The sequence below is a fragment of the Flavobacterium kochi genome, assembly GCF_048286715.1.
In the GTDB taxonomy this organism is placed as follows: Bacteria; Bacteroidota; Bacteroidia; order Flavobacteriales; family Flavobacteriaceae; genus Flavobacterium.
The window spans coordinates 57,672-238,152 of sequence record NZ_JBLVPW010000006.1 but is presented as its reverse complement, the minus strand read 5'-3'; the positions used below and the strand labels follow the sequence as shown (position 1 = coordinate 238,152).

General features: G+C 35.5%; 157 protein-coding genes, 4 tRNA genes and 1 pseudogene (1 of these 162 running past the window's edge). 83 read left to right on the top strand and 79 right to left on the bottom strand.

Going from position 1 to position 180,481, the window contains the following annotated elements:
• Nucleotides 1-158 precede the first annotated feature (158 nt).
• On the bottom strand, nucleotides 159-635 hold the full coding sequence (locus tag ACNQGH_RS07775; protein ID WP_417955407.1) for a TspO/MBR family protein: 477 nt from the start codon (nucleotides 633-635) through the stop codon (nucleotides 159-161).
• 112 nt (nucleotides 636-747) lie between these two features.
• Here ACNQGH_RS07775 and ACNQGH_RS07770 point away from each other — a divergent pair, with 112 nt between their 5' ends.
• From ACNQGH_RS07770 to ACNQGH_RS07730, 9 genes are all read left to right on the top strand, one after another.
• Nucleotides 748-1,830: a diphosphomevalonate decarboxylase gene (locus ACNQGH_RS07770; RefSeq protein WP_417955406.1), complete on the top strand. Its 1,083-nt coding sequence runs from the start codon at nucleotides 748-750 to the stop codon at nucleotides 1,828-1,830.
• 41 nt (nucleotides 1,831-1,871) lie between these two features.
• A complete protein-coding gene (locus ACNQGH_RS07765) occupies nucleotides 1,872-2,066 on the top strand; it encodes a hypothetical protein (protein ID WP_417955405.1) in 195 nt (64 codons plus the stop codon).
• Nucleotides 2,067-2,122: 56 nt separating this feature from the next.
• On the top strand, nucleotides 2,123-3,061 hold the full coding sequence (locus ACNQGH_RS07760) for a mevalonate kinase family protein (RefSeq protein ID WP_417955404.1): 939 nt from the start codon (nucleotides 2,123-2,125) through the stop codon (nucleotides 3,059-3,061).
• 404 nt (nucleotides 3,062-3,465) lie between these two features.
• Nucleotides 3,466-3,915 carry a hypothetical protein gene (locus tag ACNQGH_RS07755; RefSeq protein ID WP_417955403.1) on the top strand — a complete coding sequence of 150 codons (450 nt, stop codon included), beginning with the start codon at nucleotides 3,466-3,468 and terminating at the stop codon, nucleotides 3,913-3,915.
• Between the two features lie 240 nt (nucleotides 3,916-4,155).
• Nucleotides 4,156-4,893 (top strand): sensor histidine kinase, encoded by a 738-nt coding sequence (locus ACNQGH_RS07750; protein ID WP_417955402.1) that lies wholly within the window; start codon nucleotides 4,156-4,158, stop codon nucleotides 4,891-4,893.
• The gene (locus tag ACNQGH_RS07745; protein WP_417955401.1) at nucleotides 4,883-5,296 is read left to right on the top strand and encodes a response regulator; all 414 of its coding nucleotides are present in this window, start codon (nucleotides 4,883-4,885) and stop codon (nucleotides 5,294-5,296) included. Before ACNQGH_RS07750 ends, ACNQGH_RS07745 begins: the two co-directional genes overlap by 11 nt.
• A gap of 217 nt (nucleotides 5,297-5,513) precedes the next feature.
• Nucleotides 5,514-6,470: a geranylgeranylglycerol-phosphate geranylgeranyltransferase gene (locus ACNQGH_RS07740; protein ID WP_417955400.1), complete on the top strand. Its 957-nt coding sequence runs from the start codon at nucleotides 5,514-5,516 to the stop codon at nucleotides 6,468-6,470.
• Between the two features lie 258 nt (nucleotides 6,471-6,728).
• Entirely contained in the window at nucleotides 6,729-7,637 is a 909-nt protein-coding gene (locus ACNQGH_RS07735; RefSeq protein WP_417955399.1) for a pseudouridine synthase, read from the top strand.
• A gap of 85 nt (nucleotides 7,638-7,722) precedes the next feature.
• Nucleotides 7,723-8,085, top strand: a complete 363-nt coding sequence (locus ACNQGH_RS07730) for a nuclear transport factor 2 family protein (protein ID WP_417955398.1) — start codon at nucleotides 7,723-7,725, stop codon at nucleotides 8,083-8,085.
• Between the two features lie 72 nt (nucleotides 8,086-8,157).
• Here the strand turns inward: ACNQGH_RS07730 and ACNQGH_RS07725 are convergent, their stop codons facing one another.
• The 4 genes from ACNQGH_RS07725 to ACNQGH_RS07710 form a co-directional block, all read right to left on the bottom strand.
• Nucleotides 8,158-10,200, bottom strand: a complete 2,043-nt coding sequence (locus ACNQGH_RS07725) for a DUF2264 domain-containing protein (protein ID WP_417955397.1) — start codon at nucleotides 10,198-10,200, stop codon at nucleotides 8,158-8,160.
• A gap of 59 nt (nucleotides 10,201-10,259) precedes the next feature.
• A complete protein-coding gene (locus ACNQGH_RS07720) occupies nucleotides 10,260-11,450 on the bottom strand; it encodes a glycoside hydrolase family 88 protein (RefSeq protein ID WP_417955396.1) in 1,191 nt (396 codons plus the stop codon).
• 32 nt (nucleotides 11,451-11,482) lie between these two features.
• Nucleotides 11,483-12,796, bottom strand: a complete 1,314-nt coding sequence (locus ACNQGH_RS07715) for a BNR repeat-containing protein (protein WP_417955395.1) — start codon at nucleotides 12,794-12,796, stop codon at nucleotides 11,483-11,485.
• 1,292 nt (nucleotides 12,797-14,088) lie between these two features.
• Nucleotides 14,089-14,170, bottom strand: a tRNA-Leu gene (locus ACNQGH_RS07710).
• Nucleotides 14,171-14,278: 108 nt separating this feature from the next.
• Here ACNQGH_RS07710 and ACNQGH_RS07705 point away from each other — a divergent pair.
• Nucleotides 14,279-15,667 carry a dipeptidase gene (locus ACNQGH_RS07705; RefSeq protein WP_417955394.1) on the top strand — a complete coding sequence of 463 codons (1,389 nt, stop codon included), beginning with the start codon at nucleotides 14,279-14,281 and terminating at the stop codon, nucleotides 15,665-15,667.
• 69 nt (nucleotides 15,668-15,736) lie between these two features.
• Here the strand turns inward: ACNQGH_RS07705 and ACNQGH_RS07700 are convergent, their stop codons facing one another.
• Nucleotides 15,737-17,107: a saccharopine dehydrogenase family protein gene (locus ACNQGH_RS07700; protein WP_417955393.1), complete on the bottom strand. Its 1,371-nt coding sequence runs from the start codon at nucleotides 17,105-17,107 to the stop codon at nucleotides 15,737-15,739.
• Nucleotides 17,108-17,311: 204 nt separating this feature from the next.
• Between ACNQGH_RS07700 and ACNQGH_RS07695 the strand changes: the two genes are divergently transcribed.
• The 3 genes from ACNQGH_RS07695 to ACNQGH_RS07685 all read left to right on the top strand — a co-directional run bounded on the left by ACNQGH_RS07695 (nucleotide 17,312) and on the right by ACNQGH_RS07685 (nucleotide 20,691).
• Nucleotides 17,312-17,698: a DUF423 domain-containing protein gene (locus ACNQGH_RS07695; protein ID WP_417955392.1), complete on the top strand. Its 387-nt coding sequence runs from the start codon at nucleotides 17,312-17,314 to the stop codon at nucleotides 17,696-17,698.
• Nucleotides 17,699-17,778: 80 nt separating this feature from the next.
• Complete coding sequence (gene pckA, locus ACNQGH_RS07690) at nucleotides 17,779-19,380, top strand: phosphoenolpyruvate carboxykinase (ATP) (RefSeq protein ID WP_417955391.1); 1,602 nt, start codon at nucleotides 17,779-17,781, stop codon at nucleotides 19,378-19,380.
• Nucleotides 19,381-19,590: 210 nt separating this feature from the next.
• Nucleotides 19,591-20,691, top strand: coding sequence for a DUF4407 domain-containing protein (locus ACNQGH_RS07685; RefSeq protein ID WP_417955390.1), 1,101 nt, complete (start codon nucleotides 19,591-19,593; stop codon nucleotides 20,689-20,691).
• A 102-nt stretch (nucleotides 20,692-20,793) separates the two neighbouring features.
• Here the strand turns inward: ACNQGH_RS07685 and ACNQGH_RS07680 are convergent, their stop codons facing one another.
• The 7 genes from ACNQGH_RS07680 to ruvC all read right to left on the bottom strand — a co-directional run bounded on the left by ACNQGH_RS07680 (nucleotide 20,794) and on the right by ruvC (nucleotide 25,309).
• Entirely contained in the window at nucleotides 20,794-21,504 is a 711-nt protein-coding gene (locus ACNQGH_RS07680; RefSeq protein WP_417955389.1) for a PH domain-containing protein, read from the bottom strand.
• A 67-nt stretch (nucleotides 21,505-21,571) separates the two neighbouring features.
• The gene (locus tag ACNQGH_RS07675; RefSeq protein WP_417955388.1) at nucleotides 21,572-21,943 is read right to left on the bottom strand and encodes an MmcQ/YjbR family DNA-binding protein; all 372 of its coding nucleotides are present in this window, start codon (nucleotides 21,941-21,943) and stop codon (nucleotides 21,572-21,574) included.
• A 4-nt stretch (nucleotides 21,944-21,947) separates the two neighbouring features.
• A complete protein-coding gene (locus tag ACNQGH_RS07670; RefSeq protein WP_417955387.1) occupies nucleotides 21,948-22,301 on the bottom strand; it encodes a DUF4260 domain-containing protein in 354 nt (117 codons plus the stop codon).
• Complete coding sequence (locus ACNQGH_RS07665) at nucleotides 22,298-22,699, bottom strand: GNAT family N-acetyltransferase (RefSeq protein ID WP_417955386.1); 402 nt, start codon at nucleotides 22,697-22,699, stop codon at nucleotides 22,298-22,300. The genes ACNQGH_RS07670 and ACNQGH_RS07665 overlap by 4 nt, the downstream gene beginning before the upstream one ends.
• Nucleotides 22,696-23,460: a cyclase family protein gene (locus ACNQGH_RS07660; RefSeq protein ID WP_417955385.1), complete on the bottom strand. Its 765-nt coding sequence runs from the start codon at nucleotides 23,458-23,460 to the stop codon at nucleotides 22,696-22,698. The genes ACNQGH_RS07665 and ACNQGH_RS07660 overlap by 4 nt, the downstream gene beginning before the upstream one ends.
• Before the next feature lie 97 nt (nucleotides 23,461-23,557).
• On the bottom strand, nucleotides 23,558-24,691 hold the full coding sequence (gene hemW, locus ACNQGH_RS07655; RefSeq protein WP_417955384.1) for a radical SAM family heme chaperone HemW: 1,134 nt from the start codon (nucleotides 24,689-24,691) through the stop codon (nucleotides 23,558-23,560).
• Nucleotides 24,692-24,754: 63 nt separating this feature from the next.
• Entirely contained in the window at nucleotides 24,755-25,309 is a 555-nt protein-coding gene (ruvC, locus tag ACNQGH_RS07650; protein ID WP_417955383.1) for a crossover junction endodeoxyribonuclease RuvC, read from the bottom strand.
• Nucleotides 25,310-25,332: 23 nt separating this feature from the next.
• Here ruvC and ACNQGH_RS07645 point away from each other — a divergent pair, with 23 nt between their 5' ends.
• Nucleotides 25,333-26,277, top strand: a complete 945-nt coding sequence (locus tag ACNQGH_RS07645; RefSeq protein ID WP_417955382.1) for a hypothetical protein — start codon at nucleotides 25,333-25,335, stop codon at nucleotides 26,275-26,277.
• Nucleotides 26,274-27,371: a glycosyltransferase family 2 protein gene (locus tag ACNQGH_RS07640; protein ID WP_417955381.1), complete on the top strand. Its 1,098-nt coding sequence runs from the start codon at nucleotides 26,274-26,276 to the stop codon at nucleotides 27,369-27,371. The genes ACNQGH_RS07645 and ACNQGH_RS07640 overlap by 4 nt, the downstream gene beginning before the upstream one ends.
• 117 nt (nucleotides 27,372-27,488) lie before the next feature.
• On the opposite strand, the gene ACNQGH_RS07635 is transcribed toward ACNQGH_RS07640, so the two are convergent.
• Together ACNQGH_RS07635 and ACNQGH_RS07630 are read right to left on the bottom strand one after the other, a co-directional pair.
• Nucleotides 27,489-27,965 carry a hypothetical protein gene (locus ACNQGH_RS07635; protein WP_417955416.1) on the bottom strand — a complete coding sequence of 159 codons (477 nt, stop codon included), beginning with the start codon at nucleotides 27,963-27,965 and terminating at the stop codon, nucleotides 27,489-27,491.
• Between the two features lie 42 nt (nucleotides 27,966-28,007).
• On the bottom strand, nucleotides 28,008-28,391 hold the full coding sequence (locus ACNQGH_RS07630) for a hypothetical protein (protein ID WP_417955380.1): 384 nt from the start codon (nucleotides 28,389-28,391) through the stop codon (nucleotides 28,008-28,010).
• A gap of 57 nt (nucleotides 28,392-28,448) precedes the next feature.
• On the opposite strand from ACNQGH_RS07630, the gene ACNQGH_RS07625 reads away from it, so the two are divergent.
• Nucleotides 28,449-28,949: a DUF456 domain-containing protein gene (locus ACNQGH_RS07625; RefSeq protein WP_417955379.1), complete on the top strand. Its 501-nt coding sequence runs from the start codon at nucleotides 28,449-28,451 to the stop codon at nucleotides 28,947-28,949.
• A gap of 60 nt (nucleotides 28,950-29,009) precedes the next feature.
• Here the strand turns inward: ACNQGH_RS07625 and ACNQGH_RS07620 are convergent.
• The 5 genes from ACNQGH_RS07620 to dnaE all read right to left on the bottom strand — a co-directional run bounded on the left by ACNQGH_RS07620 (nucleotide 29,010) and on the right by dnaE (nucleotide 35,571).
• Nucleotides 29,010-29,083 (bottom strand) — tRNA-Asp (locus tag ACNQGH_RS07620).
• A 171-nt stretch (nucleotides 29,084-29,254) separates the two neighbouring features.
• Nucleotides 29,255-29,328, bottom strand: a tRNA-Asp gene (locus ACNQGH_RS07615).
• A gap of 87 nt (nucleotides 29,329-29,415) precedes the next feature.
• Nucleotides 29,416-30,354 (bottom strand): DUF58 domain-containing protein, encoded by a 939-nt coding sequence (locus ACNQGH_RS07610; RefSeq protein WP_417955378.1) that lies wholly within the window; start codon nucleotides 30,352-30,354, stop codon nucleotides 29,416-29,418.
• 138 nt (nucleotides 30,355-30,492) lie between these two features.
• Nucleotides 30,493-30,810 (bottom strand): thioredoxin, encoded by a 318-nt coding sequence (gene trxA, locus ACNQGH_RS07605; protein WP_035668578.1) that lies wholly within the window; start codon nucleotides 30,808-30,810, stop codon nucleotides 30,493-30,495.
• 225 nt (nucleotides 30,811-31,035) lie between these two features.
• A complete protein-coding gene (gene dnaE, locus ACNQGH_RS07600) occupies nucleotides 31,036-35,571 on the bottom strand; it encodes a DNA polymerase III subunit alpha (RefSeq protein ID WP_417955377.1) in 4,536 nt (1,511 codons plus the stop codon).
• A 666-nt stretch (nucleotides 35,572-36,237) separates the two neighbouring features.
• Here dnaE and leuC point away from each other — a divergent pair.
• From leuC to leuB, 6 genes are all read left to right on the top strand, one after another.
• Nucleotides 36,238-37,632 carry a 3-isopropylmalate dehydratase large subunit gene (gene leuC, locus ACNQGH_RS07595; RefSeq protein ID WP_417955376.1) on the top strand — a complete coding sequence of 465 codons (1,395 nt, stop codon included), beginning with the start codon at nucleotides 36,238-36,240 and terminating at the stop codon, nucleotides 37,630-37,632.
• 107 nt (nucleotides 37,633-37,739) lie between these two features.
• Complete coding sequence (gene leuD, locus ACNQGH_RS07590) at nucleotides 37,740-38,336, top strand: 3-isopropylmalate dehydratase small subunit (RefSeq protein ID WP_143387890.1); 597 nt, start codon at nucleotides 37,740-37,742, stop codon at nucleotides 38,334-38,336.
• Between the two features lie 76 nt (nucleotides 38,337-38,412).
• Nucleotides 38,413-38,718 (top strand): antibiotic biosynthesis monooxygenase family protein, encoded by a 306-nt coding sequence (locus ACNQGH_RS07585; RefSeq protein WP_417955375.1) that lies wholly within the window; start codon nucleotides 38,413-38,415, stop codon nucleotides 38,716-38,718.
• A gap of 19 nt (nucleotides 38,719-38,737) precedes the next feature.
• A complete protein-coding gene (locus tag ACNQGH_RS07580; protein WP_417955374.1) occupies nucleotides 38,738-39,529 on the top strand; it encodes a methyltransferase domain-containing protein in 792 nt (263 codons plus the stop codon).
• A gap of 132 nt (nucleotides 39,530-39,661) precedes the next feature.
• Complete coding sequence (locus ACNQGH_RS07575; protein WP_417955373.1) at nucleotides 39,662-41,188, top strand: alpha-isopropylmalate synthase regulatory domain-containing protein; 1,527 nt, start codon at nucleotides 39,662-39,664, stop codon at nucleotides 41,186-41,188.
• A 33-nt stretch (nucleotides 41,189-41,221) separates the two neighbouring features.
• A complete protein-coding gene (leuB, locus tag ACNQGH_RS07570) occupies nucleotides 41,222-42,283 on the top strand; it encodes a 3-isopropylmalate dehydrogenase (protein WP_417955372.1) in 1,062 nt (353 codons plus the stop codon).
• A 105-nt stretch (nucleotides 42,284-42,388) separates the two neighbouring features.
• On the opposite strand, the gene ACNQGH_RS07565 is transcribed toward leuB, so the two are convergent.
• Entirely contained in the window at nucleotides 42,389-42,751 is a 363-nt protein-coding gene (locus tag ACNQGH_RS07565) for an RNA recognition motif domain-containing protein (protein WP_099713722.1), read from the bottom strand.
• Between the two features lie 154 nt (nucleotides 42,752-42,905).
• Nucleotides 42,906-43,388, bottom strand: coding sequence for a DUF6252 domain-containing protein (locus ACNQGH_RS07560; RefSeq protein WP_417955371.1), 483 nt, complete (start codon nucleotides 43,386-43,388; stop codon nucleotides 42,906-42,908).
• A 199-nt stretch (nucleotides 43,389-43,587) separates the two neighbouring features.
• On the opposite strand from ACNQGH_RS07560, the gene ACNQGH_RS07555 reads away from it, so the two are divergent.
• From ACNQGH_RS07555 to ACNQGH_RS07530, 6 genes are all read left to right on the top strand, one after another.
• Nucleotides 43,588-44,145 carry a 30S ribosomal protein S16 gene (locus ACNQGH_RS07555; protein WP_417955370.1) on the top strand — a complete coding sequence of 186 codons (558 nt, stop codon included), beginning with the start codon at nucleotides 43,588-43,590 and terminating at the stop codon, nucleotides 44,143-44,145.
• 15 nt (nucleotides 44,146-44,160) lie between these two features.
• Nucleotides 44,161-44,685, top strand: coding sequence for a ribosome maturation factor RimM (gene rimM / locus ACNQGH_RS07550; RefSeq protein WP_417955369.1), 525 nt, complete (start codon nucleotides 44,161-44,163; stop codon nucleotides 44,683-44,685).
• 72 nt (nucleotides 44,686-44,757) lie between these two features.
• Nucleotides 44,758-45,465 (top strand): tRNA1(Val) (adenine(37)-N6)-methyltransferase, encoded by a 708-nt coding sequence (locus ACNQGH_RS07545; RefSeq protein WP_417955368.1) that lies wholly within the window; start codon nucleotides 44,758-44,760, stop codon nucleotides 45,463-45,465.
• A 241-nt stretch (nucleotides 45,466-45,706) separates the two neighbouring features.
• Entirely contained in the window at nucleotides 45,707-46,885 is a 1,179-nt protein-coding gene (locus tag ACNQGH_RS07540) for an acyl-CoA dehydrogenase family protein (RefSeq protein ID WP_417955367.1), read from the top strand.
• Nucleotides 46,886-46,977: 92 nt separating this feature from the next.
• On the top strand, nucleotides 46,978-47,760 hold the full coding sequence (locus tag ACNQGH_RS07535; protein WP_417955366.1) for a DUF3050 domain-containing protein: 783 nt from the start codon (nucleotides 46,978-46,980) through the stop codon (nucleotides 47,758-47,760).
• 70 nt (nucleotides 47,761-47,830) lie between these two features.
• Entirely contained in the window at nucleotides 47,831-48,601 is a 771-nt protein-coding gene (locus ACNQGH_RS07530) for an SGNH/GDSL hydrolase family protein (RefSeq protein WP_417955365.1), read from the top strand.
• A gap of 76 nt (nucleotides 48,602-48,677) precedes the next feature.
• Here the strand turns inward: ACNQGH_RS07530 and ACNQGH_RS07525 are convergent, their stop codons facing one another.
• From ACNQGH_RS07525 to ACNQGH_RS07515, 3 genes are all read right to left on the bottom strand, one after another.
• Nucleotides 48,678-48,995 carry a 2Fe-2S iron-sulfur cluster-binding family protein gene (locus ACNQGH_RS07525; protein WP_035668621.1) on the bottom strand — a complete coding sequence of 106 codons (318 nt, stop codon included), beginning with the start codon at nucleotides 48,993-48,995 and terminating at the stop codon, nucleotides 48,678-48,680.
• Nucleotides 48,996-49,231: 236 nt separating this feature from the next.
• Nucleotides 49,232-49,471, bottom strand: coding sequence for a NifU family protein (locus ACNQGH_RS07520; RefSeq protein WP_417955364.1), 240 nt, complete (start codon nucleotides 49,469-49,471; stop codon nucleotides 49,232-49,234).
• 65 nt (nucleotides 49,472-49,536) lie between these two features.
• Nucleotides 49,537-50,664 carry an Mrp/NBP35 family ATP-binding protein gene (locus tag ACNQGH_RS07515; RefSeq protein WP_417955363.1) on the bottom strand — a complete coding sequence of 376 codons (1,128 nt, stop codon included), beginning with the start codon at nucleotides 50,662-50,664 and terminating at the stop codon, nucleotides 49,537-49,539.
• An 81-nt stretch (nucleotides 50,665-50,745) separates the two neighbouring features.
• Here ACNQGH_RS07515 and ACNQGH_RS07510 point away from each other — a divergent pair, with 81 nt between their 5' ends.
• Together ACNQGH_RS07510 and ACNQGH_RS07505 are read left to right on the top strand one after the other, a co-directional pair.
• Nucleotides 50,746-50,901, top strand: a complete 156-nt coding sequence (locus ACNQGH_RS07510) for a hypothetical protein (protein ID WP_417955362.1) — start codon at nucleotides 50,746-50,748, stop codon at nucleotides 50,899-50,901.
• 102 nt (nucleotides 50,902-51,003) lie between these two features.
• Nucleotides 51,004-51,534: a hypothetical protein gene (locus tag ACNQGH_RS07505; RefSeq protein WP_417955361.1), complete on the top strand. Its 531-nt coding sequence runs from the start codon at nucleotides 51,004-51,006 to the stop codon at nucleotides 51,532-51,534.
• 61 nt (nucleotides 51,535-51,595) lie between these two features.
• Here the strand turns inward: ACNQGH_RS07505 and ACNQGH_RS07500 are convergent, their stop codons facing one another.
• From ACNQGH_RS07500 to trmB, 3 genes are read right to left on the bottom strand one after another with little or no spacing between them, the layout of a single operon-like run.
• Nucleotides 51,596-51,922: an MGMT family protein gene (locus ACNQGH_RS07500; RefSeq protein WP_417955360.1), complete on the bottom strand. Its 327-nt coding sequence runs from the start codon at nucleotides 51,920-51,922 to the stop codon at nucleotides 51,596-51,598.
• Nucleotides 51,923-51,973: 51 nt separating this feature from the next.
• On the bottom strand, nucleotides 51,974-52,609 hold the full coding sequence (locus tag ACNQGH_RS07495; RefSeq protein WP_417955359.1) for a LysE family transporter: 636 nt from the start codon (nucleotides 52,607-52,609) through the stop codon (nucleotides 51,974-51,976).
• Between the two features lie 54 nt (nucleotides 52,610-52,663).
• Nucleotides 52,664-53,341: a tRNA (guanosine(46)-N7)-methyltransferase TrmB gene (trmB, locus tag ACNQGH_RS07490; protein ID WP_417955415.1), complete on the bottom strand. Its 678-nt coding sequence runs from the start codon at nucleotides 53,339-53,341 to the stop codon at nucleotides 52,664-52,666.
• A 220-nt stretch (nucleotides 53,342-53,561) separates the two neighbouring features.
• Between trmB and ACNQGH_RS07485 the strand changes: the two genes are divergently transcribed.
• Entirely contained in the window at nucleotides 53,562-55,172 is a 1,611-nt protein-coding gene (locus ACNQGH_RS07485; protein ID WP_417955358.1) for a L,D-transpeptidase family protein, read from the top strand.
• A gap of 20 nt (nucleotides 55,173-55,192) precedes the next feature.
• Here the strand turns inward: ACNQGH_RS07485 and ACNQGH_RS07480 are convergent, their stop codons facing one another.
• From ACNQGH_RS07480 to ACNQGH_RS07470, 3 genes are all read right to left on the bottom strand, one after another.
• Nucleotides 55,193-57,661 (bottom strand): AsmA family protein, encoded by a 2,469-nt coding sequence (locus ACNQGH_RS07480; protein ID WP_417955357.1) that lies wholly within the window; start codon nucleotides 57,659-57,661, stop codon nucleotides 55,193-55,195.
• A gap of 199 nt (nucleotides 57,662-57,860) precedes the next feature.
• On the bottom strand, nucleotides 57,861-59,249 hold the full coding sequence (locus ACNQGH_RS07475; RefSeq protein WP_417955356.1) for an ammonium transporter: 1,389 nt from the start codon (nucleotides 59,247-59,249) through the stop codon (nucleotides 57,861-57,863).
• Between the two features lie 224 nt (nucleotides 59,250-59,473).
• Nucleotides 59,474-59,983: a nuclear transport factor 2 family protein gene (locus tag ACNQGH_RS07470; RefSeq protein ID WP_417955355.1), complete on the bottom strand. Its 510-nt coding sequence runs from the start codon at nucleotides 59,981-59,983 to the stop codon at nucleotides 59,474-59,476.
• 239 nt (nucleotides 59,984-60,222) lie between these two features.
• On the opposite strand from ACNQGH_RS07470, the gene ACNQGH_RS07465 reads away from it, so the two are divergent.
• Nucleotides 60,223-61,794 carry a L,D-transpeptidase family protein gene (locus tag ACNQGH_RS07465; RefSeq protein ID WP_417955354.1) on the top strand — a complete coding sequence of 524 codons (1,572 nt, stop codon included), beginning with the start codon at nucleotides 60,223-60,225 and terminating at the stop codon, nucleotides 61,792-61,794.
• A gap of 44 nt (nucleotides 61,795-61,838) precedes the next feature.
• The gene (locus ACNQGH_RS07460; protein WP_417955353.1) at nucleotides 61,839-61,967 is read left to right on the top strand and encodes a hypothetical protein; all 129 of its coding nucleotides are present in this window, start codon (nucleotides 61,839-61,841) and stop codon (nucleotides 61,965-61,967) included.
• Nucleotides 61,968-62,130: 163 nt separating this feature from the next.
• Here ACNQGH_RS07460 and ACNQGH_RS07455 read toward each other — a convergent pair whose 3' ends face one another.
• From ACNQGH_RS07455 to ACNQGH_RS07420, 8 genes and pseudogenes are all read right to left on the bottom strand, one after another.
• On the bottom strand, nucleotides 62,131-62,445 hold the full coding sequence (locus ACNQGH_RS07455; protein WP_417955352.1) for an HPF/RaiA family ribosome-associated protein: 315 nt from the start codon (nucleotides 62,443-62,445) through the stop codon (nucleotides 62,131-62,133).
• 130 nt (nucleotides 62,446-62,575) lie between these two features.
• Entirely contained in the window at nucleotides 62,576-63,229 is a 654-nt protein-coding gene (locus tag ACNQGH_RS07450) for a prolyl oligopeptidase family serine peptidase (protein ID WP_417955414.1), read from the bottom strand.
• Nucleotides 63,230-63,487: 258 nt separating this feature from the next.
• Nucleotides 63,488-64,674 (bottom strand): annotated as a pseudogene (locus ACNQGH_RS07445) (prolyl oligopeptidase family protein); the annotation flags it as partial.
• Nucleotides 64,675-64,881: 207 nt separating this feature from the next.
• On the bottom strand, nucleotides 64,882-67,089 hold the full coding sequence (locus tag ACNQGH_RS07440; protein WP_417955351.1) for a TonB-dependent receptor: 2,208 nt from the start codon (nucleotides 67,087-67,089) through the stop codon (nucleotides 64,882-64,884).
• A gap of 105 nt (nucleotides 67,090-67,194) precedes the next feature.
• Complete coding sequence (locus ACNQGH_RS07435; RefSeq protein WP_417955350.1) at nucleotides 67,195-67,545, bottom strand: hypothetical protein; 351 nt, start codon at nucleotides 67,543-67,545, stop codon at nucleotides 67,195-67,197.
• Nucleotides 67,546-67,679: 134 nt separating this feature from the next.
• Nucleotides 67,680-68,669, bottom strand: coding sequence for an aspartate-semialdehyde dehydrogenase (locus ACNQGH_RS07430; protein ID WP_417955349.1), 990 nt, complete (start codon nucleotides 68,667-68,669; stop codon nucleotides 67,680-67,682).
• A 261-nt stretch (nucleotides 68,670-68,930) separates the two neighbouring features.
• A complete protein-coding gene (mscL, locus tag ACNQGH_RS07425; RefSeq protein ID WP_417955348.1) occupies nucleotides 68,931-69,347 on the bottom strand; it encodes a large conductance mechanosensitive channel protein MscL in 417 nt (138 codons plus the stop codon).
• Nucleotides 69,348-69,435: 88 nt separating this feature from the next.
• Nucleotides 69,436-71,883 (bottom strand): bifunctional UDP-N-acetylmuramoyl-tripeptide:D-alanyl-D-alanine ligase/alanine racemase, encoded by a 2,448-nt coding sequence (locus ACNQGH_RS07420; RefSeq protein WP_417955347.1) that lies wholly within the window; start codon nucleotides 71,881-71,883, stop codon nucleotides 69,436-69,438.
• A gap of 302 nt (nucleotides 71,884-72,185) precedes the next feature.
• Between ACNQGH_RS07420 and ACNQGH_RS07415 the strand changes: the two genes are divergently transcribed.
• Nucleotides 72,186-72,791 (top strand): hypothetical protein, encoded by a 606-nt coding sequence (locus ACNQGH_RS07415; RefSeq protein WP_417955346.1) that lies wholly within the window; start codon nucleotides 72,186-72,188, stop codon nucleotides 72,789-72,791.
• Here ACNQGH_RS07415 and ACNQGH_RS07410 read toward each other — a convergent pair.
• Nucleotides 72,786-73,487, bottom strand: a complete 702-nt coding sequence (locus ACNQGH_RS07410; protein ID WP_417955345.1) for a porin family protein — start codon at nucleotides 73,485-73,487, stop codon at nucleotides 72,786-72,788. The genes ACNQGH_RS07415 and ACNQGH_RS07410 overlap by 6 nt on opposite strands.
• 371 nt (nucleotides 73,488-73,858) lie before the next feature.
• Here ACNQGH_RS07410 and gnd point away from each other — a divergent pair, with 371 nt between their 5' ends.
• The 3 genes from gnd to ACNQGH_RS07395 all read left to right on the top strand — a co-directional run bounded on the left by gnd (nucleotide 73,859) and on the right by ACNQGH_RS07395 (nucleotide 77,631).
• A complete protein-coding gene (gene gnd, locus ACNQGH_RS07405) occupies nucleotides 73,859-74,758 on the top strand; it encodes a phosphogluconate dehydrogenase (NAD(+)-dependent, decarboxylating) (RefSeq protein WP_417955344.1) in 900 nt (299 codons plus the stop codon).
• Between the two features lie 97 nt (nucleotides 74,759-74,855).
• On the top strand, nucleotides 74,856-76,175 hold the full coding sequence (locus ACNQGH_RS07400) for a gluconate:H+ symporter (RefSeq protein WP_417955343.1): 1,320 nt from the start codon (nucleotides 74,856-74,858) through the stop codon (nucleotides 76,173-76,175).
• A gap of 37 nt (nucleotides 76,176-76,212) precedes the next feature.
• Nucleotides 76,213-77,631 (top strand): gluconokinase, encoded by a 1,419-nt coding sequence (locus ACNQGH_RS07395; RefSeq protein WP_417955342.1) that lies wholly within the window; start codon nucleotides 76,213-76,215, stop codon nucleotides 77,629-77,631.
• A gap of 108 nt (nucleotides 77,632-77,739) precedes the next feature.
• Here the strand turns inward: ACNQGH_RS07395 and ACNQGH_RS07390 are convergent, their stop codons facing one another.
• From ACNQGH_RS07390 to ACNQGH_RS07360, 7 genes are all read right to left on the bottom strand, one after another.
• The gene (locus tag ACNQGH_RS07390; protein ID WP_417955341.1) at nucleotides 77,740-77,865 is read right to left on the bottom strand and encodes a hypothetical protein; all 126 of its coding nucleotides are present in this window, start codon (nucleotides 77,863-77,865) and stop codon (nucleotides 77,740-77,742) included.
• A 576-nt stretch (nucleotides 77,866-78,441) separates the two neighbouring features.
• Nucleotides 78,442-78,526, bottom strand: a tRNA-Ser gene (locus tag ACNQGH_RS07385).
• Between the two features lie 62 nt (nucleotides 78,527-78,588).
• Entirely contained in the window at nucleotides 78,589-79,617 is a 1,029-nt protein-coding gene (locus ACNQGH_RS07380; protein ID WP_417955340.1) for an asparaginase, read from the bottom strand.
• Nucleotides 79,607-80,743: a 1-acyl-sn-glycerol-3-phosphate acyltransferase gene (locus ACNQGH_RS07375; protein ID WP_417955339.1), complete on the bottom strand. Its 1,137-nt coding sequence runs from the start codon at nucleotides 80,741-80,743 to the stop codon at nucleotides 79,607-79,609. Before ACNQGH_RS07375 ends, ACNQGH_RS07380 begins: the two co-directional genes overlap by 11 nt.
• Before the next feature lie 65 nt (nucleotides 80,744-80,808).
• The gene (locus ACNQGH_RS07370; protein ID WP_417955338.1) at nucleotides 80,809-81,588 is read right to left on the bottom strand and encodes a TatD family hydrolase; all 780 of its coding nucleotides are present in this window, start codon (nucleotides 81,586-81,588) and stop codon (nucleotides 80,809-80,811) included.
• A 113-nt stretch (nucleotides 81,589-81,701) separates the two neighbouring features.
• Nucleotides 81,702-82,421, bottom strand: a complete 720-nt coding sequence (locus tag ACNQGH_RS07365; RefSeq protein WP_417955337.1) for a tetratricopeptide repeat protein — start codon at nucleotides 82,419-82,421, stop codon at nucleotides 81,702-81,704.
• Nucleotides 82,418-83,008 (bottom strand): RNA polymerase sigma factor, encoded by a 591-nt coding sequence (locus ACNQGH_RS07360; protein ID WP_417955336.1) that lies wholly within the window; start codon nucleotides 83,006-83,008, stop codon nucleotides 82,418-82,420. The genes ACNQGH_RS07365 and ACNQGH_RS07360 overlap by 4 nt, the downstream gene beginning before the upstream one ends.
• Before the next feature lie 164 nt (nucleotides 83,009-83,172).
• Between ACNQGH_RS07360 and ACNQGH_RS07355 the strand changes: the two genes are divergently transcribed.
• The 5 genes from ACNQGH_RS07355 (at nucleotide 83,173) to ACNQGH_RS07335 (ending at nucleotide 90,211) form a co-directional block, all read left to right on the top strand.
• Entirely contained in the window at nucleotides 83,173-84,153 is a 981-nt protein-coding gene (locus ACNQGH_RS07355) for a hypothetical protein (RefSeq protein ID WP_417955335.1), read from the top strand.
• 203 nt (nucleotides 84,154-84,356) lie between these two features.
• Nucleotides 84,357-86,306 (top strand): PKD domain-containing protein, encoded by a 1,950-nt coding sequence (locus ACNQGH_RS07350; protein ID WP_417955334.1) that lies wholly within the window; start codon nucleotides 84,357-84,359, stop codon nucleotides 86,304-86,306.
• Between the two features lie 64 nt (nucleotides 86,307-86,370).
• Complete coding sequence (locus ACNQGH_RS07345) at nucleotides 86,371-88,983, top strand: CHAT domain-containing protein (protein WP_417955333.1); 2,613 nt, start codon at nucleotides 86,371-86,373, stop codon at nucleotides 88,981-88,983.
• Nucleotides 88,980-89,417, top strand: coding sequence for a retropepsin-like aspartic protease (locus ACNQGH_RS07340; protein ID WP_417955332.1), 438 nt, complete (start codon nucleotides 88,980-88,982; stop codon nucleotides 89,415-89,417). The genes ACNQGH_RS07345 and ACNQGH_RS07340 overlap by 4 nt, the downstream gene beginning before the upstream one ends.
• A gap of 26 nt (nucleotides 89,418-89,443) precedes the next feature.
• On the top strand, nucleotides 89,444-90,211 hold the full coding sequence (locus tag ACNQGH_RS07335) for a hypothetical protein (RefSeq protein ID WP_417955331.1): 768 nt from the start codon (nucleotides 89,444-89,446) through the stop codon (nucleotides 90,209-90,211).
• 72 nt (nucleotides 90,212-90,283) lie between these two features.
• On the opposite strand, the gene odhB is transcribed toward ACNQGH_RS07335, so the two are convergent.
• Nucleotides 90,284-91,516 (bottom strand): 2-oxoglutarate dehydrogenase complex dihydrolipoyllysine-residue succinyltransferase, encoded by a 1,233-nt coding sequence (odhB, locus tag ACNQGH_RS07330; RefSeq protein WP_417955330.1) that lies wholly within the window; start codon nucleotides 91,514-91,516, stop codon nucleotides 90,284-90,286.
• 153 nt (nucleotides 91,517-91,669) lie between these two features.
• Nucleotides 91,670-94,444, bottom strand: coding sequence for a 2-oxoglutarate dehydrogenase E1 component (locus ACNQGH_RS07325; RefSeq protein ID WP_417955329.1), 2,775 nt, complete (start codon nucleotides 94,442-94,444; stop codon nucleotides 91,670-91,672).
• A 117-nt stretch (nucleotides 94,445-94,561) separates the two neighbouring features.
• Between ACNQGH_RS07325 and ACNQGH_RS07320 the strand changes: the two genes are divergently transcribed.
• Complete coding sequence (locus ACNQGH_RS07320; RefSeq protein ID WP_417955328.1) at nucleotides 94,562-95,104, top strand: hypothetical protein; 543 nt, start codon at nucleotides 94,562-94,564, stop codon at nucleotides 95,102-95,104.
• A gap of 26 nt (nucleotides 95,105-95,130) precedes the next feature.
• On the opposite strand, the gene ACNQGH_RS07315 is transcribed toward ACNQGH_RS07320, so the two are convergent.
• The gene (locus ACNQGH_RS07315) at nucleotides 95,131-95,484 is read right to left on the bottom strand and encodes a hypothetical protein (protein ID WP_417955327.1); all 354 of its coding nucleotides are present in this window, start codon (nucleotides 95,482-95,484) and stop codon (nucleotides 95,131-95,133) included.
• Between the two features lie 146 nt (nucleotides 95,485-95,630).
• The gene (locus tag ACNQGH_RS07310; RefSeq protein ID WP_417955326.1) at nucleotides 95,631-96,605 is read right to left on the bottom strand and encodes a polyprenyl synthetase family protein; all 975 of its coding nucleotides are present in this window, start codon (nucleotides 96,603-96,605) and stop codon (nucleotides 95,631-95,633) included.
• A 207-nt stretch (nucleotides 96,606-96,812) separates the two neighbouring features.
• Between ACNQGH_RS07310 and ACNQGH_RS07305 the strand changes: the two genes are divergently transcribed.
• From ACNQGH_RS07305 to ACNQGH_RS07280, 6 genes are all read left to right on the top strand, one after another.
• The gene (locus ACNQGH_RS07305) at nucleotides 96,813-97,334 is read left to right on the top strand and encodes a YceI family protein (protein ID WP_417955325.1); all 522 of its coding nucleotides are present in this window, start codon (nucleotides 96,813-96,815) and stop codon (nucleotides 97,332-97,334) included.
• 143 nt (nucleotides 97,335-97,477) lie between these two features.
• Nucleotides 97,478-98,074, top strand: coding sequence for a TetR/AcrR family transcriptional regulator (locus ACNQGH_RS07300; protein WP_417955324.1), 597 nt, complete (start codon nucleotides 97,478-97,480; stop codon nucleotides 98,072-98,074).
• Nucleotides 98,074-99,417 carry a TolC family protein gene (locus ACNQGH_RS07295; RefSeq protein ID WP_417955323.1) on the top strand — a complete coding sequence of 448 codons (1,344 nt, stop codon included), beginning with the start codon at nucleotides 98,074-98,076 and terminating at the stop codon, nucleotides 99,415-99,417. Before ACNQGH_RS07300 ends, ACNQGH_RS07295 begins: the two co-directional genes overlap by 1 nt.
• 4 nt (nucleotides 99,418-99,421) lie before the next feature.
• Entirely contained in the window at nucleotides 99,422-100,483 is a 1,062-nt protein-coding gene (locus ACNQGH_RS07290) for an efflux RND transporter periplasmic adaptor subunit (protein WP_417955322.1), read from the top strand.
• A gap of 86 nt (nucleotides 100,484-100,569) precedes the next feature.
• Entirely contained in the window at nucleotides 100,570-103,743 is a 3,174-nt protein-coding gene (locus ACNQGH_RS07285) for an efflux RND transporter permease subunit (protein ID WP_417955321.1), read from the top strand.
• Nucleotides 103,744-104,043: 300 nt separating this feature from the next.
• A complete protein-coding gene (locus ACNQGH_RS07280) occupies nucleotides 104,044-104,523 on the top strand; it encodes a regulatory protein RecX (protein WP_417955320.1) in 480 nt (159 codons plus the stop codon).
• A 19-nt stretch (nucleotides 104,524-104,542) separates the two neighbouring features.
• Here ACNQGH_RS07280 and ACNQGH_RS07275 read toward each other — a convergent pair whose 3' ends face one another.
• The 4 genes from ACNQGH_RS07275 to ACNQGH_RS07260 form a co-directional block, all read right to left on the bottom strand.
• Nucleotides 104,543-105,697 (bottom strand): beta-ketoacyl synthase N-terminal-like domain-containing protein, encoded by a 1,155-nt coding sequence (locus ACNQGH_RS07275; RefSeq protein WP_417955319.1) that lies wholly within the window; start codon nucleotides 105,695-105,697, stop codon nucleotides 104,543-104,545.
• Between the two features lie 101 nt (nucleotides 105,698-105,798).
• Nucleotides 105,799-107,070: an adenosylmethionine--8-amino-7-oxononanoate transaminase gene (gene bioA / locus ACNQGH_RS07270; RefSeq protein WP_417955318.1), complete on the bottom strand. Its 1,272-nt coding sequence runs from the start codon at nucleotides 107,068-107,070 to the stop codon at nucleotides 105,799-105,801.
• Between the two features lie 87 nt (nucleotides 107,071-107,157).
• Nucleotides 107,158-107,775, bottom strand: a complete 618-nt coding sequence (gene bioD, locus ACNQGH_RS07265; RefSeq protein WP_417955317.1) for a dethiobiotin synthase — start codon at nucleotides 107,773-107,775, stop codon at nucleotides 107,158-107,160.
• A 44-nt stretch (nucleotides 107,776-107,819) separates the two neighbouring features.
• Nucleotides 107,820-108,965, bottom strand: coding sequence for an aminotransferase class I/II-fold pyridoxal phosphate-dependent enzyme (locus ACNQGH_RS07260; protein WP_417955413.1), 1,146 nt, complete (start codon nucleotides 108,963-108,965; stop codon nucleotides 107,820-107,822).
• A 280-nt stretch (nucleotides 108,966-109,245) separates the two neighbouring features.
• Between ACNQGH_RS07260 and ACNQGH_RS07255 the strand changes: the two genes are divergently transcribed.
• The 6 genes from ACNQGH_RS07255 to ACNQGH_RS07230 all read left to right on the top strand — a co-directional run bounded on the left by ACNQGH_RS07255 (nucleotide 109,246) and on the right by ACNQGH_RS07230 (nucleotide 116,909).
• Nucleotides 109,246-109,785, top strand: coding sequence for a hypothetical protein (locus ACNQGH_RS07255; protein WP_417955316.1), 540 nt, complete (start codon nucleotides 109,246-109,248; stop codon nucleotides 109,783-109,785).
• A gap of 460 nt (nucleotides 109,786-110,245) precedes the next feature.
• A complete protein-coding gene (locus ACNQGH_RS07250; RefSeq protein WP_417955315.1) occupies nucleotides 110,246-111,451 on the top strand; it encodes a hypothetical protein in 1,206 nt (401 codons plus the stop codon).
• A gap of 33 nt (nucleotides 111,452-111,484) precedes the next feature.
• Nucleotides 111,485-113,722 carry a CRTAC1 family protein gene (locus ACNQGH_RS07245; RefSeq protein ID WP_417955314.1) on the top strand — a complete coding sequence of 746 codons (2,238 nt, stop codon included), beginning with the start codon at nucleotides 111,485-111,487 and terminating at the stop codon, nucleotides 113,720-113,722.
• A 65-nt stretch (nucleotides 113,723-113,787) separates the two neighbouring features.
• On the top strand, nucleotides 113,788-114,711 hold the full coding sequence (locus tag ACNQGH_RS07240; RefSeq protein ID WP_417955313.1) for a hypothetical protein: 924 nt from the start codon (nucleotides 113,788-113,790) through the stop codon (nucleotides 114,709-114,711).
• Nucleotides 114,701-116,254: a vanadium-dependent haloperoxidase gene (locus ACNQGH_RS07235; protein ID WP_417955312.1), complete on the top strand. Its 1,554-nt coding sequence runs from the start codon at nucleotides 114,701-114,703 to the stop codon at nucleotides 116,252-116,254. Before ACNQGH_RS07240 ends, ACNQGH_RS07235 begins: the two co-directional genes overlap by 11 nt.
• Before the next feature lie 238 nt (nucleotides 116,255-116,492).
• The gene (locus tag ACNQGH_RS07230; RefSeq protein WP_417955311.1) at nucleotides 116,493-116,909 is read left to right on the top strand and encodes a DoxX family membrane protein; all 417 of its coding nucleotides are present in this window, start codon (nucleotides 116,493-116,495) and stop codon (nucleotides 116,907-116,909) included.
• Nucleotides 116,910-117,098: 189 nt separating this feature from the next.
• Here ACNQGH_RS07230 and ACNQGH_RS07225 read toward each other — a convergent pair whose 3' ends face one another.
• The 7 genes from ACNQGH_RS07225 to ACNQGH_RS07195 form a co-directional block, all read right to left on the bottom strand.
• Nucleotides 117,099-117,380, bottom strand: a complete 282-nt coding sequence (locus tag ACNQGH_RS07225; protein ID WP_417955310.1) for a FoF1 ATP synthase subunit delta/epsilon — start codon at nucleotides 117,378-117,380, stop codon at nucleotides 117,099-117,101.
• A 72-nt stretch (nucleotides 117,381-117,452) separates the two neighbouring features.
• A complete protein-coding gene (atpD, locus tag ACNQGH_RS07220) occupies nucleotides 117,453-118,964 on the bottom strand; it encodes a F0F1 ATP synthase subunit beta (protein ID WP_309757586.1) in 1,512 nt (503 codons plus the stop codon).
• A 260-nt stretch (nucleotides 118,965-119,224) separates the two neighbouring features.
• Nucleotides 119,225-120,787 (bottom strand): G-D-S-L family lipolytic protein, encoded by a 1,563-nt coding sequence (locus ACNQGH_RS07215; protein WP_417955309.1) that lies wholly within the window; start codon nucleotides 120,785-120,787, stop codon nucleotides 119,225-119,227.
• A 28-nt stretch (nucleotides 120,788-120,815) separates the two neighbouring features.
• Nucleotides 120,816-123,650 carry a TonB-dependent receptor gene (locus ACNQGH_RS07210; RefSeq protein WP_417955308.1) on the bottom strand — a complete coding sequence of 945 codons (2,835 nt, stop codon included), beginning with the start codon at nucleotides 123,648-123,650 and terminating at the stop codon, nucleotides 120,816-120,818.
• A 361-nt stretch (nucleotides 123,651-124,011) separates the two neighbouring features.
• Nucleotides 124,012-125,859 (bottom strand): glutamine--fructose-6-phosphate transaminase (isomerizing), encoded by a 1,848-nt coding sequence (glmS, locus tag ACNQGH_RS07205; protein ID WP_417955307.1) that lies wholly within the window; start codon nucleotides 125,857-125,859, stop codon nucleotides 124,012-124,014.
• A gap of 8 nt (nucleotides 125,860-125,867) precedes the next feature.
• On the bottom strand, nucleotides 125,868-127,460 hold the full coding sequence (locus ACNQGH_RS07200) for a DUF4270 domain-containing protein (RefSeq protein WP_417955306.1): 1,593 nt from the start codon (nucleotides 127,458-127,460) through the stop codon (nucleotides 125,868-125,870).
• 21 nt (nucleotides 127,461-127,481) lie between these two features.
• Nucleotides 127,482-128,288, bottom strand: coding sequence for a glycogen/starch synthase (locus tag ACNQGH_RS07195; RefSeq protein ID WP_417955305.1), 807 nt, complete (start codon nucleotides 128,286-128,288; stop codon nucleotides 127,482-127,484).
• Between the two features lie 78 nt (nucleotides 128,289-128,366).
• Between ACNQGH_RS07195 and panC the strand changes: the two genes are divergently transcribed.
• The 8 genes from panC (at nucleotide 128,367) to ACNQGH_RS07155 (ending at nucleotide 137,507) form a co-directional block, all read left to right on the top strand.
• The gene (gene panC, locus ACNQGH_RS07190; protein ID WP_417955304.1) at nucleotides 128,367-129,245 is read left to right on the top strand and encodes a pantoate--beta-alanine ligase; all 879 of its coding nucleotides are present in this window, start codon (nucleotides 128,367-128,369) and stop codon (nucleotides 129,243-129,245) included.
• A gap of 14 nt (nucleotides 129,246-129,259) precedes the next feature.
• On the top strand, nucleotides 129,260-129,610 hold the full coding sequence (gene panD / locus ACNQGH_RS07185) for an aspartate 1-decarboxylase (RefSeq protein WP_417955303.1): 351 nt from the start codon (nucleotides 129,260-129,262) through the stop codon (nucleotides 129,608-129,610).
• Between the two features lie 194 nt (nucleotides 129,611-129,804).
• A complete protein-coding gene (locus ACNQGH_RS07180; RefSeq protein ID WP_417955302.1) occupies nucleotides 129,805-130,953 on the top strand; it encodes an alpha/beta hydrolase in 1,149 nt (382 codons plus the stop codon).
• Nucleotides 130,953-132,314, top strand: a complete 1,362-nt coding sequence (radA, locus tag ACNQGH_RS07175; RefSeq protein WP_417955301.1) for a DNA repair protein RadA — start codon at nucleotides 130,953-130,955, stop codon at nucleotides 132,312-132,314. Before ACNQGH_RS07180 ends, radA begins: the two co-directional genes overlap by 1 nt.
• 183 nt (nucleotides 132,315-132,497) lie before the next feature.
• Nucleotides 132,498-134,141, top strand: coding sequence for a carboxylesterase/lipase family protein (locus tag ACNQGH_RS07170; RefSeq protein WP_417955300.1), 1,644 nt, complete (start codon nucleotides 132,498-132,500; stop codon nucleotides 134,139-134,141).
• A gap of 287 nt (nucleotides 134,142-134,428) precedes the next feature.
• Nucleotides 134,429-134,833 carry a hypothetical protein gene (locus ACNQGH_RS07165; RefSeq protein ID WP_417955299.1) on the top strand — a complete coding sequence of 135 codons (405 nt, stop codon included), beginning with the start codon at nucleotides 134,429-134,431 and terminating at the stop codon, nucleotides 134,831-134,833.
• A gap of 55 nt (nucleotides 134,834-134,888) precedes the next feature.
• On the top strand, nucleotides 134,889-135,329 hold the full coding sequence (locus ACNQGH_RS07160; protein WP_417955298.1) for a hypothetical protein: 441 nt from the start codon (nucleotides 134,889-134,891) through the stop codon (nucleotides 135,327-135,329).
• 210 nt (nucleotides 135,330-135,539) lie between these two features.
• The gene (locus ACNQGH_RS07155) at nucleotides 135,540-137,507 is read left to right on the top strand and encodes a transglycosylase domain-containing protein (RefSeq protein ID WP_417955297.1); all 1,968 of its coding nucleotides are present in this window, start codon (nucleotides 135,540-135,542) and stop codon (nucleotides 137,505-137,507) included.
• A 48-nt stretch (nucleotides 137,508-137,555) separates the two neighbouring features.
• Here ACNQGH_RS07155 and ACNQGH_RS07150 read toward each other — a convergent pair whose 3' ends face one another.
• The 3 genes from ACNQGH_RS07150 to ACNQGH_RS07140 form a co-directional block, all read right to left on the bottom strand.
• A complete protein-coding gene (locus ACNQGH_RS07150; RefSeq protein ID WP_417955296.1) occupies nucleotides 137,556-138,593 on the bottom strand; it encodes an NADP(H)-dependent aldo-keto reductase in 1,038 nt (345 codons plus the stop codon).
• Nucleotides 138,594-138,754: 161 nt separating this feature from the next.
• Complete coding sequence (locus tag ACNQGH_RS07145) at nucleotides 138,755-139,696, bottom strand: OmpA/MotB family protein (RefSeq protein WP_417955295.1); 942 nt, start codon at nucleotides 139,694-139,696, stop codon at nucleotides 138,755-138,757.
• Between the two features lie 218 nt (nucleotides 139,697-139,914).
• Complete coding sequence (locus tag ACNQGH_RS07140) at nucleotides 139,915-140,676, bottom strand: exodeoxyribonuclease III (protein WP_417955294.1); 762 nt, start codon at nucleotides 140,674-140,676, stop codon at nucleotides 139,915-139,917.
• A gap of 203 nt (nucleotides 140,677-140,879) precedes the next feature.
• Here ACNQGH_RS07140 and ACNQGH_RS07135 point away from each other — a divergent pair, with 203 nt between their 5' ends.
• The gene (locus ACNQGH_RS07135) at nucleotides 140,880-142,682 is read left to right on the top strand and encodes a GNAT family N-acyltransferase (RefSeq protein ID WP_417955293.1); all 1,803 of its coding nucleotides are present in this window, start codon (nucleotides 140,880-140,882) and stop codon (nucleotides 142,680-142,682) included.
• On the opposite strand, the gene ACNQGH_RS07130 is transcribed toward ACNQGH_RS07135, so the two are convergent.
• A complete protein-coding gene (locus tag ACNQGH_RS07130; protein WP_417955292.1) occupies nucleotides 142,588-143,025 on the bottom strand; it encodes a TM2 domain-containing protein in 438 nt (145 codons plus the stop codon). The genes ACNQGH_RS07135 and ACNQGH_RS07130 overlap by 95 nt on opposite strands.
• A 298-nt stretch (nucleotides 143,026-143,323) precedes the next feature.
• Entirely contained in the window at nucleotides 143,324-144,271 is a 948-nt protein-coding gene (locus ACNQGH_RS07125) for a 2-hydroxyacid dehydrogenase (RefSeq protein WP_417955291.1), read from the bottom strand.
• A gap of 120 nt (nucleotides 144,272-144,391) precedes the next feature.
• On the opposite strand from ACNQGH_RS07125, the gene nhaA reads away from it, so the two are divergent.
• Nucleotides 144,392-145,537 carry a Na+/H+ antiporter NhaA gene (nhaA, locus tag ACNQGH_RS07120; protein WP_417955290.1) on the top strand — a complete coding sequence of 382 codons (1,146 nt, stop codon included), beginning with the start codon at nucleotides 144,392-144,394 and terminating at the stop codon, nucleotides 145,535-145,537.
• A gap of 105 nt (nucleotides 145,538-145,642) precedes the next feature.
• On the opposite strand, the gene ACNQGH_RS07115 is transcribed toward nhaA, so the two are convergent.
• The 11 genes from ACNQGH_RS07115 to ACNQGH_RS07065 form a co-directional block, all read right to left on the bottom strand.
• Nucleotides 145,643-146,239 carry a hypothetical protein gene (locus ACNQGH_RS07115; RefSeq protein ID WP_417955289.1) on the bottom strand — a complete coding sequence of 199 codons (597 nt, stop codon included), beginning with the start codon at nucleotides 146,237-146,239 and terminating at the stop codon, nucleotides 145,643-145,645.
• 83 nt (nucleotides 146,240-146,322) lie between these two features.
• Complete coding sequence (locus ACNQGH_RS07110; RefSeq protein ID WP_417955288.1) at nucleotides 146,323-147,102, bottom strand: glycoside hydrolase family 28 protein; 780 nt, start codon at nucleotides 147,100-147,102, stop codon at nucleotides 146,323-146,325.
• Nucleotides 147,103-147,116: 14 nt separating this feature from the next.
• Nucleotides 147,117-147,869, bottom strand: a complete 753-nt coding sequence (locus ACNQGH_RS07105) for a glycosyl hydrolase family 28-related protein (protein WP_417955287.1) — start codon at nucleotides 147,867-147,869, stop codon at nucleotides 147,117-147,119.
• Nucleotides 147,870-148,021: 152 nt separating this feature from the next.
• Nucleotides 148,022-148,405: a Dabb family protein gene (locus ACNQGH_RS07100; protein ID WP_417955286.1), complete on the bottom strand. Its 384-nt coding sequence runs from the start codon at nucleotides 148,403-148,405 to the stop codon at nucleotides 148,022-148,024.
• Nucleotides 148,406-148,679: 274 nt separating this feature from the next.
• A complete protein-coding gene (gene proC, locus ACNQGH_RS07095; RefSeq protein ID WP_417955285.1) occupies nucleotides 148,680-149,456 on the bottom strand; it encodes a pyrroline-5-carboxylate reductase in 777 nt (258 codons plus the stop codon).
• Between the two features lie 142 nt (nucleotides 149,457-149,598).
• The gene (gene mgtE / locus ACNQGH_RS07090) at nucleotides 149,599-150,948 is read right to left on the bottom strand and encodes a magnesium transporter (protein WP_417955284.1); all 1,350 of its coding nucleotides are present in this window, start codon (nucleotides 150,946-150,948) and stop codon (nucleotides 149,599-149,601) included.
• Nucleotides 150,938-151,717 carry a 16S rRNA (adenine(1518)-N(6)/adenine(1519)-N(6))-dimethyltransferase RsmA gene (rsmA, locus tag ACNQGH_RS07085; protein WP_417955283.1) on the bottom strand — a complete coding sequence of 260 codons (780 nt, stop codon included), beginning with the start codon at nucleotides 151,715-151,717 and terminating at the stop codon, nucleotides 150,938-150,940. The genes mgtE and rsmA overlap by 11 nt, the downstream gene beginning before the upstream one ends.
• Before the next feature lie 108 nt (nucleotides 151,718-151,825).
• Nucleotides 151,826-152,137: a DUF4286 family protein gene (locus ACNQGH_RS07080; RefSeq protein WP_417955282.1), complete on the bottom strand. Its 312-nt coding sequence runs from the start codon at nucleotides 152,135-152,137 to the stop codon at nucleotides 151,826-151,828.
• Between the two features lie 55 nt (nucleotides 152,138-152,192).
• Nucleotides 152,193-153,971 (bottom strand): tetratricopeptide repeat protein, encoded by a 1,779-nt coding sequence (locus ACNQGH_RS07075; protein WP_417955412.1) that lies wholly within the window; start codon nucleotides 153,969-153,971, stop codon nucleotides 152,193-152,195.
• A 75-nt stretch (nucleotides 153,972-154,046) separates the two neighbouring features.
• Complete coding sequence (gene serS, locus ACNQGH_RS07070; protein ID WP_417955281.1) at nucleotides 154,047-155,318, bottom strand: serine--tRNA ligase; 1,272 nt, start codon at nucleotides 155,316-155,318, stop codon at nucleotides 154,047-154,049.
• Nucleotides 155,319-155,528: 210 nt separating this feature from the next.
• Nucleotides 155,529-156,068 carry a DMP19 family protein gene (locus ACNQGH_RS07065; protein ID WP_417955411.1) on the bottom strand — a complete coding sequence of 180 codons (540 nt, stop codon included), beginning with the start codon at nucleotides 156,066-156,068 and terminating at the stop codon, nucleotides 155,529-155,531.
• Between the two features lie 271 nt (nucleotides 156,069-156,339).
• Between ACNQGH_RS07065 and metG the strand changes: the two genes are divergently transcribed.
• The 5 genes from metG to ACNQGH_RS07040 all read left to right on the top strand — a co-directional run bounded on the left by metG (nucleotide 156,340) and on the right by ACNQGH_RS07040 (nucleotide 161,770).
• On the top strand, nucleotides 156,340-158,400 hold the full coding sequence (gene metG / locus ACNQGH_RS07060; protein WP_417955280.1) for a methionine--tRNA ligase: 2,061 nt from the start codon (nucleotides 156,340-156,342) through the stop codon (nucleotides 158,398-158,400).
• Nucleotides 158,401-158,455: 55 nt separating this feature from the next.
• On the top strand, nucleotides 158,456-159,142 hold the full coding sequence (locus ACNQGH_RS07055) for an HAD family hydrolase (protein WP_417955279.1): 687 nt from the start codon (nucleotides 158,456-158,458) through the stop codon (nucleotides 159,140-159,142).
• A 324-nt stretch (nucleotides 159,143-159,466) separates the two neighbouring features.
• Nucleotides 159,467-160,726, top strand: a complete 1,260-nt coding sequence (locus ACNQGH_RS07050) for an OmpA family protein (RefSeq protein WP_417955278.1) — start codon at nucleotides 159,467-159,469, stop codon at nucleotides 160,724-160,726.
• A gap of 307 nt (nucleotides 160,727-161,033) precedes the next feature.
• Nucleotides 161,034-161,552 (top strand): ferritin, encoded by a 519-nt coding sequence (locus tag ACNQGH_RS07045; RefSeq protein WP_417955277.1) that lies wholly within the window; start codon nucleotides 161,034-161,036, stop codon nucleotides 161,550-161,552.
• A 47-nt stretch (nucleotides 161,553-161,599) separates the two neighbouring features.
• Nucleotides 161,600-161,770, top strand: a complete 171-nt coding sequence (locus ACNQGH_RS07040; RefSeq protein ID WP_417955276.1) for a hypothetical protein — start codon at nucleotides 161,600-161,602, stop codon at nucleotides 161,768-161,770.
• Between the two features lie 106 nt (nucleotides 161,771-161,876).
• Here ACNQGH_RS07040 and ACNQGH_RS07035 read toward each other — a convergent pair whose 3' ends face one another.
• Nucleotides 161,877-162,209, bottom strand: a complete 333-nt coding sequence (locus tag ACNQGH_RS07035; protein WP_417955275.1) for a single-stranded DNA-binding protein — start codon at nucleotides 162,207-162,209, stop codon at nucleotides 161,877-161,879.
• 180 nt (nucleotides 162,210-162,389) lie between these two features.
• Between ACNQGH_RS07035 and ACNQGH_RS07030 the strand changes: the two genes are divergently transcribed.
• The 13 genes from ACNQGH_RS07030 to ACNQGH_RS06970 form a co-directional block, all read left to right on the top strand.
• The gene (locus ACNQGH_RS07030) at nucleotides 162,390-163,919 is read left to right on the top strand and encodes a GNAT family N-acetyltransferase (RefSeq protein WP_417955274.1); all 1,530 of its coding nucleotides are present in this window, start codon (nucleotides 162,390-162,392) and stop codon (nucleotides 163,917-163,919) included.
• Nucleotides 163,916-164,266, top strand: a complete 351-nt coding sequence (locus tag ACNQGH_RS07025; RefSeq protein ID WP_417955273.1) for a hypothetical protein — start codon at nucleotides 163,916-163,918, stop codon at nucleotides 164,264-164,266. The genes ACNQGH_RS07030 and ACNQGH_RS07025 overlap by 4 nt, the downstream gene beginning before the upstream one ends.
• A 98-nt stretch (nucleotides 164,267-164,364) precedes the next feature.
• Nucleotides 164,365-166,683 (top strand): M28 family peptidase, encoded by a 2,319-nt coding sequence (locus tag ACNQGH_RS07020; RefSeq protein WP_417955410.1) that lies wholly within the window; start codon nucleotides 164,365-164,367, stop codon nucleotides 166,681-166,683.
• Between the two features lie 12 nt (nucleotides 166,684-166,695).
• Nucleotides 166,696-167,499 carry an SDR family oxidoreductase gene (locus ACNQGH_RS07015; RefSeq protein WP_417955272.1) on the top strand — a complete coding sequence of 268 codons (804 nt, stop codon included), beginning with the start codon at nucleotides 166,696-166,698 and terminating at the stop codon, nucleotides 167,497-167,499.
• Between the two features lies 1 nt (nucleotide 167,500).
• On the top strand, nucleotides 167,501-168,424 hold the full coding sequence (locus ACNQGH_RS07010; protein WP_417955271.1) for a DMT family transporter: 924 nt from the start codon (nucleotides 167,501-167,503) through the stop codon (nucleotides 168,422-168,424).
• Between the two features lie 799 nt (nucleotides 168,425-169,223).
• Complete coding sequence (locus tag ACNQGH_RS07005) at nucleotides 169,224-171,542, top strand: TonB-dependent receptor (protein ID WP_417955270.1); 2,319 nt, start codon at nucleotides 169,224-169,226, stop codon at nucleotides 171,540-171,542.
• Nucleotides 171,543-171,685: 143 nt separating this feature from the next.
• A complete protein-coding gene (locus tag ACNQGH_RS07000; protein WP_417955269.1) occupies nucleotides 171,686-172,351 on the top strand; it encodes an SCO family protein in 666 nt (221 codons plus the stop codon).
• 170 nt (nucleotides 172,352-172,521) lie between these two features.
• Nucleotides 172,522-172,764 carry a FeoA family protein gene (locus ACNQGH_RS06995; RefSeq protein ID WP_417955268.1) on the top strand — a complete coding sequence of 81 codons (243 nt, stop codon included), beginning with the start codon at nucleotides 172,522-172,524 and terminating at the stop codon, nucleotides 172,762-172,764.
• On the top strand, nucleotides 172,758-174,860 hold the full coding sequence (gene feoB / locus ACNQGH_RS06990; RefSeq protein ID WP_417955267.1) for a ferrous iron transport protein B: 2,103 nt from the start codon (nucleotides 172,758-172,760) through the stop codon (nucleotides 174,858-174,860). Before ACNQGH_RS06995 ends, feoB begins: the two co-directional genes overlap by 7 nt.
• Nucleotides 174,861-174,866: 6 nt before the next feature.
• Nucleotides 174,867-174,998: a FeoB-associated Cys-rich membrane protein gene (locus tag ACNQGH_RS06985; RefSeq protein ID WP_417955266.1), complete on the top strand. Its 132-nt coding sequence runs from the start codon at nucleotides 174,867-174,869 to the stop codon at nucleotides 174,996-174,998.
• A 519-nt stretch (nucleotides 174,999-175,517) separates the two neighbouring features.
• Nucleotides 175,518-178,379: a TonB-dependent receptor gene (locus tag ACNQGH_RS06980; protein WP_417955409.1), complete on the top strand. Its 2,862-nt coding sequence runs from the start codon at nucleotides 175,518-175,520 to the stop codon at nucleotides 178,377-178,379.
• Nucleotides 178,380-178,424: 45 nt separating this feature from the next.
• Nucleotides 178,425-178,946 (top strand): YfiR family protein, encoded by a 522-nt coding sequence (locus tag ACNQGH_RS06975; protein WP_417955265.1) that lies wholly within the window; start codon nucleotides 178,425-178,427, stop codon nucleotides 178,944-178,946.
• Nucleotides 178,947-179,078: 132 nt separating this feature from the next.
• On the top strand, nucleotides 179,079-180,481 hold the 5' portion of the coding sequence (locus tag ACNQGH_RS06970) for a PAS domain S-box protein (RefSeq protein ID WP_417955264.1). Its footprint extends 1,051 nt past the window's final position; 1,403 of the gene's 2,454 nt are visible here — the first part of the coding sequence; the start codon lies at nucleotides 179,079-179,081; the stop codon falls past the right edge of the window.

The following is a 180,481-nucleotide window of genomic DNA, read 5'->3' as shown; positions in this document are numbered from 1 at the left end:
TTTGATCGTCTGGGAATGTCTTTATAAACTCTAAAATATTCTCACCCTGAAATATCTTTTCCATATCCTTGTATTTACTATAAATATAAGTGTTTTTTATGTAAGTAACTCGATAAAATAATTTAGTTCCTGTCACAAAATGAACCGAACACTAAAAACTACCTATTCAACCACCAAATACTTCCGTTTAAAACAGCCGCAAAACTTACCCAGGCCAAATACGGCATAAATAAATAACCTGCAATTTTATTGATTTTGGCAAACTGAATATAGGTTTCATAAATCATCAGCCACAAAACAATAATTTCCAAACCCGCCAGCATCGGGTTGTGTAATCCAAAGAACAAATAGGACCACAAAGCATTCAATGCCAATTGTATCGTAAAGAAAACCAACGCTTTCTTAACTATTTCTTTTTCAAAATCAATTCGGTTCCAGACCAATCCAGCCGCAACTCCCATCATAATATAAAGCATACTCCAAACCGGTGCAAAAATCCAATTGGGCGGATTAAAACTTGGTTTGACCAAAGTAGGATACCATGTTGTTATAGCAGAACGAGTAACCATTCCTGAAAAATATCCAATAGCAAGACAAGTAACAACAATAGCTAATATTCGGGTAATTTTGTTCATTTTTACTTTTTCTAATAGGACCCAAATTTACTCAAATCTTTCTAACGATTAACCAGATAACCAGATAAACAAATTAACCAAAAAAAGTATCTTTGCGAAAATTTTTAAGTTCATGATTTCAGCAAACGATTTTATTCCATCAAAATATACGCATTCCGTTGAAAAAGGAAATTTCCAATGGAGCGCACCCAGCAATATTGCACTTGTGAAATATTGGGGAAAAAAAGACAATCAAATTCCTGCTAATCCATCCGTTAGTTTTACGTTGAATAATTGCAAAACCATTACCAAATTGGCTTTTGCCAAAAAACAAAATGACAGCACATTCTCATTCGATTTGCTGTTTGAAGGAAAACCAAAAGAAGATTTCAAACCAAAAATTCAAAAATTTCTGGAAAGAATTGAAGTGTATTTGCCTTTTTTGAAGGACTACCATTTTACAATTGACACTCAAAATACATTTCCGCATAGTTCGGGAATTGCTTCATCAGCATCCGGAATGGCAGCTTTGGCGATGAACTTAATGAGTTTAGAAAAAACATTAAATCCTGAAATGACGGAAGAATATTTCTATCAAAAAGCATCTTTATTAGCACGTTTAGGTTCCGGTAGCGCTTGTAGGAGCGTAAAAGGAAGCGTTGTCGTTTGGGGAAATCATGCCAATATCTCAGGAAGTTCTGATTTATTCGGTATTGAATTTCCAAATGCTATCCATCCTAATTTTAAGAATTTCCAAGATACGATTTTATTGGTTGACAAAGGCAAAAAACAGGTTTCCAGCACCGTTGGACATGATCTGATGCACAACCATCCTTTTGCTGAAAGCCGATTCAAACAAGCCCATGAAAATTTAGACCAATTGATTACCATTTTTGAAAACGGTCATTTAGACGAATTCATCAAAATTGTGGAAAGTGAAGCTTTAACTTTGCATGCCATGATGATGACTTCCATGCCTTATTTTATATTGATGAAACCAAACACTTTGGAAATCATTAATTCGATTTGGAAATTTAGAAACGAGACTAAAATTCCGGTTTGTTTCACGTTAGATGCTGGTGCAAATGTTCACGTTTTATACCCTGAAAATGTAGCAGTTACCGTTTTACAATTTATTAAAGACGAATTAGTTGGCTATTGCCAAAATGGTCAGTACATTTGTGACGAAATTGGAAATGGAGCTTTGTTGAATTAATTTGTTTTTTCCCTACCTTTAAGTTTTAAAGAACTGAAATTATGGATATTCAATCGGAGAAATTAGAATTGATTAAATTGATATTAGAAACTAATGACAAGGACGTAATCGAATCTATAAAAAACATTTTCAAATCAGAAAAAAAAGATGTGTGGAAGGAATTATCTCCTGAAGAACAAGAAGAAATTGATCTTGGAATTCAAGAGGCAAATCGCGGAGATACAGTCGATTTATAAAATTACCTATTAAAATACCTAATTATCAACCCCAAATTGCTAATTTACAATCTAATATGAAAGGACCTTTATTTTACTCAAAAATATTACTCTTTGGAGAATACGGAATTATTCGTGACTCAAAAGGATTGTCAATTCCTTATAATTTTTATAATGGTGCGCTTAAAAGAGATGAAAATCCATCTGATGAAGCTATAAAGTCAAATGGAAATTTGAAACGTTTTGTCAGCCATTTGGAAACGTTGCAAAACGAGCAACCCGACTTAGTTTCTTTTGATTTAGCGACCTTAAAAAATGATGTTGAAACTGGAATGTATTTTGATTCCAGCATTCCTCAGGGTTATGGTGTAGGAAGTAGCGGTGCTCTTGTAGCGGCTATTTACGATAAATATGCACAAAATAAAATCACGGTTCTTGAGAATTTGACTCGTGAAAAACTATTACAACTAAAAAATATATTTTCTCAAATGGAGAGTTTTTTCCACGGAAAAAGTTCTGGACTGGACCCTTTAAACAGTTATTTGAGCATTCCGATTCTTATCAACTCTAAAGATAACATTGAAGCTACCGGCATACCAACACAAAGTTTAGACGGAAAAGGTGCTGTGTTTTTGCTTGATTCAGGAATTGTGGGTGAAACGGCTCCAATGGTGAATATTTTCATGGAAAACCTGAAAGACAAAGGATTTCGTACCATGTTGAAAAATCAATTTGTAAAGCATACGGATGCCTGTGTCGAAAATTTCCTTGGTGGCGACATGAAATCCTTGTTCATGAATACTAAGAAATTATCAAAAGTAGTCTTGAATAACTTCAAACCGATGATTCCTGAACAATTTCATGGAATCTGGCAGCAAGGAATTGATAGTAATGATTATTACTTGAAATTATGTGGTTCAGGTGGTGGCGGTTATATCTTAGGTTTTACTGAAGATTTAGAAAAAGCCAAAATCTCGTTGAAAGATTACAAGCTTGAGGTCGTTTATCAGTTTTAAAAACGCCAGCCCTTAAAATATAAACTCCTATAAGGCCCCACAGACAGCACAAGCTTCTTAATGGCAAAAATTATCAGTTTGTTGCCTCATAAGCACACTGCAATTATTATTTTCGAAGCAGTTTGATTCGTATTGAATACCTATAGGTATATTCTGCAACTCCATTATAAAAAACAAAAATTCTTAAACCGTTTCGATAGTAATAAAACTATTACTGGACTATAAAAGTAATTTACACTACAATTACATCTTTTTGATAAACTCCTTAAAAGCATTGATTTAAATCATTTGCAATACAACTATTATTAAATAAAATTCAAATAAACTCCTGTATTTTCAATAAAAACATCCTATCATTAAGCATCTGATTTTTTTTTGCATGTTCTCTTTACAAAAAAAACTATATGTCTGAAAGTAAAATTATTCGAGATTTTAAACTACGTAATATTTTCATTCCTCTGACTATAGTAATTCTATCGTGTTCTTCATTGATTATCATCAACTACCTAACTATTAAAATCTTATCGGCGTCCAGAGCATATGTAAATGGAGAATCTCATTATTCCAAAGGACAAAAAGATGCAACCCGACACTTGACAACCTATCTTTATACTAAAGATCCTACTCAATGGAAATTGTTCAATGAAGAATTAAACGTTCCAAAAGGAGATCGTATTGCACGAATTGGCTTAACTTACAATGGCGATAGTAAAACAATTAAAAATGGATTTAGAGCCGGTAGAAATAACGAGAAAGATCTGGATGATATAATTTGGTTATTTAGACATTTCCACTCAGCACCCTTCTTAGCAAAGGCTATTAATGAATGGAAAAAAGGAGATTATTTGATATAACAATTAGCATCTATTGGAAACGAAGCCCATAAAAAAATAAACACTCATAATTTAAAACCAGATGATAAGCAAAAGATTTTTCAACAGATCAATATCATTACCGATAAATTAACAAAAAACGAACGAAATTTCTCTAATGTACTTGGAGAAGGCACACGCTCGATTAAAACTTACCTTCTTTTTATAGATATTTTTTTTACTTTGATAATCATTGGCAGTGTAAGTATTTACTATTCCGTAATGGTTAACAGATTAAGACGTTCGAAACATGAAACAGATGATAAAAACAGAAATTTAATCATTGCCAATCAGGAACTTGACAAATTTGTGTATAGTGCTTCACATGATCTGCGTTCTCCCATTTCTTCCTTAAAAGGATTAATAGAAATTGTAAAATTGGAAGATGACTTGAACCAAATAAGATACTATTTAGACCTAATGTATCAAGGCCTTGATAAGCAAGATGAATTCATTAAAGAGATAATAGATTACTCTAGAAATAAGAGAAAAAAAGTAACCATTGCTCCCGTTAGTTTAAATAAAATTATAGATGAAGTCATTGCGCAACATCTCTATATTAAAGCCATGGATCAAATTGCTATCAAAAAAGAGTTATCGGTTGATGAATTGTGTAGCGATGAATTGAGATTAAAAATTATTTTAAATAATTTAGTATCAAATGCCATCAAGTATTCTGATGAAAAAAAAGAAAAAAGGTATATTTCAATTAAAACTTATGTTGTGGGAGAATTTTACAAAATAGAAATTGAAGATAATGGCATAGGAATTAATAAAGAATACCTAGTCAAAATTTTTGAAATGTTTTTTGTAACTAATAATAAAAAGAAAGGTTCCGGATTAGGCCTTTACTTGGTAAAAGAAGCTGTTGAAAATCTTAATGGCTACATAACGGTAGATTCGGAAATAAATATTGGAAGTACATTTATAGTAACTATACCTAAACAATATGAAACCTAATTATAAAATCTTGATAATTGACGATAATATAATTGATCAAATTGTCACTAAACAATTACTAAAAAAAGCCCTCGGTATAACTGATATAAACATTGCTAATAATGGCATACAAGGAATTCAATGGCTTAATAACTATAAATGGAATTTTGAGGAATCATTAATTATTCTGCTGGATATTAAAATGCCTGAAATGGATGGATTTGAGTTCCTTTCAGAATTTGAAATGCTACCCGAAGCACTGAAAAAAGAAACTCAAATTTTCATGCTTTCATCTACATTAGATCCTAATGATATTACGCGAGCAAAAAGTAATAAATATGTAAAAAGCCTTTTAAGCAAACTTTTTCCGGTTAATCAATTTCGCGAAATGATTTATTCTGATTCATCTTCAAAAACCGCCTAATCATCTGAAATCATCTGAAGTCAGTATCTTTATCCATTTGCAATCAGAAATACTCTAAGCATTTAGTAAATTTTTCAGTAATATCATCTAAGAAGAATTCACATTTGTTTTTTTGTGAAAAAATGAAGAAGATTTTAAAAACAAAATCCTAAATTTGAAAATAAATAAGCAAGTTTACTCCAATCTTGTAAAACTTGAAAAAAAATTTTAATAAAAAATGTTAAGCAGAAAGAACAAGCTTCTTATAATGAAAATTGTCAGTTTGTTCTCTGTAGTTAGAGGGTATAACATTCCAATAATTATTTTGGCACAATACCTTTCGGCAATATTTATTCTTGCACCTGAAAAAAGAGCGCTGGATATTCTACTCGATTTCAATCTATTTATACTTGTTTTTGCATCTTCGCTTGCAATTGCTTCAGGATATATTATAAATAGTTTTTATGACAGCCGAAAAGATTTAATCAATCGCCCTAATAAATCCATGCTGGACCGACTGGTGAGTCAAAAAACAAAATTAAGCGTGTATTTCGCACTGAATTTCATTGTCGCGATAATGGCTTTGTTTGTTTCTTGGCGCGTATTTTTATTCTTTTCAGCTTATATATTTTCCATTTGGTTTTATTCGCACAAAATAAAAAAATATCCGATTGTAGGAAATCTTACAGCCTCTTTGCTGGCAGTTCTTCCTTTTTTTGCAATACTGCTGTATTTTTATATCCAGATTCCATTTGAAGAAATTGAAAACTACAAAAGACAGCTTGCTGTAATATTTGCGCATGCCGCTTTTTTGTTCTTACTTATTCTTATTCGGGAAATGGTTAAGGATTTAGAAAACCTAAAAGGAGATTTAGCCAATGATTACAAAACGATTCCGATTGTTTATGGTGAACAAATAGCAAAAAAAACGATTACAACTTTGACGATTCTGACAGTAATTCCCGTTTATCTTTTAATCGAAATTTACGATGTAGGTTATATGGATATCTACTTTTATTCCTGTCTTATTATTTTGATTTTTTTCTTGGTTTACTTATGGGAATCAACTACCAAATCTCAATTTTTGTTACTTCATAATGTCCTAAAATTCCTTATTGTGGCTGGGGTATTTTGTATTGTGCTTATCAATCCCAGCGTTTTGTGGCATGGAAAAAAATTATTGATGATGATTTAGATTATCCCTTCCTTGGAATTATAAAAAGAGTAAAACAACTTCCTTATAACTCCCAATTTTCCTCATTAGGTGAGTCCCATCCTTTTTCTTTTTTCTTTAAAAAGAAAAAGATAGAGCGTAAATCACGAAATAGTTCCGAAAAACTAAACTAAAACTTATTAATTGGCTTATTAACTAGATAGTTAGCGTTTTTATAATTGCCTCTTATTGATTCTCAATTATATAAATAGTATCTTTGCACAAATTATTGAATATATTATGAATAACAAGGAAGGCAACAATAAGAAAAGTAGTCCAAGAGCGAATAGCTCACGACCAAGTTCGAATAAGCCAAAACCTGCCATGCAGAAGCGCGCTCAAGGGCCGAAAAAAGTTAAAGTAAATACTAAAGTTGCCGATATCGCTGCTGACAAAGTAGAGAAAAAACCAAATCAAGCACCAAAGAGACCAAAAGTAAAAGACGAAATTCGTTTGAATAAATACATCGCTAATTCTGGTGCGTGCTCGCGTCGTGACGCTGATATTTATATTCAATCCGGGACGGTAAAAGTAAACGGAATTCCTGTTACCGAAATGGGATACATGGTAAAACCAGGAGATGTTGTGAATTTTGACGGTTCCACTTTGACACCGGAGAAAAAAGTATACATCTTACTAAACAAACCAAAAAACTTTACGACTGCAATGGACGAAGGTCAGGAGTATCGTAATGTATTGGAATTGGTAAAAGGTTCTACAACTGCAAAAATTGGTGCCGTTGGAAGAATGGACAAGAATACTACTGGATTGTTATTGTTCACAAACGATACAGACATGATTCGTAAATTTACTTTACCAAGTCAGAAATCATCTAAAATATACCAAGTTTCACTTGATAAAAATTTGAAATATGAAGATTTAGAAAAAATAAACAAAGGATTAGTTCTTGACGGTCACCGTGTTTTTGTAGAAGATGTAAGCTACATTGACGGGGAAGCGAAAAGTGAAATTGGTTTACAATTAAGATCTTCCAATGTAAAAGTAGTTCGTTCTATTTTTGAACACTTTAGTTATGATGTCCTAAGAATTGATAGAGTTTCTTTTGCTGGTCTGACCAAGAAGAATTTGCCAAGAGGAAACTGGAGATTGCTTACAGAACAAGAAATTATCAATTTGAAGAACGTTTAATATTTCTTTGAAATCATAAAAATGAAATCCCTTTCGCATAAAGTGAAATGGGATTTTTTTAATTAAAAATTCAATCCTAATTAATATGACACCAGAAAAATTACAATCAATTGCTTTTAAATGGTTTGAAACTTTTAATAATAAAGAGTTAGAAAAACTATTGTCTTTGTATGATGAAGATGCAGTACATTTTAGTCCAAAATTAAAAATGTACAAACCTGACACCAATGGCTTTGTTTCTGGTAAAGATGCTTTGCGAGAATGGTGGCAAGATGCTTTTGAGCGTTTACCAAGCCTCAATTATAAAGTTAAATCGCTTACCGCCAACGGAGATCGTGTTTTTATGGAATATATTAGAACAGTGAACGGAGAAGAAGACATGCTTGTTGCTGAAGTATTGGACATTAAGGAAAATAAAATAATCGCTTCCCGAGTGTATCACGGTTAAAAAACGACTTTGAATAAAAAATAAATCCCATTAGGTCAGAGCCAAATGGGATTTATTTTTTCTACCTCTAAATTAATTATACTTCACAATCTTTTTTTCGCCATTTCTCATCGTAATACTTGCTGTATTTTCTTTTTTGGAATATTTAATTTTTTTTACAGGCAATAATTCTGTATCGCTCCATTGTTCTCCTGACTTTTTCCATAACATTAAAGTAGAATAAATAGCAGGGGTATCTTTTTGAGGCGTGGAATTAATACTAACTTCTAATACTGCACTTTCATCACTTGAAGGATTTAAACCTTTAGCCATAACCACTTCTGTTTTATCCCAGCCTAAAAGTGGAATCATTGCCAACTGGTATTTTCCATTATCAATAATAGTTACCTGCCGTCCTTTTACTGTAGCAACAGTCGTTTTAATTTCCCCATCCAATATTGGCAAAGCATAATGACCTAATCGCATAGCAATTGGATCAGTGCTCCTATTTACATCCACCCTTAAAATACCATTTGCTAAGGGAATATCGGCTAAATTAAATTTGATATCACTATTGGTCTCCAATACTACATCACGGTAATACACACCATTCTCAAACTTTTTAAAAGTGTACATTCGGAAGGGTTCCCATTCCTGTTTGTTATTTTTGATGACATAGTTCATTGCTACTTCACCATTAGCACCATCAGCTTGCCAAGGGAATGCGCTATTGTACGATAAGCGGTTGTAATTTTCACTTCCTCGAAATTTTTCGTTAGTATTAATTACCCGAACATTACACCATGCTCTTAACTCGGCTGCGCCAATATTAGGATAATCTGTAATTAGAATTTCAGACGCTTTCTGGAATTTATGGTAGACGGTATCTTTTGCAAATTCCTTTTCCCAGGCTCCTTCATTTTCACCTGCAGTCCAGAACGGATTATTATCCGGAACCATCAATCCTAAGAATGCCTTTCCCATCCAATAAACACTTCCACGACAGCTATAGCCTTGTACAGCAGGTTCGAACGCACCGTAAAACCCTAGAGTAGGAACATTGTCTTTCATAAAATCAGGATGTTCTAAAAATTGCTTCATTACACCCGAAGAAATTCTTCTCATCCAACCAAAATTAATATTTTTATCCTGTTCATATCCCATAAGTGGAAAAGGGATAACAGAACCGATTCGATAACTGATGCTGCGCCCCCACATAATCATCTCCCCGTTTCGGCTAAACATATAGGGATAATTATCTTTTAGATCCTTAAAATTAGTTTCGAATTTGACTGCAAATTCCGGATAGTATTTTTTTCCAATATATTCAGACCAAACCATACCATACATTTGGAAAGCCCACATACTATAATAATCAAAAGCGGGATTGTCATTATACCAACCTCCACCTCTATAATGATCCAATGATTTTTGCAAATAGTCAACCAACAATCCCTCATTAACAGGATAGCCTTTGTCTTTGAAAAAACTCAACACGAAAATGTTAAAAAACTTCCAGTTTGAAGGTACCGTTGGACCATCACCATAGCTCATCATCGTTTTGGCCAAGGCATCTTTTTGAAGCTGAGATAGTGGATCCCACAATATTTCTGGAGCAATTAGCATTGACACTGACAAGGCTCCAAATTCCACTAAATTTTGACTTGGACCACCATTTTTTGAACGAGGCACAATATAAGACGGACTGTTTGAATCTATTAACTTCCCTATTTGGTGTCGGTAATAATCGGCCACTTTTATGTTATTAATGACTAAGTTCGGATTATCCTTTAATAATGGACCTGCAACAAACAGCGTTCTGCAAAGTCCTTCTAATTTTTCCGTTGGCACTTTTCCTTCATCCATAGGGTAGCTTACTCCCAGTTGTTTCGGAAACTTCATCGGATCATCCAGATTATGGATATAACCAAAAGCCCCTTTCAATAAATAAAGTGCAGCATCTTTCCAGTGCTGCTTGGTCATTCCTGTATATGGACTTAACTTATAATCCGGATTTACAATTTTAAAAACATTATCGGCAGCTGAATTCTGAACCGTTTCTTCTTGTTGCTGTTGTTGTGCCCATATTGGTAGGTACATCAGAAACAATAAAATAAATGAATATTTTTTTTTCATAGTACTAATTTTAGCTATCGAGTATTTCTTATCAAACAGGATTCTCATTATTTTTTAACCTATTTTATTTGTTTTTTGTATCTCAGCATAGCTTCAACTAAATAATAATCCCCGTACGTTAAAGGCACATCTACTTCTGACTTTTCAGGTATATGACCTACGCCGTGTTTTAACAAAAAGCCTCCATTAGTTCCCTCTTCAGCGATATATTCTTTAGTGGTCAGTGTTGTTAAAATAGTTTTAGCCACTGCTAAATATTTTTTTGAAACATCTTTATCAACATAATTTCCTAATTCTAATAAAGCAGAAGCTATAACTGCTCCCGCAGAAGAATCCCTTAAAGCATTTGGGATATTTGGCGCATTGAAATCCCAATAAGGCACTTTATCTTGTGGCAAATTAGAATGATTCAAAATAAATTCTGCAATAGCAACCGCCTGGTCTAAATATTTTTTATCTTTTGTTGCTCTATACATCACGGTATAACCATACAATCCCCAGGATTGTCCTCTTGCCCATGCAGATTCGTTCGCATATCCCTGAGCAGTTCTTTTTAGCTTTACGTCCCCTGTTTTACTATTATAATTTACAACATGGTAGGAGCTATGATCTGCACGGAAGTGGTTTTTTAAAGTGGTGTCTGCATGTTTAACGGCAATGTCATAATATTTTTTATCACCACTATATTCACTCGCCCATAAAAGGAGTTCTAAATTCATCATGTTATCTATGATTACCAGATAACTATCATCAGAAGAATCCCAAGATTTAATACAGCCAACAGTCTCATCAAAACGCGAGGCCAATGATTGTGCACTATTCATTAATATCGCTGCATATTCTGGCTTTTGATTTAAACGATTGGCATTTCCAAAACTACAAAACATCATAAAACCAAGATCGTGTGTTGTTGTATTGTATTGTTCTCGCTTCAAATCTTGCAAAACTCTGTCTATTTCACCTTGTAAAACGGATGACTTGGCTGCTTCATCCAAATACAACATTGTTCCGGGATAAAAACCACTACACCACCATCCTGAACCACTAGTTTCCAATTTATCCTTGTCTGCATAATACGTTTTTGGATAACGGTCTTTAGGCAATCTTTTCATCATATAAGTATACTGACTAACACCTCTATTAAGTGTATTATCAATCTGCTTTTCTAATTTATTAATGGCGCAAGAACTTAACAGCAAAATTGCACCCATACAAACAAGCAGGCCCTTTCTTATTTTTTTTAAAACCATTTGATTCAAGTTTTTATTCATTCTCTATTTAATTATTTCGGCAAATTATTTATTTCTAAAACACTGATTCTAGTTGGTGGTATTTTTACTAATCCTTCACCGTCAATTTGAGTGACATTTTGCGAAAAAACATGTAATTTATTTTTCTTTTGCCAGAGGGTAATGTCATAATTTGGCTCCCATTGCCCTACAGAATTATTGGTTAGATCTACTATTTTCCAATTTTCACTATTAGTCAAATTACTGTATGCCAGTGAAATTTTATTCCCTCTTTCTTCATCCCTAAAAAGAACATATAATGATGGGCTGCTTCTTTTATTATCGATAAACAGATCAGGTCTTGAAATAGGTATTTGTTTAGTACCTCCGCCGCCAAGAAAAAAAGGTGTTTTACGGAATCCTGTATTTATTCTTTTCCAGTTCCCATTATCCAGATAGACAATTTGATATTGAGGGATTTCCTTTTCATTCCAATACGTTACAATATAGGGATTACCTTTTTTATCAACAGCCATTGCTGTTTGATTGATTAAATTACTTTTTTGAGAAATTCTCCAAGCATATTCAGCAGTTGAAACGGTTATTGGCAATGTATATTTTTCTCCCATGGATTTCTCCCAAGTCAGGCCACCATCTTTTGATCGGGCATAACACAAATCATGATTGGTAGACACATCCCAACTTTCTCTCCATACCCACGAAAGATGAATCACTCCTTGTTGATCTGTACTGGCCTGCCAATAAGCACTTCTTTTTTCTTCTCCGTCTACTAAATTTCGCTGTAGTTGCGACCAACTTTTATTTTTTAAATCATAGGAATTAATCACCATATTTCCTCTTCCAGATACTCCGGAGCGATAAAAAAAAAGTAAATTACCATTGGGCAGATTATAAAATTCAGGATAGGCAACCTTCAGTTCCTCATTACCTGTCATTGCCTGCTCATCACCAAGTTCCAGCCCCATAGGCTTTTTACTTTTGACGTATCGAAGTTTGGTGTCATGATGATCCCAGCTTACATGCAAATATCCATCGCCATCAACAGCAATACTGATATCGTTATGCGCATCTTTTGTATTTCCTCTATAAACCGTCCTGACTATTTCCCAATTAGAAGTGTTTAACTTTCTTTTTCCAAGAATTAGATAACTATCCGCATCATAGTACGCCGTAAATTGATACTTCCCATGAGTCGTTAAAGCATTTTTTCGAAATTTAACAGTGTTTATAGAATTGTTAGTCCAGCCATACCCAACATCTGTTTGTCCATTTTTATGTACACTACATGCTGACAAACAGACTATCAAACTGCAAAAAAAATATTTTAATATTGTACTGTTTTTCATCAAATTCAAAAATTATATTTATACGTTAAATTTCTTTTTTTCTTAAACTAAGAATTTATAAGAATAAAAATAAGCTAATAATCCGCTTCTGATTTTCTTTTTCAGAGACTCTTTATGGATTTACATTTACTTTTATTAAATAATCCCATCGATTGTATTAATTACGAAAGTAGCGAATTATTTGAGATTGGACAACGTGGAGGGGATTTGCTGAAAATCACAAACGAAAACCTCAAAAGTCATTACATTTACATTGTACAACAGAAAACAAATAAAGGGGTTACAATTGGAGTTATCACCTCCCATGTCATTAGCAATATTTGAGATTAAGAACGACCTAAAGAGTTGGACACGTTCGCACTTAATAACCGGATTGCGTCCTACTCCAATTGATGGTTTATTTAGTGGCGACTGCAAACCCATAGACAGGATTTTTCAGTGGCCTCCCATTACGGAAACCTTCTTTTTTATTTTAGAAAATACAAAAAAATGAAATTATTGAGCAATGGTTGGACAATTTTTACAAAACAAAAAACCTCTAAAACATCTGAGTTGAGGTTTACGGTTTTAAGTTATGATACATAAATAAGAATTGCACTTATTATTTCTATTTTGGTATTGATTCTAGACAGCATGAGTCATAAAATTGTTAGAAGGTATTACTAGGGATTTAGCCTGAGGCTTTTGAGACGTTTACACTTCATAAGTAATAAAAAAACTGCGCAAAGTCAGTAGATATTTGCGCAGTTTTTTATGAGAACGCTTTGCGGAGCGAATTTGATAGTCAATAATTCACGAATTTAAAAACACTCAACAATAAAAAAATAGAAAAGTATCCAAGCTCCTATAAAAAAAAGTCCAAGGTACATGTTATTTAAGTTTTTCTTTAAGTCCTTTTTAACTATAAGGTGATATAAAATCCAACCTAGGAAAGTGAACGTTAAACCTATTGCCATTACAATTCTCGACATAACTCATCTTTTTTTGGCGACATTTCAACTAGTTTCTGTCGTCTGTTAGGTATTAATTTCATATCGCCACTAAAATCTGGTATCGCGAAGTTTAGTGAAACTTAGATAAATATATTAATTTAAGATGACGTTTACAAATATAAAATTCAAATTTCTCAAAAGCTTTTTTTGATGAAGTTATACTTTTTGTTGTTTAAAGCTAAGATACTCATACATTTCTTTATCTTACTAGTTTTAAAAATGTTTCGGGGGAAATACGGGGGTATAGTAAAATAAAAATCCTTTAACCGTTTGTTTACAACGTTTAAAGGATTCTTGAAGTGCGGATAATAGGACTCGAACCTACACGCCTTGCGGCACCAGATCCTAAGTCTGGCATGTCTACCAATTTCACCATATCCGCGCAATTGTGGGTGCAAAGATAAACATAACTTCCAATTTTCAAAGTAAATTTCACAAAAAATATTCATACTCTTTTTTGTACTTTTGAAACTCTAAATAAAATCAATTAATGGAAAATATAAAATCATACGTTCAACAACATAAAGATCGTTTCATAAACGAATTAATTGAATTATTAAAAATCCCATCGGTAAGTGCTGACACTGCTTATTCTCAGGACGTTATCGATACTGCCGAGGCGGTAAAAGTAAGTTTAGAAAAGGCAGGTTGCGATTTTGTTGAGATTTGCGATACACCTGGCTATCCAATTGTTTACGGTGAAAAAATTATCGATAAATCGCTCCCAACGGTTTTGGTTTATGGTCATTATGATGTCCAACCGCCAGATCCTATGGAATTATGGACTTCACCCCCATTTGAACCTGTTATCAAAAAAACTGAAATTCATCCTGAAGGTGCTATTTTTGCCCGCGGATCCTGTGACGACAAAGGCCAGATGTACATGCACGTAAAAGCATTGGAATATATGGTCCAATCAAACACTTTGCCATGCAACGTAAAATTTATGATTGAAGGCGAAGAAGAAGTAGGCTCCAAAAGTTTGAGTTGGTTTGTGGAACGCAATCAGGACAAACTAAAAAACGATGTGATTTTAATTTCCGATACCGGAATGATTTCAAATCAGCAACCTTCCATTACGACTGGTTTGCGTGGATTAAGTTATGTAGAGGTAGAAGTTACCGGACCTAATCGTGATTTACATTCCGGATTGTACGGCGGTGCTGTGGCCAATCCAATCAACGTTTTAGCAAAAATGATTGCTTCTCTTCATGACGATGACAATCGTATTACGATTCCAGGCTTTTATGATAAGGTTCAGGAATTATCTCTCGAAGAAAGAGCTGAAATGGCCAAAGCGCCTTTCAACATAGAAGATTATAAAAAAGCACTGGACTTAACTGATGTTTATGGCGAAAAAGGTTATGTAACCAACGAAAGAAATTCGATCCGCCCAACATTAGACGTCAATGGAATCTGGGGCGGTTACACCGGAGAAGGTGCCAAAACCGTAATTGCGAGTAAGGCTTTCGCCAAAATCTCCATGCGTTTGATTCCTAATCAGGATTGGGAAGAAATCACCGAACTTTTCACCAAACATTTCATCAACATTGCTCCGGCAGGCGTTACCGTAAAAGTAAAACCACATCATGGAGGGCAAGGCTATGTGACACCAATAGACAGCATCGGATATAAAGCTGCAAATATGGCATATACCGAGACTTTTGGTGTTCCTGCAATTCCCGTGCGCTCTGGAGGAAGTATTCCCATCGTAGCCTTGTTTGAGAAAGAATTGAAAAGCAAAACCATCCTGATGGGATTTGGTTTGGATAGCGATGCCATCCACTCGCCAAACGAGCATTTTGGAATATTCAATTACTTGAAAGGAATTGAAACCATTCCGTTGTTTTATAAATATTTTGTACAACTATCCAAATAATATCAAAAAAAACAAATCCGCTTCAAAAGAGGCGGATTCATCAAACTAAAAAAATATAAAAAGAAACTACTAATTAAAATCTTTATCAGGATTATATCCCAAGTAAGGCATTGCCTGTTCTTTGAAAACAACACCGTATTCTTCTAATTCCTTCAAAATAGGCAAATACACTTCTTTACGAATAGGAAGTTGTACACCAGGGGTGGTAATTTTACCATTAAGTATCAATAATGTGGCCATAGCAACAGGTAAACCAACAGTTTTTGCCATCGCGGTATAGGTCTGGTCTTCACCAATACAAACCATTTTTGAATCAATTTGTTCTTTTTTGCCATTTAACTCATACCCAAATTTATGATACATTACAATCATATCTTTATCCTTAGGCTGAAGCGTCCAGCTATCACTTAGGATTTTCTCCAGAATTTGTGCTGGTGTTGCATTTTTTAAACCTACTTTTTTATTGCGATTGAATAAATCCAGTTCTAAAAGCTTATCCCACATAATATCATCTTGGTCGATTTTAAGAATCAAACGCATTTTGATTTCTACAGAATCTGTTGGATGATATGGCAAAAAGGAATTCACAAATTCTCGGTAACTCATGTTTTCTGAATCTTCCATACTATAACTATCATCAGTCATACCCAATTGCACAAACATGTTCCATGCTTTGGAAAATCCTACCTTACGAATGGTGCCCCTATATAAGGTAAGTACATCATCCAGTCCATAAACACTACGGTATTTCAGAGAATCTCTATTGGAATAGGCTTCAAATCGACCATAATCCTCTACCTCAAGAAATTCAGTTCTCCGGAACAAATTACAATATGGAATGTATTTGTATGCCCCTTCCTGAATAAATTTGGCTGCTCCGCCCTGACCTGCCAAAACCACATTTCGTGGTGCCCAAGTAAATTTATAATTCCAAAGATTAGTGTCAGATTCTGGTGCTACCAGCCCTCCGCAGAAAGATTCAAACAAAAGCATATTACCTCCTTTATCCTTAATTTCATCAATAACTTTCATGGCGCTCATATGGTCAATTCCAGGATCAAGACCTATTTCATTCATAAAAATTAAGTTATTTTCTTTTGCCAAACGATCCAATTCCTGCATGGCATCACTGACATAAGATGCCGTAACCAAGCTTTTTCCATACACAATACAATCTTTAGCCACTTCAATATGTAAATGAGCCGGCAACATGGAGATAACAATACTGGCTTTTTGAATCGCCTTCTTTCTTTGATTTTCATCAAAAATATCTAAAGATATTGGAGTTGCATTCGGGTGATTATTGGTTTTCTTTTGAGCCAAATCCAACGATAAATCGCCAATAATCAGATGAAGGTTCTCCTTTTCTGATTTACTTAAAAGATATTGTATCAACGACGAAGCTGATCTTCCTGCTCCAATGATTAAAATTATTCTCATAATTACATAAATATAACACAAATATACAATATTGTTGTATTTATAACAACTAGTATTTATTAAAACACAAAAATAATCATAGTGAAGCGATATAAAATTCTTAAATCATATCTATTTCTAAAAAATTCATTTACAAAATAATTTTAAAAATTTCTTTTACAATGAGTAGATAAGAGATACTTTTGCATAGAAAACAATTCAAAAATGGATAAAAAAATAATTTCTACGGGAGCAATATTTGGAATGATCGCGATCATTTTAGGAGCATTTGGGGCACATGCCCTAAAAAAAGTACTATCTCTTGAACAACTTTCCACTTTCGAGACAGGAGTACGCTATCAAATGTACCATGCGATTTTCTTATTATTTATTGGAGCAACAAATCACCTATCTCAAAAAGCAAAAAAAACAATCCATTTTTTAGTTCTTTTTGGAGTAATTTTATTTTCAGGATCCATTTATTTATTAGCAACAAATGACCTCAACTTTTTTGATTTTAAAATTATAGGATTTATGACACCCATCGGTGGACTCCTATTAATACTGGCCTGGGGAGTTTTATTAATGAATATTATTAATAAAAAATCATAAAATCCACATAAACAAATTCTATCTGAAATATAATTTCTACTTTTGTAGTCTATAAAATAAATACACACAACATCAAATTTATGGACAATAACATCCTTTTCTCGCAATCGATTTCGTTAAAAGACTTAGGAATTGAAAACGCAAAAATTAATTATCAATTGTCACCAGACGAATTGCATGAAATTACAATAAAATCTGGTCAAGGAGTGGAGAGTTCAACGGGAGCACTAGCAATTAATACAGGTGAATATACAGGACGGTCACCATTAGATCGTTTTATCGTAAAGGATAAGATAACGGAGAACCAAGTCTGGTGGGGAAAGGTAAACATTCCTTTCGAATCAGATGCCTTTGAAGCTTTATATAAGAAAGTAACGACCTACTTATCCCATAGAGAAATTTTTGTTAGAGACTCTTATGTATGTGCCGATCCAAATTACAGATTAAATGTAAGAGTGATCACTGAAACAGCTTGGGCAAATTTGTTTTGTTACAATATGTTTTTGAGACCTGATCTCGAAGATTTAGCAAATTTCTCGCCAGAATGGACCTTACTTTGCGTACCAAGTTTTCTTGCAGATCCAGCAGTTGATGGTACACGTCAAAGCAATTTTGCCATATTAGACTTTACAAGAAAAATAGTTTTAATAGGGGGAACAGGATATACCGGTGAAATGAAAAAAGGAATATTTTCTGCCCTGAATTTCATTATGCCTGTTTTCAAAAACACACTACCCATGCATTGCAGCGCTAACGTTGGCGATGAAGGGGATACTGCCATTTTCTTTGGATTATCAGGAACAGGTAAAACTACTTTATCAGCCGATCCAAAAAGAAAACTTATTGGAGACGATGAGCATGGCTGGACAAATGAAAATACCGTTTTCAACTTTGAAGGAGGTTGTTATGCTAAAGTAGTAAACCTTTCTGAAGAAAACGAACCCGATATTTTTAGAGCAATTAAAAAAGGAGCAATTTTGGAAAATGTAATTTTCAAAGAGGGAACTAATGAAGTAGATTTTCAGGATGTTTCTATAACTCCAAATACCAGAGTAAGTTATCCACTCTATCATATTGATAATATCCAGCCAGGTTCGATTGGAAAAAATCCCAAAAATATATTTTTCTTAACTGCGGATTCTTTTGGTATTTTGCCTCCAATTTCTAAACTTACGCCAGGTCAAGCGGCTTACCATTTTATTTCTGGGTATACTGCCAAAGTCGCTGGAACTGAAGAAGGAATAACAGAACCACAGCCTAATTTTTCTGCTTGTTTTGGCGCGCCTTTTATGCCGCTACATCCAACAAAATATGCTGAAATGTTGAGCAAAAAAATGAAAGACGCCAATGTGAAGGTTTGGCTAATTAATACCGGTTGGACAGGCGGGCCATACGGAATAGGAAGCAGAATGAAATTAAAATACACTCGTACTATGATTACTGCCGCGTTAAACGGTGAATTAGACAACGTGGCGTATGACAATCACAAAGTATTCGGAATTGCAAAACCACAATCTTGCCCGAATGTTCCTAGTGAGATATTAAATCCTAGAAATACTTGGGAAGATCCTGAACTATACGATAAAAAAGCGGTTGAATTAGCTCAGAAATTTAAAGCTAATTTTGCCAAATTTGAAGAATTTGCTAATGCCGAAATTATGGCAGGGGCTCCTTTAGCATAAGTTAATTATAATTCAAAAAAGAAAAAGAGCTGTTCATTTTTATGAATGGCTCTTTTTTATTTTAAACAAAATTCTAATTGGCATTTTACAGCTTAAAAATGCTCTTTTTCTATAACAACAAAAGCCAACTAAAAACATATCAATTATTTATACCAATATTCATCTTTTGGCGTTAAATTTGTAATCATCAATCAATCAAAAAAATCAATCATGTTAAAACAATTTTTTATCCTGTGTTCCGGAGCCGACAAAGATCTTCTTGAGGGATGCTCCGAGGGCGAACAAACCAAATATGTTGGTATTGGCGCCACCGTTTTCTTTACAGCTGTTATGGCTTTTATTGCGAGTGCTTACGCTCTTTATACAGTTTTCGATAATGTGTATCCTGCTTTGCTTTTCGGATTAGTTTGGAGCTTACTGATATTTAACCTCGACCGCTTTATTGTTTCTACGATCCGAAAAAGAGACCGGTTTGGAAGTGAATTTCTACAAGCAACACCCCGAATTATTTTGGCAGTAATTATCGCAATAGTAATTTCAAAACCATTAGAAATTAAAATCTTCGAAAAAGAAATTAACACCGTTTTATTGAAAGAGAAAAATGCCATGGCTTTGAATAACAAAAAAGAAGTGGCTAATTATTTCAAATCAGATTTAGATAAAAATAAAGCTGAAATCGACAAATTAAAGTCAGAAATCACGAATAAAGAAAAGGAAGTCAATATACTTTACGAAACCTATATTACTGAGGCCGAAGGAACCGCCGGAACAAAAAAAATAGGCAAAGGTCCTGTATTTAAAGAAAAAATAGCTAAACATGATTTGGTTAAGAAAGAACTGGACACTTTACAAAAAACCAACTTAGCCAAAATTGCTGAAGTGGAGAAAAAGTCAAAAACACTCCAAGCCAGTTTAGATAAAAAAGTTACCGAAACCCAGCCTATCATTGAAGGTTTTGATGGTTTAATGGCCCGAATCAATGCTTTAAATAAATTACCTTGGCTGCCTTCCTTTTTTATCATGCTGTTGTTTTTAGCTATTGAAACTTCTCCAATTATTGCTAAACTTCTGTCTCCGAAAGGGGAATACGATTTTAAATTGGACGATTTGGAAACGGCTCTAAAAGCTACTTTGGACCAAGACAAATACCAACGAAGTTTACTGGTAAAAACTAGTGCTTCTATGCACGATAAAGTTTACGAAGATATTGCCCAAGATAAAAATCTATACGACCTACAGCGCAAAAAAGCAACTGAATTACTAGAATTACAAGCCCATAATTTTGTAGAGAAACAGAAAAGAACTTTATAACAAAAAACAAAACCCGACACTTTTTAAGTGTCGGGTTTTGTTTTTTGTTATTTATTCTTAACCTCATTATGCGAAAAGCTTTATGTTGCTCCCGGTTAAAAACTACATATGGCTCAAAATCTCTTTTTTGAAAGCGTCATATTCACCTTGTAAAATCAATCCGTTATCAAGTAATTTTTTATAATTCTGCAGTTTTTCAAAAAGTTCATCTTGCGACAATCCATTTAGTCCATTTTCCTTTGCAGTCTCAGGCTGTGAATTGAATTGCTCATTTTCCATAGTAAAAACTGGCGGTGCCACCGGCATTATTTCGGCAAAACTAGTCACTTCTTCCGTTTCCATTTCTTCGATTACTTCCATTTCTTCAATTAGATTAACTGGAACTTCATCAACTATTACTGCGTTTAAAACAGTACCCGTCTTTAAAATATCCAATTGTTCTTTCGCATAGGTAAATATTTTACGCGCTTGAATTTTAGGAATATAGTCTATCGAAACCTCCATGTTGGTTCTTGTTGTAAAAGAAAACTCTGAGCCTAGAATATTTTCTTTTACAAAAGTTCCCTCTATCTCATCCCAAGTGTAATCAATAAAATTCATGGAAAGTCCCAGATTTTTTGGCTGACAAATGATAATTCTTTTATTGGTCATCACAATACTATCAGGCAAAACAGTAATTGCCGGCTTTTTCTGAACAGCAATATAACCGATTTCTTCATTCTTCATCAATAGATCACTCAATTTTGAAGCGATTTTTTCGATGGCTTTAGGATCTTGTTCTTCGTTTAAAAACTTCTTAAATTGTTCTTTCATTTTTATGCTGAATTTATTCAGTATGTGTTTATAATTTTTATTCTAATTTTCTTCGCAAAAGTAATGCCTAATTTTCTAATTCTTGAATTTCACCCTGCATTTTCTTTGTTAAACTTTTGAAAACCAAATCGTAGGAATGATCTATCAATTCTTTTATGAGCCTATCTGGTACAGCTGCATTTACAGCAATTGTATTCCAATGAACTTTACTCATGTGAAAACCGGGTTGAATAGCATCGTATTCAGCACGCAATTCCTCAGCGCGCTCTGGATCACATTTCAAATTCACTGCTGGCTGTCCTTTTTCCCATTGGCTTAAGGATGACAAAGCAAACATTTTTCCGCCCACTTTAAACACCAGTGTATCTTCATCAAAAGGAAAATGTTCCGTTACTCCTTTTTTGGAAAGACAGTATTCGTAATACGTTTCTAGATTCATTGCTTCATTTTTTTCCTATTTCGCCCAAATGAGTATATTTAAAACCCGTTTCATATTTCAATCCATAACCAAACATTCGATCCATTGAAGAGTGAGTAAACAATACCACCCCTGAAAGTTGAATCAATGAATTTGAAAAATAAATCCCAATAAGATACAATGCAATGGCAATTCCTCTATGATGAAACAAATTGTAACAGAAAGCTCCTGTTTTATTTCCAAGAACATATCCAATCATAGATAAATCTGGAGTTAAAATTAAAACTAAAAACCACCACCATTCATAATCCAATTGAATGAAAAAATAAATTCCAAGAACAAATAATCCTAATTCTTCTAATTTGATAATTGCTTTCATTTGATAATTTTCTCCATTAATTTTTCAGGATGAGCCAACAAATTAAATCCAAATTTCTGATATAAAAAATGCGCGTCTGATGTGGCCAATCGCCAAATCTTAACTTCTTTTAGCTTAGTTTCGGTCATCATACTGTTTATTAAAATGGAAGAATATCCTTTGCCACGATGTTCTTCAGCAATAAAAACATCCATTACATAAGCAAAAACCACATAGTCCGTAATAACACGGGCAAAACCTATTTGCTTGTCATTAATATAAATTCCGAAACAAAACGAATTCGCTATGGTAATTTGAACTTCGGGTATTGTTCGCCCTGCCGCCCAATAAATATCTTTAAGGAACTGCTGAATAAAAGGGACGTCCAGCTTATTTTTATCGGTTGAAACGGTTATCATATTTTGTATAGTATCGGTTTACTTGGACTTGCATCATTCTCGAAAGAAGCGATTTGTATGTTCAACAAATAACTCCCGTCTTTTACTTCATTTGGAACAAAAATTAACTCCGTAATGGTGCAATACAATCGGGCGTCCGCATTAAGATTATTAATATCTGTGACATTCCAAAATGCTTTGTGCGCCAAAAGTTTTCCTTCATCACGCTCTTTATCGACACTTGGTAAATCAATTAGTAAATGCTGAATCCCGCTTTCCCGAAGGAAATGCCCAGCGTCTTCATCCAGATAAGGCGGATTCGTATTCGAATATTTCAAATGTTTTTTTGCTTCTAAATTGGGTAATGTTCTAATAATAATTGCTTCAGGTGTTGCTCCCTTGAGCTCCGCCAAAAGGATATTTTTAGTAATTACCAAATCTTCTCCTTTTATTTCCGGTTGAACCGAAACCAGTTCCGCCAAAAAGAAAAACTGTTTCAGCAACTTATTAATACTATAAAATTCCCTTGTAATATGACCCAGACATTCAGTATGGGTTCCGTGTCCGTGCGGATTAAAAAAAATATTATTGAAATTTGTAGATGACTTTCCCTCTGAAACTTTCCCAACCCAATCTCCAAAAACCACGGGTTCAATCACCGGTTTCTCAATATACCAAGCAATAGGATTTTCATCAGTATTCGTTAATGGAATTGAAATATCAATGGGTTTTGATAAATCAACTGCTACAATTTTATTGTTATGTTGGATTGATGCTAACACAAATTATTTTTTAATGCCACCAGGTGTTAAGGCGCAAAGTCCCTTGTCAAACTTTACTTATTTCTTTGTGCCTTTATCACTTTGCGACGAATTTTAACTATTCCAAATTTAAGTAAAATAAATCCGATGCAATTCCATCTGTCAAAAATTTTCCTTTTGGAGACGTTTTTAAAATCTTATTTTCGATAGAAAGAAATTTATCATCTAAGAATTTCTGAGCTTGCTTTTGGAGATATTCCAGATATTCGACCCCAAACTCAGTTTCGATTCTATCCAAAGAAACACCCCATATCGTTCGCAAACCAGTCATAACATACTCATTATAACGATCTGAAATCGAAAGGATTTCTATTTCATTGGGCAGTTTATTTTCTTGAATTGATTTTAAATAAATCGAATTATTCGCAACATTCCAACTTCGGGAAATACCATTATAACTGTGCGCCGAAGGACCAATTCCAATGTATTTTTTTCCTAACCAATACGCTGAATTATTTTTTGAAAAGTAATTCTCTTTCCCAAAATTCGATAATTCATAATGTATAAAATCATTGGCTTCAAGGGTTTCGACCAAAATAGCAAAGTGTCCTTGGGCGGCTTCATCATTAGGAGCAGTGATTTTTCCTGTTTGAATCAGTTTGTTCAATGCCGTTTTTGGTTCCACGGTCAACGCGTAACTCGAAATATGCGGAATACCAAATGACAAAGCTGTTTCAACATTTTGTTTCCATTTTTCATCACTCATTCCTGGAATTCCGTATATCAAATCGAGGGAAATATTGTCGAAATACTTGGCAGCTTCATCCAAACACTTCCGAGCTTCCGCTGAATTATGAGCCCGGTTCATCATTTTCAAATCTTCTTCAAAAAAAGACTGAATCCCAATGCTTAAGCGATTAATCAGACTTTTGGATAATTCAATAATTCGTTGACTTGACAAATCATCAGGATTGGCTTCAAGCGTGATTTCAGGATTTTCTGAAACAGCATAGTTTTTATACACTTCGCTAATCAGGAAATTAATTTCCTCGGATGTTAAAACAGAGGGTGTTCCTCCACCAAAATAAATGGTTTCAATAATTTCATTCTCAAACTCACCTGCACGCATTTGAATTTCTTTGGCAATAGCCAAGACCATTTCTTCCTTCTTCTTCATCGAAGTCGAAAAATGGAAATCGCAGTAATTACAGGCCTGCTTGCAAAAAGGGATATGAATGTAGATTCCTGACATATTTAGTGGTCAGTGATCAATGCTCAGTGGTCAGTTCTAAAAACTAATACCGAACAGCGAACACTATTTTTTAACTCGTTCTTCGTTTTGTTTCACAAAAGCATCCCAACCCGTGTAGCTTTTAGTTCCAACCACTTTTCCGGAATTGAAAAAATGACAAACCGCTGCTGCTAATCCATCGGTGCTATCGAGGTTTTTAGGCAATTCTTTCAATCCTAATAACTGTTGAAGCATTTTAGCAACTTGCTCTTTGCTGGCATTTCCGTTTCCGGTAATTGCCATTTTTATTTTCTTGGGCTCGTATTCGGTAATAGGAATATCTCTTGAAAGTCCTGCTGCCATGGCCACTCCTTGTGCGCGTCCCAACTTCAACATCGATTGTACGTTTTTACCAAAGAAAGGTGCCTCAATCGCAATTTCATCTGGATTATGAGTGTCGATTAACTCGATAGTACGTTCGAAAATGATTTTCAGTTTTTGATAATGGTTATCATATTTAGACAATTGCAATTCATTCAATTGCAAGAATTCCATTTTTTTATTGATAATTTTTATCAATCCAAATCCCATAATCGTAGTCCCCGGGTCAATTCCCAATATGATGCGCTCGTTTGCCAATTTTAATTTGTTATTTTGCAATAATGATTACAATTCCTCACAAAGCTAAGCAATTCCTCGTTCTTATAATCAAAGTTTTGATTGTGGGTAGCGCATTCTATTTTATTTACAATCAATTGGCTCATAATGACAAACTGGATTGGCAGAAGTTTATCATTTTATTTAAGAAAAACTGGTCGCTTGGCGGAATTGCCTTTATTTTATTATTGAGTATTTTGAATCGGTTTTTTGAAATTTTAAAATGGCAGAATTTGGTTGGATTTATCCACAAAATATCTTTAGGCGAAGCAACCAAACAAGTTCTTGGGGCGTTGACTGCTGGGCTGTTTACACCAAATGGCGTTGGTGAATACGCAGGAAAAGCGTTGTTTTTTGAGAAAAAAGACACTAAAAATATCCTCTTTTTAAACCTGATTTGTAACGGAATACAAATGATTTTGACCATTATTTTTGGCATTTTCGGCTTATTGTATTTTAACGCACAATACAATGTGATCACCACAAAAACCGTTGCACTACTTTTTGGACTGCTAATACTCTTGTTTCTTATTTCTTTTCTTCTAAAAAAATTCACCATTAAAGGTTATTCCATTGAAAGACTCATTCATAAGATTAACGAAATCCCGAAACCCATTCATCAAAAAAACATTTTTTTAGCAATTTGTCGTTTCCTTGTTTTTTCACATCAATATTATTTTTTATTTATCGCTTTTGATGTGGACATACCTTATTTAACAGTTATTGCCACAATTACAAGTGTTTATTTTTTAGCTTCCTCCTTGCCTACTTTTCAGTTTTTGGATTTTGCCGTAAAAGGAAGTGTTGCTGTCTACTTCTTTGGAATTCTTGATGTAAACGAATGGATAGTGATTTTTGTGACCACGCTCATGTGGTTCCTGAATGTGGTTTTACCGGTAATAATTGGCAGTTATTATGTATTGAATTTTAAAACTAAGAATCCCATATGATTTTTGTTTTATACCTAATTATAATTGGCTATTGCCTGGCGATTTGCGTTCTGATTTATGGTTTCAGCAAAGTAAATACTATTGATTATACGGGTTTAGAGCCAAAAACAAAATTCTCAATTATAATCCCCTTTCGTAATGAAGCCGAAAATCTGCCTATTTTATTGGACAGCTTGTCTAAGTTGAATTACCCGATCGAATTATTTGAAGTGATTTTGGTGGACGATGAATCTGAAGAAAGATTTCAGATCTCAGATCTCAGGTTTCAGGTTTCAATTATAAAGAATATTCGAGTTTCCAATTCCCCAAAAAAAGATGCAATTGTGACCGCAATGCAAATCGTTACTACCGACTGGATTATCACCACTGATGCTGATTGCTCAGTTAATAAAAACTGGTTATTAACATTGGATAATTACATTCAGCTGCATAATCTTTCGATGATTGCAGGATCGGTAACATATAATTGTGATGATTCGTTTCTGCACCATTTCCAACAATTGGATTTAGCAAGTTTACAGGGCGCAACGATTGGTAGTTTTGGTATTAAGAAAGGATTCATGTGTAATGGCGCTAATTTTGCTTATACCAAATCGTTTTTTCAGGAACTGAATGGTTTTAGCGGAAATGATGGAATTGCAAGTGGCGACGATGTTTTCCTGTTGCAAAAAGCGATTGCCCAATTTCCTGAAAAAGTTCAGTATTTGAAATCTGACAGCAATATTGTCATCACAAAACCATTGAATGACTGGAGATCGTTATTCTATCAAAGAGTACGCTGGGCCTCAAAAACAAGTTCGTATCAAAGTCTATTTGGAAAAGGATTGGGATTATTGGTTTTTATGGGGAATTTATGCTTGGTTTTAGGTGTCAGTTTTTGGGTATTCGGAATGGTTTTATTTCAAAATATCTTTTTGTTATTCGTATTTAAATTTGCAGTCGATGCAGTTTTGATCTACCAGTCAAATCGGTTTTTGAATAAAAGTAAAATACGTTATTTAATTTTGAGCAGTTTGATATATCCTTCTTTTAGCATTAGCGTGGCTTTGTATTCTTTGTTTGGAAAATATGAATGGAAAGGGAGAAGGTTTTAGACTATAGATTTTTGATTTCAGCTATTTCGCACGAGGCAATAGTCAATCGGTTTTCAGAGAATCATTATTCTTGGCAACTAAAAGTTTTCTGGATCTTTAACCAAAAATCCTTTTAAGCTACTCTACTTTTAGAATTACAGGAAGAATAAATTGTGTTTTTACAGGAATTCCACGTTTGATGGCGGGATTCACTTTTGGAAAATCAACCAGACGCGCTTTTAGAATACTGTCAATTTTTATTCTGTCGTAAGCCACGGAATCTTTTGGAAATTGAGGTTCAAATTGCATGGTGGCGTTCGGAAAAACAGTAACTTTTACTTCAATCGTATCCAATTCCGGATAGAGAACAGAAAGCGTATCAACGCTCAATTTTTCCTGAATCAACTGCGTTAAAACTTCAAAAAAACATTGCTGGCGTTGTGTTTTATTCTCAATTTTTTCACAATCTACAACCGACGGAAATTCATCGACTTCTTTCCAATTGATGGACTTCAGTTCTCTTTGTAACAATTCCCTTTCCGAAGGCACTTGCTTTTCGAAATATTGACAGGAATTAAAAAGAATAATTACTAAAAAAAGGTAATAGTGCTTCAAGATTTTGTTTTTCAATTGAACTAATATTTTATAAAAATACAATTATTTTTTTTGAGTTACCTTAGAAAGCAAATAATCTTCATAGGTTTCAGCAAACCATTTCTTTTTGTTTTCGGCTGCAATTTCTTTTTGATCAGGATATAACGCAGCCAATCGATCAGAAAAAATAGCAATCTGAATTGTATATTTATAGAATTCTTCCTTTGTCAATACTAAATTGGAATTGGCTTTTTTATCGAAAAATTCAAAAAAAAGTGCGTCAAACTGTTTCAAAGAAAAATTTGATACTTTTACTTTGTTAGCTTTATATATAGCTTCTTTCAAAAGGGTATCACTATTGTCCACCGCTTTCTCTTGGGCTTGTAATGCCCCATGAGAAATCATGAAAAATAGCATAATGAAAAATACTAAAATTATTTTTCTCATATTCGTTTATAAAACAGACGTTATATCTTGACTTTTCAAAATTACTAAAATAATTCTATGGATATATTACTTTTAATTCTTGGCTTTTCGTGCATGATTACAGGTGTTTTTGGAAGTTTTTTACCAGTTTTACCTGGACCAAGTATCAGCTGGATTGGCTTACTGTGCCTCTATTTTACTAATGCCGTCCCGGCTAATTATTGGGTTTTGGGAATTACTTTACTAATTACCCTCATTATATCTGTTTTGGATTATGTCATTCCTTCCAGAGGAACCAAAAAATTCGGCGGCAGTCCGTATGGTATTTGGGGAACGAATATTGGTTTGGTTGTTGGAATTATAGTTCCCATTCCTTTTGGCTTTCTAATAGGACCTTTTGTCGGCGCTTTAATTGGAGAACTTATTTTCGATTCTAAAGATCATAAAAGGGCTTTGAAAGCAGCCGGCGGATCATTTGTCGGACTACTGGCTTCCAGTTTTATGAAATTTGTAGTTTGCGTGATGTATTTAGGATTGTTCCTAACGATTGTCTGGCAGTATAAATCAGACTTATTTTAATTTATAAATATCCTTAAATCAAAAAAGCCTTTCCGTTACGAAAGGCTTTCTTAAATCTAGCGGTCTGGACGGGACTCGAACCCGCGACCCCATGCGTGACAGGCATGTATTCTAACCAACTGAACTACCAAACCTGCTTTCTTTTTAAATCAAAAAAGCTATCCACAAAAGTGGAAAGCTTTTCATTGGTCTAACTACTAAACCCGCTACGAGTTACAAATTCGTAGCAAACAACACAACTAGCTTTAGATACCTTATTGGGGCAAAAAAGCCTTTCAGTTACGAAAGGCTTTTCCCAATATTAGCGGTCTGGACGGGACTCGAACCCGCGACCCCATGCGTGACAGGCATGTATTCTAACCAACTGAACTACCAAACCTGCTGCTTTATTGCGGTGGCAAAGATACAATAGATTTCCGTTTACGCAAGCGTTTTTTGAAAAAATATTTGATAAAAATTTGCTGTATCACCCAAAGTTTTGTTTTTCAACTAAGTATGTCATTAAAATTTTTTCGAAACTTTCGCCTACTCCTACCGGAATGTACTTTATTCGATTTTGCGCGCAGGTTAACGCCAGCTTCCTGAAGTAACTTTCTACCTGTTTTTCGTATTCCTGCCTCACATTATCTGCAAAAACCGCTACTTCTTCACCTGATTCCACATCAATAAACTTCCTTGGCGCGTTATCAAAGTCAAAATTCAATTCCGTTTTGTTATCAACAACATGAAACAAAACCACCTTATGCTTGTTGTGTTTCAAATGTTGCAGGGCACTAAACAACGCTTCTTCTCCCGACGCTTCAGGACCGGACTGAAACATATCCGTAAATAGGATAATCATCGAACGGCGGTGGATTTTCTCTGCTATTTGATGCAGGAATGTAATTGTGTCTGTGCTCTTTTTCATGGCAGGTTTTTCCAGCAGCCCTTCAAGTGCACTTAAAATCATTCTGTGATGACGATCACTGCCTTTTTCAGGCGCGTAGTACTCATACTGGTCCGAAAACACACTTAGCCCCACAGCATCGCGTTGCTTCTTTAAAAGATTCATTAAAACCGCCGAAGCCAAAACGGAGAAGCCAATTTTATTTTCATAGAATTGCTGACTGTCTTTTAATTTAGGATAATGCATCGAAGAGGAATTATCGATGATGATGTGGCAACGTAAATTAGTCTCTTCCTCAAATCTTTTTGTATACAAACGATCCGTTTTGGCAAATAATTTCCAATCGATATGTTTTGTGCTTTCACCAACATTATAGACTTTATGCTCCGCAAATTCAGCGGAAAATCCATGAAATGGACTTTTATGCATTCCCGAAATAAAACCTTCTACAACCTGATTGGCCAGCAATTCAAGATGCTGAAAACTGGAAATTTTTTCTATTTGCGATTCGATCTTCATATCTCAAAGATAATTTGAAAATTTGGAAATTTAGGAGATTTGAAAATACAATTTTAACACCATAAAAAAAAGGCTTGACTTTCGCCAAACCTTTCCTCTGAATCCTTTACAGATTCTATGTAAATCATAATCTACCGATTACAACAAAGCGTCTAAACTATCTGCGTAAGTCTGTTTCGGAGCAACTCCTACTTGTTTCCCTACTACTTCCCCGTTATGAAAAACCAACACAGTTGGAATATTTCTCACTCCGTATTTTGCTGCAAATTCCTGGTTAGCATCAACATCTACTTTTCCTACGACTACTTTTCCAGCGTATTCTTCGCTGATTTCGTCAATGATTGGTCCAACCATTCTACAAGGCCCACACCATGCTGCCCAAAAATCCACCATTACCGGTTTGTCTGATTTCAAAACTACTTCGTCAAAAGTAGCGTCTGTTATTGCTAATGCCATATATTTTTTTTTAAATGTTTAAGGTTTCAAACCTGAGTACAAATTTAGAAATTAAAAACTAATCAAACGCTATTCATAAATTAGTTTTGATTATAAGTGTATTGTCAATTGTTATTTGATTTTACCTCCAAAGCTTTTAAGGAGCAATTTCCCGCTATACGCCGTATCTTTCATTGCTTAAATAAGGTGGCGAAAAAACACCGCCCTTATCAGGTCTCGCATTTTCTAATTCAACTTAAAGTTAATCTGCATCTTCTCTAATTCCATTAGCAATTCATTTGAAATTTTAATTTTCAATTTTCTGCTTGGCATCGTCAACTTGGTTACAACCTTAATTTCTTCCACTTCTGTTGCTGCATTTATTTCCGGCGCCGCTATTTCTAAAGCTTCGACATCATCATTTTCTTCCACAAAAACCTCCTCTTCATTCTCCACAACCACGGGTGTACTTTCTACTAAGCGTTTGATTTTTTCTAATTCCATGATTTCAAAAGTCACGGTATTATCCCCTTTATTCTCTTGAAAAAGATGGCTTAACCTATAAATAAAATCAGTTTCCAAATCAGCAATATTCAGAAGCAAAACTAATTTTTTAGCGAAGGTCTCTAACACATCCTGCAACTGTTTTACTTCCACAAATTGTAATCTTGGCTCTCCTTTTTTTCCTGTATCCCGGTCTGTCCAACCTTCTTTCACCATCACTTTCATAAAGGTAAAATTATTTTGAATAAAGAAATGACGGAACTTTAAATACTCTTCGCCAAAAATTCGGAACTCATAACTTTCATCATAACCTTCCAATGTAAACATGCCCCAGCCTTTTCCATTTTTAGCCACACGGTGCTGCACGTTATTGATAATTCCACCAAAAGTCAAATTTTTGCTGACATGCAGCTCCATGTTTTTCAACGCTTCCAGTCTCGCATTACAAAAATATTTCATTTCAAATTTGTAATCATCCAACGGATGTCCCGAGATATAGATCCCGACAACCTCTTTTTCTTTGGCAAGTTTTTCCATCGTACTCCAATCCTCGCAAGGCGGCACAATAGGCTCCTCAATTTGCACTTCACTGGTCTCGCCAAACAAACTTACTTGCGATGAATTTTCATTCTCCTGAAACTTCGAGCCATACCGAATCGCTTTTTCATAAAAGGTAATTCCATCACCATCATCATGAAAATATTGCGCCCTTGTTGTTCCTAAAAACGAATCAAATCCTCCAGCCAACGCCAAATTTTCCAATGCTTTTTTATTCGCTGCACGCAAATCAATACGCTTGGTCAAATCAAAAATCGATTTGTATCTTCCGTCTTTTCTTTTCTCTACAATCGTTGCCACAGCACCGGAACCCACTCCTTTGATCGCTCCCATTCCGAAACGGACCGCATAATTATCATTTACGGTAAATTTATAGAAGGACTCATTTACATCAGGACCTAAAACTTGCAATCCCATACGCTTGCATTCTTCCATAAAGAATGAAACCTGCTTGATATCACTCATATTATTCGACAAAACCGCAGCCATATATTCGGCCGGATAATTGGCTTTCAAATAGGCCGTTTGGTACGCAATCCAGGCATAACAAGTTGAGTGCGATTTATTAAAGGCATATTCCGCAAAAGCTTCCCAGTCTTTCCAAATTTTCTCCAGTTTATCTTCGGCATGACCTTTGGCAGCAGCTTGGCTTATAAATTTAGGCTTCATTTTATCCAAAACGTCCTTTTGTTTTTTTCCCATCGCTTTACGCAAAACATCGGCGTCACCTTTCGAGAAATCAGCCAGTTTTTGTGATAAAAGCATTACTTGTTCTTGGTAAACGGTAATTCCGTAGGTATCTTTTAGTAATTCTTCACAAGCGTCAAGGTCATAAATAATTTCCTCCTCACCATTTTTTCGCTTGACAAAACTCGGAATATAAGCAATTGGACCTGGACGATACAAAGCATTCATCGCAATCAAATCGGGAAAAACAGTCGGCTTCAATTCCTTCATGTATTTCTGCATTCCCGGACTCTCATATTGAAAAATCCCTACCGTTTCTCCTCGTTGAAAAAGCTCATACGTCTTTATATCGTCAATTGGAAATTCATCGGGATTCAGATCAATTCCGGTTCTGTATTTTACCAGTTTAACAGTGTCTTTTATCAAGGTTAAGGTTTTCAAACCCAAGAAGTCCATCTTCAACAAACCGGCACTTTCTACAACCGAGTTGTCAAATTGGGTCACATACAAATCGGAATCTTTGGCTGTAGCCACAGGAACAAAATTCGTAATATCGCTTGGCGTAATAATTACTCCACAAGCGTGAATCCCTGTATTTCTTAGATTCCCTTCTAAAACTTTGGCTTGCTGAATGGTTTCCCCTCCTAAATCGCTTTCATTAGCAAGACCTATTAATTCTTTTATTTTATCGTATTCTTCTGGACGAACCGCTTTCTTAATTATATCTTCTTTTTCACTCAAAAAACGAGCTAAATTCCACTTAGAAGGCATCATTCCCGGAATCAACTTGGCAATTTTATCAGCTTCAAATAAAGGCAAATCCAAAACACGAGCCGTATCTCGAATGGCCGATTTTGTTGCCATTTTACCATACGTAATAATTTGTGCCACTTGTTTGGAACCGTATTTTCGAATCACATAATCCATTACACTACTGCGTCCCTCATCATCAAAATCGATATCAATATCGGGTAGTGACACACGATCCGGATTCAAGAAACGCTCAAAAAGCAGGTTGTACATTAACGGGTCAATGTTGGTAATCTTCAAACAATACGCTACCACCGAACCTGCCGCAGACCCCCGACCAGGACCAACAGAAACACCCATACTTCGCGCCTCAGCAATTAAATCCTGTACAATCAGGAAATATCCGGGATAACCAGAATTCGATATGGTCAATAATTCAAAATCCAGTCGTTCTTGAATTTCTTCGGTGATTACAGGATACCGTCTTCGGGCTCCTTCAAAAGTCAAATGCCTCAAATAAGCATTTTCACCTCTTACTCCGCCATCAACAGCATCTTCGGGATTATTAAATTCAACAGGGATTTCAAATTTTGGCAACAAAACTTCCCGTGCCAAATCGAAAATTTCAATTTTATCCACAATCTCTGAAATATTAGAAATCGCTTCCGGAAGATTATTGAAGAGCTGTTTCATTTCATCTCCTGACTTGAAATAATACTCCTGATTTGGCAATCCATAGCGATAACCTCGACCACGACCTATAGGCGTAGTTTGTTTTTCACCGTCACGCACGCAAAGCAAAATATCATGTGCATTTGAATTTTCTTTGTTTATATAAAAGGTGTTATTAGTCGCTATAATTTTTACATCATGCTTTCTCGCCAGTGCAATCAAAGATGCATTCACCCGATTCTCATCTTCCTGATTGTGACGCATCACCTCAATATAAAAATCTTCCTTGAACTCGTTTTTCCACCAAAGCAATGCATCTTCGGCTTGGTTTTCACCAATATTCAAAATCTTATTTGGAATTTCACCATAAAGATTTCCAGACAAAACAATAATATCTTCTTTGAATTCCTGAATTACTTTCCTGTCGATTCTTGGTACATAATAAAAACCTTCGGTATAAGCGATTGAAGACATTTTAGCCAAATTATGATACCCCTTTTTGGTCTTTGCCAAAAGCACTATTTGATACCCATTGTCTTTAACCGACTTATTTTTATGGTCTTCACAAACAAAAAATTCGCAACCTACAATCGGCTTCATTGGAACTTCGGTCGGTTCTTCACCATTTGCGACAGCCGCTTTATTCTTAGCTTCAGCGGCCTTATTATGGTACAGAATATCCCGAACAAAATGAAAAGCCCCCATTAAATTGGCATGATCCGTCATGGCAACCGCAGGCATTTTTTGTTGTGCCGCTGCTTTTACCAATGCCGCAATACTGATAGTAGATTGCAACACCGAAAACTGGGTATGATTATGCAAATGAACAAAATCGGCATCAATAAGAACTTTTTTATTCTCTGAAAGCTCTTCTTTTGAAACTGCCGGCGCTTGTTTTTCTCCAAATTGCTGACGAATTTTTTCAGAAGCTTCCTTAAGATTGATATGCTTTAATCCAATAAGCTGAATCTCATTTGGATTCTTATTTTGAAAATCTTTAAAATAGCCAATTTCTACATCGAGCTCTTCTTTAGTAAAAACATCGAGACGGATTAATTCCAAGAAACATCTTGTAGTCGCTTCCACATCCGCAGTTGCATTATGTGCCTCTCCAAACGGCCTATTAAAAAGATAACTATGCAATTCCGTTAACGTAGGCAATTTGAATTTCCCTCCTCGACCACCCGGCAATTTTAACAAGGAAGCGGTAACTTCAGTACACGTATCCAGAATAGGCATGGAACTCATTTGGCTTTCAACCCCCATCCTGTAAAATTCGCAACCCATGATATTGATATCAAAACCTAAATTCTGACCAACAATAAATTTGGCTTTACCTAAAGCTATATTGAATTTTTCTAAAACTTCCGCCAATGAAATCCCATCGGCTTCAGCCAATTCTGTAGAAATACCGTGAATTCGTTCGGCATCATAAGGAATATTAAAACCTTCAGGCTTGACCAAATAATCCTGATGCTCTAGGAGCTTTCCCATATCGTCATGCAACTGCCAGGCGATTTGAATACAGCGCGGCCAGTTATCCGTATCTGAAATGGGAGCGCCCCAACGCTTTGGTAATCCTGTAGTTTCTGTATCGAATATTAAGTACATATCTGGAATTGAATGGTTTGCAATTCTTTAAAATCACAAAAAATGAATTTCAAATTTAGGATTTTTTCACGTAGAATTATGCCTAAATCACAACAAAAAAAAATCAAAATTATGTTTAAGAATCACCCTACGAATTATTCTGTGTTTTAGATCAAAACCATTCCATAATGACCTATTAAAAAGAGAAATAAACTCGTTGTGTATTTTTTGGATGTCGTAGTATTTTATTAAAACAAACTGAAGCAAAAGCACAAAAAAAATGCTTCTTTAGCAACCTAAAAAGCCAAATAAACCCATTATTAAAAAAATAAAACTCGAGATCAATTTTGTTAATTATTACTATTTTAATCCGTTTTGTTATATTTTTTGAATCAAAAAACCCTCATTTACACCAAAATAGCGATAAATTTGCAAATTATCAAATTGGATCTGTTTAAAATAAAAATAGCTTTAAAAAGAAATTTAATACCCAAATAAAAAGAAGACATTCAAACTACAAACCCGTAACAGAAGAGGTAAGGTGTTGTAAAAACAGTTTGGGTATCGTATATAATGGAATATTAAAATTGACAATCTTATTTCTTTTTTTAAATTTGTTCCCATTGTTACAACTTTATGCGAATAATTTGGTTGTAAAAGAAGAAATACACTTAAAAAATATTTAAAATGAGTACTACATTATTTGACAAAGTATGGGATTCGCATGTTGTGCGTAAAATTGAAGATGGACCAGATGTGTTTTTTATTGACCGTCATTTCATCCATGAAGTTACTAGTCCTGTAGCTTTTTTAGGTTTAAAAGAAAGAGGGATTTCGGTTTTATACCCAGAACGCACTTTTGCAACAGCCGATCACAATACACCCACAATAAACCAACACTTGCCTGTTGCGGACGCACTGTCTGCCAATCAGTTAAAAGCACTGGAAGATAACGCAGCAGAATATGGTATTTCTCACTGGGGATTAGGTCATCAAAAAAATGGAATTGTACACGTGGTAGGTCCTGAAAACGGAATTACTTTACCAGGCGCAACTATTGTTTGTGGAGATTCACACACTTCTACACATGGTGCTTTTGGCGCTATTGCTTTTGGTATCGGAACTTCTGAAGTAGAAATGGTGATGGCTACACAATGTATCATGCAGCCGAAACCAAAGAAAATGCGCATCAACGTAAATGGTGAATTAAGCAAAGGTGTTGGTCCAAAAGACGTTGCACTTTATATTATTTCTCAATTAACCACTTCTGGAGGTACAGGATATTTTGCAGAATATGCTGGAGACGTTTTTGAAAACATGTCCATGGAAGGACGTATGACTGTTTGTAACTTGAGTATCGAAATGGGTGCTCGCGGTGGCATGATTGCCCCTGACCAAAAAACATTTGATTTCCTAGAAGGAAGATTATATGCTCCAAAAGGTGAAGCTTGGGATAAAGCGGTAGCGTATTGGAAGACGTTAAAAACTGATGCTGATGCTGTTTTTGATGCAGAATTAAACATCAATGCTTCAGATATTGAACCAATGATTACTTATGGTACGAATCCTGGAATGGGAATTGGTATCTCTAAAAATATTCCAAATGCTAACCAAGTAGAAGGTGGCGAGGAAACTTATAAAAAATCTTTGGCTTATATGGGTTTTGAAGAAAACGACGTAATGATTGGCAAACCAATTGATTTTGTTTTCTTAGGAAGCTGTACCAATGGTAGAATAGAAGATTTCAGAGCCTTTACAGCAATTGTAAAAGGAAGAAAAAAAGCAGATAATGTTACGGCTTGGTTAGTTCCGGGTTCTCACGTAGTAGAAGCTCAGATTAAAGAAGAAGGTCTTTTGGACATTCTTACCGAAGCTGGTTTTGTATTGCGTCAGCCAGGTTGCTCAGCTTGTTTAGCGATGAATGATGATAAAGTACCTGCTGGAAAATATGCCGTAAGTACTTCTAACAGAAACTTTGAAGGCCGTCAAGGTCCAGGTTCAAGAACATTATTGGCAAGTCCAATTATGGCTGCAGCCGCTGCAGTTACTGGAAAACTAACAGACCCTAGAGATCTGTTCTAGAAAGCCCTTACGCTTTAAGCTATATGCTTTAAGCCAAAAACATAATACTAATACAACAACTGTAGGATAAGCATAAAGCCTTTTGACTACAGCATAAAGCAAAAAAAATGGCATACGATAAATTTAACATCCTTACGAGTAGTGCAGTACCACTACCGATAGAAAATGTGGATACCGATCAAATTATCCCAGCGCGTTTCTTAAAAGCTACAAAACGTGAAGCTTTTGGAGACAACCTTTTCAGAGACTGGAGATACAACGGAGACAATACTCCAAAAGCAGATTTCGTATTGAATGATGCAACTTATAGTGGAAAAATATTAGTAGGCGGAAAGAACTTTGGTTCCGGTTCTTCAAGAGAGCACGCAGCTTGGGCAGTTTACGATTATGGATTTCGTGCCGTTGTTTCAAGTTTCTTTGCAGACATCTTTAAAGGAAACTGCTTAAACATTGGTGTTTTACCAGTACAAGTTAGTCCAGAATTTGCTGAAACTATTTTCAATGCTATCGAAGCTGATCCAAAAACAGAATTAGAAATAAATCTTCCGGAACAAACCATAACACTAAAAGCAACCGGTCAAAAAGAATCTTTTGACATCTCCGGATACAAAAAAGATAATATGATCAATGGTTTCGACGATATTGATTATTTACAAAACATCAAAGAAGAAATCGTTGGGTTTGCCAATAAACTTCCTTACTAGAAATCAAATCCCATTTAGTTAAGAGACCCGACAGATTTTAAAAAAAACCTGTCGGGTCTATAAATAAAAATCAGATATGATTTTAGAAGTTGCTATTCTATATGTAAAAAACGGAGAAGAATTACTGTTTGAGAAAGATTTCGAAATTGCAGGACAACATATAAGCGCGATAGAAGGATATGTTGGACATAGTTTAAGAAAGTGTGTCGAACAGGAAACTAAGTACATCTTGCTTGTTGATTGGGAAAAAATCGAAGATCATACTATCGGATTTAGACAATCTGAGCAGTATTTAGAATGGAAAAGACTACTTCATCAGTATTACGACCCTTTTCCAATTGTGGAGCATTTTGAGACTATATTGGAAAATAAGAAGCAATAATTTCCAAGTAATACAATTTATGACAATAAACAAACACATTCAAAGAGACGGACAACAAGCCACAAAAATACTTGACACTAGGAGTCTGGCAAATGATTACAGACATCTTACTCAAATTTTGAAGCCTGGCATGAACGTTTTGGATGTTGGTTGCGGAACTGGTTCTATCTCAAAAGATATAGCCAATATTGTTGGAGAAAAAGGGAAAGTTACCGGAATTGACAATACCGAAAGTTTTATTTTAATCGGTCAAGAAACGTATAGCTCCGTTGTCAATTTAGACCTAATTTCAGCTGATTTATTCGAATATAATTCAGAAGAGAAATATGATTTAATTGTTTCCGCAAGAACATTACAATGGCTGAGTAATCCAAAAGAGGCTTTGATTAAAATGAAATCAATGTTAAAACCTGATGGTCAAATTTCAATTCTCGATTACAATCACACCAATCTGAATTGGAATCCGTTGCCACCAGAAAGCATGCAAAGGTTTTACAAAACCTTTTTGAAATGGAGACAGGATGCCGGGATGAATAATGAAATTGCAGAACATCTACCTAATTTATTAAAAGAAGCAGGATTTAATGCTATTGAAATAATAAATTCAGATGAACATTATAATCGAGAAATACCTGATTATAAATCTAAAATAGGAATTTGGTCAAAAGTTGCCGGTTCAAAACAAATGGTAGAGGAAGGTTATTTAAATAACGAATTGCGATTAAAAGCGATTGAAGAATACGATAATTGGATTGAAACTTTAGCAATTTCTATGACAATGAAATTAAATGAAGTACGAGGAAAAGTATAACAACTTTTCTTTCCATGCAGACATTTACAAATAGTAAAAATAAAACAGTGCCAATACCTGAATTAATACTGGCAATTTGTTTTTTTTAATAATACCAACAGTTTTAAACTGTTACAACTTATTTTAATCGATATGACAAAAAGAAAAATTGAAATAATGGATACGACGCTCCGTGATGGTGAACAAACATCAGGCGTATCATTTTCTGCTGCAGAAAAATTAACCATTGCACAATTATTACTGGAAGAATTAAATATTGATAGAATCGAAATTGCTTCTGCACGCGTAAGTGAAGGCGAGTTCCAAGGCGTAAAAGGGATAATGACCTGGGCTAATGAAAAAGGATATTCTAACCGAATAGAAGTTTTAACATTCGTTGACGGTGGACTTTCAATAGATTGGATGAAAAAGAGTGGAGCAAAAATCCAGAATTTACTCACCAAAGGATCCCTCAACCATTTAACCCATCAATTAAAGAAAACACCGGAACAACATTTTACCGAGATTGCTCAAGCCATCGCATTGGCCCAAGAAAACAATATTGAGACCAATGTGTATTTAGAAGACTGGAGTAACGGAATGCGCAATTCACCTGAATATGTGTTTCAATATTTAGATTTTCTAACGAAACAGCCTATCAAAAGAGTCTTATTACCAGACACTTTAGGAGTTTTAATCCCTTCTGAAACTTTTGAATTCATTTCGAAAATTATAACGAGATACCCAAATACCCATTTTGATTTTCATGCACACAATGACTACGATTTAAGCATTGCTAATGTAATGGCCGCGGTAAAAGCAGGTATCCAGGGACTTCACGTAACGGTAAACGGAATGGGAGAACGTGCTGGAAATGCACCACTTGAAAGCACCGTTGCGGTAATCAATGACTTTTTACCGGAGATAAAAATTGGAGTGAAAGAATCTTCATTGTACTCTGTGAGTAAATTAGTAGAAACTTTTACAGGATATAGGATTCCCGCTAACAAACCTATTGTCGGAGATAATGTCTTCACCCAAACAGCAGGTATTCATGCAGATGGAGATAACAAAAATAATTTATATTTTAATGATCTGCTTCCAGAACGTTTTGGAAGAAAACGAAAATATGCATTAGGAAAAACATCTGGCAAAGCCAATATTGAAAAAAACCTTCAGGAATTAGGTTTAAAATTAAATCCCGAAGATCTAAAATTAGTTACCCAACGTATCATTGAATTGGGGGACAAAAAAGAGACCGTTACCAAAGAAGACTTACCTTATATCATTTCTGACGTTTTAGACAGTCAGACCTATGAAGAGAAAATTGTGGTCCAGTCATATGTATTGGTTCATGCCAAAGGAATGCGCCCTTCAACTACGCTCTGTTTAAAAATAGACGGTGAAATCATCGAAGAGAATGCACAAGGCGACGGACAATTTGATGCTTTTATGAACGCTTTAGCAAAAATTTATAAAAGCAAAAAAATGGAATTACCAAAATTAATTGATTACGCAGTGCGAATTCCTCCAGGGAGTAGTTCTGATGCATTGTGCGAAACCATAATTACCTGGACTAATAATGGAAAGGAATTCAAAACGAGAGGATTAGATTCCGACCAAACAGTTGCTGCAATCATCGCTACCCAAAAGATGCTGAATCTGGTTACTGCCCAATAAAATAAAAAACGATATTAATATAAAACAAACCCAATGAAATTTAACATAGCCCTTTTAGCCGGAGACGGAATTGGACCTGAAGTAATTAATGAAGCTGTAAAAGTTTCTGATGCTATTGCAAAAAAATTTAACCATGAAATCAATTGGACTCCAGCTCTTACAGGAGCTTGTGCGATCGATGCCGTTGGAGTTCCTTATCCTGATGAAACGCATGAAATTTGCATGAAAGCTGATGCTGTTTTGTTTGGAGCTATTGGACACCCAAAATACGATAACGACCCTAAAGCTACCGTAAGACCGGAACAAGGTTTATTGTTGATGCGTAAAAAATTAGGCTTGTTTGCCAATGTACGCCCTACATTTACATTTCCATCTCTGATTGACAATTCTCCTTTGAAAAGAGAACGTATTGAAGGAACAGATTTGATCTTTTTAAGAGAACTTACCGGAGGTATTTATTTTGGTGAAAAAGGAAGAAAAGACGATGGCGAAACCGCTTTTGACACTTGCACTTACACAAGAGGCGAAGTAAAACGTTTAGCCAAAAAAGGTTTTGAACTAGCGATGACCCGTTCAAAGAAATTGTGTTGTGTTGACAAAGCAAATGTATTGGAAACTTCCCGTTTATGGAGAGAAACAGTACAAGCTATGGAAAAAGAGTACCCTGAAGTAACTGTAAGTTATGAATTCGTTGATGCCGTAGCGATGCGTTTGGTTCAATGGCCTAACTCTTATGATGTTTTGATTACAGAAAACTTATTTGGAGATATTTTAACCGATGAAGCTTCCGTTATATCTGGTTCAATGGGATTAATGCCGTCTGCATCAGTAGGAGAACACACTTCATTGTACGAACCAATTCACGGTTCTTATCCTCAGGCAACAGGTCTAAATATCGCCAATCCGTTAGCAACAGTATTATCTGCAGCGATGATGTTTGAAGATGCTTTTGGATTAAAAGAAGAAGCAGAAGCAATCAGAACAGTGGTTAATAAATCATTGGAACAAGGAATTGTAACAGAGGATTTAGCTGCTAAAGATGCTAAAGCTTATAAAACGAGTGAAGTTGGTGACTGGTTAGTTGCTAATTTATAATAATAATGCTGTAGTGATGCAATGCCTTGCATCACTACAGCATTTATACCAAACAAAAAAGGTGTCAATTTATTGACACCTTTTTTTATATTGTAGAAAAAAATATTAATATCCTCCTCTGTTTCCACCACCACGGTTATCTCCACCACGGCTGTTTCCACCACCATAACCACCGCGTGAATCTCCACCACGACTGTTATTGTTAAAACTTCTTCTTTCCCCTTCTGGTTTTGGTTCAGATTTGTTCACTACAATTGCACGTCCTTGAACAGTAGCACCGTTCAATTCATCAATTGCTTTTTGAGCTTCGTCATCATTTGGCATCTCAACAAAACCAAATCCTTTACTTCTTCCAGTAAATTTATCAGTAATAATTTTAACTGAATCAACTGCTCCGTAAGCCTCGAAAGACTCTCTTAAATCTGCTTCCTCAATACTGAATGGAAGACTTCCAACAAAAATATTCATATGTACTTTTTTAAATAATAGAACAAATGTACTCTTATTTTATTCTAATCTACTATAGATTAGCTTATTTATGTTTTTTATTTTAAATATAAAAAGAAAAAGAATATCAGAGACCTCCTAATTGAAGTCAATTAAGAACACAACTTGCCTTAGTTTATGGAACAAGTGAACCCACAGGGACTTTATAAAAAATGCCTTGTTGAAAATTCACAACAGGACCTGCCAATGGATTATTGTACGTATTTTCTGCATTAAATTTAAAAGTACCAGTAACCGTTTTATTCACAGCATCATAATCCGTTATCACAATTTGACCGTCTCCAATACCAAATCCTGTAGAAAAAGTAATTAAACCACCTGTTGCATCGGTCAGAACATAAGTCACTTTCTTTGACTCGCTGGTGCCTAAAAAATAGGTTTGAGCATTTGTAGAAGTGACTTTCAAAGATAAAGTTTCATTTCTCGTATATGCTTCAATTAGCAAAGATCCATCTGAAGCTAGCGTTGCTTTAGATTGAACTGCCCTCCAAAACACATTGTCTTTCACACCCTGCAAAGAAGGACTATTAAAGCTAACATCCTCCTGACAAGAAACTAAAGAAAAAATTACGACAATAAACAGAAAATAATTTTTCATAAAATGCATCTATTAAACAAACAAAAGTATGATATTATAGCTAAAAAAAATAAAATAGCATTAAAAATACACCTCAAATAGACCCTAACACATTACCATTCATTAAAATACTATTCCCATTAGCAATTATAAATAAAAAATGTATCTTTGCACCCTTAATTAATCGAGGTCGAGTACCTCAAAATTTAATCACAAGATTATGTCAGTAAAAATTAGATTACAAAGACACGGTAAAAAAGGAAAACCTTTTTACTGGGTTGTAGCAGCAGATGCTCGCTCAAAAAGAGATGGTAAATACTTAGAAAAAATCGGTACTTACAATCCAAACACAAACCCAGCAACTATCGACTTGAACCTTGATAGCGCAGTAAAATGGTTGCACAATGGTGCTCAACCAACTGATACTGCAAAAGCAATTCTTTCTTACAAAGGAGCTTTATTGAAACATCACCTTGACGGTGGTATCCGTAAAGGAGCTTTAACTCAAGAACAAGCTGATGCAAAATTAGCTACTTGGTTAGAAGCAAAATCTGGAAAAGTTGATGCTAAAAAAGAAGGTTTAACAAAAGCGCAAGCTGATGCTAAAGCTAAAGCTTTCAAAGCAGAACAAGATGTTAATGCTAAACGTTTAGCTGCAGCTGCTCAAGCAGAAGCTGACGCTATCGCTGCTGCAACTCCAGCTGTTGAAGAAGTTACTGAAGTTGAAGCTGAAGAAGCTCCTGCTGCAGAAGAAAATAACGAAACAACTGAAGCATAATTTTAGAAGGCGAAGATGCGTAAAGAAGACTGTTTCTATTTAGGTAAAATCGCTAAAAAATTTAGTTTCAAGGGGGAAGTTCTTGCCTATTTAGATACGGACGAACCTGAGTTATACGAAAACTTGGAATCAGTGTTTGTTGAATGCAACAAACACTTGGTTCCTTTTTTTATTGAAAGTAGTTCATTACACAAAAACGACTTTCTTAGAATTCATTTTGAAGATATGAATACCGAAGAAGATGCTGATGCCATTATAGGCAACGCAATATACCTTCCCTTAAATATGTTGCCTAAACTTACGGGCAATAAATTTTACTTCCATGAAGTAATTGGTTTTGAAGTTGAAGACAAACGCCTTGGCGTTGTTGGAAAAATTCAATCCGTAAATGACACCACTGCCCAACCTCTTTTCGAAGTTTTAAACGGTGAGGTAGAAATTCTCATCCCTATGATTGACCATTTCCTTGTAAAAATTGACAGAGAAAACAAAAAAGTCATCATGGATTTACCAGAAGGACTTATTGAAATGTACCTTTAGAGAAATTCATTTGTCGGTTCGGCTATTTTAAAATCTCAAATCAACATTCGTTACTTCCAATCTTAAATCATTATGTTTTCATTCAAGCAATTCGCAATAAAACAAGATCGTTGCGCCATGAAAATTGGAACAGACGGTGTTTTACTTGGCGCTTGGACACCAATTGAAAATAATCCATTTAGCATTTTAGATATTGGGGCAGGAACAGGTGTAATAGCTTTAATGCTTGCACAAAGAAGCAATGCAGAACAAATTGATGCTTTAGAAATCGACGAAGAAGCTTACGAACAATCCGTAGACAATTTTGAAAACTCACCCTGGAATGATCGCTTATTTTGTTTTCATGCCGGTTTGGACGAATTTGTAGAAGAGCCGGAAGACGAGTACGATTTAATTGTTTCCAATCCTCCATTTTACACTGACAATTACAAATCCGAAAACGAGCAACGAGACTTGGCCCGTTTTACTGATGCGATGCCTTTTGAAGATTTAATCGAAGCCGCCGCGTTGCTGCTTTCTGAAAACGGTATTTTCTCCGTCATAATTCCTTTCAAAGAAGAAGAACATTTTTTGGCTCTTGCTGCAGCATTCGAATTATTTCCTTTAAAAATCACACGAGTAAAAGGAACACCACTTACTGAAATCAAGCGCAGTTTATTGGCTTTAAGCCGAAATAAAAACGCTGTCATTACCATTACTGAATTGATTATCGAAACTTCAAGACATCAATACACACCTGAATATATAGAATTGACAAAAGATTTTTATTTAAAAATGTAATCCGGAATTTTTATTCAAATGCATTAACATCTTATTTAATTTAAAATAAATTTCAAACCCTCCATTAGCTATTTTATTGTAAATTAGTAGTCGATGATTTCTTTCCGTAAAATCATGCTTTTATAAACATCTTATTTGATTGCAAAATTCGTAATTTTCAATTAAATAAAAAAATATAACATTTATTAATGCTTTTGTTATATTTCTTTATGTAAATTTGTCGCATAAAAATTACCGAACCATGAAACCAGATTTATTTCAAGCTCCAGATTATTACAACCTTGACGATTTATTAACAGAAGAACACAAATTAGTACGTGACTCCGCTCGTGCATGGGTCAAACGTGAAGTCTCTCCTATTATAGAAGAATATGCTCAAAAAGCTGAATTCCCAAAACAGATCATAAAAGGCTTGGGAGAAATTGGTGGTTTTGGCCCCTATATTCCTGTTGAATATGGTGGCGCAGGTTTAGACCAAATTTCTTATGGGCTAATCATGCAAGAAATTGAACGCGGAGATTCTGGTGTTCGTTCCACTTCATCCGTACAATCTTCTTTAGTAATGTATCCAATTTGGAAATACGGAAACGAAGAACAACGTATGAAATACTTACCAAAACTAGCCACTGGCGAATTCATGGGCTGCTTTGGATTGACTGAACCTAATTACGGTTCAGATCCAGGAAGTATGATCACGAACTTTAAAGATAAGGGTGACCATTATCTATTGAACGGTGCCAAAATGTGGATTTCAAACGCACCATTTGCTGACATTGCTATTGTTTGGGCAAAGAATGAAGAAGGTAGAATTCACGGTTTAATTGTTGAAAGAGGAATGGAAGGTTTCACAACTCCGGAAACCCATAACAAATGGTCCCTTCGTGCCTCTTCTACAGGAGAGTTGATTTTTGACAACGTAAAGGTGCCTAAAGAAAATTTATTACCAAATAAATCTGGATTAGGAGCTCCACTTGGCTGTCTTGACTCAGCCCGTTATGGTATTGCCTGGGGAGCTATCGGTGCAGCAATGGACTGTTACGATACCGCTTTGCGTTATGCAAAAGAAAGAATCCAGTTTGACAAACCTATTGCAGGAACACAATTGCAACAAAAGAAATTAGCTGAAATGATTACTGAAATCACCAAAGCACAACTATTAACCTGGAGATTAGGCGTTTTAAGAAACGAAGGCAGAGCAACAACAGCTCAAATCTCGATGGCTAAAAGAAATAATGTAGATATGGCGATTCATATTGCTCGCGAAGCCAGACAAATGCTAGGCGGAATGGGAATTACCGGAGAATATTCTATAATGCGTCACATGATGAATTTAGAATCAGTAATTACATATGAAGGAACACACGACATTCATTTACTAATTACAGGAATGGACATTACAGGAATTTCCGCTTTTAAATAGCATTAAACGACTATTAAAGTATTTATAAATTTGATAGTAAAAGCTTCTTGGAAACAAGAAGCTTTTTTACCTTTACATAAAAAATACCACTGATGAACATTGAAACAATCAACAATAGCATTCAGCCTCAAAAAGAGCTATTGTTACAACATTCCCTATACAAAAAAGTAAAAACCATAGAAGACTTACACTGTTTTCTTGAGAGCCATGTGTATGCGGTTTGGGATTTTATGTCATTATTAAAAGCATTACAATCTAAATTAACCTGTACGACAACTCCATGGTTTGCCACAGAAAATCCAGAAACCAGATATCTGATTAACGAAATAGTCCTAGCCGAAGAATCAGATTTGACTATTGACAGTCGCCGCCAAAGCCATTATGAAATGTACATCGAAGCGATGAAAGCCTGTGGTGCAAGCACAGTAGGAATTGAACAGTTTTTATCAGAAGTTAATTCGCTTAAAAATATATTTGTAGCTATTAAAAAAAGTAACCTGCACCCTGATATCAAAGCCTTTTTAGACTTCACTTTTCGAGTTATTGAAGAAGGAAAATCACATGAAATAGCCGCCGCTTTTACTTTTGGAAGAGAGGATTTGATTCCGAGTATGTTTACCGAAATTTTAAAAAACTTTCAAACTAATTTTCCTCAAAAAGATTTGAGTAAGCTAATTTATTATTTCGAAAGACATATCGAATTAGACGCTGATGATCACGGCCCTATGGCGATGAAAATGATAACCGAACTTTGCGGAACTGATGCGCAAAAATGGTCAGATGTGGAAGAAATTTCGATTTTAGCTTTAAAAAAACGAATCGGACTTTGGGATGCCATCGAAGAAACTATAATGATGAATGTGGAATTAGCGTAAAAAGCAAAACCAATACCTTCAAATAAACGTAACTATTGTTTAGAAATGAAACATCATTAATTTCAAAATAATGGAAAACCAATTCAAAATAATAGTTGCGTTCTTTTTACTAATTTTTATAGTCAGTTGCAGCAGTGAAAATCCAATGCCTAAAACAAGTTCCGCTCCAATAGTCAGCAATCCTGTAACTACTAATCCTGTAGTGGTAACAGTCCCTCAAACACAAAATCAAACCTTTAGCTACTTAGCCCTCGGAGACAGTTACACTATTGGACAAAGTGTTTGTGAAACCTGTAGATTTCCTGAACAATTGAAGAGAAGCCTGAGTAACTTAAACCCAAACAACACCTATCCTTTAAAGATTATTGCACAAACTGGGTGGACAACCACTAACTTAATCTCAGCAATTGATTTACAAAATCCAGCTTCAGATTATGATTTAGTCACGTTACTAATTGGAGTAAATAATCAATTTCAGAACAGACCTTTTTCGTTGTATGAGAAAGAGTTTCCTGAATTAGTAAGTAAAGCTATTGCACTTGCAAAAGGAGATAAGACTAATGTCATCGTAGTTTCTATTCCTGATTATGCCTATACCCCCTATGGCCAAGGATCAGGAATCCAATCGAAGATTTCTATGGAAATTGACACTTATAATGCTTTCGCAAAAAAGTACTGCACCGATAACACTATTGAGTTTATAACTATTACCGATATCACCAGACAAGGTTTAACAAATACCACTCTTGTGGCTCAAGACGGATTACATCCTTCCGAATTAGCGTATTCGTTATTTGTAGAACGGCTTTTGCCAAAAGCGGCCACAGCTATACAAAAATAAAAAATCCCTAATTGAATTGCCCCCAAAAAGCTAGACGCTATTTGGGGGCAGTTCAGTTCAATTAGGGATTTTTTTATTAATTTTCCGGAGCCAACTCCAGCTCTAATCCTTCAAGGCTTTCGGTGATTGGGATTTGACAGCCCAATCGACTGTTTGATTTTACATAGAAAGCTTCTGATAACATCGCCTCTTCATCGTCGCCCATTTCGGGTAATGCGACATCATTAAGAACGTAGCACTGACAAGAAGCACACATGGCCATTCCGCCGCAGGTTCCTTCTACAGGAAGCTCGTATGCTTTACATAACTCCATAATGTTCATGGCCATATCTGTGGGAGCCTGTAATTCATGTACTACTCCTTCTCTATCTTTTATTTTTATTAATACATCCATTTTTTGCTATTTGGAATTGGTTGGTTAATCAATTGTACCTTTTTGGAATATCTTATCGATATCCAGATTATTTTGCCTGAGGGATTACTTTCCTTCACTTCTATCATTAGAGTTACTGAACTTCGATTGCGGCCAGCTCCGGAAATAGCGCGAATCACCCTACCCTTTTAAGAAAAAAAACAAATACTCGTTATCTTGAGTTGCCTTTTTTCTTAAAACGGATACGCTCTAAGCATTTATAGGATATTTACAACAGTTTCTATTTGGGGAGCAAATTTTTTGATGGTGGTTTCCACGCCGGCTCTCAATGTCATTTGGTTTACACTGCAACTGGTACATGCTCCTTCGAGACGCACTTTTACGTGTTTGTCATCCTCTATGGAAACAAGGGTAATATCTCCTCCATCAGAGTTCAAAAAAGGTCTGATTTCTTCAAGTGCTTTTTGAACTTCTAGTGTTAATTCTTCTGTTGTCATAATTATGTTATTGGATTTTCGGACTGCTGGATTTTTTTGATTTTCCCAACAAACCAAATTTCAATTTATTTTTTAACTGCTGAACAACCCGCCATAGTTGTAATTTTAACAGCTTCGGTTGCAGGCAAACTTTCGTTTCTGCTTACTACTTCCTGCACAACATTTCTCGTGATTTCTTCAAAAACTGTTTCGATAATTGAACCAGTCTGCATCGCTGCAGGACGACCGTAATCTCCCGCTTCACGAATAGATTGTACGATCGGCACTTCTCCCAGGAATGGAACCTCTAAATCTTCTGCAAGATTTCTGGCCCCTTCTTTTCCAAAGATGTAATATTTATTTCCAGGTAATTCTTCAGGTGTGAAGTATGCCATGTTTTCAATAATTCCCAATACAGGAACATTTATTGCCTCAGACATAAACATAGAAACACCTTTTTTAGCATCGGCCAAAGCTACCGCTTGTGGAGTACTTACAATTACAACACCTGTAATAGGTAATGATTGTACGATTGAAAGGTGAATATCTCCTGTTCCCGGTGGTAAATCGATTAACATAAAATCTAATTCTCCCCAGTCCGCATCAAAAATCATTTGGTTTAATGCTTTGGAGGCCATAGGCCCCCTCCAAATTACTGCTTGACTTGGCGCTGTAAAAAATCCTATCGAAAGGATTTTTACTTCGTAGCTTTCAACCGGTTTCATTTTTGATTTCCCGTCAACCATTACAGATACTGGCTTTTCGCTTTCTACATCAAACATTATTGGCATAGATGGCCCATAAATATCCGCGTCCAGAATTCCTACTGAAAAACCCATTTTGGCCAACGATACCGCTAAATTTGCAGTAACTGTAGACTTCCCTACTCCACCTTTACCAGAGGCAACTCCTATAATATTTTTTATTCCTGGGATTGACTTCCCTTTAACTTCCGGTTTGTCCGGAACCTCAACTTTGCTATTGATTTTGATTTTAGCATCTGCAGATACTAATTCAAGAATTGTTTTTTTGATATCGTCTTCAGCACGCTTTTTAATATGCATTGCCGGTGTGTGTAATACTAAATCTACCACAACCTCATCGCCAAAAGTAATTACATTTGCTATTGCACCACTTTCAACCATGTTTTTTCCTTCTCCGGCTATAGTAATCGTTTCTAAAGCTTTAAGAATATCTTTCCTGTCTAATTTCATTTTTAGTTTATTGTTTTCTATCGGCATTTTAATGCCGGAATATTATCTTTATTTAAACTGATTTCAGATTACAAAGATACTATGAAAAGTTCTTATTATAAAGGTTTTGTATTGCATTTATTGATGCGCAAATTGACGGTAGTTATTACAGAATTTTTGAGTCCTAATTTCCCAACACCAACCGTATCAAAACCCAATAATTATCTTTCAGATTTAATTAAAAAACAACATCATTAAACCTAATAAACCACAATTTATAATCTAAATTTATAAGAAAAAAGTATGGGATTAAGTTTTCACTATAAGGGGGCGTTTAAAAACCCAAACCTTTTAAAAAAAATGATTGAAGAGGTGGCTGACATCTCCCAGGCAAACCAATGGAAATTCCATGTTTTCGAACAAGTGTTTCCAAGCCATGCCTTTACTCTTGATTCCTTTAATGACTGCATTTATGGTATTTGTTTTAGCCCTCCCGATTGCGAAGTTGTTTGCCTGACTTTTCTCTCCAACGGAAAAATGTGTGCTTTCTATAATTTCGAACCTTCGAAGGATCCCGTAAATGAATCCGATGACAATTATTTGTCGGTAAAAACCCAATTTGCCGGACCTGAAATTCACAAACAACTAATCAATATCTTCGATTATATAAACAAAATATACTTTGAAAATTTTGATCTTACTGATGAGGGAAATTATTGGGAAACAAAAAACGACCAGCTACTCCAGGAAACATTTGAAAAATACACCAATCTAATCAATGGATTTGACAGTTTATTGGACAATATTCCAATTGGAGAACATGAAACGATCGAAGCGTATTTAATCCGAATTGCCGAAACAGCTAATAAAAAGAACAACAAAAACGAATAACGGATAAACACTAACGAAAGAAAAGTTCCAAAATTGCAAAAGTCACCAGCGCAACTGATCACTACTGCCTAACCGCTGGTTGCCAAAAATGTTTTTCGAAATCCACAATTTGATTGTCCACAACTTCTATTCCTTCGTTTTCAAGTAATTGCTGCATCAGATTCGTTCCGTCAAAATGAAGTTTCCCGGTAAGCAATCCTTTTCTGTTCACGACACGATGTGCCGGAACATCTTCCCTATTATGCGAAGCATTCATAGCCCAGCCTACCATTCGGGCAGAGCGCGCCGTTCCCAAAGCTTTTGCAATAGCACCATACGAAGTAACTTTCCCATAGGGGATTTCTCTGGCGATAGCATACACTCGTTCAAAAAAATTGTCGTTTGACATGGTTATGGATCTAATAAAAACCTATTTCTATTTGTCTTCAGACTTTAAAAACTACCTTAAATAATACTTTATAATATTGATTAGACTGATTAAAGATATCAATCCGGTTATAGTCCCTATAATAGTATTCATATTCCTAACGATATAATCCGTCTTGTTTTGTATTTTTTGAAAAAAGGTAATATAGCAATAGAAAACCAGAGAAGAGCCCAGCATTACACCAGTAACAAAAATAAAAATATAGGCCATATCATAAGAAAACAGATTGTAAGATGATAAAGTGACACTTACAAAAACATAATAAGGGATAGGAAAAAAATTAAATGCAGACAATAACATTCCAAGAAAAAACCTTTTTGTGCTGCTGTACTTTTTTATTTTCCCCTTTTTAATCTTCGGCTTTTTGGCTATCCAAAGAAAATAAATGGTTAATAACGTAAAAACACCAAATCCTGCTTCACGCAACAAAATTAAAACATCAGGACGATCAGCAATATATCGAGAAAACAATATAGCAAGATATGCTTGAAAAAATATTATAACTACCGCACCCGAAACGAACCATAAGGCGCTTCTTTTTCCTTCTTTTAAATTTACTTTTGCAGCCGTCATATTGAGTAAACCTGGCGGTGTAATCCCAATAAAAGCAGTTGCGAAACCCAAAAACAAAGACATGATTAAGTTCATAAACAAATTTTTTGCATTCAAAAAAGATAAATCATTCGAGTTATAAAAGTGAGACTATTCTTTAATTTTGAATCTAATGTACGTAATTGCTTTGTTAATTTCCAAATATTGTTTTTCGTAAAAAGTCTGAAAAGCAGTAACTTCCTCCGGACTCCCTTCGTTTACATACACATTATGATTCGCGTATAAAACTTCATGTCCTTCACCATGCAGCAATCCTAATGTATAACCATGCATAAACTCACTATCGGTTTTTAAGTTTACAACACCGCCTTTTTTGAGGATTTTTTTATACAATTGCAAAAACTCCGAATTGGTCATTCTGTGTTTCGTCCGTTTGTATTTTATTTGTGGATCCGGAAAAGTAATCCAGATTTCGTCAACTTCGTTTTCTGCAAAAATATGATTGATTAATTCGATCTGGGTTCTGATAAAAGCCACATTATGAAGTCCGGTATCAACAGCTGTTTTGGCACCACGCCAGAAACGCGCTCCTTTGATATCGATTCCTATAAAATTTTTATTTGGGTATCTTTCGGCTAAACCTACTGAATATTCACCTTTACCACAGCCTAATTCAAGCACCAACGGATTTTCATTTTTGAAGAACTCTGTGTTCCATTTCCCTTTAAGTGGAAATAAATCACCTACTACTTCTTCTCTTGTTGGTTGAAAAACGTTGTTAAATGTTTCGTTTTCCTTGAACCTTTTTAATTTATTTTTGCTTCCCACTTTTTCAGAATATTTCGGCAAAATTAAGGAAATATATAAGACCGAATGATTTGCTGGTAAAAAAATGAAGAAAATCATGCTGAGAACTTTCGCCGCAGGGAAGAAAACTAAAAAATACTACGATCATATGTTGAGAAACTTCTTACCGCAACCCTAATTATCATTGGTTTTTTATAAAAAAAGATGTTTTTTTTTTACCTTTATATAAAATAATCATGCCATGAGAAACTTTGTTTTATCAGTTGCAATTATTTTATTTGGCTTATCACTTGCCTCTGTTTACCGTAATAGCAATGAAAATCTTACGGTTAAAGAAACTTCTCTTGCCTTACATCTCCCGGAATCTTCATTCAGCAAATCTGCCATTCCCATTGACAGCGCAACTGTTTCCCGTTTCTTTAAGAAATATCCCAATTTAAAAAAATACCGATCAGATGTGAGCGTCTTGTACAAAAAAAGGAATTATAATTCCATTTGGTTTGACAACAAAGGCCTTATTGAGTTTGCCCACTTGTTATATTCTAAAGTAAATCAGCTGGAGGAAGAAGGCTTAAAGTCGAAATTGGCCTATAAAGATAAAATCGACGGCATTTTCAACGAGGATGCTACCGGTGATTTATCACCAGAAGATACGGAAATAATGATGTCTACCCTGTATGTTTTTTATGCCAAAAAAGTCTTTCAGGGAATTGACACTGAAAAAATCAGGGAAATGGGATGGTTTTTACCAAGAAAAAATCTCTCTTATGAAAATCTGCTGGACTCTTTATTAGTAGACCCTAAATTACTGATCAAAAATGAAAATCAGCTATTTGCACAATATTACAAACTACGGGAGGTTTTAAAAAAATACCGCGAAATAGAAAAAAACGGCGAATGGAACACCATAACAATGGATTCTTTGGAAGCAGAATATAAACCAAATGACAGCTCAAAAACAATTGGCCAAATCAGACAGCGTCTTGTCGTTACCGGCGACCTAAAACAAGATTCTAAAAGTAATCGGTATGATGAGGACTTAATGGCCGGTGTGCTGAATTACAAAAAAAGACATGGCTATAAAACGGATTACCTCATTACATCCAAGCATATTAAACGCATGAATATTCCTATTGAAAAATACATCAAAAGCATTATAGTCAACATGGAACGATGTCGATGGATTGCTCCGCAATTAACAAAAGCCGATGAATACATCATCATAAACATCCCATCCTACAACCTCATTTATAAAAAAAATGGTAAAAACGAATTAGAGTCTAAAGTCCTGGTGGGCAAAAACATGACTGAAACTGTAGTTTTCAGTAGTAACATAACAAAAATAATATTTAGTCCTTATTGGAACATTCCCAAAAGCATCATTCAAAATGAATTAATGGATGCCATTGCCCGAGACGAAAACTATTTGGAAAAACACAATATTGAATGGAACAAAGGCAATGCCAGACAACGGCCCGGGCCAAAAAACTCCCTGGGGCTGGTTAAATTTGTCTTTCCAAATTCTAATGACATCTATTTACACGATACACCATCAAAAGATTTGTTCCAATACGAATACCGAGCTTACAGTCACGGCTGCATCAATATAAACAAAGCAAAAGAATTGGCTCTGCTAATTTTAAAAGACGATCCTGACTGGCCTATAGAACGCATCAATGAGGCCATGAAAGGTGAAGTGGAGACAACTTGCATCCTGAAAAAGAAAATTCCCGTTCATATCGGTTATTTCACGACTTGGGTAAACGATTCCGGAGAAATCAGTTTTTACAATGACATTTACATAAGAGACGACCGGTTAGCTGAACTATTAATTTCTGATGATTCCAAATAAATGTATGATCGCATCTTTTATTAGCGATTTAATTTTTCATGGTTTTTATTCCATTTGATTTTTATTTTTCCGTCTTCGTCCACAGCTAATAAATACAGTACGATTCCTTTATTTCGGCGGTTGGCTATTTCATTTTTATCCGTAATCTTTTCATCTCTTTTCGGATTTCTTAGCGGAATAGTCAATGCTAAATTTGTTCCTCTGTTAAAGGAATAGACTCCGTTTATATCCAAGTTCAAAACGCTGGAACTGACTTTCAAATTATCGACATTCACCAGAGCTCCATCTATTATAAAATCTCCGGATAAATCACTAAAAACGACAGTGTCGAGATCTCTAAAAGGGAAAGCAAACTTGCCTACTTTTTTTATTGGTTCAAATTCGACTAAAGCCCCTTTATTCACGTCAAATTTAGCCACACCCGCGAGAGAATTTGTTTGTAATTGACCTCCTGAAAGCAGCGTCCCTTTGACAGAGGCCGAGGCGGAAAGATATCCTCGAATGTTTTTTGGCTTAAAGGATTGGATCCCAAAATTATTTACAGAAGTCAGGAATTGGGCAATAGCCACCCTATTAATTTTCACATTGGATTCTAAAAAGAAAAGATTATTTTTTGGCATTAACTGTCCGTCAAAAGAAATCGTTCCGCCCGAGCTTTGCATCCACCCATTTTTTACGATTAATTTATTATTGACCAATAAAACTGTGGCCTTAGCCTTAGTTGCTGCTAATTTACTATAGGCCATTTTATCGGCTTTTAAATTAAGGACCATTTGACATTTATCAATAACAGCATACAATTTACTCGAAAAATCATCCGTTTTATTTTTCTTTTTCACGGTTTTTTGACGGGAACGCGTAACAACTGCCAGAAACTGCCTAACATCCAGAAAAGGACAATAAATATCCCAATTAACCAACATTTTCTCTGGATTAGCATAATACAAAGTAAGGAAGTTATCTACTTTACCTTCCATAAAAACGGTATTCTTGCGATCTCTGAACGTAATCTTTTGAATTAACAGCGCTTCCTCGGTGAAATTCAGCTGAATGTCCGTTTTTTGAAAAGCCAAATTCCGAGGTCCATAATTTACAGTAGCATTTTTAACGGAAACACTTCCGGTAAACATTGGTTTTTGTATTTCTAAATTCACAATGTCAAATTTATACTCCAAATTAATTTTGGCTTGACCGTCAGAAAAACGCATGAAATCTCTATTCACTATTTTATTCAGTCGCGAAACGTCAAAATCAGATTTAAAACTTCCGGCTGCAGTCGTTTTTTCAAAATTTGTAATCATTCCGACAGGAATTGAGAAAGGAATCGTTTTATAAACACCTGAAAAGTTTGTTAATGTAATCGTGGAGTTAACATCATTGCAGCCGATTCCTCTTTTATAATTGTTTGTAAAGCTCGCATCGAAACAACAATTGGAGATGAGTCCGTCCGGTATCCTGAGCTCATTGTCGCTCGTTTTACTATGCACAACAATCTGGGGATCGCCAATGAAATTCATATCGCCACTAATCGTGCAACTGACTTGTATTGGCTTTTTCAAATCAAACCGACTGATTCTGGAACTAATATTCCCACTCATTAAATTTGAAGCATCTTGCCATAAGATAGTAGTTTTAATAGTAATGTCAAAAGGTGATTTATTTTTATCCAAACCAAAACGAGCGTTAATATCAAAAAAATCATTTCCGATTTGGAGACCTTCAGTACTTACGCTTATTTTATTTTTTTTATTGGAAAAATCAACCATTAAAACGCCTTCTACCATTTTATCTTTAATAAAGCTTCCTCTTTTTGTATTGAAAGCCATACTTTTGCCAAGCGTTTTCAGATAAAGATCTGTATGCCAATTGTCTTTATTGTGTTCGATTTTGCTTTTTAAAGAAATAATATCAAAATCAAATAACTTACCTCCAGGTTGATTTTCTGAGATGAAACGGACATGATTTAACACGATTTCATCAATCGAAGAGGTAGTGGAGCTTTTTGATTTGGCGTCTTTTGGTTTGGCTTTGAAAACATCTGTATTTACAATTCCGTTTTCACCCTTAAACAAGTACAGCGTTGCTTCCTTAATTTCTATTTTATCAATATTAATTTCGTTTGCCAGCAGACTCCAAAGACCTAAGCGAATTTCAATTTGCGCTGCTTTAAGCAAAGTACGTTTATGGATGGCCCACAAACTATCTTTTAATTCCACATGGCTCAAAGCCAAAGTCACATTAGGAAAACCCTCCAAAAACTTGTATTTAATAGCTCCAATTTGGATTGTTCCCTTTATATTTTGGTTGATTTTATTATTAATTTGAGTTACGATTTCCGTTTTATTATTGTCAAAATAAATCGCTAAAACTCCAGAACATAAGAAAACAAAAGCAACACTACCCATAAAGAAAAAACCAGCTCTTTTGATTATTTTTCTAAAGTGCGTGGTTTTTAAATAAGTTTTTGTGCTTTCCCAAAACTGATTCATCGGTATTTTCGTTATCGATTAAAATAAAGATAGCCTAAAAATATTCTTTTATGAAACTATTAGTACAAAAAACTAGATTCAGTACTCCTTTGAAAAGCTAAAAATCAGTATTGGCAAACTGTAAAAACCAAACTCCGTTTCCTAAATCGTCCGTTCTTCTGATGCTTACGGAAAGCAACAATATGCTCAAAAAATTAGCTTATTCTTCGTCAATAACTAAATCTAACTCCGCACACTCAATAGGAAAGAGTGTTTCGTCATGCTGAGACAGGTCCAGTCCCATAATTTCGGCTTCTTCCGAAACACGCATTGGAATAATTCTATTGGTGATTTTAAATAAAAGAAAAGCACCAAAAAAAGTATAAATAGAAACGAGAACCAATGCCATCATGTGATGTCCAAATACCTCCCAACCTCCATGAAGCAAGCTGGCATTTTCACCATGCGCAAAAATTGCCGTTAGAATCATTCCCATAATTCCACCCACACCATGACAGGCAAAAACATCTAGAGTATCATCAATCCCTTTCAAAAATTTAGCATTCACCACCCAATTGGAAACAAGAGCGGCGATAAAACCAAAAAACATACTTTCAGGAACGGATACAAAACCTGCCGCTGGTGTAATAGAAACCAGTCCGACTACAGCTCCAATACAGGCTCCCAATGCCGATACTTTTCTGCCATTTATTCGATCGAAGAAAATCCAAGTCAGCATTGCTGCTGCCGATGCAGTTGTTGTTGTTGCGAAAGCCATCGCTGCAACTCCATTGGCCTCCAAAGAAGAACCTGCATTAAAACCAATCCAACCAAACCAAAGCATTCCGGTACCTAATAAAACAAAAGGAATATTAGTAGGAACGTGTCTGCTATTTTTCCTTTTTCCTAAAACAATAACACCCGCTAAAGCTGCAAATCCAGCACTCATGTGTACCACGGTTCCACCTGCAAAATCTTTAACTCCAAAATAGGAGCCCAAAATTCCTGTAGGATACCAAACCGAATGGCATAAAGGGGCATATATAAACAATGTAAATAGACAGATAAAAAGCAAATAGGATATAAAACGAACGCGTTCTGCAAAAGACCCGGTAATAATTGCAGGCGCAATAACCGCAAATTTCATTTGAAACAAAGCAAATAACATAAAAGGAACGGTACTTGCTATTTTTTTATGCGGCAACATGCCTACATAGTCCATAAAAGTGAACGAAGTAGGATCACCCACAAAACTATAAAAACCAGAACCAATATGAATTCCCAATGGCGCTCCAAAAGCCAAACTAAAACCTACAACCACCCATAATAATGTGACTACACCCAAACAAATAAAACTTTGCAACATCGTAGAAATCACATTTTTCTTTCCTACCATTCCACCATAAAAGAAAGACAATCCCGGAGTCATTATCAACACTAAACAACAGGAAGTTAACATCCAGGCAACGTCTGCAGGAATGATTTGATCGGTAGTTCCAAATTGTGAAAGAACAGCATCAGTTGTTGTTACTGCTGGCCACAATACACCTGTGATACAAACTAAACTTATAATGACAAAGGATATGATCCAGCGCTTCTCTATTTTCATTTTATTTACTTAACCCCATTTTATTAGGGGGCAAAGTTAAAAAAAAATTAATTTCGAACCATAAAACAATTTAAAATAGGGGACGACTAAAGAATTATCGCTGAATTAATAATTTAAAAGGCAATTTGTTAAGTTTATTCGATTTAACGACCCCATTATGCGGTCTTTATTGAGGAATATATTATAATGAATTCTTCAGATAAATTTAAAATGGAATATAATTACTACTTATTTTGCAGGTTCTCTAAAAGCGTGTCTTCAATCGGTGCTTTTATTTTGACAACCTCAGTAACATTATCGTTAGGAATGGTCATCGACAAAACATAGTGTTTTATTTTCCACTTCTTGTTTATTTTGACAACTACTCCAGAACCCCGACAAATTTTCATTTGTGTATTCAGCAATTCATCAAACCATGCTATTTTTCCTGTTTTATCAAAATAAATGTGCCTTTCCAATGCTGTAAAATTCCAAGCTTTTCCCTTGTCAAAAAAGGGTTTTGCCCAAACTTTGAAAGCTGTTTTATTCCAATTTTCGGTAGCATCTGTCCCAATGAAAATCGCATCTTCGGTCATTAAATTAAAATACGAATTGTAGTTTGCTTCTGCGGCTGCTTTGTGCCAGGCATCAATTGTATTATTGATTCTTTCTTTCTCTTTATCAACGTCTTGATCCGCTGAAGTAAAGGCTAAAAGCAGTAAAATACTTAAAGAAATTAGTACTATTTTTTTCATAATTTTTGGATTTACTTGAATTTATCTGATGGAGAATATTGCTGTTAAAAATAAAATCAAACGCATAAAGCACTTACATACAAATACTTACCTTATTATTTTATTTAATTAACACACTAAAAGTAAAGATAGGATTTAAACCTTAAAAAACACGGCCTTTCAAAACGCGTAGTAAAGAGTCCAATTTGGCGTATTTTTGTATCGCCTTAAATGAATAATTACGCATAACAGTTCAACCTATGAGAAAGTTATTTTTACCAATACTAATTATTGTTTTTACAATATTATTTACGACCGTTTCCTGTAAAAAGAAAAATGACAAAGAAGCAGAAAGCACAAGCGCATCAGGAGACATTGCTTTTGACAGCACCCAAGTAGAAACTTTTTTCGGGAAATATCCAAAATTGAAAAGCTACCAGGCTGACGTGGAAAAATTATATCGCAAACATCACTTTCGTTACATCTGGTTTGACAAAGACGGACTCAATGAATTTGCTGGTGTATTATACAATAAAGTTAATAATTTGGGACTAGAAGGAGTGCAAACCGTTATTCCTTACAAAGAAAAATTAGACGAGATCTATGATAATGCAGAAGATATTCAAAAAGCAAATCTTGATATCGAACTGTTGAGTTCCGCATTGTACTTTTTTTACGCTGATAAAGTGTATGATGGAATCGATACCAAAAAAATCAAAGAACTTCAATGGTATTTACCTCGAAAGAAACAATCCTACGTCAGTTATTTAGATTCACTTTTAATCAATCCTTCATTAATCAACAAGGATGAAAAAGGCGTATTGAAACAATATTACCTGCTGAAAGACGTATTGCAAGAATACCGTAAAATTCAAAAAAAGGGCGGATGGAAAACGATCGCATTGGATCCAACTGTAAAATCATACAAACCGGGAGATAGTGCTGCAACAATTGCACAAATCAGAACCCGTTTGTTTATCACTGACGATTTGTCACGAGATTCAAAAAGTGCGGTATACGATACCGAATTAGCCACCGGGATTTTGAAATTCAAAAAAAGAAGTGGCAATACCATCAATAAGACAATTTTACCGGAACACATCAAATATATGAATGTGTCTGTCGCGGAACGCATCAAAACCATCATGGTCAATATGGAACGTTGCCGATGGATTTCAAACGACATTACCAAATCCAAAGAATTAATTGTGGTTAATATACCTGCCTATGAGTTAACCTTCTTTAGAGATGGAAAACCCGAGTTACGATCAAAAGTAGTTGTTGGAAAAGCGATGCACAAAACAGTTATTTTTAGTGCCCCTATGAAATATATCGTTTTTAGACCGTATTGGAATGTGCCCACCAGCATTTTACAGAAAGAAATACTTCCCGCGTTGGAGAAAAACCCAAATTATCTTGAAGAACATGACATGGAGTGGAAAGATGATTATGTAAGACAAAAACCGGGTCCTGAAAATTCATTAGGACTAGTAAAGTTTTTATTCCCCAACTCGAATGCTATTTATTTGCATGACACCCCATCAAAAAGCTTATTCGGTCAAGAAGACCGTGCTTTTAGCCATGGCTGTATTCGGGTGGCCAAGCCAAAAGAATTGGCCAACGTTATTATGAAAAATGATAAAGACTGGAATCCTGAAAAGATAGAAACAGCGATGAACAGCGGAGAAGAGTACTGGTACACACTTAAAAACAAAATCCCGGTCTATATAGGCTATTTTACTGCTTGGGTGGATACCGAAGGTATTATCCATTTCTATGAAGACGTATACAACAGGGATGAGACATTAGCTACCTTGCTGTTTAACAGATAAAGTTCCGTTAGTTCTAAAGAAATACTAATGCTAAAATCGACACTATGCAGCATCGTATTGAATTATCAGACCAGTCGAAATATTTATCCAATAAAAAAGGAACAACCGAACTCGAAATTTCTGAATCATCATCTTTTGGAGTTGCTGGCAACACGTCCGTATCGGAATATTGACTTTCTAATAATTTCTAAGAAAGGGTCATACTAATGAAACGTATAGTTTTATTAAAAAAACAAAGTACTGGCTTACTTCTTAAACCAAAAAAAATGACACCTTCTTATTTAAAAGATTGTGTCATTTTTTTTTTTAAATTACTGTTTACCCAAAGGCAACTATTTAATACGTTTTCTGTTTTTCGAAAGTAGTTTCCAATACTTTTTTGATTTTGTCTAACGCCCCCTGAAATGCTTTTTCGATCGTATCGGCATGATTCGTAACAGCTACAGGTTGCATATTTACAGGTCGTGCTTCAATTAAGCACCGTTTGTCATTACCACCTGATTTCTCACTGTTTTCGTCACCAAGATGCACTTCTAAACGGGTAATTTTATCTTCAAAACGGGACAGCGTTTTTTTCAATTCTTCGGAAAAATAAGACCCCAATCTTGCGTGTCCTTCTACATTATTGTCTGTGTTGATTTGTATTGTCATAGTACTATCTATTTATGATTGTTTCTCAAACTTACCGATTGCTACACGAAAAACCGAGTGAATTAATAAAACATTGTGATAATAAATATTCCTTGATTATTTTGACACTCTCCAGGATAAATCCTCACTATCATCCCAAATTATTTAACTTTTGTAATTCCATTATACCCATATTGTACAAAGTAAATGCTTGTATGTCAACGTTTTCCTGAATGGTCGCCGCCACAGATTTTCCTGCACCATGTCCAGCATTGATGTCAATTCGGATTAGGGCCGGGTTTGTTCCGGTTTGTTTTTCCTGTAATTCGGCAGCAAATTTAAAACTGTGTGCGGGCACTACTCTGTCATCGTGATCACCTGTGGTGACCATCGTGGCCGGATAGTGCGTTCCCCGTTTTATGTTGTGTACGGGAGAATAGCCCTTGATGTAGTCAAACATTTCCTTGCTGTCCTGTGCGGTCCCATAATCGTATGCCCAACCTGCGCCTGAGGTAAAGGTGTGGTAGCGCAACATATCCATCACGCCCACCGCTGGCAAAGCAACTTTCATCAAGTCCGGACGCTGTGTCATGGTAACGCCCACAAGCAGTCCGCCGTTTGACCCACCACGAATAGCAAGAAATTGCGGAGAGGTGTATTTTTTGACAATCAGGTATTCCGCTGCTGCAATGAAATCATCAAAGACATTTTGTTTTTGCATTTTGGTTCCTGCATCGTGCCATTTTTTTCCATACTCTCCACCGCCACGTAAATTGGGTACGGCAAAAACACCTCCGTTTTCCATCCAAACGGCATTGGCAATACTAAAACTTGGCGTCAGACTTACGTTGAATCCACCATAACCATATAACATTGCTGGGTTTGTACCGTCAAGTTTCAATCCTTTTTTATGAGTTATAATCATTGGGATTTTGGTTTCGTCTTTGGAACTGTAAAACACTTGCTTGGACTCATATTCTTCGCTATTGAAATCAACTTTTGGTTTTTGATACACTGCAGAAGTTCCGGATTTTGGTTCAAACGAATAGATAGAACCCGGAGTAATGTAATTCGTGAACGAATAATAAAGCACTTTTTCCTTTTTCTTTCCGCCAAAACCATCGGCAGTTCCTACGTCCGGCAAATGAATTTCACGAATCAGCTTTCCTGAGTAATCATATTGTTTCACCACCGAAACGGCATCTTTCATATAATTCGCAAAGAAATAACCTCCTCCGGTAGTCGGCGTCAAAACATTCTCAGTTTCTGCAATGAAGTCTTTCCAATTTTCCGGTTTTGGATTATTGAAATCAACAGTAATGATCCGTTTGTTGGGGGCATTTAAATCAGTTTCTATGAATAATGTTGTGCTTTCATTATCAATAATAATGTTGTCGCTCTTAAAATTATCCACAACAGTCACAATAGGACTGTTGGATTTTGTCAAGTCTTGGATGTACAATTCGTTTCCATACGTTGAAGTTGATGCGGTGATTACCAAATAATGGTTGTCCTCTGTAACGCTACCGCCTACATAGCGTCTTTTTTGGTCTGCACCAAAAATCACTTTATCTTCTTTTTGCGGAGTTCCTAAAGTATGGAATACAGTTTGTGCTGATCCGTTTTTGCCGATAATTCGCTGCCTTTTGGTTTGTCATAACTGGAATAATAGAATCCTTCGTTTCCTCTCCAAGACACACCACTGAATTTTACATCGACAAGAGTGTCTTCCAATACTTTTTTAGTAATGGCGTCCAATACTATGACTTTTCTCCAGTCGCTTCCACCTTCTGAAATGGCATAAGCCACTTTGGAACCGTCTTTGGAGAAATCGAGTCCTCCAAGGGAAGTGGTTCCGTCTTTGGAAAAAGTATTTGGATCCAGGAAAACAGTTTCCGTTCCTGTGGCGTCTTTTCTATACAACACCGATTGGTTTTGCAAGCCGTTATTTTTGTAGTAATACGTGTAATTTCCCTCAATAAAAGGCGCTCCTATTTTCTCGTAATCCCACACCTTTTCCATTCTTGCTTTTAGCGCAACACGAAATGGAATTTGATCTAAATAACCATACGTTACTTCATTTTGCGCTTTTACCCAAGCACCCGTTTCGGCCGATTTATCATCTTCGAGCCAGCGGTACGGATCGGCAACTTTGGTATCGAAATACACATCTACTGTTTCTCCTTTATGGGTTATGGGATATTTTATGGGATTCTGGTTTTGACCAGGGGATGTAGTTGAAACTGCCATTATTAAAAATTTGTTTTCATTAAATTCTAATTTGAATCAGTACAAAAATAGACAAATAGTTGGCGTTCCTTACGCAAGAAATTCTTAAAAAAGGGTTGATCACAGGATTGGTGTTTATAGTACAAAATTCTGCTGTAACTTGAACATTCAAAAAAACGCTACTCTTTCGAATAGCGTTTCCCTTATTTTAGCGTTAATATAATACCGTTACAAATTAAAATTCACGCCTAAAATAACGTTTCTTCCAATATTAGGAATTCCATCAACTTTCAAACGGGAAAGATGAGCGATGTACCTCTTGTCTAAGACATTATTCGCGTTCAAATTGACATCAAAAGTAGTTTTCCCCAGTTTGACCTTTCCTCCAAAACCCAGATTCACTAAAGAGTACCCATTGGATTTGGTTTCAAACCCATCCACATTATTTTGATTAAAAGTCGTGGAAAGATTCAAAGTGGCAAAACCATCCTCAAGCCAGTCTGTAATTTTGAATTCGGTTCTAATGGTATTACTCCAATTATTTGCAGGAATTAAAGGCAGAAAATCCCCATTTTGTTTCTTGCCGGTCACCGTTTCAAAACTGGTCTCATAATGCAACCAATCCAAAGGATGCGGATGAAAATGCAGTCCTATTTCTCCTCCATACAACTTCGCATTATTCTGAATGTAGTCAAAAACATTATTGTTATCAATCACTGTTCCTGTTGGTGAAGTATAGATATAGTTGTTGATATGGTTGTAAAATCCATTTACAAAAAACTCAAAATGACTGTTTTTGTATTCCAAATTCACATCGGTTTGTACGTTTTGTTCGGTTTGCAAATCACTGTTTCCCACTTCGTACCGATTCGTTCCTTCGTGAACCCCATTGGAAGTTAATTCGGCAAGGTTTGGCGCTCTAAATCCGGAAGCAAGATTCAATCGCAATGTCAAATCATTGGCGAGATTTGTTTTGTAGCCTAAAGAAGCATTGAAACTGTCAAATGATTTATCGATGGCTTTAAAATAACCCTCCTCACCTGCAATTCCATGTTCTATGGTGGTGATTTTTCTATTGTCGAAACGCAATCCCGCTTGTAAAACATTAGTTTTCCACTCATAATTAGCGGTTCCAAAAACACCAAAATCATTGGTTGTGGCATCAGGAATTAAATATTCTTCGCCAGAATTCGTATTGGTTTGGTGCATCCCCTGAACACCAAAAATAGATTCCACATTGCCCATCTTTGGCAAATGGTATTTTGCATCGTAATTGAATGTTTTCAGTTTCATATGCAAAACCGCAACTTCACTGTCTTGAAACTCGCTTCGGTCATTAGCCACATAACCCAAGTCAACATCCAGTTTTGATTTTTGAAAAAAGAAAATATTGTTCAAACTCCATAAATGATTAAATACACCTTGCTTTGGAAATCCTGTTTCCTTACTGGCCGTTTGTTCAGCAATACCTTCTTCCGGAATTCCTAAATCCAACTTGTTGTAATTGTAACGCAGCACACTTGAAAATTTGGCATTACTATAACCAATTCCTGTCTTCAGATCGGTTTCATTATAGCGGGTATTGGTTACTCGGTCGCCCCCGGCAATTTTATAATCGGAATGCGTATTATAACTTCCACGAGCAAGAAATTTCCAGTTATCAGCTGATGTTTTTAGTCCTAAAGAAGAATTACTCCCCAGTGTATTAGAGAATAATTTTTGACTAAAATTAGCTTTAAACGTATTGGCATCGGCAAATTTTTCAGGGTTAAAATACAAAACGCCACCCAAAGCATCCGAACCGTACAATAACGAAGCTGGTCCTTTGATCACCTCAACACTTTCTATTCCTGAATCGTTTAATCCCAAACCGTGTTCGTCGCCAAACTGTTGATTCTCCATTCGTACGCCTTGTGAATATACCAAAACCCGATTGCCGCTCAGTCCACGAATCACTGGTTTCCCAATGGAAGTTCCTGTAGAAACCTGAGAAACACCCGGAATCGTTGCCAATCCTTCAATTAAGGTGGCAGTCCCTTTTCGTTGCAACTCTTTCATACTTTGATGCTCCACTTTCATCACATTTTGCGATTGTATTTTATTGAAAGCGGTGGAAACAATTACCTCATCCATTTGGAACACTGTTTCTTCGAGGATTACATTCAGTGTATTTTCTTTTTGTAAACTGACAATGGTTTTATTTTGTGTCCCAAACCCTATAAATGTAAAAGTCAATTTTAAGTTTCCGTTAGGGAGATTGGTAAATGTATACCTTCCATTTTCGTCTGTTACTGCTCCTTTATGCAGTTCTGACGCATAAACCGAAACGCCTTTTATGGGTTGATTTTTTATATCAGTTACGATTCCCGAAAGTGTATTTTGTGCTTGAAGCATAGCCGAAAACCCCAAAAATAGGGCTATAATAAATTTTTTCATTGAAAATGATTGTTGTTCCCGACCACTATCCAAAAAAGGATTGAAACCGGAATTATTTAGGAAATAAAATAGAAATTGAAATATCCCGATACCTATCTGGATATTTTAAACCATATCAGTGGGAGGCCCGCGATGGGAATATAAACTTCCGGAAAACGAAAGAACTGTTTCCTTATCCTTAAAGAAATAAGGAATTTCTTTGTGACTGGAATACAATTGGTACGAAAACTCTTTTGGAGAAACATAAGTGCCAAAAGTAAAATCACAGACATAACAATGATCAAAATTGTGGTGTTGATGGGTTATCTCTTTATTGGTAGCATTATATTTATGATGGCAGTGCTTTTGGGAAAGCTGCTTCTCTAAATGTTCATAGGTATGCAAAGACTGAAACAGTATTGAGAACAGTACCGCAATCGCCAAAGAAAGACTTACTATGAGCTTATTCCTTTTCATCCTTGGCAAAGATAACAAAACATAAAAATGTACCCCTATTAAAAACAAAAAACTACAACGTTAAAAGTTGTAGTTTTTTATTTAACCTATAGAGAGGCACCGCAATGGCTCTCCATATCAAAATTTAATTTAGATTATACTAATTTAGCAGCGATCAAATATTCTGCAATTTGTATCGTGTTTGTAGCTGCTCCTTTTCTAAGATTATCAGCAACAATCCACATATTTAAAGTATTTTCCTGGCTTTCGTCACGACGAATTCTACCTACAAAAACATCATCTTTTCCTTGCGCGTACATTGGCATTGGATAAGTATACGTATCATTGTTATCCTGAACCACAACACCATCGGTATGATGTAATATATTTTGTACTTCGCTAATATCAAAATCATTGGTAAACTCCACATTTACTGCCTCACTATGTCCGCCAACGATTGGCACACGAACCGCTGTAGCTGTAACTGCAATCGAATTATCACTTAATATTTTTTTAGTTTCGCGAACCAATTTCATTTCTTCTTTAGTATATCCATTGTCTTCAAAAGAATCACATTGTGGAATCGCATTTCTGTGAATTGGGTACTTGTAAGCCATTTCACCTTGAACTCCTGCGTATTCATTTTCCAACTGTTGTACTGCTTTTACACCTGTTCCAGTGATAGATTGGTAGGTAGAAACAATAACACGTTTGATGTTGTATTTTCTATGTAACGGTGCCAGAACCAATACCATTTGTATCGTAGAACAGTTTGGATTAGCAATTATTTTGTCTTCTTTGGTCAATTCTCCAGCATTGATTTCAGGAACAATTAATTTTTTAGTTGGATCCATTCTCCAAGCCGATGAATTATCGATCACTGTTGTTCCTGCTGCCGCAAATTTCGGAGCCCACTCAAGTGAAGTATCTCCTCCTGCGGAAAACAAAGCAATATCCGCTTTCATGTCTACAGCAGTTTGCATACCGACCACTTTATATTTTTTACCTTTATATTCTATCTCTTTCCCAACTGATCTTTCAGAAGCAACCGGGATTAATTCTGTTACAGGGAAATTTCTTTCTGCCAATACTTTTAACATTACTTCGCCAACCATTCCAGTAGCGCCTACAACTGCTATTCTCATAGTATATTTTTATTATTGAGTATTAAATTTGAAAGGCAAAAGTAAGTAATATTCAAATCAAAACAAGCGTGTTCACAAAAAATAACAAAATGTTACAATTATAACAATTAAAGCATTGAAGCAACTCAACAATAAAATTAATTTTAAAGCTGCGAAGCAGCGGTTAATTTTTTAAAACGTCAATATGCTATGATTTATCAGCTTAAACAAAAAGAAAAACCGCCGAAGAGGCGGTTTAGTTAGAATATATAGTAAGCGGCATTATTTTTTTAATAAATCTCTAATTTGAGTAAGCAATTCCTCCTGTGTGGGTCCGGCTGGAACAGCAGGTGCAACTTCTTCTTTCTTTCTGGCTTTTTCAGCAGCCCTTAAGATAACAAAAATAAAGAAAGCAATAATGACGAAATTGATAATCGCCTGAACTAAATTTCCATAAGTAATTACTGCGGCTCCGGCAGCTTTTGCAGCAGCCAAAGTTTCATAACTATTACCATCTAACGTGATGAATTTCTGTGTAAAATCTATTCCGCCGGTAAGCAAACCTACTACTGGCATTATAACGTCATCTACAGCAGAACCAACAATTTTACCAAACGCAGCACCAATAACAACTGCTGTTGCTAAACTCAGCACATCACCTTTCATTAAAGAGGCTTTAAAATCACCGAAAAATCCCATAGTTAATTTTTTTAGGTTAAAAATAAATTTTTGTTAAAACGAATTTAATAAAAATTTTAATACAATTAACGTTCTTTTACCCAATTAACTACTCTCTATAAAACACCCGTTTTACGCGTTGCGAAATGCTCGTAAGGATTTCATACGGTATTGTATTCAATTTTTGGGCAATATAATTCACCGTCGGACTTTCGCCAAAAACAATTGCTGCATCACCTTCTTTACAATCAATTCCGCTGACATCTACCATTAGCATATCCATGCAAATACTGCCAAGAATAGTCGCTTTTTCATTCTTAATAGTAACAAAACCAACTCCATTGCCCCAGCCTCTTGAAATTCCATCCGCATAACCGATCGGAATTGTGGCAATTTTTGTTGGTTTCTCCGCCATAAATCGTCTGCCGTAGCCTACACTTTCACCAGCAGGAATGGTCCTGATTTGAGAAATTACTGATTTCAGTGTTCCTACATTTTCTAAATACTTCTGTTCTTCACTGTCATTTGAAACGCCATAAAGACCAATCCCGAGACGAACCATATCGTATTGCGAATTGGGATAATTACTGATTCCCGAAGTATTTAAAATATGTCGAATTGGTTGTATTTGTAATTCCGAAATCAATTTCGAAGATAATTTCTCAAACAGATCAATTTGTGAATACGCAAAATCTTTATGTTCCAAATCGTCACTTGTAGCCATATGAGACAAAACACTTTTTATTGTAACCGTTTGATTACCTTTTAAAGCAGCTATCAAATCATCAATCGTATTGTTCTCAAAACCCAATCGATGCATTCCGGTATCCAGCTTTATATGAATAGGAAAATGTTTTAATTTTTTTTGCTCCGCAATTTTCAGGAATGCTCGTAACCCCTTCAAGCTATAAATTTCAGGTTCTAATTGATGTTGAATAATTGCCGAAAAACTGGTCGTTTCAGGATTCAGCACCATGATTGGCAAATTAATTCCCCCATTTTTCAACGAAATCCCTTCATCGGCAAAAGCCACTCCCAAATAATCCACTTTGTGATGTTCCAGTAATTTGGCTATTTCAAGACCTCCGCTTCCATAACCAAAAGCTTTTACCATTACCATCATTTTAGTTTTGGATTTCAACTTTGATTTAAAAAAATTCAGATTATGACTGATGGCATTCAAGTTAATTTCAAGAACAGTTTCATGCGTTTTCTCTTCTAATAGTGCTACAATTTCCTCAAAATGGAAGGTACGTGCTCCTTTAATCAAAATCGTTTCGTTATCAAAATCCAAATCCTCAAAACTTGAAACAAATGCTTCTGTATTTTTAAAAGTGATACAGTTCGTAAATTTATCTTCGAATGATGAAATGGTTTCTCCAATCCCTATAACTCTGGTGATTTTATTTGAAACTACTAATTGGGCAACTTTCGAATACAATGCTGAATTAGACAAACCACTTTGAAAAATATCAGATAGTATTAATGTCTTTTTTTGACGTTTATTTTGACTTTCCAAAAAATCCAAAGCGATTTTCAGCGATTCAAAATCCGAGCTATAACTGTCATCGATTATACTGCAATTATTGATTCCGTTTTTAACTTTAAGACGCATTTCAACGGGATACAATAATTCCATTCGGTTTTGAATCGTCTTTCCGTCATATTTAAAATACAATAAAATCATCAAACACGAAATCGCATTTTCAATGGAAGCATTATCCTGAAACGGAATTATTAATTCGAAAGAATCGGTTATGTATCGGTACTGAATGGTTGTACTATCGTTTTTAATTGCCGTATGAAAGATAAAAACATCGGCATCTTTGGAATCAAAACTCCAAGTAAATGCTTTCGCTTTTTTAGAAATAAAGGAATCAACAGTCTCATTCTTTTGATAAATGATCACTTCTGAATCTTCAAAAAGTAACATTTTTTCTTTTATTTTTTCTTCTAAACTTATAAAACCTTCATCGTGTGCCGAACCAATATTCGTTAAAATTCCGATAGTGGGTTTGATAATAGGTTTCAGTTTTTCCATTTCTGAACCGGTAGAAATCCCTGCCTCAAAAATCCCAAGATTGTGCTGTTCATTGATTGCCAAAACGGACAAAGGAACCCCCACCTGCGAATTGTAGCTTTTTGGACTTCGAATAATATTATAATCAGGACTTAATAGAAAATTAAGCCACTCTTTTACTATTGTTTTCCCGTTACTTCCGGTCAATCCGATAACAGGAAAATGGAAAAGACCGCGATAATATGCTGCAAATTGTTGCAAAGCTTCCAATGTGTTTTTGACAACTAAAAAATTGGCTTTGGTTTCGCAACCTCCAGGAATATACGTAACTACAAAGTTTTGAACCCCTTTTTCAATGAGATCGTTTATGTAGACGTGCGCATCATTATTGGCTCCTACCAAAGCAAAAAACAAGGTTTGCGAACCATTTTGCAATGAGCGGCTGTCGATTGAAACAGTGTCTATTGAAAGGGCCCTGTTGACACCTACAAATTCGGCCTGAATTTGAGGAATAATATTTTGGATTTTTAGACTCATTGATTTGCAACGCGACTGCTGTCGATTTTACTGGTTGACATAAATTCTTATAGCGAAAGGAAAGCAGCGTAATTTTTGTGTAAGCACAGCAATTAAGCAGCCTTGTTCTATAACTTCTTCAAAAATAATACTTCTTTTCAAAATGTAGACTTTGAAATGCTACAATTTTCAGCTATTTCTGTTTATTAAAACTCTAAGAAAAGCTCTTTTTAAAAGACTTTAAAAGTTAAAAACACCATAAACTTGCATTAACTATTTTAGCATTATTGTTATATTTGTTAATGTAATTAACACTCGAAATTTTGAAAAAAATCCTGCCAATATTTTCCTATATTTTTCATCCGATATTCATTTCGGTAATGGCAACGCTTGTTTACCTTTTTTACAATGCATCCTTTATTATCAATCAGGAAAAGATTTTCGTTTTTTCCCAAATCATAATCATCACGGTAATTGTTCCTGTACTGCTGTTTTTTATTTTACGTGCTGCCGGAAAAATTGATTCGATAATGGTTGCTGAAGTCTCACAACGTAAAATTCCATTACTCATTCATTCGTTTCTGATTATTTTATTGGTTCGAAAAAGCATTACTATAGATCGATATCCTGAGTTGCATTTCTTCTTTTTGGGAGCGTTAATGAGCACTTTGCAAGCCTTAATATTATCGTTTTTTAAAACAAAAGCCAGTTTACACATGATGGGTATCAGTTCCCTAACCGTATTTGTTATTGGAATAAGCCTGCATTACCAGGTCCAAAGCACTTTTCTGATTGCTTTTTTAATTCTTATGAATGGCCTAGTGGCTTCTTCCCGTTTAGAAATGAAAGCGCATACAACCACTGAACTGATTATCGGATTTCTCCTCGGAAGTGTGTCGCAATTGCTTTTGTTATACTTATGGCTATAGAATGTAGAAAATAATTCCAATATTCAAAGAAGTCATATCGATGGGTTTGCCATCAATTTTTGCTGTTTTGAACAATGAATTCAAACCGTAATAGGCATATACATTTATCGTATTATAACCCGATGAAATATAAGCACCATATAAAAACTTATTAAAATCTTTATTGCCTGAAACAACTATTTTGCCCTGATCGTCAGTATAAATAGAACGGTCATAGATTAAATAACTGAATTTAAATCCACCGTAAATTCTCCAAAATTTATAGCTCTCATAAGTCGATGTCCTCCATCTGAACTCCAAAGGTACCTCTACTAATAGTTGCGAAAATTTATTTTTACTGAAGGTTGTTTCGGGATCAATAATAGAATATACAGCCGTTTGATCCGATTTGTAAATGGCAAGGTTTTGGTTGTAATTATTATAAGAAAAACCAACACCTGATGCTATTGCAACGGTTCTATTTTTATTTATTGGCATATCTCTGAGAAAGCCAGCTGAAAAACCAGTAGACAATTTACGCTGAGATAACCCTTCCGGTTTTTTTGTTAACGTATTGTATGTAAATCCAAAATAAAATTGATCTTCTCTGTATAGCGAATCAATTTTAACTTTTGGATCGTTTTCAGCAATCACATTTTCTTGAGAAAAAACATGAAAAATAGAAAAGAAAAGAAAACAACTCAGAAATAATCGCATATTGTCTTTGGGTTTAAGATTGCTGACGGATAATTCCAAACCATTTATTAGGTTTTACTTCTCATTTCAGCATTACAAATATACCATTTTGATGGTTTTATTATAGGTAATGCAGATAAATAAACTTTTAATGCTAAAAACTCAAAAAAGAGATTCAACCAATTGAAAACAATTGTGAACAAAGAAATTTCTACCACAAATAAAACTGCAGACTAAATTTAATTAAATTAATTAATTAACTGATTTGTATCAGTTTAAATATTTTTATGATAAATTGCTTGTTAAAAAATTAAAACTGATATTTTTACCACAAAAAAATTGGAACGTTTTCTCAAAAACAGCTTCACATACATTTAAAACGAAAAATAGTCATGCAAATTGGAATTATAGGATTAGGAAAAATGGGCTTCAACCTTGCCCTTAACTTACAACGAAATGGTTACGAAGTAGCAGCCCAGGATGTCAATACCGACTTCGTAGCGAAAATTGGTCAGAAAGGAATCACCACTGCACATTCCGTAAAAGAATTATGTCAAAAATTGAATGGCCGAAAAGTCATTTGGCTAATGGTGCCCGCTGGCGAAATTGTCGACGGCGTTATCACTTCATTAATCCCCTTTTTAGAAAAAAATGATATTATCATTGACGGCGGAAATTCCAACTATAAAGATTCTAAACGTCGCTATTCCCAACTGAAGGAACTTAGTATTGACTTTTTAGATTGCGGAACTTCAGGAGGCACTTCTGGTGCGTTGAACGGTGCATGTACGATGATCGGTGGAGACCCGGCCGTATTTGAACATGTGTCACAAGTTTTCAAGGATATTTCTGTTGAAAATGGACATTTATATACCGGTACAGCTGGAAGCGGACACTTTACTAAAATGGTTCACAACGGCATCGAATATGGTATGATGCAATCCATCGCTGAAGGTTTTGAAGTTTTTGAACATTCTGAATTTGATATTGATTTCGAAAAAACTGCTAAACTGTTCAATCATGGTTCAGTGGTACGAAGCTGGCTAATGGAACTGACAGAAAATGCATTCTCAAAAGATCCTAAATTAGACAGCATCAAAGGAATTATGCACTCTTCAGGTGAAGGAAAATGGACACTTGAAACTGCTCTGGATTTAGGCGTCCCAACCCCCGTAATTGCCCTTTCCATCATGATGCGTTACCGATCCCAGATGCAAGACACATTCTCAGGCAAAGTAGTCGCAGCCCTTCGTAATGAATTTGGCGGTCATGCAGTAGAGAAAAATGAATAATGGAAAATCCTTTTTTATTTCATTTAGTTTAAAAAAAAATAGACTGCCCTCCATTTGACTCACACTATATAATTTCTAATTTATCACATTCAAGTCTATGTCAATATTGATCTTAGTTGCAAGTATTCTTTTACTGCTCGTTTTGATATCCGCAATAAAACTCAATGCTTTCATTTCATTGATTATCGCGTCCTTTTTTGTGGGAATTATAAAAGGAATCGGCTTTCCTGATATTATTAACTCACTTCAACAAGGAATTGGCAGCACATTAGGTTCTTTGATTCTGATCATCGCTTTAGGAGTTATTCTGGGAAACATTCTTTCCGATAGTGGCGCTGCGCAGCGGATCAGTTCCGTAATGATTCGGTTTTTTGGCATAAAACACATCAAATGGGCAATGGTACTTACGGGTTTTGCAGTGGGAATTTCCATGTTTTACAATGCCGGCTTTGTAATCTTGATTCCAATGGTTTTCGCTGTCGCAAAAAGCACTAAACAGCCCATTATTTATTTAGGAATCGCAATGGCTTCCGCACTTTCGGTGACACATGGTTTTTTGCCGCCTCATCCCGGACCAACGGCCATTGCAGTAATTTTTAAAGCTGATATTGGAAAAACATTACTTTACGGATTGGTGATTGCGATTCCCACTTTAGTGATTGCTGGTGTTGTTTTTCCAGAATTCATTAAAAAAATTGTCGCTCATCCGCCCAAAGGATTATTCGAAAGCAAAACATTCACCGAAAGCGAAATGCCTTCTTTCGGCATCAGTTTTCTGACTGCTCTAATTCCTGTTATCTTAATGGCATTGGCAACAACGAGCGAATTAACCCTGAGTGAAACATCTCCACTACGTCATGTACTTGGATCTATTGGAAATCCAACCACTTCAATGCTCATTGCGGTATTGTTTGCCATTGTTTTTTTAGGCATCAGACGGGGCAGAAAAATGCAGAATATCATGGATAAATCCAGTTCGGCTCTAAGTTCCGCTACGATGATTATTATGATTATTGCCGCTGGCGGTGCTTTCAAACAAGTATTGATTGATAGTGGAATTGGTACTGATTTAGCTGCTTTTTTTGAACAATCAACACTTTCCCCATTACTTTTAGGTTGGCTAATCGCAACTATTATTCGCATTGCCTTAGGTTCAGCAACAGTAGCTGGATTAACTGCAGCAGGAATTGTGCAGCCTTTGGTGGCTAGTTCAGGAATAAGTCCGGAATTGATGGTATTATCAATAGGAGCTGGAAGTTTAATGTGTTCGCATGTAAATGATACCGGTTTTTGGATGTTTAAAGAGTACTTTGGAATTAGCATTTCGGACACATTTAAAACATGGACCGTCATGGAAACCATAATAGGAGTTATGGGATTGGCAGGCGTACTATTACTAAATTTAGTTGTGGGATAAGAATAAGGAAGTTTTAGAATAACAAAAAAACAATTAAATGCGACAGTTTTTCATTGGAATAGACATTGGTACTACTGCAACCAAAGCGGTATGTTTTGACAAGACCGGGAAAGTGATTCGTCAATTTACCCAATCCTACCCTATGTATCACCCAAAGCCCGACTGGAGTATACAAAAAACAAATGAAATTTTAGCATCCGTTCTACTGTGCATTGAGGAAATTACCAAAGGAATCCAACCTGAATTTATCAGTTTCAGTTCGGCTATGCAAAGTATAATGGCAATCGACACTACTGGAAAACCGCTTACCGATGCAATTTTGTGGGCTGATAACAGAGCACATGCACTAGCCGAAGCACTAAAAGAATCAGAGCAGGGGGCACTTTTTTATCAAAAAACGGGAATTCCCATTCATACTTTTTCCCCGATGACCAAAATTGCCTGGTTGAAAGAATATGATCCGATACACTTTTCAAAAACTTTCAAATTTATCAGTATCAAGGAATACATTTGGCACCATCTCACTGGTGAATATGTAATTGATTCATCCATGGCATCTGGTACCGGTTTAATGAATATCCATACGTTACAATGGGAAACCAGAATTCTTGATTATTTAAAAATAGAAGAATCGCAACTTTCCCCTATTGTAAGTCCAACACATCAAAGCAAGGGACTTTCTGACGGCTTTCATTATATCCTTGGTGGCGGTGACGGGGTACTGGCAAATTTAGGAACTTTAGCAATGGAAGATGGCCGAATGGCATTATCCATTGGAACCAGCGGTGCGGTACGCTTACCAATTGACAAACCTTTTATTGATCCTAAAATGCGAACGCAATGTTATCATTTGATGGGCAATCAGTACTTGAAATTAGGAGCGGTTAATAATGGTGCGATCGTTTTACAATGGCTAAAAGAATCCATCTTAAAAACGGACGAATCTTTTGAAGAATTGTTCGACCAAGCTAAAATAATTTCTGCGGGATCCGAAGGATTACTTTTTGTCCCTTACTTATTGGGCGAAAGAGCTCCTATTTGGGATGCTTCTGCTCAGGGAACACTTTTGGGTATCCGAATAATCCATACCAAAGCCCATTTAATTCGAGCCACACTGGAAGGCATTTTATTTGGATTGTTGAGCATTACAGAAATCTTACTGTCTGATTCCGAAAAAAGACATGAAACCACCATCATGGCTAGCGGAGGTTTTGGTAAAAGCGAGCTTTGGCTACAAATGGTCGCTGATATTTTTCAAATGAAAGTAATCGTGGCCGAAACAATTGAAGCTTCTGCCTGGGGAGCTGTTTTGATTGGGTTTAAAGCTACTGGCAGTATCATTCCAAATCATAATAGCATTGGAAAAACCTTTTTACCAAATAAAGATCACAAAGAAATCTACCAACAACGTTTTGAAAAATTCAAACGAGTTTATCCTTTACTGAAAGACATTTAGTACAATATGAGAGCAAGCCATTTTGATCTGCAAATACGATTTAAAGCAGCTCTAGCTGTAGTCCTTGTCGCTATCATTAAGTAGCTTCTGTTATTTTCTGCGACCTATTTATGAATAATTATAAATTTCATAAATCGAAACCAACATTAAAATAGCTACTGATAAACTTGCAGTAGCAACAAAAAATCCACCTAGGAACAAAAACACTTTATTTTGTTTATTATCTGTTTCCATCTTTTAATTATTTTTCTTTAATACTTCTTTGACTGTTTCTTTTAACTACGCATTAAATACCCTAAATATTTCTTTTGTTATCAACTTATTCAATCAGGCGTTTAGAGGAATTTTTATATTTATTTAAGAGCATCATGAGCCTTAATTTGTTACTCAAAATTATAAATTTTCATTTTAAACTGCAAATATCATCGACAAAATACATAATTTAGGTTAAATAAGTAATATTTTTCTTATTTGATCGCTAAAAAAAATTATTTTTTAAGGATGAATTTCCATAGATTATGGAATTCTTTAAATCAAAAAATTAGTAAGCAAATACTGAAATAAACTAGTGGAAGCGATGCTAAAAAAAACTGTCTTTAAACTTTGCTTAAATGCAATTTAAAACAACAACCTGTTTTTAGATTCTAGCAAATAGGGCTGAACTGGAAGAACACTTCCAAGGTTCATATTGTCCGTGAAAATTATAACCCAGACTAAATTTAAGTTACACTGCTAAAATGGTACAAAGGAATAGAAATAAAAAAAACCAATCGCTTCAAATATAAGTGATTGGTTTTTTTAATTATCCAGCAGAGAGAATGGGATTCGAACCCACGTTATGTTACCATAAACACGCTTTCCAAGCGTGCGCCTTCAGCCACTCGGCCACCTCTCTATTTTTATTCAAGGTTGCAAAGAACACAAAAAAAACTGACTTAGAAAAGTAAAATCTAAATATTATACCATTTCGCCTCGTAAAGCCGTTTCAAAGATCGTTTTGAAGTCTTTTGGAGCAATTTTTTGGCTCAATAAGTACATTAATTTTGTGATTGCAGCCTCAGTAGTGATGTCTTTTCCTGAAATTACACCTATTTTCTTCATGGAAGTACTGGTTTCATATTGTCCCATGCTGACACTTCCCCCAGAACATTGTGTAACGTTGATGATGTACAATCCTTTTTCTATCGCTTCTTTTAAGAGCTCAATAAACCAATCTTCAGTAGGCGCATTTCCGGCCCCATAGGTTTCCAAAACAATTCCTCTGAGATTTGGAATACTGAAAATGGCTGATAAAACAGTTTCACTTATTCCTGGAAACATTTTTATAATGACCACATGATTGTCTAACATTTTATGAACCTTCAATTTTCTAACCCTTGGTATTGGTAAAAACAATTCAGGATTCATATTTAGATGCACACCAGATTCTACCAAAGAAGGATAATTTGGCGATGTAAATGCTTTGAAATGTTCTGCATTTATTTTTGTAGTCCGGTTACCACGATATAATTTGTATTCAAAATAAAGACAAACTTCTCTTATAACCGATTTTCCATTTTCACGCAAAGAAGCAATTTGAATTGCAGTAATCAGATTCTCTTTGGCGTCCGTACGTAAATCACCGATAGGCAATTGTGATCCGGTAAAGATTACTGGTTTTGATAAATTTTCAAGCATAAAACTCAATGCTGATGCCGAATATGACATTGTATCCGAACCATGAAGCACCACGAATCCATCAAATTCAGCATAATTATCTTCCACAATCGAAGCAATTTTAGCCCACTCTTGAGGATTCATATTCGAGGAATCGATAGGATTTTCAAATGAAATGGTTTCAATTTCGCACTCCAGTTGCTTCAGCTCCGGAATTCTCTGCAATAATTTACTGAAATTAAATGCCTTGAGCGCACCCGTTTCAAAATCTTTCCTCATACCGATGGTTCCTCCGGTATAAATAAGAAGTATTTTGGCTTTAGATAGCATTGTGGTATTTTAATTTATTCACAACAGGATTGGCATACATAGCAAGAAAACCTTCCAATGCTATTGGATTATCATGATCAATTCGCATCTCTAACCTGCGTTCAAAAAGCGACTTCTCATTTTCTGTGTACAAATGCGAATAGGTATTGGTTTTATTAACAATATCATAAGCGATATAATTGGTTGGCCATAATTTATAATTGCACAATATTGCGTCATCAATAACCTGTGCCAATGCTACAATTTGCTTATTGCAATTGTCATTTTCAACAGCAATTGCATCGATTTCAGTGTCTAAAACCTTCCCTATATGAATATGAATTCTTTTCTTCTGTCCCAAAGCGCCGCTAAGAATTGTCATGAAGTCTTCATTTTTTTCTTTTATGTAAACTTCATTATTGGCTTCAGCCATTAATTGGGGCATTTTTAAAGCATCCGTCGGATCGTATTCATAGGAAATGGAAACTGGAACGATTTTGATTTTTTTGAAATAATCCATCAAATTCTTTTCATCAGATGCCATTCCCAGCATTTTCAAAACACCTGGATTTGTGACATCGTTGCCATCCTTTGTTCTCCCTTCCCGTTGCGCAATCCAAACCGAACGGTTTTCATGAAGCAACAGATGACCGATATATTCTGATAATAACTTTGAACTTTGCAGCATTTCCCTCGGTGTTAAGCCACGTTGGACCAAAAAATTACGGTTCAATTTTGCTAATGTCTTCAGAAAAGATTTCTTTACTAAATTATCTCCTATCGCGGATGCAGTCATCACTAATCCATGCTCAAATAAAGCTGAATTTAATAATGTGGTATCTAAAAGAATATCACGATGGTTTGAAATAAACAAATAAGAGGTATTGGGTTCTAAATTTTCGAACCCTGAAGTGGTTAACCCTTCAGAACTTTTTTCTAATACTTTCTGAACGGAGTGATAAATAAAATTACATTGAAAATCACGAATAGAATGCGTTTTTCTGAGTTGTTCTTTCCAAACTTCGTCAGCAACATCTGGAAAAGAAAAATTCATTAATGCCTTCATCATCGGATGATGAATCACATCTTGAAGAGCCTCGTTTATTTCGGAGTCATAAAACGGCCGAATAGCGTCAAATTTCTGCATTGTTAGTTTTCTATGTTTGTGTGGGCAAATGAACAAAAAAAAAGTTAAAATAAAGTAAAATTGTTTTAAATCCCAAAAATTGCTTTAGAATTCTCCGTTGTTATTCCCGCAATTTCATATGGGGCCAGACCATAAATTTCGGACAACTTATTTACAACTTTTACCAGATAGCTACTTTCGTTCCTTTTTCCTCTATAAGGAATGGGAGCTAAATAAGGCGAATCCGTTTCTAAAACTATGTGTTTCAGATCTATTTGATTTAGGAATTGATCAATTTTTCCATTTTTGAAAGTAACTACACCGCCAATCCCAAGTTTCATATTATACGAAATTGCTTGTAATGCCTGCTCATAAGTTCCCGAAAAACAATGAAAAATTCCGAATAAATCATCAGACTTTTCTTCTTCCAAAACTTCGAATATTTCATCAAAAGCTTCGCGGCAATGAATCACAATTGGTAATTTATATTGTTTCGCCAGCTGAATTTGCCTTCTGAAAGCGATTTGTTGCTGTGGTAAATGAGTTTTATCCCAATACAAATCAATTCCAATTTCGCCAACAGCATAGAATTTTCTTTTAGCCAGCTCTTCTTCCACATGTCGTATCTCTTCCAGATAATTATCCTTAACATAAGTAGGATGCAAGCCCATCATCAGAAACACATTATCCGGATAATTTCTTTCTAATTCATACATGGATTCCGTGCAAGTAGAATCGATTGCAGGAATGAAAAAACGGGAAACTCCTGCATCAATAGCTCTTTGGATCATTTCGTTTCGGTCTTGATCGAATTCCTCAGAATATAAATGGGTATGCGTATCAGTGATTATTGTTTTTGTTTCCAAGTCTAAAGTTTAAGACTGCAAAATTACAAGAATAAAACTAGTCGAAAAAGTGGTTTAACAAAGATTAATCAAAGTTTCATTTTCAGCGGCTTGGTCATTCCGCTAAGGGTTACTTAATCCAATTCCTTCAATAATTCCTGAACTTTATCATAATCCTCGTAATCTGAAGGAATAGTCAACAAAATCTTCTTACATGATTTGTAGTCTTTCTGTTTTAGTTCAGATAAGGCAAGACCCCATATCGCTTTATTTTTATAAATAGAAGTTCCTGACTTCAGTTCATTAAAAACAGCTTCAGCTTCTTGAGTCCTATTAGCTTCCAACAATGAAACCCCATAAAAATATTGAATTTCAGCAGTTTTTTTCTCCCTTAAAACAGTTTCAAAAAACGGAATAGCCACTTTATAATTTTTGGCATTGAAGGCTTCTTCTGCTTCTTTCAAATTTTCATCAATGGTGCCTCTTTCGGTAAAATAGGCATTTTCATGTTGGTTAAAATCTTCAAAATTGGGATTTGGATTAAACAGAAACAACCCGACCAAAACCGCAACTGATGCGGCAACTAAATAAATCCAGGGTTTGAATGCAATCACTTTTGGCTTAGAAACAGTAAAATGCTCCTTAGAAATCGTCTTTACGTTTTCTTTAAAACTGTCAAATTCATCAGCATTACCAAATTTATTTTCCAGATGCAGATTCAATTGCTTGAAAGTGTCAAATGCCGAAGCCAATTCGGGGTCTTCGTTCAATGCGCTCTCGAACTTTACTTTATCTTCGGCAGACAATTCGTTTTGAAGATATTGGTCGAATACTATATAGCGTTCCTCGTTCATGGCTGGGTAATTTTTAAAGATTTAAAGCGATTCGTTTCCTGAATCCACTGGGTCAACTGCCCCGTACACAATGATTTTTTCTTTCGGACATAACCATACGTTACATTAAGCTTCTCAGCCACTTCTTCCATTGATTTTAGGGTAAAACTCAATTTTAACAGCTCTTGGCATTTGTCTCCCAGTTTTTGAAACATCGCATCAAAAAGCTGTTGTTTTTCCTCGTATGCTTCGGTTTGTGTAACCATCTCTTCCGTGGGTTCATTATTAGATGTAAAATCATCTTTGATTGTTACCCCTTTATTCGATGATTTTTTCAATTCATTCAACCATTTTCTTTTGCACAATAAAAAAAAGTAGGCATCGAACGGGCAGGTTAGTTGCAATTTACCTGCTTTAGCCTGATTAAAAAGTAAAATCATAATTTCCTGAACCACATCTTGGGCCTGATCTTCATCACCGGAATTATTCCTGATATAAGAAACCACTTTGGGGACAAACTTCTTATAAATCGATCGAATGATTCCCGAGTTATTATTGGCAAGTCCATCGATATAGATTTGGTCGGAATGAATCGCATTAGTAGCCATAAAAAAAATTTTATCGAAAATAGTAAAAAAAGGGGTAACAAAATAAGAAGCGCATTGATATAAGAATGAAGCCCAAATAAACAATAAAAATAGTTTAAAAAATGGGGTAACAATTACAAAACAAAAAGTATCTATTAAAAAAACAATTTAAAAAATCAGAAATCATGAAAACAAATTTTAAAAACATCGGATTACTATTCTTAGCAACAATTTCATTAGTAAGCTGTACCAATGACGGGACCGACACAACCAGTACACCAGCATCGGCGGCAGAGTTCGCAGCCGTAAGAAAAGAAGCTTTGGCAGCAAAAACTCAAAAATTTACTCTCACCGCAGCAACCGGCGCAATCACTTTAACCTCGGCAAAAGGAGTAAAAATAAACATAAACGGTGACTGTTTGACCAAAGCAGGAAATCCGGTAACAGGAACCGTTGACATAGAATTCGTTGAATTGTTCGACAAAGGCAATATGCTGGTAACAAACAAACCAACAATGGGCATAATGGGAAATGGGAATAGAAATTTGTTAATTTCAGGAGGAGAGTTCTTTATCAAGGCAACACAAGGCGGAGTAGCACTTGCAACTACCTGCAACATTAATCTAATGGTTCCCGCAAGTTTAACTGACGGTACAGATACCGCAATGACATTTTGGACCGGAATTATAGATGCTAACGGCGACTTGGCTTGGCAAGATGCCCGAGATACTGCCGGAGCAAATGGCGGCAAAGGAGGTGTACAAGCAGAAGGAAACAACTATTACGTATCTTTTGGTAACTTTGGATGGACAAATGTAGATAAATTTTATAGCGACCCAAGGCCCAAAACGACCATTCTTGCTGATGCCCCTACTGGTTACGACAATACAAATAGCGCTATTTATTTGTCTTATGACGGCGAAGGACAGAATGCGCTTGCAAAATTAGATACCTACACTGCAGCAGGATTGTTCAGCGAACATTACGGTCAAATTCCAGTAGGCCTGGCTTGTCACGTGATTTTCGCAACCGAAGATAACGGACAATGGAGGTACGCCATTAAAGCCGTTACGGTTCAGGCAAACGATGTATACACTTTCACATTAGCCGAAACAATTTTAGGAACCGAAGCACAATTAATAGCCGCAATCAATGCAATACAATAACTTACAAAATAAATTTTTTGAAAAGTGGTGATTTGCTCACCACTTTTTTTTACTTTTAAAAAATAATTTCCATATATCCTGAGTCATTTTGAGAACAAACGAGGTAGTAATTTAGAGCTAATCCTACTATCCGTTGCCATCTTTTGCCCGCCGAATAGGCGACAAAAGGAATATGGCCTATCAGGGCTAAAACCACCCCGATTATGAAACAACTATTATTTACCCTCTTATTGCTAACCTCTTTTTCCTTTTATTCCCAAACAAAAGTAAAAGATACTGTCACCCGAAGAGCCTATATTACATACAATCAAAAAGGGAAACTTGTCTCTTTCAAACCAGAAACGCCACCGCTTATTCCAATCGCCGGTGCACCAAAACCCACTTATTCTTATTTATGGGAAATGGGCGATGGTCATTACAGCAAAGAAGCAGAACCCAAACACGTTTACAAAACCAAAGGAACCTATAACGCCCGACTTACCGTAACCAATAATTATGATAACGGAAAGACACCTGCAACACGACCGAAAAAAGTAGCAGTAACTGAAATTTCAGATGATCTTTACAAAGACATTGCTTCCATTGAAGATCAAAATGGATTTTCAATTCAAAAAAATTGCGACCCTATTCCCGAGCAGGAAATGGTCGTTATTTTAAGTTATCAAAATTTGCAAAACTATGTAAGCAGCGGTAAATTATATCTCTTTTACAACGAAAAACAATTTAAAAACAACAATTTCGAACTGGTTGATTTTAGAACCTATGCCGGAGAACGCGAAATCAAGGAAAACACGATTGCGTCTCTGATTGACCTGGACGATTCTAATGCATATTTGGCCTCCAACGAAACTTTGGCTCCAGCCAAAAAGTACCGAACCACAACTGCCGAAGAAGACTTAGATGCCACACTTTTGGAAGCAAATAAAGCATACAATAATGTTTCCATCCTGGAATTTGACGACACTAATCCAAGTGAAACCCACAATGTCTTTTACACGTTCAAAACCACTCCTGAAATGATCAAAGATACTAGCGCAACGGTTACCATGCGCGGTATATTTGTACCTAACAGAAGTTTTAAAAATCACAAAATAAAAAATCTGGAAATGGAAATTGTCACTTCTCACGACCCAAATAAAATGGGTTCTAACGGAAGTTTTATGAATTATAGATTGGTCCGATTCAAAAGAGTCAACTTTAAAACCCGTTTTCAGAACAACGGAGAAGGCCCGGCAAGAATGATTCGACTGGAGACAGATGTTCCGGAAATGTTCGACAAAAAAACATTTCAAATCGAAGACATGTACCCAAAATGCCCAATTTGTCCCAAAAATGAAATTCCCACAACAAGTTGTTTAGACACGATTATTAGACAAAATCAAATATTTTTTACTTTTAAAAATATCTACTTACCTGGGAGCAATCAAAAAAATGTAAAAGAAATTGACAGCACCAAAGGGTTTGTAAAATACTCCATGAAATTCAACAAAGACTTTCACAAGATAAAAACCAAAAGCAGAACCGCAATAATTTTTGACAAAAACGAACCCATAATTACCAATTATGCCACTACCCGATTCTTACCGGGAATTTCTGTTGGAGCCAAAGCCGGCTATAACCTTTATCCTCATTTAGAAAATTCCAAAAGCTATTTTGTTGGCGCAACAATCTCTCCTTTTAAATCCTATCGGTATTATGGTCAAGCCGAATTTTTAAACAGTGCACATACTTATGATGATAAAGTTACGGTTAGCGATGCAATCAATCAATCAACCGGAAACGTACAATTACAAAGAACAACTACCACAGCAGAAAACAAAAACATCAACTGGGAAGTTCCTGTACTTTTCCGTTACAACCTTAACAATTATTTCGGAATTGGAGCTGGAATCCAATTCAACATGAATGTGTCTGAAAGTAAAAAACAGACCCAAAAAATCGAAACTTTTGAAGGTACCTCTGACCGATATTTACTCAAAACAGAATACTTTACCAATACTATTTCCAATTCCTTTACTGATGTTAAAACTGGATTCGTTTTAGATTTCACCGGAGGATTTGCTAGAATTGGTCCAAGTTTGGGAGCGAGATACATCATGAACTTCAAAGAAAATTTCAATTATTTTCAGCTTTACGGAATTTGGAAGTTCTAAAAAATAAAACGCCAACAATACGGATTAGACGAATTTTTAATGATGCAATAAAGTTAATTCTTTAATGGTAAAAAAACTCCTTTCTCTTTTGATGCTTATTTGCTTAAATACTTTTGGGCAAAATACAGCTGCTCAAGAAAATAAAATATACAATATCCTCGATGCTTATGTAGCCCATCCATCTATTAAGGGCTTACAAAATCTCACAACAAAAGAACACTCTTTTTGGAATAATCCAAAGCCAAAATCAAAAAATGAACTGCTTGCAATGGTGATTTTAAATTGCAACATCGCTTTCTACCAGAACCACTTTGGCAAAACCAATCAAGCGATTTCAAGCTACGAAAAAGCATGGCGAATTTACCAGAAAAACCAACTTAACGAGTATGACATTATTGAATATTGTTTGAAACCGCTAGGAAATTTGCATACCATTTTAGGTGATTATGACAATGCAGAAAACGTCATAAAACAGTATTATTTCGTTGCGGAAAAAGAAAAAAACCAACTACAAAAAATAGCTGCGATTCTTAATTTATCAAACGTGTACCAAAGTTCCGGCAAGAGCGCATTAACCATTGATTTGCTAGAAAAAACCATAAAAACGGAGCAACTTTCGAACGTTCAAAAAGGGACCTTACTCAACAATCTGGGAAACAGTTATTTGCTGAGCATTAAAAAATTTACAACAAATCCAGACCCCTATAACAATGCCGAAAAATCATTTGAGGCAGCGATTCAGCTTTTGAAAAATGATAAAAATCAATCGGAAGCATTGTCCAATTGTTATCAAAATTTATCGGCGCTTAATCGACAAGAGCAAAAGTTTGAGAGCGCCAATGTGTATTTTGGGAAGGCAAAGAAACTTTTTTTGGAAGCCAACAATAAAGAACCTAGAAAAATAGCCAAACTTGATTATGAAAACGCATTACTGCTATTTGAACAGAAAAAATACACAGCAGCATCGGTCTTAATTTCGAATGTTTTCAAAACTCTGATTCCGAATTACTCCAGTACGAAAACCATCTTACCAGACCAAAATTCACTATACGCCGAAACAGTTTTACTGGATGCGTTAGATTTACAGGCGGTTGTTTTTCAAAAACAAAATCAGCTCAAAAAAGCACTGGAAGCATATGCTCTTTCGTTTCATATCGAGGCTCTATATGCCAACCTTTTGGTTTATGAAAACTCAAAAATAATCAATCAGACCCGCGTTCGTAACCGTAGTGAAAAATGCATCGCTATTTATGATTTGCTCTATCAAAAAGAAAAAAACATCAACTATATAAAAAATGCTTTCCAATTAGCCGAACGAACAAAATCGAGCGTTTTAAAAAGTTATCTTGAAAAAAACAAGACTGTTTCTAGAGCCGAAAAATGGCACTTAGAACAATTGCAAGACTGGAGTAATACCATTGTCAAAGAACAGCAAAAAGGCATTTCAGCGAATATTTCAAAAATAAACGAAGCCATCAAAAAACAGAATTCATTGCTGCTTTCATTAAAAGATATTCGCATCAAAAACGATGGTATTGTTCCAGAAAATATAGATATAAATGCTTTATTTTCAAAGCTCGAAAAAGACAAAGCCGTTATGGTTTATTATTTTTCCGGGTTTGAAAAGATGTATTATTTTACTTTGCAAAACCAAGAAATAAAACTAAACTCTTTTAGTGATACTGCGCATTCCTTAACCAAAATCTGGCAATTCATGGACTATTTTAGTGATGCCAATGCCATTACAAATGATATAAAAGGCTATACCAGACAGGGGAAAATTACTTATGATTTGTTGAAATTACCCAAAAATACAATCCATAAAAACTTACTGATTGTTCCTGATGGCATTCTCAATTTTCTTCCGTTTGAAGCATTAATTACTAAGAAATCCGAAACCACTAACTTTGCCAATGTGCATTATTTATTGAATGATTTCAAAATTGGCTACAACAATTCGGCTACATTTTATTTGAATGAAAAACCACTATCGGGAGCACAGCAAACTGTTTTAGGGATATTTCCTGTTTTTGAAAACACTCCTTATGCATTGGCTTTTTCGAAAACCGAAATGCAATCCATAAAAAATAATTTTGAAGGTCAGTTTTTTGAAAATGCAACGGCAACATTCGAAAACTTTAAAATCAATGCTCCCAAGTATTCGATTCTGCATTTGTCCACACATGCTTCTGCAGGCGACATCGAAACGCCGGCCAGCATCAAATTTTTCAATCAGGAAATTTTATATTCGGAATTATACAACTTAAAAATAAATCCTGATTTGGTCGTACTGAGCGCTTGTGAAACCGGAATAGGAAAACTTTATAAATCCGAAGGAGCCATGAGTATTGCCAGAGGCTTTCAATTTGCCGGAGTACAAAATTTGTTGTTTTCACTCTGGAAAGTAAACGATTATACGACGGCTGTTTTTATGACTTATTTTTATAAAAATTGTAAAGAAGGGCAATCCTATTTCGAGGCTGATGCTAATGCTAAACTGAATTTTCTAAATGACACAACTATTCCAAACGCCAAAAAATCACCTTATTACTGGAGTGCTTTTGTTTACTATGGTGGAATTGAAACAAAAAGTAATCTTATAAATTATATTTTTTATAGTAGTGGCTTTTTGATTCTAATTGGATTAATTTTGGTGTTTATTAGAAATAAAAAATGAAAAACCTTCACGACATTCTTAAAAAAGCAAACTACAAAAAAGTAAAATTCAAAATCACCAAAACACAGCATTTATTAATAAAAGCAAAGATCAATGGTGTACTTGGCAACTTTATTCTTGACACAGGTGCGTCAAATAGTTGTGTAGGATTTGAAAGCATAGATATGTTTCTATTGGAGGCCAAAAAATCTAAAACCAAAGCTTCTGGTGCCGGAGCAAATGGAATGTTCACTCAAATTGCTTTTAAAAATCACATTCAACTTGGCAAGTGGAAAGATTTGGAATTTGATCTTGTAATTTTTGACTTATCTCATGTGAATGAAGCGCTGATCCAACACAAATCCAAACCAGTTCACGGAATCATTGGTGCTGATGTTTTAATGAAAGGAAAAGCAATAGTGGACTATTTTAATTATTGCTTATATTTACAATAAAAACGGCCTTAAAACCTCAAGCAAAGATGAAAACTATCTTCAAAAAACTAGCCATATTTATGGGACTACTTTTATTTTCCTGTTCTCCCGCCAACTTAACTAACGAAAATGAAACAGTAACCAATTCAGATTCCAGCAACTCTAGTATTTTGAACAGCAGTAATTCAAAAATTTCAAACACCGCGTATTCGAAAATTTGGAATTTCGACGATTTATCTGAATGGGAAGACGCTACCCAAGTCGGAAATCCAAATTACTGGATTGAAAACGGGAATTTACGCATCTTTACCAACCCAAACACTTGGGAAAGATCAAAGGTAAAAACGATTTCAAATTTTGCCGCAGGAACCTACCGTTGGAATGTTTATGTCCCTGCAATGGGTGTTGGCGACAAGGCAAGCATCGGAGCTTTTTTATACAATAACGATACCCACGAACTTGATTTTGAGATCGGTTACGGAACGCAGGCCATTAGAGATCAATTAGCCGCAGAACCGGATGATCTTATCGTATATATAACCTCACAAGGCTATCCGTTCCAATCTGTTCAAAAGAAAATCAAAAGAGAACAATTGTACAATCTCACGATTCAATTAACACTAACTTCAAGTGGGCGTTATGCTGTAAGTTGGAAAATCAATGATGCAATTATGGCAACTGCCCGGCTTAATTATGGTAAAAACATCAAATTCAACATCTATTGCAGCGTCGAGAATTTACAATTTATCGGTGACCATATTCCGCAAAGCCAAAATTATGCTCTTTTTGATTCCGTGGAATTTAAAGGAATTTAAAAAAATTAGCTAAAAAAAACCCATTTGTCTAAAAAGTCAAATGGGTTTTTTTATATATCAAAAGTAGACTCACTATAATTCGAATGCTTTCTTAGGATTGTTATCCAACAACAACTCTAATGGATTTTCTAATGCTTCCTTAACTGCTACCAAGAAACCAACAGACTCACGCCCATCAATAATTCTGTGGTCATAAGATAAAGCTACATACATCATTGGGTGAATTTCCACTTTACCATTTACAGCAATTGGACGCTCAATAATGTTGTGCATTCCAAGGATTCCAGATTGTGGAGGATTGATAATTGGGGTACTCAACATACTGCCAAAAACACCGCCGTTAGTAATCGTGAACGTTCCACCAGTCATATCATCAACTGTGATTTGCCCGTCACGAGCTTTTAATGCTAATCTTTTTATATCCGCTTCAACTCCACGAAAAGTCAAGTTTTCAGCATTACGAACTACAGGAACCATTAAACCTTTTGGCCCTGAAACTGCAATTGAAATGTCGCAAAAATCGAAAGCAATCTTATGATCACCATCCATCATTGAATTTACATCCGGGAATAATTTTAACGCTCTGGTAACTGCTTTAGTAAAGAAAGACATATATCCTAAACCAATTCCTCCATGTTTTGCTTTGAACGCATCTTTGTATTCATTACGAATCAAGTTGATTGGCGTCATGTTTACCTCGTTGAACGTAGTCAACATAGCTGTTTCGTTTTTAGCAGCAACTAATCTTTCAGCCACTTTTCTACGTAACATAGATAATTTAGTACGCTCTGTCCCACGAGATCCCCCTGTAGGGGTTCCCATAGATGGTACCGCATTTACGGCATCATCTTTAGTGATTCTTCCATCTTTACCAGTTCCCGTTACTGAAGCTGGCGCTATATTTTTTTCGTCTAATATTTTTCTTGCTGCTGGCGATGGAGTTCCTGCAGCGTAAGTTGCTGCTGGAGCTACCGGAGCCGCTTTTGGCGCTTCTGCTTTAACTTCAGCTTTTGGTGCTTCAACTGCTTTTGCAACTTCTGCCGCTGGTGCAGCGCCTGATGGTTTTGCAGCACTAGTGTCGATTAAACAAACTACTGCTCCTACTGCTACAGCATCGCCTTCTTCTGCTTTTAATGTAATGATTCCGCTTGCTTCTGCAGGCAATTCTAATGTTGCTTTATCAGAATCAACCTCTGCAATCGCTTGGTCTTTCTCTACATAGTCTCCGTCTTTTACTAACCAAGTTGCAATTTCAACTTCTTTTATAGATTCCCCTGGTGATGGGACTTTCATTTCTAAAATCATGTTCTATTATTTTAAATTATGAATTTTAAATTTTAAATTGTTTTAAAAACAACCTATGGGTATTGTGTGTGTATTTTAGTCCCGATGCAGTGGCATCCTTTTCATTTTTATTAAAAAAAAAAAATACAGTGTACAGCAGGAAACAGCTCCTTATTATCTGAATAAATTTTTATCAAATACCATTCGTATTGCATCGGCCTGACGACGTTTTGCTCTTGTATAACTTCCTGCTGCCGGTGCTGCGTAAGCCTTTAACGAAGCCAATCTCCATTTTACTAAATCGAAATTCATCAACATATAGCTGTAAGCCCCCATGTTTTTAGGCTCTTCTTGTGCCCAAACATAATCATCAGCGTTTGGATATTTGGCTATAATGGCTTTTAATTGTGCTACCGGTAATGGAAATAATTGTTCGATTCTAACTACAGCAACATCTTTACGACCGTTATTTTCTCTTTCGGCCGTGATATCATAATAGAATTTTCCGGTACAGAAAACTAATGTTTTCACCTCCGCTTTATTTACTGTTTCATCGTCAAAGGTTTCTTGGAAACTACCATTTGCAAATTCTTCAACAGAAGAAACAACTCTTGGATCACGCAATAAACTTTTTGGCGTAAACACGATAAGCGGTTTACGGAAAGTCGTTTTCATTTGTCTTCTCAACAAGTGGAAGAAGTTGGCTGGTGTTGTACAATCAGCAACATACATGTTTTGTCTGGCACAAAGTTGTAAATAACGTTCCATTCTGGCTGACGAATGTTCCGCCCCTTGTCCCTCGTATCCATGAGGCAATAGTAAAACGATTCCGTTTTGATTGTTCCATTTATCTTCTCCACAAGAAATGTACTGGTCAATCATAATTTGGGCTCCATTACTGAAATCTCCAAACTGTGCTTCCCATATCGTAAGTGTATTTGGGTTTGCCAAAGCGTAACCATAATCAAAACCTAAAACACCATATTCAGATAAGAGTGAATTGAAAATATTGAATTTTCCTTTTTTACCTTCTAAATTATTTATTAAAACTACTTCTTCTTCTGAATCTTCAACTTTTACCACGGCATGCCGATGAGAAAAAGTACCTCTTTCGACATCCTGTCCAGAAATACGGACGTCATATCCTTCTTGCAACAATGACCCATAAGCTAAATGTTCGGCCATAGCCCAATCCAACTTATTGGTTTCGAAAAACATTGTTTTTCTGTCGTTAATCAATTTTTGGATTTTACTGATAAACTTTTTATCCGAAGGTAAATTGCAAATAGCGTCTGCAACTTCCGTAAGTCCTTCTTTAGAATAAGAAGTATCTACGTTTTCAAGCATTTGCCTATCTGTTACTTGCTCAAAACCTTTCCATTCATTTTTCATAAATGGAGTAATAATCGTCAGGTCTTTTTTACGAGATGCCTCAAGATTTACTTCAAGATTAGATTTGTATTCTTTTTCTAATCCATTTACATAAGTAGCGTCAATAATACCTTCTGACAACAATTTTTCGGCATAAATGTCTCTAGGATTTTGATGCTTCGCAATAATTTTATATAAAACTGGCTGAGTAAAACGAGGTTCGTCACCTTCATTGTGTCCGTACTTTCTATATCCTAATAAATCGATAAATACATCACGACCAAATTGCATTCTGAAATCCAAAGCAAATGACATGGCATGTACTACGGCTTCTGCATCATCGGCATTTACGTGTAATACGGGCGAAAGTGTTACTTTGGCAACATCTGTACAATAGGTAGAGGAACGAGCATCCAGATAATTTGTAGTAAAACCTACCTGATTGTTGATTACAATGTGAATTGTTCCCCCCGTTTTATATCCATCCAACTGTGCCATTTGCACAATCTCATAAAGAATTCCCTGACCAGCAATTGCGGCATCACCGTGAACAGCGATTGGCAATACTTTAGAGAAATCATTAGGGAAATATTTATCTTGTTTTGCTCTTGTAATTCCTTCAATTACTGCACCTACTGTTTCAAGGTGAGAAGGATTTGGAGCTAAATTAATATTTATTTTTTTTCCTGTACTGGTCACTTTATCAGCTGTAAGACCTAAATGGTATTTTACGTCTCCATCAAAATATTCCTGATCGTAATCTTTACCGTCAAATTCACCAAAAATGTCTTGGGTTGATTTGCCAAAAATATTTGCCAAAACATTCAAACGACCTCTATGTGCCATCCCCATTACGAATTGCTCTACTCCTTTTTCAGCAGCTTTTTCAATTAAAGCGTCCAGAGCAGGAATTACAGATTCCCCTCCTTCAAGCGAAAATCGTTTTTGACCAACGTATTTTGTATGTAAAAAATTCTCGAAAGAAACTGCTTGATTTAATTTATCAAGAATGGATTTCTTTTCATCAACAGAAAAATTAGGTTGATTGTCATTTATCCCCAGTTTATTCTGAATCCATTCCACCACTTCCGGTTTACGAATATACATATACTCAACACCAATATGCTGACAATAAATACTCTCCAAGTGCATTATAATTTCCTGAAGCGTACAAGGCTGAATACCGATAACCTTTGCAGCATCAAAAACAGTATTTAAATCTGCTGCAGAAAGCGAAAAATTTACGATATCCAGAGTAGGCAAAGTAGCTCTTCTCTCTCTTACGGGATTTGTTTTTGTAAACAAATGTCCACGAGAACGATACCCGTCAATCAATTTTAGTACGTTGAATTCTTTTTGAAGTTTTTCCGATACATGGGTACTCTCGACATTCCCAGCAGCAACATTTGCAATGTAGGTTACTGGATTTTCATCATTATAAGTAGTCATCCCAAAGTCAAAACCTTGAAAAAAACTTCTCCAACTTGGCTCTACGCTATCTGGATTTACTAAATATTGATCGTATAATTGTGCGAAAAATTCGGTGTGTGCTGCGTTTAAAAATGAAAACCTATCCATAATATTAGTGAATGTACTTTTTGTTAAATAGTTTGACAAAAGTACGATAATCAATTATATCTAAATCGATTTTTTACGTACTTTTACGTAAAAATTTGTTAAAAAAACCCTTAAAACATGAAAAAAAATCATCAATTAGCCATTTTAAGATCTTTTTTAATTTTGACAGTCTTATTCTCTTCCGGTTTTTTATCAGCACAGCAGCAAACAATTGGTCACCGATCACAAAGTGATTTTTGGAAAAAAGTCCAATTTGGCGGTGGTATAGGATTTAGTTTTGGCTCGGGTTATACTGATGTTTCACTGGCTCCAAGTGCTATTTATAATTTCAACGAATATGTAGCTTTAGGTCTTGGTGCGCAATACACCTATGCAAAACAAAAGGACTATTACGCTTCCCATTTATATGGCAGCAGCATTATAGGACTCTTTAATCCTATTCGTGAAATTCAACTTTCGGCTGAATTAGAAGAATTAAGGGTTAATGTCAATTTAATTGGTTCCAATAGCAATTCTCAAGATTATTGGAATACTGGTTTGTTTCTTGGTGCCGGTTACAGATCCGGAAATGTAACTATTGGCGCTCGCTACAATGTATTAAATGACAATAACAACATTTATGGCAACGCCTTCATGCCATTTGTAAGGGTTTATTTTTAATATCAATTTCTCTAAATAGAACGTTATTAACAATACTTATTGCGGAACCAGACTTTTTGCCATTCCCTTTTCAGAATTAAAAAAGCTACTTCTTCGGCAAGAACTACTAAGTCGGAACCGTCCAGTTTTTTTATTTGTTCCTCAGAAACATCAATTATGTAGAGTAAATTGAGGTATTCGGCAAATTTATACTGAATCAGTCTGTATATTTTTTCATGCAATTGCAGTTTCAATTCATCAGGGGAAATACGCAACGGAAAATCAATTCCTTCGTTAGCGAGATTAAAGTCCTTATTAATCTGTTCAATTAGTTTTAAGTATAAATTTTCTCCTTCCGCTTCGATAAGTAGTAAATCAGTATTTTTAGGAGCTATAAACATTTGATCTTAGGTTGTTGATTAACTAATTCAGATTTTTTTTATTATACCGATGCTTGAAATGAACCATTATTCATTCAAAGTAAAACTGCAATGCTTCGCCTGTTCGCTATCGCTCGAGCCAAAAATCATTACTCTTCATTCAAACACTACACTTTTCTTTCCATTAAATTTTCGCCAAAAGCTCTAAGCATTTCTTTTTTGTCGGCCCCGATATTCATTTTGCCTAATGTTTGGAAAGCTTTAAATGTAAAATCCTGAATAGCATCCTGTGTTGCTTTTGAAGCGCCTGAACGATTAAAAATTTCTTTTACCGCATTAATTTTATCTGAATTATCTTTTGGCTGGATAGAAAACAAATCCCGAAGCTGCTGTTGCTGTTCTTTATCTGAAAAGGCAACTGCTTTTAGATACAAATAGGTTTTTTTGTTTTCAATAATATCACCGCCCACTTGTTTTCCAAAAGTTTCCGGATCGCCAAAAGCATCCAGATAATCATCCTGCAATTGAAAAGCCAATCCTAAATTTAATCCGAAATCATAAATTAGATTTGCATTTTCCTTTGAAGCTTCAGCAATAATAGCACCCATTTTCATGGCTGCAGCAACTAAAACGGCCGTTTTATATTCAATCATTTTGAGATATTCTGCAATGGTAACATCATCTCTAACTTCAAAATCCACATCCCATTGTTGCCCTTCGCAAACTTCAAGAGCAGTTTTACTGAACAATTTAGCCAATTTACGAAATATTTTTGGCTGGTATTTCTCAAAATATTGATACGCCAAAATTAGCATCGCATCGCCAGATAAAATTCCGGTATTTATATTCCATTTCTCATGTACTGTTTGCTTCCCTCTTCGCAAGGGAGCATCATCCATAATATCATCATGAATCAAAGAAAAATTATGAAAAACCTCAACAGCCAAAGCGGCCGGTAACGCTTTTTTATAGTCCGCATCAAAAACTTCAGCACTCATAAGTGTTAGTACCGGACGCATTCTTTTTCCTCCCAGATCTAAAATATAATGTATCGGTTCGTACAAATTTTTGGGCTCCTTGGCTTCATATTGTGATTGTAAATATTCCGAAATGAACTCCTGATACTGGTAAATGCTGTGCATAAATTAATTTTTGGCTAATTTACAGTATTCACTCTTTATTACAAACAACGTTTATTAATGAAATGTTAAATTATAAAAATACATAGGAAACTATTTTGGTATTCAAAGTTTCCTGTTTAGATTTGCATCGAAATTAACATTTCAATTTATAATTCATTTCAGACCATTGTGAAATGAAAATCAAACCTAAATAAAACCGAACAGATTATGACAACAACATGGACAATTGATTCAACTCAATCTGATGTTTTGATTAAAATCAGACATTCTATAATTGCCTACTTAGCAGGAACAATCAACAAATTCAAAGGCCATATAGACATTCAGGACAATGAAATTGAAGACGCTTCAATCGAATTTTCTTTAGATATAAACAACAAGGATACAAAACTGGAACAAATAGACACCCACTTAAAATTGAATGATTTTCTTGATATAAATGAATATCCAATTATTAGCTTTAAGTCTACTTCATTTCAAAAAGTTAACAAGAACATTAATTTTTTGAAAGGAAATCTAACAATCAAAAACATCACTAAAGTTGTCGAACTTGATGCAGAATTCATTGGAATCAACGCTTATAACGGTGATCAAAAGGCTGCCTTTGAAATAACTGGAGCAATTAATCGTAAAGATTTCGGATTAACGTCCAATTCATTTATTCAAACAGGAGGTCTGGCCACAGGACAAGACATTAAACTGATAGCAAATTTAGAATTCACTGTTTAAAAAGCAGGTTTACACAAATGTTAAATAATTACGAAATTTGAGGAAACTATTTTGGTGTTTAAAGTTTCCATGTTACATTTGCATCGAAATTCAACACTTTAAAATTAAAGTAACGAAATACTGAAACAATTTTAGCCATAAAAATGAAAGAGAAAATTATATCAAAAGCAAGCGACATGTTTTTAAAACTAGGTTTTAAAAGCATTACTATGGATGATATTGCAGGGGAAATGTGTATTTCTAAAAAGACAATCTACAAATATTTTTGCAACAAAGAAATACTTATCGAAGAAAGCACTGCTACGATTCACAAAGAAGTACATCAGATTATTGATAACATCATAAACAAAAATTACAATGCAATTGAGGAAAATTTTGAGATCAGAAAAATGTTCAAGGAAATGTTTAAATCATCTGACACCTCTCCTATATATCAATTAAAAAAGCATTACCCAGAAATATATGAAAGGGTAATGTCACGAGAAATTAACGAATGCAACGCCGCTTTCGAACAAAATATCAGAAAAGGAATTCAACAGGGTCTGTATCGCGAAAACATCAATGTTGCAAGTTATATCCAATTTTATTACCTCTTGGTATTCAACATAAAAGCAAACACAAGTTCTGAAAAAGAGGGTCAAAAGATAGAACTTGAAATTTTAGAATACCATACCAGAGCGATGGCAACGCCGAAAGGAATAATTGAACTTGAAAAACATTTACTAAACTATACTATATAATGAAGAATATAATTTTAATAGCATTCTTGATTTTTGCTGTGACTGCAAAATCACAAGACACCAAATCGTTGACACTGAAAGAGGCGATTACCTATGCTCTGGAAAACAAAGCAGATGCAAAAAAAGCAAAACTAAAAGTGAAAAACAGCGAATATCAAATTCAGGAAGTACGTTCCAGGGCATTACCTGAAATTTCCGCAAATGGAGGATTGACTTATAATCCCATTTTGCAAACCACCTTCCTTGATGGAGGTTCTTTTGGCGGTGAACCAGGATCTACGGTTAAACTCAATTTCGGACAAAAATGGAATTCAACAGCCGGGGTTTCCTTGACACAAACTCTTTTTGACCAATCCGTTTTCACAGGTTTGAAAGCTGCCAGATCAACCAGAGAATTCTATCAGATAAACGACCAATTGACCGAAGAGCAAGTAATCGAAAGAGTAGCGAATAATTACTACCAAGTATATGTTCAACGTCAAAGATTAAATGTTCTGGACAGTAATTATGTAAACACCAATAAAGTAAAAACAATAATTAAAGGACAATTTGACAATGGTCTGGCAAAAAAAATTGACCTGGATCGAATTTTAGTAAAAATATCGAACATCAATACACAACGTCAGCAAGTTTTAAATGCGGTTCAATTGCAGGAAAACGCTTTGAAGTTTTACATCGGGATGCCAATTCAAACTAAAATTATTATTCCTCAAACTGAATTTGAAGTTACACCTCAAGCACTATCTGAAGCACCAAATACAGAAACCAGAACAGAATATTTGCTTTTGAAAAAACAAGAACAACTCTTACTATTTCAAAAGAAAGCGACTGAAGCGGCCTATTACCCAACGCTATCCCTTTCGGCGGGTTACAATTATATTGGCCAAGGTCCAAAAATGCCTTGGGGAGCAAAACCAGCTGACGGCGTTTACTGGTCTGATTATTCTTCTATAGGTCTGAACTTAAAAGTTCCCATTTTTAAAGGATTTGAAACCCGATCAAAAGTAAGACAGGCGGACGTTAATTTAAGATCCTTAAAAGAAGATTTAAATGACACAAAATTGGGCCTTGATCTTGCCTATGAAAATGCAAAAATACAAATTGACAATAGCGTCATTACGATCAATAACCAAAAGACAAATGCACAATTAGCACAAGATGTTTTAAGCAATACCAGAAATAATTACGTACAGGGACTAGCTTCCTTAACCGATTTATTGGACGCGGAAAATTCATTGACAGAAGCACAAAACAACTACACTTCTGCAATATTAGATTACAAACTTGCCGAAATTCAATTAATCAAATCAAAAGGGGAATTAAAAACTTTATTAAACAACTAACAACATGAAAAAAAATATAATAACCGGAATAATCATTTTAGGCGCAATAGCAATCATCTCAGTAGTTTTAACAAACAACAAAAAGGAAAATGAAGCAAAAACAGCTATTGTAGCTGAAAAAAATGCAAGTGTTTCCGTTAAAGTTGAAACGGTAAAAACGGAACAAGTTTCACTTGATTTTTCGGCCAATGGAAATTTTGAGCCATTACAAGAATTGAGTTTTTCGGCAGAAAAACCAGGAAGAGTGGTACGTGTTTTAGTTGATGAAGGAGACAATGTAAGAATTGGGCAAACCTTAGCTGTTGTAAGAAGCGAACAAGTTTCATCTGACTTACAAACGGCACAGGCTTCCTATCAAAATGCTTTAAGCGATTACAGTCGTTTTGAAAATGCATTCAAAACAGGAGGTGTTACAAAACAACAATTAGATCAGGCTAAACTGAATTTAGTGACTTCGAAATCAAGATTACAACAAGCAAAGGTTAATATTGGCGACACCAATATCAAAGCTACAATAAACGGTATTGTAAATAAAAAATACATTGAACCAGGATCGGTTCTTGCTGCTGCAACGCAAATGTTTGATATTGTAAATGTTTCTAAGCTGAAACTAAAAGTTACAGTGAATGAAAACCAAGTTGCAGGTTTAAAATTAGGAAACATTGTAAACGTAAAAGCAAGTGTCTATCCTGACGCTACTTTTTCTGGTAAAATTACGTTCATCGCTCCCAAAGCTGATACCCGTTTAAACTTTCCTGTGGAAATAGAAATTGCCAATAATTCCTCTAATGATTTGAAAGCGGGAATGTACGGAACAGCTGAATTTGCTTCAAACCAACAAAAACAATCGTTGATGATTGTTCCCAGAAATGCTTTTGTAGGAAGTGTAAGCAGCAACCAGATTTTTGTTGTTGAAAATAGCGTAGCAAAATTAAAGACGGTAACTGCCGGAAGAATTCTTGGTGATAAAGTAGAAATTATAAACGGTCTTTCTGATGGTGACACTGTGATTGTTACTGGTCAAATCAACCTTCAGGATGGGTATAAAGTGGATATTATTAAATAATTTGTTAATGGTAATGGTCAATTATAAACGATTGACCGCAAAAACTACAGCAACCATTAATAATTAATAATCAACAATCAAAATATATGAAATTAGCAGAAATATCCATAAAACGTCCCTCCTTAGTAATTGTATTGTTTACAATTCTAATTTTAGGTGGAATATTCAGTTACAGTCAACTGGGCTACGAATTAATTCCAAAATTCGAACAAAATGTAATTACCATTGCAACCATATATCCTGGAGCTTCTCCAAGTGAAGTTGAAAATACGGTAACCAAAAAAATTGAAGATGCTGTTGCTTCTTTAGAAAACATAAAAAAAATAGATTCAAAATCATACGAAAGTTTGTCGACGGTTTCTATTACTTTAACTTCAAAAGCCAAAGTTGATATCTCCTTAAATGATGCACAACGAAAAATAAATGCGATCATTAGCGATTTACCCGACAATGCAAAAGCCCCTTCCTTAAGTAAATTCTCTTTGAGTGACTTACCAATTATGACCATTGGTGCTAATGGAAAGATGGATGAAGCTGCTTTCTATGACTTAATTGATAAAAAAATAGCCCCTGTATTGTCCCGTGTAGCCGGTGTGGCTCAAGTTAGTATTATTGGAGGACAGGAACGTGAAATCCAAGTCAATCTTGATGCAGTAAAAATGCAGGCCTATGGACTTTCTATCCCACAAGTACAGCAAAATATTTTGACTTCCAATCTTGATTTTCCTACAGGGAATATTCAAACTCGTAATCAAAAAATCTTAATTCGTTTAGCTGGAAAATACAAAAATGTTGAAGAATTAAAAAACTTAGTTGTTTCCTCAGATAGCGGAACTCAGGTTCGACTGGGTGATATTGCTGATGTTCAGGATACACAAAAAATTGCCGAAAAAATATCGCGTATCGATCAAAAAAGTGCTATTATTTTACAAATTGTAAAACAATCTGATGCTAATGCAGTTGCGGTAAGTGAAGAACTATTAAAAACAGTTTCTAAATTGGAAAGCGATTACAAAGTCAATCAATTAAAACTCGAAGTAGCAAAAGACAGTACAGTTTTCACATTAGAAGCTGCCGATTCCGTAGTACACGATTTACTGATTGCAGTATTTTTGGTAGCCTTTGTAATGTTATTTTTCTTGCATAGCATCAGAAACTCATTGATTGTAATGGTTTCTATTCCCGCTTCATTAATTTCAACATTTATTGGGATTTATTTGCTGGGCTATACGCTGAATTTAATGAGTTTACTGGGATTATCGCTCGTCGTTGGTATCCTGGTGGACGATGCAATTGTGGTGCTGGAAAACATTTACCGACACATGGAGATGGGCAAAAGTCGCATACGTGCTTCTTACGATGGAACAGCCGAAATTGGCGGAACTGTAACTTCGATTACCTTAGTAATTGTTGTGGTATTTTTACCAATTGCAATGAGTTCTGGTTTGGTTTCAAACATTATTACACAATTTTGCGTTACTGTAATCATCTCCACTTTACTTTCACTTTTAGCTTCGTTTACGATTATTCCTTGGTTGTCTTCTCGTTTTGGAAAATTAGAACACATTGAAGGTAAAAATGCTTTTGGAAGAATTATTCTTGGATTCGAAAGCTATTTAACCCGTTTTATCAACTGGATTTCTGGTCTGTTAACCTGGTCTTTAGACCATTACAAAACGACCTTAGCAATTGTTCTATTTGTCTTCTTTAGTTCGATAGCGCTTATTCCTGCAGGATTTATCGGTGGTGAATTTTTTGCAGCATCAGATAGTGGCGAATTTTTAGTTCAAATAGAAATGCCGAAAGATGCCTCATTGGAGCAGACAAACTTTATGACTCAAAAAGCAGAAGCCTTTTTGAAAACGCAAGAATATGTAAAGAGTCAAATCACAACCGTTGGTCAAACCAGTGAAGGTTTAGGTGCATCGCAAGCTACTGCTTACAAAGCTGAGATTGACGTAAAAATGATTGAACAAAAAGACCGGTCTGATGACGCCTCTGTCTATGCTGCAAAAATAAAACGTAAACTAGAAAAAGTATTGGTTGGAGCAAAAGTAAAAACTGTTCCGGTTGGTATTTTAGGAACTGCCCAAGATGCAACACTGGGATTAATCGTAACAGGCTCGTCACTAGAAAGTGCGATGGCTTTTGCAAAACAAGCGGAAGCGGAATTGTATAAAATCCCTGGTGCAACAGAAATTAAATTATCTGTGGAATCCGGAAATCCAGAAATCAATGTTCAAGTCGACAGAGATAAAATGGCTGCACTTGGTTTGAGTCTGCAGACTGTTGGTTTAACCATGCAAACTGCGTACAGTGGAAACACTGACGGAAAATTTAGAGCGGGAGAATACGAATATGATATCAATATCAAATACAACAGTTTTGACCGAAAAAGTATTGATGATGTAAGCAACTTGATTTTTATAAATGAAAGAGGCGAACAAATCAAATTATCGCAATTTGCATCGGTAAAAGAAGGTTCCGGACCAAGTCAATTGGAACGTAGAGATAAAACAGCATCGGTTACCGTAAAAGGACAAAACGTTGGAGTACCTGCAGGAACTATCGTAAACCAATGGCAGGAAAAATTGAATAAACTAAAAAAACCAACAGGTGTAAACTATATCTGGGGTGGAGATCAGGAAAACCAATCGGAAGGTTTTGGGACATTAGGAATTGCATTGTTGGCGGCAATCATCTTGGTTTACCTTGTAATGGTTGGATTGTATGACAGTTTTGCTCATCCATTTGTAGTATTGTTCGCTATTCCACTTTCTTTTATCGGAGCGTTATTAGCCTTGGCTTTGACCAACAATACCTTGAATATATTCACCATTCTTGGTATAATTATGCTAATTGGTTTAGTTTGTAAAAATGCAATTATGTTAGTCGATTACACCAATCAGCGAAGAGCCGCAGGAGAATCCATAAGAACTGCATTAATTCAGGCCAATCACGCGAGACTTCGTCCAATTTTGATGACGACTATTGCAATGGTATTTGGTATGTTCCCAATTGCATTAGCCTCCGGTGCCGGTGCCGAATGGAAAAATGGTCTGGCATGGGTTATTATCGGAGGATTAATTTCTTCGTTATTTTTAACCCTGATTGTTGTTCCGGTGATATATGAAATTATGGAGAAATTAATTAGCAAATTCAGTAAAGGAGAAAAAATAGATTACGAAGCTGAAATGGTTGCCGATTATGACCACAAAGAATTGAGTGAAGATGGTTTTAATCCGAAACATACATTGTAATTCTAATCTAAAAACATCTTATACTACAAGGAGCTACAGATTATTAAATAAAATTATTTAAACAGTTGCAAGAAGGTTCTTGCAACTGTTTTTTGTTTATACCGGTTTGGAATTTTATCATTAGACCCAATCCTTTTATATTCCCGCAATAAAAACATCTTTTAGGAGCTGCAGGAAGATTACTATTTTTTCCCTATTTCTGGTCATCCATAATAAAAGTACTATTTTTGTGATGAATTAACATCCCTGTTTTTATTTAAAGCAATCATTATTTCACAAAGTCAATAAATAAGAGAACCGATGAATGACGTTTTTTCTATAAAAGAAGCCCTGCATAAAATAGAACATTTTTGCGCCTATCAAGAACGATGTCATGAAGAAGTGGTACAAAAACTGAGAACTATGAAGATGGATTCAGAAAAAATTGATACCATTATGGTTCAACTTATCAGTGATAATTTTCTAAATGAAGAACGTTTTGCCTGCAGTTTCGCAAGAGGAAAACACCGCATTAAACAGTGGGGGAGAATTAGAATTGTAAACGAATTAAAGTCAAAAAAAATAACACAGACGCTTATCAATATTGCACTAAAGGAAATCTCGGCCGAGGAATATGCAACAACTTTTGAGACCTTAGCTGAAAGACATTGGGAATCCATACGAGAAACCAATTTGCTAAAAAAAAGAAAGAAATTCTGTGACTATATGCTACGCAGAGGATTTGAAAGCAATTTGGTCTTTGAGAAAGTAAAAGATCTGGAGCATTTGAAAGAGGAATAAAAAATAGTTATAATCTAAGCTACAAACTCAAAAGTATGCTAACAGCATTTCCACCAAAACCAACTGCGTTTACCAGTACTTTTCTAATCGGTTTGGTCTGCAATCGCGCTTCTGTAAAAGGGACTCCGACGAACCTGTTGTGTTGCATCATCATAATCGCCAATTCCATACTGAGTATTCCTGAAGCTCCAAAAGTGTGTCCAATTTTCCATTTATTGGTAGTTAATAAAGGAAGTGTTTCACCGAAGACTTTCTCAATGGCTCTGTGTTCAGTCAGATCGCCTTTTATTGTTCCAGGCGCATGCATTACAATCGCATCCACCTCGGACAAATCCGTATTTTGCAAAGCCATTTTCATTGATTTCTGAAAACAGGTCGCTTCGGCTGAAATGGAAATATTATGCTCCAGAATTTCTGTTGCATAACCAATTCCTTCGATATACGCCAGTGCATTTTCTTTTTTACCAATTTCGAGACAACAAACTCCGGCACCTTCGCCAAGAATCATGGTACTTTGTTTCTTTTTTAAATCAAGCGCACGATTGGGATACGCTTCTTCACTGTTCGAATAAATTTTCAATGCACGCATTTGCGCAATTGTAAAATCTGTTAAAGGAGCTTCGCTGCCACCAACGAGAAATTTATCAGCCATTCCGGATCGTAGCCAAGCCACACCGTTCAGCAAAGCGTGTAAAGCAGTGGAACAAGTAATCGAGTGCGAAATTTCCGGACCTGAACTTTGCAAATCATGGCTTACCCAAGAGGAAATATTCCCCAAAGTTGTTGTTGGAGAAGCAAGGGTATGCGCTTTTCCTGTTGCTAAATATTCTTGATAATGCTTTTCGAATAAATCAGTTGCACCGCGCGACGATCCGATGTTGATTCCAAAAACATCCTTTGCAGTCCAACCTGCATTTTGCATTGCTTTTCGGGAAGCCGCCATAGCATACAAAACTGATTTATCTAACGATTTGTATTTGGGGTCAGATTCTCTTAATTTGTCAACAACCTGTTCTGAATTCGTGTCCAAAGCTGCTACAAAGGTTTTTTTATGATCTAAATCATGTTCAGTAAAACAATGATTTAGAGTAAGATAATTTTCCCAAATCATCTCTGGTGTGTTCCCTAAAGGTGAAATAGAAGCAATGGCTGTTATAGAGATTGTTTCAGACAAAATACTGTTGTTATTTAAGCGCAAAGGTCGCAAAGTTTTTGGCAAAGTTCACGAGGGTTTGAAAATTTATACATTCAAAATGCACCTTTATTGTTATAAATTTAAACTATTTCTAAAGCTTTTTCGACCACTTGATACACTTTTTGTAATTGCTCATCGGTAATAATATAAGGGGGCAAAATATAAACTATATTACCGACAGGGCGTAGGATTATTCCATTTTCAATAAAAAAATCATAGAGTTTATTGCGTAAGGTTCCGTAATAACTGGCAGCACTTTCGGTTTTTATTTCCAATGCAAAAATAACACCCAGCACGCGGGTTGTAACTACTTTCGGATGGTTTTTTATACGTTCCTGAAACCTCAAATGACTTTGATTTACACGAGCAATATTAACTTGCATTGCACTGGTTTGCAACAACTCAAAACTTGCTAAAGCTGCTGCACAACCTGTAGGATTTGCCGTGAAAGTATGCCCGTGAAACAATGCTTTATTAATATCATCATCATAAAAAGCCTCGAAAATATTTTGGGTAAAAGTGGTAATTGCCATAGGAATAGTACCCCCGGTCAACGCTTTTGACAAACACATCATGTCTGGTTTTTCTACTAGATAGTCAGTCGCAAAAGTTTTACCCGTTTTACCAAAACCAGTCATCACTTCATCAGCAATGGTCAGCACTTTATTTTGCTGACAGATGCGCATCAATTCATCTAATGCTTCGGGCTCATACATCACCATTCCTGCCGCTCCTTGAACCAATGGCTCGTAAATAAAACCAGCGCAGTTATTCTCTTTTATTACTTTATTCAGCGCATCGTTGCTTTGCTGTTCTTTTCCTTTCACAGGAACTGGAATCCGAACCACATCAATGAACATCCCTTGAAACGCTTTTGTGTAAAAAGAAATTCCGCTTGCCGCCATTGCCGCAAATGTATCGCCATGAAAAGCATTTTCGAAAGCTATTATTGTAGTTTTCTTTTCGCCTTTATTGAAAAAATATTGCAAAGCGACCTTAATCGCTACTTCAACCGCTGTAGAACCATTATCGGAAAAGAATATTTTTCGCTGGTTTTTGGGCAAAATTTCCATCAACTTCTCAGCAACCAAAACAGCTGGCTCATGTGTAAATCCACCAAAAAGAACATGCTCTAATGTCGTGAGTTGTTTGTAAATAGCATCGGCTATAAATTTATTGGAATGCCCATAAGGATTCACCCACCAAGAGGCTATTGCATCAATGTATTCTTTGTTATTTTCATCCCAAAGCAAAGCGCCTTCGCCTTTTTTAATGGCAATGGGAACTGCTGCAGTTTTGTGTTGTGTATATGGATGCCAAAGATATTGGCTGTCCCTTTCTGTTAAGTTCATTTTGCAAAGATAAAAGAAGCAAGGTACAAGAAGTGCAAAAAACACAAAAAAAACAAGTCTTGATTCTTTCTTCCTGATTCTTAATTTTTATAAACTCAATAGGTTTTTCCGAAACAAATCAGCATATTCCAGTATTACGTTTTGGTCGAAATACGGCTCTTGCTCAATTCTTCCAATGCATTTCACACCTGTTTTATTTAAAATTATTGCTTCTGATGATTTGTTTTCTTCGCCATTAAAAATAATACCGGCTATGTTAATTTTTCGGCTTTGTAAAGCTTCAATTGTGAGCAAAGTATGATTGATACTACCCAAATAATGTCTGGAAACAACAATTACCTTATAGTCGGGCTGAATCAGATTAATAACCGAATCGGTATCGTTTAATGGAACAAAAACCCCTCCAGCGCCTTCAATTACTAAATGATTGGCTGTCTTAGGCTCGGTGATTTTAGTTAAATCAATAACAATTCCGTCTAATTCTGCTGCCAGGTGTGGACTTGCCGGTGTATTCAAAACATAGCTATTAGCGTGAATTGCAGTCTTTTTGTTGGACAACAATACTTTGATTTTATGACTGTCAGAATTTTCTAAATCACCGGCTTGGACGGGTTTCCAATAATCGGCTTCTAAAGCTTCTACTATAATGGCTGATGCAATGGTTTTACCTACATCGGTTGAAATTCCTGTGATGAATAGTTTCATTATTTATGGTTTAACTGGAAAATTTGCAAATCGGCGTTCAAAAATCAGTGTTCAAAAACAAAAATACTTAACAAAGTCAAGACTTTGGAGATTTCTTCTTTTGAATTAAAGCTATGCAAACAAAATCGCAATCGCTCCTGCCCTTCTGGAACTGTTGGCGAAAGTATGGCTTTCACATCAAAACCTTTTCCTTGCAGTTTTTGGGCTATTGATTTAACATTTTCATTTCCGGGAATAATCGCTGATTGTATTGCCGATTTGCTTCGAACAAACAATTGTCTCAGTCCTAATATGTTCTTCTGCTGGTTGAAATGAATGATGTTTTCACGAAGCAGCTCTATATTTTGTTTCTCTTTGTCCAAATAGTGGTAAGCCATTAAAATTGTGGCAACCGAATGTGGTGAAAGTCCCGTTGTGTAAATAAAACTTCGGGAAAAATTCACTAAATAATCCCTCAATTCCAGAGAGCCTAAAATCGCGGCACCATGGCATCCCAATCCTTTTCCGAAAGTTACAATCCGGGCGAAAACCTGATCTTGCAGGTTTAAATCCTGAACTAATCCTTCCCCTTTTTCTCCAAAAACGCCCAAAGCATGGGCTTCGTCAATAACTAAATAACAATTGTGTTTTTCAGATAACTGTACTAATTCCTCAAGATTTGGTGTATCGCCATCCATCGAAAAAACAGATTCGGTAACAATATAAATGACTGGATTTTGATTTCGCTGAATTAATCTTTCCAAATCCTCAAAATCATTATGATTGAACTTGTATGCTTTGGCATTCGATAGCTGAATCCCATCCCTAATGGAAGCGTGACACAATTCATCGTATAAAATTAAGTCGCCTTTTTGTGGAAGCGAACTAAAAAAACCAACATTGGCGTCATAACCGGAATTAAAAATTAATGCCGATTCAGATTGGTGAAACGGTGCGAGGTAGTTTTCGGTCTTCGGATAAAGTTTATGATTTCCGGATAATAATCTGGAACCTGTAGCTCCATTCTGAATCTCATTAGTTTCGATTAAATACCGGTGCGTTTCATGAAAAATAGTTTCTGACTTGGATAACCCAAGATAATCATTGGAAGCAAAATCAATCGCTTTACCAGACAAGGGCAATTGTCTCAAAGCATTATTTTGCTTTCGGCTCTCCAGTTTAGCGGATAGATTTTTTGGAAATTTTCTCATACGCCACAAAAATAAGAATATATTTTGTTCCATTTTTGTTTGATTACTTTTTAAAATTAATGCATTCTCAAGATAAGATTCGCTTTTCCAATCGCAGTACATTAATCCCAAAAAATAAATGACAAAAAATTAACAAGTGAAAAATAGTTATCGAAATAAAATTAACAAAAATTTACGAAAACCTTTTCGATTTAATAAACTACTAAAATTATGTTAAAAAAATCTTAAAATTTACATCCAAGACATTTCATTCTAAAATAGTTTTCTACTTTCGACAATTATGAAACGAATTGCATCACTTTTTTTATTAGTAACATTGTTTTACAATGTTCTGGGATACTATCTGATGTTTGCTTATCAACAAGAGCAAGCATGGATCAGTAGTATGGAAAAAGCATCCAGCTCAGAGTTGCATGTTATAAAATTGAATGCTACTCTATATTCTTTCATTGAAGACACTGATTTTGAATATGTGAATGAAAACGTAGTTATTAACAATAAAAGTTACCATATTTTCAAGAAAAGAATTCAGAATAACATCTTAAGCCTTTATTATCTTCGTAATACACATCAAGATGCGATAAGCAAAGACTTAAAAGATATTGTTGACAATCAATTATTCAATGGTACTTCTTCAAAAGATGCTCCTGTAAAAAAACTAATGAAGTCTTTTCTTCAAGATTTCATTCCAAATAATACTGTTGCTGTTGATTTTTCTCCAAAAACAGCTGCCCGTTCGATTGAACGCATCATCACACCAAACAGGGCGCTGGATTCCGGACACATTTCCTTATCGTATTCTCCGCCAGATATGGCATAATTCCTTCCTTTATTTTAGTGGAATCATTCACTATCTGACATTGTAAAATCAAGATAATTCAGGATTGCTTTTTAGTTAAGATTGTACATTCACAACAACTTTTATTGGAAATAATGCTTATTAAATACAAAATAGTCCTTTTGTGTTTTTCGAATTCATCTATTTGTGAAGGATTTCATAGGCCTGTTTTATATTTCCATTCCGGTATATTTTGTACAATTAACTTTCGGCATCACGACTTAAATTTATTTACAAGTTCAAAAATGGTTTTCTAAAAAAACTATTTAAAGAAAACTCAACCTATCCCTTTTGCAGCGCAAAATCAAACGATTTTCTTTGGGTAAAAACCGAAAACAAATCTTGTTTTACAACGACAAAACCTATTAAGTAACTTATTTTTTTTTAAGAAGTCGCTGTTGGAGTATTTTACACTATTAACCATTCAAAAAAAACCAAAACCTTGAAAAAATTATCCGCTTTACAATCCGCCTGTTCTTTTATTTTATTACTTACAATTGCTTTTAACACCCAAAACATGGCCGCACAAGGCTGTGTAGCCGTGCGCCAGATGGGAGGCCAAAATCTAAACTCTTCAAATTCCTATAATCTAGATAGCGGTGAATTTCAAGTAGGAGCTAATTATCGTTATTTTCACTCTTGGAGACACTTTGTTGGTAAAGTAGAACAACCGCAACGTCAATTAACGGGAGGTGGATTTGATGCAAATGGAAAAGAACGTGGCAATGCAGTAAACATCTATTCTCATGCAGTCGATTTAAATGTTTCTTACGGATTAACTGACCGTATTCAACTGAACGCAACTTTACCTTATGTAAATAATGAGCGCTCTCAAATATTGAGACAAACAACGCCTGTAAAAAACACGTATCGCTATAGCGTATACGCTGAGGGTATAGCTGATGCCCGCTTCAGCGTTAACTATTGGGTTGTTGATCCAAAAAAAGCAGAAAAAGGAAATATTATGGTAGGGTTGGGTGTTAAACTAAACACGGGTAGTCATGACCGAAGAGACGATGCTCCACAAGCTGATGGAACTACCAAAAGTGTTCTAATGGACCAAGCTATCCAACCTGGAGATGGCGGTGTAGGTTTTTCAGTAGAATTACAAGCATTCCGACAATTAACCGGACGCCTTTATGGTTTTGCAAATGGATACTACTTGTTTAATCCAAGAGAATCAAACGGCACCTTTAAATCAGCCCCAAAAGCAGGTCTGGAAGGATATAATATTTATGCATCACCTGATCAATATTTTGGACGTGCGGGTTTTATGGCCGCTGTCGATAAAAAAGAAAATTTCACAGTTTCCTTAGCTGGAAGATTTGAAGGAATTCCTGCCTATGATGCTTTTGGCGGCCAAGTGGCGTACCGTCGTCCTGGATATGTTATTGCAGTTGAATATGGTTTTTCATACCGCATAGGAAAACATGGTTTCAGTTTATATATCCCTTATAATGTTGTTAAAAATCGCATCCAAAGCGCTGCCGATATTGCTGATCAAAACCTACAGAATTCAGTGATCACAGATCCAAGCAAATATGTGCATGTTCAAGGAGATGCTGCATTTGCAGATTACTCTATCAATGTTGGTTATTCCTACCGTTTCAATTTAAATAAAAAAATGACTATGACTATGAAGCATTAATTTCATCTAAAAGAAAACTAAATTTTTTTAATTATGAAAATAAAAACCATATCTACATTCATACTGTTATTACTTTCTTTTTTGATACAATCATGTGATTATTTTAGCAACCCTAACGACAAAATGGTCGAGATTTTAGCTGCAAAATACAAACAGTTTAGTGTCAAAGACAATCCTTTTTGCCCAGAGGCGGAATTAGCTTTTTTTGATTCTTTATCAACTGCACCAGCCGAAACCAATAACCGGTTTATAGCTACATTTTACAAAGGGAATAGCCTTTTGAAATTGGGAAAAGAAAATGAATCTGTAGCTACTTTTGAATCTATTATTAAAAGAATAGGCATGTCAAATACTAATAGTGCAGAAGTACTACGAAATATGGCACTCTCCTACATGCGTTTAGGCGAACGACAAAACTGCATTATCAACCACTCGACTGAATCCTGTATCATGCCCATCAGAAATTCAGGAATACACCTGAAACAGCAGGGCTCTAAAAAAGCAATTGCAATTTATGAACTTCTTTTAAATGACTTTCCTGATGATTATGAATCAAGATGGCTGCTTAATATTGCCTATATGACACTGGGTGATTACCCATCAAAAGTCCCCGCTAAATGGCTTATTCCCAACTTAGACAAGGACAACTCTAATTATACCATTAAGCCTTTTATAGATGTGGCTCCTAATTTGGGGATTAATAATCGAAATATGGCCGGAGGAATTATTGTGGATGATTTCAATAATGATAATTATCTGGATTTTATAACTTCAGATTGGAGTTTAAAAAATGGCACCATGCATTATTACCAAAACGACAAAAAAGGAGGGTTCATGGATTGCTCCAAAAAATCCGAATTAGGGCGTTTCAAAGGCGGATTAAATATGATTCAAGCGGATTATGACAATGACGGTGATGTAGATGTTTTTGTTTTAAGAGGTGCATGGATGGGAAATTATGGTAAGCAACCTAACTCTTTGTTGAGAAATAATGGTGATGATACCTTTACCGATGTGACGATCAAAAGTGGTTTATATTCTGAACATCCAACGCAAGCCGGGGTATGGAAAGATTTTAATAATGATGGATGGCTGGATTTATTTATTGGCAATGAAAGCAGACCGGAATTAAATGAAATTAATCCTTGCGAATTGTACATCAGCAATCAAGATGGCACCTTTAAAGAAGTTTCGGTTAAAGCAAATTGTGCAATCGTAGATTTTGTAAAAGGAGTTGCAGCTAGCGATTATAACAATGATGGTCTGGAAGATTTATATGTATCGGGTAATAGAGAAAGAAAAACCCTGCTCAAAAACATGGGAATAAAAAATGGTATTCCACAATTTGAAGATGTAACACAAAAAGCTGGCTTAGCAGATATAAAAGTCGGAACATTCCCAACCTGGTTTTGGGATTATGACAATGATGGATGGCAAGATCTGTTTGTATGTGGTTATAAATTTGATTTGAGCGTTGCTCATACTGCCGGAACAGAAGCATTAAATATTCCTAATAAAGCCAGTAAAATGTACTTATACCACAATAATCATGATGGTACATTTACCAATGTCTCTGAAAAAGCAGGTTTAAATAAATCTGTTTTTTCAATGGGTTCTAACTTTGGCGATATTGACAATGATGGCTACCTAGATATGTATTTGGGAACTGGGAATCCCGATTATAAATCGCTTGTCCCAAATCGTCTTTTTAGAAACATGGGTGATGGCAAATTTTCCGATGTTACCGTTTCCGGCAGAGTTGGTAATTTACAAAAAGGACATGGAGTTGCCATTAATGATTTAGACAATGATGGCGATGCCGATATTTTTATAGAAGTGGGTGGCGCCTATATTGGTGATTCTTTCAACAATTCCTTATACTTAAACCCCGGCCAGAATACGAATCATTGGATAAATGTACAATTAGAAGGAACAAACACGAACCGCTCTGCAATTGGCACACGAATTAAGATCAGCTTTAAAGAAAACGGTATTAAAAGAGTTGTTTACCGAGAAGTAAACTCTGGCGGAAGTTTTGGCGCATCAGCACTGAGAAGAGAAATAGGCATTGGCCAAGCAAATATGATAGATGAGATCGCTATTACATGGTCTAAAGCACACAAAGCACAAATTTTTAAAAACATAAAGCCGAATCAATTTATTAAGATAAAAGAAGGAAGCGCTATTATCACTAAAGAAAAACTTAATAAAATAATTTTTCCTTACAAAAGTGACAATTCAGCTATATGCAAACCTGTTACTATGCAATAAGCTAAAGTGTCCGTAAATTAAACCGACCCAATGCCAATTACTAACAACTAATCTTTTTACTAAAAATGAAAAAATTTTACCTGAGTTGCCTACTATTGGCACCTTTTTTTATTAATGCTCAAACTGATATTGACGGAATCATGATGAGCAAAAACAATTTTTGCGTTGGAGCAATATATCAATACAGTAGCTGGGATCAGTACTGGGAGGGAACGCTTAAAAGAGAGAACCTAAATCTTGGTACCGTATCAACAAAATCCGTTGGACTGATGGGAAACTATGGCATATCAGACAAATTGAATGCTATTTTTAGTTTGCCGTATATAGAAACCAATGCTTCTGCCGGAACCATGAAAGGCCAAAAGGGAATCCAAGATCTTTCCCTTACGCTAAAATACATGCCCTTAGAAAAAACAATTGGTCAAGCAACCTATTCCATTTATGTATTAGGAAGTTTTTCAACTCCTCTATCCGATTATACTGCTGACTATTTGCCGTTGAGCCTTGGCTTAAAAAGCAAAACAGCTTCACTACGACTAATGGGAGACTATCAGAGAGGAAACTTCTTTACCACATTCTCCGGTGCCTATATAAAAAGAGCGAACATAACCATTGATAGAAATGCCTATCTCACTGATGAAATGCATTATACTAACGAAGTCAATATGCCTGATGCTATTTCAGTGAATTTTAGAGCGGGTTATCGCTCTAACAGATTGATTGCCGAATTTGTTATAGACAATTGGGTAACCCAATCGGGAGGATTTGACATTACAAAAAACAACATGCCTTTTCCAAGCAACACCATGAATGCATTAAAATACGGCATCAATTCTAAATATACATTTAAAAAAATTCCCGAATTATCTCTTATAGCTGGTTATAATTACGTAGTAGAAGGAAGAAACGTTGGGAAATCGGACACCTTCTTCGGCGGTGCATTTTATGTGATTAACTTAAAAAAAATAAGCAAACAAGATGAAAAATAGTATACAAAAAACAGCCTTTACCACTTTTTTGGCTTTATTTCTTGCCTGTACTTATTCCTGTAGTGATGACATTACGGAACGAAACGAATTTCACGCCTTAAATCCTACCAATACAGACGACTTGGCTGGAACTTGGAAAACATTTTTATTGACGGCTCCTAACGAATTCCCTCTAGATGCACCCGTTGCAACAAATACACCCGCATTCACAAGAGAAATTAACGAAATAAAAAGTTATCAAGCTAACCTATCAGAAGATCAAAAAAGAATAATAAAATATTGGAGCGCTGGTGGCGTTTTACGCTGGAATGAAATCATGCGCACTTTAGTAGCTAGACACAACCGTCCTCCTTATCAAAATGAAGATGGAACTTATCCCGCACCATCGGCGGCAAATCCGTTTGCAAATCCGCAATTTCCATTTTCAAATCCACCTTATGCAGCTAGAGCCTATGCCTACGTAAGTGCTGCGCAATACGATGCATTGGTCGCCACTTGGTATTATAAAAAATTGTACAACAGGGCAGCTCCTTTCACCGTTGACGCAACTTTACAAGTTTTAATTCCAAAGAGCGCTATGCCTTCCTATCCTTCAGAAGATGGGGTACTATCCGGTGTTACAGTTGAATTACTAAAATTATTATTCCCAACTGAAATTGCCTACATCGACGAAAAAGCGGAAGAACAAAAATTATATCGTATTATAAGCGGTGCGAATGTTCGAAGCGACGTAGATGCCGGCATCATTTTAGGAAGAAAGATAGCAGCAAAATTCATTACAAGAGCGGGTGCTGACGGAGCAGGTGCCGCTATAGGAAACCAGGCACTTTGGACTCAATTAGAGACGCAAACTATAGCCACTGGAGAAACACCTTGGTTGTCATTAGATTTACCTGCAAGACCCCCAATGTTACCCTTATTTGGCAAAGTAAAATCGTTCTTGATGACTCCTGAAATGGTTGTTGCCAGCCGACCAGTTCCGCCACCGTCCACAAAATCAGAACAATTTGCAAAAGAATTGGCTGAAATCAAAAATTACGGCAAAAATCCCTCAAAAAAGAACATGGAAATTGTTACTTTTTGGGCTGATGGTGTAGGAACCTACACACCACCTGGACATTGGAATGCTATTGCATCTGAGTCATTTGTGGAACAAAATTACAGCGAAGTACGATGGGCACGAAATATGGCATTATTAAACATTGCGATGATGGACGCCGCCATCAGTTGTTGGGACGCAAAATACACTTACTTTAATCCAAGACCATCACAAATGGATCCTACTATAAAAACAATGACCGGAACTCCTAATTTCCCTTCCTATGTATCGGGCCATTCTACTTTTAGTGGTGCTGCCTGCGTTGTTTTAGCGCATTTCATTCCTGCAAAAGCGCAAAGTTTTATAGCTATGGCAAAAGAAGCTTCAGACTCCAGAATGTTCGGATGCATTCATTACAGAAGTGATTGCGAAAAAGGACTTGAATTAGGCGAAAAAGTAGGTAAATTTGCTGTTGCAAGGGCCACTACAGACGGCGCAGAATAGCGTAAAAACAGTAAGGTTGATAATTTGGTTTAATGGTTTGTTTTATATCTCATTTTATCAACTATAGCCTAACAGACGTTGGAAATCTGTTAGGCTTTCTATTTTTTTTGCTATGAACTTTAAAATACAAAAACAACCTTTTCATTTTGAAAAATAGCAGCCACATAAAATTAGTACAAACAAATAGTTCACTATGAAACCAACATTCAACTTTTTTTATTTCAGATTTAGTAAAAAAATGGAGAAACATAGTATCACTATGATGCGAATTTCCCTGGCAATAGTTTACGTCTGGTTTGGTGCTTTGAAAATTTTCGGAATGAGTCCTGCTGGTGATCTGGTAGAAAAAACAGTTTACTGGTTTAAACCAGAAATATTCATTCCAATTCTTGGTATATGCGAAGTAATTATTGGTCTCGGATTACTCGTAAAAAGATTCATCCCTTATACAATTACTTTATTATTAATGCATATGGCCGTTACATTCTTTCCGGTTTTTATACTAAAAACGATGTGTTTCGATGTGTTCCCTTATTGCCCTACTTTAGTTGGGCAATACATCATTAAAAATCTTATTTTAATTTCAGGAGCTCTTGTAATTGCAGGAAAATACAACGAAAAGTATTATGCCGAAATGAATTCTAAACTGGTATAAAATAAAAATTTACTGAAGTCACCGCTATAAACCTTCGCTTTGTGCAAGCCCATGAAGCAGTCGGTTTTAAAACGATGGACAAGTATAGAGAAGATGACATTGCTTAGTAATGCATGCTTTGTAATTGAGCATAAAAAAAGCCTAACGGTTGCGTCAGGCTTTACTTTTTTTATTATAATCGAAATTATTTTAGTCGGCTAAAATAATAACTTTATTATCTTTCATTTCAATTGTTCCTGAAGTGATTGCCAACGTATAATTTTGCTCATCAAGCTTTGTGAATTTACCTGCCACTTCTTTTGCAAAAGAAAAATTAGAAGCGGTAATTCTCACAACACCTTTTCCTAAAATAGAAACAATAGGTGCGTGATTATTCAAAATCTGAAAGCTTCCATCAACTCCTGGCAATGTAACCGAAGTCACTTCTGCTGAAAATAATTTTGCTTCTGGTGATACTATTTCTAATAACATAATTATGAGTTTTGAATTATGAGTTATGAGTTATCAAAATTGAATAACTCTCAACCTCATAACTTATAATTTTTAAGCTTCCGCTAACATTTTTTCTCCAGCTTCGATAGCTTCTTCGATAGTACCTTTAAGGTTAAAAGCTGATTCTGGTAAGTGATCTAATTCACCATCAATAATCATATTAAATCCTTTGATCGTATCTTTAATATCAACCAATACCCCTTTTAATCCTGTAAATTGCTCAGCAACGTGGAAAGGTTGAGATAAGAAACGTTGTACACGACGTGCTCTTGAAACGGCTAATTTATCATCTTCCGATAATTCTTCCATACCAAGAATCGCAATGATATCTTGTAGTTGTTTGTATTTTTGTAAAATTTCTTTCACTCTTTGTGCACAGTCATAATGCTCATTACCTAAAATTTGTGGTGTAAGAATTCTTGAAGTTGAATCCAATGGATCAACTGCAGGATAAATACCTAATTCCGCAATTTTACGAGACAATACAGTAGTAGCATCAAGATGGGCAAAAGTTGTAGCCGGAGCCGGGTCAGTTAAATCATCCGCAGGAACATAAACTGCCTGCACAGATGTAATAGAACCTTTGTTTGTTGATGTAATACGCTCTTGCATCGCACCCATTTCAGTAGCCAATGTTGGTTGGTAACCTACCGCAGAAGGCATACGACCCAAAAGTGCCGAAACTTCAGATCCTGCTTGTGTAAAACGGAAGATATTATCCACGAAGAACAATACATCTTTTCCTTGATCAGTTCCTGCTCCGTCACGGAAATATTCCGCAATAGACAATCCAGAAAGTGCTACACGAGCACGAGCCCCTGGTGGCTCATTCATTTGACCGAAAACGAAAGTAGCTTTAGACTCTCTCATTCCTGGCATATCCACTTTAGATAAATCCCATCCTCCATTTTCCATAGAGTGCATGAATTCATCCCCGTATTTTATAATTCCTGACTCTAACATCTCACGTAGCAAGTCATTCCCTTCACGTGTTCTTTCTCCTACTCCTGCGAATACTGAAAGTCCACCGTGACCTTTTGCGATATTGTTAATCAACTCCTGAATCAATACTGTTTTACCAACTCCAGCACCACCGAACAATCCAATTTTACCCCCTTTTGAATAAGGCTCAATTAAATCGATTACTTTAATACCAGTAAATAAAACTTCAGAAGAAGTCGATAAATCTTCGAATTTTGGTGCTTGTCTGTGAATAGACATTCCGTTTTCACCTGTTTTTGGCAAGTTTCCTAAACCATCAATGGCATCTCCAATTACGTTGAACAAACGACCGTAAACATCGGCACCGATTGGCATTTGGATAGGATTTCCTGTTCCAACTACTTCATAACCTCTACTCAAACCATCTGTTGAGTCCATCGAAATGGTACGAACGGTGTTTTCACCAATATGAGATTGTACTTCAAGCACTAATAAAGTACCATCTTTTTTTGTGATTTCTAATGAATCATAAATTTTTGGAAGTTCAACATCCTTACCGTTGAAAACTACGTCAACTACTGGGCCTATGATTTGGGCAACTTTTCCTATTACTTTTGACATTACTTATGTATTTATTAAATAGCTATTTAGGTTTATGAAATAATACCAACCGAAACTTATCGATCAGACACTTTTTTCAGTGCGCAAAGATAATTTTTTAAAATATAAAATCAATATTTTTTTTTATAAAAAACACCATAATTTTATTGCTTTGTTTTTATTGCCGTTTTAAAACAAACAAAAACCTATTATTCCTATAAAAAACAAGAAACCACCTCGTTTAAAAACGGGTGGCTTTTTAGGTCTGACCAACATTACAATTATTGGATTATAGCGGGGTATACTATCGGATAAAGACTTAAATCAACTGATTTTAATGTTGAAGAATATTTAGCATTGATCGCGGCCGTAAATGCATTTGCTATTAGCGCATAACCTCTGGGACTTGGATGAATACCGTCCAGCGAGAAAGCTCCACCAGTCACGTATGCTGAAGTAAGGGTAAAACTATTACTGATTATTCCTCCATTTGACAACTGGGTCATAATCGCTTTCGTATCTACAAAAGCCAATCCTTTGGCATCAGCGATTGTTTTTATGGAAATATTATAAGCATCAGTAGCCACTTTTACTTCTGCAACTTCAGTTGGTATCAATACATGCTTGTCCTGTAATGGATAGGTAATCCCGAATTTATTTAAAGGAGACGGAGGTGCCATTCCTATACCAGAATCAGTGGCGGTAGGAGCTGCTCCTATGGCAGATTGCGTTGGCAAAACAACCAAATCCGCAGCAGTAGCTTGTCGGGCCTGTCCAAACACGCTTCCGTAAAAAGCAGCGGTAGCCGCACCCAAACTGGGAGTAAAAGCTGCTGTTAACTGAGCAGACAAATTCACCAAAGATTCATCTTTAATCAATACGGGATTAGCAACCGTTGCAGAAAGGAGGTTAATTCGATCTCCTGCACCAAATGCCGTTAATGCCTGTTTTACCGGTCCATACAACTGAGCATTTAAAGCAGCTATCGTACCTTGACCTACCGCTTCATTACCACTACCAAGAACCTTAGCAGTCAATGGATTATAAGGAACCGTTGTAAAATAAGGAAGCGTATTCACATAAGGAAGATTTGCAACTACGCCTTTTGCTCCATTTGCAGTTAAATTAGTAACCAATCCTGAATAAACACTTGCAAAAACAGTAGGATCTGTTATATCATTACCACCATAAGTAGCCGGATTTAAATTTCCTGTTTGGTTTACACCAACACCCCCGGATGTCGCATAACTCAAAACATCATTAAAACCAATCCACAAAGAAAAGAAAGTTGGCGTTTGAACTAAAGCATCCGCTAAAATCGTTGTTCCAGAGGCAGTGGCAAATCTTGCGAAATACGGATTTGCAGCACCAGTAGCCACACCCGCAACATTTCCATATCCTGGCGCTATAAGATGATAACTTTTTGCTCCAGGAACTCCTAAATTACTAAATGGCCCTGTAATTTTAGTAGTCACTTCGGTCGTAGGAGTACCACTAACAGGTATCGGTGCGACACCGTTAAAATACAATCGAACACCCGCTATTACATTTCCTCCCAATAACAATCCCCCAACATTATCAGATGTAAAAGGCGTTTTAAAGTCTCCTCCTCCAGCTGTGGCAAATTGCTTGGCTACTATATTTACATAAGAACCTTCCTGTCCTTTTTTGAAAAGAGCACCATCACTATATCCCGCAGCAAAAGAATCTCCTAATGCTACATATTTTGTAAAGCTGGCTGTTCCTGAAGTCACTGGCTCTTCAACAACAGTATTTTCATCATCGTTATTACATGCTACAAAGCTTAAAGAAACCAATAGTAGCCATTTGAAATTTTTTATCATGGTTATGTTTTTTAAATTATTGACTCAATTACGGGTTGATTGTCCAAGAAGCAAAAAACTGCTGTCCAATTAATCCTGCACCTAACACTTGAGTATATTCTTTTCCTCCAATATTTGAAGCCCCTAACTTAAGAGTTGATTTTAGCTTTGGCATATTATAATTAACCTGAGCGTCAATTACAGTAGCCGCGTCAATCATACCATCTACCATTGTAGATTGCCACAAATACTCGCTATTCCATCTTCCACTTATATTAAATCCAAAATTATCAAATAACTTTTCGTTTCCAAATGATGCTTTTACCCTGTGTTTTGGAGTATTAAAACCCGCTTCAAAACTTGGATCTTTTTCTTGATCGAATTTAAATTCCGCATAATTATAGTTCACGCCAACTTCAAAATTTCTATATACTTTTTTAGAAAGTCCAAGACCAAAGCCAAGTGATTTGATTTCTATATCGGTATTCGTATACAATTGATAGGCTCTGTAGTTACCATTTTGAAGTGCATGTAGTGACTGTGCTCCGGAATCCGTCGGCCCTCCTAAAGGATTTGGAGCATCTTGTGCTGTACCATAAAAAGGAGCGACCACATTCAGATTACCGATAAAATCATTATAAATATTATAATACCCATTGATATCAATAGACACATCTTCTATAAATGAACGATATCCTATTTCAAATGCTTTCACCTGTTCAGGTTTTACATAATTTACATCTGTTTTTCTTAGCAAAGCAGACCCAGCAATAGGATTGCTGGATGCTAAAGCACTAAAAGCCCCCACTGACGAAGCAGTGTATGAATTATTGTAAGCATTCAAACCTGTCATAACAACTGAGGTTCCACCAGCAAAAGCTTGCCCAACTGTAGTAGCAACCGGTAAAGTCTCGCTGTATCTTGTTAAATTATCTGGTGCTGAACCAAGCAATATCGCACTTCCCACATTAAATCCAATATACTGATCTTGTGTTGATGGATTTCTAAATCCCGTTTGAAAAGAAGCCCTGAAATTATGTTTTTTACTTTCTCCACCAGAATACACAAGAGAGACTCTCGGAGAAACACTACCATCGAAATTTTTTGATTTATCATAGCGAACAGATCCTGTAAATTTCAATCTGTCATCTATAAATCTTTTTGTTAACTGGGTATAAGCACCATATTCATTATAATTAATAGGACCATTCGCATCTGTATAAATTCTACCATGAGAATTTAATTCATAAAGCCTAAAAGATCCTCCAACTTGGATCTCAGCAAATTTTATAATGTCTTTAAAATTATAATTAGCGTCAGAATGATATATTTTAGAATTATCTACCAGTTTTGAACCTGTAAGCACACTTGGCTCATTAATTACAGTATTAAAAGCAGCTTTAAATTCAGGAGTCCCCGGAAGCAACCTTCCCGTATCCGCCGTATTCCTTGCTATTATATGTGCATTTTCAGAGGTCATCCCCGCTAAAGTAGATTGAATGTAAGCTCCTGCATACTGTCCAAACCATGTTTTATCATCTTTCCATTTTCTATTGATGTTGATTCCTGTGAAAAGCATATCGTACGATTTCCCTCCATCTTCATTAGTAGTATAACCCCTTACAAAAAAGTTCTTCCCTTTTACTTCTAATTTATGCTGTTGCATAAAAAAATCATTTAAATAATATCTATTGGCTCCTTGATAAACTGCGTTTCCAAAACCAAATTTACTTTGCCAAATAACTTCTAAATTTTCATTCCCAAAAGGCCTATAATGAAGTGAAAAATCAATTTTAGTATTACTTGCTTTGTTGTCTGTTAAAGCTACTTCATTGTACCCCGTTCTGCTTACATTATAATTTGGAAGTAAATTCACCGCTGCCGGAGATATTAAACCCAAAGCCGCCAATGATTGCCCAACACCTTTAATATTAGTGGTAACTTCATCACCATACACGTTAATACCATCGTAATTTACATGACTTCTATCTCTTCCCTGAACAGTCTTGTCATCGTAGTTTGTAGCATGCCAATCCGTACCATGCATGTAAGTAAAGTTTACTTTTCCAGCCAATTTTGAACTAAAAGCATGCGCCATTCTTACGCCGTAATCAACAAAATCATTTGATCCAGCTGCATCTTGAACTGTCTGTCCATACTTTGCATAAGCTGTAATTCCTTGACTTGTAAATGGACTTTTACTATTCATAAACAAAATACCATTAAAAGCATTTGCTCCGTATAAGGCAGATGATGCTCCCGGCAACAACTCCACATTTTGAACATCTATTTCAGAAACTCCAATCATATTTCCCAATACAAAATTCAATAATGGCGAAGAATTATCCATTCCGTCAACCAATTGCATAAAACGGGTATTGGCAACCGTAGCAAAACCACGAGTGTTTATTGATTTAAAAGACAAACTGCTTGTATTCATTTGAACTTCTTTTAAGTTTTCTAAACCATCATAAAAAGTCGCAGATGCAGTCTTTTTAATATCCGCAATGCTCATTCTTTCAATGGTAACCGGAGATTCCAATACTCTTTCTGGGGTTCTTGAAGCCGAAACGACAATCTCATTCAGTTTTGTCTCTTCATCACCTAGCTTAACCGTTACTTTTTGATTATTAGAAGAAACCGTTATTTTTTGAGAACTGTAACCTATGCTTGTAATAGTAAGCACAAAAGGTAGTGTTTTTGATGATTTTAAAGTAAATGTTCCATCGAAGTCGGTAATGCTACCTGCGGTTTCTCCAACAATTTTGACGTTGGCTCCAGGAATAGGCTGATTGCTACTGTCTGTAACAATGCCTGAAATTGTGTTTTGAGCAAATGTTAGGTTGCAAAAAAACAATGACAAAAAAAGTAAATACACTCTCATTGGGATATAATTTGTTGGTTTATGACGCCAAAATACAAATATTTTTGATATTAATAAAAAACAGGCTTTAAAATTTCATAATTATCAAAGATTTTGAATCATTTAAACTTATTCTACAATTTTTGTTTTTTGCTTTTTGTTAAAAATTAAGTAAAAAATTCAAAATAACATTATGCACGCATATAATAAATACATTAATCTTAATAATTTTATTAATTATTAGCTATTTAATAAAAGTGAATTGGCCACGAAAAAAAATCATTTTTTAAGCTATTTTTTCAAATTAACGCATACAAACATAAAAAAACCTCGAAAGAAAAATCTTTCGAGGTTTTGTATATCTCAAGCAAACAATATCTTACTATTCTACCGTAACTGATTTTGCTAAATTACGAGGTTGATCTACATTACATCCTCTCATCACAGCAATATGATAGGACAAAAGCTGCAACGGAATTGTAGTAATTAACGGTGACAGCGCATCCGATGTCTCTGGAATTTCGATTACATAGTCCGCCAATTCACGAACTTGAGTATCGCCTTTGGTTACTACCGCAATAATCTTCCCGCTTCTGGATTTAATTTCCTGAATATTACTTACAATTTTATCATAATGACCTTGTTTTGGCGCAATAACCACTACTGGCATATGTTCATCAATTAATGCTATTGGACCATGTTTCATTTCAGCTGCGGGATAACCTTCCGCATGAATATAGGATATCTCTTTAAGCTTTAATGCGCCTTCCAGAGCTACCGGAAAGTTATAACCTCTTCCTAAATACAAACAGTTAGGAGCGTCTTTAAACACAGCCGCAATTTCTTTTGCTCTGTCATTTGTTTGTAAAGCCTCTTTAACTTTTTCAGGAATAATTTCTAATTCTTGCAAATACCTATGAAAGTCAGTGTTAGACATTGTTCCTTTCGCTTTGGCCAAACGCAGCGCCATCATTGTCAAAACAGTGATCTGTGTAGTAAATGCTTTTGTTGAAGCCACACCTATTTCAGGTCCGGCATGGGTATAAGCACCCGCGTGAGTTTCTCTTGAAATAGAAGAACCAACTACATTACAAACCCCAAACACAAATGCACCATGTTCTTTAGCTAATTTAATGGCAGCCATTGTATCAGCAGTTTCACCCGATTGTGAAATTGCAATAACTACATCGCGGCTATTTATTATAGGATTTCTATATCGAAATTCAGAAGCATATTCCACTTCTACCGGAATTCTTGCAAACTCTTCAAATATATATTCTGCGACTAAACCTGCATGCCATGAAGTGCCACAAGCCACAATTATAATTCTGTCTGCATTTAGGAATTTTTCTAAATTATCTTCAATCCCTGACATTTGGATAATTCCTTCATTGGCATGAAGCCTTCCACGATAGGTATCTCTTATAACATCTGGTTGTTCATAAATCTCTTTCAACATAAAGTGATCGTACCCGCCTTTTTCTATTTGCTCCAAATTCATTTGAAGCTCTTGAATATAAGGATCAACTAAAGAATCATCTTTAATTTTTCTCACTTTCATTGGTTTATGCAACCTGATGTTTGCCATCTCACCATCCTCTAAATAAATAGCGTTGGATGTATATTCGATAAATGGAGAAGCATCAGAAGCGATAAAATATTCCCCTTCACCTATACCAATTGCCAACGGACTTCCTAAACGTGCCGCAACAATTTCATCCGGATTCTTTTTATCAAAAACTGCAATTGCATACGCACCGACCACTTGATTTAAAGCAACCTGAACTGCCTTTCCAATTTTTAATTTTTCTTTTTTCTGAACTTCTTCTATAAGATTTACAAGAACTTCAGTATCTGTATCAGAATGAAAGACATAGCCTCTTTTGATTAACTCCTTTTTCAACGGAGCATAATTTTCAATGATTCCATTGTGAATTATAGCCAAATCACCTGAATTAGAAAGATGAGGATGAGAATTAACATCGTTTGGAACGCCATGTGTCGCCCAACGCGTATGACCCATTCCTATCGTTCCATTTATTGAGATTTCTTTAGAGGCTCGCGCTTCCAAATCAACCACCTTACCTTTAGTTTTAGAAATCTTCAAGTTCTCGCCGTCATATAGCATAACGCCCGCACTGTCATAACCTCTATATTCTAATCGTTTCAACCCCTTTATTACAATAGGGTAAGCTTCTCTATATCCGATATATCCAACAATTCCGCACATAATTTTTCTTAATTAGGTTTTGTATAAAAAATTTCAAGTTTTAATCTTTTGTCTTCTGGAACTGTTGATTTTCCACCATAAAGTATTGTCCCTAACGGATTCATTACGCTTGCTTTTGGAGCTTGAGAAATAAATGAATTTGGAGTTTTCATTTTGTAAGAAGCAACAGTATTTATATCTTCCGTAACCACAATACCCAACTTAACGTTTGTTGAATCGGCATTCCTAATAAGGTTTCTAATCTGATTTGTAATTCTGATTTTATAGGTTACGCCTCTTTTGGATGTTGCATCAGTATTTATATTGCCATCAAATACCATTTTTGATTTTTTAGCATCAGTATTTGTCGATGCATCATTATAATAATCAACAACGGGTCTGTTATTTGTTAAATCATACAGATAAACTCTTCTTGGCTCAAAGCTATTTGCCATTGCACCTGCATCTATATGAAAAACAAGATTCGCTTCATTAACCAGCCAACCTTTACTTCTTATGTCTTCCAGTTCGCCAGCAGTACTAAAAAGATCTAGAATAGCCAAAGAACCCTCCCCTCCTTTTAGATATAATTTTTCATCCCCAGCTACAGTATTTCCAGTATTTGGTAACGCATTATAAGCAAGTCCGCTACTTCCAAAATTATTATTCAACAAACTCACAGCATTTCCTGTCATGTTAAGAACTATACTTTTTTTAACTCTCGTGGGATCACCACCGGTTGTCGAAGCCAAATCTTCATTGTAATTAATCGTGATTTTTCCAGCCTTGAAATTCAACATCGCTAAATTTCCGGCGCTACTTCCCGATTTCTCCATTTTAAAATAAATTCCTCTGAAGTACTCTTTAAAAACATCATTTGAAGCTAATTTGCCCGCTATTGCACCGTCAATAATTTTCGATTTAAAATAACTTTTATTCAAATTCAACTGCATTCCCGGAGGCGTTCTTGTAATCGTGACTACTTTCGTAATAGAGTCCGTTGTGCTTACAACATGCTCAGCAGCGTCAAAGAAGAAGTTATCATTCTGAGCCGAATTGGCATCCGTATTTAAACGGCTTCCCACTTTTACATTATCAAAATCAGCATTTTGATCTGTAAAATATTTTTGGGGTTGCTGAAATCCACCTGTAGGATCAGTGTCTCTCATATAATATCCGGACTCATATACTCCTAATTTCATTGGCGCCTTATCTGCTCCATAAATCGAATCTAGTGTATAAACATGGCTCCCATCAGTATTTGTAACCGTTTTTGAAGCGTCATAATAATAAGGAATCGTCAAAACCACGCTTACCACATAAGGCCTGGTACTAACTGCAGTTATAGGAGAAGACAAAGTCAATTGCGTATTGAAATTGGCAGTAGTTTCACCAAAATTAGGGTTATTGTAAATCCCCAATGGATTTATAACAAGATCATTAGATTGAATAGGTCCTGTTTTTTGATTGTAAGCTACTACACTTGATGTATACTTGCTAAGGTCAAAGTGGTTGTCACCAATTAAATCCCCACCAATTACATTATAATCTTTATCACATGAATACAAAAGAATAATGCTAGCCAAAACCAGCATTTTCTTGAAAAAAGAAGTATTGTACATATTTAATAATAAAAGTTTAATTTAAAGAACTTCGTTTTTATAGAAATTAGTATACGCTTCCGCGAATTTGTCTTTCGGGACGAAAGGTAAAAAAGGTTTACCGGAAGATTCTATAAATTTTGTTAAACTTAAAGACAGGTTTTCTGAAGCAATTATGACAGCATCGGAATGCATAACCGTTGCTTTTATAATATTCTCATAATTCGGAATTTCTAAATCTGCAATTGCCTCAGTGGGAACACCGTCAAATTTTACCTTATTAATCATTTCTACATCTAAAGTTCCCTCAAAGGACTGACTATAGACTGAGGTAACAATCTTTGTTTCTGAAAATAAAGCTTCATTTTTATAAAAATGCTTCAGATAAATTGGTAACATGGCTGCCATCCATCCGTGAACATGAATAATATCCGGAACCCAATTCAATTTTTTTACGGTTTCTACAACTCCTTTTGCAAAGAAAATTGCCCGCTCATCATTATCTGGATACATGACCCCTTCTTCATCTGTAAATGTGGCTTTTCTTTTGAAATATTCATCATTATCAATAAAGTAAACCTGTATCCTCTCTTTAGGAATTGAAGCCACTTTAATAATCAATGGCATATCTAAGTCATTTACTACCAAATTCATCCCCGAAAGTCTAATTACTTCGTGTAATTGGTGTCTTCTTTCATTTATATTTCCATATCTAGGCATGAAAATTCTTATTTGCCCTCCCTGATCATTAATCATTTTTGGAACGTCGTAAGACATTAAAGAAACCTCATTTTCAGCGAGATAAGGCACCACTTCAGATGATACATATAATATCCTCTTATCTTTCATATTGTAATTTACTTAGTTTATTGGTAATAAAAACCACGCAAAATTACAAAAATTTATGCAGTTATTAACTAAAATATTATGTTTGCATTTAATTTTAATAATACCGCCATGCATATTTTCTATGGAAAAGCAGCTTTGAGAGACTATTTGAAATCGATCAAAACTTCAGATTCCACCATTGGATTTGTTCCAACTATGGGCGCTTTACATGAAGGTCATTTGGCTTTGATGCAAAAATCGTTACTGGAAAATGAAAATACTATAGTGAGTATTTTTGTAAATCCTACCCAATTCAACAATCCGGAAGATTTAGCAAAATACCCAAGGACTTTAGAAGAAGATGTGAAAAAACTTACTGCATTGAGTCCAAAAATCATTTTGTATGCTCCGACTGTTGAAGATATTTACGATGGGCAACCCAAGTCCCAATCTTTTGATTTCGATGGACTGGAGCATCAAATGGAAGGAGAATTCCGACCTGGACATTTTAATGGCGTTGGGACTATTGTAAAACATCTTTTTGAAATTGTAGAACCTACAAATGCTTATTTTGGCGAGAAGGATTTTCAGCAATTGCAAATTGTCAAGAAAATGGTTGCTAAAGCCAACTTAAAAGTAACTATAATTGGTTGTCCCATTTTCAGGGAATCCAACAATCTTGCCATGAGTTCGCGAAACGAACGTTTATCAGCACAGGAACGAAAAGAAGCAGCGATAATCTATAAAACACTAACCATTGCGAAAGAAAAATTCAAAACAGACAGTGCCAAATCGGTAGCACAATGGGTTCAAAAAGCGTTCGAGAATAACCCTCTTTTTAAATTAGAATATTTCGTGGTTGCAAATGAAGCCACGCTTTTGCCTTGCGTCAGAAAAGACAAAAATAAAAAATATCGTGCTTTTATAGCCGTTTTTGTCAACAATATCCGTTTGATTGACACCATTTCATTAAATTAATTTACTTTTGTACCATGCAAATTCAAGTCGTAAAATCAAAAATACACCGAGTAAAGGTAACTGGAGCCGATTTAAATTATATCGGAAGCATTACTATTGACGAAGCTTTATTAGACGCTTCTAACATCATCGAAGGTGAAAAAGTCTCCATTGTAAACATCAACAATGGAGAGCGCTTTGATACTTATGCTATCAAAGGCGAGAAAAATTCAGGTACCATAACGCTAAATGGTCCAGCTGCCCGAAAAGTGCAAAAAGATGATATCATTATCATTATATCCTATGCAATTTTAGAATTTGAAGAGGCAAAAACCTTCAAGCCCTGGATTATTTTTCCAAATGAAAATGACAATTCGTTGACCTAATTGTTTTAGAAATTTAAATCCTAAGAGCTCTTTATACCCTCTTTTCCAGGAATATGCTCTAACTATACTTCCCAAAATTAAATGCAAGCCATCTCCGTTTTGGGACTGCGTTATTTTTTGCTATTTCTATTTTAATAAAAGTATTATATTGCTGCTCCATTTAGAATAAATTAAATTTCTAAACATCAAAAATCATGAAACAGACATTACTCTTATTACTCTTTTCTATTTCAGTATTTTCTCAAAAAACAATCCAACAATTCGATTCAAATAAACTAGGTGAAAGTCGGGAAATCACAATTGGCTTACCGTCCTCCTATGAAAAAAATCCAACCAAAAAATATCCAATACTGATTTTACTTGATGGAGATTACCTGTTTGACCCATTCTACGGCGCTTTAAACTACGGCACTTATTGGGACGATTTACCAGAAACTATAATCGTAGGCATCAGTCAAAATAAAAAAGACGAACGGACAGAGGATAGTAATTATGACGCAACAGATGGCCTGCCATCAGGAAAAGGGGCTCAATTTTTTGAATTTATCGGAGGTGAATTACTTCCATATCTTGAAAAAAAATACCGTATCGCACCCTTTCGAATTATTGCAGGACATGATACTACAGCAGGTTATTTAAACTTTTTCTTATACAAAGACGTACCATTATTCAATGCCTATATTTCTTTAAGTCCGGAACTTGCTCCAGGCATGGAAAACCGTATTCCAGAAAAACTTTCAAATATTAAACAGCCCATTTTTTATTATCAATCTACTGGAGATGGTGATGTAAAAAAACTTCAGGAACCTATAAAAAATCTGAACCAGAATATGAAACTGGTTACAAATCCTTTAATAAATTACAAGTTTGATGATTTTAGAGGAGCATCACATTATTCCCTTGTACTTTATTCGATTCCAAATGCTTTGTATCAATTTTTTGATTCCTATAAGCCTATTTCATCAACTGAATATACAGAAAAAATCGCCATACTTCAAGCTGGCTATGTCGATTATTTGACCAATAAATACGACGTTCTATCAAAAAATTTAGGTTTAAAAATTCCTATTCGAATAAATGATTTCAAAGCAATTGAAGCTGCAATTCTGAAAAACAAAGCCTATCCCGAATTAGACAAACTGTCTGATATTGCAAAGAAAAACTATCCGAAATCCATGCTTGCTGATTATGAATTAGGACTTATGTATGAAAAAACAGGTGACACAAAAAAAGCAGCAAAATCATATCAAACAGCTTCACAATTAGAAGAAATCGGGACTTTAACCAAAGACATGATGTATCAAAAATATGACGATATGAAAAGTCTAACACCAAAAAAATAATGTCAAAAGTAAAAACTACTTTTTTTTGTCAGAACTGCGGAGCGCAATATGCCAAATGGCAAGGCCAATGTAATTCTTGTAAAGAATGGAATACTATAGCGGAAGAAATCATTCAAAAACAAGAAAAAATAGCCTGGAAAAGTGAATCCACATCCAGTAATAAAGCGCCAAAACCATTGAAAATAAACGAAATTGATTCCACACAGGAAATCCGTATGGATAGTACTGATGGCGAACTCAATCGGGTGCTTGGTGGCGGAATCGTACCGGGTTCTCTCATTCTTTTAGGTGGCGAGCCGGGAATCGGAAAAAGCACACTTTTACTTCAGATATCCTTAAAATTACCTTATAAAACCTTGTACGTTTCTGGTGAAGAAAGTCAAAAACAAATAAAAATGCGTGCTGAAAGAATCACGCCAAGCGGAGACAACTGTTATATTCTTACCGAAACCAAAACTCAAAATATTTTCAAACAAATTGAAGCCATACAGCCTGAAATCGTGATTATAGATTCCATTCAGACGCTTCATACTGATTATATTGAATCGACACCGGGAAGTATTTCTCAAATACGTGAAACTACGGCAGAACTGATAAAATTTGCCAAAGAAACCAATATCCCTGTAATTCTTATTGGCCATATTACCAAAGATGGGAACATTGCCGGGCCAAAAATCCTGGAGCATATGGTGGACACCGTTCTGCAATTTGAAGGAGACAGAAATCACGTATATCGCATTTTACGTTCGTTAAAAAATCGTTTTGGTTCGACTACAGAAATTGGTATTTATGAAATGCTCGGCAATGGTTTACGAGAAGTTTCGAATCCTTCTGAGATATTAATTTCACACAAAGACGAAGAATTATCAGGAACCGCGATTGCCTCCACACTTGAAGGCATGCGACCATTGATGATCGAAATTCAATCTTTGGTAAGTACCGCCGTTTACGGAACACCGCAACGCAGCACAACGGGTTATAATGCCAAAAGATTGAATATGATTCTGGCAGTTTTAGAGAAAAGAGCTGGTTTTCGCTTGGGGGCCAAAGACGTTTTCCTCAACGTAACGGGGGGTATTTCTGTAGATGATCCTGCGATAGATCTAGCGGTTGTGGCAGCCATCCTATCATCGAATGAGGATATTCCGGTAAATAAAGATTTTTGCTTTGCCGGCGAAGTTGGCCTTTCTGGTGAAATACGTCCCGTAAATCGCGTGGACCAACGCATACAAGAAGCAGAAAAATTGGGGTTTTCAACCATTTTTGTATCCAAATATAATAAAATTGCCCTGAAAAATACGGTAATCAAAATTCGATTGGTCGCAAAGATTGAAGACATTGCAAGCGAATTATTTGGATAGTATTGTATTTATTTCCATATAATGATATTGGCCAAAGTCTGTTAATTCGTAATCGCGAATGGATTCTAGATGTATCACACCATTTCAAAAACAAATGAAATAAATGTATTCTTTAGTTTTTATTTGTAACAATTTATCCTTTATGAAAACAAATAACAATACCCTATAAAATCCAAATAAACTATGAATCTAAAAATAAAATGCGTTGGGCTAACGCTACTGTTAATTCCTTTCTTTACCAAAGCCCAGCATGCGGAAAACCAAAATGCTTTCCCTGTCCAGATCGCCATTTCAAATGGAATTATCGAAGGCGAATTCGATGTTAAAACGAATATTCAAAACTTCAAAGGAATTCCCTTTGCACAGCCACCAGTGGGCAATTTACGATGGAAAGCTCCTCAACCTCCAACGAATTGGCCAGGTGTAAAACAAACCAAAAAATTCGGACCGAGAGCAATCCAATCCAATATATTCGGTGATATGGGTTTTAGAAGTGATGGCATGAGCGAAGATTGCCTGTATCTTAATGTTTGGTCTCCCGCCAAATCCGTTAACGAAAAACTGCCCGTTTTAGTTTATTTCTATGGTGGCGGTTTTGCCGCTGGCGATGGATCAGAAAATCGTTATGATGGCGAAAATATGGCAAAAAAAGGAATTGTAACGCTAACGGTTAACTATAGATTAGGGATTTGGGGATTTTTCTCCCATCCTGAACTGAGCAAAGAATCCCCAAATCATGCTTCAGGAAATTATGGATTATTAGACCAAAATGCCGCCCTGAAGTGGGTACAGGCGAATATAGAAAAATTCGGAGGTGATCCAAAACGCGTCACCATTGCTGGAGAATCGGCAGGCTCTATTGCCGTTAGCGCTCAAATGGCTTCCCCTTTATCAAAAGGACTTGTTGCAGGAGCTATTGGCGAAAGCGGCGGTTCCATCTTCCCTACCTTGTCTCCGGTCCCTTTGCTCGAAGGCGAAAAAACAGGCCTCGAATTTGCCAAAAAAATTGGAGCTACATCATTAAAAGAGCTTCGTGCTATGTCCACTTTTGAATTGTATCAAAAATCAGCCGGAACAAGTTTAGGTGTTTTCAAAACCACCATCGATGGTTACTTTTTACCAAAATCTTTGCCAGAAATTTTTGAAGCCAGACAACAAGCTATGGTTCCTCTGTTGTTGGGATGGAATTCAGAGGAAATGAACTACCGTGCTTTACTGGCAGGTAAAGATCTGAACAATGAAAATTATATTCAAAAAATCAAGGAATTATATGGCAATCAAGCCGAGGAAGTCTTAAAATTATATCCCGCAGGAACGCCCGAAATAACGGAGCAATCCGCCACAGATTTAGCGGGTGACCGGTTCATTGCATACAGCACCTGGAAATGGTTCGATTTACATCGAAAAAACAGCTCGCAACCCGTATATCGCTATTATTATGCACATCCCAGACCAGAAATGCGCGACAATGAACTTGAAGCAGGTCTTGCAGGTGGCGTCATTAAAAAAGACAAAAATACTCCGAAAGCACCGCAATCTAAAGGAGCCGTTCATTCTGCAGAAATCGAATATGCCATGGGAAATTTGGCAACAAATAAAAATTATGCCTGGACAGAAGATGATTTCAAAGTTTCTGATGCGATGATGAACTTTTTTGCAAACTTCATTAAAACAGGAAATCCAAACGGAGATAAACTTCCTGTTTGGCCTATAGCAAAAAACGAAGGAAACCCGGAAATCATGATTATTGATGTAAATTCGAAATCACAAAGAGCTGAAAATGATGCCCGTTACCTGTTTTTAGAAAAAGAATATTCGAAAAAATAATTATTTCCGAATTTCATAAAGAAGAGGATGTACTTAAATAAAAGGCATCCTTTTTTTTTGGGTTATACATCAGGCGTTTTTTAAGAAGTGTCTTATTAAAAAAGAGGTTCGGAACCAATTAAATAGTTTCAGGTCAACAAATCTCGTAATTTGTTGTTTTTATCTGAAAGTCAGACGACTGTATATCACTAAATTTATATTCTGCTTAATAAAAATAAAAAATCAGGAATAAGATTGATTATTTTGTTGTAAATTTATCTACTGTTTTTTTATCTAAAGATTGAAAAATGAAACCATCACACCAAACTATGACTCGCCTTTATGAACACTTAGGAAAAGTGTTTTATTGCATTGCGGCCATAGATAAAAGCGTTCGTAAAGAAGAAATCGCACAACTCAAAAAAATTGTACAAACAGAATGGCTTCCGCTTGAAAATACTTTTAATGAATTTGGAGATGACGCAGCGTATGAAATTGAAATTGTTTTTGACTGGCTTGTAGCCAATAAATGGGATACTGAACAGGTAATTCCTGATTTTAAAATTTTCAGAAAAGAGCATGAACACTTGTTTACCTCAGAGGTTATCACTTTGATTCTAAAAACTGCAAATGCTATTGCGAATTCTTTTTTAGAAAAAAACACATCGGAACATATTTTCATAAGTCAACTAAGCACTATTCTGATACAATAATATTGCAATTAAAGCGATTTTAAAAACAATCTACTGTAACATAAAAATCAAAGACATGAAAAAACAAACTGGCATTTGGATAGACTCCTCAAAAGCAATAATTGTTGCTCTTGATGGCGATACAGAAAAAATCACCGAAATAGATTCTGATGTTGAAAACAGCGTTTATCATAATAAGGAAGGCAACAAAGGGACCTTTTCGGGAAGTCATCATGGCAATAGCGATAAAAAATTTGATGACCGAAAAAAACAAGAACTGGATTATTTTATAAAGTCAGTGTTGTCTTATGTTAAAAAATCTGATGAACTCTTTGTTTTTGGTCCGGCACAAACCAAAACAAAACTGGAACAAAAATTAATAGATGGTAATTTGATTGAACCAGGAAAACTGAAATCAGTGGAAACAGCCGACAAAATGACCCTAAATGAAATTGTAGAAAAAGTCCGCCGATTCTACAATCCATTTGAATATAAAAAACCAGAACCTAAAAGTTAAATTAACTCCGACAAATCAATTTAGAAACTACAATGCTTTTTAGGTTGTAGTTTTTTTATGCTTTTTAAAGAAAATAAAATCATTTTTATGCATCAAAATTCTAAAGAAAACCATAAAAAACTTTCCTTTTGTATTATTTTCCTTTTCTTTATAAGCGAGATTCCAAGCGACATAATTCTTAGCTTTTTTTTATAGAATACAAAACTGTTTATGAAAACCGGAAAACAAAAAATAATTCTAACGACAAAAATACTTTGTGTAGTATTTGTTGCGCTGATTATTGCTTTTTACGTTTTCCGTGACGCGGTTTTACAACAGACTATTGCTAAGATTTCTAATGAAATGGAAATTGATTACAACAGTACTTTCTCCGTAAAAAAAGCTTCTTTTGAAGGAATCTCAGGTATAGACCTCTCCGACATAGTAGTAGCGCCAAAAAATGCCGATACTCTTTTTAAAATACAAAAACTGAAAACGACTGTCAATTTGTGGCAATTAGCAATAGGTAATGTACAACTAGGAACTTTAGAAATCAAGAATGGTTTAGTACAGCTTGTAAAGAAAGGGAAAGTGAGAAATTTTGATGCTTTTCTAAAAAAAGACAAGCAAACAGAAATAGGAAACGAAAAAAGAAATTATGCTCAATTTGCCTATAGAATCATCTCAAAAGCACTAAATTTAGTTCCAACAGATATGATTTTGGAAAATCTTTCGTTTCGACTCGATGATAATGGAAAAAAAGCAACGATAAATTTTCAGAAATTGCGATTGGTTAACAAGCAACTCGAAACTTCGATAAAGGTCCAAACCAATACTTTTACACAACACTGGAAAATCAAAGGGTTTGCCGATCCAAGAAATAAAAAAGCGGATATTCGTTTCGTAAATATTGACACCGGCGCCATCAAAGTTCCTTATTTTGACGAACGTTTCAATCTGAAATCGAGCTTTGACTTCATTAGGTTAAATATTGAAAACATAGATAAAGATGGCGACGAACTTCATATTGATGGTTTTATGGCTATCGCCAATTTAAAAGTAAATCATCAAAAAATTGCCAATAAAGATGTTATAATCAAAAACGCCAAATTCGATTACCGCTTCCTGTTAGGTTCTGATTTCATCTCAATTGACAGCACTTCAACCGTTCAGTTCAACAACGTAAAATTTCATCCTTATGTAGCTTACGAAACCGAAAAAGACACCCTTTACAAACTCAAAGTGGTTATCCCAAAAATGAAAGCGCAGGACTTTATTTCTTCGCTTCCTGATGGTTTATTTACCCATTTTCAAGGCATGGAAGCCGAAGGTAATTTTGATTACAATTTGAATTTCATATTCAATAAAAACAAACCCAACCAACTGGTTTTTGACAGCAAACTGAATAAAGAAAATCTAAAAATTACAAAATACGGAGAAGCCAATCTGAATAAACTCAATGGAGAATTTGTATATCGGGCGCTTATAAAAAATATACTGCAACGTCCCGTTTTAGTTGGCTCGGCGAATCCAAATTATACGCCTTTGGACCAAATCTCTCCTTATTTAAGAAAATGCGTTTTAACCACCGAAGATCCTTCTTTCTTTTCGCATCATGGTTTTATCAGCGAGGCATTCAAACAATCCATCGTTAAAAATATTAAAACTAAAAAGTTTTCCCGCGGAGCCAGTACCATCAGCATGCAGCTGATAAAGAATGTTTTTCTTACCCGAGAAAAAACAGTATCGCGCAAACTGGAAGAAATTTTGCTGGTTTACATTCTGGAAAACAACAGAATTGTAAGCAAGGAACGCATGCTTGAAGTATATTTTAATATCATTGAATGGGGGCCGAATGTATATGGAATCGGCGAAGCAAGCAGGTTTTATTTCCAGAAGCGTCCTTCGGAATTGACATTCAATGAATGTCTGTATCTTGCCCGTATTATTCCAAGCCCAAGAAAATTCATGTATCAATTTAACGATCAGGGAAATCTAAAAGATTTTGCTGTAAAACAAGAATCTTTTTTAACCAATATTATGCTAAGAAGAGGCCTGCTAAGTCCTGAAGATACGATTTACAAATCACAACCTGTAATTATTTCAGGGCCGGCAAAATCATTTCTAAGAATAAAAGTTCAGGATACCACACAAATAAAAATCGATTCTTTGGCAGTTGATGAAGAATTCGATCTTTAATTCTATAGAATACCCCGTCAGCGTTTCGAACGTTGACGGGGGTATTATCTACGGTGCTGGATCGGGAATTACAGCTTGAACTTCGTCAATTGCTTTTAGAATTTCATCTGAAAGTAAGACATGAATTGTATCGATGTCTTCTTTTAATTGTTCCAATGTTGTCGCGCCAATAATCGTGCTGGTTACAAACGGCTGCTGCTCTATAAATGCCAAAGACATTTCTGTTAAAGTCAGTCCATTTTTCTTTGCAATTTCCTGATACAGTCGAGTAGCTTCGGTACATTGGGCACTATTGTATCGTGAAAATTGCGGAAACAAATTGATTCTGGCGTTTGGAAGACTTTCACCCGTTAGGAATTTTCCGGATAAAACACCAAAAGCCATCGGAGAATACGCCAATAATCCAACATTCTCTCTCATACAAATTTCAGCAGAACCCACTTCAAAAAGTCGGTTCAATAATGAATACGGATTTTGAATGGTTTTTATCTTTGGCAAATTATGGTATTTACTCTCCTCCAAAAAACGCATAATTCCCCAGGGTGTTTCATTAGAAAGTCCAATGTGTTTGATTTTTCCTTCTCTGACAAAACCGTCTAAGGCTTCCAAAACCATTTGAATATTATCTTCCCAAGCATCTTCCTGTACTTTGAAACCACGTTGCCCAAAAAAATTGGTTTTGCGTTCCGGCCAATGCAACTGATACAAATCAATATAATCCGTTTGTAATCGGAGTAAACTTTGGTCTAATGCATACGTGATACTGGCCAGCGAAAAATCACTTTTCTCGCGCATGTAAGTAAAATTGGGATTAGGTCCCGCAATTTTTGAAGCCAAAACTACTTCTTCTCTTTTGCCTGTCTTTTTGAACCAAGTCCCAATAATTTTCTCTGTACTGCCGTAGGTTTCCTGTCGTGCTGGAACAGAATACATCTCGGCCGTATCAAAAAAATTGATTCCCTTTTCTAAAGCATAATCCATTTGAGCATGACCGTCAGCTTCTGTATTTTGTTGTCCAAAAGTCATGGTTCCAAGGCAAATTTTGCTGACTTTTATATCGGTATTGGGTAAAGTAGTGTATTTCATTTTTAAAATTTGGGATTTAAATATCAGATTCAGAAGATACAAATGTATATTTTATTGCCAGTCTTTGACTTCCAGTTAACAGATTTTTTAGAAACGCTTTGATAAAAAAAGGCCCAAAGTAAAAACTCTGAACCTTTGTATCTTTTAACCATTCGACTTTTTTAATTAATATCGTTCAGCATTTTAGAAATTTCGTCTAATCTCGGCGTAAGAATTATTTCAATTCTTCGATTTTTAGCTTTCCCTTCAGCGGTTGAATTACTCACTAAAGGAGAAAATTCACCCCTGCCTGCAGCGGTTAAGTTCTGTTTGTTGATTTTTTTGTTTTCACTCAAAATGGCAACCATTGCTGTGGCTCTTTTTGTGGATAAATCCCAGTTATCGGCAATTGGTCCCGAAGCTGCAAAGGCATCATCATCCGTATGTCCTTCTATCAAAACAGAAATTTCCGGATTATCTCCCAATACCTTTCCTAATTCCACAACTGCCTTTTTTCCTTCGGAACCTACTGCCCAACTTCCAGAATTGAAAAGTAGTTTGTTTTCCATAGAGACATACACTTTCCCATTTTTTTGTTGAACTGTCAATCCTTTTCCTTCAAAACTATTCAACGCTTTAGACAGTGTTTCTTTTAGTTTTTTCATACTGGCCTCTTTGGCCGCAATCAAAGATTCCAACTCATCTAAACGTTGTGCGCTTTTGTTTAAACGTTCTTGTTCAAGAGCCAAAGCTTTTGCTTTCTCGTCTAATTGTTCCAACAAATCACGATTTTTCTTCATGTTGCTTTGCAAAGCATCACTGCTATTTTTTTCCAGAGCAGTGTAGGAATCCTGCAAAAGTTTAAATTTATTTTGAGCCGCGGCATAATCTGCTTTCAATTTATCCAACTCAGATTTTGATTTGCTCAAATCTGTTTTTAAGGCATCGCGATCTAGTTCTAATTGATTTTTAGCCTTCAACAAATCGGCATTATCATCGGCTAAACTTCTATTTTCTTTTTTTAAATCGGTGAACTTGCTTTCTAAATCATTGTATATTTTCTTAGATACACAGGAAGTTGAAAGTGCTAGTATTAGTAATCCGATGGAAATTCTTTTTATCATTTTTGTTTGTGTTTACTATTAAATAATGTATATCCTAAAACTGCTGAATATTTAGCAAAACCAGTACCACTTCTTTCCTATCGCCATTTTTTTTTAAGCCGTGTATGTATTAAAAACAGCTAATGTGATGATACGCGCTAAAAGTGAAAATCCTTTCTGTTGTTTTCTGTGAATTTCATCTGTAACAGGAAGAAAGAGCTCGACTGCGCTCACGATTACTACTCAATTTCTACTAAAACGGGGCAATGGTCGGAATGTACTGCATCCGGGAGGATAACGGCTCTTTTTAGTTTATGTTTTAAGGAATCACTAACTAAATTGTAATCGATGCGCCAGCCTTTATTATTTGCTCTTGCTCCGGAACGATAACTCCACCACGAATATTGGTGTGGCTCACTATTGAAATGGCGGAAACTATCCACAAATCCAGACTTCATGAATCGGTCGAGCCACGCTCTTTCTTGCGGCAGAAATCCCGAAATGTTCTTGTTTCTAATGGGATCGTGAATATCGATCGCTTCGTGACAAATATTGTAATCACCGCAAATAATAAGATTTGGAGTTTCTTTTTTAAGTTCGTCTATATAATTCTTAAAATCATCCATGAACATAAATTTATGATCCAACCGCTCTATATTTGTTCCCGACGGCAAGTACAAGCTCATCACAGAAAAGCCATCAAAATCAGCCCGAAGATTTCTTCCTTCAAAATCCATGTGGTGAATTCCGGTCCCATGAACTACATTATTGGGTTTGATTTTAGAGAGAATGGCGACACCGCTATAGCCTTTTTTTGTTGCTGAATAATAATATTGATATGGATATCCAGCCTTTGTGATAGCATCAACCGGTATTTGATCTTCGGTTGCTTTAATCTCCTGAAGACAAATAATATCTGGATTTGCATGTTGCAGCCAGTCGATAAATCCTTTTGAAATGGCGGCTCTGATTCCGTTGACGTTGTATGAAATAATTCTCATTAAAGTAATTTTTGAATTTCTTTCGAAAAAATATTTTTTTCCCCTGTAGTTATCAGGAACCCAATTTTCTATTTTATCGAAAAAAATTATATTGTTTGTATGTCGGTTTCAAATGTAATAAAAAAGTATAAGTTTGATTCAGAAAAATAGAGAAAATGGAGTTTTTTGCTATCTTTGTTTCTTGCTCTAAAAACAAAAAATACATGGGTTTAGTAACCGCCAAAGAAGTTGCGAAAGCGATAAATGTAGATAAGTACGGAGTTATAGGTACTTTTTCCGGATGGATGCTTATGAAAGTGTTAAAAATTTCTACCTTAAACAAAGTATACAACAGAAATAAACATTTGAAAGATGTTGATTTCTTAAACGGAATATTAGATGATTTACAAATAAAATTCGAAATCCCGGAAGAGGATTTAAAACGCTTACCAAAAGACGGTGCCTACATCACGATTTCAAATCATCCATTGGGAGGAATTGATGGTGTTTTATTATTGAAATTAATGCTCGAAAGAGAACCTAATTTCAAAATTATCGCCAATTTCCTTTTGCATCGGATCAGACCTCTCAAAAAATACATTATGCCCGTGAATCCTTTTGAAAATCATAAGGATACCAAATCTAGTGTGGTAGGAATAAAAGAAACATTACGTCATTTAAGTGATGGAAAACCGTTGGGAATGTTTCCGGCAGGCGAGGTTTCTACCTATAAAGATGGAAAATTAATGGTGGACAAACCTTGGGAAGAAGGTGCTATAAAAGTAATTAGAAAAGCGCAGGTTCCTGTTGTACCTATTTATTTCCATGCTAAGAACAGTCGATTATTCTATCTTCTTTCTAAAATAAGCGGAACTTTTAGAACAGCAAAACTGCCTTCAGAAGTGTTTAGTCAAAAGCATCGTGTGATTAAAGTACGTATTGGCAAACCAATTTCTGTCAGTGAACAAAATGAGTTCTCTACGCTGGAGGAATACTCCGAATTTTTAAGAAAGAAAACATATATGCTTGCGAATCCTTTCGAAAAAGAAATTCCTTTTTTACCGACACCAACTTTAAAGATTGCTAAAAGTCCGAAAAAAATTGTTACTGCCGCTAGTCAGGACAAAATGATTAAGGAAGTAGACGCCTTGCGAAGTACCGATTGCCGACTTTTACAAAGTAAAAATTACGAAGTTTTCTTTGCTAGAGCATCTAAAATTCCAAATATTTTGCACGAAATTGGTCGACTTCGAGAAATTACTTTTCGAGAAGTGGGCGAAGGAACAAATGAATCCATTGATTTAGACAAACACGACCAATATTACCATCATCTGTTTTTATGGGACAATGATGCCCATAAAATTGCAGGCGCTTACCGAATGGGATTGGGTTCGGAAATCTATCCCAAATATGGAATAAATGGTTTTTACCTCAACGATCTTTTCCGATTTGAACCTGAATTGTATGATATGATGCACAAATCCATAGAAATGGGTCGTGCCTTCATCATCAAAGAATACCAACAGAAACCGATGCCGCTTTTCTTGCTTTGGAAAGGAATTATGCATACCACGTTGCGTTATCCGGAACATAAATTTTTACTGGGTGGTGTGAGCATCAGCAATCAGTTTTCAGATTTCTCAAAATCGCTGATGATTGAATTCATGAAATCGAATTATTACGATCCGTATATTGCGCAATACATTCACCCGAAGAAAGCATATAAAGTAAAACTAAAGGATGCCGATAAGGATTTCATTTTTGACGAAGCCGAATCAGATTTGAATAAGTTTGATAAAATTATTGATGAACTGGAACCAGGAAGTTTGCGTTTGCCGGTTTTGATTAAAAAATACATCAAACAAAACGCAAAAGTTGTTGCTTTCAATGTGGATCCCTTGTTTAACAATGCCGTTGACGGATTGATGTACATTAGAATTGCAGATATTCCTGAAAGTACGATGAAACCAGTAATGGAAGAATTTCAGAAAGAACTGGAACGAAAACTAACTGAAAAGGAAGATTGACTGCAGCATGCGGAATTATAAAAAAAATCCCGAAATTTTTATTTCGGGATTTTTTATGCTTTAAAACCAACCTTTTTTTACCTACCTGATACGTTTGGTAAAACTCTTCGTCTGATTTTGTTAAATATAGAATTCCCTCAATTACTCCTAATATACCTGTTACCGTTCCGCAAGTACAAAGACTAATTGCCAACCATATAATTCCTTCGGTTGTATAGCCTAAAAGGAATTTATGAATCCCCAAAGGTCCCAAAAGAATAGCAAGGAGTCCTACTGCAAGTTTTTTATTGTCTGGTTGAACTGGTTGTGGATTATTCCATTCTTCTTGTTTCGAATTTTCCATAGATTGGCCGTTATTTGATTTGTTTTTCTTGGTTTAAAAATATAAAATTGTTACACTATTTTCTCGGTTTTCGAATTTATATTAAATTTCTGCCAAATCCGTTTCATTAATGTCCTCCGGCTATCTTTACGCTAGTCCATTCATTATCTTACGAATATATAAAATTTTACAGAAATACCCTGTTATTCTCACGTAAAAATTTAAACTTGTTACCCTCTCAATCAACAGCCATTAAATTTAACTGGATTTAAAAAAATCTATTTTTCCAGCACAATAACCTTCCATTTATTTTTGGGTTTTAATCCAAATACTTCGCCTTGATTTTATCTACAATTACCTGCGCCAATCGCTCATGACTTTCGAATGTCCAGCCAGCAATATGTGGAGAAAGAATCACGTTCTTCGCCTGTAATAAATATTGGAAAGCTTCGGGAGTCTTTTTATCCTTAAAAAGGGTTTCGAATGACAACTTTTCATATTCTAAAACATCCAAACCAGCTCCCAGTATTTTTCCCGATTCCAAAGCTGAAACTAAATCGGCAGTTACAATATTCCTGCCACGCGATGTATTTATAATCCAAAATGGTTTTGCAAAGCCATTGATAAATTCAGTATCAACCATTTTATCTGTCTCAGGTGTCCACGGAATATGGAGACTTACAACATCTACTTTTTGCTGAAATTCGTCCAACGAAACTTGTTTCGCATTGTTATCTCCAACATTTTCCTGAATATCATAACACAAAACTTCTACATCAAAACCACGAAGTTTCTTCGCGAATGATTTTCCCATATTGCCGTAACCAATAATCCCCACCGTTTTGCCATCAAGTTCGTGACCCCGATTGTTTTCTCTGTTCCAATGACCCGACCGAATCTCGCGATCGGCTTCATTCAATTTGTTGAAAAGAGACAAAATCATTCCCAATGTATGTTCGGCCACGGCATTTCTGTTCCCTTCTGGCGCTGCAATAAGCGCAATATTTTTTGACACGGCGTACTCGCAATCGATGCTTTCTAAACCAGCTCCTACACGTGCTATAAATTGCAAACTAGTGGCTTTGTCAAGAAATATTTTGTCAATTTTAAATCTACTGCGAATAACAATTCCTTGATAATCTTGAATTTTAGCTTCGATTTCTTCTTTGGATGATGTAAAATCACTGTGATTTATAAATCCAGAATTTTGTAACTGATCCCAAAGCAAAGGATTATTACTATCGATATGAAGGATTTTGATGTCCATAAAAAAGGTTTCTAAGTTTAGTACCCCAAATTAACAAAAAAAATAACTCCCAAATGTGTAAATTAGCATGCTTTCTATTTTAGCCTAAATTGAAGCTAATTTATTATAAAAATTTCTAAAATGAAATTAACAAAAACATTCAAGGTATTTTTTCAAAGTGAAAAATCGGGTGGATTACTTTTGCTTTTTGTAACAGTTCTTTCTCTTTGCCTTGCTAATTCCTCATTTCAAACAGAATATATTGGTTTTTGGGAAACCCAATTGGGTCACCATTCCATTACGCATTGGATTAATGACGGACTGATGACTATCTTTTTTCTTCTAATAGGTTTAGAATTAGAGCGCGAAATTTATAACGGGGAATTATCCAGTATTAAAAATGCCGCACTTCCTATTTTTGGTGCTGTTGGTGGCATGCTTGTTCCCGCAGGAATCTTTTTAGCATTAAATTTTGGGACTACAACACAAAACGGAGCTGGTATTCCTATGGCTACGGACATTGCTTTTGCCATTGGAATTTTATCCCTATTAGGAAATCGCGTTCCTACTTCTTTAAAAATATTTCTAACTGCACTTGCAGTAATTGACGATTTGGGCGCCATAATTGTCATTGCCATATTTTATACCTCAACAATTATTTTCGTGAATATATTTATAGCCTTAGGCATTCTAGGTGGATTATTTATTCTTAACCGCATGAAAATTCACAATTTATTTCCGTACCTAATTGGAGGTATTCTGATGTGGTATTTCATGCTTAATTCGGGAGTACATGCTACAATAACTGGAGTTTTATTGGCTTTTGTGATTCCGTTTGGTGACGGTGGCAAAAAAACATCCTCTTATAAAATTCAGCATTTTTTACACAAACCCGTAGCCTTTTTTATCCTGCCTTTGTTTGCTATTGCCAATACCTGTATCGCCATCGATTCCAATTGGCATGAAGGACTGAATCATCCCAACACTATAGGAATTATAGTAGGGCTTGTCATTGGAAAACCACTTGGAATTTGGCTTTTCTCCTTTTTAGGGGTAGGTCTGGGAATTTGTGTTTTACCCAAAGATTTAAAATGGAAAACTATTATTGGCGCAGGAATGCTGGGTGGAATTGGTTTTACGATGTCCATTTTCATAACCCTGCTTGCGTTTAAAAATGACGGAGCGGAAGTAATTACCTATTCTAAAATTGCTATTCTGATAGCTTCTTTTATTGCAGGAACCTGCGGTTTTATATGGCTGAAATTTAGTTTGAAAGCTGCGAAATAGTCAAACCTTGCGAAAATGGAATCAACAAAGGCGGCCTAGAAACGGCCTTTGTTGATTTCATTCCTACAACAACGATTTGTGGAGGTAATCGTTATTCTCCTTCTTCTAAAAAGTGTATCCAACTCTTGTCTGTAAATAGGGTAAATATTGATTCCTATTTTGAGCACCATCTGCATTTTGAACATTGCCATTAACAGCATTAGCTTTCAAATATACTACTCGATAGCCAAATCCTAAAGCTGTTTCATAGGTGAAATGATTCCCTATTTGACGTTTTATACCCCAAGTGGGAACAATTGCTAAATCGGCCGTTTTAGTTACATTATCCTCTAAATTTATTACAAACCAATCCGGATGATAACTTGTTTTAATGGAAATGTAGTTTCCGCTATTATGAGCCGTATTTCTTCCTTCAGCCTTCCTTTTTTCCATATTATAGTAATATCTAGGTTCAATAGTTACAACTGGTTGCAAAATAAAACCGGTCCCACTATAATGATCTCCAACCGTAAAATCCTTTTCAAGACCAATTTCACTTCGCAGCGCTATCCTATTAGACAATTTACTTTCATTGTTTACCCAAATTCCTGCAGTTACTCCAAATCCGGTTTGTACGCCAAAAATTGATTTTTCAACACTAACCTTTTGTGCGTTTGCATTTAAATTTAGCCCTAGAACTAGGAATGCTAATACTTTTCTCATCTAATTTAATATTTATTTCGTTTTCCAGTGCTATCGGGCAATCGGATTCAAAATAGCTACAAAAGAAGGTTTTATGCCTCCAGTTAATTAACAATATTTTTCGAATCAATGATTTGATATTCAGGATCTTTACCATCGGCACATTGTACATTTTTAAAAGTCAGTGCTTCCCCATTTTTAATACGGATAATTGATTGCTCTGGCAGCCTAAGATTCTCAAAAATGATATTTTTGGTATAATGTTTCTCATCAGGAAATCCGTTTATATCCAAAATTGTTTGGTTAGGCTTTGCAGCGGTCAAATTTAAATTGGAAAACTCCATATCACTAAACTGGGGCAGTACAGGTGCAGCCGCACCATCATTATTGTAATTAATTGCCGTATACAATGTTATTTTTAATAATTCGCAATCTCTCACAATCACATTTCGAACATAACCGCCGCGGTCTTTTGTTGCCTTGATTTGAAGTCCATGCAGCAGATTACCAATTTTACAATCCTGTATAAAAACATCGCTTACACCACCTGACATTTCACTCCCGATGGCCAGTGAATGTCCTTTAGTAAAATCACAGTCTGTAATGCGGATATTACGTGTCGGTTTCCCAATGGTATATCCTTCCGGATTTTTGCCTGATTTAATGGCAATACAGTCATCACCTGTCGAAAACCTACAATTAAAAATATAGGAACCTGTGGATGAATCCGGGTCTATTCCATCACCATTGTGTGCTGTACTTATTATATTGAGGTCATGCAATGTAACTTGATTACTGTATATATAGTGAATAGTCCAACAGGGTGAGTTTTCTATAGTAAGACCCTGTATATTTATATTTTGCCCATTCATTATACAAATCAATCGCCCACGCCCTCTTAGACCAAGAACCTTAAAATTGCATCGCCAAGTTTAGAACCATCCCCATAGACAGTACCCTTGCCTTCTATGCTAAGATTCTTTACATTATACTTTTCACTTCTGTCAAGCGTACCTGCATTCAGTAAACTTGCCAGCGTTTTCATCTCCCAACCTTCAAACCGGTTTAGTATTAATGGATAATAATCCTGCATATCTACACTGCCTTTAAGGGTTCCTCCTTCGGCAATATATAGGGTCATATCGCTTTTTAAGTAAAGCGCACCGCTCATAAATACACCGGCCGGTATATAAACAGTTCCCCCTTTTGAGCAGGCATCGATTGCCTTTTGTATGGCTGCTGTATTTTTTGTTACTCCGTCTCCTTTTGCCCCATAATCCAAAATATTAAAAACCTTCCCAGCGGGCTTGGTTTTGCATTTGACAAAACCACTTGCATCGGATAGTTTACCTTCCTTGTTTTGGGCCTTAATAGAAAACGAATAGTCTTTCCCAGCGACTAGATTCTGTACGGTAAAATTGGTTTTTGCAGCAATAGCGACATATTTCCCATCTTTAAATACCTGATAAGCGACTATCTCCTTATACTGAACAGGCTTATCCCATAATAATGTTACTGTTTTAGAGGTAGTACTTGCACTCGGAATGATCAGGTTTCGTGGCATAGGAATTTTTTGTGCAATAACAGCCGTCAATGAAAAAAATAGTAAGCTGATAAAAATGCTTTTTCTTAAGTAGAATATACAATTCATGTTTTACGGGAAATTTATTTGTTTATGGTAGTCATAAAAATTCGGCATTTTCAAAAAAAATGCAACCAAGCTGTTCTATATAGGTCTAAAAAAATCTTATCCATCACTATTTGTATGCAATTAAAATGGACAATGTATAAACTAAGTCAACATCATTTTGAAGCCCAATAATCGAACACGGTAATTTTATCAGGGACAGGATTTAACAGCGCGACAAAAGCTTTATGATCGGGATGAATAAGATAGGCATCCCTATCGCTTTCACTGCTGAATGTAAGTACGAAACAATGCGTCAAACCATTGTTCAGGTTTTCCGGACTGTTATTGGTTCCCCATTCAAATGCTTTGATCGTTGGAATTTTATATTGCAGATTTCCTAAAGCAGTTACTATTTTAGTGACATAAGCGGCATCAGTACCTTCTTTCCATCCAAACATCACTACATGCCGGAGCACTTGCTGCTTTTTCTCTTGTTGAGCATTTACGGCACCGTACATTGTGATTAAAATAAGGGTTAGTAACAGTAACTTTTTCATTGTGATTTTTTTTTAAATATACGATTTTGAGTTTAATTGACAAATTTGATCGGCCCAAATGGGTACCGGTTGTATTTCCACACTATCAAATCCGTGAGATCGCGTGTTTTAAGGAGAATTAACAACGGCCTTTGGCTCGCTGTTGCATTGTATTCGACGAGTGAAGTGTTAGCTGCCGAAACAGCACCGATAGTCCGACACCATAAAAAAAAGGGTCCATCAACAGTTACGCTGATAAGACCCTTTTTTTGATGTGAGCAAGTCCAAACAACGTCTATCCTTTGATTTGTTTCAAAGAAGTTTTGATTCCTCTTATCAATGACGAACTGAACCCGTGCATTTCCATTTCGTTCAATCCCGCAATAGTACAACCTTGTGGCGTAGTCACACGGTCAATTAATTGTTCTGGATGTCCTTTTTCTTCCAGTAGCATTTCGGCAGCACCCTTTACGGTTTGTGCGGAAATAGCTAGCGCAGTTTGCCAGTCGAATCCTATTTCGATACCAGCTTGCATGGAAGCACGGATATAACGCAATGCAAAAGCAGTTCCGCTAGCCGCAAGAACCGTTGCTGCATCCATCAATTTTTCGTCAATAATAGGAGCTGTTCCAAGATCTTGAAAAAGAGCAACAACATTTTGTGCATTCGCTTTGTCTTTTTCATGAAAAGCAATACAAGTAGCTGATGCGCCAAATTGTGAGGCAATATTTGGCATGATTCGGACAGCGCTGTTTGAAGCACCTATCTTGTTTTGCAAATTGTCTATGGACAATCCGCTCACTGCAGAAGCGATTACTTTATTAGAAATCACAGGAAGAATTTCGGCCAAAACAGTATCTACCTGATACGGTTTTATTGTAAGAATGATAATATCTGCGTCTTGAATTTGATACGTGTTGTCTGTTGAAACTGTTACTCCCAGTTTCTCCAAATAAAGAATGCTTGACGTATTTCTTCGAGTTACGGTAACTTGGTTTTCTTTCGAAAATTTTGATATTCCTATTGCGATGGAAACACCCAGGTTTCCTCCTCCAATTATATGTACTTTCATGCTAGTTGTGGTTTTCCTCTCCCCGACCCTTTCCAAAGAAAGAAAGCCGATACGGAAAGTGTTAATTATAACTTTTGGTTGTTTATTATATATCGTCCTACTCTATTTCGGAATTATTAATCTGTTTTTTTAATTTTTAATCTTAAAACCCTAAAATGAGATTTGCAATTCCGAAGTAAATCATAATTCCAAAAACATCGTTTGTTGTTGTTATAAAAGGTCCTGTTGCAATGGCTGGGTCGATATTGTTTTTATGTAAAAAAAGCGGCACCAAAGTTCCTAAAGTGGCGGCAAATAATATGACGACAACAATAGATATGGAAATCGCCATTCCGACCTGAAACTGTCCATACATAAGCGTATGATAGCCCAATACCAACATTGCGATTATAGTCCCGGAAATCATCGCTACAGAAATTTCTTTACTGAAATAATTGCGGCTAAATTCTTTTAAAGTACCATTTGCCAGACCTTGGACAATGATTGCTGAAGCTTGCACCCCTATATTTCCCGCTGTTGCAGAAAGCAGAGGCATGAAAATAATTAGCGTGTAAAATTTTTGGGAAGTAGCTTCATTTCCTTTAATAACATAGGAAGCTATTAATTCAATTAGCATTCCCATCAACAACCAGGGCAAACGCGCTTTTGTATGCTCGTAAATGCTATCGTTCGTTTCAACGTCTTGAGTAATACCCGCAGCCAATTGGTAATCTTTATCCGCTTCATCCTTGATTACATCTATAATATCATCAATCGTGATTCGGCCTACAAGTCTCCCCAATTCATCAATAACAGGAATGGCTTCTAAATCGTATTTCTGCATTATACGTGCAACCTCAACATCTTCGGTATCTACATTCACCGAATTCAATTTTCGAATGTACACATCACTTATGGCTGTTCTGGTTGAAGTAGTCAATAAATCCTTTAGCGACAAACGTCCTTTCAATCGATCTTCATCATCCACCACATAAATAGAATGGACCCGAGAAATATTTTCAGCCTGAATTCGCATTTCTTTTACACAGGTAAGCACATTCCAATTTTCATTGACCTTAACCAACTCTTTGTGCATAATTCCACCCGCTGTATCCTCATCATAACGCAATAAGTCAACAATATCTTTGGCGTGCTCAACATCCTGAAGCTCTGATATTACCTCTGCTTTAATCTCTTGCGAAAGTTCAGCAATAATGTCGGCAGCATCATTGGTCTCTAATTCATCTAATTCTTCAGCTATCTCTTTTGGCGAAAGCCTGCTCAATATATTTTCACGCAAATCATCTTCTAATTCAAGAAGAATCTCTGCCGTTTTTTCACTGTCTAATACTTTAAAAATGTAGGTTGCTTCGTCAAAATCAAGCTCGTCAAGAATTTCGGCAATATCAGCATGGTGCATGTCATTAAGCAAGGCTTCAAGTTCCTTGTCTTTTTTATTAACAATGTGTTGCTCTAATTCCTGGATTAGCGCTTTGCTGATTTTAAACTCCATCCGCTTCTATTTTTTGAGTAAGTTCTATGAACTGTTCTACATTTAATTGCTCTGGTCGAAGATCAAAAACTTTATCTTCCCTTAAACTATCGGACAAATTTAAGGTTTTTAAACTGTTTCGCAAGGTCTTTCTGCGTTGTTGAAAAGCCGTTTTAACAACAGTGAAAAACAATTTTTCTCCACAAGGCAAACTGTAATCTTCCTTTCTGCGCAAACGCAAAACGCCCGATTTTACTTTTGGTGGTGGGATGAATACATTTTCATCTACCGTAAATAGATATTCGGCATCATAAAATGCCTGAACCAAAACGGACAGAATTCCATATGCTTTTGTTCCCTTTTTTTCACAAATGCGTTGTGCTACTTCTTTCTGAAACATCCCTGCAAATTCAGGAATTTGATTGCGATATTCTAAGGCGCGAAATACGATTTGGGTTGAAATATTATACGGAAAGTTCCCAATGATAGCGAATTGCTTTCCTTCGAAAATTTCGTTGATATTGTATTTCAGGAAATCTTTAGAGATAATCTTATCCTTCAATTTTGGATAATTTTCATCTAAATACGTTACTGATTCTGTATCGATCTCTATTACATAAGTAGTGATTGGCTTATCCAACAAATACTTTGTCAAAACACCCATTCCAGGACCTATTTCCAATACATCATCATATCCCTCTAAGTTCAACGTGTCAGCAATATCTTTTGCGATACCTTCATCTTTCAAGAAATGCTGTCCGAGGTGTTTTTTGGCTTTTACTTTTTCCATTTTGTTTGTTTTTTTGCCACGAAGGCACAAAGGCGCAAAGTGTTTTTTATGTTTTATAAATATCTCGGATACTATTGCAAACCGAATACTGCGACTGAATTCTGTACTCTAATAATCTGAAATCAATTCCAGCTCGGTTCTAAAAGCAAGCATTTTGTCGCCAAACAATTTCAATCCTTCCTCGCGAAAGGCAGGGGCATCTTCTTGGTAATATTTCTCCAAAGTTGCTCTGCTATCCGTGGTATATTGAACAGAATAAGTCACGCCTCCCATTTCTTCTTCAATTAAAACTCGTACCATTCTTGCCGATGAGAATTTCCCAGTGGCCAGAATTTCAGGAATATGTTTGTGTTGCATCCAAATCATCCATTGATCATGAACACTTTCATGGATGTTTGTGGTAACGTTGTATATTATCATTTCTTTTGATTTTTCCTGTACCCGGCCCGCTCCAATGGAAGGGTCCAAGTCAAATTTATAAATTTGTATCTCCTCGCAATTGCCTGAATTTTTTTCTGGCTTCCACAAAATAGATACTGTCTTCGTGACTGAAAATTATCTTTTCATATAATGTTTTTGCCTTTTCGGGCTGTTGCAATTTTTTGTTATAAATTTCTGCTGAGAAATATAAGGCTTCATCAATATAAATTCCGTCGCTGTGCTTGTCCAGTATGTTTTGATATTGACTTAAAGCCAAAGTAAAATCTCCCAATTTTTCGTAAATCTTACCCAAACGCAACAACGTCACCGCCTCTATTTCTTGTCCTTTATATTTTTTGAGAATCGTCTGAAACTGCGTGACCGCTTCCTGATTTCTATTTTGATATAAAAGGTAATCTCCTTTTGCAAATTGCTTCAAAGCGGTTTGTGTCGAATCGGCAACCGTATTGTCATTTATTAAAAGAAAATATTCTAAAGCATCGTTGGCAATCAATTGCGTATTGGCCGATTTCAATTCCTTGAATTGTTTCAAAGCCCATATAAAATCGGTTTTAAAATAACTCGTTTTAGCGGCTTTCAAACTCGCTTCATGCGCCACTATATCATTTTTTAAATCCAATTCTATCTGCGAATAATAGAGTAACGCCTGATTGAATTTTTCTTCATAAAGCAAAATATCCGCCAATTCCATTTTGGCCTGAGCCACTTTATAATCGTCCAACTGTAATTCAAGTGCTTTCTTAACTATTACTCTTCCTTTCTCCGGTTTTTTTAAATTAAAAGCAACAAAATGCGCCTGAATTAGCTGCAAAGATAAGGTAAAAGGACTTATTTCAAATTGTTTCAGTAAACCGTCTAATTCCGCATTAATGACAGCATACTCTTTTTCTTGCGCTTTTTCTATTTTCATTTTAATCAAATAGGAATTTGCCTGAATCAATAGTTCTAAATCTTTTGTGTTTTCCAACACAAAACCCAAGATTTCTTTAGCCGCCTCCTGATTGTCTTCTTCGATAGCCAATTGTCCTAAATTCACGATATTAGAAAGTGATTCCGGGTCCCGCTTATAAATGGCTTTTTCCTGAACAAACGCCTTTTCGAACTCTTTTCGTTGGGTATAAAACCAACTCAAATAATGGTTCCAAAAAAGATCCTGATTTTTTTGAGCTCTTATAATTAAGGCTTTGCGTAATGTTTCACTAAAATTGGCATCACCCTCGTCAACCATAAACCGAGACAGTTGATTTTGAATCTGTATTGAATTTTGAGGATTGGCGTAAGCTTCATTAAGAAAAGTCGTGATCATCATTTCCTGATTGCCTAATTGCCCGTAAAGCAACCCGATTTGATAGTTGAAATTAAAATTAGCTTCTGATTCCACTGCCGTTTGGTAGGATTTTAAAGCATATTCCAATAACACTTTTCTTTCAAAAGAATTGGAAATACCATACACTTCATTTGGATTTTTTTTAATTCTGTCTAATGCCTGTTCGTAGTAAATTTTGGCTTTAGCATCATTTTTCTGCAACTGGTAATTGTATCCCAATTCAACCAGAAGATTGCCTTGTTTAAATTTATCAAATCGATCCAAAATCGCTTTTTCGGCAACAGAAAATTGCTGCAACTGTTGGTAACAGTCGATCGTTTTTAGAAAATACTGTGTGTTTTGGGGTAGGTTCTCCAGTAACTCTTCGTAGCTGATTTTGGCTTTTTCAAAATCGCCTTTATCGTAATAATACTGCGCCAATTGTTCGTTTTGGGCGAAAGCAAATAGCGAGAATGACAAAGTGATATAAAGAAAGAGCTTTTTCATTTTCATTATTCGGTTTTTAGTCGCAGCCACAGTTTTCAGTCACAGTTGTAAACTGTGACTGAAACCGCAAACTAATTAATCTATAATATCAAATCCGCAATACGGACGCAAAACCTCAGGGATTACGATTCCTTCCGGAGTTTGGTAATTTTCTAAGATTCCGGCCAAAACTCTTGGCAAAGCCAATGAGCTTCCGTTTAAAGTATGTGCCAATTGGTTTTTCCCGTCTTTATCTTTGTAACGCAATTTTAATCGATTAGCTTGAAAAGTCTCAAAATTAGAAACTGAACTGATTTCCAACCACCGATCTTGCGCTGTAGAAAACACCTCAAAATCATACGTCAAAGCCGACGTGAATCCCATGTCACCGCCACAAAGACGTAAAATTCTATACGGTAATTTCAATTCCTGGAGAATATTTTTTATATGCTCCACCATTCCGTCCAAAGCTTCGTATGATTGATCCGGATGCTCAACGCGTACAATCTCAACTTTGTCAAACTGATGCAAACGGTTTAATCCTCGTACATGCGCACCGTAAGAACCTGCTTCTCTACGGAAACACGGTGTGTATGCCGTGGTTAAAACAGGCAATTCATTTTCGTTTAAGATTACATCACGAAACAAATTAGTTACTGGAACTTCTGCCGTTGGAATCAAGTATAAATCATCCGTTTTATCATGATACATTTGCCCTTCTTTGTCCGGTAATTGTCCGGTTCCATAGGCAGACGCTTCGTTAACCATGTGAGGAACCTGAACTTCATTATAACCGGCCGCGACATTCTTATCCAAAAAATAATTGATCAAGGCACGTTGTAATCGCGCTCCTTTTCCTTTATAAACCGGAAATCCTGCACCGGTGATTTTAACTCCTAACTCGAAATCAATAATGTCGTATTTTTTTACCAATTCCCAATGCGGTTGTGCTCCTTCATGCAAAACTGGAATTTCTCCTTCCTCAAAAACGGTTAGGTTTTCTTCTGGTGTTTTACCAACAGGAACAATATCAGCAGGAAGATTGGGTAATGTATATAGTTTTTCTAAAAGTTCTGCGGCAAGTGTATCAGCAGTTTCCCCTAATTTTTTGCTTTTCTCCTTTAATAAAACTGTTTTTTCTTTTAGAATAGCGGCTTTCGATTTCTCTCCGCCTTTCATCAATTCGCCAATGTCTTTGGATAATTTATTAGATTCGGATAAAATGCCATCTAACTCCACTTGCGTGGCGCGACGTTTTTCATCCAGTTGTACCACTTCTTCAACAACACTTGTAGCATCGATATTTCTCTTTGCCAAAGCCTTGATTACTTTTTCCTGATTCTCTCTAATAAATACGATTTGTAACATAGCTTGATTTTTATAACTCTACTTATATAATAACGGAAGCAAATTTAAGGAAATGTTTGATAGAAATGAGACAAAGTTTTGATGAAAAATTATTTCTCAAAGCGCCACAAACCTTCAGCAAAGATTCACTAAAATTTGATTTTAAAATTCTTTGTGCAACTTAGTATTTTCTCTTTTAATACCACTGGGAAACAACTATTACTACATTGACTACGCTCTTTTAATCTCATGACCGACAAATTCTTCTAAGGTTGCAAACATATCATCTACCGCAAGCACTTCGAAATCGGGGTGTGTTTTTAAAAAATTAGCATTCAAGGTAATTAGATTTTCTTCAATTTCAAAAAAAGTGTTGTTGTTCAGCAAATCTCTGATAGGATTTACGCCTTCCAGTTTCCCCTTAAGGAATTTATTCAACTTTACACTGCTCATTAATTTCACTTTCTTGCTTTGCTGTTTGAACAATTCTAAATGTTTTTCGGCGCCAAGTAATGCTAAACCTTCTTCTATCAAATCGTTTAGCTCACTATTCCAACCCGAATTATATACAAATTGAGAAAAATTCCCCTCGGTATATTGTGACACATAATAATCTAAATAATAACTCATTAAAGCATCTTCGTGAATCAGATCATCGTTTACACCTTCCTCGCGCATTAAGTTGACTACCGAAATATTAGAGTGAATTACATCTTGCAGATTTTCACTATTCATCGCGGTTTCTGAAATAATTATTCTACCAAATTCCATACTTTTCATATTTAAATTCTATTGGGGCAAATTTCAGTTAAATTAAAGCAGAAAAGAAATACAATGTGATTTATCTCTATTAAATTATTGATAAGAAATGTATCAAACAACTAAATTCCTGGCCCGGACAACACTAAACATCTGTATTGTCTTTTTTTTCAAAACAATACGATTGCAGCGAATACCATAAAACAACTCCTGATAAAAACCTTATCGCGAAGCGTCGGGACTCAATTCTATTGCTTATTTTTGCGGTCAATAAAATTGAATCATGATACAGAATCCAAAAAGATATACGATTACAGCGGCATTACCCTATACGAACGGACCGATTCACATTGGCCATTTGGCGGGTGTTTATGTGCCTTCGGACATTTATTCCCGTTATTTGCGATTGCAAGGAAGAGACGTTTTGTTTGTTTGCGGAAGTGACGAGCACGGCGTGGCGATTTCGATGAAAGCCAAAAAAGAAGGCATTACGCCACAGGAAGTAATCGACAAATATGACGGAATAATCCGGAAATCGTTCTCTGATTTTGGAATTTCATTTGATAATTATTCCAGAACTTCGGCTAAAATCCATCATGATACGGCTTCGGAATTTTTTAGAAAACTGTATGATAAAGGTGATTTTATCGAGAAAGTGACCGAGCAACTCTATGACGCCAAGGCAGATCAATTCCTGGCAGATCGTTTTGTGGTGGGAACTTGCCCAAAATGTGGCAACGAAGAAGCTTATGGTGACCAATGCGAGAAATGTGGTTCTACATTAAACGCTACAGATTTAATTAATCCAAAATCGACAATTACGGGAGAAACTCCTATTTTAAAATCAACGAAACACTGGTTTTTACCTTTAGACCGTTACGAAGACTTTTTGAAAGAATGGATTCTGGTTGGACATAAAAATGACTGGAAACCCAATGTTTATGGTCAGGTAAAATCATGGATTGACGGTGGTTTAGAACCGCGCGCTGTAACTCGTGACTTAGATTGGGGAATTGATGTTCCGGTTGAAGGTGCCGAAGGAAAAAAATTATACGTATGGTTCGATGCGCCAATAGGCTACATTTCTTCTACAAAAGAATGGGCTTTACGCGAAGGAAAAGATTGGGAACCGTATTGGAAAGATAAAGACACAAAACTGGTTCACTTTATTGGAAAAGACAATATTGTTTTCCATTGCATTATTTTCCCGGCGATGTTAAAAGCTGAAGGAAGTTATATTTTACCGGACAATGTACCTGCAAATGAGTTTTTGAACCTGGAAGGAAATAAACTTTCGACTTCTAAAAACTGGGCGGTTTGGCTGCACGAATATCTGGAAGAATTCCCGAATCAACAAGATGTTTTGCGTTATGCTTTGACATCAAATGCTCCGGAAACGAAAGATAATGATTTTACCTGGAAAGATTTCCAAGCAAGAAACAATAATGAATTAGTTGCGATTTATGGAAATTTCATTAATCGCGTGGTCGTTTTAACCAATAAATATTACAACGGAATTGTACCGCAACCAAACGAACTTTCGGAAGTGGACGAAGCCACTTTAACTGAACTGAAAGCGTATCCAGCAGTAATTTCCAGTTCTGTGGAAAGATACCGATTCCGTGAAGCCTTAAGCGAATTAATGAATGTGGCTCGTTTAGGAAATAAATATTTGGCGGACGAAGAGCCTTGGAAAGTCATCAAAGACAATCCGGAGCGGGTTCAAACGCAAATGTATGTGGCGCTGCAAATTGCCGCAGCATTAAGTTCACTTTGTGAACCTTTCCTACCATTTACAGCAAAAAAATTGTCAAAAATTTTAAAAATAGAACGTCCATTAAGCTGGGACACTATTGCTCAAACCTCTGATTTAATTCCGGCCGGACATCAAATTGGCGCAGCAGAATTATTGTTTACCAAAATTGAAGACGAAGAAATCCAGAAACAGATAGACAAATTGGAAGCGACTAAAACAGCCAACAAAGCCGATAATAAAGTAGCAGAGCCACAAAAAGATTTGATTCAGTTCGAGGACTTTGCCAAAATGGATATTCGAGTAGGAACGATTCTGGAAGCGGAAAAAATGCCAAAAGCAAACAAACTTTTGATTTTGAAAGTAGACACAGGAATTGACGTTCGCACGATCGTTTCAGGAATTGCTGAGAGTTTTTCACCAGAAGAAATCGTAGGAAAACGCGTGACTGTTTTAGTGAATTTGGCTCCCAGAAACCTTCGTGGCGTAGAAAGTCAAGGGATGATTTTGATGACAACAAACGCTGAAGGAAAACTGGTTTTTGTAAATCCTGATACAGAAGGCGTTGCCAATGGAGAGACCATAAATTAAATAAAATCATAACCCTTTCAGGATTTAAAACCCTAAAAGGGTTAAAACCTACACTATGAGCCTAAAAGTAATTGCCTTCGACGCTGATGATACCTTATGGATCAACGAAACTTATTTTGATGAAACCGAAAAAAAATTCTGTGGACTGATGGAAGATTATTTGTCTCATCAAGGAATTTCCAAAGAACTTTTTAAGGTAGAAATCGACAATTTAAAATTATACGGCTACGGAATCAAAGGCTATATCCTCTCGATGATTGAAGCGGCTATGTCAATTTCAAACAATACCATTCCGATCGAAATCATTGAAAAAATTATTACATACGGAAAAGAATTACTCGAAAAACCGATTATTCTATTAGATGGCGTAGAAGAAACTTTAGAAACTTTACACGGTAAATACAAGTTGGTTGTTGCCACTAAAGGCGATTTATTGGACCAACGCCGAAAATTGCATAATTCCGGCTTAGGCCATTTTTTTCACCATATTGAAGTAATGTCAGACAAGCAGGAAGTAGATTATTTCGATTTGATCAAGCGTTTGGAAATACAACCTTCAGAATTTTTCATGATTGGTAATTCTTTAAAATCGGATGTATTACCGGTTTTAGCCATTGGCGGACACGCTGTTCATATTCCGTTTCATACCACTTGGGCACACGAAAAAATTGACCATAAAGTGGAACACGAAAATTTCAGTGCATTTGAAAAGATAACCGATGTGTTAAAAAGGTTAAAATAGCGAACCGAAGCTATTAAAGAAACGTGAAAAAGGGCTGTAAACAACAGCTCTTTTTTAATCAGAAACCACCTATGTATTTGATTAAATAAGTGTTGAAACAAACGTTAAAACTGGCGTCAAATCATTTTTTTTCAAAATATAGTTTAATTTTTAAAAAATAGAATGTTTATTTATTTCTTACAAATCACTACACACCAATATCTTACAGCAAAAAGCTGTTTTTTATCTTTATAAAATTATTATTAATTCTTACATAATTAACTGTTTCAATTTTTTAATCAAACTTTGTGATGTATTTTTGCATTAAATTAAAATTGAAACAATATGAAAAAAATCATACTTAGTTTAGTATTTGCTTCTGCAATGACCACTATGAGTGCTCAAACAGAAACTGTAAAAAGCACAGAAGATGGCTTTAACAAATGGTCAGTTGAATTAGCTGGCGGTTTTAACAAACCACAAAGACCGATGACTTCAGGTTACAACACGACATTAGTAAGTCCTTATGTTGTAGATTTAGGAGTTCGTTACATGTTTAACAACAAATTCGGTTTGAAAGCTGATCTTGGTTTAAACAGTTTCACAGGAAAAAAGGAATCTGTTGATTTCGACACTAAGTACTACAGAGTAGACTTACAGGGTGTTGCTAACTTAGGAAGAATCATGAGTTTTGAAACTTGGACTCATACAATTGGTTTGTTAGGTCATGCTGGTTTTGGTTTAGGAATGTTAGAAAGAAAAGAGCCTTCTTACAAAAAAGACAGAGTGGGTAACTTCATGGCTGGTGTAACTGGTCAAATCAAATTAACAGATAGAATTGCATTAACAGGAGATTTTACAACAATCCTTAATGCGAAACAAAATCTTGCTTTTGATGGCGCTAGCTCTTCAAGCACTAGAGGTTTCGGTGGAATCCTTTTTAACGGTACTGCAGGTATAACAGTTTACTTAGGTAAAAATGTAAAACATGCTGACTGGGTTCTTGATAATGAAGACAGATTCAATGTTATAGATAACAGACTTACAGCTATCGAAACAAAGATGCTTGATACTGACAATGATGGTGTTGCTGATTACTTAGATCAAGAGGCAAATACTCCTGCAGGTGCAATGGTTGATACTAAAGGTAGATCAATTGACAAAAACAACAATAACGTTCCTGATGAAACAGAAGCTTATATCTTGAAAAATTACGCTGCTAAAACTGGTGATACTGGTATTGTATACGATAACGAATTGATCAAAAGCTTAATCAATGGTGGTTATGTTGCAGTTTATTTTGATTTCGATAAATCTAAACCAACTAACGTTTCTACTGAAGGAATTGATTTTATCTTAACTTACTTAAGAAACAATCCTTCTGCTTCAGTTGACATTACTGGTCATGCTGACGAATTGGGAAGATCTGCATACAATGATAAATTATCTAATGCAAGAGCTGCTAATGTAAAAAATACCTTAGTGAAAGCTAAAGTTGATGCATCAAGATTGAATGTAATTGCTGCTGGTGAAGATACTTCAGTTGATAAAACTTCAGAAAATGCAAGAAAATTAGTTAGAAGAGTTACTTTCATAGTAAAATAAGCTACTTTTTTATATCAAAAAGCCCTAAAGGAAATTTCTTTTAGGGCTTTTTTTTGCTTACAAACTTCAGTGTTAAGAGTTAGAACGGATCAATTTCATTCATTATTTTTTTTAATGACCGTTTCTAAAAAATATTTCCTCAATATTTTCAGAAAAATATGATTTACGAAACCGGCAAAGGAGCCTACCAATATCCATCTATGCCCATCGCAGCTGTATGGATATTTTCATTAATTTAAAAATTATTTTCAGGAGATTATCAATCGTAAACTAAGTTTTTTTGTAACTTTACTAAAAACACACTGCCATGCTATCAAAAAATATAGAACTCGCGCTGAATCATCAAATTCGAATTGAAGCTGAATCATCACAAACGTACCTTTCTATGGCCTCTTGGGCAGAGACTCACGGTTTGGAAGGAATTTCAAAATTTATGTATGCCCAATCTGATGAAGAACGGGGACATATGCTTAAATTGGTACGCTATATAAATGAAAGAGGCGGTCACGCTAAAGTGAGTGAATTAAAGGCTCCGAAAATTAGTTACGAGGCATTCAAGGAAATGTTTGAAGAACTATACAAACACGAAATTTTTGTTTCTGATGCAATTAATGAACTGGTTCATATTTCCTTTTCTGAAAAGGATTATGCCACGCACAACTTTTTACAATGGTATGTAGCCGAACAAATTGAGGAAGAAGCTCAGGCTAAACTTATTTTAGATAAGATAAACCTAATTGGTGATGACAAAGGCGGTTTGTATTTGTTTGACAGAGACATTCAGCAAATGACTTTAAATAATTCTTCAGCCAAAGACGCAAAATAACCAACCATTCTTTAGAATAATGCAACTTGATTTTAACGCATCGAAAATTGAGTAAAAAGAAGAAAAATAAGGATAAGAAAAAGGATAAAAAAGGACTCCACAAAAAGGATGTCGCTAAGGGCAAACTCAAGTCAAAATGTTGTGAAAGTTATAAAAAGGGGGAAGACAAACGTTGCAAACGCTGCCCTAGATTTGATTTAGGCAAAAAAGAAGATTAATTTTTTATCCCATTCATTTTAATAAAAAGCCATCGACAAATCTTCGATGGCTTTTCCGTTATACAGCGGTGATCGTATTCCAATAACCGCATATTGAGCCGGCTTACTATTTCCCCAAAAGTAGTACTTCATTGACTACTACTTCGGTGATATACCGTTTTTCTCCATTTTGATCATCATAACTTCGATGCGTCAATTTGCCTTCAATGGCAATTTCTTTCCCTTTAGTTACGTATTTTTCAATAATTTCGGCAGTTTTTCCCCAGGCTACGAGTTTGTGCCATTGGGTTTCTTCTACCTTTTCTCCTTTGTCATTTTTGTAACTTTCGTTTGTAGCTAACGTAAAATTCGCTAATTTTTTTCCTTCGTCAAAAATTTTGATTTCCGGATCATTCCCTACATGTCCGATTAATTGTACTTTGTTTCTTAATGCATTCATGGCGTATACTATTTAAATGTTAGTGAATATTTTGTTGAAGTGTTCTTTCAAATCAACATTGCAAAGATGCGATGACTTCCAAAAAGTATTCGGTTGGTAACTGTTTACTTTCGGTTGTAACTATTTGTAACCGTTTGTAAATGGAAAAATTTATATATATTTGATGAAAATCAAATTCTTATGCAGGCCAAAATAAAAAAAGTAGAATTACGAAATCTAGAATTTGACGATTATAAGCAGTTAAAAAAATCCATGGTGCAATCGTATCCCGAATTGGCAGATTCGTACTGGAAAGAACAGGATATTGAGCAATTACTTAGTCTGTTTCCTGAAGGACAATTAGTAATTTTAGCCGATGGAAAAGTGCTTGGCGCCGCACTATCCTTAATTGTGGACGAAGTTTTAGTTGATAAAAACCCGAATTACGCTAAAATAACCGGAAATTTTACTTTCTCGACACACAATCCAAAAGGAGAAATATTGTATGGAATCGATGTATTTATACATCCTGATTATAGAGGTTTGCGGCTTGGCAGGCGATTGTATGATGCCCGAAAAGAATTGTGTGAAAAATTAAACCTAAAGGCTATCGTTTTTGCCGGAAGGATTCCAAATTACAGCAAACACGCTGCAAAGCTGACTCCAAAAAAGTATATCGACAAAGTAAAACTAAAAGAATTGCATGACCCTGTGCTTTCCTTCCAGCTGAGTAATGATTTTCACGTAATGAGAATTATGAAAAACTATTTGGCAGGAGATGTCGATTCCAAAGAATTTGCTGTATTATTAGAATGGAACAATATTTATTATGATGAAAGTCCTCAATTAATAAATACCCAAAAAAGCATCATAAGACTTGGATTAATTCAGTGGCAAATGCGTCCGTTAATAAACTTAGAAGCTTTATTTGAACAAGCTGAATTTTTTATTGATGCCATATCCGGTTACAAAAGTGATTTCGCCCTTTTTCCTGAGCTGTTTATTGCTCCTCTTATGGCGGACTACAATCATTTATCCGAACCTGAAGCCATTAGAGAACTTGCAAAATATGCAGACCCCATTCGCAAAAAATTTCAGGAACTTGCCATCTCTTATAATATAAATATCATTTCAGGAAGCATGCCCTATTTAGAAAATGGCACTTTATACAATGTTGGTTTTCTTTGTAAAAGAGACGGAACCTCTGAAATGTATTATAAAATTCACATAACCCCGAATGAAGTGCTGCATTGGGGAATGAAAGGCGGCTCAGAAATTAGAACTTTTGATACCGACTGTGGAAAAATAGGAATCATGATTTGCTATGACGTTGAATTTCCGGAAATGGCTCGATTAATGGCCGATGAAGAAATGAACATTTTATTTGTACCGTTTTTAACCGATACACAAAGTGGTTATATAAGAGTAAGACACTGCGGGCAAGCCCGAGCCATAGAAAACGAATGTTATGTAGCCATTGCCGGCTGTGTTGGAAATCTTCCAAAAGTGAACAATATGGATATCCAATATGCACAAACCGCAGTATTTACACCTTCAGATTTTGCTTTTCCCAGCACCGGAATAAAAGCGGAAACAACTACCAATACTGAAATGACTTTGATTGTCGATGTGGATTTAAATTTACTCAAAGACCTTCACGAACATGGAAGCGCCAGAATCCTAAAGGACCGCAGAACTGATCTATACGAAATTAAAAAAATCAATCCATGAACAAAAACTGCTTAGAATGTGGAGAAAAGATTGTAGGTCGCGAAGACAAAAAGTTTTGCAGCGATGGTTGTCGTAACGCTTACAATAACAAAATAAACAAAGACAGTACTAATTTTATGCGTAATATCAATAATAAGTTGCGCAAAAATTACCGCATTCTATCTGAACTTAATGTGGAAGGAAAATCAAAAACCACTCGAACAAAACTCTTAAGCAAAGGCTTCGATTTTGAATTTTTTACCAATATTTTACAAACCAAAACAGGAAATACCTACTATTTCCTATACGACCAAGGTTACCTACCCTTGGAAAATGATTTTTATATGTTAGTTAAAAAAGATATTTAACACCCCCAACCTACCTACTACCTACCATGAAAAAAGATTACTCCTCAATTTTTGCCAGTTTATTTATCCTCGTAATTCTGGGATTAATTTACTTCACGATGATGCCCCATTGGACTTCAGATGATGAAGGCCCACTTTCTGAATTTTCAACCAAAAGAGCTTTGACTCAAGTGCAAGCCATTTCAAAACAGCCTCATTATGTAGGCTCCGAAAATCATGAAGAGGTGGCCAATTACCTCCAAAAAGAACTTAAGAAACTTGGATTAGAAACGTCTCTTCAGGAAGGATACACGTTGAGCGACTGGGGAAATTTAGTAAAGTCAAAAAATATATTGGCTCGAATAAAAGGCACTACTAGCTCCAAAGCCTTGTTGTTGCTTACGCATTACGACAGCGCGCCACATTCCTATTCGCACGGCGCGAGTGATGCCGGTTCCGGCGTAGCCACAATATTGGAGAGTGTCCGTGCTTTTTTGTATAATAAAACCCCTCATAAAAACGATATTATCATTCTGTTTTCGGATGCAGAGGAATTGGGATTAAATGGCGCAGCTCTTTTTGTAACCCAACATCAATGGGCAAAAGAAGTTGGTTTAGTGCTCAATTTTGAAGCACGCGGTTCTTCAGGCCCGAGTTATATGTTGATGGAAACCAACAAAGGAAACGCAGGATTGGTCAAAGAATTTGCTGCTGCAAAAGCTACTTTTCCTGTTTCTAATTCCCTGATGTACAGCATTTATAAAATGTTACCCAATGATACGGATTTGACAGTTTTCAGGGAACAAGGTAATGTCCAAGGATATAATTTTGCCTTCATTGACGACCATTTTAATTATCATACGGCTCAGGATGACATCAATCATTTGAACAAAAACACACTAGCCCATCAAGGCTCTTATTTAATGCCGTTGTTGAATTATTTTTCGAATGCGGATTTAAATACTACTCAAGCCAGTAACGATTATGTCTATTTTACCATTCCGTATACTTTTATAAGCTATCCATTCAGTTGGGTTTTACCAATGGTACTAATTGCATTGGCGTTATTTATTTTTCTGTTGTTTTTAGGAAAAGCCAAACGCATTTTATCTTTCAGGGAAATTGGCAGAGGATTTATTCCTTTATTGGGCTCTCTAATCGTTACCGGATTAATTACTTTCTTTGGATGGAAAGCATTACTGAAAATATATCCGCAATACAACGATCTACTGAACGGATTTACCTATAACGGGCATGCCTATATCGCTGCATTTGTACTTTTGGCCGTGGCAATAAGTGTAGCATTTTACAACCGTTTTTCTGCTAAAAAAGTCACGATGAATCATTATGTTGCGCCATTGCTTCTATGGCTTATCATTAATGGAATTCTTGCTTTTATTTTACAGGGCGCAGGATTCCTGATTATTCCGGTTTACTTTGGTATTTTTATTTTTGGTGTTTTTATAGTAACTCAAAGATCCAATAAAACACTAAATCTCGTTTGCAGTATTCCTACTTTGATTATCGTAGCTCCATTTATCCAAATGTTCCCTATCGGTTTGGGATTAAAAGTACTGTTTGGAAGTGCAATTCTCACCGTTTTGACTTTTGGCTTATTGCTGCCTATTTTTGGGGCTTTCGCCAAAAAAGGAATCTGGTCTTTAGTTTTTTTCGTACTCGCCATCGGCTTTTTTGCGAAAGCACATTCCGAATCGGGATACGAATTTGGAAAAGCAAAATCTAACAGTTTGTTGTACATCTATAATGCCGACACGGACAAAGCCAATTGGGCAACTTATGACACCAATCTTGATGCCTGGACCAAAAGCTATTTGGGTGAAAATCCTAAAGAAGCAGCGGAAAATGAAACTCCTTTATTCAGCAAATACAATTCCGGATTTACTTATCAAGCTGACGCTCCCGTAAAAGTATTAAAAAAACCCAGTATAGCATTTCTTGAAGACCGAATTGTAGGTAACCAAAGATATTTAAAAATACTCATCTCACCGAACCGAACAGTAAATCGATATGACATTTTTGCCAATGAAAAAATGATTCTTCATAATTTTAAAGCTAACGGTGCAAAATCATTAGGTCAAAAAGGTTCAGCATATGAAAGAAAAGGCAAAAAGATTCTGAGTTATTACGTGGTTGATAATTTGCCTTTGGAAATCCAATTCAGCATCAATACTTCTGCTGTTTTTGACATGGAATTAATGGAAAGTTCTTTTGATTTAATGACCAATCCTTTATTTGGAATAGCAAAAAGAGAAAATTGGATGATGCCCACACCTTTCGTTTTGAATGATGCAGTAGTGATTAAGGAAAAAATAAAACCAAGTCCAATTGTGATTCTGAATGCTTTGGACAGTGGCATTGCAAATCCTGTCGTAAAAGATAGTTTGACGGTTGCAAAAGACAGTTTGAAAGTCAAATAATTTAAAAATAAAATGACAAAAATTAGCATTCTTGGTTGTGGTTGGTTGGGATTGCCCTTGGCGCAAGCCTTAGTCAAAAAAGGATTTACCGTAAATGGATCAACGACTTCACCGGACAAATTATCTTTGTTGGGAAATTCAGGAATCAATCCTTTTTTAATTGTGCTCTCTGAGCATAAAACAGATGGAAACATTGCAGATTTTCTAGAAAACTCTGAAATATTGATCCTTGACGTTCCACCTAAACTTCGTGGTACAGCAAAAGAAAATTTCGTTTCAAAAATCAGAAATGCAATTCCATTTATAGAAAAATCCTCCATCAAAAAAGTACTTTTTATCAGTTCCACGTCAATTTACGGGAATACTCATACTGTCGTATCAGAAGAAACAGTACCTCAGCCGGATACCGAAAGCGGAAAACAATTAGTCTTGGCCGAGCAACTTTTAAAAAGCAATGAGCGATTCAAAACTACTGTACTTCGTTTTGGTGGTTTAATTGGCAAAGACCGACATCCGATAAAATTTCTGGCTGGTCGCGAAAACCTCGATAATCCAGACGCGCCTATAAACCTCATTCATCATGAAGATTGCCTTGGTATTATTCTAAAGATTATTGAAAATAATTCTTGGAACGAAACCTTTAATGCGGTAACACCATCTCATCCGTCACGAGAAACTTATTATATAAAAAAGGCAATCGATCTGAATTTGGCTTTGCCAAAATTTAACCATGAAAAACCTTCTGTCAAAAAAACCATTTCGAGTGACAAAATAGAAACCGTTTTAAATTATACTTTTACCAAACCAAATTTATAACGTGAGGACTAAACTTAAAAATGCCTTTTCATCTAAAATCAACGCTATTGGATTACCCATATTAGCTTTATGTTGGGTTAGTTTTTTTTGGGGTACCACATGGATTGCTTCTAAAGAAGGGGTAAAACATATGCCGGCAATACAACTTGCCGCCATAAGACAATTCATTGCCGGATTTTTATATATTTCCTTTTTCTTGTTCAAAAAAAGACCCTGGCCAAAAGGAAAACAATGGAAAACAATCATTATCCTCAGCATTCTTAATTTCGTATTAAGCAACGGATTAAGCACTTGGGGGGTGAAATACATCAGTAGTGGCTTAGGCGCCATTATCGGAGCTTTGGTGCCTTTATGGATTGTTATCATAAGCATCTTGAGAGGAGAACGATTGGCACAATTAGCGGTTATTGGTTTGGTGGTTAGTTTTGGCGGAGTGTGTGTCATATTCTACGATCATCTAAGCGATTTCCTACTCCCGGATTTTAGGTTTGGAATTTTTATTTCGATAATTGCTACTTTAACCTGGGCATTTGGATCTTTATATACCAAGAAGAAAGCGGCAAGTTTTAATCCTTATTTTAGTTTAGGATTGCAAATGTTTTTATCAAGTATTTTGCTTTTTGCATTTACAGGCGCTACCGGAACATCCGTTAGTCTAAGTTCTATACCTATGATGTCATGGTTATCAATTGCCTACCTGATCATCATTGGGTCTATTCTTACTTTCATTGCCTTTATCTATGCGCTTCAGAACTTACCTTCAGAAATAAACAGCATCTATGCTTATATCAATCCCATTGTAGCCGTAATTTTAGGCACAATGATTTTTGGAGAACAACTTACTATTGCACTGGGTATAGGAGGCGGGGTGACATTATTCGGGCTGTATATGGTGAATTATTCGCTAAGAAAAAGCCGCAAATAATACTTATTCTTTGTTCTGGATTGTCCAATAAAATATAATTTGCTAAAAAAAAACACTTTCACCAATAGCATTTTGACTTTTGCAACTGGAAATACGGATTTTTGAGTAGCCATTTTTCGGCATCTCTTTTATCTTTTTTTATCAGAAAACAATGAATCCAAACAAAAAATTCACTAACTTTAGTACACCTTTTTCAAAAAAAACAGTCTTTACAGGGAACGCATAAAGACCGAAGTGAATGTTGAATTGCCCGTTTATTTAAAAGAAAGTAGATTTGATGGCACGTATGAAACAACCAGGAAGCGCAAGATAGAGCGTAACTTTAGGCACTTGGCATTTGACCGATATATCTGATAATAAAAATTATTTTCAGACGAAGAAGAAAACCTAAACTTCCATCTATAGAAGGTAAGGACAAAAAAAGAGAAATTTAAATATTGGTTACTATCCAAATGCTCTAGTTACAGCACGATAGAGTTTTATGAGGCATAAAATCGTTTTTGGCTTTTAATAAAAAACAGTTGCCGAAAATCACCGAGGATGTGATACTTTACAACTAACCTCATCCTTAAAGGACAATTAATCGGTATTCAATCAAAACCAAATCACAAATACGATACAACTATTTTTCACAACAGTTGCAATTAAAAAAAATGAAAATTGAATAAACAGCTGTGCCAAATAGATATTTAAAAAGCAACAGAAGAAACTATTTTATAAAGTTGATGGAGAATACGTAATCACAACTAAAAGACATTTTTTATCAACAAATTATCAATTATTAATAAAAAAAGAAATTATGAAAAAGTCTTTATTTATTATATTGGTTCTCACAGTACATATAGCATTTGCACAACAAATAGTAACTGGGGTCATAAGCGACAAAACAAACAGACCTATCGAAAACGTAAAAGTTACTGTTAAAAATACAGACCTAAAAACTTTTACAGATGCGGCAGGAAAGTATTCAATAGAAGTACCAGAAGCTAATAGAATACTTGAATTTGCAAAAGAAAATTTTAAAGGCCAAGCCGTTGAAATCACCAGCGACACAGTAAATTTAAACATAATAATGATTGGTGGTATTGATTTGTTTCAACTCAGTTTGGACGAACTAATGAGTATTGATGTTGTAACTGCTTCGAAAAAATCTGAAAATCTGAAAATTGCACCGGCAACAATTTATGTCGTCACTGAAAAAGATATTATCGAAAACGGTTACACTAATTTAACAAGTTTATTGGAAAACGTTCCAGGTGTGGTAGCTATTAAAACCGACATTTTTGCTTTTGGAGGACAACGTGGGTTTTTAAGTAATTTTTCGCAAACTCTCTTATTGGTGAATGGAAGAGAAATGCAAAATCTAATTGCGTCCGAAACATTCATAGCAACGCAATTTGCGATGCATAACGTAAAACAGGTTGAAATTCTCCAAGGTCCGGCATCTGCTCTTTATGGAGCAAATGCTTTGGTTGGTGTCATCAATATCATCACAAAAAATGATTCCTCTGATTTTAATGCAACGGAGTATCATGCAGAAATTGGAACAGAACAAACTCAGTCCCATAGTATCGTGTTTGGAAAAAATATAAATGATTTTCGTATCAGTGGTAGTTTTCGATATTTTCGCACTAATCTTTGGGATTATAAAGATTTTATAAAAGATACCGTAAATTTCAGACAAGGATTTCCTGCTAAAGCGTTTCCCCTAAACCAACAATTCAAACAGGATAACTGGTCAATCCCATATGCTGCAAAAGTCTCATACAAAGGCTTCTATATAGGAATAGAGGGATATGAGCTTAAAGGCAGTAAAGGAATTGAACATGTTTCGTTAGATTATAAAAGTCAATATGATTATCGCCAATTAGCGCTCTATTATGCCGGTATAGATAAAAAAATTACTGATAAACTTAAAATTAATGCTGAACTTCAATTTTATAAAGAAAGATTCTGGGGATTAAACACTTCTTTCGACAGCGCTATTTATAATACGCTTATAAAAAACGGACATGATCCGAACGTACCACTTACGGATAAAGAAATCCAAGAAAATTTCATCGATGTATATTCACAGCAATCGAGTTCAGGTTCAAAACGATATAAAGCAAACATACAGTTAAATTACGCCCCAGATCCAACTTTATCTATTATTGGTGGTTATACTTTTGACCTCTTTGATTTACTTGGTATCGCTCGTTCTACAGATAGAATAAACCCTGATTTCGATGAAACACGCTCTATTGAAAATACCATGCGCAAACCATTCTTCCGTCAATATAAAAATTCATTTTTTTTACAATTGCAGAAAACACTATTTGATAAGCTATATCTTACCCTGGGTGGACGATTTGATCACCACAATATTTATAAATCCATTTTTACCTTTCGCAGTGGTTTAGTTTACACCCCATTTCCAAAAACCTCAATAAAATTTCTTTTTGGTCAAGCTTTCCGTGAACCTACTATTTTTGAGCTTGGGGCCTTAACAGAAAAAAAAGAGCCTATTGAACTTGATCCAGTACGCATGAATACCTTTGAGATTGGAATCAACCAATCGTTTACCAGTAATTTAATTGCGCATATTGTCGCCTATAAAAATAGAGCAACAAATTTTATTGAACCTACTGAAACCTTAGTTTTCAAAAATTCAGATAAAGTAATACACATCTATGGTTTTGAAAGTCAATTGTTTTACAAAACAGGAAAAATCAGAACTGAAATTGGTTATTCTTATGTTCAAAAAGATGCTGACGATTACGCTGGAGCGCGTACCGTAAATCTCGGTGTTTATACCAACAGGATAACCGGAGGTGTTACTTTTAATGCCACTGATTCGTTTACAATAAATTCAAGAATCAATTATTATTCTGAAATTAAAGCAAAACATGGTAATAAGGATATTATACAAATAATTACCATTCCATCTTATGCCAAGATTGATTTGACATTTTCTTATGTGAAAATAAAAGTGTACGATGCAGAACTTACTACACAATTATCAGTTACGAATCTGTTTGATTCAAAATTCTATCAACCTGATATAAGATTAGGTGGTCCAAAACAATTTTTACAACATGGAAGACAACTTTTTTGCAATTTGATTTTTAAATTTTAAAAATGATAAATAAAACACTGTTGTCAACAGTTTTTGTCTTAAAAAGACAGCATTTTTTGATTTTTTGATCTTGAAATTTGATAAAATTAAAAGAGATTCTTTTTTAAAATTACCTTTTCGTATTTTTGCCGAAAATTATTTTTATGAAATCCATTTTTTATAAATACCGAAAGTTTTTTGGTGTTTTGTTAGTCTTTTCTATCCTGACAATTTACTTGTTTTATGTGGCACTAAAACCAAGTAAATCACTACCTGTTTTTAATCCCTCAGATGTAAACCCGGAATTGGTAGACAGTACAGTACAATACATCAGTAAATACCATACCATTGCTGATTTTTCATTTGTAAACCAAAACGGAAAAACCATCACAGAAAAAGATTATGAAGGAAAAGTATATGTTGCTGATTTCTTCTTTACCACTTGCGGTTCTATTTGCCCAAAAATGACAACCAATTTAGCAGAAGTTCAAAAAGCAATTATTAATAATCCAAAAGTAATGCTGCTTTCCCATACTGTTTTCCCTGAAACTGACAGCGTTCCTGTTTTAAAAGCGTATGCTCTAAAAAATGGAGTAGTTGACAGCAAATGGAACTTAGTTACCGGCGATAAAAAAGCCATTTACACTATGGCAAGAAAATCCTATTTGGCAGTCAAATTAGGAAGACCAGAACAGTTATATGATATGGTTCACACAGAAAACTTTGTTTTGGTGGACACAAAAAGACGCGTTCGTGGTTTTTATGACGGAACTAAAAAAGAGGACATGAAACGTTTAATAGAGGATATTAATTTTTTGTGTATCGAATAAAAAATAATTAAAAAATTGAACTTCAGGTATTTCATTTCCTTTATCAGATCAATAAAAACAAGCAAGTTACTAGCTTTTATTTACTCATAAAAGCTACAAAAATGATAATTATCATTTGTTTTGGTATTATAATATGTACTTTTGCAATCTTAATTCAATCTAAATAAGTCTTGCGAACAACGATACATTCCCTCAAAAAAGGCGAAAAAGCCATTATTAAAGATTTTGATATTGATATCGTCCCTTTAAAATTATTAGAAATGGGTTGTTTACCCGGGAATATGGTAGAATTACTTCAAATTGCACCTTTTGGAGATCCTTTATACTTAAATATTAATGGTTCTCATGTTGCCATTCGTATAGAAACTGCAAGGGAAATTGAAGTTGAAATAATGAAAACCAACTTATGGTAAGCAATCGAAACATTAATGTCGCTTTAATAGGAAATCCAAATGTAGGTAAAACTTCCGTATTCAATCAGTTGACGGGTTTAAACCAGCAAGTGGGTAATTATCCCGGAATTACCGTTGAAAAAAAGATTGGGTTTTGTAAATTACCGAATAATGTTAAAGCTAATATTCTAGATTTACCAGGAACGTATAGTTTGAATGCCAGTTCGATTGATGAAAACGTAGTAATTGAGCTTTTGCTGAACAAAAACGACAAATTATATCCAGATGTAGCTCTTGTCGTTACTGATGTAGAAAATTTGAAACGTAATTTACTTCTTTTTACACAAATAAAAGATTTAGAAATCCCTACTATTCTAGTCATAAACATGGCTGATAGAATGGCGTATAAAGGAATAACGCTAGACATTCCGTACCTTGAAGAGCATCTCAAAACCAAGATTGCATTGATTAGTTCGAGAAAAGGTTTCGGAATCGATCAATTAAAAAAATTAACTGTCACTTATAAAAATATTTCTAGTGAACCCTGTTTGAATGCCTCCAGTATTGATCCTGAATATTTCAATACGTTGCGTAAAACATTCCCGAATCAGTTGTTATATAAATTGTGGTTAGTCATTACACAGGATGTTAATTTTCTAAATTTAGATCGTAACGAAATTCGAAGCTCATTGACCAAATCGCACTCAGACCTGAAGCGTTTGCAGCAAAAAGAAACGATAAAACGGTATCAGTTTATCAATGATGTTCTGAAAGTTGGATTAAAAATTGACGAAACTGTCGCTAAAGATTTTCGTAGTAAACTGGATCGCGTGCTCACCCATAAAGTGTGGGGTTATGTAATTTTCTTTCTAATCTTATTTGTCATTTTTCAATCTATTTTTGAATGGTCAAAAATCCCAATGGATTTCATCGATAGCACTTTTGCTTCGTTGAGTTCTCTAGCTGCTGACAATTTGCCTGCTGGAGTTTTAACCAATTTAATTTCACAGGGAATTATTCCTGGAATTGGGGGAATTTTAATATTTATACCACAGATTGCCTTTCTTTTCATGTTCATTTCCATTCTCGAAGAAAGCGGTTATATGAGCAGAGTGGTTTTTCTGATGGATAAAATCATGCGTAAATTTGGTTTATCAGGTAAAAGCGTTGTGCCGCTTATTTCAGGAACAGCATGTGCAATTCCTGCGATTATGGCAACCCGAAACATCGAAAACTGGAAAGAAAGACTCATCACCATACTGGTAACTCCTTTCACAACTTGTTCTGCAAGATTACCTGTTTACGCCATCATTATTGCGCTGGTGATTCCCGATACTCGCATTTTTGGAATCTTGAATATGCAGGGAATGACATTGATGCTGTTGTATCTTTTGGGTTTTGGAATGGCTATTTTCTCGGCTTACATTTTAAATAAGATTCTAAAAATAAAAGGAAAAACCTATTTTGTAGTTGAAATGCCTAATTATAAATTACCACTTTTCAAAAATGTGGGAATTAACGTAATCGAAAAAACAAAGGCATTTATTTTTGGTGCAGGAAAAATTATATTAGCTATTTCCATTGTTTTATGGTTTTTGGCTTCCTACGGTCCAGGAGAAAAATTCAATAATGCAGAAACTATTGTAGCTGAAAAAACCAAAGACAAACCGCTGTCAAAAACAGAATTTAACAATGCCGTTGCTTCACAAAAATTAGAAAACTCTTATATCGGTTTAATGGGAAAAACCATTGAGCCAGTGATTTCTCCTTTGGGATATGACTGGAAAATAGGGATTGCCATTATCAGTTCGTTTGCCGCGAGAGAAGTTTTTGTGGGAACATTAGCGACGATCTACAGTGTTGGCGGAAGTGATAACGAAGTTACCATAAAGAACAAAATGGCTTCCGAAATCAATCCGGCAACAGGAGAAAAAATATTCAATTTTGCATCGGGTATATCGCTATTGTTATTTTATGCTTTTGCCATGCAATGTGCCAGTACATTAGCCATTACCAAAAAAGAAACCAACAGCTGGAAATGGCCGTTAGGGCAACTAATTTTCATGAGTGGCTTTGCTTATGTAGTAGCGCTGATAGCCTATCAAATTCTAAAATAAACGATTATGGATATTCAGGAAATTATAGCGTTTGTTGCACTCGCAATTGCAGTAGCTTTTTTGATTCGAAAATTCTTTTTCAAAAAGAAGAAATCAGATAAAAATTGCGGTAGTGATGACGATTGTGGTTGTCATTGAACTTTTTGTTTAAATGCATTCGCTTTTCACCTTACGAATGAAGAAACAATCAAAATTTAAAATTCGACTAATTTAAAAAATAAAAATCCACCCATTAATTTAAACTATTTGATTTAAATTAACTAAATTTACATAGTATAAAATCGTGGTTTTAGACTCAAAATCAGTCATTTCCATTTTTAGTTTTTAAAAAAATGGTTTCTGATTGTACTTGGATCTAAGATCCCTTTTGAACATAATTTCAGGACTTTTAGCTTTACTCCTACCCAGCAATTGGAATTATAGAACTACTATGAATTGGTAATCGGTATCTTTTAATAATTTAAAGGAGAAAACTACAAGAAACCTCGGTATAGCATCTATTCTTATGAAAAAAACAAACTGTCTTTTTTTTCTTAATTACTCATTTCATTGACTAATTTATCACAAAAAAAAGTGTTAATCGTCTAAATTAAAGTTTCTTATAGTTATTATGTTGCAATTGATTTCAAATAAAAAATGAGCCAATATCAACTAATCATGAAAACGTTTACATTACTATTATTTATATTGAACTTCACATTTCTTTTTGCCCAAAAAGAAATCTCAGGTTTTGTAATAGATAATGCTGGTATTGCTATGCCAGGGGTTAACATCACTGAAAAAGGGACAAACAATAGCGTTTCCAGTGACATCAATGGGGCGTACCAGATTACCGTTAGAGAAGGAGCTACTCTGGTCTTTAGTTACTTTGGGTACTCCAAACAGGAATATGACACAACTGATCCTACTTTAAATGTTGTTTTATCCCAAGACGGGGGACAAAATAGTACCGACGTTGTGGTTACCGGAACAAGAGTAGCGCCCAGAAGCAATACCACAACTACACTTCCAATTGATGTAATAACATTTGAAAACCTCATGGCAACGGGGCAAACAACTTTTGACAAGGCATTACAGTACAGAATACCCTCTTTTAATACTGTTCAAACTCCTGTAAATGATGCTACCTCATTACTCGACCCCTATGAGATTAGAAATATGGGTCCTAGTAGAACCTTGCTACTTATCAATGGAAAACGCAAAAACGTAAGCGCGCTACTTTATGTTCAGACGGCTCCAGGCCAAGGGGAAACAGCTGCCGATATTTCAGCAATACCAATTGATGCTATCGAAAGAGTAGAGATTCTACGTGATGGGGCATCCCCTCAATATGGTTCTGATGCGATAGCCGGAGTAATAAATATTATTTTAAAAGAGAGAACCGAAGATGGCTCAGTAACTATAAAAACAGGAATTACTGCTGAAGGCGATGGAGAAATGTTAGGCGTAAGTTTAAACAATGGGTCTGCTATAGGCGACAAAGGTTTTGTAAATTATACTTTAGATTTTTCAAAGGTAAACTTAGCTAACAGGCCCGGAAAAGTGGATGCAGAAGGAGATTTTAATGATTTTGTTAAAATAAATCCTGTCCTATATAGCAGTTATGTCAATAAAGACAATACTCTTGGCGGTACCGATATAACTGGAATGACAGCTGCCCAAATAAATACTGTTTTTGAAAAATACATAGGCTCGTCCGATTACAACGCAAAATTAGCCACCATAAATCAAGGAAATATAACGGGAAGAAATGTTGTTGATACTTTTTTAACGAGAAATCCTGAAGGAGGAAACATCAATGGTTCTCCGGAAACTGCCGCCGTAAAATTTTTGGTAAACGGTGAATTTAATTTGTCCCATGAAACACAAATGTATTATAATGCTGCTTACGTTTACAAAAAAGTTAACTCATTTGCGAACTACAGAACCCCGTACTGGCGATCTATAAAAAACCCCTTCGAAAATAGCAGCATCCCAAACTGGAGCAACTCATCTGTTTATCCCACTTATTTAAAAGATTTCTTTGGTGATGGCACAATAGCTTCCTATAAAGGTTATCTTCCTACATTTACTGGAGATTTAAACGATTACAATGGTACCTTAGGTTACAAAGCTATAAAGAATGGATGGAATGTCGATGCCAGCATAACTGTTGGCGGTAATTCGCAAAGCTATACGGTAGAAAACTCTCAAAACAAATCAGACATAAAAGATTCTAACAGGGTTAATATCTACCAGGAGAATAGTCCGATCTCATTCAAACCTGGGGGAGCTTCGTTTAACCACATTGTGGGGAATTTAGATATCTCTAAAGTATTATCCGATAAAATAAGCGTTGGTTTTGGTTCTGAAGTCAGAACAGAAACTTTTATAATTAGGGAAGGGGACAAAGCTTCCTGGGATGGAGAAGGTGCTGATTCCTTTGCCGGTAACAGGCCAGAAAATACAGGCAAATGGAATCGTTACAATTTAGGAGGATACTTCGATTTAGCATATGATTTTACTAAAGATTTCTTGGTAAACGGTACGGTTCGTTATGAAGACTATAGTGATTTTGGATCAGCAACGGTCTGGAAATTAAGTTCTAGGTTTAAATTTTATAATGACAAAATTATCGTAAGAGGATCTATTTCCACCGGATTCAGAGCCCCAACATTACACCAAATATATTCTCAAAAATCACAATATTCCTTTGTAGCGGGCCAAGGAATTCAAATTAGCGGGTTAATTAATAATATTTCTGCACAGGCGCGTATTTTGGGTATCCCAAAACTAGATGCTGAAAAATCAACTAATATCACAATTGGGATAGGAGCCAATCCTCTAAAAAAATTAAATTTCACGATAGATTATTACAACATCAAAGTAGCAAACAGGATTATCTTAGGGGATAAAATAGCTACTCAATTTGGCAGCGTTGCCTGGTTTGAAAATTCATTTGATTCGAGAACATCTGGCTTGGATTTTGTGATGAATTACAACACTATAACGATAGGAATCGGAGCATTAGATTTCAATTTATCTGGAAACGTAACTTTTGAAAATAAGAGAATTTCGCCCGTTGCAAGTGATAATTTTGGTGCAACACTTAATGCTTTAATGTTTACTTCAAGACCCGAAACAAAATGGATTTTGGGAGTAAATTACCAGATTAGAAAATTTGATTTAACGCTTAACAACACTTATTTTGGGAAAGCTACTTTCAAACAGCAAGGTTTAGATTCAAATTTAAGAACTGAGTTTATGCCAAAAATAGTTACTGATTTAGGAATTGATTTCGCTGCAACCGATAAATTGACATTAGCTCTAAATGTGAACAATTTATTAAACGTATTGCCTGAATGGAAATTTAAAGCCGAAAATGCAGTTGGAGCAGCCATTTTGAATAATCCTGCTCAAGTAAAATCACAATTTAACTTGATTACATTCAATGGCCGTTATTCTCAAACGACATATCAAGGATTCCACTTTAGCCAATTAGGAACTTTGTTCAGTTTGTCATTACGCTATAAATTCTAAGGTCAGAATTTAAAAAAAAGTCGGAACTGTTAAAAATTAAATGTTATGATACTTAAAAATCACATCTTTTTTTGGGGGGTAATCATCATACTGATGGGAGGAAATCCAATAGCAGCCCAAGAGAACGCTGGAGGGAAGGAATATGCCTTAAAAGCTGCTTTTCTTTATCGTTTTATAGACTATGTTAATTGGAAAGATTATTCTAAAAATCAAACTTTTAAGATCGCTATTCTGGAAGAAAGTCCAATTACCGCTTCATTGCTTGACATGCCTAAAAACAGAAAAATTGATATAAAGGAATATAAAAATTTGAACGAGATCAGTTTTTGTAATATTCTGTTTGTTCCTTACAATAGTACCATACCAATTGAAACGATTCTTTCGAAATTCTCTGGTAAGCCAGTATTGATTGTAACAGAACGAATCGGTTACGGAAAAAAAGGGGCGCAAATGAATTTTATTATAGTCGAAAATAAATTAAAATTTGAGGTAAATCTAAAAGCAATAAATAAATCCGGGATCGGAATCAGTTCATTCTTGCTGCAACATGCAATTATTGTGCAATAATCGTCACAAATTGCACATTTACATCGTTCCACTAGGGAGCGTTTAGGAGTAAAGAGACAAAGAGAAAGTGACGTTACAGAGCACTTAAAGTGCGCGAAATACTATTTTAAATATTGGAAAAACCACAAACAAATGATGAATCTACGTAACATCTCCATCAAAAATAAATTGGTACTAATGCAGGTTTTTACCTCCGCATTTGTATTAGGGCTTTGTATTACAGCTTTTGTATTAATAGACATTAAAGGGTTCAAAGATCGAAAAATAATAAGTTCAATTGCTATTGCCCAAGTGGTAGGCTTTAATAGTGTTTCTGCTCTCGAATTTTTAGATAATGCAGCCGCACAGAAAATACTATCAGAATTAAAAGTGCAAAATGACATTTTAAACGCAACTATACTGGACAAAAAAGGAACTGTTTTTGCATCGTATACTAAACCAGGCTCCAATCCTAACTATCGGTTTACTGTACCAGTTATGGATCAAAAAAGCTTCATGTTTACTAATGAAAATCTTTTTGTTTACAACAAAATCAAAAAAGATAATAAAACAATAGGGCTGGTCTGTATCCGCTTTGAACTTTCCGAATTGAATAAAATAAAAATGGCCGTTTTGCGTCTGGGAATAGTATTATTAATTGTCGGAATCGGACTTGCTTTTCTGATTGCCATGATTATTAAAAAATACATCTCAAAACCCTTGTTAAACTTAGTAACTGTAATACAACAGATAAAGGATACGGGTGATTATAAAACCCGGATGGTTGTTGAAGGAAAAGATGAAATCAGCATCCTTTCCCTGGGACTTAATGATATGCTGGAAAATATTGAAAAAAGAGATACTGAAGTAGCACAATCCAAAGAACAACTGAACAAACAAAATGCTCTTTTACAATCGGTTATACAAAACATGGGTGATGGATTAATCGTTGCTGATGAGAATAGAAAATTCATCCTCTGGAATGCTGCCAGTGAAAGAATAATTGGAATTGGACCTATGGATATCCCCATCGACAGATGGGCTGAAACCTATGGTTTCTTTTTGCCCGATACCAAAACCGTCTTTAATACTAATGAGCTTCCTTTAGTACAAGCATTAAATGGTGAAGAAGTGGATAATATGGAAATATTTATCCAGAACTATAAAAAACCCGAAGGTCTTTCTGTAGTTGTTACTGCCAGACCTTTAAAAAATCCTGCCGGTGGAATAACTGGCGGAGTTTTGGTTATTCACGATATTACGGAACGAAAAAATTCAGAAAACGAGATTAAAAAACTAAATGAAGAACTGGAACGAAAAGTAACAGAACGTACAGCGCAATTAGCCGAAGCCATCGAAACCCTCCGAAAAAGCGAAGAAAAATATCGTGAAATTGTGGAAAACATCAGCGATGTGGTCCATACTTCTGATTACAAAGGTTATTTTACCTACATCAATCCTGCCTGCCGAAAACTAACGGGTTATACTCAAAATGAAATTATAGGAAAACATTTTTCAGAACTCGTTGCTCCGGAGTGGAAAGATCGTGTGGCCGA

What these genes read in the sequence shown, in the direction of transcription:
- ACNQGH_RS07775 (WP_417955407.1), bottom strand. Translation starts at nt 635, where the DNA reads ATGAACAAAATTACCCGAATATTAGCTATTGTTGTTACTTGTCTTGCT.
- ACNQGH_RS07770 (WP_417955406.1), top strand. Translation starts at nt 748, where the DNA reads ATGATTTCAGCAAACGATTTTATTCCATCAAAATATACGCATTCCGTT.
- ACNQGH_RS07765 (WP_417955405.1), top strand. Translation starts at nt 1,872, where the DNA reads ATGGATATTCAATCGGAGAAATTAGAATTGATTAAATTGATATTAGAA.
- ACNQGH_RS07760 (WP_417955404.1), top strand. Translation starts at nt 2,123, where the DNA reads ATGAAAGGACCTTTATTTTACTCAAAAATATTACTCTTTGGAGAATAC.
- ACNQGH_RS07755 (WP_417955403.1), top strand. Translation starts at nt 3,466, where the DNA reads ATGTCTGAAAGTAAAATTATTCGAGATTTTAAACTACGTAATATTTTC.
- ACNQGH_RS07750 (WP_417955402.1), top strand. Translation starts at nt 4,156, where the DNA reads ATGGTTAACAGATTAAGACGTTCGAAACATGAAACAGATGATAAAAAC.
- ACNQGH_RS07745 (WP_417955401.1), top strand. Translation starts at nt 4,883, where the DNA reads ATGAAACCTAATTATAAAATCTTGATAATTGACGATAATATAATTGAT.
- ACNQGH_RS07740 (WP_417955400.1), top strand. Translation starts at nt 5,514, where the DNA reads ATGTTAAGCAGAAAGAACAAGCTTCTTATAATGAAAATTGTCAGTTTG.
- ACNQGH_RS07735 (WP_417955399.1), top strand. Translation starts at nt 6,729, where the DNA reads ATGAATAACAAGGAAGGCAACAATAAGAAAAGTAGTCCAAGAGCGAAT.
- ACNQGH_RS07730 (WP_417955398.1), top strand. Translation starts at nt 7,723, where the DNA reads ATGACACCAGAAAAATTACAATCAATTGCTTTTAAATGGTTTGAAACT.
- ACNQGH_RS07725 (WP_417955397.1), bottom strand. Translation starts at nt 10,200, where the DNA reads ATGAAAAAAAAATATTCATTTATTTTATTGTTTCTGATGTACCTACCA.
- ACNQGH_RS07720 (WP_417955396.1), bottom strand. Translation starts at nt 11,450, where the DNA reads ATGGTTTTAAAAAAAATAAGAAAGGGCCTGCTTGTTTGTATGGGTGCA.
- ACNQGH_RS07715 (WP_417955395.1), bottom strand. Translation starts at nt 12,796, where the DNA reads ATGAAAAACAGTACAATATTAAAATATTTTTTTTGCAGTTTGATAGTC.
- ACNQGH_RS07705 (WP_417955394.1), top strand. Translation starts at nt 14,279, where the DNA reads ATGGAAAATATAAAATCATACGTTCAACAACATAAAGATCGTTTCATA.
- ACNQGH_RS07700 (WP_417955393.1), bottom strand. Translation starts at nt 17,107, where the DNA reads ATGAGAATAATTTTAATCATTGGAGCAGGAAGATCAGCTTCGTCGTTG.
- ACNQGH_RS07695 (WP_417955392.1), top strand. Translation starts at nt 17,312, where the DNA reads ATGGATAAAAAAATAATTTCTACGGGAGCAATATTTGGAATGATCGCG.
- pckA (WP_417955391.1), top strand. Translation starts at nt 17,779, where the DNA reads ATGGACAATAACATCCTTTTCTCGCAATCGATTTCGTTAAAAGACTTA.
- ACNQGH_RS07685 (WP_417955390.1), top strand. Translation starts at nt 19,591, where the DNA reads ATGTTAAAACAATTTTTTATCCTGTGTTCCGGAGCCGACAAAGATCTT.
- ACNQGH_RS07680 (WP_417955389.1), bottom strand. Translation starts at nt 21,504, where the DNA reads ATGAAAGAACAATTTAAGAAGTTTTTAAACGAAGAACAAGATCCTAAA.
- ACNQGH_RS07675 (WP_417955388.1), bottom strand. Translation starts at nt 21,943, where the DNA reads ATGAATCTAGAAACGTATTACGAATACTGTCTTTCCAAAAAAGGAGTA.
- ACNQGH_RS07670 (WP_417955387.1), bottom strand. Translation starts at nt 22,301, where the DNA reads ATGAAAGCAATTATCAAATTAGAAGAATTAGGATTATTTGTTCTTGGA.
- ACNQGH_RS07665 (WP_417955386.1), bottom strand. Translation starts at nt 22,699, where the DNA reads ATGATAACCGTTTCAACCGATAAAAATAAGCTGGACGTCCCTTTTATT.
- hemW (WP_417955384.1), bottom strand. Translation starts at nt 24,691, where the DNA reads ATGTCAGGAATCTACATTCATATCCCTTTTTGCAAGCAGGCCTGTAAT.
- ACNQGH_RS07645 (WP_417955382.1), top strand. Translation starts at nt 25,333, where the DNA reads ATGATTACAATTCCTCACAAAGCTAAGCAATTCCTCGTTCTTATAATC.
- ACNQGH_RS07640 (WP_417955381.1), top strand. Translation starts at nt 26,274, where the DNA reads ATGATTTTTGTTTTATACCTAATTATAATTGGCTATTGCCTGGCGATT.
- ACNQGH_RS07630 (WP_417955380.1), bottom strand. Translation starts at nt 28,391, where the DNA reads ATGAGAAAAATAATTTTAGTATTTTTCATTATGCTATTTTTCATGATT.
- ACNQGH_RS07625 (WP_417955379.1), top strand. Translation starts at nt 28,449, where the DNA reads ATGGATATATTACTTTTAATTCTTGGCTTTTCGTGCATGATTACAGGT.
- ACNQGH_RS07610 (WP_417955378.1), bottom strand. Translation starts at nt 30,354, where the DNA reads ATGAAGATCGAATCGCAAATAGAAAAAATTTCCAGTTTTCAGCATCTT.
- trxA (WP_035668578.1), bottom strand. Translation starts at nt 30,810, where the DNA reads ATGGCATTAGCAATAACAGACGCTACTTTTGACGAAGTAGTTTTGAAA.
- dnaE (WP_417955377.1), bottom strand. Translation starts at nt 35,571, where the DNA reads ATGTACTTAATATTCGATACAGAAACTACAGGATTACCAAAGCGTTGG.
- leuC (WP_417955376.1), top strand. Translation starts at nt 36,238, where the DNA reads ATGAGTACTACATTATTTGACAAAGTATGGGATTCGCATGTTGTGCGT.
- leuD (WP_143387890.1), top strand. Translation starts at nt 37,740, where the DNA reads ATGGCATACGATAAATTTAACATCCTTACGAGTAGTGCAGTACCACTA.
- ACNQGH_RS07585 (WP_417955375.1), top strand. Translation starts at nt 38,413, where the DNA reads ATGATTTTAGAAGTTGCTATTCTATATGTAAAAAACGGAGAAGAATTA.
- ACNQGH_RS07580 (WP_417955374.1), top strand. Translation starts at nt 38,738, where the DNA reads ATGACAATAAACAAACACATTCAAAGAGACGGACAACAAGCCACAAAA.
- ACNQGH_RS07575 (WP_417955373.1), top strand. Translation starts at nt 39,662, where the DNA reads ATGACAAAAAGAAAAATTGAAATAATGGATACGACGCTCCGTGATGGT.
- leuB (WP_417955372.1), top strand. Translation starts at nt 41,222, where the DNA reads ATGAAATTTAACATAGCCCTTTTAGCCGGAGACGGAATTGGACCTGAA.
- ACNQGH_RS07565 (WP_099713722.1), bottom strand. Translation starts at nt 42,751, where the DNA reads ATGAATATTTTTGTTGGAAGTCTTCCATTCAGTATTGAGGAAGCAGAT.
- ACNQGH_RS07560 (WP_417955371.1), bottom strand. Translation starts at nt 43,388, where the DNA reads ATGAAAAATTATTTTCTGTTTATTGTCGTAATTTTTTCTTTAGTTTCT.
- ACNQGH_RS07555 (WP_417955370.1), top strand. Translation starts at nt 43,588, where the DNA reads ATGTCAGTAAAAATTAGATTACAAAGACACGGTAAAAAAGGAAAACCT.
- rimM (WP_417955369.1), top strand. Translation starts at nt 44,161, where the DNA reads ATGCGTAAAGAAGACTGTTTCTATTTAGGTAAAATCGCTAAAAAATTT.
- ACNQGH_RS07545 (WP_417955368.1), top strand. Translation starts at nt 44,758, where the DNA reads ATGTTTTCATTCAAGCAATTCGCAATAAAACAAGATCGTTGCGCCATG.
- ACNQGH_RS07540 (WP_417955367.1), top strand. Translation starts at nt 45,707, where the DNA reads ATGAAACCAGATTTATTTCAAGCTCCAGATTATTACAACCTTGACGAT.
- ACNQGH_RS07535 (WP_417955366.1), top strand. Translation starts at nt 46,978, where the DNA reads ATGAACATTGAAACAATCAACAATAGCATTCAGCCTCAAAAAGAGCTA.
- ACNQGH_RS07530 (WP_417955365.1), top strand. Translation starts at nt 47,831, where the DNA reads ATGGAAAACCAATTCAAAATAATAGTTGCGTTCTTTTTACTAATTTTT.
- ACNQGH_RS07525 (WP_035668621.1), bottom strand. Translation starts at nt 48,995, where the DNA reads ATGGATGTATTAATAAAAATAAAAGATAGAGAAGGAGTAGTACATGAA.
- ACNQGH_RS07520 (WP_417955364.1), bottom strand. Translation starts at nt 49,471, where the DNA reads ATGACAACAGAAGAATTAACACTAGAAGTTCAAAAAGCACTTGAAGAA.
- ACNQGH_RS07515 (WP_417955363.1), bottom strand. Translation starts at nt 50,664, where the DNA reads ATGAAATTAGACAGGAAAGATATTCTTAAAGCTTTAGAAACGATTACT.
- ACNQGH_RS07510 (WP_417955362.1), top strand. Translation starts at nt 50,746, where the DNA reads ATGAAAAGTTCTTATTATAAAGGTTTTGTATTGCATTTATTGATGCGC.
- ACNQGH_RS07505 (WP_417955361.1), top strand. Translation starts at nt 51,004, where the DNA reads ATGATTGAAGAGGTGGCTGACATCTCCCAGGCAAACCAATGGAAATTC.
- ACNQGH_RS07500 (WP_417955360.1), bottom strand. Translation starts at nt 51,922, where the DNA reads ATGTCAAACGACAATTTTTTTGAACGAGTGTATGCTATCGCCAGAGAA.
- ACNQGH_RS07495 (WP_417955359.1), bottom strand. Translation starts at nt 52,609, where the DNA reads ATGAACTTAATCATGTCTTTGTTTTTGGGTTTCGCAACTGCTTTTATT.
- ACNQGH_RS07485 (WP_417955358.1), top strand. Translation starts at nt 53,562, where the DNA reads ATGAGAAACTTTGTTTTATCAGTTGCAATTATTTTATTTGGCTTATCA.
- ACNQGH_RS07480 (WP_417955357.1), bottom strand. Translation starts at nt 57,661, where the DNA reads ATGAATCAGTTTTGGGAAAGCACAAAAACTTATTTAAAAACCACGCAC.
- ACNQGH_RS07475 (WP_417955356.1), bottom strand. Translation starts at nt 59,249, where the DNA reads ATGAAAATAGAGAAGCGCTGGATCATATCCTTTGTCATTATAAGTTTA.
- ACNQGH_RS07470 (WP_417955355.1), bottom strand. Translation starts at nt 59,983, where the DNA reads ATGAAAAAAATAGTACTAATTTCTTTAAGTATTTTACTGCTTTTAGCC.
- ACNQGH_RS07465 (WP_417955354.1), top strand. Translation starts at nt 60,223, where the DNA reads ATGAGAAAGTTATTTTTACCAATACTAATTATTGTTTTTACAATATTA.
- ACNQGH_RS07460 (WP_417955353.1), top strand. Translation starts at nt 61,839, where the DNA reads ATGCAGCATCGTATTGAATTATCAGACCAGTCGAAATATTTATCCAAT.
- ACNQGH_RS07455 (WP_417955352.1), bottom strand. Translation starts at nt 62,445, where the DNA reads ATGACAATACAAATCAACACAGACAATAATGTAGAAGGACACGCAAGA.
- ACNQGH_RS07450 (WP_417955414.1), bottom strand. Translation starts at nt 63,229, where the DNA reads ATGGAAAACGGAGGTGTTTTTGCCGTACCCAATTTACGTGGCGGTGGA.
- ACNQGH_RS07440 (WP_417955351.1), bottom strand. Translation starts at nt 67,089, where the DNA reads ATGAAAAAATTTATTATAGCCCTATTTTTGGGGTTTTCGGCTATGCTT.
- ACNQGH_RS07435 (WP_417955350.1), bottom strand. Translation starts at nt 67,545, where the DNA reads ATGAAAAGGAATAAGCTCATAGTAAGTCTTTCTTTGGCGATTGCGGTA.
- ACNQGH_RS07430 (WP_417955349.1), bottom strand. Translation starts at nt 68,669, where the DNA reads ATGAGAATAGCAGTTGTAGGCGCTACTGGAATGGTTGGCGAAGTAATG.
- mscL (WP_417955348.1), bottom strand. Translation starts at nt 69,347, where the DNA reads ATGGGATTTTTCGGTGATTTTAAAGCCTCTTTAATGAAAGGTGATGTG.
- ACNQGH_RS07420 (WP_417955347.1), bottom strand. Translation starts at nt 71,883, where the DNA reads ATGAGTCTAAAAATCCAAAATATTATTCCTCAAATTCAGGCCGAATTT.
- ACNQGH_RS07410 (WP_417955345.1), bottom strand. Translation starts at nt 73,487, where the DNA reads ATGCGATTATTTCTGAGTTGTTTTCTTTTCTTTTCTATTTTTCATGTT.
- gnd (WP_417955344.1), top strand. Translation starts at nt 73,859, where the DNA reads ATGCAAATTGGAATTATAGGATTAGGAAAAATGGGCTTCAACCTTGCC.
- ACNQGH_RS07400 (WP_417955343.1), top strand. Translation starts at nt 74,856, where the DNA reads ATGTCAATATTGATCTTAGTTGCAAGTATTCTTTTACTGCTCGTTTTG.
- ACNQGH_RS07395 (WP_417955342.1), top strand. Translation starts at nt 76,213, where the DNA reads ATGCGACAGTTTTTCATTGGAATAGACATTGGTACTACTGCAACCAAA.
- ACNQGH_RS07390 (WP_417955341.1), bottom strand. Translation starts at nt 77,865, where the DNA reads ATGGAAACAGATAATAAACAAAATAAAGTGTTTTTGTTCCTAGGTGGA.
- ACNQGH_RS07380 (WP_417955340.1), bottom strand. Translation starts at nt 79,617, where the DNA reads ATGCTATCTAAAGCCAAAATACTTCTTATTTATACCGGAGGAACCATC.
- ACNQGH_RS07375 (WP_417955339.1), bottom strand. Translation starts at nt 80,743, where the DNA reads ATGCAGAAATTTGACGCTATTCGGCCGTTTTATGACTCCGAAATAAAC.
- ACNQGH_RS07365 (WP_417955337.1), bottom strand. Translation starts at nt 82,421, where the DNA reads ATGAACGAGGAACGCTATATAGTATTCGACCAATATCTTCAAAACGAA.
- ACNQGH_RS07360 (WP_417955336.1), bottom strand. Translation starts at nt 83,008, where the DNA reads ATGGCTACTAATGCGATTCATTCCGACCAAATCTATATCGATGGACTT.
- ACNQGH_RS07355 (WP_417955335.1), top strand. Translation starts at nt 83,173, where the DNA reads ATGAAAACAAATTTTAAAAACATCGGATTACTATTCTTAGCAACAATT.
- ACNQGH_RS07350 (WP_417955334.1), top strand. Translation starts at nt 84,357, where the DNA reads ATGAAACAACTATTATTTACCCTCTTATTGCTAACCTCTTTTTCCTTT.
- ACNQGH_RS07345 (WP_417955333.1), top strand. Translation starts at nt 86,371, where the DNA reads ATGGTAAAAAAACTCCTTTCTCTTTTGATGCTTATTTGCTTAAATACT.
- ACNQGH_RS07340 (WP_417955332.1), top strand. Translation starts at nt 88,980, where the DNA reads ATGAAAAACCTTCACGACATTCTTAAAAAAGCAAACTACAAAAAAGTA.
- ACNQGH_RS07335 (WP_417955331.1), top strand. Translation starts at nt 89,444, where the DNA reads ATGAAAACTATCTTCAAAAAACTAGCCATATTTATGGGACTACTTTTA.
- odhB (WP_417955330.1), bottom strand. Translation starts at nt 91,516, where the DNA reads ATGATTTTAGAAATGAAAGTCCCATCACCAGGGGAATCTATAAAAGAA.
- ACNQGH_RS07325 (WP_417955329.1), bottom strand. Translation starts at nt 94,444, where the DNA reads ATGGATAGGTTTTCATTTTTAAACGCAGCACACACCGAATTTTTCGCA.
- ACNQGH_RS07320 (WP_417955328.1), top strand. Translation starts at nt 94,562, where the DNA reads ATGAAAAAAAATCATCAATTAGCCATTTTAAGATCTTTTTTAATTTTG.
- ACNQGH_RS07315 (WP_417955327.1), bottom strand. Translation starts at nt 95,484, where the DNA reads ATGTTTATAGCTCCTAAAAATACTGATTTACTACTTATCGAAGCGGAA.
- ACNQGH_RS07310 (WP_417955326.1), bottom strand. Translation starts at nt 96,605, where the DNA reads ATGCACAGCATTTACCAGTATCAGGAGTTCATTTCGGAATATTTACAA.
- ACNQGH_RS07305 (WP_417955325.1), top strand. Translation starts at nt 96,813, where the DNA reads ATGACAACAACATGGACAATTGATTCAACTCAATCTGATGTTTTGATT.
- ACNQGH_RS07300 (WP_417955324.1), top strand. Translation starts at nt 97,478, where the DNA reads ATGAAAGAGAAAATTATATCAAAAGCAAGCGACATGTTTTTAAAACTA.
- ACNQGH_RS07295 (WP_417955323.1), top strand. Translation starts at nt 98,074, where the DNA reads ATGAAGAATATAATTTTAATAGCATTCTTGATTTTTGCTGTGACTGCA.
- ACNQGH_RS07290 (WP_417955322.1), top strand. Translation starts at nt 99,422, where the DNA reads ATGAAAAAAAATATAATAACCGGAATAATCATTTTAGGCGCAATAGCA.
- ACNQGH_RS07285 (WP_417955321.1), top strand. Translation starts at nt 100,570, where the DNA reads ATGAAATTAGCAGAAATATCCATAAAACGTCCCTCCTTAGTAATTGTA.
- ACNQGH_RS07280 (WP_417955320.1), top strand. Translation starts at nt 104,044, where the DNA reads ATGAATGACGTTTTTTCTATAAAAGAAGCCCTGCATAAAATAGAACAT.
- bioA (WP_417955318.1), bottom strand. Translation starts at nt 107,070, where the DNA reads ATGAACTTAACAGAAAGGGACAGCCAATATCTTTGGCATCCATATACA.
- bioD (WP_417955317.1), bottom strand. Translation starts at nt 107,775, where the DNA reads ATGAAACTATTCATCACAGGAATTTCAACCGATGTAGGTAAAACCATT.
- ACNQGH_RS07260 (WP_417955413.1), bottom strand. Translation starts at nt 108,965, where the DNA reads ATGAGAAAATTTCCAAAAAATCTATCCGCTAAACTGGAGAGCCGAAAG.
- ACNQGH_RS07255 (WP_417955316.1), top strand. Translation starts at nt 109,246, where the DNA reads ATGAAACGAATTGCATCACTTTTTTTATTAGTAACATTGTTTTACAAT.
- ACNQGH_RS07245 (WP_417955314.1), top strand. Translation starts at nt 111,485, where the DNA reads ATGAAAATAAAAACCATATCTACATTCATACTGTTATTACTTTCTTTT.
- ACNQGH_RS07240 (WP_417955313.1), top strand. Translation starts at nt 113,788, where the DNA reads ATGAAAAAATTTTACCTGAGTTGCCTACTATTGGCACCTTTTTTTATT.
- ACNQGH_RS07235 (WP_417955312.1), top strand. Translation starts at nt 114,701, where the DNA reads ATGAAAAATAGTATACAAAAAACAGCCTTTACCACTTTTTTGGCTTTA.
- ACNQGH_RS07230 (WP_417955311.1), top strand. Translation starts at nt 116,493, where the DNA reads ATGGAGAAACATAGTATCACTATGATGCGAATTTCCCTGGCAATAGTT.
- ACNQGH_RS07225 (WP_417955310.1), bottom strand. Translation starts at nt 117,380, where the DNA reads ATGTTATTAGAAATAGTATCACCAGAAGCAAAATTATTTTCAGCAGAA.
- atpD (WP_309757586.1), bottom strand. Translation starts at nt 118,964, where the DNA reads ATGTCAAAAGTAATAGGAAAAGTTGCCCAAATCATAGGCCCAGTAGTT.
- ACNQGH_RS07215 (WP_417955309.1), bottom strand. Translation starts at nt 120,787, where the DNA reads ATGATAAAAAATTTCAAATGGCTACTATTGGTTTCTTTAAGCTTTGTA.
- ACNQGH_RS07210 (WP_417955308.1), bottom strand. Translation starts at nt 123,650, where the DNA reads ATGAGAGTGTATTTACTTTTTTTGTCATTGTTTTTTTGCAACCTAACA.
- glmS (WP_417955307.1), bottom strand. Translation starts at nt 125,859, where the DNA reads ATGTGCGGAATTGTTGGATATATCGGATATAGAGAAGCTTACCCTATT.
- ACNQGH_RS07200 (WP_417955306.1), bottom strand. Translation starts at nt 127,460, where the DNA reads ATGTACAATACTTCTTTTTTCAAGAAAATGCTGGTTTTGGCTAGCATT.
- ACNQGH_RS07195 (WP_417955305.1), bottom strand. Translation starts at nt 128,288, where the DNA reads ATGAAAGATAAGAGGATATTATATGTATCATCTGAAGTGGTGCCTTAT.
- panC (WP_417955304.1), top strand. Translation starts at nt 128,367, where the DNA reads ATGTTTGCATTTAATTTTAATAATACCGCCATGCATATTTTCTATGGA.
- panD (WP_417955303.1), top strand. Translation starts at nt 129,260, where the DNA reads ATGCAAATTCAAGTCGTAAAATCAAAAATACACCGAGTAAAGGTAACT.
- ACNQGH_RS07180 (WP_417955302.1), top strand. Translation starts at nt 129,805, where the DNA reads ATGAAACAGACATTACTCTTATTACTCTTTTCTATTTCAGTATTTTCT.
- radA (WP_417955301.1), top strand. Translation starts at nt 130,953, where the DNA reads ATGTCAAAAGTAAAAACTACTTTTTTTTGTCAGAACTGCGGAGCGCAA.
- ACNQGH_RS07170 (WP_417955300.1), top strand. Translation starts at nt 132,498, where the DNA reads ATGAATCTAAAAATAAAATGCGTTGGGCTAACGCTACTGTTAATTCCT.
- ACNQGH_RS07165 (WP_417955299.1), top strand. Translation starts at nt 134,429, where the DNA reads ATGAAACCATCACACCAAACTATGACTCGCCTTTATGAACACTTAGGA.
- ACNQGH_RS07160 (WP_417955298.1), top strand. Translation starts at nt 134,889, where the DNA reads ATGAAAAAACAAACTGGCATTTGGATAGACTCCTCAAAAGCAATAATT.
- ACNQGH_RS07155 (WP_417955297.1), top strand. Translation starts at nt 135,540, where the DNA reads ATGAAAACCGGAAAACAAAAAATAATTCTAACGACAAAAATACTTTGT.
- ACNQGH_RS07150 (WP_417955296.1), bottom strand. Translation starts at nt 138,593, where the DNA reads ATGAAATACACTACTTTACCCAATACCGATATAAAAGTCAGCAAAATT.
- ACNQGH_RS07145 (WP_417955295.1), bottom strand. Translation starts at nt 139,696, where the DNA reads ATGATAAAAAGAATTTCCATCGGATTACTAATACTAGCACTTTCAACT.
- ACNQGH_RS07140 (WP_417955294.1), bottom strand. Translation starts at nt 140,676, where the DNA reads ATGAGAATTATTTCATACAACGTCAACGGAATCAGAGCCGCCATTTCA.
- ACNQGH_RS07135 (WP_417955293.1), top strand. Translation starts at nt 140,880, where the DNA reads ATGGGTTTAGTAACCGCCAAAGAAGTTGCGAAAGCGATAAATGTAGAT.
- ACNQGH_RS07130 (WP_417955292.1), bottom strand. Translation starts at nt 143,025, where the DNA reads ATGGAAAATTCGAAACAAGAAGAATGGAATAATCCACAACCAGTTCAA.
- ACNQGH_RS07125 (WP_417955291.1), bottom strand. Translation starts at nt 144,271, where the DNA reads ATGGACATCAAAATCCTTCATATCGATAGTAATAATCCTTTGCTTTGG.
- nhaA (WP_417955290.1), top strand. Translation starts at nt 144,392, where the DNA reads ATGAAATTAACAAAAACATTCAAGGTATTTTTTCAAAGTGAAAAATCG.
- ACNQGH_RS07115 (WP_417955289.1), bottom strand. Translation starts at nt 146,239, where the DNA reads ATGAGAAAAGTATTAGCATTCCTAGTTCTAGGGCTAAATTTAAATGCA.
- ACNQGH_RS07105 (WP_417955287.1), bottom strand. Translation starts at nt 147,869, where the DNA reads ATGAATTGTATATTCTACTTAAGAAAAAGCATTTTTATCAGCTTACTA.
- ACNQGH_RS07100 (WP_417955286.1), bottom strand. Translation starts at nt 148,405, where the DNA reads ATGAAAAAGTTACTGTTACTAACCCTTATTTTAATCACAATGTACGGT.
- proC (WP_417955285.1), bottom strand. Translation starts at nt 149,456, where the DNA reads ATGAAAGTACATATAATTGGAGGAGGAAACCTGGGTGTTTCCATCGCA.
- mgtE (WP_417955284.1), bottom strand. Translation starts at nt 150,948, where the DNA reads ATGGAGTTTAAAATCAGCAAAGCGCTAATCCAGGAATTAGAGCAACAC.
- rsmA (WP_417955283.1), bottom strand. Translation starts at nt 151,717, where the DNA reads ATGGAAAAAGTAAAAGCCAAAAAACACCTCGGACAGCATTTCTTGAAA.
- ACNQGH_RS07080 (WP_417955282.1), bottom strand. Translation starts at nt 152,137, where the DNA reads ATGATAATATACAACGTTACCACAAACATCCATGAAAGTGTTCATGAT.
- ACNQGH_RS07075 (WP_417955412.1), bottom strand. Translation starts at nt 153,971, where the DNA reads ATGAAAAAGCTCTTTCTTTATATCACTTTGTCATTCTCGCTATTTGCT.
- serS (WP_417955281.1), bottom strand. Translation starts at nt 155,318, where the DNA reads ATGTTACAAATCGTATTTATTAGAGAGAATCAGGAAAAAGTAATCAAG.
- ACNQGH_RS07065 (WP_417955411.1), bottom strand. Translation starts at nt 156,068, where the DNA reads ATGGAATTTGGTAGAATAATTATTTCAGAAACCGCGATGAATAGTGAA.
- metG (WP_417955280.1), top strand. Translation starts at nt 156,340, where the DNA reads ATGATACAGAATCCAAAAAGATATACGATTACAGCGGCATTACCCTAT.
- ACNQGH_RS07055 (WP_417955279.1), top strand. Translation starts at nt 158,456, where the DNA reads ATGAGCCTAAAAGTAATTGCCTTCGACGCTGATGATACCTTATGGATC.
- ACNQGH_RS07050 (WP_417955278.1), top strand. Translation starts at nt 159,467, where the DNA reads ATGAAAAAAATCATACTTAGTTTAGTATTTGCTTCTGCAATGACCACT.
- ACNQGH_RS07045 (WP_417955277.1), top strand. Translation starts at nt 161,034, where the DNA reads ATGCTATCAAAAAATATAGAACTCGCGCTGAATCATCAAATTCGAATT.
- ACNQGH_RS07035 (WP_417955275.1), bottom strand. Translation starts at nt 162,209, where the DNA reads ATGAATGCATTAAGAAACAAAGTACAATTAATCGGACATGTAGGGAAT.
- ACNQGH_RS07030 (WP_417955274.1), top strand. Translation starts at nt 162,390, where the DNA reads ATGCAGGCCAAAATAAAAAAAGTAGAATTACGAAATCTAGAATTTGAC.
- ACNQGH_RS07025 (WP_417955273.1), top strand. Translation starts at nt 163,916, where the DNA reads ATGAACAAAAACTGCTTAGAATGTGGAGAAAAGATTGTAGGTCGCGAA.
- ACNQGH_RS07020 (WP_417955410.1), top strand. Translation starts at nt 164,365, where the DNA reads ATGATGCCCCATTGGACTTCAGATGATGAAGGCCCACTTTCTGAATTT.
- ACNQGH_RS07015 (WP_417955272.1), top strand. Translation starts at nt 166,696, where the DNA reads ATGACAAAAATTAGCATTCTTGGTTGTGGTTGGTTGGGATTGCCCTTG.
- ACNQGH_RS07005 (WP_417955270.1), top strand. Translation starts at nt 169,224, where the DNA reads ATGAAAAAGTCTTTATTTATTATATTGGTTCTCACAGTACATATAGCA.
- ACNQGH_RS07000 (WP_417955269.1), top strand. Translation starts at nt 171,686, where the DNA reads ATGAAATCCATTTTTTATAAATACCGAAAGTTTTTTGGTGTTTTGTTA.
- feoB (WP_417955267.1), top strand. Translation starts at nt 172,758, where the DNA reads ATGGTAAGCAATCGAAACATTAATGTCGCTTTAATAGGAAATCCAAAT.
- ACNQGH_RS06985 (WP_417955266.1), top strand. Translation starts at nt 174,867, where the DNA reads ATGGATATTCAGGAAATTATAGCGTTTGTTGCACTCGCAATTGCAGTA.
- ACNQGH_RS06980 (WP_417955409.1), top strand. Translation starts at nt 175,518, where the DNA reads ATGAAAACGTTTACATTACTATTATTTATATTGAACTTCACATTTCTT.
- ACNQGH_RS06975 (WP_417955265.1), top strand. Translation starts at nt 178,425, where the DNA reads ATGATACTTAAAAATCACATCTTTTTTTGGGGGGTAATCATCATACTG.